The following is a 226,023-nucleotide window of genomic DNA, read 5'->3' as shown; positions in this document are numbered from 1 at the left end:
GTCGACGTGGTGTGGCAGTCGGGCACGGCGGGCAGGAGCGCCGGTGCCGCGGTCATGCAGCAGGACGGCAACTTCGTCGTGTACGACGCCGACGGCAACGCCGCCTGGAACAGCGGCACCGAGGCGTGCAACGGGCAGAACGTCTGGGCCCGCATGCAGCAGGACGGCAACTTCGTCCTCTACAAGGGGCACGCGGACGGCGAGGGCGCGGACCAGTGGAAGGCCGTCTGGTCCACGAAGAACGGGCGCACCGGCGAGCCCTGCTGACGGTACGCCCGCATCTTCCTGATGGAGCGTCATCTTCCGTCGGAGCGGCGGGAGATGGCGCACACGCCGGTCATCCGATGGGGGCCGGCCGGGGCGGGGCGGCGGGTGGCGTGATGCCGAGCCGTTCGCAGATGCCGTGCGCCTCGTGGCGGCAGGCGTCGGCGCGGCCGGTGTCTCCCAGGGCGGCGAGGGCCGCGCCGAGGCCGGTGAGGGCGCTCACCTGGAGCCGTTGGTCACCGAGGGCCCTGGCGCGGTCCAGGCAGCGCTCCAAGTGGAGCCGGGCGTCGGCGGGGCGGCCGAGGGTGTACGAGGTCACGCCCAGGCCGCGCTCGACCATCGCCTCCAGGAAGTCCGAGCCGATCTCCCGGCTGCCCGTCAGCGCCACGCCGTAGCTCTCGAACGCCTCGGCGGCGCGCCCCAGTCCCGCCAGGGCTTCCGCGTGCGTGCACCGAAGGTAGACGTGCACCAGCGTCCAGCCCATGGGCGCGGCCCGGGGCAGCGCGTCACGCAGGGCCGCCAGCGCCTCCGCGCCCCGGCCGAGCGCCCTGAGAGGGGTGCAGGTGTTGACGAGGGCCTCCAGCTCACCCCACAGATTGCCCCGCCTGATGTGCACGGCGGAGCTCTCGCGGAACAGGGAAAGCGCCTCCTCCGCCCCGAGATCCAACGTCAACAACGCCGATACGTTGAGGAGTTGGCCGAGGAGCGACTCGTCTCCCGTGGCGCGGCACAGCCTGAGGGCGCGCTCCACGTGCGAGGTGCCCCGTGTCTCGTCGCCGACCTGCCAGAGCCCGCCCGCCAGCATGTAGCGGGCGCGGATCTCCGCGGTGGACTCCCCGTGGGCGGCGGCCGCGTCGGCCAGCGCGGCGGCGGGTCCGTTGAGGCGCGGCCAGAGGAAGTCGTGCTCGCTGAAGGGGTCGAGGGCGAGCAGCAGGTCGGCGGCCGCCCGCAGGTGAGCGCCGGTGCGGGCGGTGTGCCGCATCCCGGCTGCGTGCCGCAGCGCCCCGAGGATGGCGTCGATCTCCTCGCGCACCCATTCCTGGGCGGCGAGGGAGTCGGAGAACGGTGTGGCGGTGCGGTGGGTGGCGGCCAGCGCGTCGGGAAGGGTGCAGCCGGGGCGGGCCAGGCGGTAGGCGTCGCGTGCGGTGGCCAGGTAGTGGTCGACGAGCCGGGCGTGGGCGGCGTCCCGCTCGACCGCCGCCTCGCTCTCCTCGGCGCGGGCGCGGGCGAACAGCTGCAGCAGGTCGTGGAAGCGGTACCGGCACGCGTACGGAGACTCCAACAGGCCGATGTCGAGGAGGCGTTCGAGGAGGTTCTCGGTCTTCGCCTCGTCGAGATCCAGGAGGGCAGCGGCCGCGGGCACCGCGAAGGTGGGCCCGTCGGCGAGCGCGGTGAGGCGGAAGGCGCGGGCGAGTTCAGGGGGCAGCTGGTCGTAGCTGAGCTGGAAGGTCGCTTCCACCGCGAGGTCCCCGACGCGCAGCTGGCCGAGCCTGCGGCGCTCATCGGCCAGGCGGCGCACCATGCCGTCGAGCGTCCAGGAGGGGCGCTGGACGAGACGGGCACCCACGATGCGTACCGCGAGCGGAAGACGGCCGCAGGCCGCCACGAGAGCTGCGGCGGATCGCGGTTCGGCGGCGATCCGCTCCGGTCCGATGACGCGGGTGAGCAGGTCGAGCGCGTCATCGGCGGTGAGGACGTCCAGGTCCAGAGTGTGCGCGGCGGGCAGGGCACCGAGCCGGGCCCTGCTGGTGATCAGGGCCGCGCAGCCGGGAGTCGACGGCAGCAGCGGCATCAGCTGGGCCTCGTCGGCGGCGTCGTCCAGGACGACCAGGACACGGCGCCCGGCGAGCACGGAGCGGTAGAGCGCTGCACGCTCCTCGACGCCGTCCGGTACGGGGCCGGCGCCCAGGGCGCGCAGGAAGCGGGCCAGGATCTCGGCCGGTTCGGCGGGCGCGGCGGACGCACCCAGCAGATCGGCGTGGAGCTGGCCGTCCGGATAGCGCGTGCGCACCCGGCGTCCGGCGTGCAGGGCGAGCGTGGTCTTGCCGACGCCGCCGATCCCGGCCACCGCCGACACCACGACGTGCGGCGCCTCGGCGTCCAGGGCGGCGAGGAGCCGGCCCTCCTCCTCGGTGCGGCCGGTGAAGTCGGCCGGTGGGGCGGGGAGTTGAGCGGGGACGGGGGCGTGCGGGGCGGGCGGGCGAGGCGAAGTGGCGGAGGCCATGGGGGCGGCCGCCGCGGCGGCGACGGTGGCGGTCCGGACCGAGGCGGGAGCCAGTGCGGGATCGGCCCGCAGGATCCGCTGGTGCAGCGTGGTCAGCTCGGCGCCGGGTGCGACGCCGAGCTCGTCGTCGAGCAGCCGCCGCGCCTCGCCGTACGCGGTCAGCGCCTCCGCCTGCCGTCCGTCCTGGTACAGGGCCAGCATCAGCAGGGCCTGGAGCCCTTCGCGCAGCGGGTGTTCGGCGACCAGGGCCCTGAGCCGGGGCAGGACGTCGGCATGCGCGCCCTTGTCGAGGCCGAGCCGCAGCCGCGTTTCCAGGGCGGCGAGCCGCGCCTCGGCCAGGGGCGCCCGCAGGCTCTCGGCGTACGGTCCTGGCACCCCGGCCAGCGGCTGCTGCCCCCGCCACAACTGCAGGGCCGTGTCGAGCAGTTCGTACGCTCTGCCGGTGTCGCCCGCGCGCTCCGCGTGGCCGGCGTCGGCCGCGTACCGCTCGAAGAGCTCGACGTCGCAGGAGCCGTCGGCGGTCTCCAGGAGGTACCCGCCGTGGACGGAACGCAGGACCCGCGCCGCCGTACGAGGCGGCCGCCCCGGCTCCAGCTTCCCGCGCACCTGCCCCACCTGGGTCTGCAGCGTCGAACGGGCGCCGTTCGGGGCGTCGGGTCCCCAGAGCCCGTCGATGAGTTCTCCGACAGTGACGGACCGCCCCCGACGGCCGAGCAGGATGGCCAGGACGGCCTGCTGCTGCGGCGTGAACGGCACCGCCACGTCACCGAGCCGCACGCGCACCGGCCCGAGTAACGCGTACTGAAGGTCGTCTCCGTGCATGGTGCAGAGCCCCCCGTGAGTCCGTGATCCCCGTGATCCCCGTAATTCCTGCAAGTTCCCCGCGGCCGCAGCCGCGACCGCGCACCGCCCCCGGGACACGTCCCGGGGGCGGTGCGGATCCGAGGACTATGCCCCGGACTCCTCCGAGTCGCCCGGCTCATCGAGCTGACTCGGCTCATCCACAAAGCCGACGCCGACCTCACTCTCGCCGACCTCACCCTCGCCGACCGGCGCGATGCGTTCCCCCGGGCGGGCTCCATCCATGCTGTCCTCCTGTTGTGATCGCGCCAGAGTGCGCTCGGTGATCGCCGTTGGAACCCGGTTGGTTCCCGGCAGGTTCATGAGGGGCGGTGCAGCCGCTCGCCCGGCATCCTGAACAGCAGGACGTCCGCGTGGATGCCGCGCTGCTCCACGTACCGCTTCTCCCGACCCTGTTGTTCGAAGCCGACACGTCGCAGGAGCTGCGCGGACGCCGTGTTGCGGGCGTCGCAGGTGGCCGTGATCCGCTGCACGCCCATGTCGAGGAGCCGGTGCGCCACGGCGGTCATCGCTTCCGTCGCGTAGCCCCGATGCTGCATGTCCGGCGCCAGCGTGATGCCCAGCATCGCCTGACCGCGGCCGGTCGTCCTCGCGATGGCGAGATCACCGATCAAGCCGGGCCGTTGGTGCAGTTCGATCGCGTACTGAAAGAAGCCGGGCCCGTCGCCGTCGGGATGCTCCGCGAGATACCCGGCGACGATCGCCTCCGCTTCCGTCTGATCGATCGGCGAGCGCCAGGACTGATAGCGGGCGACATCGGGATCAGAGCGATACCGGGCCAGCGCCGACGCGTCATCACGGCTGAAACGCCGCAGCCGAAGCCGACGCGTCACGATGTCGCTCACCCGCGCCTCCCCCCCCCCGTATGGCAGGTTCTCGAAGCCGGAACCACGACGAGTCACGTACAGCCCATCGGGCTTCCACTGCAGCCCTCGGGGGCCACCGGGCCTGCGGTCACCACCGCGGCGCGCGGGGCTGAATCCTCGTGGGCCGACGCGCCCACGGCGCTGAGCACCAAGGCCGCCGCCACACCGGCCACTACTCGAACTACCTGCCTGAGCACGAAGGTCCTCCAAGACCGCGAACGGAACACTGGCCTTCAGTGGGCCAGCGACCAGTACACAAGCGATCAACAACCGATCAACAGACCAGGAGGGCCGTGCCGTGGGGCCGCGCCCCCGACAACGTTGTCAAGAGCGCGGCCTGCACAGGCTGTTACGGCCCTACGGAACGCGGCAACCCCTGAGGGAGCTACGGCTCATAGACGGCGTCACTGCCGTACAGCTCCCTCGTGAACGCGGAGACATCGGCGCTGCGGTCGGCGCCGTTGAGGTTGTACGTGAGATAGACGCCGTAGCCCTCGCTGACCGTGCGGCGGGCGAGGTCGGCGGCGGTGCTCTGCGAGGTACGGCCGATCTCGACGGCCGCGGGCGACAGCTTCGACTTGGGCAGGTCGATGTCGGGCACCTGCCAGCTGCCGTAGTACGGGTTCCAGGCGTAGTCGAACTTGGAGGAGACGTCGACGCCGCCGTAGGAGAGGCTCGATGCGGCCGGGCCGATGTTGTAGAGGCTGATGATCTTGTCCGGCATGTTGGCGCGCAGCGCCGTGACCAGGTGCACGAACGAGCTGTCGTTGGGCTGGCCGGTGCCGTTGTTGCCGTACTCGGCGTACTCGTCGTCAAAGTCGATGCCGTCGAGCCCGTACTTGGTCACGGTGTCCGACAGCTGCTTCGCGAACGCCGAAGCCGCCTGCTGGGACGGGAAGTTGGCGAAGCCCGCGCCCTGGTGGTTGCCGAGCACCGAGAGGACGACCTTGATGCCCTTCTGCTGCAACGGCCGTATCTGCGTGGCGGCGTTGTCGAGGACGCGCTGCACGTTCTCGTTGAAGTACAGGTAGGCCGACTTCTTGCTCGTGTCGTAGTTGATGTTCGCCGCGAAGATCACGGCGACGTCGAAGACGTTGCCGCCGCCGTTGGCCAGGGTGTACTTGCCGACGTTGAGCATGCTGTTGTCGTTCACCTCGACGTACGCCACCGAGGTCGGTCCCTGCTTCGCGAGAGCGGGGGCGGGGGTGCGGGTGGGGTGGGGGGTGGGAGCAGGGGACGCCGCCGCGCCGCTCGTGGCGGTCGCCCCGAGGGCGAGGGCCACGACGGCCGAGAGGGCGAGCGCGGCCGTCCGCACTCTGCTCCGTACCAGACTGAACATCGTTGATCGGTCTCCCATCACATGGGTCGGCGCCCGACCTGTTCGAAGCGCCGAGTGAGCGCTCCGAGTTTTCCGCTTCTGTGACCGAATCCCGGGAACCGCGTGCGAACTCTTCACGAGTCCCACGCATGAAGCGCGTCAACTCGGCCTCACCACAGGCGCGTTGGCGCGAAACCAGCACAGTGAGAGACACGGATCGACGCCACGCACACCGTGCGCGCCGCACGGCGGCGTCGGGCCAGGTCGCGTCACCGCCCCACGGCGGAGGGCGCTTCGGGATCGGCCGCGGCCTGCCCGTCGTGGGGCGCCGGCGGGCGCTGCGTGGGCGCGGGGGCCGCCTTGAGGAGGATCAGGGCGATGTCGTCGGCCGCGACGGCGCGGCCGGTGTGCCGGTCCACCGCGTCCAGGACCGTGTCGAGGGCGTCCTCCAGGTCCGCTCCGGCGCAGAGGCGGGCGACCTTCTGGAGGTCGGGCATGGCGCCGGTCCGGTCGCGGGCCTCGGCGAGTCCGTCGGTGTAGAAGAGCAGCCGGTCCCCGGTCGCAAGAGGTGCCTCGTGTATGGCGGGGGCGGGGTGCAGACCGATGGGGGTGGCCGAGAAGGGTGGCACCAGCAGGGTGGCGGTGCCGGTGCCCGGCACGAGGAGGGGCGGGTGGTGACCGCAGTTGACGAGGCGGACGTGGTCCGGGGCGACCTCGGCGATCAGCGCCGTGATGAAGTCCTCCGGCCCCAGGTCGTCGGCGAGACGGGTGTCCAACTCCCCTACGACGTCGAGCAGATCGGGCTGCGTGTAGGCGGCGTCGCGGAAGTGGCCGATGGCCGCGGCGGACAGATGGACGGTGGACAGGCCATTGCCCCGTACGTCGCCGATCAGCAGCCGCAGCCCCATCGGGGTGTTGGCGAAGGCGTACAGGTCACCGCCGATGTGCGCGTGCGGGGCCGCCGAGCGGTAGCGGGCACTCACTTCGAGGCCCGCGATACGGAAGTCGGTGGGCCGGATGATGGCACGCTCGGCCACGGCCGCGATCTTCTTCAACTGCCGCTGGTGGCGGGTCGATCGGCGGGCGACCCAGGTCGCGTACGCGGAGGCGACGGCCAGGATCAGCAGCCGCACCCGGGTGTCGCCCTGGCCCAGATCGTGCTCGGCGGCGCTGACGGCCACGGCGAGCGCGAGGGTGGCGGCGGAGACGGCGGCGGTCACCCGGCCGTCGTGCTGCGCGGAGGCCACCATCGGGCAGACGAGCAGCAGCCCGATCAGGCTGGTGGCCGGGCCCATGGCCACGTCGAGGACGGCCAGGCCCGCACCGATGAGTGCGATGAGCCAGAGCCAGAGCCGGACGGTGGACGAACCCTCGGGCATCCGCTTTCCCCTCGTTCCGCTTGTTCCGCTTGCTTCGCTTGCTTCGCTTGTTCACCTCGTTCACCGTCGTGGCGGACTACCCACATAAAGCCAGGGCTCGCACCCGCGTCGGCACCTTTGCGCATCGGATCGCTTGTGATCGCCACGGTGCCGCCATGTGATCGTTCGGTGGTCAAGTGGCGGACGGCGGTTACACGTTGGGCATATACCCGCGACATGCAGGCGGAACGCGGGTCCAGACCCTTGTCAGGACCACCGATGTCGGCTCAAGCTCATGAACAAGGGACATTCAACTTCTTTCGCCTGGAGGGCCGTTCGGCCTTCGACCGCACGTCCTTCCCGCCGCAGGGGGGGCTCGCGTGCGCGAACTGGCCAAGGGTGAGAACACCGCACTTCCCGCGCTCGCCGACGAGGGCGGCTCCCTCATCGCGCGGCTCGGGTGGAGCAGCGCGAGCGGCGAGGAGGACGCCGACGTGTCCGTCCTCCTGCTCCGGGAGAACGGGAAAGTGGGCGGGAACGAGGACTTCTACTTCTACAACCACCCGGTCGCGCCCGACGGATCCGTCCAGCTGCTCGGCCAGACGCCCACCGACAACGGCAGCGAGGACAGGATCAAGCTCGACCTGTCGGCCCTCCCCCAGGCGGTGCGGTGCGTGGTCATCGCCGCCAGCCGCTACCAGCGGGCCGGCTTCGGTGAACTGGAGGACCTCCGCCTCACGCTCACCGGCCGGACGGGCGAGGACGTCCTGGGCTTCACCATCACGGGGGCGACGGTGGAGAGCGCCTTCGTCTTCGGCGAGGTCTACCGGCGGGCGGGCGAGTGGAAGTTCCGCGCGGTCGGGCAGGGTTACGAGACGGGGCTGGCGGGACTGGCCACGGACTACGGCATCGAGATCGACGAGGACGACGGTCAGGAGGGGGCCGCCTCAACCGGGACGGACGTTCCCGGAGCGGACCTGTCGGCTCCGGGCGCCGTGGACCAGGCACCGGTCGCCGACCGGACACCAGTCGCAGCACTCCCATGCCAAGTCCCGCTCGCGACGCAGGAAGCGCAGCCCGTAGGCACACCAGGCCCCGACCTCGGCCCCGCACCCGTCGGCTCCCGTCGTCCACGCACCACCACGAAGAGGGCGGTACGGGCGCCCCGGGCCGCCGCCAAGCCCTCCCTCGCGGAGAACGACGAGTGGAAGGCGGCCCGTCTCTTCCCCCTCTCCTCGCTCAAGAGCGACCGGGACCGCGAGGCGCGGGTGACGTCCATTCTCTTGTCGGTGATGGCGCAGGTACCGGAGTTCGGCCGCAGGCTCACGGCCGCCTTCGGCGCACCGGCGGGCCGCATGGAGGCGTTCACGGAGGTGCCCCTGCCGAACGCGGACCGTCCGCGCCGTCCCGACGGCGTGATCCGCGTCGAACGCGCGGGCAAGCTGTGGACCGCTCTGATCGAGACCAAGACCAACGGCAACCCCCTCAAGGCCGAGCAGGTGCAGGACTATCTCGACATCGCCGCCCGGCGCGGATACGAGGCGGTCATCACGCTCACCAACGACGTGGCCCTGGACGGGATCCCGCTCGTGGGGGTGCAAGCCGACGCCCGGCGCAAGCACAAGGTCGCCCTCTGGCACCTCTCCTGGGCCGAGGTGACGCACCGGGCGCAGGTACTGCTCCACCACGAAGGCGTACGCCAGGAGCCGCACGCCTGGCTGCTGGAGGAACTCCTCCACTACCTCCAGCACGAGAACTCCGGCTGCCACGGCTTCCAGAACATGGGCCCCGACTGGGTCCGCGTACGCAACGGGATCGACGACGAGACGCTCGTGCCGGGCGATCCGCGCGCGGTGCGCGTGGTGGAGAGCTGGGAGCGCCTGATCCGGCAGGTGTGCCTGCGGCTCGGCGGCGAACTCGGCAGGAAGGTCACGCCGGTCCAGCGCGCCAGACGCGGCACGGATCCGCGGTCGCGCCGCACGGCGCACGCCAGGGAACTGTGCGAGGACGGCCGGCTGCACGCCGAGATCAGGATCGACGGCGCGCCCGGCACCCTGCACCTCACGGCCGATCTGCGTCTGAGCCGCCTCCGTACGTCGATGGAGGTGCCCGCGCCCGACCAGGGCTACCCCCTGACCTGGGTGAAGCGCCTGATGCGGCAGCTGGCCGACGCACCGGCCGATCTGCACGTCCAGACCTTGCTGCGCGGTGAAGTCCCGGGCCCGCGCGCCACGTTGGACAAGCTCCGCCCCGAACCGGCCGACCTGCTGCCGGGCCCGGGAAACGGCCTGCCCCGCGACATCACGGGCTTCCGCCTGTCGCTCTCGCGGACGCTGGGCAGCACGCGCGGCAACGCGTCCTCCGGCTTCATCCGCAGCGTCGATTCGGCGATCGACGCGTTCCATGGGGGTGTGGTCACGCGGGTGAGCTGAGGCGGGAAGCCGTCAGTGTGCGCGTGCACGTGTGCGTGCGTCGCGGAGCTGGAGAAGATACGCGGCCGTGAGCGCCACGGCACGGTCCTCGTCGCCCGACAGTTCTACGAGGGCACGTGTCGCCGTCGCCCCCGGAATGCCCGCCAGCGCTTGGGTCAGCCGTCCGCGCGCGGGCGCTTCGGTGGTGTCGTGGGTGACGTGGCTGTCGTGGGCGAGGCGGTCGACGAGTACGGTCGCGATCCGGTCGGCCGTCGCCGTGTCGGCGGCCAGCTCGCTCAGGGCGTCGGCCGCGTCGGTGTCGTTCCGCCCCTCCACGATCATGTCGATGAGCGTCGGGATCGCTTCGGCCGCTCCCCGTGTCCCGAGCGCCAGCGCCGCGCACCCGCGGACCGCGACGTCGGGGTCCGCGAGGGCGTCCCGCAGGTACGCGGTCGCCTGGTGACCGGGCAGCACGGCGAGGGACTGGACGGCGCGGTTCCGCACTGCGGCCACCGGTGAGCGGAGGCCCGCCGCCAGAAGCGCCGGCCCGCCGCCGTCCCCATCACCGCCGCCGTCGCCATCACCGCTGCCGTCGCCCGAGCGCGCCAGCGCCCACCGCAGCGCACCGGCGACGTTCGTGTCCGTCTCGCTCAACACCGCCTCGACCAGGGCCTCCACCGGCACCGGAACCCCCTCGGCGGAAGAGGCCGAAGAAAGGGCCGCGCGCTGGCGGGCGTCGGCGTTCGGCGACCTCAGCGCCTGGAGGAGCGCGACGACCTGGAGGACGTCCTCCCAGTCGGCGGGATCCGCGGCGTCGATCCTGCGCAGCCGCGTGAGCAGCTCGGTCTCGGCCGCGATGCGGTCGCGCGTCTGACGGATGATGTCGCCGACGAGTTCCGAGGGCGTGAAGTCGGGGTCGTCCAGCGCGCGCCCGATCTCGCGCAGCGACAGGCCCAGCGACCGCAGGCTCTCGATGTGGAAGATCCGCCGGATGTCCCCCGACGCGTACTCCCGATAGCCGGAGCCCGTACGGCCCGAAGGCCGCACCAGGCCGATCGACTCGTAGTGCCGGAGCATGCGGGCACTGACCCCGGACCGTCTCGCCACCTCACCGATCAGCACGAGTCCAGTGTCCGTCCTGGGCCTCGGGCTGTCCGTCCCGGGGTTCCGGCTGTCCGTCCTCCCGGGGTTTCGGTTGTCCTTCCCGGGGTTCCGGCGAGGGCCACGACGCGCTTGGCCTCCTCGATCGCCGATTCGAAGCCGGCGTCCGGGTCGCGCAGCAGTCGTTGGGTGGCGAGCGCGTGCGCACGCATGCCCGGGTCAGCGGCCGTCGACGCAGCATGAGGGGCCAGAACCGGGACGATCGCCTCGCCCAGGGCGACCAGGGCCCGGCTGAGGCTCAGCTGCGTCTCCCGCCCGCCGCGCCCGAGCTGCGACGTGAGCGCCTCGGCCAGGGCGGACTCCTCGCCTTCCGGTACGAGCACGACCGCGGCACGCCAGGCGCTCCGCGCCACCTCGTCGTCGGCGTCGGACAGCAGCGTCCGCGTGATCGCGGGCCACGCCTGCCGGTCCCCGATCTTGGACAGCGTGTGCAGTGCCTGGCTGCGCGCCTGCGGGCGCTCCGAACGGACTTCACGGAGCAGCCAGGGCAGCGTCATGGACACCGGGTGGCGGGTGAGCGCCCAGGTCAGCATGTCGCGGACGAAGAACTCGGGCTCGATCGCGCAGCGCTCGATGAGCTTGTCGACGAAGCGCGGGTCAGGCGCCGTGCCGACTGCCAGAGCGGCCCGCAGGCGTACGGACGGACGGTCGTCCTCCAGCCCCCGGAGCGCTCGCGCCACATCCGAGTCCTGCTGCCCCGTTCCCGTCCCCGTCCCCGTCCCCGTTCCCGTCCCCGTCTCCGTGCCCTGCCGTCTCATCGTGGCCATCGGGACCACCTCCTTCTCCTTGAGACGCAGTGAAGGGGTTGTCACGGTGTCAAGGTCAAGCGAGGTCGCTCGCCCGGTCAGGAGTCGCGGTGTGCGAAAGGCGCGGCTCGTCGGCGTCGGCGAGCCAGAAGTACAGCGGCGGCAGGACGAGTTCGATGACCGTCAGCGGGATCTGGAACCAGTGCGGCCAGCCGTGGACGGCGGCGGACAGCAGGCGGCCCAGGCCGCCGATCAGCATGATCGCGGCGAGCCCGCGCACCAGCTGGGCGCGGATCGGGGTCTGCCTGACCACCCAGATCCAGGCGAGGCCGTATCCGAGGAAGATCGCGTTGTAGAAGCGCTCCCGGCTGTCCACCGTGGCACCGGCCGAGGTCTCGCCCGGTACCGAGGCGATCCCGAGGACGAGGTGGTAGATCCCGATGGCGGCGCAGATGACGCCCATGGCCCAGGAGAGCACGGTGAGGAGTCTGAGTCTGGTCACGTCCGGCACCCTCCGTCACGTCACGTTAGTAGACCCGCGTCTACTAACGTGACGGTAGGGCGGTAAGTAGACACGCGTCAAGTACCTTGGGGTGCGTGACCCCAGCTCGCCGCCGCCTCTCCCCCGACGCACGGGCGAATCAACTCCTCGACGTGGGTGCGGAGTTGTTCGCCGAGAAGCCGTACGACGACGTCCTCATGGAGGAGGTCGCCGAACGGGCCGGTGTCTCGCGCGCCCTGCTCTACCGGCACTTCCCCGGCAAGCGCGAGCTGTTCGCCGCGGTCTACCGGCAGGCCGCGGGCCGGCTGCTCGCCGCGACCGAGCTCGACCCCGACACGCCCCCGTCCCAATGGCTCAAGGCCGGGCTCGACGCCCACATCGACTACTTCGCCGCCAACCGCCACACCGTCCTCGCCGCGAACCGGGGCCTGGCGGGCGACCAGGTCATCCAGGGCATCATCAACGACGAGCTCGACGAACTGCGCCGCCGCGTCCTCGTCGCCATAGACCTCGACGCCGGTCAACTGGACGCCGCCCGGCGGGAGATGGCGTCGGCAGCGGTGATGAGCTGGCTGGTCTTCGTACGCGCCCTGTGCGTGGACTGGCTCACCCACCACCCGCGCGGCTACACCCGCACCCGGCTGCGCGACATCGCGATCGGCGCGCTGACCGGGGCACTGGGGCCCATCACAGGCGATGGGCCCCCGCTCACCGGCGGCGGGCCTCCGACTCTTCGGCACCCGCGATGAACTCAGCCGCGACGTCGTACAGGCCCGGGTTTGAGATGACGGGTGTGCGCGGGTCGGTGCTCGCGGCGTGGGTGCGCGCCCGGAATTCACCGTCCGCCGTGGCGGCCTCCCACGCCTGTTGGCTCTCCCAGTGCGAGACATTGACGAGCTGAAACCGGGTCTGCGAGGAACGGGCCCGGTGCAGCCGGGAGTCGAGGAAGCCGGGCTTGGTACTCATGAGGGCGGCGCGCCGCTCCCATTGAGCGATGAACGCGTCGAGCTGCTCGGCGGCGATGTCGAAGACGTTGACGAACGTGACGGGTGCGCCGGACACGCCGGATACGTACTCGCTCATGAGGTACGCAGCCAGGCGAGCTGCAGGACGGCGAACACGGCGACGGGGATCGTCTGCACGACGGTCCAGGCGACGCCGAGGCCATTGGGATCCCACCAGTCAAAGACGAGAGAAGCAGCGCTGACGGCCGCCCACGCGATGCCGACCGCGACGAACAACTTCACTGCTGCGCGCGGGGGTTGAGGACGGCGGGCCAGCGCCGCGGCGCCCGCACCGATGGCGAGCATCAGGGCACCGGAGGTGAGCAGCAGTGCGTCGCTCACCCCCAGGAGACCGGCGAGAGGACCTGCCGCGACGACGTAGGCCAGTCCGAAGACGAGCGTTCCACTCGCGTCCAGGGCCAGGATCCGGCGCAGCGAGGCATACGCCGATGCGTCGGGTCTGACGGAGGCGGCAGCTGGAGTGGCTGCGGTAGCCGTAGCGGTATCGGTAGTAGCTGCGGGGTCATGACGATGCATGGGCATGCTCCTTGGCCTGGCCGGTGCGGTCGGTCGGTCGGTCGGTCGGTCGGTCGGGAGCCATGCTGACGGGGTTACTTGACACCTTCCGTCAAGTTTTCTGCCCACTCCGTGAGCTGCGCGCCTCCGCGGAAAACCGTTTGGCGGTCCGCACCAGCCGCTGCTACTTTCCCGGAGGCCGTGCGAGAGAAAGAGGAGGTGGTACCCGTGAACGTATCGACGTGGGTGCTCTCCTCCGGGGTCACGGTCGGACGACGATAGGCAGGTCGTCCGGGAGCGCCGTTTCAGAGCTCTCCCGAAAGGCACGACCATGCACCTCACTTCTGGGCACTTCGCCTCTGAGCACTTCACCTCTGAACAGCGTCTCGACGACGGCGTCCTCGAGCGCACATTCACCCTCGGCGCCCCCGACACCCCCGATACCCCCGGCACCCCGGGCTCCCTCGGCGAGATCCCCGGCATCCTGTGGACCCCCGCATCCGCGTCCGCGGCCGCACCGGCGCCGCTGATCCTGCTCGGCCACCCTCCGCTCGGGCTGGACAAGATGTACCCCCGGCTGGTGGCGCGGGCCCGGCACGCCGCGGCGGACGGCTTCGCCGCGGCCACCATCGAGCTCCCCGGAAGCGGTGACCGGCCCCGTTGGCCCGAAGCCGAGCAGGCCCGCGCCGACCTGCGGCGGGCCATGGAGGCCGGTGAACCCGTCAGCGACGAGATCATCGACCGGCTCGTCCTGCCGATGGTCGACAAGGTGGTCCCGGAATGGCAGGCCGCCCTGGATGCCCTCCTCGCGCTGCCCGAGCTCGGTGGCCCGGTCGGGTACTCGGGGGGAGTGGTCTCCATCGGCGTCCGGCTCGCCGTGGTCGAACCGCGCATCGCGGCCGCCGTCCTGTTCGCCGGGAGTTTCGTGCCGCGCGCCATCTACGAGGAGGCCCGCCGGGTCACCATTCCGCTGCACGTCCTGCTGCAGTGGGACGACGAAGGGGGCCACCGCCAGGCCGCCCTGGACCTGTTCGACGCCTTCGGCAGCAAGGAGAAGACACTGAACGCGAACATGGGCGGGCATGCTGGTGTCCCCCGGTTCGCGGGGGACGCCGCGGCCCAGTTCTTCGCCCGGCATCTCAGCAAGTGAGTAACTGAGCCCCTGAGCGCTTGAGTCGGCGAGCCGTGCCGACCCAAGCGCTCTCTCGGTTGCGCGGTGGGCACCGCTCGCCCCGACCGCGTGAGCGCCGCGCCCGCGATGGGTAGGGGCGCGATCATGCAGGCAGTTGTGATCGACGACAGCGGTACGTTCCGGCTCGCGCAGCGCCCCGACCCGGTCGCCGGGCCCGGACTCGTGGTGGTGCGGGTGCGCGCCGCAGGGCTCAACGCGGCCGACCTCCAGCAGGCCCGGGGCGACTACCCGGCACCGCCGGGCTGGCCCGCCGACGTCCCCGGACTCGAAGTCGCCGGTGAGGTCGAGCAGGTCGGCGCGGGCGTCACGGGAGCGGGCTCCACGGGAGTGGGCGTCGGCGACCGGGTCATGGCCCTCGTGGGCGGCGGTGGGCACGCCGAACGGATCGTGGTGCCGGGCGAGTTGCTGCTGCCGGTGCCCGCGGGGCTGTCCTGGCCGGAGGCGGCGGGTTTCCCGGAGGCGTTCAGCACCGCCTGGGATGCCCTCGTCGTTCAGGCGGGGGTCGGTGCGGGCGACCGGGTGCTCGTCACCGGGGCCGCTGGCGGCGTCGGTACGGCCATGGTGCAGGTGGCCGCCGCTTCGGGTGCCCACGTCGTGGCGAGTGTGCGCCGGGCCGAACTGCACGATCGGGTAAGGGGACTTGTGCCCGGTGGTGGCAGCCTGGACGTCGTCGCGCCCGGTCAGGAGAGCACCCGGGCTCCGTACGACGTCGTCGTCGAACTGGTCGGCGGGGAGGACTGCTTACGGCGGGTCGAGCTGTTGCGTACGCGGGGGAAGATTCTCGTCGTGGGCGTCCAGGGCGGGACGGTGGCCCCCTTGCGCATGTTCGATCTGATGGTGGCGCGCGCCCAGTTGATCGGCACCACCATCCGTGGCCGCTCCCCCGCCGAGAAGGCCCTCCTCGCGGCCACGGTCCGCACGCACGTCCTCCCGCTCCTGGCCGAGGGGCGGATACGGGTCCCTGTCGACGCCGCCTTCCCACTGGAGCGGCACCATGAGGCGTACGCCCGGCTGGCCGGGCCGGGGAAGTTCGGCAAGGTGGTCATGGTGCCGGCAGCACCATGAGCGCCAGCTTGGCCGGGTCGACCACGGCGGTGATGCCGGTGATCCGGGCGTCGACGACGGTGAACGCGACGACCGCGAGCGGGGTGCCGTCCTCGTGCAGGGAGAGAACGCCGGGCAGGCCGTCGACGAGCACCGCCCGCCCGCGCGTCGCCGCGCCGGCCGACAGCCGCGCCCCCGCGGCGACCTCGGTGGCGCCGAGGGTGACGACCACGCCGTTCGGGGTGTGGACGGTCCGCCGCACCTCGGGGTCGAGCAGGCGCAGCAACGCCTCGAAGTCGCCGTCGCGCGCGGCTGCCAGGAACGCCTGGACCACCTCGCGCTGCTCGCGCCCGGCCGCTGCGGGCCGTTCGGTCGCGCGCACCTTCCGGCGGGCGCGGCTGGCGAGCATCTTGGTGGCGGCGGTCGACTTGCCGAGGATCTGGCCGATCTCTTCGAAGGGCACCGCGAACAGGTCGTGCAGCACGAACGCCAGCCGCTCGCCGGGCCGGAGCGATTCGAGGACGACGAGGAGTGCGAGCCCTACCGAGTCGGCGAGTATCGCGTCGTCCTCGGGGGCGGAGCCGTCGTCGGCCGTCACCACGTACGCGAGCGGCGGGTCGTCGTAAGGCGACTCGGGGTAGGGAGACTCGGGGCGGGCCTGGCGTGAGCGCAGGGCGTCGAGGCTGAGACGGCCGACGACCGTGGTCAGCCAGCCGGAGAGGTTCTGGATGGTGTCCGCGTCCTGGCGGGAGAGCCGCAGCCACGCCTCCTGGACCACGTCTTCGGCGTCGGCGTGCGAACCGAGCATGCGGTGCGCGACCGCGCGCAGCCGGTCGCGCTGGGACTCGAACGCTTCGGCCAGCGAGCCCGTCAGCTCCGTGGGACTGGTGTCGGACATGTGGTTACCTTCCTCGGCTTCGCTCCGTCATGGGGATGACGGGCCCGGAAGGGCACAGGTAACCGATGAAGGAGCAGGACTGATGGAAGCACGTCTCAAGGGAGCCCCCGGCCCCGACCTGGTGACCGCGATCCAGCACCTCCACAAGGCGATTCACGCCGGGGGCGTCGACAAGGGCCTGCTGTCGCTGATCCACCTGCGGGCCAGCCAGATCAACGGCTGCAGCCCGTGCGTCTTCGCCTCGGTCGAGTCGGCGAAGAAGGCCGGTGAGAGCGACGAACGGGTGCACAACGTGGTCGCGTGGCGCGAGACGCCCTTCTTCACCGAGGAGGAGCGGGCGGCCCTGGAGCTGGCCGAGGCAGCCACCCGGATCCAGGACGGCGCGCCGGGCGTGACCGACGAGATCTGGGACGCCGCCGCCGGCCACTTCACGCAGGAGCAACTGGGCGCGATCGTCCTGGAGGTCGCGATGACCAACTTCTTCAACCGCATCAACCGCTCGACCCGGGAGCAGGCCGGCAAGAGCTGGTGAGCCCGGGGGCGGGTGCCCTCCGTACGGAGGGCACCCGCCCCAACTCCTCGGTGTACGCCGCCTCTTGACGCACCGCCGTATGGCACCGCCTCAGTGCACCGTCTCCTCAGTGGGCCGCAGCCCCCGCGGCACCCACGCCCACGCCGCCACCGCCGCGGCCACGCTGAGCGCCGCGCCGACCAGGAGCGTCGGCCCCAGCGCCTGCGTGTACGCGCCCGACGCCGCGTCGAGCAGCGCGCGCCCGGTCGCGCCGCCGACGGACTCGGCGACGTGCGCCGCCTCGCCCACCGACGCGTGCACCTTGTCGGCGACGGAGGCGTCAACTCCCAGCTGGGGCAGCTCACTTCGGTACAGCGCCGTCGCGAGGCTGCCCAGGATCGCCACGCCCATCGCCGCGCCCAGCTCGTAGCAGGTCTCCTCGATGGCGGCCGCGCCGCCGACGTCCGACGCCGGGGTGGCCGCCATCAGGGTCACGGACGCCACCGTGGTCGCGACGCCGACTCCCAGGCCCAGGACGCCCAGGGAGACGGCGAGTTCCGGATAGCCGACGGCGCCGGAGCCGACGTTCTGGAACACCCAGGGAAGCGCGAGGCCCGCGGCCATCGTCACCAGGCCCGCACCCATCACGTGCCGGATCGGGAAGCGCTGCATCAGCGACGGCGTCAGCATCGACGTGACGATCAGGCCGAGCGGCGCGGGCAGCAGCCGGACACCCGCCTCCAGCGGCGAGTAGCCCTGCCCGTACTGGAACCACTGCGTGACGAGGAAGAGCACCGCGCCCATCCCGACCATGCCGAGGAAGATCGCCGCCGCGGCGATGCTGAAGGGCCGCCGGGTGAAGAGGCGGACCTGCAACAGCGGCTGGTCGAGCCGGAGTTGACGGCGCACGAAGACGGTCAGGGCCACCGCCGCGAGGGCGAGCAGCGCCCACGGCAGGGGGTCCGTGAGGCCGCTCTTGCCGAGCTGCTTGATGCCGCCCGCGAGGGCGAGCATGCCGACGACGGACTGGCCCACGCCCCACCAGTCCCAGCGGCCGGTGCGCGGCGCGCGCGACTCGGGCAGGATGCGGGCGCCGAGCGCGATGATCAGCGCGGCCACGGGGATGTTGAGCAGGAACGCCGCGTGCCAGCCGTAGTCCTGCACGAGCAGTCCGCCGACCACCGGGCCGAGCGCCATGCCGCCGCCGAAGACGGCCGCCCACACCGCGTACGCGAAGGCCCGCTCCCTGGCGTCGGTGAACACGTCGCGCAGGATCGACAGCGTCGACGGCATGATCGTCGCACCGCCCACGCCGAGGAGCGCCCGCGCCGCGATGACCTGCCAGGCCGCGGTGGCGAACACCGCGAGCAGCGAGGCGAACGCGAAGATCGCGAACCCGGTGAGCAGCAGCCGCTTGCGCCCCCAGCGGTCCCCGAGCGCTCCGGCGGTCACGAGGAGCCCGGAGAGCGCGAGCGCGTAGATGTCGATGATCCACAGCTGCTCGACGGCGCCCGGCTGCAGATCGCCCACGAGGGAGGGGAACGCCACGTTCAGGATCGTGGTGTCCATGGCGATGAGCAGCAGGCTGCCGGAGAGCACCGCGAGCACGAGCCAGCGGTTGGCGGTGGGGCGGCGCGTGGGCGCGGGGTCGAGGACGGGTGACGTGAGACGCATGCGTTAAGAATGACACAATGATGTCTCACATGCGCGTCGAGCGCTGCACAGAGTGAGCTGGATCACTCATGGCGTGGGGCGCGATGGGGCTCAGGCGGCGCCCGGGGCGCTGAAGGCCCCGGTCACGCCTCTCGTAGTGCGTACGCACCAGGACCCCCGCACGGCTGGTCCAGGCGCACCAAGGGAAGACGGCGACGGCGGACGATGCCCGGCGGGGACGCCGGAGGGAAGTGTGGGAGCCGCGTAAGAACCGCGCATCCGCGCAACCGCGCAGCGCGTACACGGACATCGCGCACAACGCGCAGCGCGCCTTCCCCTTGCCTAGCGGCGTCTGGAGTGATCGACAGGTGGCGACATTTCTTTACCGGATCGGACGGTGGGCCTTCCGGCGGCGCCGGCTCGTGCTCGGCCTGTGGCTCGGCGGCCTGGTGCTGGCCGTCGCTGCCGCCGCCGTGGCGCCGGAGGGCGAGGACGAGGACCTCTCCATGCCCGGCACCGAGTCGCAGCAGGCGTTCGACCTGCTGGACGAGCGCTTCCCGCAGAGCAACTCCCAAGGCGCCGAGGCCCGTTTGGTGTTCCAGGCCCCGGACGGGCAGCGGGTGACGGCCAAGGAGCACAGGGCGGCCGTCGAGGGCGCGCTCGACTCCCTGGACAAGGGCGAGCAGGTCGCCTCGGTCACCGACCCCTATGAGACCGGCGCCGTCAGCAAGGACGGCACCATCGCCTACTCCACGATCACCTACGGCGCGGACACCGCCGACCTGACCGCGTCGACGAAGGGCGCCCTCGAAGACGCCGCGGGCCAGGCCAGGGACGCGGGGCTGACCGTGGAGACCGGCGGCTCGGCCCTGGACTCGGAGGAGGAGCCGGGCGGCACCACGGAGATCATCGGCGTGGGGGTCGCGGCGGTGGTCCTCGTCCTCGCCCTCGGCTCGCTGGTCGCGGCCGGGCTGTCGCTGCTGACCGCCTTCGTGGGCGTGGCCATCGCCTTCGGCCTGGTCTCCGCGCTCACCGTGCCGCTGGGCCTGACGTCCACCGTCTCCATCCTGTCCCTGATGCTGGGCCTCGCGGTCGGCATCGACTACGCCCTCTTCATCACCTCCCGCTTCCGCGACGAGCGCGCCCGGGGCCGCGAGCCGGAGGAGGCCGCGGGCCGGGCGGTGGGCACGGCCGGATCCGCCGTCGTCTTCGCCGGTGCGACCGTCTTCATCGCCCTCGTCGGCCTCGGGGTCGTCGGCATCCCCGAACTCACCAAGATGGGCATGGGCGGCGCGGGCGCCGTGGCCCTCGCCGTACTCGTCGCCCTGACCCTGGTCCCCGCGCTGTTCGGCTTCTTCGGCCGCCGGGTCCTGTCCCGCGCCGCCCGCAAGACCGCCCGGCACCCGCACCCGGTGCCCGCCGCAGCGGGCCGGGCCGGGCTCGGCACCCGCTGGGCGCGGTTCGTGCTGCGCCGCCCCGTACCCGTCCTGCTGGTCGCCGGACTCGGTCTCGGCGCCGTCGCCCTGCCCGCGCTGAGCCTCGAACTCGGGCTGCCCGGCGACGAGTCCAAGTCGGTGGAGACCACCGAGCGCCGCGCCTACGACCTGCTGTCGGACGGCTTCGGCCCCGGCTTCAACGGCCCGCTGACCGTCGTCGTGGACACCTCGAAGTCCGGCGACACCCGCGCCACCACGGACCAGGTCGTCAAGACCGTACGGGGAGTGGACGGGGTCGCGTCGGTCGGTGACCCGGTCCTCAGCAAGGACAAGGACACAGCCGTCCTCACCGCCGTCCCGTGGACCGCGCCGAACAGCGGCGAGACCAAGGACCTGGTGCACGCGATCCGCGGCGCGGTCTCCGGCGTCGAGGCCGACACGGGCGCCGGCATCCTCGTGACCGGCACCACCGCCATGAACATCGACATCTCCGAAGCGATGTCCGACGCCCTCCTGCCCTATCTGGCCGTCGTCATCGGCCTGGCCGTGCTCCTGCTGATGGTGGTCTTCCGCTCGATCCTGGTACCGGTCAAGGCGGCGCTCGGCTTCCTGCTGTCGGTGGGTGCCGCCTTCGGCGTCCTCGTCGCCGTCTTCCAGTGGGGCTGGGGGGCGGACCTGATCGGCATCGAGCAGACCGGGCCGGTCATGTCGCTGATGCCGATCCTCATCATCGGCATCGTGTTCGGCCTCGCCATGGACTACGAGGTCTTCCTCCTCTCCCGCATGCGGGAGGCGTACGTCCACGGCGCGGCCCCCGGCGAGGCGATCGTGGGCGGCTTCCGGCACAGCGGACGCGTGGTGGCCGCGGCGGCGATCATCATGGTCAGCGTGTTCGCCGGATTCATCGGCATGAGCAGCCCGACCATCCAGACGATGGGCGTCGGCCTGGCGGCCGCCGTCGCCTTCGACGCCTTCGTGGTCCGGATGGCGATCGTGCCCGCCGTCCTCGCCCTGCTCGGCCGCCGGGCCTGGTGGCTGCCTCGTATCCTGAGCCGTGTGCTGCCGAACGTGGACATCGAGGGCGAGAAGCTGACCAGGCACGTCCCGGCCCCCGCGGCCGCGCCGGACGCCGCCGTGCCGCCTCCCCCGCCCCCGCCCCCGCCGCTGCCCGTCGGCCGGCACCGGCACTGAGGCGGCCATGACGGTGACGGACACAGGGGCCGGCGGCCCGCGACCACGCGGCAGGTGGTGGCGGGAGGCAGCGGTCACGGCGACGGCGTTCGCGCTCTGCCTGCTCGGCGGCGTGCTCCGCGACGACGACGGCCCGCTCTCACCGCCGTCCCTCGCCGCCTACGTCATCGCCGTGGTGTCCAGTGCCGTGCTGCCGCTGCGGCACCGGGCGCCCCTGGCCGCCATGGCGGTCACCACCGCGAGCGGCATGCTGGTGCCGCCCCTGGGCCTCCTGCTGAGCCCGCTCATCGTGGCCCCCGCCGTGATCACCGCCTTCTCCTACGCGCGCACCGTGCGCAACGAACGGCGCGCGGCGATCGCGGTGTTGCTCATCTCCGCGGCGCTGCTCCTCGCCGCCACCCCCCTGTTCGGGGCCCTCTCGTGGAAGGACGCGAGCAGGGTCGGGGCGGTGGCGGCGTTCCCGCTGGTGGCCGGCGTGCTCGGCCGCTCGGTGCAGAACCGGCGGGCCTACCTGGCCGCCGTGGAGGAGCGGGCGCTGCGGGCCGAGGAGAGCCGGGACAGCGAGGCCCGCAGGAGAGTGGCCGAGGAACGGGTGCGCATCGCCCGCGAACTGCACGACCTCGTGGCCCACCAGATCACCCTCGCCAACGCGCAGGCCACCGTCGCCGCCCACCTCTTCGACACCCGCCCGGAACAGACCCGCAAGAGCCTCAAGGAACTCGTCGAGACCACCGGCGACGCCCTCGACGACCTGCGGGCCACGGTCGGCCTGCTGCGCCAGACCGACGACGGCGACGCGGCCGGGCCCGCCGAACCGGCCCCCGGTCTCGCCCAACTGCCCACGCTCCTCGCGTCCTTCCGCCGCGCGGGCCTGGAGGTCTCGGTGCACCAGGAGGGCACGGCCAGGCCGCTGCCGCCGGGCGTGGACCTCACCGCGTACCGCATCGTCCAGGAGGCCCTGACCAACGTGACCAAGCACGCGGGCAGCGGCACCGCCCAGGTCCGCATCGACTGGGACCGCGACCGCGTCACCCTCACCGTCGCGGACGAGGGCGGGGGCAGGGGCGGGAGCGGGAGCAGGGACGCCCGCACGGCGCCGGGTACGTCCACGGAGGCGGGCCACGCAGACCGTGCGCCCGGCTACGGCCTGATCGGGATGCGGGAACGTGCCACCGCGATCGGAGGACACCTCTCCGCGGGCAGGCGCCCGGAGGGCGGCTTCCTCGTCTCCACCCAACTGCCGCTGCCGCCCGTCAAGGACCCGGCACGCAGGACTGACGACCGGTCAACAACCGTTGAGAGACAGATGACTGACGACGCATCAGGCAACGGCGGGACGAGCAACGCCCGTACAGGCAACAGCCGTACGGGCGACGGAGCGGCCGGGGAGGCCCCGTGACGCTCCGTGTGCTGCTCGCCGACGACCAGGCCCTGTTGCGCAGCGCCTTCCGCATGCTCCTCGACTCCGCCGACGACATCACCGTGGTCGGCGAGGCCGGCGACGGCAGGGAGGCCGTGCGACTCACCCGGGAGCTGCGCCCGGACGTGGTGATCATGGACATCCGCATGCCCGAGGTGGACGGTCTCACCGCCACGACGGAGATCTGCGCGGACCCGGAGCTGCGGTCCAGCCGCATCCTGATCCTCACCACGTACGAGACGGACGAGTACGTCGCCCAGGCGCTGCGCGCGGGAGCCGGGGGCTTCATCGGCAAGGGCATCGGGGCCGAGGACCTGCTGCACGCCGTGCGGACGATCGCCGACGGCGACACCCTCCTCTCCCCCGCCGCGACCCGCTCCCTGGTCACCCGTTTCCTGGCCACACCGGACACGGCCGCGCAACAGGACCCCGAGCAGCTCGCCCTACTCACCCCGCGCGAACGCGAGATGGTGGCCCTGGTGGCGACCGGCCTCTCCAACCAGGAGATCGCCGAGCGGATGTACCTCAGCCCCTTCACCGTCCGCGCCCACGTGCAGCGCGCCATGACGAAGCTGGAGGCCCGCGACCGGGCCCAACTCGTCGTCATCGCCTACCGGACGGGCCTGGCGCACGCTTCTCCCGGCGGCTCTCCCGGCGGCTCTCCCAGCGGCACGGATCGACTGTCGTAGGCAGTTCGCCTGTGACAGAACGAAGACGTCGCGGGCGATCTCCTGTGACTCGGTGCGGGATACAAATGCTTTCGCCACCGACAAGGGCTCTTCCTCGTCCTCGTCGTCCGGTGGCGGCGCGCAGTCGGACGGCGGGTAGAAGCAGCAGGACGGCGCGAAGCCCGAGGGCGGCTCGAACGCCGGAGGCTCGAACGCCGGTGACGGCACGGCGGGTTCGGGCAAGGAGGCCGAGGCGGGTGCGGCTGCCAGCGGCGCGGGCAAGGGCGGCGGCAAGCTCCCCCTATGCAAGACCGCCGACCTGGCCATCGACGCGGCCGACGCCGCGCCCGACAAGACCTCCGGCCGCATCAACATCACCATGATCAACCGGGGTTCGGCCACCTGCTCCGCCACCGGCTTCGCGGGCGTCGACATCAAGGACGAGGACAACACCTCCAGCCCCATCGAGCGCGGCCAGGCCCAGCCCCGCGTCACCACCCTCAAGCCCGGCGACGCGGCCGTCTTCAACCTCGCCTACACCATCGACAGCAGCGGCAACAGCCTCGCCTCCCCCACCAGCATCGAAGTGACGCCCCCCAACGAGACCCACTCCGTCACCCTCAACTGGCCCGAGAACGCAGGCGCCATCAAGGGCGCCTACACCGACGTCCAGGTCTTCCCCACCCACACCACCGAGTAACAGCCGCAGCGGTGCGCACTACGGGCGAGCGGGGCCCACGCCCGCGCCGGTGCGTGTGATCGCCTCGGCGATCTCCGCCAGGTCGGCCTCGGTGAGGGCGAGCGAACCGGCGTCGATCCAGCCGTCGACCTGCTGCGGGCTGCGGGCGCCGACGATGGCGCCGGTCAGACCGGGCCAGGCCAGGGCCCAGGCGATGGCCACCTCGGCGACGGACACCCGGTGCCGGGCGGCGACGGGACGCAGGGCGTCGGCCAGGGCGAGGTTGGCGTCGAGACCGGTGGTGAAGTCGGCGTGGCCGGAGCGCCAGTCGTCGGCGGTGAGCGCGGCGGCACGCTCCTTGGTGAAGGCACCGGTCAGCAGGCCCGACTGCATCGGCGAATAGACGATGACGCCGGTGTCGTGGGCCTTGGCCCAGGCGATCTCGGCGGCCGCGGAGCGGTTGATCGCCGAGAAGGGCGGCTGGACGACGTCCACGTGGGCGACGGCCTCGGCGCGCTCCAGCTCCTCCGCCGAGTGGTTGGACAGGCCGATCGCGCGGACCTTTCCCTCCGCCTTCAGATCGGCCATCACCTGCCAATACTCCTCCAGCGGCGTGGCGTTGGGCGACACGGCGCCGAAGCCGCCACCGGCGTACTCCAGCGATTCACCGGTGTCGGGATAGTGCACCTGGTACAGGTCGATGTGATCGACGCCGAGCCGCCGCAGCGAGTCCTCGACCTCACGGCGTACGCTGGCGGGCTTCATGATCCGCCGGGGCGCGGCGGCCGGATTCTCCGGGTCCCAGACCAGACCGGCCTTGGTGAAGAGATACGGGCGGTCCGCCTCGGGGAGGTCGGCGACGGCCTTGCCCACGAGTTCCTCGGAGTGCCCGAGCCCGTAGACGGCGGCGGTGTCGATCCAGTTGACGCCGGAGGCGACGGCGTGGCGGATCGCGGCGACGGACTCGGCGTCGTCGGTGGCGCCCCAGCTGAAGCGCCAGCCGGAACCGGCGACCGCCCAGGAGCCGAAGCCGACGCGGGTGATGTCCATTCCGGTGGTGCCGAGCGCGGTGGTGGGAAGGCTGCTCATGTTGCTTGCTTCTCCTGCGAGTTGAGGTCCTTGCGCCGTTGTCCCCGGCGCTGACCTCCATGTTTCGCCAGGCCGCGGAGGCTACCCAGCCCTCGGCCGAACGTAGTTCCAGCAGAAGCACCCTCGCGCCCCGGCACCCCCGTCCCGCCTCGCCCCGCGCCCTCCGGCCGGACCGTGTGTGACCGGAACGGCCCCGGGCACCCGGGACGGGCACGCATCATCACGCTCGTCAGTAGGGAGACACCCCATGACCACCGCCCGCGACATCATGACGCCCGGTGCCCAGTGTGTCGGCGCCGACGAGACCGTTCTGGAGGCCGCCTCACACCTCACCGCACTCGACGTGGGCGCCCTGCCCATCTGCGGCACGGACAACCTGCTCAAGGGGGTGCTGACCGACCGCGACATCGTCACCAAGGTGCTCGGCGCGGGCCGCGACCCGGCCACCACCACCGCGGGGGAGCTCGCGCAGGGCGAGGCGGTCACCATCGGCGCGGACGACCAGGCGGACGAGGTGTTCGCGACCATGGCGATGCACCAGGTCCGCCGACTGCCCGTCATCGACGGCCACGCCCTGGTCGGGATGGTCACGGTGGCCGACGTGGCGCGGGCCCTGCCCTCCCCCGAGGTCGGCGCCCTCATCGAAGCTCTCTCGACCGACTGAACCGGCATGTCGGCATGATGAAGGCGCGGCCATTGAGTTCTCCGGAACGCCGGACGCTGAGCCAGATCGCACGGGGTCTGCGCCAAGACCCGCATTTCGCCTCGGAGTTCGAGGCATCCTCCCGCGCACCTGCCCGCAGGCATCCGCTGCGCGCGCTCGCCTCGATCGGCAGTGTGCTGTGGCCATGGCGAGGACGCGGGACACGGTGATCTGGCCCTGACCCTGGTCCTGGTCCTGGTCCTGGTCCTGGCCCTGGTCCTGACTCTGCCCTGGCGTCAGCTCTCCGGGCCCTGGCATCAGCTCTCCGGCCAGCCTCGGCGCAGGACCCGCCCGATCAGCGGGGCGATGTCGCCGAGGGGAAGGACGAAGTCGCAGTTGCCGGTCTCGACGGCGGCCTTGGGCATGCCGTGGAAGGCCGCCGACAGCGGGTCCTGCGCGATGACGATGCCGCCCTGCGCCTTGACCGAGCGCACGCCCCGGGCTCCGTCGCTGTCAGCGCCGGTGAGCACGCAGGCGATGATCCGCGGGCCGTGCGCCCGCGCGGCCGACTCGAAGAGCGGGTCGGCCGCCGGGCGCGCGAAGTTGACCGGGCCCGCCGCGCTCAAACCCAGCACCCCGCCCGCGTTCACACACAGGTGCCGGTCCGGCGGCGCGATGTACACGGTACCCGCCTGAGGGTCTTCTCCCTCCTGGGCCAGCTTGACGGGGAGCGGGGTGGAACGCGACAGGACGGTGACGATCCGGGTCTCGCGTGCGCGCCTCAGGTGCTGGGCCACCAGTACGGGGACCGGCAGCGTCGCCTGAAGACCGCCCAGCAGGACCCCCAGGCCCTGCACGCCTCCGGCGGAGGCCGCCACCAGCACCGCGCCGTGGCCGCGGCGCGAACCGGCCCGTGAGCCTGTGCTCATGTCTGTGCTCATGCCTGTGCACATGAGGAGCCCGCCCCTCGGTCAGACCGGCGACGGGGCGCCGGCCGGCGACGGCCGGGGCGCGCCCGTCCCGGTGGTGCGGAGCACGACGGTCAGGCCGTCGCTCTCGACGTACCCCCACAGGCTGCGGGCCACATTGCTCGCCGCGAGCCGCAGGGAGGCGCGGTCCCAGGAGTCCTCGCCGGGCAGGGCCTGCTGGTCCGGCAAGTCCCGCGGTATCGGTGCGGTGTTCGGCTCGTCGCCATGGGCCGGTGTCTCCGGCCTGCCGTCAGTCACGGTGTCCTCCGCCTCAGAAGCCGCGTGCCGTGCCCCGGAGTTGGGGAATCCGCACGTCAGCCGCCGGACGAGTGCCCTTGAGAGCGAGCCCGAAACCGTACGGGGATCACCTGCCCTGCGTCGCCTTCTTGAAGATCTCGAAGACGGACAGGTAGTTGTGGTCGCCGTGACCGGCGGCGCGCGCCTGCTCGGCGAGCTCCTTCATCTGCCGGGGCTGGTCGGGGTGGACGCCTTGTTCCTGGCTGGTGCGGGCGATGTGTTCCAGCGCGTTCAGGTTCATGTCCAGGGTGCCGAGGTCGCCGGGGTAGTGGGCCCGGTCCAGGTCGGGCGCCTGGGTGAGGAGCGCCGTGGGGTTCACCACGGTGGGCATGAACCAGCCGAGGGCGATCTCGGCGAAGTCCACCGCCGAGACGTTCGCCGAGCCGACCAGGGCCGTCGCGTGGAGCCAGCCGTTCATGGTCGCGTACATCATTTCGAGCAGTGCCGTGTTGTAGAGGACCGCGAGGCCGGGGTCGGCTCCGAGGAAGCGGGGGTCGCCCAGACTCGCCAGCGCCTCCCGGTGCTTGTCGAAGACTTCCCGCGAACCGCTGTACAGGAAGACGGATTCGGGATGTCCGACGAGGGGCGGCGGCACCATGATCGCCCCGTCGAGGTACGCGAGGCCGCGGGCCTCCGCCCAACTGACCGCCGCGTGGGCTTCCTTCGGCGTACCGGAGTTGAGATTGACCAGGGTGCGGTGCGCCAGGGCGTCACCGGCCGCGCCGAAGGCCCGGTACATGGCGTCGTAGTCCTTGAGGCACATCAACGTGACGGGGCTCGCGGACACCGCTTCGGCGAGGGTCGCCGCGCGGTGGGCCCCCTTGGCGACCAGGCCGTCGGCCTTCCCCGGAGTGCGGTTCCAGACCGTCAGGGGGTGTCCTTTGTCGAGGAGCGTCTCGGAGAGGGCCATGCCCATGGGACCGAGGCCGACGACGGTAACGGGCGTGCTGAGGTGGGAATTTGAGGTCTGCGTTGTCATGAGCGGCACGTTAGGGTTTCACATCGGTGTGAGAGTCAATGAGCCACTGTGTGAGGGCGGTCACGTGCGCATAGGAGCCTTTTCCCGCAGGACCGGCGTCAGCCAGCGGCTGTTGCGCTACTACGAGGAACAGGGCCTGCTGGCACCGCGACGGCGGCCCAGCGGATACCGCGAGTACGAGGAAGAGGACGTGCGTACGGTGCAGAGCATCCGCACCCTCCTGGCCGCCGGACTCAGCACCCGCACCATCGCCGAGCTGCTGCCCTGCACGGTCAACGACGGCCAGGTGCTGATGCCTGCGTGTTCCGGGATGCTCCCCGATCTGCACCGGGAGCGGGAGCGCATCGACCGCGCGATAGCGGATCTCGTGACCGCGCGCACCACGCTGGACACCGTCATCGCGGCCGCACCGCCGTCCGGCGACGAAGCCGATGCGGATGCGGATGGGCATGCCGATGTCTGTCTTGCTCCCGCCCTCGGGGAAACCGTCGCCCACTGAACCGGTGTGCGGTGTGCGGTGTGCGATGTCTCACCGCGAGTGGTGCGCGGCGGACGCGTGCGCGCACAGGGGCGGGGTACGCGAGCTGACGCACCTACCCGCACTCGCACCCTCCGGTGGGAGAGCTCGAAGGAGGCACACGATGCTGTTGGCGCACCCGGCCGTTCTGCCCCATCTCGTCGAGCAGTACGAAACACTGCGCGTCCTGCACGCGGAGGACGGAAGCGAAGACGCCCGGCGCCGCATGGACGATCTCGCCTACACCCTGTGCGTGACCACCGGAACCGGCGACGTCGACGCCGCGCTCATCGCGGCCCGGCTCCGGCTTCCGGGAGCGAAGGTCGAGGACGATTCGCTCCTCGAGGACGATTCGCCCCTCGCCTCCTGACGGACATCCTGACGGACATCAAGAGATCCGCCGAACGCCCGGCTGCCTACCTCGACCCGATCCCGGCCTCGATGTGGGCGAGTTGAGCGGCGAGGATCTCCTCGAACGCGGCCTGGCGGTCCACTCCCAGGGGGCGGACGTCGCGGGCGAAGTGGGCCAGGGCGGGGAAGCGTTCGGGGTCGGCGCCGAGTGCGGCGACGCGGAACAGCTCCATTCCCTGCTCGTACTCCTCGGAGGTCATGATGCTGACCCCGGCCTCGGAGGCGATCAGCGAGACGATGAGCACCACGAGCCGGTGGTAGCGCGCCGGGATCTCCTCGTCGGGCAGCCCCGACTCCCGTAGCGCCTGCAGGACTTCCTCCATGACCAGGCGGGAACCGGCGCCGCCCGACGCGTAGCGCCCCCAGGCCGCGGCGAGTTGCGGCTGCTGCCCGAACGCCTCGCGCACCCGCTGGGCGAGGGCGGTGATGCGCTGCTTCCAGTCGCCCTCGGGGCGGTAGCCGTCCATGGCGGCCACGAGGACCCGGTCCGCGACCGCCCGCAGCAGCTCCGTCTTGCTGCGGAAGTGCCGGTAGAGGCTGGAGGAGTCCGTCCCGAGCGTCGCGGCGAGCTTGCGCACGCTGAACGACTCGGCGTCGCTCGTGCGCAGCAGCTCCGCCGCCGCATCCAGGATCTCTTCGGTGGACCAGCGCCTGCGACCTGCCATTTCGCTCCTCTCTCCGGTCCTCACCCTAACCTATGCACTTGCTGTTGCACGCACTGCGTGCATAATCGGGGCATCAGTGCGTGCCGGGGGCCCGCCCCGGGGACTACGAGAGGACGCCTGCCATGAGCTCTGCCGTGAACCCCGCCATGAACCCCGCCGTGAGCAGCAAGTCGGATCAGCTGGATCGGCTGGACCAGTTGGATCCCGCGCAGCTCAACGCCGCCCTGGAGAACGTCCACCACGCCGGAATGCCGGGCCTGTTCGCCGAGGTGCGCGCGGGCGGCCAGGTCTGGCGCGGCGCCGCGGGCGTCGCCGACGTCACCACCGGCCGCCCCGTCACCGCCGACATGCGCCACCGCGTCGGCAGCGTCACCAAGCCCTTCACCGTCGCCGCGGTGCTGCAGCAGGCCGAGAGCGGACGGATCGATCTGGAAGCGCCGATCGGCACGTACCTTCCGAAGCTGGTCCCCGGAGCCCGCGGCGACGCGATCACGGTCCGGATGCTGATCAACCACACCAGCGGCCTCGCCGAGTACCTCCCGTACGCCTACCCCTCCCTCAAGGGGTTCCCGGTGCCCGCGAAGACCGGGCCGCAGAGCCTGGACGACAGCCGGTTCACGCGGTTCGACCGCACCGAACTGATCGCGATGGGCGTCGGCGCACCTGCCGCCGGAGCCCCGGGCAGCACTCCCGGGCTGTACTCCAACACCAACTACCTGCTCCTGGCCGAACTCCTGGCAGAGGTGACCGGCACGACGGCCGAGCAGTGCATCACCGAGAACGTCATCGAGCGCGCCGGGCTCCGCGACACCGAACTCCCCACCGGCCCGCACATCGAGGGCCCGCACTCACAGATGTACGAGTCGTGGTTCGGCATGATCGACCCGCCGCGCGACTTCAGCGTCTACGACATGTCCTTCGTCGGACCGGCGGCCTCGCTGATATCGACCGTCACGGACCTCAACCGCTTCTTCGGCAAGCTGCTGGCCGGCGAGATCGTCGGCCCGTCGTCGCTTGCCCAGATGCAGCACACCGTCCCGGTCGTCTCCCAGGAGGGAAAGCTCATCGAGTACGGCCTCGGCCTGTACCCGATGAAGTCGCCCGGCCGGCCCGCCTTCTGGGGCCACGGCGGCACGACCTGGGGCGCCGGCACCCTGGCCATGACCCGCGCCGACGGGAAGCGCCAACTGGCCGTCGCGGTGAACCTCCAGCGCTGGAACACCCTCGACTCCACGGGCAGGCCCCAGCCCCACCCCGTCGACGCCGCGCTGGAGGCGCTGTACCAGGTGGCGATGTACGGCTGAACACGGCGCGGGCGCGCCCGTCGACACGCAGACGGGGCGGGATGGAGCGGCCGACACGGCAGCACGTGGAAGAGTGCGTCCCCGTCGGCCGCCCGTCCAGGCCCGGAAGCGCCTCTCCCCATCGCCCCGCCTCCGGTTCCGCGACGGGATCGCCGTGCGCCCGTGTGCGAGCGCTGCCTCAGGGCACCCGCTGCCACCGAGAGCACGTGTCTCGGACAACGTGTCGCAGACGTGGACAAGGAGAACAGCCGCCATGCCCGTAGCCACATACTGTCTCGTCGCCGTGGACTGCCCCGACCCCGCCGCCCTCGCGGGCTTCTACGCCGCGCTCCTCGGGGGTGAGATCAAGCAGGACGGCGACGACTGGTACGACCTCTACGCCCCCGGCGGACACCGCATCGCCTTCCAGCGGGCCGAGAACCACCGGCCGCCCCGGTGGCCCCGCGGGGACGACTCCCAACAGCTGCACCTCGACTTCCACGTCACGGACATGGCGGCGGCCGAGGCGCAGGCGCTGTCGCTCGGTGCCATGCCGCTGGACCTCGACGACCGGGACGGGCAGCGCGGCTTCCGTGTCTACGCCGACCCGGCGGGCCATCCGTTCTGCCTGTGCCGCGCCTGACCCGCCACGCGACGGACGCCGTGCGGACGAGGGGGAGGGCCAGGGGACCGCGCGGCGGGATCCTGCGCGCCGGTGCGGAACTCCTGTGCTGGTGGCTCGCACTCGTCGCCCTGTGGATGGTCCTGATCAGCGGCGTCGACGTGCCCGAACTGACCGCCGGTGCCGGCTGCGCCCTCGCCGGGGCCCTGGCCGCCACGGCGGCCCGCCGCGCGGCGGCCTCCGAGTGAACGCCTGGCTCTGGTGCGGGACCGCACTCCTGGCACTCGGGGTCCCGCCGGTGATCTGGGGCGTGGCGTCCGGCCCGCTGTCCCGCAGGGTGCTCGCGCAGAACACGGGCAGCACCGTGATCGCCCTCGCCTTCCTCCTGATCGCTCAGGGCTACGGGCGTCCCTCGTACGTCGATCTCTCCCTCGTCCTGTCGCTGCTCGGCCCCGCGGGCACGCTCGTGTGCGTGCGTCTGCTGGCCGACGATCTGCCCGCCGGCAGGTCGGGCGGCTCACGCGGGGCCACGGTGCTGACGGCCCTGTGCGTGGCGGCCTCCCTCTCCGTGACCGTCGCCGTCTGCGCGGACACGGCGTTCGGCAGGCCGATGGCGAAGCTCGCCCTCATCGGGACCCTGGTGGCCCTCGGCAACGTGATCGCCCTGCGGGCCCTGTCCGCGGGCGTGACGGAAGAAGCGACGCGATGAGCGAACACGGAGGTAACGCCCTGTGGACCACGACTTGATCATCGCCGTATGCCTCCTGCTGGTCGCCGCGACGGCGACGGTGGCGGTCGTGACGCGTGAACCGGCCCGGCAGGCACTGGTGTTGGCGGTGCTGGGGCTGGCCCTCGCCGCGCTCTTCACGGTCCTGCAGGCACCGGACGTGGCGCTGTCCCAACTGGCCGTCGGGTCCGTGCTGACGCCGCTGCTGATCCTGTTGTCCGTACGCAAGGTCAGGCGCCGTGAGCGCCCGGCCGACGCCGACGACGGGGCGCGGCGGTGAGGACCCGGGCGCGGTGGTGGGTGCTCGGCGTCGGCGCTGCCGGGGTGGCCGCGCTGTTCGTCGCCGCGTTCCTGCGCCTGCCGCGCTTCGGCGGCGACCGGCACCCGTACGGCGATCGCGCGACCGACGAGGCCCTCGCCCGGCACACCGCGAACGTGGTCGCGTCGATCAACTTCGACCTGCGCGCGTTCGACACGCTGGGCGAGGAGTCCATCCTGTTCGCCGCCGTCCTCGGGACCGTCGTCCTGCTCCGTCAGACGCGCGACGAGGACCGCGTGCCGCCCGGCTCCGCCGCCGTCGACCGCTGGGTGCGGCGCTACGCGCTCGTCGCGCTCCCGATCGTGCTGGTCGTCGGCCTGTACGTGGTCGCACACGGCCAGTTGAGTCCGGGCGGCGGTTTCCAGGGCGGCGTGATCGTGGCCACCGCCGTGCACCTCCTCTATGCCGGGGTGGACTACCGGGCCCTGGAGCGGATCCGTCCGGTGGCGCTGTACGAGGTGGGTGACGCGGTCGGCGAGGCCGCGTATCTGCTCGTCGGCGTGGCCGGGCTCATCGGCGGCTCCGCCTTCCTGGCCAACACCCTTGTGCCGTACGGGACGTTCAACACCCTGACGTCGGGCGGTGTCGTGCCGCTGCTGAACCTGGCGGTCGGCATCGAGGTGGCCGGCGCGGTGGTCGTGCTGCTGTCCCGCTTCCTCGACCAGGCCGTCGAGATCACCGATTCGCCGGCCCGCGCGGAAGGGGCGAGTACGACGTGATGCAGACGTTCCCCTATCTGATCGCCGGGTGGATCTTCCTCGTCGGCTGCTACGGACTGGCCACGAGCCGCCATCTGGTGCACGCCGTCGGCTGCCTGGCCGTCTGCCAGTCCGCGACGTACGTGCTGCTCCTGGCCGTCGGCTACCGCGCGGGCGGCACCGCGCCGGTCCACTCCGATCTGGCCCCGCACTCCCACCCCCTGGTCGACCCCGTGGTGCAGGCCCTCACCCTCACCGACGTCGTCGTGGGGGCGACGGTCACCGCCCTGCTCCTGGCCCTCGTGGTCCAGGTGGCCAAGCGCCACGGCACCGCCGACCCCGACGAACTCTCCGAGCTGCGCGGATGAGCCAACTGCTGCCCCTGGTCGTGGCCCTGCCCCTGCTGGGCGCCGCTCTCCTCGTCGCGGTCGGCCGCGTGCTGCCGCGCACGGCCGCCGACGGCATCGCCGCCGCGGTGGCCGCCGCCACCGCGGCGCTCTGCTCCCTCCTCCTCGCGCACTCCTCGCCGGACGCCACGGAGTGGGTCGGGGGCTGGGACCCCGTCGACGGCAAGAGCGTCGGAATCGTGCTCCTCGGCGACGCCCCGGGCACGGGTCTCGCCACCCTCGTCTCCCTCCTCACCGTGTCCGTACTCGCCTACTCGTGGCGCTACTTCGACGAAGTGCCCCACGGACGTGCGGGCGCCTTCCCCGCCCTCGTCCTGCTCTTCCAGGCGGGCATGTGCGGCTTCGCGCTGACCGGCGACCTGTTCAACGCCTTCGTCTTCTTCGAGCTGATGGGCGTCGTCGCGTACGCCCTGACGGGCTACCGGGTGGAGGAGCCCAAGGCCGTGCAGGGCGCCCTCACCTTCGGCGTCGTCAACTCCCTCGGCGCGTACGCGACGTTGATGGGCATCACGCTGCTGTACGCCCGTACCGGCGAGCTGGGCATGCACCGGATCGGGGACGCGCTGCGCGCCGGAGGCCCGCCGGACGGGCTCGTCCTGGGCGCCTTCGTCCTGGTGACGGCGGGCCTGCTGGTGAAGGCGGCCGCCGTCCCCTTCCACTTCTGGCTGCCGGACGCCCACGCCGTGGCCCCGACCCCGGTGTGCATGCTGCTGTCGGGGGTCATGGTCGAACTCGGCGTCTACGGCGTCTGGCGGGTGTACACCACCGTGTTCGCCGGGCCCGGCGGGCTGCCCGCCGCCGACTTCACCCACTGCCTCGTGGCCCTGGGCGCCGCCACCGCACTGCTCGGCGCGGTGATGTGCTGGCAGCAGCAGCACCTCAAGCGCATGCTCGCCTTCTCGACGGTCGCCCACACGGGGCTCTTCCTCGTCGGCATCGGGCTGCTGCGCCCCGAGGCGACCGCCGGGGTGGCCCTCTACATCCTGGGGCACGCGGGCGCCAAGGCCGCGCTGTTCGCCTGCACCGGCATCCTGCTGGACCGCTACGGAAGCGTGGACGAACGCGAACTCCACGGGCGGGCAAGGGAGTTGCCTGCCGTCGCCGTGCTCTACGGCATCGGCGCACTCGCCCTGGCGGGCCTGCCGCCCTTCGGCACCGCGCTGGGCAAGGGGGTGACCGAGGAGACCTCGGGCAGCGCCACCGCCGTGCTGTTCCTCGTCGTCTCCGCGGTGACGGGAGCGGCGGCGCTGCGGGCCGGGGCGCGGGTGTTCCTGGGCGCGGGCCCGCGGCCCGAGCGTCCGGAGACGACCGCCTCGACGTCCGGGGACGAGGAGCCCGAGACACAGGAACCCCTGGGGCGGCGGGTCCCGCTGCCGATGGTGGCCGTGCCCGCGGCGCTGCTCGCAGGCGCGCTCTGTGCGGGGCTCGTGCCCGCCCTGGCGGCGGGCGTCGGCCGGGCGTTCGGCGGCCCGGAAGCCGCGGTGCCGCACTGGACGGCGGCCGCCGTACTCACCGGCGTACTGGCCACGGCCTGCGCGGCCGGGGGCGCGGCCCTCGCCGTGCGGCGGACGGCGCCGACGGAGCCGTCCGCCTGGGCGGCGCCCCTGCGCCGGCTGCACTCGGGGCACATCGGGGACTACATCGCCTGGTTCGTGCTGGGCACCGCCGTGCTCGGCGCGCTGGCGCTGCCCGGCATCGTCGGCTGACGGGGACCGGCTGACGGGGACACCCGCCAGGACCAGGAGGCGGCGGCCGTGGGTCAGGCCGCACGCAGCCGCGGCAGCACCTCGCTGCGGTAGAAGTCGAAGAAGCCCTGCTGCTCCGGGCCGATCTGGCCCACGTACACCTCGTCGAACCCGGCGTCGGAGTAGGCGGTGACGGCACGGGCGTGCTCGTCCGCGTCGTCGCCGCAGACCGCGCCGTCCGCCACCGGCTGCTCGGTCACGAGGGTCGACGCCTGCTCGAAGTGCGAAGGGGTGGGCAGCACCTGGCCGAGTTCGCCGGGCAGGAACTGGGTCGGCCACAACCGGTGGACCGTCTTGACGGCCTGCTCCCTGTCGGTGCCCCAGCAGACCTTGAGGCCGCCGAGGACGGGCTTGTGACCGCCTCCGGCGCGGCGGAACTGCCCGACCAGCTCCTCGTCCGGGGTCATCGTGACGAACCCGTCCCCGATGCGCCCCGCCAGCGCGGCGGCCTTGGGGCCGAACCCGGAGACGTGGACCGGCACCGGCTCGTCCGGGACCGTGTACAGGCGGGCGTTCTCCACGGTGTAGTGACGCCCCCTGTGGGTGACCTCGTCCCCGGTCAAGAGGCTCCGGATGATCTGGACGGCTTCTTCGAGCATCTCCATGCGGACGTCCGCGGCCGGCCACGTATCGCCGAGGATGTGCTCGTTGAGCGCCTCTCCGGTGCCCACGCCGAAGCGGAACCGATTTCCTGTGACCACGCCCGCGGTGGCGGCGGCCTGGGCGTTCACCGCCGGATGCATCCGGACGGTGGGGCAGGTGACGAACGTGGTCACGGGCAGTGACGTGACCTGGGCGAGTGCGCCGATCATCGTCCAGACGAAGGGGCTCTGGCCCTGCTCACCGGTCCACGGGTGGTAGTGGTCGGAGATCGCCAGGCAGTCGAAGCCCGCCTGCTCGGCGGCCCTGGCCTGGTCCAGCAGCTCCGCGGGGGCGAACTCCTCGCTCGCCAGGAAGTATCCGTAGCGTGTCATCACGCGCTCCTCACGTGGTCTGCTCAGCGCCCCACCGCCTTGGCCAGTTCCGCCTTGTTCATCGACGAGCGGCCCTTGATGTTCTTGCGCTGAGCCTCGGCGTAGAGCTGGTCCTTGGTGCGGCCCTGCGCACCCTGGTGCGAGCGTGAACCTCCGCGCTCCGAGGCAGACTTGGGGTCCTTGACAGAGGTACGGCTGGCGGTACGGGACTCTCCGGCGCGAGCCCGCTCCTTGTTCACGGTGCGCGCCGCGATCTCCTCGGCCCGCGCCGTGGACTCGCCGCGCTTCTTCGCGCTCGCCTTCACGTGCTCGTACTGGCGTTCCCTCTTGCGGCTTGATCCTGCGGGCATGTCATGTCCTTCCGTAGAGCGGAGCCCCCTTCCAGGGGCTCACACCGCGCGGCGTCTCGCCACATCACCGTGGGTGCGCGGGACGTCCCGCGTACCCACGACGGGAGAGCGTCATGCGCGGCCCGGGGCCGCGACCTGGATGCGTGGGCGGGCCGAGTGGGTCACGCTGGGAGGGGCCCGGCACCGGGCGCATGCGTTCGGTGTCCGTGGGAACTCGCGAGCGACCGTCCTCGCGGCCACCGCGCAGCCGCCCGGCCGCGGGAGGCCCCGCCGCCCACCGCGGGAGGCCCCGCCTCCGCCCGACCACGACCAGGCCCGCCCATCTCGTTCCGTCCCGGGAGCATCCGATGACCACGGCCGATCCAGCCGCCCCCGCACTGACAGAAGACGAGCTGAGCGCGCTGGACGCCCACTGGCGCGCCGCCAACTTCCTGGCGGCGGGGCAGATCTATCTGATGTCCAACCCGCTGCTGCGCGAGCCGTTGCGCCCGGAGCACATCAAGCCGCGGCTGCTCGGCCACTGGGGGACCTCCCCCGGCCTGAACCTCGTCCACACCCACCTGAACCGCGTCATCAAGCGGCGGGACCTGGACGCCCTGTGCGTCTGGGGACCCGGGCACGGCGGCCCCTCCGTCCTCGCCAACACCTGGCTGGAGGGCAGCTACAGCGAGGTGTATCCGGACGTGAGCCGCGACGAGGCGGGGATGGAGCGCCTGTTCCGGCAGTTCTCGTTCCCCGGCGGGGTGCCCAGCCACGTGGCACCGGAGGTTCCCGGCTCCCTCCACGAGGGCGGCGAGCTCGGCTACTCCCTGACCCACGCATACGGAGCCGCCTTCGACCACCCGGGGCTCGTCGTCGCGTGCGTGGTGGGCGACGGGGAGGCGGAGACAGGTCCGCTGGCCGCGTCCTGGCACTCCGGCAGGTTCCTCGACCCCGTGCACGACGGCGCCGTCCTGCCGATCCTGCACCTGAACGGCTACAAGATCGCCAACCCGGCGCTGCTCGCCCGGATGCCGCACGACGAACTCGACGCCCTGCTGCGCGGCTACGGCCACCTCCCCCTCCACGTCGAGGGCGACGACCCGGCGCGGGTGCACCAGGAACTGGCCGCCGCCCTCGACCGGGCACTCGACCTCATCGCGGACCACCAGCGCGCCGCCCGCACCGGCGAGGCCGCCGCCCCCGTGCGCCGGCCCATGGTCGTGCTGCGCACCCCCAAGGGATGGACCGGCCCCGAAGAGGTCGACGGCGTACCGGTCGAGAACACCTGGCGCGCCCACCAGGTCCCCCTCCCCGAGGTGCGCGAGAACCCCGCGCACCTGGCCCAGTTGGAGAGCTGGCTGCGCTCGTACCGGCCCGGGGAGCTCTTCGACGACGACGGCCGGCCCAGCGCCCAGGTCCTGGCCTGCGTCCCCGAGGGCACCAGGCGCCTCGGCTCCACGCCGTACGCGAACGGCGGGCTGCGGCTGCGCGACCTGCCCCTGCCGCCGCTGGAGGACTTCGCGGTGGCGGTCGACAAGCCCGGCGCCACCCTGCACTCCCCCACCGAGGTCCTCGGCGGCCTGCTGGCACGCCTCATGGCGGACACGGCGCGGGACCGCACCTTCCGCCTCGTCGGGCCGGACGAGACCGCCTCCAACCGGCTGCAGGCCGTCTACGCCGCCAGCGGCAAGGCATGGCAGGAGCGCATGCTCCCCGTCGACGAGAACCTCGATCCGCAGGGCCGGGTCATGGAGGTGCTGTCGGAACACATGTGCCAGGGCTGGCTGGAGGGCTACCTGCTCACCGGGCGCCACGGGCTGTTCTCCTGCTACGAGGCGTTCGTGCACATCGTCGACTCGATGGTCAACCAGCACATCAAGTGGCTGAAGACCTCCCGCGCACTGCCCTGGCGCGCCCCCATCGCCTCCCTCAACTACCTGCTCACCTCGCACGTCTGGCGCCAGGACCACAACGGCTTCTCCCACCAGGACCCCGGCTTCATCGACCACGTCCTCAACAAGAGCCCCGAGGTCGTCCGCGTCTTCCTCCCGCCGGACGCCAACACCCTGCTCGTCGTGGCCGACCGGGCCCTGCGCAGCCGCGACCACGTCAACGTCGTCGTCGCGGGCAAGAACCCGAGCCCCGACTGGCTCCCCCTGGACCAGGCACGCACCCACTGCGCCCGCGGGGCAGGCGTGTGGGAGTGGGCCGGAACGGAGCACGGGGGCGAGCCCGACGTGGTGCTCGCCTGCGCGGGCGACGTCCCCACCCAGGAGGTCCTCGCCGCGGCCCAACTCCTGCGCCAGCACCTGCCGGACCTCGCCGTGCGGGTCGTCAACGTCGTCGACATGACCACGCTGCTCCCGGCCGAGGAGCACCCGTGCGGCATGAGCGAGGCCACGTACGACGGCCTCTTCACCCGCGACAAGCCGGTCATCTTCGGCTACCACGGCTATCCGTGGCTCATCCACCGCCTCACGTACCGGCGGGCCGGACACGCCGACCTGCACGTGCGCGGCTACAAGGAATCGGGCACCACGACGACGCCCTTCGACATGGTCGTCCGCAACGACCTCGACCGCTACCGCCTGGTCATGGACGTCATCGACCGCGTGCCGGGACTCGCGGTGCCCGCCGCCGCGACCCGGCAGCGCATGGCCGACGCCCGCACCCGGCACCACCGGTGGATCCGCGAGCACGGCACCGACCTGCCCGAGATCGTCGAGTGGCGGTGGACCGGCTGAACCCAGGGCCCGCCCCCCCCAACCCCCAAGACCACACCGACGCCCCAGGAGAGCCTCATGAACACCACGCTCAACCAGCACCCGGTCACCGTGACCGTGAGCAACTGCACGGAACACGACGCCCGTTGTGTGCTCACGCATCTCACCGAGGAGTTCCCCGACCGCTCCCCCGCACAGGGCGCCCCCGACGCCGGTGCCGGTGCCGGACAAGCCACGGTCTGGACCGCCGAGTTGGACGCCGGGACGACAGACCCGAACACGGCGGGCGGGTCGCGGACGGGCGGTCTCGACGGCCCGGTGTCCCTGACCGCACAGGGCGCGCCGCACGACGTGACGACCGTTCGCGCGGCCCTGGCGCATGCCTTCACCGTCGAGGACGCGGGGTCGGTCTCCGGGGACCAGGAACGCGAGAGCCAGTTCCGGCTCACCGCACGCTGACGGACTCCGCACCGCACCCACGAAAAGCATTCCGACGAAAGGAAGTCATGGGCATCCGCCGCCGTTCGACGCTCACCCGCTGGCAGCGCTGGCGCTCCCACCCCGACCTGCGGATCCCGCCGGGAGCGGACGACGTGGAGAACGCCAGCCGGAGGTTCCTGCTGTACGGCGTCCTGCCCCTGTGGTTCGTCCCGGCCGTCGCCGACTGGGTGATGCACCGCCGCTCGGACATCGAACACACCAGTGGGGTACGGGAGTCGGCGGTGCACGCCCTGATGATGACCGAGGCCGGCGTGCCCGTCGTCGCGGGGCTCACCGCCAGGATCAACCCGCTGGTGCTGTCCCTGATGGGCGGCGCGGCGCTCACCCACGGGGCGACCGCGCTGTGGGACGTGTCGCTGGCCACCGACAAGCGTGAGGTGCGGCCCGTCGAACAGCACATCCACAGCTTCCTCGAAGTGCTGCCGCTGACGGCCGCCGCGTTCACCACGTGCCTGCACTGGGACCAGGTCCGGGCGGCCATGAAGGGCGACGGCCGGGCCGACGCCTGGAAGCTCCTGCCGAAGCGGCGCCCCCTGCCTGCGGGCTACCTCGGTGCGATCACCGCCGGGGTCGGGCTGTGCGTCGCCCTCCCCTACGCTGAGGAGATGATCCGCTGCGTACGGGCCCGCCGCGACCGTGACGCCGACGACCCGCAGGAGTGACGATGCCCCGCAGGAACGACGGATCCGCCGCCTTACGGCTGCTGCCGCTCGGCGGGGAGGGACCCGAGCACGTCACCGGTGACGGCAGGGGCGGGCTCCTGACCGGAGTGGCGGACGGGCGCATCCTGAGCGTCGACCCCGCCACCGGCCGGGTGCGCGAGGTGGCGCACACCGGAGGACGCCCGCTGGGCCTGACGCTGCGGTCCGACGGCACGCTGCTCGTGTGCGACGCCGAGCGCGGCCTGCTGGCGGTCGACCTCGCCACGCGGACGGTGCGCGTCCTGCTCACCGCCGCGCAGGGCGTCCCGCTGGGCCTGTGCAGCAATGTGGTGGAGGCCAGGGACGGGACCGTGTACGTGACCGACGCCAGTGCCCGCCACGGTCTGCCGGACTGGAAGCGCGACCTGCTGGAGCACGTCGGCACCGGCCGGCTGATCCGCCTCGGCACCGACGGTTCCGCCGAAGTCCTCCTCGACGGCGTGCAGTTCGCCAACGGTGTGGTCCTCACCGCGGACGAGTCGTACGCGGTGGTCGCCGAGACCGGCGCGTACCGCCTCGTCCGCGTCCGCCTCGACGGCGAGCGGGCCGGGGAGCACGACGTCCTGGCCGACGCGCTGCCCGGCTTCCCCGACAACCTCACGGTCGCGGACGACGGCCTGATCTGGGTCGCGCTCGCCGGACCGCGCGACCCGCTGGTCGCACTGCTGCACCGGGGCCCGGCCGCCCTGCGCCGGACGCTCGCGGCGCTGCCGCCCCGCCTGCTGCCGGGCCCGCGGCCGTCGGTCCGCGCACTCGCCGTCGATCCGGACGGGGGCCGCACGGTCCACGACGTCCGGCGGCCGCCCCGGGGCTTCCGCATCGCGACCAGCGCGTACTACGCGGAGGGACGGCTGTGGCTCGGCAGTCTGCGGGGCGGGGCGCTGGCGGTGACGGAGGTGACGGAGACGTGATGAAGTCGCCGGTCTGACCTCTCTGCGCGCCTCGCACGTAACGATCAAGGAGAGCAGGGATCAGGCTTTGTCCTGCATGCTGCTGCGCGCCGGGTTCCCCTGCTCCGCGGCCTTGGGGTCCTTCTCGTCCGCCTTGGCCCGCACTCCCCGCTCGATGCGCTCACCGATGGCCTTGTCGATGTTCGACCAGTACGCGAAGGCCCGCACGAGCACCGGTTCGCTCACCCCGTTGAGCAGGTGACCGACGACGTTGTCCACGAGACGGTCGCGGGCGGCGTCGTCGAGGACCTCGCGCACCAGGGTGCCCGGCTGGCCCCAGTCGTCGTCCTCGGCGTGGTCGACGTAGGCGGCGCGGGTGATGTCGCCGTCCGCGTACCAGCTGGGCGGGGTGCCGTAGCGGTCCGTGTCGGCCGCCGGGCCGCCCTTGGAGTTCGGCGCGTACACCGGGTCCTCGGTCTTGCGGTAGGCCATGGCGCCGTCTTTGGAGTACGTGCGCACGGGCGCTACGGGGGCGTTGACCGGCAGCTGCTGGTAGTTGCCGCCGATGCGGTGGCGGTGCGCGTCGGCGTAGGAGAACAGCCTCGCCAGCAGCATCCGGTCGGGGCTCGGACCGATGCCCGGGACCAGGTTGTTCGGCTGGAACGCCGCCTGCTCGATCTCGGCGTGGTTGTCCGTCGGGTTGCGGTCCAGGGTCATCCTGCCGACCTCGACGAGCGGGTAGTCGGCGTGCGGCCACACCTTGGTCAGGTCGAACGGGTTGAAGCGGTAGGTGGCGGCATCGTCGTACGGCATGATCTGCGCGAACAGCGTCCAGCTGGGGAAGTCGCCGTCGCGGATGTGCTCGAAGAGATCCCGGGTGTGGTAGTCGGTGTCCGCCGCGCACATCTGGTCACCCTCGTGCTGAGTGAAGTACTCGATGCCCTGGTCGGTCTTGAAGTGGTACTTCACCCAGAACCGCTCGCCCTCGGCGTTGATCCACATGTAGGTGTGCGAGGTGTAGCCGTTCATGTGGCGCCAGGTACGCGGAATGCCGCGGTCTCCCATCAACCACGTGACCTGGTGCGCGGATTCGGGCGAGAGGGTCCAGAAGTCCCACTGCATGTCGTGGTCGCGGAGGTTGTTGTCCGCCCGGCGCTTCTGGGACCGGATGAAGTGCTGGAACTTCATCGGGTCCTTCACGAAGAAGACCGGGGTGTTGTTCCCGACCATGTCGTAGTTGCCCTCGGTCGTGTAGAACTTCACCGCGAAACCGCGCGGGTCCCGCCAGGTGTCCGGGCTGCCGCGCTCACCGGCGACGGTGGAGAACCGGGTCACCAGCTCAGTCCGGGTGCCCGGCTGGAAGAGCGCGGCCTTCGTGTAGGCACTGACGTCGCCCGTGACCTCGAAGTGGCCGAAGGCGCCGCTGCCTTTGGCGTGCGGCTGCCGCTCGGGAATCCGTTCCCGGTTGAACTGCGCCATCTGCTCGATCAGATACGAGTCCTGCAGCAGGATCGGCCCGCCGGCGCCGACCGTGAGCGAGTGCTCATCGCTTTCGACCGGAACTCCGGCGTCCGTGGTGGTCGCTTCGCCTGTGAGGTCATTCATGGACTGCGCGCACCTTTCGATGGATGTTTTCTCGCATGGACGCATGGACGCATAGACGCATGGACGGGCGATTTCCCGTATACGACCACTTCTCGCATACGGCAATTTCTCGCATACGGGGCAAAGTGGCGCCCCATCCATCCTGCGGCCTCTTTCCTGACACGGCCATGTGGCAGCGCCCGGGCGGTTGAAGCCCGGACCCCGGGAGCGGGAGCACGAGGGCCGGGCCGCGACGAACGGCGGCCCGGCCCTCTCCCCCTGCCACCCACATGACAGCCCGTCAGATCATGGGGCGGCCGGGTGTCGTCGGCCCCGCACCCGGAGCACCAGGCGTGCCCGGAGCACCAGGTGTACCCGGCGTACCGGGTGCGCCCGGCGTGCCGTAGTACGAGCCGAGCTGGTCGTGATAGTCGGGGTCACCGAGGTGCTTTTCCTTGTCGAACTCCGGCGCGCTCTTGATCTCGGCCTTCGTGCGCGCCACGTGCACCGTCTCCGCCTCGGCATCGATGCTCACGATGGTGCCCGCAGGCAGCAGGACCTCCTTGCCGAAGATCCACATACCGGTGTCCACGACGATGTACTGCGAACCGACGGCGTTGGAGTACTTGTCGACCTTCCCGATGTGCCCGTCGGTCGCCTCCACCCTGTACCCCGTGAGATCACAGGTCGGGGCGTGGCCGGCAGTGGCCGGGTAATTCCACATGTTCTCGGTCATGGCGGTACCTCCGCCCATCAGCCGCTCCCGGTCAGGCGATGCAGGGCTGCACCGTCCGTCCTGTCCGGCGGCACCACCCGACTATCCGGGTATCCGGCCTCTAAACAGAGCGCGTCGGCCAGAACCCGCGCCGAGTCGAGGCCGGACAGGCCCTAGTTCGGGTCCGCCTCAACCCCGTACGCCTTCAGGAACGTGTCGACGGCCGCCCGAGCGACCTCCCGCGTCTCGGCGGCGCTCACCCGCCGGGTGCCGAGCCGGGAGCGTGCCTCCATCGGCCCGGTGAGCAGGGCCATGAACTGCTCCGCCGCCCCGTCCGGATCCGTGATCCGCAGCCGCCCCGCGAGCGCGAGCCGCGCGAACCGGTCGGACAGCGCCGCCCCGAGCCGCTCCGCCGTGCGCCCCTGCACCACCTCGGCCAGATCGGGGAACGTGGCGAGCTGCGCGTACGTCAACGCCCTGAGCGCCCGGGCCCGTTCACCGCAGCACACCTTGAGGAGTCCCCGGCCGAGCTCGTCGAGCGTGCCCCTGATCTCCGCCCCGGCCGCTGCTCCGGCCGCCGCCCCGGGTACGCGCAGCCGCTCGACGACGGCGAGGCTCTCGGCCATCACGACGTCGGCGGCCGCGGCCATCGCGTGGCGGAAGAGGTTCTCTTTGTCGCTGAGGTGGTTGTAGACGGTCGGCTTGGCGACCGCGGCCTCCTCGGCGATCTCCTTCACGCACGCCCGCGCGTAGCCGCGCCGCGCGAAGACGGTGAACGCGGCGTCGAGTATCGCCGCACGCTTGTCGATGCGCCCTCGGGGTGCGGGCTACCTCGGCGACCCGTCCGACGGCTTCACGCACGTCTCGGAGGGCGAGCCCGCGCGTCCGGTCCGGCTAGTGTTCCCGGCACACCAGTCGACAGCAGCAGCACCGGCCGCAAAAGGGATGAATCGTGACAGCGGTGACCGTGACCTCCTTGTTCCTCTCCTGCTTCGAGGCCATGCGGCGCGGGGAGTTGATCCACCGCAGAAGCAGGCGGGACAAGGAGTTCCACTTTCAGGACTGGGTGGGCGATCGCCTCGACGAGACGGGCTTCGGCTGGGAAGAGACGAAGCGGAACAAGTACCCGGACTACGTCATCACCGATCACCTCGAGGGTTACGAGGTGAAGGGGCTCGAAGATCCGGGCAGGCAGGCCGATTTCGACTGCAACAGCCAGCTCGCGACGGGTGTGCACGACGGACGGTCCATCTACTACGTATTCGGCAGATATCCCAAGAGGCCCGAGAGAGATGAATTCGCCGTTCTCGATCTCGTCGTCTGCCATGGCGATTTCCTGAATGCCCACCACGACTACGAGCACAAGAACGACAGCTTCCGCGACTTCGGCTCCTACGGGGACATATTGGTGCGCGACCGCAAGATGTACGTCGCGCCAACTCCCTATGCGCTGGCGGACGGTCTGGTCGGAAACTGCACGCTGATCGCGCCCGAGAATGCGGAGCTCGACGAGCTCGATGCCCTGCGGTCGGCCGGAAATCTGGTGCGGACCGATGCTGATAGAATCGCGGCGAAATACACCTTCGACTTCGACGACAACTCGCTGCGCACGGAACTCGCAGAGAATCCGACAGCCGGTACCGCGCGCAAATTCATGGCGTACCGGGCGGCAGGAGATCCGGCCGGCGCAGTTGCCATGAAGCCCACGAGGCGAGTCCCCCGCAAGTACTCAACTGGATGAGATCGATGAAGAACCCGAGCGCCGACGACCTGGCCCTCTTCGCTACGGAGTTCCACTTCGCTACGGAGTCCCAGGCATACTCGCGCGTTCCGGCCTCGTCCGCACTTGAGTACTCCTTCCCTGCCGTGGAACTCAGCAAGATCGCCGAGAACGAGTCGTGGCGCAAGGAAGTCCATCGCCCCGCGACCAGCACGCACAAATGGTGGGCCAAGCGCCTGGGCAGTGTCTTTCGCGGCATTCTTGCCGCCGCCGTCACCGAGGCGGAGGGTGATGCCCTGCGCACCTACGGCAGTGCCGTCACCCTGCCCGGTGTGGTCGTCTTCGATCCCTTCGCGGGGTCCGGCACGACCGTTGTCGAAGCGGTGAAAATGGGCGCCTCGGTAATCGGTTCGGACATCAATCCGGTCGCGACGCTCGTTCAGCGTCAGGCCGTGCAGCGGTGGGATCTCGCGGAATTGCAGGGCGCTTTCAAGGACGTCGAGACCAGGTGCAGGGAAGAGATCGACCGCGTCCACCGCGCCGAAAGCGGAGAGACGGTCCTCTACTACTTCTGGGTCACGGCGGCGCACTGCCCGCAATGCGATGCCAGGACCCGCCTTTTCTCCAGCCATGTGTACTCGCAGCACGCCTACCCGAAGCGAGTTCCCGAAGCCCAACTGGTCTGCCCCGAGTGTCTGGACGTGCAGACCGGGCGCTACGACTTCGATGCGGCGACGTGTCGCAAGGGGCATCGCTTCGGCAAGGAAGGCGCCGTCAATCGGAGTCAGGTCACCTGCCCCAGCGGTCATACCTCCAAGGTGCTCGATGCCCTGAAGGGAAGAATTCCCGAGCGCGAGATGTTCGCGAAGCTCGTTCTGGGCAACGACGGCAAGAAGCGGTACGAGCCCGTCGACGCGTTCGACAGGGCCCTGTACGCGGAGTGCGCGGACCTTCTCGCCGCCGCCGAGCAGGAGCTGGTGCTGCCGACCGGCCGGCTCGACCTCGGGGAGAACACGCGCCAGGCCATGCGGTGGGGGTTCACCGAGTGGCGCCAGTTCTTCAACGACCGGCAGCTCTACTCGCTGGGACTCCTCGGCGCCGCGATCCGCGACCTGGACGTGGGCGAGGCCGAACGGGAGGCGCTGGTCGCCCTGTTCTCCGGGACGCTCGAATTCAACAACATGTTCTGTTCCTTCAAGGGCGAAGGAACAGGAGCCGTCCGGCACATGTTCAGCCACCACATCCTGAAGCCGGAACGCACTCCGCTGGAAGCCCACCCGTGGGGAACGCCCGCCTCGTCCGGTTCCTTCTCCACGTTGTTCCGCAGCCGCGTGCTCCGTGCCCACGACTACAAGAGCGCCCCCTTCGACCAAGTGCTGGCGGACGGGCGCGTGCAGAGAGCGACGGGATTGTCGGTTCCCTTCGATGGGCAACTCGTGGACGGGTGGCCCGAGCACGGGCTCACGGACGGGCACGACGTGTACATCCGAAACGGCGATTCGTCCCGTACGGACATCCCTTCGGAATCCGTCGACCTCGTCATCACCGACCCGCCCTATATGGACAACGTCCACTATTCAGAACTCGCCGACTTCTTCCACGCCTGGCTCACCGGCATGAAGCCCTTCCCCGGCTACCCCGCCGAAGGGACGACCAGAAACACGGAGGAAGTGCAGAGCGCCGACCCGCAGCAGTTCAGGGACGCGATCTCGCGGGTCTGGAAGGAATGCGAACGGGTCCTGAAACCAGGCGGGTTGCTGGCCTTCACGTATCACCAGGCGCGGCTCTCAGGATGGGTGAGCATCGTGGAGGCCCTCGCCGACGCCGGTCTCGCCGTCACGGCCATCCAGCCGATCAAGGGCGAGATGAGCACCAGCGTCACGAAGGGCGGCAAGGAACCGTCGAACCTGGACTCCGTCATCGTATGCAGGAAGCGGGCCGCGGCCCCCTCCGGCGACAGCTCACCGGAAGCCGCGGCCGTACGGGGCGAGCGGCTCCTCGGCGAACTGCGGGCCGCCGGCGTTCAGGTGGGCGTCGGCGACGTCAAGTCCGTGATCCGGGGGCATGTTCTGGCGCTGCACACCCTGGGCCGGAGCGGAAACGGGGGCGGGGACGGGGACGGAGGGATCGCCGGTCTCGCGGAGCTCGCGGATTCCCTGGCGGAAGCGAGCGTCACCAGGCTGTGCCGCGCGCCATGAGGGCTTCCGTGGTGCGCCTCAGGTCGTTGATGAAGAGGCGGGCGAGGTCCGCGGTGAAGCCCGTGCGCAGGACCAGGCGCAGCACGGCGATGTGCTCGCAGTTCGCGGGGAAGGTGTAGGCGGGCAGCTGCCAGCCCCGGGAGCGCATGGCGTCCGAGACGTCGAAGACCGTGAAGTCGCCGGTCCCGGGGGCGAGTCGGAACGCCAGGGCGGGGAGTTCGGAGCCGTCGGTGATCAGCTCGTACGGGCCGAGGCGTTCGATCTCCAGGGCGAGGGAGCGGGCGGTGCGGCGGCTCTCGGCCGCGAGGCGCCGCAGGCCCGCGAAGCCGTACCGCAGAAAGCTGTAGTACTGCGCGACGACGTGCGCCCCGGGCCGGGAGAAGTTCAGCGAGAAGGTGGGCGAACTGCCGCCCAGATAGTCGACGTTGAAGACGAGGTCGTCCGGGAGCGCGTCGCCGTCGCGCCACAGCGCCCAGCCGATGCCGGGGAAGACATGGCCGTACTTGTGCCCTGAGGTGTTGATGGACGCGACGCGCGGGAGCCGGAAGTCCCACCGCAGGTCCGGGTCGAGGAACGGCGCGACCAGGGCGCCCGAGGCCCCGTCCACATGGACGGGGATGTCGGTGCCGGTGGCGGACTGGTACGCGTCGAGGACCGCGCAGATCTCGGCGACCGGCTCGTAGGAGCCGTCGAACGTCGACCCGAGCACGGCGACGACGCCGATGGTGTTGTCGTCGCAGTAGGCGGTGAGGTCGTCGGCGGTCAGGTGGTGGCGGCCGGGTTCCATCGGGACGCAACGGGGCTCGACCTCGAAGTAGTTGGCGAACTTCTTCCAGCAGACCTGGACGTTCGCGCCCATCACGATGTTCGGCCGGGCGGTGTCCTGGCCCGCCGCGCGGCGGCGCGCCTGCCAGCGGCGCTTGAGGGCGAGCCCGCCGAGCATGGCCGCCTCGCTGGACCCGGTGGTGGAGCAGCCCCGCACGAGCTCGGGGCGCGGTGCGTGCCAGAGCCGCCCCAGCATCCGTACGCACCGCTCTTCCATGGCCGTGATGCGCGGGTACTCGGCCCGGTCCGCGAGGTTCTTCTCGGCCGTCTCCTGCATGAGCTGCCGGGCCTGCGGCTCCATCCACGTGGTGACGAACGTGGCGAGGTTCAGGCGTGCGTTGCCGTCCAGCATCAGCTCGTCGCGCACCCTGCGGCAGGCGTCGTCGGGCGACATCTCGGTGGCCGGGAGTTCGGTGGGGGTCCGCTCGATGACCAGGAGTTCGGCCTCGGACTGCGGCTCGGGCAGGGGCGGCCGGGCGGGAGAGGCAGAAGAGGCGGAGGAGGTGGAAGAGGCGGAAGAGATGGGGGAGGCGGGAGGCAGAGGGCCGGCGATCAGGGAGTCGAACTCGGCGTCCGGGCGGACGTCGGTATCCGGGAGGGACATGGGGGCCTTTCTGGTTCGGTCACGCACTCGCGTACAACCAGACGCTAGAGAGGCCAGGGGCCGGACATCGCTGAGCATTGCCCCGATCTAGTGACCGATTTGCTCAACGATGAGATGAATTTTCCGCTAGCGAATCCTGATCATGAAGTCCACATGACCTCAGCCCCCCCGAGGCTCTTCACGGATTCGCGAGCAGCCGGTCGAGGGCCCGGCGCGTACGCACCGCGGCGACGTCGGGGGCACCCAGAAGCTGGATCTCCTGGTTCAGCGCCAGATAGACGCCGACGATCTCGTACGCGACCTGCTCCGGCTCGGTCCCGGCAGGCAGCTCCCCGGCCGCGACGGCGGTGCGCACCTCGCCCGTCAGGCGCCGCCGCCAGAGCCTGACGAGGCGCGCCACCGCGTCCCGCAGCACCCCGTGCCGGGCGTCGAACTCGACGGCCGCCGTCGTGAACAGGCAGCCGCCGGGGAAGACTTCGCGCTCCGCCTCCAGATACGAGAGCCACGCCTCGCAGACCGCGCGCAGCCGCCGCAGGCCGGGCTGTTCGTCCTGCGCGCCCTCCCACACCACCCTGGAGAAGATCGCCGACGCCCCTTCGAGGGCGGCGAGTTGGAGGGCTTCCTTGGTGCCGAAGTGCCCGAGGACCCCGGCCTTGCTCATGCCGAGGTCGGTGGCGAGCCGCCCGATGGTCAGGCCCTCGAGCCCGTCGACCGAGGCGAGCGAGATGGCACGGTCCACGATGCGCTCCCGCGTCCTGCGGGCCTCGGCGACGGACTTGCGGGGGCTCATGGCGCCCATCGTAGCCAACCGCCCCCCATTTAACTTCCGACCGATCGGTTGCTATATTCCGGGCGTCGCAAGCCAGACCCTTCGCCTCGCCTCTCTTAGGAGCGCCTCGTGTCCGGATCCCGCATCGCCGCCCTGGGCCACTACCAGCCCACCCGCGTCCTCACCAATGACGACCTGGCCGGCATGGTCGACACCAGCGACGAGTGGATCCGCCGCAGGACCGGGATCGCCACCCGCCGCATCGCCGCCCCCGACGAGTCGGTGACCGACATGGCGGCCGCCGCCGCGGGCAAGGCACTCTCCGCCTCCGGCCTCCAGCCGTCCGACATCGGCATGGTCACGGTCGCGACCTGCTCCGCCATCGACCGCTGCCCCTCCACCGCCGCCCAGGTCGCGGGCCGTCTCGGCATCCCGGCGGCCGTCGCCTACGACCTCAACAACGGCTGCGCCGGGTTCACCACCGCGCTCGCGGGCGCCGACCACGCCGTACGGGCCGGGGCCGCACGGCACGCCCTCGTCATCGGCGCCGAGAAGATGTCCGACGTCACCGACTACACCGACCGCAGCACCTGCGTCCTACTCGGCGACGGTGCGGGCGCGGCCGTCGTCAGCGCCCACGAGACGGCGGGCATCGGCCCGGTGGCCTGGGGCTCGGACCCCTCCCGGGGCAGCGCCGTCCGCCTGCTCGACGACTGGCACCCGCGCTTCGCGCAGGACGGCCAGACCGTCTTCCGCTGGGCCACCACCGAGCTGCCCGCCATAGCGCGCGACGCCTGCGACCGCGCCGGAATCGCCCTCACCGACCTCGCGGGCGTCGACACGCACCAGGCCAACCTGCGGATCATCGAAGCCATCACCCGCGCGCTGCACCTCTCCGCCGACACAGTCGTCGCCACCGACGTCGTCGACTCCGGCAACACGTCCGCCGCGTCGGTGCCACTGGCCCTGTCCAAGCTGACCGAACGCCGGGCGGTCCCCGCAGGCGCCCCGGTACTGCTCCTCGCCTTCGGCGGCGGCCTGTCCTGGGCGGGCCAGGTCGTCACCTGCCCCTGACCCTGCTGGCGCCCACGTGCGGCAAGTCCGGGCAGAGGGCGAAGAGTTCGGCGCCCTGCTTACTCCCCATGTCGTTCAGGGACTGGTTCGGCCGGGACTGCGTCGATCGGCCTGCCTGGTAAATGCGGTGGCCCTGAAGAAACGCAACACCCGTGCCGGATAAGGCTGTTCTGCCGGGGCGATGGTATGAATTCCCACTCCGTGGTTAGATGGTCTTCCCCTCAGCCGCAGCAAACACAGGGAAGCACCGTGGCGCAAAAAATCGTTACCCTCTACATCGACGACCTCACCGGTGAGGAGTCCGAAGAGGCCGCAACGCACACGTTTTCTCTCGACGGCGTGGCCTACGAGATCGACCTCGGACCGGACAGCTACGAGCAGATGCTCGGCGCGTTCGGCCCCTTTATCAAGGCCGCCCGTAAGACCGGGCGTACGAAGGGCCAGGGGGCGAAGCGCCAGTCCGCGACGGGCAGTAACAGCTCCGACACTGCGGCGATCCGCGCCTGGGCGAAGGACAACGGCTTCGAGGTCAATGACCGCGGCCGAGTCCCCGCGTCGATCCGCGAGGCTTACGACAAGGCCAAGTCCTAGTAGACGAGCGCCGTTTCGATGCCCCCTCGCCATCTAGTGAGGGGGCATCGTGCTGCCGTGACTCAGACCGCCTGCGTGGGCCGGTGCGTCCGCTTTTCTTTCTGAGAGATTACTTTCTTCACGTTCCGGCCATGCTGCCGTATGTTCGAAAAGCGAAGAAGAGGACGCTGTTCTCGGCGTCGCGGCCTCACTACCTCGCCCCCCCCTCGCGAGAGGGGACGCCTCAGGGTGGGGCAGTCATCGCCGGTCTGCTTCCTGTTGATCGTTCTCGATGTTTGCGATTGCCGCTGTGCTCGCATTCGCACCGGAGGAACGTCTCCGTCCCCGTCGAAGGAAAACCATGAGGGGTCGGCCCGGCCCGGGTGTTACGTTCGAGGGGCCGGCCGCGGGACTTCGGTGCGACTTCCGACTCTTGCCTGTACAGCAATGCATTCGCAGTTCGTGCCCCCATTCCCCGGCCGGCACCCACTCACCGACGGGGACACCATGGAGACGCACGCCGACCTGATCGCCGCCGAGGACGTGCTGCAGTTCGTGAACGCGGCGATCACCTCCAGCGGCCAGCGCGAGTTCCGCTCGGACGCGGCCGAGCAGCACATGTCCCTGGACTTCCTGCATGAGTACGTACGCGTCAACTACCGCGAGCTGTACGCCGCGACTCTCGCCCTCGACATCAACGACCACAACGCCGCCCGCATCGTCGAACGGCTCCTGGTCACCGCGGGCGAGGTCGGCGCCGAACAGCGTCGCGCCGAGGGGCGGCTCATCGCCGCCCGGCTCGCGGTCCTGCCGCCGCAGCGCGTGTACCGGCTCTTCGGCGCGGTGCGCCGGGCGGGCGTCAACAACCGCCGCACCCGCGCGATCATGCGCGACTGGATCGCGGCACGGCCCGACGCGGGCTTCGACGCCGTGAAGTACCGGAGCGGGTTCAAGGCCGTGGCCCGGCATGTGCATCTGCCCTTCGACCGCGACCGCGACCGCGACGGGGACGGGGGCGGGAGCGGGGGCGGCCACAGCCACGGCAGCGGCGATACGGGCTCCGCGAGCAACCGGCACCCCGCCGAACTCGGCGACTTCCTCTTCGCACCGCGCACCCGCATCCGCTACGAGCACCCGCTCCTCGACACCTTCCGCCGCGCCCACTACGAGCAGGGCGCCCTCTACCGCCTGCCGTTCACGGTCGCCGAGGGGTTCGCCGCCAAGCACGGCATCCCGCGCAAGGTGTTCCTGGAGCGGATCGCGCCGCGGATGACCCGCCGGGAGCGGCTGCGGCTGCAGGGTTCGGCGCAGGCCCACAAGGCCGACGTGGCCGTGGACCTGGCCGCCATGCCGCTGACCCGACTTGCCTCGTACGTCCTGTCCCTGGACCTGGACACTCGGGCCGCGCGACGCGCGGAGCTCACGGATGCGCTGCGGGCCGCGGCACGCCGCGTCGCCGGGCCGCACGCCGGGACGTGGGGGCGGGTCGCGGCGGTCCTCGACGACAGCTTCTCGGCGTCGGGCTCCGGGCAGAAGCGCCGCCGTCCGCTGGCAGTGGCCCTCGCCTGCCACTTCCTGCTCGCCGAACTGGCCGACCGGGACGAACAGTCCCAACCGGCCGAACGGGCAACGGGCTACGTGCCGTTGTGGACCTCCGGCCGCACCGACCCGCTGCTCACCTACCCCTACGGGGCGACCCCGCTCGGCACCCGCATCCTGGACGCCCTCGACCACTCCCCCGCCCGCCTGGTGATCGTCTCGGACGGCTGGGACAACGCGCCGCCCGGCCTGGCCGGCGAGGTGCTGAGGGTGTGGCGCACGCGGCTCGATCCGGACCGCCGTACGAGCGTCGTCCACCTCAACCCCGTATACGACGCGGCCGACTTCGACGTGCGCCGGCTCGCCCCGAGCGTGCCCACGGCCGGGGTCCGGGACGCGGAGGACCTGCCCGCGCTCGTGGAGCTCGCGCAGTTCGCAGAGGGGCGGACGGGGCTCGCGGAGCTGCGGGCCTACATGGACAACCGCGTCAGCATCTTCACCGGCGCCGACCGCGCTCAGACCGCCGACGCAGAGACCATCGGCGCACAGACCTCCACCACACGGACCGCCGACACCTCCTCCGCAGAGAAGACCACGCCATGAACCGGCTCGACCTCACCGGACTCACCACCCGCCCCGCCCAGGTGTGGGGCGGCATCCGCCTGGTCCCGCTGGTCCGCGAGGAACCGATCACAGATCTGCGGCTGCGCCGCGAGCTGTTGGAGGACGCGCTCCTCGCCGTGGAGGCGGGCCGCGGCACCGTCTACACCTCGTACGTCCCGCACGGCTTCGTGGCCGACTGGGCGCGCGACGGCCAGTGGCAGGCGGCGTACGGCACCCAGCTGTGCTCGGACTACGACGCCCCCGACGACGAGCCCGTGCACGCCGTCCCCCTGCGCCGCCTGGTCCAGCGCGCCGGCGCCCAGCGCCTCCGCTTCCTCCCGCTCCACCTGGCCATGGACGGCTACCTCGCCCTCCACTTCGGCGGCCCCTCCGTCCTGTGGGACGAGTGGTCGCAGCGGGCGCTGCGCCGGGGTCTGTCGCCGCGCGCCGAGATGGCGTACGCGGGCGCGGCCGTCGAGGGCCTCGACGACGCCCTGCGGATCTTCGAGATCCACCCGGGGCAGTGCGGCGTCATGGTGTACGCCGCGGACGCGCTCGCCGCCGCGTTCGTGGTGCCGCACCCCGACGACTACCGCGCCCTGCACGCCTCGCTGCTGCAGGACATGTACGGGGAGCTGGTGTACCAGCACGCGTACTACGGGCAGCCGGTGTCCGAGTTCGCAGCGAGGATCGCCGACGATGCGCGGATCCGGTCGCTCGCGGACCTGCGCGCGGCCGCCCGCGAGCAGGAGCGCGCCTGGGCCGAGGCCCATGACACGCAGATGGCGAACGGGCTGCTCGACGAGGCGTACGAGTTCCGTCAGCTGCGGCGCATGGGCGGGTACCGGCTCGTGCGGTTCCTGCCTCCCTTCGAGCGGCAGCGCGAGCAGCACATCGGCGAGGCGATCACCGATCTCAAGGGCCGGGTCGCGTACCTGAAGACGATCCGCCTCGGCGAGAACCAGATCCGCCGCGGCCATCTGCTGTCGCAACTGGCCCGGCACGACTGGAACTTGGAGAACACCGCGGCCACGCTCGGGGCGTCGCCGGTGGAGCTGGTGCGCCGGATCCGGGCGGCCGGTTTCGACGGGCTGCTGAAGCGGCATGTGGTGGAGTCCGCTCAGCGGGGGCGTTGGGGCGACTGAGGAGAACGAGGAGGCCGAGGAGGTCGAGGAGACTGAAGCGGCCGCAATTCCCCAGTCGGGTGACCCAGACCCACAGGAGTGGTTCGAACGCAACGTCACGCCGGTGGAGGGCGGCACCTCTAGGGCACCGACCGCGTTCCGAACTCGCGTTCTAGATTTCGCCCCCTCAGAGCCGTGACGGGCCGTGCTCGGCCCCCGTTCTCCGAGCACTTGTCCGCCTCACGCACCCTCAGGAGCAGCCATGCATCCCTCGCCCCTTCCTGCGCCCGTTCCGCCCGTTCATCCTGCGTTCGAAACTGCCGCCCCCGGTACGGGGTTTGACGCGCCGTCACGACCGGATGATCCGAGGTCCCGCTCATGAGCCGAAGCAGAAGGGCCGGGACGGCCGTGACAGCCGAGGTGATGCCCGGTGCGGTCGCCCGGTGGGTGGAGTCCGTGCTCGGGCCGATCGATCGCGTACGGGGCGCCTCGCGGCGGCGGCCGGGCTCCCGCGTGTGGGAGGTCGTCGCCACCCGCTCGGGGCGCCGGTACTTCGTGAAGGTGTCGCCGAAGCCGGAGTTCTATACGCGGGAGACGTACGCGTACCGGCATGCCGTCCCCGCACTGGGAGCGGGCAACGGGCCCTGCCTCGTGGACAGTTCGGCCGAGCACCTGGCTCTCGTACTGACAGCGGTGGAGGGCGTGCCCGTCGCGCAGCTGGTCGCGGACAGGCGGCTGTCGCCCGTACGGCGTCGTGCCGTTCACCGGCAGGCCGGGGCCCTGCTGCGCCGCTTCCACGAGGCCGGGGCGCCGGACGCCGGGGCAGGGCGGGAAGCCGAGCAGGTCGTCGGCGAGGCGACGGTCGCGGGTGTCGACCGGCACATCTTCGAGGCCGGGCCTCACCTCACCACGGCTGAGGCGGACGTACTGCGCCGCGCCGCAGGCGAGTTGAGGAATGTGGGGCCCTTGCCGGTCGGACTGCGGCATGGGGACTTCTGGGAGCGCAACTTCTTGTGGGACGGGCGGCGATGCGCGCTCGTCGACTTCGAGCGGGGCACGGCGGGGCCGGTGGCCGGTGACTTCGTGCGGCTCGCGGGGGACGTCTGGGACGCGCAGCCGGAGCTGCGGAGTGCCCTCTTCGAGGGATACGGGCGCCAGCTCACCGACGCGGAGGAAAGGGCTCTGACATGCCTCGCCGCGGCCGATGCCGCCAGTGCCCTGGCCTACGGGCCCCGCCACGACGACGCACAGGTGACCGCCCGGGGGCGGCGCACGGTGGAGCGGCTCATGAGAGGGGTCTTCGCGTGAGCGACGAGTCCCAGCCCCCATCCCACGGCCGCCACAGGTACCGGCTGATCGCGGACGTGGTCCAGGTCCTGCTCCGCCCGAACGGCTTCGCCCTGTGCGTCCGCAGAACCGCCACGTCCCCTGTCGCCCCGCTGCAACTCACCCTCGTGGGCGGCCACTTGGAACCTGGAGAGTCCCTGGACCAGGCGGCCCGAAGGGAGGCCCGCGAGGAGACCGGCGTCCACGTCGACGCGTCCCACCAGGAGTTCTGCGGCCTCGTGCACTACAACGACCCCCTCGGCGAGGACCGGATCACCGCCGTGTTCGTGGCGCAGTCCTGGGCCGGAGAGCCGTACAACGCCGAACCGGACAAGCACGACGGGCTGTTCTGGGTGGACATGGAGCAGCCGTCGCCGGACTGCCACCCGTACACGGTGGCGATCTTCCGGATGCTCACCGAGGGACCCTCATATGTGGCGCTGAACTGGCCCTCCTGCGAAGAGGAGGGCGTCTCGTGAAAGGAACCGTCCCGTTGGGATACACACAGCAGCACGAGTGGCACGAGCACTACAGCAGCGGCAAGGGCTTCCGCCCGCTCATCGCCTCTGAGCGGGCCCTGCTGGCCCGGACCGTCGGCCGCCGCCCGGACGACAGCGGCACTGCGGCGACCGCTCTCGACGTGGGCTGCGGGCTGGGCGAACTGGCCGTCTTCCTCAGGGACTTGGGGTACGTGGTCGATGCGGTGGACTACGCGGAGTCGGCGATCGAGACCGCTGCGACGAAGGCCGTCGTCACGGGGGCCGGTGCAGCGAAGACCAGTGCGGGCGACGCCGACGCCGACCGCGGCACCCTTCGCTTCCTGCACCACGACATCGAGCGCGACGACCTCGCGGCCCTCCCCCACCCCCCGTACGACCTGATCACCTTCCGGCTCTCGTACGCCTTCATCCACGACCGCGTCCGCCTCATGCACCGCCTGCGCGAGCTGCTGAAGCCGGGCGGCACCGTCTGCGTCCTCACCCCGGTCGCGGACTCCGTGCCCGAACACCAGCGGGACATCGCGCTCGACGAGGCGGAGATCACCGCGCTGGCCACCGGCTGGGAGACGGTGGAGCGCCACGACGCCGACGGCCTCGCGCTCCTGCTGCTGCGCGGCCCCTCGCCCGCGGCGGTCACCTACGCCAGCAAGGGGCGGCCCGCCCCGCACGCCCTCACCGGGGCGGGCGTCGTCGTCACGGACGCGGCGGGGCGGGTGCTGCTGGGCTGGTCGGTCGCCCGTGACGTGTGGGAGCTGCCCGGCGGGAAGAACGACGCGGACGAGGCGTTCGAGGTGACGGCGGTCAGGGAGCTGGAGGAAGAGACCGGCCTGCGGGCCAGGGCCGGGGACGCGCGGGTGCTCGGCATCCTCATGGACTCCGTCCACGGCATTCCCCGGGTGACCGCCGCCGTGCGCGTCACCGCCTTCTCCGGCGAACCCCGGGTCATGGAGCCGGACTTGATCCGGCGCTGGGAGTGGCACGAGGTGCGCGACCTTCCCCTCCTCGGCCAGTCCCTGTTCACGCCGAGCGCGCATGTGCTCGACACAGTGTGGCCCGGGGTGCTGCCGGACGTGCCGGGCGTACACCGGTACCCCATCTCGCAGAAGGAGAGGGAGAGTTGAGCGACTCGTCCGCCAACGAGGACAGCTGGGCCCGCTACGGCCGGGTCCAGCTCGACCGCGGCTACCTGCCGCCCGTCCCGGAGCGCATCACGTGGGGTCCGTGGCCCGGCGTCGGCCCCGGCGCCGAGGTCCTCGGCGAGATCCGGGGAAAGCGGCTGCTGGACATCGGCTGCGGCCCCGGTCACCATGCGGTCCACCTCGCCCGCGCACATGGCGCCCAGGTGGACGCGGTCGACCTCTCACCCACCCAGCACGAACGGGCCCTCCGCCGGTCCACGCCGGGCGTGCGCTTCCTCCACGCCGATGTGGTCGACCACCTCAGGAACAGGAACAGGAACGGGAACGCGAAAGGGAAAGGGAACCAGACTCCGTACGACGCCGCGTACGCCATCGGCACCCTCGGCTGCGTCGACCCGCACCACGTACTGCCCGCACTGCGCGACCATCTCGCCGACGGCGCCGCCTTCGTCTTCTCCGCCCTGCACACCAATCTCGACGGCGCCGGACCGCGCAGCACCGTGGCCCCGCGCCCGGAGATGATCCGCCTGCGCGACACCCCACCGATCCCGCTCCAGATGTGGGTACTCACACCCCAACTCTGGGAGGACCTCCTCACCGACACCGGCTTCCTCGTGGAGGCCGTCGACCTCCTGCACGCCCCCACGGCCACCGGCAGCCCGGTGATCCACCAACTCATCCGCGCCCGGCGCCACTTCAGCCTCAGCAGCCACCGCAGTTGTAGAACGTGACGTCCCAGTGGCTGTACGTGCCGCTGGCGTGCCCCGTTTCCGTGCCGCCGGTGATGGTGAGCGCGCAGCCGGTGGCCTTTTGAGCGTCACGGCGCCGAGTACGGTGTTGAGGTTGAGCTGCTCGAACGAGGTGCAGTTGGGTCGGCTTCATCAGAGTTGCCTTCTGACACCAGCAACACACCGAGCGGCGATGGCGTCTCAGCGATCATGTGGTCAGCAGGATCAGGGTTCCGACCACGATCGACCATGACCATGACCATGAAGAGGCCGCCCGCATGCACCTGAACCAGCAGCCGCCCGCCACACCTGCCCCCGTCCCCGCCCCCGCCCCCTACATCGACGCCGAGACGCTGACCCGCTTCGCCCCCATGCCCTCGGCGATCGAAGCGGTGGAAGCCGTCCTCAGGGGCGGGCTCGATCCGGAGGCGGAGCCCGCGCGTGGTGTCGTCGACGTGCCCGGTGGGCAGCTCCTGCTGATGCCGTCGTCCACCGCCTCGTACACGGGCGTGAAGGTCGCCAGCGTCACCCCGGGGAACCCCGCGCGCCAACTCCCCCGCATCCAGGGCCTGTACGTCCTCCTCGACGGCGTGACCCACGCACCCCTCGCCCTGCTCGACGCCATCGCCCTGACCTCGCTGCGCACCCCGGCCGTGTCCGGCGCGGCGATCGGGCACCTCGCCGTCCCGGACGCCCGCCGTCTCCTCGTCTTCGGGACGGGGCCGCAGGCGTGGGGGCATGTCGAGGCCGTACGGGCCGTGCGGCCGGGCGTGGAGCACGTGGACGTCGTCGGGCGGAGCGCCGCCCGCGTGGACGCCTTCGCCGAGCGGTGCCGGGCAGCGGGCCTGGCGGCCTCCCCCGCGTCCCCCGCGGACGTCGCCCGCGCCGACGTGGTCTGCTGCTGCACCACGGCCCGCGAACCCCTCTTCGACAGTTCCCTGCTGCCCGGCCACGCCACCGTCGCCGCGGTCGGCTCCCACGAACCGGATGCCCGTGAAGTGGATGAGCACCTGGTGGGGCGGGCGTTGGTGGTCGCGGAGTCGCGTGCCGTCGCGATGCGGGAGTGCGGTGACATCGTGCTCGCCGTGGGCGCGGGGGCCTTCGACGCCGCGCACGTGACGACGTTGGACGCTCTGGTGCGTGGTGAGGTCGAAGTCCCGGACGGGCGGCCGCGGTTGTTCAAGTCCGCGGGCATGGCCTGGGAAGACCTCGCCGTGGCGGCGGCGGCTTATGAAAGGTGGGCTGCTGAGCGACTGACCGGCTGAAGTGCCGAGCCGGTCAGCGGCCGCCTCCCCTCACACCACCCGCACCGCATGCCGCACCACCGCGTCGAACAGATACCCCTGCGTGTTGTGCACCGTCGTGAACGGCTGCCTGCGGCCACCGGCATCCGTGGCGCGGGCCAGGAGGTGTGTGGGGCCCTGAGCCGTCGGGCGCCAATTCACCGACCACCGGCTCCAGTTGGCGGGGCGCGGGGCATCGTGGAGGCGGGCCCGGCGCCACGTCCTGCCTGCGTCCGTGCTGATGTCGACCCGGGCGACGGGTGCCGTGCCCGACCAGGAGCGGCCGGTCAGACGGTGCGTGGCGCCCGCTCGCAGCTCCGCGTCCCAGGGGAGTTCGAAGGCCGACTTGAGGGTCTGGCGGGTGAGCGGGGCGCTCCCCTCCGCCGGGTAGGCGTCGCCGAAGAGGCGGTAGAAGTCCGTGTTCCAGGGGGAGGACAGAGGTGCCGTGGAGACCTCTATGTCGCCCAGCCACTTGATCGACGCTATGCCGACCCAGGACGGGACGATCAGGCGGACCGGGTGGCCGTGGTCCGGCGGCAGCGGGGCGCCGTTCATCTCGTACGCCACGATCACGTCGTCCATGGCCTTGGCCAGTGGGAGCGGGCGGCGGACCCGGCCGAGGTTGGTGCCGTCCGCGGTGACGTAGTCGGCGTCCAGGCCGCGCGGGAGGATGTCCACCGCCCGCCTGGACACGCCTGCCTGGCGCAGGACGTCGGCCAGACGGGCGCCGCGCCAGCGGGCCGCGCCGATCGCGCCGAGGGTCCACGCCGTTCCCGCCACCTCCTGGCCCTGCTGCGTCGCGAAGAAGCTGCGCGCGTTGCCCGCGCACTCCACGACGGCCGTACGCGTCACCGACGGGAGCCGCTTGAGGTCAGCGAGGGTGAACTCCCTCGGGCCGGACTTCAGGCCGTCTCCCCACACCGTGAGCCGCCACGTCCCGGCGTCCAGGACGGGCGTCGCCGTGTGGTTGCGGACGAAGAAGTGCGAGACCGGGGTCAGCCGGCCCGTGCCCGCCAGGGACGCGAACTTCGTCTCGGCGTTGGTGCCCCGGATCGTGAAGCGGTCCGAGGGGAGCGGCTTGATGATGCCCGGTCCTGCCGCTCCTGCTGCAGCAGCTGGGGCTGCGGCCGGCGCCGAGGGCAGCGTCGCCGCCACCCCCGCCGCCGCGGCCAGGCGCAGCACGTCCCTTCGGGAGGACCCGTCGGGCGCGTCGGACCGCTGCTGCTCTTCATGTACGTCAGTTCTCGGCACTCCGCGAGTCTAGGAACGCCGCAGCGCCCCGGCCCAGGTCAACTCCCGTACTGCAATACGGCGTTCACACCGGACATGGCGCGTTCACCGAGTCGTGGTTCACGGAGTCGTGGTTCACGGAGTCGTCGTCGACACGATGTACACCATCGGGTGCTGCGGGTTGGAGCGGTTCACCACGATGTCCAGGGTGGGGACGGGGTCCTTCTGTTCGTGCGTGGTGCCGTACCAGGGGCCGGGGCCCGAGAAGTCCCAGCCGACGACCTTCTGGTCGCGCTTGCTGATGGTGAAGTCGTCCTTCTTCAGCTTGTCCTCGCTGGTGCCGGTCTCCTTGAAGAACCTGTCCAGGCCCTCGTTGCTCGTGAGGAACTGCACGTAGAGGCGGCTGGTGCGCCAGTTGTTCGTCTCGTAGTAGGCGACCTCCGCCGAGTACGGCGGGATCCACACGTCGTACAGACGGCGCTGGACCCTGGAGGGCCAGCCCGCCGTGAGGCCCGTGGCGGAGTACTTGGCTTCCTTGTCGCGGCCGCTGTCGCGGGACTGGTTCGCGGAGATCACCAGGTAGCCGGCGGGGACGCCGATCAGCAGGACGATGATCGTCGCCGTGATCCACCGGCGGCGGATCATGTGGCGGCGGTCCTCAGGGGGGCGCTGGCCTTCGCCCGGGGAGTCCGGCGACGAGGGCTGGCGGGGCACGGTCATGGTTACTGGGTTCCCTGAGTGGTGCGGTTGGCGCGGAGTGCTTCGGCGTACCGCTCGTAGCGTTCGTAGCGCTCCACGCGCCGGCGGTTGGCGCGGCGGAAGCGACGGGCGACGAGTCGGGCCAGGTCGGCGGCGCCGACCATACCCGCTTCCGGGCCGAGCTGGGCGCGGGCGATGCGTGCCTCGGGGCGGTAGCCGCGGCCGGTGAGGTGGCGGCGGAAGGCGTCCCGCGCCGGGCCGATGAGGAGGTCGTCGGCCGCCGAGACGCCCCCGCCGATCACGAAGCAGGAGGGGTCGAGGGCCGCCGCGAGGTTCGCGATGCCCACGCCAAGCCACTGGCCGATGTCCTGGAGCAGCTCCACGCACATCGCGTCGCCCTCGCGGGCCAGCTCGGTGATGAGCGGGCCCGTGATGTCGGGGACGTTGCCCTTCACGCGCTCGATGATGTTGTACGCGACCGGGGAGTCCGCCGCGGCGAGCTCGCGCGCCTCGCGGACCAGGGCGTTGCCCGAGCTGTACTGCTCCCAGCAGCCGCGGTTGCCGCACGGGCAGCGGTGCCCGCCCGGGACCACCTGCATATGGCCGAATTCCCCGGCCACCCCGAATTTCCCGCGCTTGACCTGCCCGTCCTCGAGGATCGCGCCGCCGATGCCGGTGCCGAGCGTGATCATGACGAGGTGGTCCTCGCCGCGGCCCGCGCCGAAGCGCCACTCGGCCCAGGCGGCCGTGTTCGCGTCGTTGTCCACCATGACGGGGACGGCGAGGCGGCCGGAGATGCGGTCGCGGAGCGGCTCGTTGCGCCACGACAGGTGCGGGGCGAAGAGCACGCGGTTGCGGTCCGCGTCCACCCAGCCGGCCGCGCCGATGCCGACCGCGTGCACGTCGTGCCGGTCGGAGAGGTCGAGGACCAGCTCGACGATGGTGTCCTCGACGACCTTGGGGCTCTTCGACTTGTCCGGGGTCTCCGTGCGGAGGGTCTCCAGGATGTGCCCGTCGGCGTCGACGACGCCCGCCATCACCTTCGTACCGCCGATGTCGATGCCGACGGTGGGCACGCGGGGCGCCGTCAGATGGGAGCGGCGTTCGCGCGTGCCCACGGTCCGCAGGACGGTGGCACGTGCGGAGCCGCGGTGGGCCAGATCGCGGTAGGTGCTCATTGCGGCGATTCTGCCTCACCCGCGCGGGGGCGCGCACAACGGGGACCGGCGAGCGCCGCGCGCGGGGCCGGGCTCCCCATACCCACCTTTTTGTGCGTACTGGGCAACGGGGCTCCGCAGGTAGAGGCTGTTCCACGAGGCCGCAGGCGGCCACGGCAGGTCACACGAGGTGAGGAGGTGAGAGCTCGCTTTCGCGTTCGCGGAGGCGGTCCAGGCGGCGGTGTCCCCAGTCGGACACGGGGCCCAGGGCCAGCGACAGGTCCCGGCCGAATGCGGTGAGCGTGTACTCGGTCTTCGGCGGCAGCACGTCGTACACCTCCCGGTGCACAAGGCCGTCCTCCTCCATCTCGCGCAGCGCCTGAGTCAGCACCTTCTCGCTCAGGCCGGGCAGCCGGCGCCGCAGCTCGGCGGGCCGTTGCGGGCCCGACTCCAGCAGCCACAGCAGGGACGTCTTCCACTTGCCGTCGATCACGGCGATCGCGGCGGTCACTCCGCAGACGTTCGGGTCCAGCGCCCGGCTGCGCGTCATCGGCGTCCCCTTCTCTTCCTTCTTTTTCTTCTTTTTCTTTTCTTCGCTCTGCCTTTTTATCTACAGGAGTTGCAACATGTCCGCGTCCACGAAGCTTCCTTCTGCTCATCCTTCTGCTCTTCCTTCGGTCACCGTCGTCGGCCTCGGCCCCATGGGGCGTGCGCTCGCCGGTGCCTTCCTGAAAGCGGGAGTGCGGACCACGGTCTGGAACCGGACCCCCGGCAAGGACCAGGAGCTGATCGCGCAGGGAGCGCTCGGCGCCGCCTCCCCCGAGGAGGCCGTCGCCGCCAGTGACCTGACCGTCGTCTGCGTCGTGCACTACGACGCGTCCGACGCCGTCCTGCGCGGCGAGCCGGTCACCCGGGCCCTGAAGGGCCGTACCGTCGTGAACCTCACCGCCGACACCCCCGCACGGGCCCGCGACACCGCGGAGTGGGCCGCCGCCCACGGCATCCGGTACCTCGACGGCGCGATCATGACCCCGGCCCCGAGCATCGGGACGCCGGAGGCCGTGTTCCTGCACAGCGGGCCGCAGGACCTGTACGAGGAGCACCGTCCCGTCCTCGATGCGCTCGGCGGCACGCACACCCACCTCGGCGAGGAGATCGGGCGCGCGGCCACCTTCGACCTCGCGCTGCTCGACCTCTTCTGGACGTCGATGGCGGGCTTCGCGCACGCCGTGGCGATCGCCCGCGCCGAGGGCGTCACCGCCGGGGAGCTGGCCCCCTTCGCCCAGGGGATCGCGGCGATCCTGCCGCCGCTGTTCACCGAGTTCGCGAAGGACGCCGACGAGGGCACCTACTCCGGGGCGATCAACCCCATCACCTCGGCCGCGTCGACCATGGCCCACGTCATCGACGTGTCCGAGAGCAACGGCATCGACGCGGCCGTGATGCGCGCCGTGGAGGGCCAGGCCCGGCGCACGATCGGGCTGGGCCATGGGACGGACGGGTTCCTGCGGGTGGCGGAGGTGCTGGCCCGCACGTCCCGCGGCTGACGACGGGGGTCGCTGATCCCCCTGGGCCGGGCGGAACGCACCCGGCCCAGGGGGTCTCCGCTACTTCTCGGTCCCGTCCGCCGCGTGCCCGCCCACATGCGAGGGCTCCGGCGCCCGCTCCAGCTCGTGACGGAGGTCGTCCAGTTCGCTGCCGCCCGCCATCTGGCGGGTGAGCTCGTCCAGGGTGATCTCGTCGCGCGTGTGGCTGCCGAACATCGTGCCGCGCTTGAGCAGCACGAAGCGGTCGCCGACCAGGTAGGCGTGGTGCGGGTTGTGGGTGATCAGCACGACGCCGAGGCCCGCGTCCCGCGCCGCCGCCACGTACTTGAGGACGACGCCGGACTGCTTGACGCCGAGCGCCGCGGTCGGCTCGTCGAGCACGAGGACCTTCGCGCCGAAGTAGACGGCGCGCGCGATCGCCACGCACTGGCGCTCGCCGCCGGAGAGCGTGCCGATCGGCTGGTCCACGTCGCGCAGGTCGATGCCCATGCGCAGCAGCTCGGCGTGGGTCGTGCGGCGCATGAAGTCGATGTCCATGCGCTTGAAGGGGCCCGCGCCCTTCGTCGGCTCGGAGCCGAGGAAAAAGTTGCGCCAGACCGGCATCAGCGGGACGACGGCCAGGTCCTGGTAGACCGTGGCGATGCCGCGGTCCAGGGCGTCGCGCGGGTTGGCGAGGCGGGTCTCCTCGCCCTCGATCCGGAAGGTGCCGGAGTCGTGCTGGTGCAGACCCGCGATGATCTTGATGAGGGTCGACTTGCCCGCTCCGTTGTCGCCCAGGACGCAGGAGATCTCGCCCGCGTGGACCTGGAGGGAGACGCCTTCCAGGGCGCGGATGTTGCCGTAGTACTTACTGACGTCGTCGAGCTCGACGAGGGGGGTGCGGTCCGCATCTGCCTGCGAGGGGGCGGCGGACTCGGCGTCGGCGGCCTTCTTGTCGTCGGCGGCCTTCTTGTCGTCGGTCGTCATTTCGTCGCCTCCGCGCGCTTGCGGACCCAGTGGTTGAGCAGGGTGGCCAGGAGCAGCATCACGCCGAGGAAGAACTTGAACCAGTCCGAGTCCCACTCGGCGAACACGATGCCCTTGCTGACCATGCCGAAGATCAGGGCGCCGACGGCCGCGCCGACCGCCGAGCCGTAGCCGCCGGTGATCAGACAGCCGCCGATGACGGCCGCGACGATGTAGATCAGCTCGTTGCCGACGCCCTCGCCGGACTGCACGGTGTCGTACGAGAAGAGGAGGTGCTGGCCCGAGATCCAGGCGCCGAAGCCGACGCCCATGTAGAGGCCGATCTTGGTCTTGTTGACCGGGACGCCGATGGCACGGGCCGCGTCCTCGTTGCCGCCGACCGCGAAGATCCAGTTGCCGACGCGGGTGCGCAGCAGGATCCAGGTGGCGACCGCGACGAGGGCGAGCCACCACACGATGGTGATCTTGTAGTCGACGCCGCCGATGGTGAGCGTCGAGGCGAAGAAGGACTTCGCGGAGGAGAAGCCCTCCATGTCGGAGATCGACTTCGTGCCGACACCGTCCTGGATCAGCTTCGTGAAGCCCAGGTTCATGCCCGTCAGCATCAGGAACGTGCCGAGCGTGACGATGAAGCTCGGCATGTCGGTGCGGGTCAGCATGACGCCGTTGAAGACGCCGATCCCCAGGGTGACCAGGAGCGAGACGCCGACGCCCACCCAGATGTTGGCGGTCATCTGGTAGCTGAACATCGACGAGATCAGCGCGGACGACGTGACCAGGACGCCCGCCGACAGGTCGAACTCGCCGCCGATCATCAGCAGCGCGACCGGCACCGCCATGATGCCGAGCGTCGACGCCGCGTACAGGACCGTGGCGAGGCTCGGCGCCTCCAGGAAGCTGTCGGCGACGACGGAGAAGAACAGGAACACCGCGACCGCGCCGACGACCGAGCCGAGCTCGGGACGGCCCATCAGCTTCTTCAGCGGCGAACGCCTGATCAGACGCTCGTCACCGGCCTCGGGCTGCTTCGGCTCCGATACGGGAGCTGGTGCCGGTGCCGTCATCGCGTCCCTCGCTTCGCGTAGTCCTCCAGCTCGGCCGCCTGGTCCTTGGTGATGATCTGCGGGCCGGTGAGGACCGGCTTGCCGCCACCGAGGACGTCGGCGTTGTACTTGTACAGCCACATCAGGTCCACGGCCTCGTATCCCTGGAGGTAGGGCTGCTGGTCGACGGCGAAGCCCAGAGCGTCGGACTTCAGGCCCGCCGCGACCTTCTCGTTCAGGTCGAAGGTGTCGATCTCGGCGTCGCTGCCCGCGCCTTCCTTGGCCTTGACCGCGGTGTCGGCGAAGGGCGCGCCGAGCGTGACGACCGCGTCGACGGACGAGTCGGCCTGCAGCTTGGACTCGATGGACGCCTGTACGTCCGGCATGTTCGTGCCGGTCACGTAGAGGTTCTCCATCTTCCCTTCGAAGGTCTTCTTGGCGCCCGCGCAGCGCTGCTCGTGCCCGACGTTGCCCTGCTCGTGCAGGACGCAGATGGCCTTCTTCTTGCCGCGCTTGTTGAGCTCCTCGCCGACGGCCTCGCCCGCGATCGTCTCGTCCTGGCCGATGTGGGTGAGGGCGCCGAAGTCCTTGGACTCCTCGGAGCCGGAGTTCACCGTGATGACCGGGATGCCCTTCTTCTTGGCGCGGGCCAGGGCGTCCTTCATCGCGGCTGGCTTGGCCAGGCTGACGATGATCCCGTCGACGTCCTTGTCGATGTACGAGTCCACCAGCTGGGCCTGCTGCTGGGCCTGGTCGTCGTTGGCGTACAGGAACTGGATGTTGTCCTTGTCGGCGGCCTGCTGGGCGCCGTTGCGGACGATGTCCCAGAAGCTGTCGCCCTTGCCCGCGTGGGTGACCATCGCGACCTTCCAGCGGGGCGTGTCGACGGCGGCCCGGCCGTTGGCGAGCCCCGCCTTGCGCGCGTCCTCCGCGCGCTTGCCTCCGGTGCTGCTGCACCCCGCGAGGGAGGTCACCCCGAGCACCGCTGCCAGCACGGCGCCCAGCGCGCGTACCCCTGTCTGAACCCTTGCCACGACGCCGTGCCCTTCTTGCTCTTGCTCTGCTCCTCGGTGCGGCCGACGCGGATCTACGGCACCGGCCGCCCAAGTATCGACCACGACGATCGTCGATGTGGTCACCGGGTACCGCGCGCGGTGTACTTCTCGAGCCGCTGGAGCCGGTCGGTGTCGTCGGCGGAGATGATCTCGGGCCCGGTGAAGACCTGCTTGCCGCCACCGAGCACATTGCTGTTCCACTTGTAGAGCCACAGCAGGTCGACGGCCTCGTACCCCTGAAGGTAGGGCTGCTGATCGACGGCGAAGGCGAACTTCTTGCTCTTGAGGTTGTCCAGGACCTCACGGTTCAGGTCGAAGGTGGCGAGCTGCGCCTTGCTGCCGGTCTCCTGCTTGGCCTTGAGGGCGTACTCGGCGATGGGGGCACCAAGCGTCACCACGGCATCGATGTCCTTGGTGGCCTGGAGCTTGGCACTGATGGAGGACTGGGAGGCGGGCGCGTTCGTCCCCTCTACGTTCAGATTCTCGATGGTCCCGTCGAAGGTCTTCTTCACGCCCGCGCAGCGCGCCTCGAGCGAGACGTTGCCCTGCTCATGGATGACGCAGATCGCCTTCTTGCGCTTCTCCTCGTTGAGCTGGCGCCCCACGGCCTCACCGGCGACGGACTCGTCCTGCCCGATGTGGCTGAGCGCCCCGTTCCGCGCCGAGAACTCCCCACCGGAGTTGATGGTGATGACCGGGATGCCCGCCTTCTTGGCGTTGGCGAGGGGCTCCTTCATCGCCTCGGGCTTGGCGAGCGTGACGATGATCCCGTCGACCTTCTTGTCCACGTACGACTGAAGGGCCTGGGCCTGCCCCTTGGCTTCCTTGTCATTGGCGTACAGGAACTGCACGTTGTCTTTCCCGGCCGCCTGCTGGGCGCCCTTGCGCACGATGTCCCAGAAGCTGTCGCCTTCTCCGGCATGGGTGACCATCGCGATCTTGAGCCGCGGTGTGGAGACGCCTTTGCCACCGCCCGCGCTGCCATCCCCGTCGTCCTCGCTGCCCTTGCCGCCGGAACTGCTGCAACCGGCGGCGGCGAGCGCGACGGCCGCGAGGAGCACGGCCGTGGTGCGGGCGTGCCGACGTATGCGCATGGTGGGGCCCCCTTCTCGCGCCGCAGGGTTGCGGCTGCCGGATTACGGCTGGCGGATTACGGCTGTCGGAGTTCTAGCGGGGGATGCGCGGCACCGTCAATGACTTTGTCATAACATTCTGACGACTCGCTGCGTCAGCGACCGAGGTACGCGTCGACCTGGGCGCGGTCGTAGCCGCGCCGCACGAGGGTGAAGGCCGGGACCGGGCCCCGCTCCTCGACGGGCAGCGCGAGGTAGGCACCGACCTCCTTCCGGTCGTAGCCATATCGAACCAACTCGAAATCGACGTCGATCGGGGATGCCGCGGAGGCCACGCTCGGCTCCCGCCGGGGGCCGCTTCTGGGTCCACTCTCAGGGCCGCTTCCCCATCGGCGGAGCGCTTCGGCGACATCGGCGGCACGTGCGTATCGCTGGTCTGGTTCCTTGCGCAGCAAGGTCAGTACGAGCTCGTCCCAGTGGAGCGGGATGTGTGCGGCCACCGAGCTGGGCGCCGGCGGGTCCTGGACGAGATGTGCGGTGAGGTGGCCGACCGCGTCGGGGGCCAGGAACGGCGGCCGACCGGTGATCAGCTCGAAGAGGAGGCAGCCGAGCGCATACAGGTCGCTGCGTGCTTCGGGGCGGCCGCGTGCTTGTTCAGGCGCCATGTACGGGGGCGAACCCACGATGAAGCCGGTCCGAGTGAGGCGACCGGCCGTCGCGTGAGGGTCGGCGGCGTGGGAGTTGGCCGCGTGAGGGTCGGCGGCCCTCGCGATACCGAAGTCGAGAACCTTCACGGTGCCCGCCGTCGTGACGAGCACGTTCGAGGGCTTGATGTCCCGGTGCAGGACTCCGGCCTCGTGCGCGGCGGCCAGGGCGTCACAGATCTGCGCGCCCCAGCGGGCGGCGTCCGGCAGGGCGACGGGACCGCGGCGTGCCACCGCGTCGAGCGCCTCGCCCCGCAGGAGTTCCATCACCAGGAACGGCGCCCTGCCGCCCTCGGTGTCCGTCTCGCCCAGATCATGGACGGTCACCACGTTCGGGTGCTGCAGCGCCGCGGTGAGCCGTGCCTCGCGCAAGAACCTCGCACGCGCCTCGTCACCCCCGCTCCCACCCCCGGCAAGCAGCGCGATCAGCTTGACCGCGACCGGGCGCCCCAGCGTCTCGTCACGCGCCTCCCAGACCTGGCCCATGCCGCCCGCACCGACCTGACGCAGCAACCGGTACCTGCTCCCCAGGATCTGATCGCCCACCGTCGCGCCTCCCCCGACTCGAAGGTGACGTGCGACGACGCCACACCAGACACCCCTACCCCAAGAGTGCTACCAACCCATGCCCTTGGCGAGACAGGGGTTGCCCGGCGACGCAACCGATGGATGGAATGGCCGCCATGATCACCCATCAGATCGGCGCCCTCGTTCCGCTGACCCGTCCCGGCTGGACCGAGGCGGGCCAACACCTGCTCGCCGGGCTCGAGTTGGGCGTGCGCGACGTCAATGACAGCGGCGGTATCGACGGACGGCCGCTGGAGTTGCTGGTCAGGGACACCGCAGCCGATCCACAACGGGCCGCGGCGGCCGTCGACGAACTGGCCGGTCTGGGCGTGGTCGCCCTCGCCGGGGAGTATCACAGCGTCGTCGCGCGCGCCGCCGCCGTCCGGGCCGACGCGCTCGGCCTGCCGTTCCTGTGCTCGTCAGCGGTGCTCGACGCGCTCACCGACCAGCCGACGGACCGGGTCGCGCGCCTCGCCCCACCGCAGTCCCGCGGCTGGCGGATCTACGCGGACTTCCTCCTCGGGGCGGGCCACCGCCGCATAGCCGTGGCGGCGCAGCCGAGCATCTACTGGGCTTCGGGGACCCGTATCCTCCGCGACCACGTCACCCGACACGGCGGCACCGTCATCGAGATCGAACTCGAAGCGGGCACGCCCTCGCCCACGGCGGTCACGTCGGTCACGTCGGTCACGTCGGTGTGCGACGCCCTCGCCGACAGCGGCGCAACCGCCCTTCTCCTCCTGGCCGGCCACCCGGACCCGGCCGTGCCGATCGTCCGGTCCGTGCGCGGCGACCGGCGCCTGGGCGAGATCTTGATCGGCGCCCCGGCCGGGCAGCCGGAGTTCGCCGAGTGGGCGACGTCGCTGGGCGCCGACGGCGCGGGGATCCCGTTCCTGCGCTACCTGCCCGAAGCCCTCAGCCCACTGGGCGCACGCGTCGAGGCGACGCTGCGCGGGCGACTGGCCCAGGCGCCCTCCTTCGTCGCCTTCGAGGGCTACGACACGGCGCTCGTCCTCGCGGACGCGCTGCGTTCGGGCGGGGCGGACCGGGCGCGCACGGCCGTCTCCTGGCCCGGCGTCGTGGTCGAGGGCACGCGCGGGAAGATCCAGTTCTCCCGTACGCCGGGCATCGGCCTGTGGCAGTGGGACCGGACGCCGATTCAGGTCGTCGACCGGGACCCGGCGGAACCGGACCGCTTCCGGATCCTGCACGCCGAGGAGGACCCCGGGCCGCTGTAGGGCTCCAGATCTCTGCCGTAGGGCTCCAGATCCCTACGGCCGTACGAGGAGCTGGAACTCGAAGGAGTAGCGCGAGGCCCGGTACGTGTGGGAGCCGAACTCGACGGCGCGGCCGGTGTCGTCGAAGGTCGTGCGGGTCATGGTGAGCAGCGGGGCGCCCTCCGGTTCACCGAGGCGCTCGCCCTCCTCGGCGGTGGCGGCACGGGCACCGACGGACTGGCGGGCGCTGTGCAGGGTGATGCCCGCGGCGCGCATGAGCCGGTACAGGCCCGTGGCCTCGAGGCGCTCGGTCTCCAGGGCCATGAGGCCCGCCGGAATCTGATTGCGCAGATACGCCATGGGCTCGCCGTGCGCGAGCCGCAGCCGCTCCACCACGTGCACGTCGCTGCCCTCCGCGACGCCGAGGGCGGCGGCGGCCTCGGGCCCCGCGGGCTCGACCGCGTTGTGCAGGACCCGGGTCTGGGGGCGCTGGCCCGCCGCCTCCAGGTCGTCGTACAGGCTGCTGAGCTCCAGCGGGCGTTTGACCTGGCTGTGCACGACCTGGGTGCCGACGCCCCGGCGGCGCACGAGGAGGCCCTTGTCGACGAGGGACTGGATGGCCTGCCGGACGGTGGGCCGGGACAGACCGAGCCGCCCGGCCAGCTCGATCTCGTTCCCGAGCAGGCTGCCCGGGGTCAGCGCACCGCGCTCGATCGCCGCTTCCAGCTGCTGCGCGAGCTGGAAGTAGAGCGGGACCGGGCTGGTGCGGTCGACGCCGAGCTGGAGGGCGGCGGTGGGGTCCACGACGGGTCGCGCGGCTGATTTGGGCACGGAGCGAGCGTAGCCCCAGGAGATGATGACGGGAAGTTCGGAAGTTCTGTTGTCCGGACAAAGGATTGACAGGACGCGAGGGCCCTGGCGAGGGTGGACTCATGCGCATCGGACTGATCGGAACGGGACGGATCGGCACATTCCATGCGAGGGTCCTCGCCGGGCATCCGGAGGTGGAGAGCCTGGTCGTGGCGGACGCGGATGCTGCGCGGGCGGTGGAGCTGGCGGAAGGGCTCGGCGGACCGGCGACGGGTGCCGCTGCCTCGGAGGCCGCCGAGGGCCCCGTCAGCTCCGCGGGCTCGGAGTCCGCCGGGGCCTCTGTCACCTCCGCAGCCTCCGTCGACGACCTCTTCACCGCCTCCACGGGCATGGACGCCGTCGTCGTCACGGCGGCCACGTCCGCGCATGCCGAGCTCATCGGCCGGGCCGCGCGCGCCGGGCTGCCCGTGTTCTGCGAGAAGCCCATCGCGCTCGACCTGCCGGGCACGCTGGCGGCGCTCCACGAGGTGGAAGCCGCGGGCACGGTCCTCCAGCTCGGCTTCCAGCGGCGCTTCGACGCGGGGTACGCGGCGGCACGGGACGCCGTACGGGCCGGGCGGCTCGGCCGGCTCCACACGGTCCGGGCCGTGACGTCCGACCCGGCCCCGCCGCCCGCCGCCTACCTCCCCCTCTCCGGCGGTCTCTACCGCGACTGCCTGGTCCACGACTTCGACATCCTGCGATGGGTGACGGGGCGCGAGGTGACGGAGGTGTACGCGACGGGCTCGGACGCGGGACCTGCGATGTTCCGCGCGGCGGGCGACGTCGACACGGCGGCGGCCGTCCTCACCCTGGACGACGGCACCCTCGCCACCGCGACGGCGACCCGGTGCAACGGCGCGGGCTACGACGTACGCATGGAACTCGCGGGCGAGAGCGACCAGTTGGCGGTCGGCCTCGACACCCGCACGCCCCTCACCTCCACCGAGCCGGAGGGCGCACCCGCCCCCGACAAGCCCTGGCCGGGCTTCCTCGAACGCTTCGCCCCCGCGTACGAGGCGGAGTTGGCCGCCTTCGTGGACGTCGTGCGCGGCGTGCGCGCCAACCCCTGCGACGGCCGCGAGGCACTGCACGCGCTACGGATCGCGGAGGCGTGCGAGCTGTCGCGGGCGGAGCGGAGGGTGGTGCGGATGGCGGAGATCTCCGGAGGCTAGGGCGCGGGCGTGGGCGCGGTCAGCGCGCAAGCGGTGTCGCGGCGTGGTCCGTCGGCGTTACCGTCTGCCTCCATGTCCGGATCCAAGCATGTCCTTGACCGGCTGCAGGGCCACCGGCCGCGAAAGTCCGGGACCACTACTCCGCTACTCCACTACTCCACTCACTGCTCCACTACTCCACGCCCGGGTCAGGCTCGTCGCGTAGACCCGTTCCGGACGTAACCGAGGTCGACAGGCACAGTCGCCGCTGCACCGCCCTCCCGGCCCTCCTCGCCCTCCCGCACGCCGGCGAGCAGTTCCGGCAGCTGCGGCGGCCACAACGGCTCGTGCCCACCGGCCAGTTCGTCCGGCGTCCACCAGCGCCACCGAAGGATTCCGTCCGCGGCATGTGCGGCGGCGAGGTCGCCGACCGGATCGCGGCGTGGGCCCTGCGCGAGGAAGATGTGCTCGCGCTGGCGGACCGGCACCCCAGCCCTGGTGAAGTCGTGTTCCCACAGGCACAGGACGGTGCCGTCGACCTCGATGTCGGTCCACCCGGTCTCCTCACGCAACTCGCGCTCGGCCGCGCGCAGTTGCGGCTCCCCCGGGTCCGCCCCTCCGCCGGGCATCGCCCAGTGGACGCCCACTTCCTCGTTGTCGTACCGGAACATGAAGACCGCCCCGGCCGGGTCCAGGACCGCGACGCGGGCTGCTCGTCTGGGTATCCGCACCACGCCAGCCTGTCAGCACGGGGCGTCACTGTCGATCACGTCCGGCGCCCGTACGACCCGTCCCCTGTCCGCCGTACGCTGCCCCCACCACCCCTCAACTGCCCCATCGCAGCAGCCGGACAGCCGGGAGACCCCGCGTGAGTGATCAACCCGACCCCCAGACCGCCAAGCCCTTCCTGTACGTCATCGTGTGCGCGTCCGGTGTCGCCGGCGACGTCGGGAAGCTGATCACCGCGGCCCAGGAGGCGAACTGGGACGTGGGCGTGGTCGCCACCCCGCAGGGGCTCGGCTTCATCGACGTCCAGGCGATCGAGTCGCAGACCGGCTTCCCGATCCGCTCGGCCTGGCGCGCACCCGGCGACCCCCGGCCGCTGCCGCCCGCCGACGCCATCGCGGTCGCCCCGGCCACGTTCAACACCATCAACAAGTGGGCCGCCGGGATCTCCGACACCCTCGCCCTGGGCATCCTGTGCGAGGCGTACGGCGTCGGGACCTCCATCGCCGCCCTCCCCTGCCTCAACTCCGCACAGGCCGCCCACCCCGCGTACCGGCAGAGCCTGGAGCGGCTGCGCGAGATGGGCGTCCTGTTCGGCTCCTACGAGCCGCCCGAGCCGCAGGCGGTGGGCGCGGCGGGGCCCTTCCGCTGGGAGGAGGCGCTGGAACTGCTCACGCCCCGGCTGTGACTGAGAGGATGCCGAGATGTCTACCTTCGTCGTGTTCGACCTGGAATTCACGTCGTGGCCCGGAGCACTTGAGCAGGACTGGGGCGAGCAGGGGCAACTGCGCGAGATCGTGCAGATCGGGGCCTTGCGGCTGACCGAGGACTTCACTGTCGTGGAGGAGTTCGAAGCGCTGATCCGCCCCGTGGTGAATCCTCGACTGTCCGCCTACTTCACCGAACTCACCGGCATCGACCAGGAGTCGGTCGACCGGGAAGGGGTCGCTCCGGCCCAGGCCCTGGGGGACTTCCTGGAGTTCTGCGAGGGCCAGACCGTGCTCTCGTACGGCAATGACATGGTGGTTCTCGGCGAGAACGTGGGCTGGGTCCGAGCACGCGGCGAAGACCTCAAGAGCAGCTACCTGGACGCCGCCTTCGTGAACATCCGGCCCTGGCTGAATGCCCTGGCACCGACGACGGCGACGGTCAACGTGGGCCGCCTGTGGGAGGTACTCGGCCTGCCCAAACCCGCCTCCGGGCAGGAGCATTCGGCCCTCTTCGACTGCCATTCCTTCGCCGCGGCCCTCAAGCACTTGTGTGCCGCCGGAGCCCGCTTGCCCGAAGGGTGCCTCTAGCCCTCTAGCGGCCGCTTCCTTCCGCCAGGGCTCACCAGCGCACCGGCAGCCGCCGCACCCCCCTGATCAGCATGCCCGGCAGCCAGTCGTCCGACGGACCGTCCGCGGCGAGGCCGGGGCAGCGGTCCAGCAGTGAGGCGAGAGCTGCCTGGGCCTCGATGCGGGCCAGGGGGGCGCCCAGGCAGTAGTGCATGCCGTGGCCGAAGGCGACGTGGCCCTGGGGGGTGCGGTGGATGTCGAAGCGATCGGGTTCGGGGAAGCGGCCGGGGTCGCGGTCGGCGGCGGCGAGGCCGATCACCACCGCCTCGTACGCCGGGATGAGCGTGCCGCCGAGCTCGGTGGGGCTGGTGGTGAAGCGGAACGTGGCGTTCTCCACCGGGCCCTCGTAGCGCAGGGTCTCCTCGATGGCGCCGTCCAGGAGAGTCGGGTCTGTGCGCAGTTCGGCCAGTTGGGACGGGTGGGCGAGCAGGGCGCGGACCGCGTTGGAGATGAGGTTGACCGTCGTCTCGTGTCCGGCGATCAGGAGCAGGTACGCCATCGCGCGCAGCTCCTCGGCGGACAGGCGGTCGCCGTCCTCCGTGCGGGTGCGGATCAGCGCTCCGAGCAGGTCGTCGCGGGGCTGTGCCGACCGCTTGTCCGCGATCAGTTTGTCCGCGATCAATTTGTCCGCGATCAAGTCGTCCAGATATCCGGCGAGTTCGACGATTGCCTCGCGCTCCGCCGCGTCGCTCGTGGGTGCCACGGCCTCGTTCGACAGCTTCCGGAAGGCCGTCCGGTCGATGTCGGGGACGCCGAGGAGTTCGCAGATGACCGTCATCGGCAGCGGGAAGGCGAGGGACTCGACGAGGTCGGCGCGGCCGAGCGGGAGCATCGCGTCGAGGAGGTCGTCGGTGATCTGCTGCACGCGGGGCCGCAGCGCCTCGGCGCGACGCCCCGTGAACTCGCGGGCCACGAGCTTGCGCAGCCGCGTGTGCCGGGGCGCGTCCGTACTCAGGAGGTAGGGGCCGATGACCTCTTCGTCCAGGAACGTCGCTCCGACACTGGTCGGCGACTTGGTCAGTCTCGGGTCGGCGAGCGCGGCCCGCCCCTCCTCGTATCCGACGACCAGCCAGACCTCCTGCCCCGGCAGCACTCCCCCGGTCCCGTCGGCCCTCCCCGGCAGACGTACGTGGTGAACGGGGCCGCGCTCGCGCAGCTCCGCGTAGACGGGGTGAGGGTCGGCGGTGAAGCGGGGGCCGTACGTGGCGAGGTCGACGGTCTGCGTCATGACGGATCAACGAGCTTGTCGGGGGTGGTAGTTCCCGTTCTCCGTGCGTCCACCCGGGGAGGGATGACGGCGAGCGGCGTCGGCACGCCGGCGTTCAGCCCGCACGGCCCGCGAGGCGCTCCGACCCGCTAACCGGCCCCGCCCGCCCCACCCGCACTGTCCGCCTCGTCCAGCAACCCCGCGTCATGCGCCAACAACGCGATCTGCACCCGGTTGTTGAGGTCCAGCTTCGTCAGGATGCGGGACACGTGGGCCTTCACCGTGGCCACGCTCAGGTACAGCTCCGACGCGATGTCCGCGTTGGAGCCGCCGCGGGCGACGGCCACGGCCACCGCGCGTTCGCGGTCGGCGAGGGTTGCCAGCCGGTCCAACGCCCGCTGTTTGCGGTCCTGTTGGGGGTCGGTGCCGGTGACGCGGGTGATGAGCTGCTGGGTCACCGTCGGGGACAGGACCGGCTCGCCCGCCGCGACCGCGCGCACCGCCGCGACGATCTCGGCGGGGGCGGTGTCCTTGAGGACGAACCCGGCCGCGCCCGCGCGGAGTGCGCGCAGCACCTGTTCGTCCGCGTGGAACGTGGTCAGGACGATGACCTCGGGGGCGTCCGGGCGGCGGCGCAGCGCCTCCGTCGCGGCCAGGCCGTCCATCCGGGGCATGCGGATGTCCATCAGGACGACGTCGGGTCGCACCTCGCCGACGAGGGCCGCGACTTCGGATCCGTCGCCCGCCTCACCGACGATCTCGATGTCGTCCGCGCCGCCCAGCATGAGCGCGAGGCCCTTGCGGACCAGCGGGTCGTCGTCGACGAGGAGCAGCCTGATGGGTCGGTTCATGGGGTCCACCGTAGCGAGGGGGCGGGAGAGGAACGTGTCAGCTCATGGCTCAGCGAATGCATCAGAGGAAGCACTAGAGGAAGCACTAGAGGAAGCACTAGAGGAAGCACCAGAGGAACGCTCATGCGGGGAGCTTGATCCGTAGGGGACCGCAGCCTATGCGGTCCGCCTCCGCCGCCACGTAGCGGGGAAGCAGCGCGCGGACGTCCGCCTGCTTGTCGCCGTCGTCCGTACGGACGAGGAAGGTGACCTCGCCCGTCGGGCACGTCGCCTGGAAGAGGCCGAGGTCGGGGCGGACGAAACCGGAGCCCTCGCCGTCGTGGGCGCCGCGCACGCGGGTGCCGCCGGTGTAGGAGAGGCGCTTGTAGAGGGCGGAGAGGCGGGGGTCCTCGACCGTCATGAGGCGCAGCTGCGGGTGGTCGAAGAGCACGTCCCGGTCGCAGGTGCGCACCGGGCCGCGGCCGCGGCCGCGCGTCACCAGCGGGCGGTCGTAGCGGTCCGCCTCACGGCCGTCGCTCATGCGCAGGCCCTTGATGCCGCAGATCGCGTCCGCCTTCTCGTCCTCGAAGCGCGGTGGGGCGGGGAGGCCCGCGGACGGGTCCTTGGCCGTGGCCGAGCAACCGCGGTCCGCCATATAGCCGTTGACGAGTTTCACGAGGGTCCGGGCCAGGCGGGCGCGGGCGCCGGTGTCGACTTCCTCGTCGTAGACCGTCCAGCCCGTCTCCATGTCCACGACCAGGGGGCCGTCGCCCCGGCCCGGCTTGCCCACGCAGCCCTCGGGGACCGCGAGCCACGCGCGCGTGTCCGAGACCATGCCGAGCAGCCCGTCGCCGAGCGGCGTCATGCGCGCGGACAGATACGCGTCGGCCCACTGGTCGCTCGCACCGCCGAACCGGGCGTCGAGCTCGTGCACCCGGGCGGTGACGCGGCGGCCGCGCGGGGACTTGAGGACGCATTCCCCGGAGGGGCCGGACGCCCCGATCGAGTCCGAACTCACCGGGATCTCGGAGGTCTTGATGTCTCGCTTGCCCTCGAAGAGGTCCGCCACGTCGTCCTCGCTGAGCGCGCCCCAGCAGGAGCGGTCCGACGCGAAGGGGCCCGCGTCCGCCTGCCAGGCCACCCCGAGCCCGCCGAGCAGCGCCCCGGCGACGGCGGCGCCGATCGCGGGGCGGAGCCGGCCGCGCGTCAGGCTGCGCCAGTGCCACCAGGGGCGGCGCGGCGGCTCAAGGGCCTCAGAGCTCGTCTCCTCGGTAGCGGTCATCGGTCAGCCCCCTCGGGTGCCACAGGCGCGCAACCCAGGCGCTGCGTGACGGAGTTGGTGAAGGCGGCGAGGTAGCGCGTGGAGTCGGCTCCGCCGCCGAGGAGCAGGAACGTCGTCGGGCGCCCCGCGCAGTCGGCCCGTGCGATCTCGTAGTCGTGGTCGCTGACGCCCGTGCCGCGCCAGCCGCGCGCGAGCGCCTTGTGGCCCGTCGTCCCGTCGAGGAGCGTGGCGAGCCGTGGGTCGCGGACCATCAGGGCGTCGAAGATCCGCTCCTCGGGCGTTCGTCGCGTCACGGAGCGGCCGATCCGCGCCGAGCAGGACTGCACGTCGCGGGTGACGGCGCCGACCTGGTACTCCAGGCGCATCGATGTCGCCTTGTCGAAGTCGCCGGTGAGGTTCATGCCCTTGATGCGGCAGGCGGCGTCGCCCGCCGAGAAGAAGTCTTCCTCGTCCTCCGCGAGCGAGGGCAGGGCGGAGGGGGTGCGCAGGGGCTTCCCCGCGGCGCAACCGGCCTTCTCCATCCCCTTGTTGGCGACGGACACCAGCAGCGCGGCCGCCGCGTCGGCGCCGCCCAGGTGCACGGAGCCGCCCGTGTAGCTGTCGCCGCTGTCGTTCGTGGCGTCCAGGGTGACCGCCGTGGGCCGGCCGCCCTCGCCGTCGCACCGCTTCGGCAGCACGAGCATCCCGTGGGTGCCGTCGACGGCGCCCGGCAGCCCGTCGGGCAGGGGCATCGCGCGGTCGCCGAGGTAACCGGTGATCCACTCCAGGCGCTGCGCGGCGCCCCGGGGCGCCGTCCCGTAGGTGACCTTGACCGTGGTGCGCTGTCGGCTGGTATCGCCGTCGTAGGCCGTCCTGCTCGACTGCAGCGTGAGGGTGCACCGGCCTTCCGGCCGCTTCGGGGTCGGCGCGGACTCCTCCGTCGTACGGCTGCGCCCGTCATCCCCCTCGAAGCCCTCCTCGCCCAGGAGGTCCGGCCCGCTGTCCTGCTCCCAGGCGCCCCAGCAGTAGCGGTCCTTGGCGCCGAAGGGCCAGGTGTCGGTGGCCCAGGTGCCGAGTGCGGCACCCGCGAGGAGCACCACCGCCGCGGTGACGGCGGCCCCGCTCCGGGTGCGTGTCCGGCCGCGTATCCACGGTCGTACGCCTGTCAGCCGATGCGGCATGTCCTCATCACTCTCCCCCGTGTGGCGGCCGATCGTATCCGCCGCCCGCGGTGCGCGATCAGGGCCCCCACGGCAGCCACGCATCGACCTGGAATCCACCGTTCCGTCCCGGCCCGTGCTCCAGTCGGCCGCCCGCGAGCATGGCCCGCTCGGTGAGCCCGATGAGGCCCTGGCCCGAGCCGGGCACCTCCGGCACGTCGCCGGGGGGCGCGGGATTGCGGACGCAGACGGTCAGTCCCTCGCCCGGGGCACCCGTGACGCGGACGGTGACCTCGGCGCCGGGCGCGTGCTTGCGCGCGTTGGTCAGGGCCTCCTGCGCGATGCGGTAGGCGGTGCGGCCGAGGGCGGCGGGGACGTCCTTGGGGTCGGCCACGCGGTTGTCGAGGACGACCGTCATGCCCGCGTCCCGGGACTCGGCGACCAGCGCGTCCAGGGCGGCGAGCGTCGGCTGCGGCCGCCCCGAGGACTCCGGCCCGCCCTGCCCGTCCGCCCCGTCCTCCGCCTCCAGGCCCCCGCCGCCGCGCAGGACGCCGATGACCTGACGCAGATCCTGGAGGGCCTCGTGCGCGCTCTCCCGGATCACGCCCGCCGCCCGGACGATCTCGGCCTGTGGCGCGTCCGGCCGGAACTCCAGGGCACCCGCGTGCACGCTGAGCAGGGTGAGGCGGTGGGCGAGCACGTCGTGCATCTCGCGCGCGATGGCCTCGCGGGCCAGGCGCTGGGCCTGCTCGGCGCGGAGCGCGGCCTCGTTCTCGGCGCGCTGGGCGCGGTCGCGCAGCGCGATCAGGAGCTGGCGCCGGGAGCGGACGAAGAGGCCCCAGCCGATCACCCCGACCGTGAGCATGGCGGTGAGGATCAGCGAGGCGGCATAGGGCAGTTCCGGGTCGGGCCGCAGCCAGAAGAACAGCGGCATGAGCGCGATGGAGATGCCGCCGAGCCACGCCGAGTAGCGGAACGGGCGGTGCACGGCGAGCGTGAAGAAGGCGACGAGGGCGGCGCCGCCCGCGGTGTTGGAGACGAGGCTGACGAGGATCATCGCCACGGTCAGGCCGACCGGCCAGCGGCGGCGCAGCCAGACGGCGGCACAGGCGAGGGCTCCGGTGACCTGGTCCCAGTCGGCGAGCGTCTGGGAGATGGTCGGGTCCCGGCCGACCTCGTCCGCGTTGAGCATGCCGATGACGACGGCCCCGAGGAACAGGGTGAAGTCGACGATCCAGTCCCGCAGGGTCCGCTTGGCGCGGCCGGTGCGCCCGGCCGCGCGGTCCGGGTCGAGCTCGTCGGCGACGGCCGACGGCAGCAGCCACCGGTTGCCGGCCGCGAGCCACTGTTTCCTGGCCGCCGGGACGCGCTCCGGCGTGTTTCCACCCATGGTCGACAAATCTACGCAGCGTCACGCCGGTGAGGGGGCTCCCGGCCTTGATCATCGACCAAAGTCGCGCACCCCGAGACTTTCGGCGCACGGTCCGGCCCCGATCCTCGCCCGGCGGCCGATGCGTGGGGAAGGGCGCCGGGCGAGGCTCGGGGCATGAAGAAACTGCTTGAGGGAATCGGTGCGCTCCTGCTCATCCAGGGCGTGGCCGCCCTGGTGCACAGGTTCGTCGACTGGGCCTGGCTGGACGACTGGGGCGTCGTGCAACGCCTCGGCTTCCTCGACGGCTACGAGCTGTACGCGGGCATCGCCCTGGTCGTGCTCGCTTTCGCCTTGTTCGCGGCCGCCGAGAACGTCAACTCATGAGCCCTGGCGCCTTGTCGGGACTCACCCTGGCGCCTTGTGGGGGCTCAGCAGCCGCGGTCGACGAGGTCGAACGACTCGTAGTGGTCGGCGGTGTAGTAGTCCTCTTGGCTCTTCTCACCCGTGACGATGCGGCGCGCGCCGCGGTCGGGCGAGCCGGGGGTCTTGACCGTGTACTCGTGGTAGTAGCCCGAGCTCTGCTGCGGCAGGACGCCCTCGCGGTTCGAGAAGACGGTGCCGTCCTGCGGATACGGGTACGGGCCGCCCTTCTCGATCAGGTCGAGCGTGTCGTGCGCCTGGGACGGCAGCTTGGAGTAGCAGATGTCGCCGACCGCCTTGACGGTGATCGACTGCGCGGCCGTGGTGGGGGCCTGGGCCGGGCTCGCGGTGGCGGTCAGGGTCGGGCCGCCGATCAGCAGGGCGGCGGCGAGTGCGGTGACAGCGGCTATTCGTGGGGGGATTCGCATGGGTCCAGTGTGACGCGCGTAGAGGTTGCCATGTCAACGTCAAGGACGCCCAAGTCGGAGGAATTTTCCGGGAGTTAACCAGCGCTACCGGAGATGGGCGGGTGAGCCGTGTTGCGGGGAGGGACGGGGAGTCACCTCACGTTGCCGGTGATCGCGACATGGTCCGACACGGCGACCACGAGGACCCTGGTGCCGGGCGCCGTGGCCCGCCAGCGGTGGCGCACCCCGCCCACGAGATAGAGCGTGTCGCCCCGGTCGAGCCGGTAGGCGCGCCCCTCCGCCTCGACCTCGGCCGCGCCGTCCGCCACGTACATCAACTCGTCGTTGGGGTGCAGGAATTCGCGGTCCGCGTCCCGTTCGCCGGTGAACTCCAGGGCGTGCATCTGGTGGCGGCCGCGCACCAGCGGGCGCACTCCGGCGCCGGGCGTCAGGCCCGCGTGGTCCGCGGCGCGGACGACGTCGACCGTGCGGTCGGTGGCGTCGGCGGCGGCGAGTATCTCGACCGCCGTGGTGTTCAGGGCGTCGGCCAGGCGCTGCAGGGAGCGCATGCTGGGCCGGGCCCGCTCGTTCTCGATCTGGCTGAGGAACGGGGCCGACAGACCACTGCGTTCGGCGACCGCCGCGAGGGTGAGGTCGAGGGCGCGGCGGCGTCTGCGCACGGCGGCGCCGAGGCGCGGCTGCGGCGGTTCGTCCTTGCCGGGCGCGTCTTCGCCGACGGGCCTGGCGTCACTGTCGGGCATCGGCACATCTCCCTCCCCGGCCCCACCCTATGCACCCGCCGGACACGGCTTCGTACGCCCGTCACACCGCTGACATACAAGCCCCCTAGCTTCTAAGGAGTTTGAGGAAATCAAAGAAACTTTGACGCACACACTCGATGAAGGGGACCTCTGTGTCCACAGTCGACCAGAACCAGCGCCGCCGCCGGGGCACCGGCCTCATCGCCCTCGACCCCGCCACCGCCTCCCCCGGCTACACCCTCTTCGCCCCGCTCACCGGCGACGGCACCGTGTACCTGGTGGACCTGCACGGCACCACCGTGCACACCTGGCACTTCCCGTACCGGCCCGGTCGCCACGCCCGCCTCCTCTCCGACGGGACCCTCGCCTACAACGGGGTCCTGCCGGACGAACCCGCGCTCTTCCCGATGTGGCACAAGTACCGGGGCGGCGTGATGCTGCGGGCCGCCCCGGACGGCACCGTGCTCGCCGAGTACCGCGACCCCCTCCAGCACCACGACGCACACCACTTGGAGAACGGCGGCATCCTCTACACGGGGATCGAGCCGCTGCGGGGGCAGGACGCCGCCGCCGTACGGGGCGGGGTGGCCGGGTCGGAGGCCGGGGGCGGGACCGTGTGGGCGGACACCATTCAGGAGGTCGACGCGGACGGGGCCGTGCGGTGGTCGTGGCGGGCCGCCGAGCACCTGGACCGGGCGGACTTCCCACTCCACCCGGACTACGCCCGCGAGCACTGGCCGCTCATCAACAGCGTGACCCCGCTCGCCGACGGCAACATCCTCGCCAGCCTGCGCAGCGTCTCCGCCGTCGTCGTCATCAGCCGCGCCACGGGTGAGGTGCTGTGGCGCACCGAGCCGGGCGTCGTCTCCCAGCAGCACCACCCCACCGAGCTCGACGGCGGGCGCTTCCTCGTCTTCGACAACGGGGTGTTCCGGCCGGGGCACGACGTCCCGTACTCCCGCGTCATCGAGATCGAACGGGCCACCGGTGCGGTCGTGTGGGAGTACCACGACCCGGCCCGCGAGTCGTTCTTCGCGCCCTTCATGGGCTCGGCGCAGCGCCTGCCGGGCGGCAACACCCTCGTCACCGACTCCCCCGCGGGCCGCATCTTCGAGGTCACCGCCGAGGGCTATCTGTGCTGGGAGTACGTGGTGCCGCACTTCGGCGGCTACGAGGAGGCGGAGGTCAAGAGGCTCTTCCCGGCCGAGCCCAACGCCGTCTTCCGCGCCTACCGTTACGAGGCGTCCCAACTGCCATGGCTGGAGGCGCAGTCATGACCTCCACGGCCAAGAAGGCCACGGCCACGGCCGACGAGCGCGTGCCGCTGCGCAGTCTGGCTCCGCTCGCCCTCCAGCACGTCCTCGCCATGGTCGCGGCACCCGTCTCCACGGTCTTCCTGACGGCGGGCGCCCTGCGGCTGCCGCCGTCCCGGACGGCCGCGCTGCTCAGCACGGTCCTCGTCCTGAGCGGCGCCGGGTCGCTCCTCCAGTCCCTCGGGGTGTGGAAGTTCGGGGCCCGGCTCCCCTTCGTGATGCTGCCCGGCGGGGCGGCCGCCGCGCTGTTCCTGCAGGTCGCCCACGACCACGGCCCGGCCGTCGCCACCGGCTCCGTGCTCCTGGCCGCCGCCCTGCTGCTGGCCGTGGTGCCGCTGTACGCCCGGGTCGTACGGCTCTTCCCGCCGCTGGTGATGGGCGTGACCGTGCTGCTGATCGGCGTCTCGATGATCCGGGTGGCGGCGCAGCTCATCACGGGCCCCGACGGATCGGCCGCCCCGAGCGCGGTGGCCCTCGCCGGCCTGACGGTCGCCGTGACCGTCCTCGCGTACCAGTTGCTGCGCGGGGTGTGGCGGCAGTCCTCGGTGCTCGTCGGGCTCGCCGCGGGCACAGCGATCGCCGCGGTGACGGGCCTCGGCGAGTTCTCCCCGGCGGCGGGCTCCGGCTACGCACTCCCTCACCTACTCCCTTACGGGGCACCGCAGTTCGACCTGCTGGCCGCCCTTCCCCTGCTCCTCTTCTCCCTCACCACGCTGGCCGAGATCACCGGCCAGACCGTCCTCAACAGCGAGACCGTGGGCCGTGCGCCGGAGCCCGGCCGCGATGTGCCGCGCGTGGCCCGCGCGGACGCCCTCACCTCCGTCGTCGGCGGCTTCTTCGGCACGTCCCTGATGGTGACCAGCGCGGAGAACATCGGCATCATCCGCCTCACCGGCGTACGCAGCCGCTACGTCACGGCGGCCGCGGGCGCCCTGCTGGTGGCCCTCGGACTGCTCTCACCGCTCTCCCGCCTGGTGGCGGGGCTGCCCCCGGCCGTGGTCGGCGGCTCGGCCCTCGTGGTCTACGCGGTGATCGCCGTCATGGGCGTGGAGATGCTGGCGCGAGCCGGGCTCACGGACGGCCCGAACTCGCTGGTCGCCGCGCTCGCCCTGGCGGCGGGCCTGCTCCCGGTGGTCTCGCCCGGCCTGTACGCGGAGCTTCCCGGGTGGGTGCGGACGGTGCTCGGGAGCGGGGTGGTGGCGGGGACGTTGGCGGCCGTGGTGCTGCATACCGCGCTCAGGGCGGCGGACCGTGGCGCCGACGGGGCGAACACCCGTTAGATCAGTGGCAGTTACGGATCTTCCAGACCGGGTTCCAGTTGTACGGGTACTTGTGGCCGCCGACAGGAATGCTCTTCAGCGTGTTCCCGGACTTGCCGTAGAACTTGGCGGTGGCCCGGCTGCCGGTCTGCTTGTTGTAGTAGGCGCCCCTGCCCTTCCAGTGCGACAGCGAGTACGTGTGGCACTTGTAGAGCTTGTACACCTTCCACTTGCCCTTGCCGCTGTCCCACGCGGCGGCACAGAAGTTCCCCTTCTTGCACGTGGTGGCCTGCCCCTGGGGCACGTACACGTACGGAGCGGACGGGGAGACCTTCGGCGCGGAAGCCGCCGCGGTCGCGGACTCGGCCTCGGCCGGGACGGTGTCGGGCAGGACGAACGTGGTGCCGGTGCTGGTCCCGGTGCGGGCGCCGACGCTGGTTCCGCTGCCAGTGCCGCGGTCGCCCAGCGTCTGGGCATCCGCCGCACCGACCGTGAGGCCCGCGGTCAGCAATCCCGCAGCGGCGGCCGCACCGACGAACTTGTGCTTGGTACGCATGTGGAACTCCCCCTGCTCTCAGTTGTGTTGCTGTGCCCCGACGCGCTCGGTCGGCGAGCCGGTGCCGGGCCGACCTCTGGGTACGAGGGGCCGCACTCCGGACGCTAGGGCGCCCCGCACTCCATGGACCAGGTGTTTCGGCCGTGCCCGAAAGGCGCCTCTCCGCCGCCGGGTGCGGCAGGCGTCAAAGGTGCACGTGCCTGCCGTCAATTCGGGGGGCACGGGCAGGAAAGCACCGCAGGCGCGTACCCGTCCCGGCAGAGTGGCTCCCCCCGACACGCCACGCACCACCACGCCATGGGGAGCCCACCGTTGACCACGACGCCCTCGCCTTCGTCCGACGACGGGGCCCCGTCCGACGGCGCGGCCCCGTCCGGCGGCCGGACCGCCCCCGCCGACGATCGGGAGACCTCCGGTGCGGCGGCGCCCCGGCGCCGGTCCGATCCGACTGTGGTGGTCGCCTTGATCACGGCCGCAGCCAGCGTCTTGGTCGCCGTGATCACGATCGCCTCCCAGGGCGGCGGCGGCACCGGCGGGAGTGGTGGCGACGCGAAGGCGGTGGCCACCGAGCAGAGGGACCCGGTCAGGCCGGTCAGCGCCGACCCCTACGCACAGGGCTGCGGCAAGGACTCCAAGCCCGTAGGCGGACCCGCCCAGTTGGACGGGGTCGGCACGGCCCGGGTGTATCGCTCCCGGGCGTGCGCCACGGAGTGGGCCGTGCTCACCTCCGGGGAGGCGACGGTGACGTTCTTCCTGGAGAAGAGGGGGCAGTCCAGAGCGAGTCAGCGGGTGTGGGGCACGATCGACGGGGCCCAGCACACGGATCCGCCCCACGACCCCGTACCCGCCCACGCCGTCGACGCGCTGCACACCCCGATGGTCCCCGCCACGGAAGACGTCACGGCCTGCGTGTCCACCAAGGGGAACACTCCGACCTCCAAGGGGAAGAAGGCATGCACGGGCTACCAGTGAGCCCGGCCCGCCCTGCCCCCGGCCGAGCCGGGCCCGGCCCCACTTGCGCGCCTGCCCCGGCCCCGGCCCTCAGTCACCGGCCGGGCTGAACCGCCGCCCCCACGCCGTCCCCGCCAACACCAGCACTCCGCCCAACACCCCGACCACACCCAGCCGTTCACCGCCGAGCGCGATGCCCACCACCGCCGCCCACAGCGGTTCCGTGCCCAGCAGCAGACTCACCCGGGACGGGGACGTCCTGCGCACCGCCCACATCTGCACGAAGAACGCGAAGAGGGTGCAGAAGACCGCGAGGAAGGCCAGGCCCGCCCACTCCCCCGGCCCGAAGTCCGCCGCCGCCGACCACGGCGACGCACCGGTCCCGCCGACCGAGAGCAGCCCGAACACCACGACGGCGGCGCCGAGTTGGACCGTGGTGAGGGACAGCGCGTCGGCGCCCCGCACACTGCGCAGCCGCGCCATCGCCAGCACGTGCACCGTGCGCGCGAGCGCGGCCAGGAGGATCAGCAGGTCGCCCGAGGACGGCCTGGTGAAGCCCGCGCCCTGGGTCAGGAGCACCACCCCGGCGACCGAGAGCCCGGCCGCCGCCAGGAACGCCCGCGACGGGCGCTCCCTGCGCACCGCCGCCTCCGCGAGGGGCGTGAAGATCATGGTGAGGCTGATGATGAGGCCCGCGTTGGTCGCGGACGTGTGCACCACCCCGTACGTCTCCAGGAGGAAGATCCCGCTCAGGATCAGCCCGAGCAGCCCCGCCCCGCGCCACTGCGCAGCACTCAGGCCCCGCAGCCCCCGCCACCCCGCCGCGAGCAGCACGGGCAGGATCAGCCCGAAGCGCAGGATCAGGACGGCGATGACGGTGTGCGCGGTGGTGACCCCCTTGGCGGCGAGATAGCTGCCGCCCCAGGCCACGGCGACCAGGAGCACCGGCAGATCGGCGAGCCAGGCACGGCGGGGCGCGAAGGCACCGGAGGCACCGGGTGCGGCGAGCGTCGACACGAGGGGGTCTCCAACCGGTCGTGCGGTGTGGAGACTTCGGCGGCTCGCACGGGGAGCGATCACCGTAGCGGGACGTGATCACCCCCGGCCAGAGCCGTCTCACAGGGCGGGCCGCCCCCGAGCCGTTCCCTCACGCCCTCACACCCTCACGCCCTCACGCGTCGAGCCCGTAGTTCCCGTACGTGGGACGGCCCGCGCTCTCGTACGACGTGATGACCACGCCCGAGGACGTCAGCCGGGACGCGGTGGTCCGGAACGCGGTGGGCAGGCCGCCCTCCCCGAACAGGCGCAGGCCGCTGCCGAGGACGACCGGGAAGGTCACGACGTGCAGCGTGTCGACCAGGTCGTGGGCGAGGAGGTGGCGGGCGACCTCGCCGCTGCCGTGGATCTGGAGTTCGCGGCCGGGCTGCTCCTTGAGCGCGGCGACGTCCTTGGCGAGGTCCTCGCGGCCGATGACGCTCGTGCCGTCCCACGAGGGGGTGGCGAGGGTGGTCGAAGCGACGTACTTGGGGCGGGAGTTGAAGCGGTCGGAGACCGGGTCGCCGCTGACCTTGGGCCAGTACCCGGCGAAGATCTCGTACGTACGGCGGCCGAGCAGCAGGCCGTCCAGGCGCCCGACGAGCTCGTGCACGAAGGAGAGGAACTCCTCGTCCCCGTACGGCACCGACCAGCCGCCGTGGGCGAAGCCGCCCCTGTTGTCCTCGTCGCGGCCGCCGAGGCCCTGGTAGACGCCGTCGAGGGTGAGCTGCGTGATGAGGGTGAGCTTCATGGTGCGTGCCTCGTTTCTTGTTCTTTTCCCTGTTCACGGGCGGAGTGACCTGACGTAGTGCCGACTCCGCCCGCGCCCGGAACTCATCGCGATCTCGGCGTCCGTTTCCCGCCAGCACCGCTGTCGCTCCGCGGCTGTACTTGAACTCGCAACGACAAGAGAGCAACACAGCAGAGCTACTCAGCTACTCAGCTACTCAGGGAGAAGACATGAACGGCAAGGTCGCACTCGTCACCGGTGGCAGCCGCGGCATGGGCAGGGCGATCGCGCTGCGCCTGGCCCAGGAGGGCGCCGACGTGGCGATCACCTACGTCAACGGCGAGGACGCCGCCCGCGAGGTCGTCGCGAAGGTCGAGTCGATGGGGCGCCGCGCCCTGGCGATCCGGGCCGACGCGGCGGACGCCGGGGACCCGGCAGGCGCCGTGGAACGCGCCGCCGACGACCTCGGCCGCCTGGACATCCTGGTGAACAACGCGGGCATCGGCGTGCTCGGCCCCGTCGACAGCCTGACGCTCGCCGACGTGGACCGGGTGCTCGACGTCAACGTGCGCGCGGTATTCCTGGCCTCGCAGGCCGCGGCCGGGCGCCTCGCGGACGGCGGCCGGATCATCTCCACCGGCAGCGCGCTCGCCAAGTACGCGGGCGGACCCGGCGGTTCGCTGTACTCGCTGAGCAAGTCGGCGCTGACGGGCATGACGAAGGCCCTGGCCCGTGAACTCGGCGGACGCGGCATCACCGTGAACCTGGTCCACCCCGGCGCGGTCGACACCGACATGAACCCGGCCGACGGCCCGTACGCGGAGCCGCAGAAGGCGGCGACAGCGCTCGGCCGCTTCGGCTCGGCGGACGAGGTGGCGTCCCTCGTCGCCTACCTGGCGGGCGAGGAGGCCGGGTACATCACGGGCGCGGAGCTGGTGGTCGACGGCGGCCACTCCGCGTAACTCGCCTGGCGGCAGAGGCGACTCGCCGCCGATCTCGGATCCACGGGCCGGGCCCGGTGCTGATCTCTCAGCACCGGGCCCGGCCCGTTGTCGCGTCGGCGCTATCGAGGCGCGATCTCGGAGATCAGGGCTTCGACCCGCCGCCTGATCTCGTCTCGGATGGGGCGGACGGCGCCGATGCCCTGACCCGCGGGGTCGTCGAGCCGCCAGTCGAGATACGTCGTGCCGGGGAAGACGGGGCAGGCGTCGCCGCAGCCCATCGTGATGACGTAATCGGATGCCTGGACGGCCTCGGCGGTCAGGACCTTGGGCGTGGCGGTGCTGATGTCGACGCCGGCTTCCCGCATGGCCTCGACCGCCGCCGGGTTGACCTCGTCGGCGGGCAGGGACCCGGCGGAGCGGACCTCGACGCGGTCGCCTGCGAGGTGGGTGAGGAATCCGGCGGCCATCTGGGAGCGCCCGGCGTTGTGGACGCAGACGAACAGGACCGAGGGCTTGGTGGTGTTGGCGGTGTCAGACATGGGCGGAGCCTTCCGGTTCCGGGGCAGGGGTGGCGCGTGAGGCCGCTGGGGCAAGGGAGTTGGGGAAGTAGCGGCGGGCGGCGAGTGCCACGTACACGAGGCCGATGAGGGCGGGGACCTCGATGAGCGGGCCGACCACTCCGGCGAGGGCCTGGCCACTGGTGGCTCCGAACGTGGCGATGGCGACCGCGATGGCCAGCTCGAAGTTGTTGCCCGCGGCGGTGAACGCCAGCGTCGTCGCCTTCGGGTGATCGAGGCCGACCGCCTTGCCCAGGGCCATGGATCCGGCCCACATCACGGCGAAGTACACCAGCAGCGGCAGCGCGATCCGGGCGACGTCGAGGGGCTGGGAGGTGATGGCGTCACCCTGGAGGGCGAAGAGCACGACGATGGTGAACAGCAGCCCGTACAGGGCGAACGGACCGATGCGCGGGACGAGTCGGGACTCGTACCAGGTGCGGCCCTTGGCCTTCTCGCCGAGGCGGCGGGTCAGGAATCCGGCGGCCAGCGGGATACCGAGGAAGATCAGGACGCTGCGGGCGATCTCCCACACCGATACGTCCAGGGCGGTCTGTTCGAGGCCGAGCAGGCCCGGGAGCACCGACAGGTAGAACCAGCCGAGCAGGCTGAACGCGAGTACCTGGAACACGGAGTTGAGGGCGACCAGGACGGCGGCGGCCTCGCGGTCGCCGCAGGCGAGGTCGTTCCAGATGATCACCATGGCGATGCAGCGGGCGAGGCCGACGACGATCAGGCCGGTGCGGTACTCGGGCAGGTCCGGCAGGAAGATCCAGGCGAGGGCGAACATCAGCGCCGGGCCGAGGACCCAGTTCAGCACCAGGGACGGGATGAGCAGGCGGCGGTCGCGGGTGACGGTGTCGAGCCGGTCGTAGCGGACCTTGGCAAGGACCGGGTACATCATCACGAGCAGGCCGAGCGCGATCGGCAGCGAGACCCCGGTGACGGTGACCCTGGCCAGTGCGTCGCCGAGGCCGGGGACGAGGCGGCCCAGGCCCAGGCCGGCGGCCATCGCGGCCAGGATCCACACCGCCAGGTAGCGGTCCACGAAGGACAGCCGCCCCGCCACCGGGGCGGCCGTGGTGGCGTCGCTCACGAGGACTCCTCCGCGGCGAGCGCGGCGGCGGCCCGTCCGGGGCGGGTCAGGATTCCGGCGAGCTTGTCGGTCGTCTGTGGCAGCAGCCAGTAGTAGACCCAGGTGCCGCGCCGTTCGCAGTCGATGAGACCGGCCTGGCGCAGCAGCTTGAGGTGGTGGGAGATCGTCGGCTGGGAGAGGTCGAAGGCCGGGGTGAGGTCGCAGACGCAGATCTCGCCGCCCTCGCGCGAGGCGATCATCGACAGCAGCCGGAGCCGCACCGGGTCGCCCAGGGCCTTGAACACCTTGGCCAGCTCGACCGCCTGCTCCTCGCCCAGCGGCTCGGTCAGGAGGCCGGGGCAGCAGCCCTCGGCGGCGTCCTGGCCGAGCACCACAAGCTCTTGTTTCGACATTCCTCTATGTTGACGAACTTCAATCCAAGACGCAAGCTTGCATCGAGAGTCATCGATACAGCCAGTTGCGGCCCGCCCCATCCAGGAGGCACTCCATGAGCGAACAGTCCACTGACCTGCGCAAGACCGCCCTGCGCAAGACCGCCCTGCGCGAGACCGTCCGCGAGCGCTACGCCGCAGCCGCCGTCCAGGTCTCCGAGGGCGGCACCGCCTGTTGCGGCCCCCAGGCCATCGAGGTCGACGACAACTTCGGCTCGACCCTCTACGCGGCCGACGAGCGGGACGCCCTGCCCGTCGAGGCGGTCGCCGCCTCCCTGGGCTGCGGCAACCCGACCGCCGTCGCCGACCTCCACGAAGGCGAGCGCGTCCTGGACCTCGGCTCCGGCGGCGGCATCGACGTCCTGCTCTCGGCCCGCCGGGTCGGCCCGACCGGCAAGGCGTACGGCCTCGACATGACCGAGGAAATGCTCCAGCTCGCCCTCGCCAACCAGAAGAAGGCGGGCGCCACGAACGTCGAGTTCCTCAAGGGCACCATCGAGGCGATCCCGCTGCCCGCGCACACGATCGACGTCGTCATCTCCAACTGCGTGATCAATTTGTCCACCGACAAGTCCGCGGTCTTCGCCGAGATGTTCCGCGTCCTGGCGCCCGGCGGCCGCATCGGCGTCTCGGACGTCGTCGCCGACGACGAACTCGCCCCCGCCCAGCGGGCCGAGCGCGGGGACTACGTCGGCTGCATCGCGGGCGCCCTGTCGTTCGCCGAATACCGCGACGGCCTCGCGGCGGCCGGGTTCACGGACATCGAACTCACCCCGACCCACTCCGTGGCCGACGGCATGCACTCCGCCGTCGTCCGCGCCACCAAGCCCGGCGGACCCTCGCCCCGCTGAACCGGGAAACGGACGCTCAGCCTTCCTGGAAGTCCGCGGACAGGGCGCACAGCTTCCAGCCGTCCTTGGTCTTCGTCATGGTGCCGTTGTAGTCGATGTCCTTGACGTAGTTGCGGTACTTGGCGGGCACGCCCGTGAACGACTCGTGGACCAGCATCGTGGCGCTGGTGGGGCTGGTCTGGGCGATCCCGACGATGGTGTTGCGGAAGCGCACCTTCTTCTTCCAGGGGCCCAGGTTCGGGTCGTAGGCGGGGGTGAACTCGGAGACGAGCTTGTCCACGTCGCCCTTGATGCGGTCGCAGATGAGGGCGTCGACCTCGTCCCACTTCTCGGCGTTGGCACCGTCGATCAGCCGGTGGGTGGCCTGGACCAGGGCGGGGTCGGCGCTGCCGGACGACGGTGTGCCGACGGGGGTGTCCGGGGCGTTGAACACCGGTGGCGGTGCGGGCAGTTCGTACCCGGCGGGCACGTGCCGCTTGAGGGAGCGGCGCCAGCTGCCGTCCTTGATCATCTGCTGGATCGCGGTCGTGATCCTCTGCTGGAGGGCGGCGTCGCCCTTCTTCAGGCCGACGCCGTAGCGCTCGCGGGTGAAGCGGTGACCGACCACGCGCAGCTTGCCCGGGTGCTGGGCGGCGTATCCGGCGAGGATGATGTCGTCTGTGGTGACCGCGTCCGCCTTGTGGCGAAGCAGGGCGTCGACGCACGCCGAGTAGGTCTCGCGGCTGATCAGGCGTGTCTTCGCGGCGAAGTCCCGCTTGATCTTCGCCGCCGAGGTGGAGCCGGTGGCGGTGCACACCGTGCGGCCGTTGAGGGAGTCGGGCCCGGTGATGCCGCGGGTGCCGGAGCGCACCAGCAGGTCCTGGCCGGTGGTGAGGTACGGCCCGGCGAAGGTGACGCGCTGCTTGCGCTCGGCGGTGATCGAGTAGCTGGCGACCGCGAAGTCGACGGCGCCGCTCTCGATCATCTCCTCGCGGCGGTCGGACGGGGCCTGCTGCCACGTGATGTGGTCCGGCGTGACCCCGAGGGACTTGGCGATGTACGTGGCCACGTCCACGTCGAAGCCCTCGGGCGTCCTGCCCGGACGGTGCACCGCGAGTCCGGGCTGGTCGTACTTGATGCCGATGGTCAGGTGCGCGGGAGCGGGGGCGGCGGCCGGGACAGCGGCCGGGGCGGCTCCCGCGTTCAGGGGGAGGCACACGGCGGCGGCGAGGCCGAGCGCGGCAGCGGTCAGGGGCATGCGGGATCTCATGAGGGCTCCGTAAGGTGATGGTCCTGGTCGGCGGGGCGGAGCTACGCCGTCAGGCCCCTGGGCCAGATGGTGGCGTAGGTGTCACGGATGTCGCGGCAGGCGTCGACGAGCCGGGTGACGTCGTCGTCGGTGAGCGCGGCATGCAGCGAGAAGCGCACGAGGGTGCGGTTGTTGGGGACGGCCGGGGCGAAGAACATCGAGCCGAAGACGCCGCGCTCCTCCAGGAGGTCGCGGACCTGGATGCCGCCGCGGTCGGGGCCGGTCTGCAGGGAGACGATCTGGCTGTCGGAACTCTGCAGGTCGTAGCCGAGCCCGCCGATCTCGTCGCGTACGCGCGTGGAGATCTCGCGCAGCCGGGCGCGCCGCCAGTCGTCGGTACGGACGGCCTCCAGGGCGGTGGCGAGCCCGGCCACGTCGTGCGGGAGCAGGGTGGAGCTGAAGATCGCCGGGTACGACTCAAAGCGGAAGTAGTCCACGAACTCCGGGTCGCAGCAGGCCACGAACCCGGCCCGGCCTGCGAAAGCCTTGGACAGACTGGCGACCTGGAAGTGCACCCGGTGGGCGAGACCCAGCCCGGCCGTCAGACCCTCGCCGTGTGCGCCGTGGGTGCCCAGGGAGTGGGACTCGTCGACGACGAGGACGGAGCCGCTCTCCTCGGCGACGTCGCAGATCTCCCCGAGCGGGCAGAGGCTGCCGTTGGAGCTGTAGACCGAGTCGACGCAGATCACTCCGGGCCCGTGCTCGGCGGTCTTCCGCCGCAGGTGTGCGGGGTCGTTGTGCCGGAACCCGTACACGGGCGCCCCCGCATCGCGTGCGCCCTGCCACAGCGACATGTGGGCGAGCAGGTCGATGTAGACGGGGGTGGTGCGGTCGGCGACGGACTGCAGCAGCCCGAGGTTGGCGTCCCAGCCCGACTGGCACAGAATCCCGGCGGGCATGCCCAGATGCGCGGCGAGGCCCTGCTCCAGCAGGAGTTGAGGGTGGTCGCCGTGGAGCAGCACGCCGGAGGCGAGGACGCCGGTGCCGACATCGGCGAGGCAGTCGCCCATCGACTTGGCGATGCGCGGGTCGGCGGCGAGCGCCAGATAGTCGTTGCTGGTGAGCAGGACGGAGTCCGGACCGGGCGCCCTGCCACGCGTGATGATCCCGCCGCCCCACGCGCCGCGCACACGCTCCTCGTGAAAGCGCGAGACGCGCTCGCGCAGGGCGGCGGGGAGTACGGAAGCCGGGGGCGAATCGGAACTGAGCAGTGCGGCGAGGGCACCTGAGTGTGCGGCCGGGACCATGGGCAGGAGGCTAGGCCGGGCCTCGGCAGAAAGGTCCCTGCGCGCCGACACGTCAGGGTGAACCACGAGGCGCCCAGGCGACGCTTCGGTGAGAAAAACGGCAGGTCGGCTGATGCGGTCACCGGCCGATGGCTCCGCGCGGGTGGACCCGTGGCCGCCGTGCCCGGCGGGCCGTGAACCGGGGGGTCCGGTGTGAGAGAACGTCACGGTCCCCCCGCCCCCTCGGAGAGGCACAGCACGTGCACTGGCCCACGCGACGGACGTACGCCACCGTGGCGGCCGGTGCTCTCGTCGTGGCGCTCGCGGCCTGCGCGCTGCTGTGGGCGCACCGGCCACAGCAGGCGCGGGCGGACGACCCGATCAAGGTGGGGGTGCTCCACTCGCTGACCGGCAGCGTGGCCATCGCCGAGCGGCCCATCAACGACGCGACGCTGCTGGCCATCGACGAACTCAACCAACAGGGCGGCCTGTTGGGCCGCAGGGTGCAGCCGGTCATCGTGGACGGCCGCTCCGACTGGCCCGCCTTCGGCGCCGGAGCCGAACGGCTGCTCACCGGAGACCGGGTCAGCGCGGTCTTCGGCTGCTACACCTCGGCCAGCCGCAAACAGGTCGTGCCGGTCTTCGAGAAGCACCGCGGCGTGCTCTTCTATCCCACCTTCTACGAGGGGATCGAGTCCTCCCCGAACGTGGTCTACACCGGGGCCGCCCCGAACCAGTCGAGCATCCCCGGCGTGAAGTGGTTCCTGGAGAACCGCGGCCGCAAGGTCTTCCTCGTCGGCTCCGACTACATCTACCCCCGCGCCACGAACGCCGTCCTCAAGGCCCAGATCGCCTACCTCGGCGGGAAGGTGCTCGGCGAGCGCTACGTTCCGCTCGGCTCGTCCGACACCGCCGGCACGGTCCGCGCCATCACCGTGGCCAAGCCGGACGTCGTCGTCAGCACCATGGTCGGGGACAGCAACATCCCCTTCTTCAAGGAGCTCCGCGCCGCCGGGATCACACCGCGCACCGTCCCCGTCCTCAACCTGGTGTTCGGCGAGGTGGAGCTCCAGTCGCTCAACGCCCGCACCATGGCGGGCGACTACATCGCCCTCAACTACTTCCAGAGCCTCGACAACCCCGCCAACCGCCGCTTCGTGGCCGCCTTCAAGAAGCGCTACGGGGCGCACCGGGCGATCGCCGACCCGATGGAGGCCGCCTACACGAGCGTCCACCTGTGGGCGCAGGCCGTCCGCGAAGCCGGGTCGGCCGACGCGGAGGCCGTCCTCAAGGCGGTGCCCGGCCAGTCGTACGACGCCCCCGAAGGACAGGTCTACGTCGACGAGCACAACCTCCACACCTGGAAGACCGCCCGTATCGGCCAGATCCGCCCCGACGGCCAGGTCACCGTCGTGTGGGCCTCCGAGGCTCTGATCCACCCCATGCCGTACAGCATCTTCCAGACCAGGCGGCACTGGGAGGACCTGGTGTCCTCGCTCCACACCCGCTGGGGCCACAGCTGGCAGGCACCACCGCCGAACGGACCCGACTCCCCGACCCCCAAGGGTGGTTGACGTGCCCCTCTGGTTCCAGGGACTGTTCGCGGTGGGCCTCGCGGTCGCCCTCGCGCACCTCACCCTGTTCGCGACGGGGCGCCTCTTCCCCGCCGACGACAAGCGCTCCGTGGACAACACCATCATCAGCGCCGCGCTCGGCACGATCGGCGGCGCCTACGCCCTGCTCCTCTCCTTCACGATCTCCGTGGTCTGGCACAACTACGCCGACACCCAGGCGATCGTGGCCCGCGAGGCCAACGCGGTGGCCGACTTGGAACGGATGTCCCGCGGCTTCTCGCTGCCCGTCCAGCGGGAGGTGCAGGACGCCTCCCGTACGTACATGAGACTCACCGTCGACGAGGAGTGGGCGCTGCTCGCCGAGGGCCGCTCCAGCGTGCGCGCGGACGCCAGCCTGGTCGAACTCTGGCACGTCTACACGGAGATGCCGCCCGCCGACCGGTCCTCGTCCCTGTACTCGCAGTCACTCACGCGCCTCAACGAGGTCGGCGACAACCGCCGTATGCGGCTGCTCACCGCCACCGAGTCGATCCCTACGGTGATCGTGTTCCTGCTGTACGCGGGCGCGGCCGTGACGATGACGCTGACCTGTCTTTACTCGATGAAGAGCAGACGCCTGCACCGCGTCCTGCTCACCTTCCTGGCCGCGATCCTCTCCTTCGGCCTGTTCCTGATCAGCTCCCTGGACCAGCCCTTCGGCACCAAGCTCCCGATCTCGCCGGAACCGCTCAGGTACGTGCTCGCGCACATGCAGCAACTGGAGTACTGACAAAGGAAAATGGGGCACACCGGGGCTGTCCTCCCGGTGTGCCCCAAGGGCGGGTGTCGTCAGCCGCCCAGCTCCTGGTGGCGGGCCGCCAGCCTGGCCGTGCCGGTCTCCGTCAGGGAGCCGAAGAGGCGCAGGCGGGAGAAGCCGCCGTCCGGGAAGATGTCGATGCGGACGTGGGTGCCGACCGCGGGGGTGTCCAGGACGAAACGGTGGTTCGTGTCGGGCTGCAGGCGGGTGCGGGGCAGGAACTCCTGCCACTCCGCGTCCTCGCTCGACTTGATGGAGAGCGAGGCCCAGCCGGCCGAGTTGCCCTTCAGGTACGCCGTGTCGATCTCGATCGCGCGGATCGAGGACTCGGCGACGAGCTGGTAGTTGATCCAGTCGTTGCCGTTGTCGCGGCGGCGCGCGGTCTCCCAGCCGTCGTCCATCTTGCGGGAGCGGCCCGGGTTGATGGTGTTGACCGGGGAGGAGTAGAAGCGGTTGGAGGCGTCCAGGACCTGGCCGCCGTTCTCCAGGGCGACCACGTCGAACGAGCCGAGCGCGGCGAGCCACTTGGGGTCGGGCACGACCTCGCCGTAGACGCGCAGGCGGGCGATGCCGCCGTCGGGGTGCTGGTTGACGCGCAGGTGCGTGAAGCGCTGCTCGGCCGTCACCTCGAAGCCGTTGGCGGCGTGGCCGCCGACGGGCGTACGGGGAACGATCGTCGTCCACTTGACGTCGTCGGAGAGGAGTTCCTCCGGGGTCGGGGCGCCCTCGACGCTGGCCGCCTCGACCGAGACCGCCTGCGGCATGTTGCCGCGGAAGTGGGCGGTGTCGACGACGACGCCGCGGATGACGCCGGGGGCGCCGAGGCGGACGAGCGCCCAGTCGTGGTCCTCGGCGGTCGGCCAGGGCTGCTCGGCGGAGACGCCGCGGCGGCGGCGGGTCTCCCAGCCGTCCATGACCTTGCCCTTGTGGCCGAAGTGCTCGGGGTCGAACTCGGCGGGCTCGGGGACGAGGAGGTTCTCGCGCTGGGCGAAGAACTCGTCGTTGGCGGCGATGACGCCCGCGCCGAGCTGGCGGTCGGCGAGGTTGGCGTACTGGGTGAAGGGGAAGTCGGCGGTGCGGTAGTCCGCGTACGGCTCGGTGCCCGGGGTGTACGGGTTCGCGTTGCCGGTGAACGAAGGTATGGACCCGGTCACGGTGTCAGTTCTTCCTTTCGAGAAGGCGGCCGGTGGGCTCGGTGAGCTCGCCGTTGTGCTGAATGCGCCGACCGCGCAGCCACGTGGACTTCACGACGCCGTGCAGGGTCTTGCCCGCGTACGCCGTGACCTTGTTGCGGTGCTGCAGCTCGGCCGCGTCGACGGTGAAGGTCTCTTCGGGCGCGAGGACCGCGATGTCGGCGTCGCGGCCGGCCTCGATGGCGCCCTTCTGGTCGAGGCCGACGAGGGCGGAGGTGCGCTCGGACATCCAGCGCACCACGTCCTCCAGGGAGTGACCGCGCTTGCGCGCCTCCGTCCAGACGGCGGACAGGCTGAGCTGGAGGCCGGAGATGCCGCCCCACGCGGTCGCGAAGTCGTCGGTCTTGAGGTCGGCGGTCGACGGGGAGTGGTCGGTGACGATGCAGTCGATCGTGCCGTCGGCGAGCGCCTCCCACAGCAGGTCCTGGTTGGCGGCCTCGCGGATGGGCGGGCAGCACTTGAACTCGCTGGCACCGTCCGGGACTTCCTCGGCGGTCAGGGTGAGGTAGTGCGGGCATGTCTCGACGGTCAGCTTGACGCCCTCGGCCTTCGCCGCGGCGATCAGCGGCAGCGCGTCCGAGGAGGAGAGGTGCAGGACGTGGACGCGGGCGCCGATCCGCTTGGCGGTGTCGATGAGGCCCTTGATCGCTACGTCCTCGGAGATACGGGGACGGGTCGCGAGGTAGTCGTCGTACTTGGGGCCGCTGTGGTGCGGGGCGACGTCCAGCTCGTGCGGGTCCTCGGCGTGCACGATGAGCAGGCCGCCGAAGCCCGCGATCTCGGCCATGGAGGCGGTGAGCTGGTCCCCGTTCAGGTGCGGGAACTCATCCACGCCCGAGGGCGACAGGAAGCACTTGAAGCCGTAGACCCCGGCGTCGTGCAGGGGCTTGAGGTCGCGGACGTTGTCCGGCAGGGCGCCGCCCCAGAAGCCGACGTCGATGTGCGCCTTGCTGCGCGCGACGTCCTGCTTCGTACGGAGGTTGTCGACCGTCGTGGTCGGCGGCAGGGAGTTGAGGGGCATGTCGACGAGGGTCGTGATGCCGCCGACGGCCGCGGCGCGGGTGGCGGTCCAGAAGCCCTCCCACTCGGTGCGGCCCGGGTCGTTCACGTGGACGTGGGTGTCGACGATTCCGGGCAGCAGGACGTCGTCGCCGAAGTCCTCCAGGCGGGCGCCGTCCGGCACCGGGGCGTCGTACGCCTCAACTGCCGTGATCTTCCCGGCGGATACGGTGACCGAGGCGGCGCGCGTCCCCTCGGGGGTGATGACGCGCGTCGAGCGCAGCACCAGCTCTACGGTTCCCACGGCTCCCTCGTCGGCCACGCCCGACCCCTCTCCTGTGTGTTTCTCTCTGCGTTCTGCGTTTCTTCTGTTCCGCTACACAGACCTTTTGGTTCCGCTTAACGGAATTCAACGTTCTGTTGAAGGAGTTTTCACGCTCGGACCTGAACCGTCAAGGGCCTGGACGTTTCCACAAAGTGGAATTAGAATTCCGACAGCCAGAACGTAGCTCCGTACAACGGGACCGGGCAGCGGCGTGGGGACGCGTGCGTGGAGACACGGACAAAGGCCCCCTGACCGGCCAAGACCCCGCGACGCTCCAGCGCCCCCTTGGAAAACGGGCGGGTAGGCTGCTGCCTTGCCTGCCAGCACCTCGGCTTGCCTGCCAGCTCCAAGGGTGTGCCTGCCAGTCCCGAAAGGAACGCGCCGTGCCGACGTCTCACGCCAGCGACGCTTCGACTGCGAACGACGCCTCGACTGCGAACGCCGCCAAGTCCGCCCCCGCGAGCGGCGGCGTCCAGTCCCTTGAGCGCGCCTTCGACCTGCTCGAGCGGATGGCCGACGCCGGGGGCGAGGTCGGCCTCAGCGAGCTCTCCGCGAGCAGCGGCCTGCCCCTTCCGACGATCCACCGCCTGATGCGCACCCTGGTCGCCTGCGGCTATGTGCGCCAGCAGCCCAACCGCCGCTACTCGCTCGGCCCCCGCCTGATCCGCCTCGGCGAGTCCGCGTCCCGCCTGCTCGGCACCTGGGCCCGCCCCTACCTGGCCCGCCTGGTCGAGGAGACCGGCGAGACGGCGAACATGGCGCTCCTCGACGGCGACGAGATCGTGTACGTGGCGCAGGTGCCCTCCAAGCACTCGATGCGGATGTTCACCGAGGTGGGCCGCCGTGTCCTGCCCCACTCCACGGGCGTGGGCAAGGCGCTGCTCGCGCACACCCCGCCGGAGGAGGTGCGCGCGCTCCTGGCCCGCACCGGGATGCCCGCGGCCACCGAGAAGACGATCACGACGCCCGAGGGCTTCCTCGACGCCCTTGAGGACGTCCGCAGGACCGGGTACGCGGTCGACGACAACGAACAGGAGATCGGCGTGCGCTGCCTCGCGGTATCGGTCCCCAACTCGCCGACCTCCGCGGCCATTTCGATCTCGGGTCCGGCAGGGCGTGTGACCGAGGCGGCCACGGACAAGATCGTGCCCATCCTTCAGCAGGTGGCGGCGGAACTGTCGGTGGCCCTCGCCAGCTCGGGGACCGGGGCCTGAGTCGGGCGCCCTCTTCTTCTGGGGGCTCCGCCCCCAGACCCCCCGTACCGGCCTGAATGGCCTCTTCCTCGGCCGCGTCCTCAGACGGCGGACGGCCTGTGGGGCGCCCGCACCCGGCCGTCCACCAGCTCCACCACCTCGTCCGCCACCGCCAGCCGCGCCCGGTCATGGGTGACGAGGACCGTCGCCGTCTCCCGCTCCCGCGTCAGGCGGGCCAGCAGCTCCATGACCGCCGCGCCCCGCTCGTGGTCGAGCGCGCTCGTGGGCTCGTCGACCAGGAGCACCGCGGGCTCGTTCATCAGCGCCCGCGCGATGCCGATCCGCTGGCGCTGGCCGCCGGAGAGCTGGTGCGGCCTGCGGTGCGCCTGGTCCGCGAGTCCCACCGCGGCGAGCAGCTCCCGCGCCCGGGAACGGACTTCGCGGGGGCGGCGCCCGTCCAGGTGCGCCATCAGCTGGAGCTGCTCGACCGCCGTGAGCGAGGCCAGCAGGTTCGGCTGCTGGAACACGATGCCCATCCGGCGCCGCCGCAGCTCGGCCCGCTCGGAACGGGACAGCGCCCCCGTCTCCGTACCGTCGACGCGGACCCGCCCCCGGTCCGGCGTGACCAGCGTCGCGGCGACCGCGAGGAGGCTGGACTTGCCGGAGCCGGAGGGGCCGACGACGGCGGTGAGGGTCCCGGCCGGGACGTCCAGGCTCACGGCGTCGAGAGCGGTGAGCCGGCCGTCGCCGTCGGGGTAGGTCAGCGTGATGTCTTCGAGGGCGAGGCTCATCGGGCACTTCCCGGGGCGGTGAGAGCGGTGGTGGCTGTACGGGTCATCGGGCGCTTCCCAGCGCGGTCAGGGGGTCGACGGCGGTGATCCGGCGCACGGAGAGCCCGGCGCCCAGCGCGCCGAGGGCGATCATCACGGCGGCGGGCCACAGGACGGTCGGGGGATCCAGGACGAAGGGCACGTCGCCGCCGCTGATCAGGCCGCCGACCGCGACCGCGATCCCGGTGCCCGCGGCCGTACCGGCGGCGAGCATGACCAGCGCCTGCCCGAGAGCGTCCCGCAGCAGATACGGGGTGGAGGCCCCCAGCGCCTTGAGGACGGCGATGTCCCCCGCGCGCTGGATCGTCCACACCGTGAAGAACGCCCCTATCACCAGCGCGGAGATGACGAAGAGGAAGCCACGCATCAGCTGGAGCGAGCCGTTCTCGGCCTGGTAGGAGCCGATGGCGGTGAGCGCGCCGTCCAGGGACTTCGTCTCGGTCCCGGCGGCCTTGTCGCCCGCCGCGAGGTCGATGCCCCCGTCGCTGTCGTCCGTGCGCAGGGCGATGACGGTCGCCTGGTCGCCCCGGTCCGTGCCGCGGTGGCCGAGCCGCTGCCAGTCGTCGAGCGCGGTCCAGACGACGGGCGTGTGGCTGTACGAGGCGGTGCCCGCGATGCGTGCGACGCGCCCTTCGACCGCGCCGCCGCCGAGCCGCACCATGTCGCCGACCCGGACCCCGAGCTCGTCCGCCGCCTTCTCGGAGAGCACGAGCCGCCCCGGTCCGATCCCCCGGGGCGCGATCCCCGAGTCCGGCTCGACGCCGAAGGCGGACACGGCGGCGGAACGGCTCCCGTCTCCGGCAGTGGTCCGGTCCCCCTCAGTGGCCCGATCCCCCGCCGTGGCGTTCAGGGTGCTGATCCCGATGGGCTCCGCCGAGCGCACGCCGGGCTGCCCTGCCCACTGCGCCCAGGCGCGCCGCTCGACCTGGGAGTTGGTGAAGGAGACGGACTGGCCGCCCGGCGGCGCGGCGAACGCGAGGTGGTCCGCGGGCAGGCCCGTGATCGCCGAGGTGTTCTCGCGGGCGAGCCCCGCGGTGAGCCCCGACAGCAGGCCGACGAGCAGGGTGATCAGCACGACGACGGTTCCCATCAGGACGAACCGCCCCTTGGCGAACCGCAGGTCTCTCCATGCGACGAACATGGCCCCCACCCTGCGTGCCGGGGCCCCGCACGGGCATCGCGCCACGGCACGCTTCACCCGAATCGAAGGAGGGAGGCGGGCTTCAAACTTTTGGTTGACGGGGGTGGGGAGGGACCGGCTTACGGTGGAGGGGGCTCTGCGTATGGGGCGGGGCCTTCGGGTCTTTGGGCTCACGGGTGTCCGGGCCTTCGGCGGCGGGGCCCGCTTACGCTGGAGGTGACCATGAAGCCCGCACAGCACACCCCCGTGGCCCGCGCCCTGCGCCTCTCGTTGCACGCCCTGCTCGTCGGGCTGCTGTGCCTCGTGGTGGTGCGGGCGCTGACCGGCGACGCAGCGCGGCCGGCGGCCGTCGTCACCGCGGCCGCGGTCATGGGCGCCGTCTACGCCGCGGGCGCCGCCCGGCCCTCCGTCGGACAGACACAACGCACCGCGGCCCTCTGGCTCGCGGCACTCGGCGCGACGTGGCTGGCGCTGCTCGCCCTCTCGCCCGACGGGCTCTGGCTCGCCTTCCCCCTCTACTTCCTCCAGCTGCACCTGCTGCCGCTGCGCTGGGGGCTGCCCGCCGTGGCGGCGACAGCTGCCGCCGCGATCGCGAGCTTCCTGCTGCACGGCGCGGAGGTCACACCGGGCTCCTTCATAGGCCCCGTGCTCGGAGGGGCCGTCGCCGTCGCCGTCGTCCTCGGCTACGAGGCGCTGTACCGCGAGAGCGAACGCCGCCGCGAGCTCATCGACGAGCTCATCGCCACCCGCGCCGAGCTCGCCGCCGCCGAGCGCACCGCGGGCACCCTCGCCGAGCGCGAGCGCCTGGCCCGCGAGATCCACGACACCCTGGCGCAGGGCCTCTCCTCGATCCAGCTCCTCCTGCGGGCGGCCCAGCGCGCGCTGCCCTCCGGCTCCCCCGCGGCCCCGCACATCGAGCAGGCCCGCACCGCCGCGCAGGACAACCTCGCCGAGGCCCGCCGCTTCGTCCGCGCCCTCACCCCGCCCGACCTCGCGCACGACTCGCTCGCCGGGGCGCTGCGGCGGCTGTGCGAGTCCAGCACCACGCCCCGGGTCCGGTGCACGGTGAGCGGCACCCCGACCGAGCTCCCGACCCCGTACGAGGTGGCCCTGCTCCGCGTCGCCCAGTCCGCGCTCGCCAACACGGTGCGGCACGCGGAGGCCGAGCGCGCGGAGATCACGCTCACGTTCATGGACGCCTCGGTGACGCTGGACGTGGTGGACGACGGACGGGGCTTCGATCCGTCCGACCCGGGGGCGGAGCGCGTACCCGGGGTGCCGGAGGGCGGGTTCGGGCTGCCCGCGATGCGCTCGCGCGCCGAGTCCCTCGGCGGCACGTTCACCGTCGAGTCCGCCGCCGGACAGGGCACCGCCGTGGCGATGTCCCTGCCGCTGCCCGCCCGCCCGGTCCACCCGGCCCCGGCTCGCCCCCTGGAGCGCTCCGCATGACCGGCCGCCCGGCCGGAACGATCCGTCTGCTCCTCGCCGACGACCACCCCGTGGTCCGCGCGGGCCTGCGCGCCGTCCTCGACGCCGAGCCGGACTTCACGATCGTCGCGGAGGCCGCCACCGCCGAGGCCGCGGCGGAACGGGCCGCCGACGGCGACGTGGACGTCGTGCTCATGGACCTCCAGTTCGGCGCCGGGATGCACGGCTCCGAGGCCACGGCGGCGATCACCGCGCGCGAGGGCGCGCCGCGGGTGCTCGTCCTCACCACGTACGACACCGACGCGGACATCCTGGCGGCGGTCGAGGCGGGCGCGGCGGGCTACCTCCTCAAGGACGCCCCGCCCGAGGAACTGGCCGCGGCGGTACGCACGGCGGCCTCGGGCCGCTCCGCCCTCGCCCCCGCGATCGCCCACCGCCTGATGGACCGCATGCGGGCCCCCGCCGAGGCCCTGAGCCGCCGCGAACTCGAAGTCCTCCACCTCGTCCGCGCCGGCCTCTCCAACCAGCAGATCAGCAAGGAACTGTTCCTGAGCCAGGCGACGGTGAAGTCCCATCTGGTGCACATCTACGCGAAGTTGGGCGTGGACTCGCGGACGGGTGCGGTGGCCGCGGCGGTGGAACGCGGGCTGATCCGCTGGGGCTAGTCAGTCCGTACCCGTATCCGTCGCAGCAAGCACCGCGACCCGCCTGCCCCCCGGATCCAGCACCGCGAACCCCACGTCCGCCGTATCGTGCTGGAACCAGTCGCTGTACACCACGAAGCGCAGCCAGCGGTGCTCGGCCGCCCGCAGGACCGCCTCCATGGGTGGCGTCCCCGCGGGCCCCGCGGCCTCGCCGAGCAGGGCGTACAGGCCGCGCCACGCGTACAGACGGGAGTAGGCGCCGTACTGGGGAAGGCCGTTGACGCCCCCGTTGGCGGCGGCCGCGTACAGCGTGTTGGCCACGTCGTCGACGGCCGTCCGGCACGCGGCGTCCCGGCCCGCGCGCCGCCCCTCCCCCGCCAGGCAGTCCAGGGGCAGCGCAGTGAGGAGGGACAGCCCGAAGTCGTCGGCCGTCACCGGCTCCGCCAGCTCGAAGAACCGTGCCTCGGGCACCCGGGCCCAGCCTCCGGCGACGAACGCCTCGCCCGCCGCCCTGGTCCGCTCCGCGTCCTGGATCTCCCGCGCCGCCGCCCCCGCCACGGCCCCGCGGCCCGTCCCTGGCACCTCGGGAAACCGCGCCCGCAACTGGTCCGCCGTCTTGACGGGCAGCGCCCCGCGCACCCGCACCCCGAACCGGTGCTCGACGTCGAGCCGCGCCCCCGGCAGCCAGGCCAGCGGATGCCCCAGCTCGCCGAGCCGCACGGCATAGGCATCCAGAACAGCGGACCGCCCGACCGACGACCCGCCGCCCATCAGCGCCAACTCCCCCAGCACACACGCCCGGAGCTCCACCCCGGGGTCGGCGAGGCTCTGCGGCGGCTCGGCGAAGAGCGGCTCCAACGCCGCGGGCCGCCGCCCCTTGGCCAGTTCGGCGGCGAGCCCGCGCAGCTGCTCGGGTCGGGTCGCGGCCATCCGCCGCAGCTCCGCGGGGTCGGGCAGGGTCACCTGGTCATCGTTCACGCCGGGAGTCTACGAGCCCCCTTCGGCTTAGAGGTTTCGCCTGGTGGGGAGAAGCCAGTAACTTCCCTGGAGTGTGCGCGTATTGAACGCGTATGGACAAAGCGCGTGCAACGGGGGCGAACGTGAATCACAGGCCGGCGGACTGGCATGTCCTGGATCTGGACAAAGACCCGACTCCGGGTGATCCGCAGCGGGTTCGTCAACTCGCCAAGAACCTGCACGACTTCGCCGACGATGTGTCCGATGTGCTCCGTGACATCAAGGGGATGGCGGGCGAGGACGCGATCCTGTCCTGGGCGGGCAAGACCGCCGAGTCCTTCACGGCCGAGTTCGAGGACGCCCCGGGCAAGCTGAAGAAGCTCAAGAAGAGCTACGAGATGGCCGGTGACGCGCTCGCGGACTACTGGCCCAAGCTGGAGCGCGCGCAGGCCCTCGCCGACAAGGCCCTGGCGAAGGGCCGTGAGGCTCAAGGGGACTTGACCGACGCCAAGTCCAAGCTGTCCTCCGCCGACTCCTGGGTCGACCGCGCCGGGAAAGAAGCCGACAAGTACAAGGACAAGGACGGCGGGGGCAAGGGAGACGTCCCCAAGCCGGACGAGGACAAGGTCAAGGCCGCCACCCGCAACGCCCACGCCGCCGAGAAGGCCCAGTCCGACGCCAAGACCGACGTCTCCAACGCGCAGAGCGCCCTGGATGCCGCCAAGAAGATGGCCGAGGACGCGCGCAAGATGCGCGAGGACGCCGCGGGCGTCGCGAAGAAGAAGGTCGACGACGCCTCCGACGCGGGCATCCACAACCGCAAGTGGTGGGAGGAGGTCGGCGACTGGGTCTCCGACAACTGGGACACCATCGTCGCCGTCTGCAAGGTCGTCGTCGCCGTGGTCGGCGTCATCGCGATGATCATCGGCGGGCCCATCCTCGCCGCCATCGTCGTCGTCGCCGCACTCGTCGTCCTCGCCGACACCCTCAACAAATACGCCAAGGGACAAGCAAGCCTCCTCGACGTGGCGTTCGCCGCGCTCGACTGCATACCCGGCGGCAAGGGCATCACCTCCGTCGGCAAACTCGCCAAGGGCCTCAAGGGCCTCCGCAATGGCGGTCTCAAAGGTCTGACCAAGGGGCTCAAGAGCGGCCTGCGGCGCGAGGCCGACGACGTGGCGACCAGCAAGCCGGCCAAGAGCCGCTGCAAGAACGGCGACCCGATCGACATGGTCTCCGGCGAGATGATCATGGAGGAGACCGACGTCGACCTCCCGGGCCTGCTCCCGCTGGTCCTGCGCCGCACCCACCTGTCGAGCTACACACAGGGCCGCTGGTTCGGCCCGTCCTGGGCCTCCACGCTCGACGAACGCCTCGAACTCGACCACGAGGGCGCCCTGTTCGCGACCGAGGACGGCATGATCCTCAGTTACCCGGTCCCCGCGCCCGGTACCTCCGTGCTGCCCCACGAAGGTCCCGCCTGGCCGCTCGACTGGGACGGCGCCCCTGGCGCCCCCATCCGGATCACCGACCCCGAGACCCGACACGTGCGCCACTTCGCCCCGCTCGGCAGACCCACCCGCGCCGACGAGGCGTTCACCCTGCCGCTCGCCGCGATCAGCGACCGCAACGGCCGTCGCGTCGAATTCGACCGGGACCGGCACGGCACGCCGACCGCCGTCCGCGACTCGGCGGGCCGCCATCTGCACGTCGACACCGCGGACGGCCGTGTGACGGGGCTGCGGCTGCGCGACCCCGCCGCCGGCCCAGGCGGCACCACCCTCATCCGCTACGGATACGCCGACGGCAATCTCACAGAGATCGTCAACTCCTCCGGGCTGCCGCTGAAGTTGACGTACGACGACCGGGCGCGCATCACGTCCTGGACCGACCGCAACGACTACTGGTACCGCTTCACCTACGACGACCAGGACCGCTGTGTCCGGGGTGAGGGCGCCGAGGGGCACCTGTCGTGCACCGTCGCGTACGACACGGACGCCCGTACGACGCACTACACCGACTCGCTGGGCCACACCACGGCCTACCGGCACAACGAACGCCTGCAGCTCATCGCCCAGACCGACCCACTCGGCCACACCACGCACGCCGAGTGGGACGCGCGCAACCGGCTGCTCTCCCGCACCGACCCGCTCGGCCACACCGCCCGCTTCGATTACGACGAGCGCGGCAATCTCCTCCGCATCACCCGCCCCGACGGCTCGGTCACGACCGCCGAGTACGACGCCTGGGACCGCCCCGTCGTGACCACGTTGCCGACCGGCGGCACCCGTCGCCACGCCTACGACGAGCAGGGCCGTCCCACCGGGACCATCGACCCGGCAGGCGCCCTCACCGCCTTCACCTACGACGCGTCCGGCGGGCTCACCAGCGTCACGAACGCCCTCGGCGCGACCCACCGCGTCGAGCCCGACGCCACCGGTCTGCCCCTGGTCAACACCGCCCCCTTGGGCGATAGGACCAGCGTGAGGCGGGACGCCTTCGGCCGCGTCGTCGAACTCACCGACACCACGGGAGCCGTCACCCGCACCACCTGGACCGTCGAGGGCCGGACGGCGGAACGGCACCTGCCGGACGGCACCGGCGAGCGGTGGACGTACGACGCCGAGGGCAATGTCGTGCGGTACACCGGCCCCGACGGCCGCGACGTCAGCTACGGGATCACGCACTTCGACCGCCCCGCCTGGCGCACCGAGGCGGACGGCTCCACGGTCCGCTTCACCTACGACACCGAGCTGCGCCTCACGGCGGTGACGAACGCGGCGGACGCCGTGTGGACATACCTCTACGACGCGGCCGGCCGACTGGTCCGGGAGACCGACTTCAACGGCCGCACCCTGGCGTACACCTATGACGCGGCGGGCCACCTCACGGAGCGCGTCAACGGCGCGGGAGACGTGACGACCTACCTGCGTGACGCCTGTGGCCGCGTGGTCGAGCGGCGCTCGGGCGAAACGGTCACCACCTTCGCGTACGACGCCGCGGGCCATCTGGTCCGCGCCGACGCGCCCGGTACGACGCTCACCCTCACCCGCGATCTGTCCGGGCGCGTCGTCACCGAGGAGTGCAACGGCCGGACGCTGCACAGCACTTATGACGCCCTCGGCAGGCGCGTGGTCCGCCGCACCCCCGCGGGCACGGTCACCGAGTGGGAGTGGGACGCCAACAACCGGCCTGTCGGCATGCGGGTCGCGGAGCATGAACTCGCCTTCGCCTACGGCGTGTCGGGGCACGAGACGGAGCGCCACATCGGCGGCTCGACGGTCCTGACGCAGGAGTGGGACGCGGGCCACCGGCTGACCGGGCAGACGCTCACATCGGCGCCCTCGGGCGCGGATCCCGTGCTCCGGCGCACCTACACCTACGGGCAGGACGGCGGCCTGACCGCCATCGACGACCAGACGTTCGGCAGGCGCGGCTTCACCCACGACCGCGCCGGCCGCGTCGAGACGGTCACCGCGGCGGGCTGGTCGGAGCGGTACGCCTATGACGCGTCGGGCAACGTGAGCAGCGCCACGACGCCGGGTGGCGACGGGCACGAGGGACCCGAGGGACGCCACGCGTCCCGCGATCTCCAGGACACCCCGTCCCCGCAGGGCGAGCGTGTCTACGACGGCACGCTGGTCCGCAGGTCGGGCCACATCACCTACCTCCACGACACGCAGGGCCGCGTCGTCCGCCAGACCCGCAAACTCCTGTCGGGCGGCGCCCGCGTGTGGACGTACGCCTGGGACTCGGAGGACCGCCTGACGGCCGTCACGACGCCGGACGGCGCCCACTGGACGTACGCGTACGACGGTTTGGGGCGCCGCGTCGCCAAACGCCTCCTCGCCGACGACGGCACCGTGGCCGAGGAGACCACGTTCACCTGGGACGGCACGCGCCTCGCGGAGCAGCGGAGCACGGGCGACGGGGCGACGACGAGCTGGGAGTGGGCACCGAACACCAACCGCGCCCTGGTCCAACTCGAAGGCAGGGCGGGCGAGACGGACCGGCTCGACCAGTCCGAGGTCGACCGCCGGTTCTACGCCATCGTCACCGACCTGGTCGGCACGCCCACCGAACTGGTCGACGAGGACGGCCGGGTGGCGTGGCGCGCCCGCACCACCCTGTGGGGCACACCCGCGGCCGTCCCCCACGACGGCACCGGCGCCGACTGCCCGCTCCGCTTCCCCGGCCAGTACCGCGATCCCGAGACCGGCCTGCACTACAACTTCCGCCGCTACTACGACCCGGCCAACGCCCGCTACCTCTCCCCCGACCCGCTCGGCCTCGCCCCCGCCCCCAACCACCACGCCTACGTCCTCAACCCCCTGCGCTGGACCGACCCCTGGGGCCTCGCCCCGAGCTGCGACGGCAACCATGGCCTCACCCAGGACCGTGAGACCCACATCGAGGGCCAGCACGGACCCGGCGCCCAGGAACGCGCCCGCGACACCGCTCCCTACGGCGAAGAACCCAACATCCCGGGCGAGTTCAGCGACGACTTCCTCTGGGACGGCGACAACTTCGCCCTCAGCAACCGGCTCCGCGAAGGCATCCAGGGCACTCCGGCCATGCCCAACCCCCGGGCGCGCATGGGCGACGACTCCCACATCCACCAGTTCGAGTGGGAAGGCGGCACCGTGGGCCTCAACGGCAGCGGCAACCCGACGAACAGGGTCGAGGTCGTCATCCGCAACGGCAACATCCATACGGCCTACCCGATCTGACGGAACCGTCCGCCGGAACGGATCGCCGACGGGGGGCTCCGCGGTCTGCAGTCCGGCGAGATGGAGTGGTGGTCCAAGGCCCAGCCGCCGCCCCTCCGCGGCGCGAAGAGGCCCCAGCCCTCACCGGTGGCCCGGACACCTCACCCCACCGCCGCGAAGTCCTCCACCGAAACCCTCCGCAAGGCCCGCCCCAGCCCCCTCGGCAGCGCGGGCGCCCGCACCACCAGCACCCCGCACCCCGCCCGCCGCAGCACCCTCCGCAGCACCCGCCCCCGCGCCGGGCCCCTCACCCGGCCGCCCCAACTCCGCGCGCTCGCACGGGAGCCAAGCACCAGCAGGTCGTCCGGCCGCGACGCCGTCCCGCACAACGCCGCCGCCGGACGCCCCCGCACCACCCAGCGCGCCACCTCGACGCCCCTCGGCGTGCCCCCGAAGACCTCCTCGAAGGCGCGGTCGAGGCGGGTCCGCGCCTCGCGCCTCCAGTACTCGGCCCACTCCTTGTCGGGGTTGCGCAGGTACAGGGCCTCACCCTCCGGGGGTTCCCAGGCCAGGACCGCGAGCAGGGGACGGCCGCTGTTCCTGGCCTCCGCCGCGGCCGCCCGCAGCGCCGCGAGGCTCGCGAGCGAGCCGGTCACTCCGACGACGACGCGGCCCGTTCCCTCGGTCTCCCTCTCCGTTCTCCCCGTCTCCGTGCTCTCCGTACGCACTACTGCCTCCCCTTTCCGTGCCAACGCACCCGACTCTGTACTCTCATTGGCCTGGATGGCAGGGCCAATACGCGGGAGTTGGCATGGCAGAGGCACGAGTGGTCCACTCCGTGGACAGGCGGCTCGGCAGCAGGCAGCTGGCGGGGCTCGTCACCGCCGCGGGCGGGGAGCACCCGGGCTATCGCGCGCTCGCGCAGGGCGTGCGGACGCTGCTGCTCGACGGGCGCATTCCGCTGCACACGCGGCTGCCCGCCGAGCGGGAGTTCGCGGTCGCGCTCGGGGTGAGCCGGGCCACCGTCACCGCCGCCTATGACGTGTTGCGCGAGGGCGGGTTCGCGCGCAGCCGGCGCGGGGCGGGGACCTGGACCGAGCTGCCCGAGGGGAGCAGGCCCGCCAATCTGGCCGCCTTCCCGGTCGGTGACGGGATGATCGAGCTGGCCTCGGCGGCCCCCGGAGCGCCCCGCGCCGAGCTCGCCGACGCGTTCGCCGCGGCCGGGGAGCAGCTGGCCCAGCACGCCCCGACCCCGGGCTACCACCCTTACGGGCTGCCGGAGTTGCGGGCCGCGATCGCCGAGCGGTTCACGAGGAGGGGGTTGCCGACCCTTCCGGATCAGGTGCTGGTGACCACGGGCGCGCAGCACGCCCTGTCCCTCACGCTCTCCCTTCTCGGGCGTGCCGGCGACCGGGTTCTCGTCGAGAACCCGTCGTATCCGAATGCCCTGGACGCCATGCGCCGTCAGGGGCTGCGGGCCACGCCGGTGCCGGTGACCACCGAGGGGTGGGACACCGACCTGGTGGAGTCCACGCTGCGGCAGGCGGCGCCGCGCATGGCGTATCTCGTGCCGGACTTCCAGAATCCGACGGGCGCCCTGATGCCGGAGGACCAGCGCCGGAAGGTGATCGGGACCGCGCGGGCCACCGGCACCTGGCTGGTCGTCGACGAGACCATCTCGGACATCGCGCTCGACGTGCCGCCGCCCGCGCCCTTCGCCGCGCACGCGCCGCACGGGGCGGCCGAACAGATCGTCACCGTGGGCGGGTTGAGCAAGACGCACTGGGGCGGGCTGCGGGTGGGGTGGGTGCGGGCCGGGTCGCGGCTGATCACCGAGCTGGCGACCGCGCGCGTGCCCTCCGACATGGCGACGCCCGTCATCGAGCAGTTGATCGCGCTGCATCTGCTGGAGCGCACGGACGAGGTGCTGCGTCAGCGCCTGCCGCTGCTGCGGGACCAGCGCGACTCCCTGGCCGCCGCGCTCACGCACCATCTGCCGGAGTGGCGCTGGCGGCTGCCGGCCGGCGGGCTCTCACTCTGGGTGGACCTGGGGCAGCCGGTCGCGTCGGCGCTCGCGCAGGCCGCGCTCGCCCATGGCGTACGGATCGAGAGCGGGGCCCGGTTCGGGGCCGACCCCGGCACGCACGAGCACCGGCTCCGGATCCCCTTCACGGCGCGCGCCGAGGTCGGCGAGGAGGGGGTGCGACGGCTCGCGGCCGCGCTCGCGGGCGGGCTGCCCGCGACGGTACGGGAGGACGGCCACCCGCACTGGGTGGCGTGAATCGTTCGTTCAGGCGGACTATTTGGGCAACTGCAGGGGCGGGCGGGACTGCCGGGAGGGCAAGCGGCGGCGCTAGCGAGGGGGCTCGCCGAAGAGGTCGACGGCGGCCCGCACCCCGCCCAGCGCGGCCGTCAGGGCGCTCACCGAGCCGATCGCCGCGGCGACCAGAAGGAGGGAGCGGCGCAGGCGCGGGACCTCGGGGAGGCCGCCCGCGGCCATCGCGGCGAGCGCGGCCAGCTCGTCCTCGGCGATCGCCCGGTCGGGGAACTCGGCGGGATGCGCGGCCAGTTCACGGCGCAGCCGGGCCACGGCGGTGCGCAGCTCCGCCACTCTGGGGTCCGTACCGGTGTCCGCCACTGTCCGCCGTCCCACACCGCGCAACACAGCTCTCCCCCTCGCACTCCGTTGTGCGATGCCGTCGTGATTCCCGTGATTCCTGTGAATCCCGTGTCGGACCTCTGGTGAGGTCCCGTGCCAGATCTCTTGCCAGTTCAGGTTGGCCGCCGGAAGGCGCTGGTCAAACGCCGGGGGGCCGCGGGCCAGTAAACGCCACGGGAGACGGGCGGCGCCACTTCGGTGGCCGGAATCCGACGCCTCACTTTCCTGTGGGATTCGGGGGGCATTGCGGTATCCAGGAGCCATGACGAGTACACCGGATTCGCCCCGTCCCGTCACGGCAGGTCTGCTGCTCGCCGCCGGTGGCGGGCGGCGGCTCGGCGGGCGACCCAAGGCCCTCCTCGAACACCGCGGCCGCCTCCTCGTGGAGCACGCCGTGGACGTGCTGCGGGCGGGCGGCTGTGAGCGGGTGCACGTGGTGCTCGGAGCGGCCGGTGATGTCGTACGGGAGCGGGCCGCGCTGCCCGGATGCGTCGTGGTCGACAACCCGGACTGGGGCGAGGGCATGGGGTCCTCGCTGCGCGCGGGGCTCGCCTCGCTGCACAGGACCGGGGCGGACCGGACCCGGGCGGACGGGATCGGGGCGGACGGGACCGGGGCGGACGGGACCGGCGTGGCCGCCGCCCTCGTCGTCCTCGTCGACCAGCCGGGCATCGGCGCGGACGCGGTGGCACGCGTCCGCGCCGCCTACCGCTCGCCCGAGACGCTCGCCGCCGCCGCGTACGAGGGGCGGCGCGGGCACCCCGTGCTCTTCGGGTCCGCGCACTGGGCGGGCATCGCGGCGAGCGCGGTGGGCGATCAGGGCGCACGCTCGTATCTGAAGGAGAAGGCGGACGCGGTGACGCTCGTCGAGTGCGGGGACGTCGCGCAGCCGTACGACATCGACACGGAGGCCGACTTGCGCCGCCTCGTCTGAGCGACGGGAAGCCGGGAACCCGCCCCGGGGCCGCGGACGGATCTGGTCCACATGGAGTGACCGGCATGGCACTCAGCGCCATGTTCTGTCGACGAAGAGAATCTCGACGTCAACAAACCATTGAACTTCCACTATGAGGAAACTAGTATCCACTGTTCAGAAGCGCCTTTCCGCTTCGAGAGCGCCTGCGACGGTGCTCGGAGCCCTGGGCACCCAGTGCCACGGCGCACGCTTGTAGACGTAGAGAAGTAGTGAAGTAGCTCGCTGAAGGAAGTGACAGCTCATGTCCGCACCAGCGCCCTCCCCGCTGGCCATCGTCGACGCAGAGCCCCTGCCCCGGCAGGAAGAGGTCCTCACCGACGCGGCGCTCGCCTTCGTGGCCGAGCTGCACCGGCTGTTCACGCCCCGGCGTGACGAGCTCCTCACCCGCCGCGCCGAGCGCCGCGCCGAGATCGCCCGCACCTCGTCCCTGGACTTCCTGCCGGAGACCGCCGCGATCCGCGCCGACGACTCCTGGAAGGTCGCCCCGGCCCCGGCCGCGCTGAACGACCGCCGCGTCGAGATCACCGGCCCGACCGACCGCAAGATGACCATCAACGCCCTCAACTCGGGCGCCAAGGTCTGGCTCGCCGACTTCGAGGACGCCTCCGCACCCACCTGGGAGAACGTGGTCCTCGGCCAGGTCAACCTCGCCGACGCCTACGAGCGCCGCATCGACTTCACCGACCCGAAGTCCGGCAAGTCGTACGCCCTCAAGGACGCCGACCAGCTGGCCACCGTCGTGATGCGCCCGCGCGGCTGGCACCTCGACGAGCGCCACCTGCAGATCGACGGCCGTCCGGTCCCCGGCGCCCTGGTCGACTTCGGCCTCTACTTCTTCCACAACGCCAAGCGCCTCATCGAGCTCGGCAAGGGCCCGTACTTCTACCTCCCGAAGACGGAGTCGTACCTGGAGGCCCGCCTCTGGAACGACATCTTCGTCTTCGCGCAGGACTACGTGGGCATCCCGCAGGGCACGGTCCGCGCCACCGTCCTCATCGAGACGATCACGGCCGCGCACCAGATGGAGGAGATCCTCTACGAGCTCCGCGACCACGCGTCCGGCCTCAACGCGGGCCGCTGGGACTACCTCTTCTCCATCGTCAAGAACTTCCGTGACGGCGGCTCGAAGTTCGTCCTGCCGGACCGCAACCTGGTGACGATGACCGCCCCGTTCATGCGGGCGTACACCGAACTCCTCGTCCGCACCTGCCACAAGCGCGGCGCCCACGCCATCGGCGGCATGGCGGCCTTCATCCCGTCCCGCAAGGACGCCGAGGTCAACAAGGTCGCCTTCGAGAAGGTCAAGAACGACAAGGACCGCGAGGCCGGCGACGGCTTCGACGGCTCCTGGGTCGCCCACCCCGACCTGGTCCCGATCGCGATGGCCTCCTTCGACGCGGTCCTCGGCGAGAAGCCGAACCAGAAGGACCGCCTGCGCGAGGACGTCTCCGTGGCCCCCGGCGACCTGATCGCCATCGACTCGCTGGACGCGAAGCCCACGTACGGCGGTCTCGTCAACGCCGTCCAGGTCGGCATCCGTTACATCGAGGCGTGGCTGCGCGGCCTCGGCGCCGTCGCGATCTTCAACCTCATGGAGGACGCGGCGACGGCGGAGATCTCCCGCTCCCAGATCTGGCAGTGGATCAACGCGGGCGTCGTCTTCGAGAACGGCGAGACCGCCACGGCGGACCTCGCGCGCAAGGTCGCGGCCGAGGAACTGGGCAAGATCCGCGAGGAGATCGGCGCCGACGCCTTCGCGGCGGGCAAGTGGCAGGAGGCCCACGACCTCCTCCTCCAGGTCTCCCTGGACGCCGACTACGCGGACTTCCTGACGCTTCCGGCGTACGAGCGGCTCGTCTGACCCCCGCTCTCCCGCAAGACCTCCGGGCCCCGGCGCCGCACTGCGCCGGGGCCCGGTGTCGTTGCCGCCCGAGGGTCCTTACGATGTCGGTCGTCGATGTGGCACGACCGGACGGGGGCGGATTGTGAACAGCGGGCCGTACACGCAGTGGCCGCAGGCCGGGGGGCCAACTCCCTGGACCCCGTTGGACGATCACCTCCTCTATACGTGCCATGTCGTCGAGGACCTTGTGGCGGGCAAGCTCGCCGACCGGACGCCGATACCGTCCATGGCCCGCCTGGCTCCCGGGGAGCTGTCGCTCGCGGTGGGGCCCGCCGCCCGTTCCACCTGGCGGGGGCTCGGGGACGGCTCCTACACGCACACCTCGACGCTGGCCGTGGGGCGGCCCGGGTTCGTGATCGGGAGCCTGGTCGGCACGGCGCTCGGCAACGCGGCGCGGCGGCGGCAGGCCGCGGCCAACGCCCAGGAGCGCTGGGTGCCCGACGGCCAGGGCGAGGTCACCGTCACCGACCGGCGCGCCTACTTCGGGCATCCGCAGAACTGGCTCGACCTCGGCTGGAGCGGACTCGACACGGCGGACCTCGTCGCCCCCGACGTCTTCCAGTGCTCCTTCCGGGACATGTACAACGGCTCGGCCCAGACGGTTCAACTCCACAGCTTCTGGGCGTCGTTGGTCTTCGTCCTGGCCGCGCATTCCGCCTTCCCCGCCCATCCCCGCCTCCTGGGCGGCACCTGGCTTCCGCCGGAGTTCGAGGCCAAGTGCCAGGCGTACGGGCGGACCTGCCCTCCAGTGCGCTGAGGCCGCCCCCCGTCATGAGTCAACGTCTCTCCCAGCCCTCCGAGCTCTCCCAGCGCGCGAACGAAGAACGGCGCGGCCTGCGGCTCTGGCCCGTCGGCACGGTCCTCACCCTGGCCTTCGTCGTCGCGCTGCTCGTCGCCGCCGGGGTCTTCTACACCGCCTGGGATCTGCTGGGAGCACGGGAGTTGAAGCCCGAGCACCGGATCGACTCCAAGACGCTCTTCGATCTCGTCAAGCTCTCCTTCGGCGTGGTGGCCGGGGCCGGTGCGCTCGTGGCCCTGATCGTCGCCTACCGCCGCCAGCGCGTGGACGAGGACGGCGCGCTGCGGGACGCCACGCGCCTGCACACCGAACGCTTCACCGCGGCGGTGTCGCAGCTCGGCGACGACTCCGCCGCGGTGCGCCTCGGCGGCGTGCACGCGCTTGCCGGGCTCGCCGACGACGCCCCGACGCGCGAGCTGCGCCAGACCGCCATCGACGTCCTGTGCGCGTACCTGCGCCTCCCCTACGTCGCGGAGGCAGACCTCCCCAACGGCGACGCGCAGGCCCGGCACGCCTACCAGGCCCTGCGGGAGGTGCGGCACACCGTCATCCGGCTCGTACGGGATCACCTGCGGCTGGCGGCCGGGCATCCGCACTCGTGGCAGGGGCACGACTTCGACTTCACCGGGGTGGTCTTCGACGGTGGGGACTTCAGTGAGGCGGTGTTCTCGGGCGGGAAGGTCAGCTTCGGTGGGGCGGCCTTCTGCGGAGGAGAGGTGAACTTCGGCTCGGCGGTGTTCTCCGGGGGCGAGGTCAGCTTCCGGGAGGCCGCCTTCTCCGATGGTGAAGTCAGCTTTCTCGGGGCGAAGTTCAGCGGTGCCACGGTCCACCTCCTGAAAGCGCGGTTCTCCGGCTGCGGAGTCAGCTTCCTCGGGGCCAAGTTCTCCGGCGGCACCGTCTTCTTCACCGGGTCGGTGTTCTCCGACGGCTGGATCAACCTCTTCGGGGCACAGTTCTCCGGAAGTGAAGTCGTCCTCACCAACGCGGTGTTCTCCGGCGGCCGAGTCGACTTCAGCGCGGCGGAATTCTCCGCCGGGGACGTCGACTTCCAGAGCGCGGTGTTCCAGGACGGCACGGTCGACTTCGACAACGCGGCGTTCCTCGGCGGCAGGGTCGACTTCAAGAACGCGACCGGCAGGGCGCCGGACCATCTGCTCCCGCAGGACGGGGAGAACGTACCGGCCGGGGTGGTCCTGCCCCCGGCCTGGCAGACAAGCTCGTAACGATCTTCCCCGCCTTACCGCGCCCCGCCGCGCGTGCACGCCCACAGCACCAGCCCCAGGCAGCTGAACCCGGCACCCAGCACGCACACCGCGCCCCAACCGGCCACCGCGTAAAGGGACGTTGAAGCAAGGGCGCCGATCGCGCTGCCGAGTGAGTAGAAGATCATGTAGCCGCCGATCAGCCGGCTGCCCGCCTCCGGGTGCAGCGCGTAGATCAGGGTCTGATTGGTGACGTGGACCGCCTGTACGGCCAGATCGAGCAGGATCACCCCGAGGAACAGGGCCCACAGCGAGCTCCGGGCGAAGGCCAGCGGCAGCCAGGAGACGGCCAGCAGGGCCAGGGCGATGCCGGTGGTGTGCCGGGAGAGTCCGCGGTCGTTGAGGCGCCCCGCCACGTTCGCGGCCAGCGCGCCCGCGACACCGATCAGGCCCAGGGCCCCGATCTCGCTGTGGGACATGGAGTACGGGGCCTCGCTGAGCGGCAGCGCGACGCTGCTCCACAGGGTGCTGAACGAGGCGAAGACCAGCAGGCCGAACAGGGCGCGCAGCCGGAGCAGCCGCTCCCCCGCGAACAACGCGGCCGTGGAGCGCAGGAGTTGACCGTAGCGGAGGCGGGTGGCCGTCGGCCCGGCCCCTCCGTGGCGCGGCAGCACCCGGTGCAGGACCAGGGCGAGCAGCGCCGTGAGCGCCGCCGAGGCGACGTAGACGGAGCGCCAGCCCGCGAGGTCGGCCAGGAGGCCGGACACGGTGCGGGCCAGCAGGATGCCGATGACCACTCCGCTGGTGACCAGGCCGACGACCCGGCCCCGTCCGGTGGGCGGGGCCAGTGACGCCGCGAAGGCGACCAGCGTCTGGGTGACGACGGCGAGCAGCCCCGTGGCGGCCATGCCCGCGAGGAGGACCACCGCGGCGCGGGCGGTGGCCACCCCCGCCAACGCCACCACGAGAAGCAGGAGTTGGGCGACGACGAGCCGCCTGCGGTCGGTCACGTCGCCCAGCGGCACGAGGAAGAAGAGCCCCAGGCCGTAGCCGACCTGCGTGAGGGTGACGACGCTGCCGACGAGCGCCGGGCTCATGGAGAGGTCGTGGCCGATGGTCACGAGGAGCGGCTGGGAGAAGTAGACGTTGGCGACGGCTGCGCCGCAGGCGACGGCGAAGAGGATGACGACGGCCCGGGAGAGGACGAACTTCTCGGAGCCGCCCCCTCGCGCTCCCTGCACTCCCCGCGCACCGGTCTCACAATTGCCCGTCGCCGTCGCGCAGTTGCCCGACATCAGCACCCCTCCCCATACTGGTTGCAACTTGCTACCAGTGAGGACGGTAGCCCCACTGGTAGCATGTTGCAACCAGTGGGGATGCGAGCCGCAGAGCTGAGCCGCAGAGCTGAGCTTCAGAGCTGAGCTTCAGAGCTGAGGAAGGAAGAGAGGGAGGTCGCCATGGTCACCAGAACCCGCTTCGATGACAGCGAATGTCCCGTCGCCCGGTCCGTGGACGCGATCGGCGACTGGTGGTCCCTGCTGATCGTGCGGGACGCCTTCGACGGCAGCCGGCGCTTCGGGGAGTTCCAGCGCAGCCTCGGCGTCGCGAAGAACATCCTCACCACGCGCCTGCGCAACCTCGTCGCCGGGGGCGTCCTCGAATCCGTCCCCGCCTCGGACGGCAGCGCCTACCGCGAGTACGTGCTGACGCCGAAGGGCAAGGCGCTCTTCCCCGTCATCGTGGCCCTGCGGCAGTGGGGCGAACAGAACTTCTTCGCCCCCGGCGAACCGCACTCGGAGCTGGTCGACCGCCGCCGGGGAGAGCGCCTGCGTGCCCTGGAGGTCCGGTCTGCGGACGGGCGCCGCCTGGATCCCGACGACACCACGGTCCACAAAGTCGCGGCGCGGTGACCGGGCAGGGCAGCCTCCAAGATCAGCCAGGCCCTCGACGCCGCCTGACGGGACGCCTCAGTTCCACGGATCCGTGAACGACCGGCCGGGGACCGGCTTGGCGATGAGGGCCACGGGGGTGAAGAAGTTGACCTGGCCGATCGCGAACATCAGCGTGGCGAGCGCCTTCGGCTCGTAGTGCTCGGCCGCCTGCGCGTACAGGTCGTCGGAGACCCGTTCGCCCTCCGCGGACGGCTGGAGCACGGCCTCCACCAGCGCCAGCGCGGCACGCTCGGCGCCGGTGAAGTACGGCGAGTCCTTCCAGGACGCCACCGACGCGATCCGCTCCTGCGACTCCCGGGCCTTGTTCAGGAATCCCGTGTGCAGAACGGTCAGGTAGGTGCTGCCGGCGATCTGTCCGGCGCGCAGCTGCACCAGGCTGATCGTCGAGCGCGGCACCGAACCGTTGCCGGTCACCTTGAACAGGGCCGCCGACACCTCCGCCATCCCGGGCACGAGCCCCGCCGGGTCCTCCGGCATCCTCGGGGTCATCGGGACCTCTGCCGTGATCGATCGCGTTGCCATCGCTGTCTCCTTAGGGCTTTCGAGAAGGGCCTCTTGAGAAGAACCTCTTGAGAAGGGCCCCTCGAGTTGCTTTCACTGCCCTGACGGATCGCGCGGGAGAAGTGTGACCGCCCGACGGCGCCGAGAACGCCCCGCTCGCCGTCGAGGTGGCCGCGCGCGAACTCGACCGGTCCTCCGCGGGCGGATGAGAGGCTGGTCCCGTGATCGGGCTGTGAAAGGTGAAGGGGAGCGGCTTGAGAGAGTGCGATCTGGAGCTGAGTGACGGGCGGCGGCTGCACGTCTACGACACCGGCGCGGACGGGTCCGAGGACTGCGGCCCCGTCGTCTTCTGGCACCACGGCACGCCCAACATCGGCGCACCGCCCGAGCCGCTGTTCCCGGCCGCCGCACGGCTGGGGGTCCGCTGGGTGTCGTACGACCGTCCCGGGTACGGGGGTTCGCCCGCCCGGCCGGGGCGGACCGTGGCCTCGGCCGCCGCCGACACGGCCGCCGTCGCCGACGCGCTCGGCATCGGCCGGTTCGCGGTCATGGGCCACTCCGGCGGCGGCCCGCACGCGCTGGCCTGCGCCGCGCTGCTGCCGGAGCGCGTGCTCGCCGTGGTGGACGTGGCGGGGCTCGCGCCGTTCGGGGCCGACGGACCTGACGGATCCGACGGACCTGATGGACTCGACGGACCCGACGGACTCGACTGGTTCGCGGGGATGGCGGACTGCGGTGTGGCGTCCCTACGGGCAGCGGTCGAGGGGCGCGCGGCGAAGGAGCGGTACGAGGCGGCCGCCGCGTACGACCCGGAGATGTTCACGCCGGACGATCACGCCGCGCTCGCGGGTGAGTGGTCCTGGTTCGGCGGGATCGTCGGCCGCGCCCTCGCACACGGTCCGGGCGGGCTGATCGACGACGACCTGTCCTACGTCGCTCCGTGGGGGTTCGACCCCACCGGCATCACCGCGCCCGTCCTCTTCCTGCACGGCGGCCGGGACCGGGTCGCGCCCTGTGCGCACAGCCGGTGGCTCGCGGGCCGCTGCCCCTCGGCGGAGCTGCGGGTGAGCCCGCCCGACGGGCACATCTCGGTGCTCGGCACCGGTGGTGCGGAGGCCCTGGCGTGGCTCGTGGACCGCTCCCGCCGCTGAGACGGATCCCGCGGCCGATTCACTTCGACTCGGCGCACAGGTATCCGCCGCTGATCAGGATCCGTTCACGCGCGGCCAACCCCGACCCGCAGGCTTCCTCGCCCAGCACCTTCAGATGCTGGTCGGTGCCCCTGACCCGCACCTCGTAGTCGGCGGCCTCCGCCCAGCAGGGCACCTTGCCCCACTCGGACGAGCCCCTGCCGTCGCCCATGGAAACGTCCCTGTACAAGCAGTCGCCCACGTCGGCCGACTCGACGTCGCCGTGCCATTCGCGGCTGACGAACCCGGAGAAGCCCTGATTGGTGGCGTACAGGAGCAGGGCGAGGCCGAGGGCGACGACGACGGCCAGGAAACAGCCCCCGGAGGAGGACGAGGAAGACGAGGGGGACGAGGAGGACGAGGGGTTCGAACTGCCCGGGGACTTGGCGCTGTTCGGGGAGTTCGGACCGCTCTTGGGCTGCTGCCGCGCGGGCCCCGCGGGCTTCGGCCGGGACGTCTCCGTGACCCTGCTCGCCGTACTCGCCGTACCCGCCGTACTCGCCGCGCTCAGGCTGCTCCCCGGCGTCAGCACCAGGCCCGTCCCCTGCACGCGAGCCGTCAGCCGCAGGGTCGTCCCCGCCTTCACGTACGTCTCGTTGGGTGCGCTGCGCGGCCCGCCGGTGATCCACGCGCGCACGTCGCGGTCGCCCGCCTCGATCTCGAAGGTGCCGGTGCGGCCCACCGGGATGCGCCCGACGAGCACGTCGTCGACAAGGAGCCGCAGGAGCGTGCCGACGTCGTTGGTGACCTTCAGCGTCGCGCGCTCAACCCGCCCGGCCCGCCGCGTGTTCCTGGCCCGCTCGGGCCGCTCCGCACGCTCCACCTCTTCCAGATCTTCCCACTCTTCCCTCTCTTCCAGCTCGTCCAGCTCGTCCAGCGGCTTGGTGAACCCGTCCGAACCCCCGCCCCCCGGCGCCGACTTGAGCATCTCCTCGGCCTGCCCGATCGACGGCCTCTCGTCCGGCTCCTTCGCGAGCAGACGCGTGAGCAGCGGTCCGAGGCGCCCGGCGCGACGCATGGGCGGCGGGTCGTCGTACGCGACGGCGTGCAGCGAGGCGGCCGCCGTGTCCCGCTGGAACGGGCTTCTCCCCTCCACCGCCTCGTACAGCGTCGTGCCCAGCGAGAAGAGGTCGCTCGCCGTGCCGCCCCGGTCCCCCAGGGCGCGTTCCGGCGCGAGGTAGGGCGCGGAGCCGATGACCGCGCCGGTCACGGTCAGGGACGTGCCCTCCTCGGAGGCGGCGATGCCGAAGTCGGTGAGGAGGATCTGCCGGTCCTCGGTGAGCAGCACGTTGGCGGGCTTCACGTCGCGGTGCACGATGCCCGCACGGTGCGCGGCGCCGAGCGCGGCGAGCAGCGCGGCGGCGATGCCCTCGACGGCGGGCGGCTCCAACGGCCCGCTCTTGAGCCGGTCTTGGAGCGTGCCGCCGCTGACGAGCTGCATCACGATCCAGGGGCGGTCGTCGTGCATGACGACGTCGTGGACGGTGACGACGTTCGGATGGTCGCGCAGCCGCGCGGCGCTGAGCGCCTCCCGTTCGGCGCGCTTGAGCCGCGCGGACTGTTCCGCGGCCGACAGCTCCGGGCGCAGCCACAGCTCCTTGAGCGCCACCCGGGTCTCCAGGCGGCCGTCGTGCGCCTCCCACACGCGGCCCATGCCGCCGGACCCGAGGACCCGGACCAGCCGATAGCGGTCCGCGATCACGTCGCCCTCGCGCGCCCCCTGCGTCACTGCTCCCCCTGCCTGCCACCTGAGCGGAGTCCCGCATCGTAGAGCACCTGGAGATGCGTTCTGGTTCCCGTCGGGGCCGGTTCCGGCCCAGGAGCCGTCAGTCTCCCTGGGACCAAGCGGCGCTCGGCAGGGACAGGTAGACGCCGAAGTCGGCGATCCCGGTGGCGGCGCGGATGCCCGCGTGCAGCGCGTCCACGCGCTCTTGGCGGTTGGCTTCCCTGCTTGCGGTCCACTTCGACTTGATCTCGATCACCACCGTCAGACCGCTACGGTCCAGCGGGCTCAGCGGCCGGAAGCGGATCTCGACGTCCCCGGGCCGCAACTCGCCGTCGTACGGCTCCTCGGGGCACTCCACGGCCAGGGACACCAAATGCGGCAGCACCGAACCGAGTTCGCGCAGCTGAGGCTCGGGCACCGTGGGCACGTAGGTCACTTCGACAAGCGGCATCCTCAACACCCTAGACGGTGGCCGGAGAGGCGCAGAACTCACCGCGTCTGCGGTCTCCCCTGCAAGTCCGGCACCCGCTTCAGCCACGCGGGCCGCCCCGCCTCCACCGCCCGCGCCCGCCGCACGTCCTCCGAGGCGAGCTCGTCGCGCGAGGGGAAGCCCTCGGGCAGCCACGCCGCGGAGGATCGGGCGCGCTCCGCGAGGTAGGTGACGTACGCCTCCCGGACCTCCTCGGGGCCGGCGAATCCGGGCTCTCCCGCCAGCCACGCCTCCGGCACCTCCGCCACGATCTCCCGCAGCAGCTCCTCGGTCACCTGCGGCGCCAGCTCCGCGTCCGCCGCCCGGACGTCCGGCCCGTAGCCGCCGAGCGCGTGGTGGCGGAAGTCGTACGCCTTGTCCGGCGCCGACGTGCCCCAGCGGTGGTGGAAGACCAGCGCCGCCCCGTGGTCGATCAGCCAGAGCCGGGGCGGCTGCACCCCGAACGTCGGCCAGATCATCAGGTTCGAGCTGTGCACCGTGCGGTCCACGTTCGCGGTGAGGGCGTCGAGCCAGACGATGCGGCCCGCCTCCAGCGGGTCCACGTCGATCGCCTCGGGCGTGAAGTCGGCGGCGCCCGGCAGATAGTCCATGCCCAGGTTGAGCCCGGCGCTGGCGTGCAGCAGGTCCTGGACCTCCTGGTGCGGCTCGTCGGCGGCGACCGCCGGGTCGAAGTGGACCAGGACCAGGTCCGGGAAGCGCAGCCCGAGGCGGCGGGCGAGCTCGCCCACGATGATCTCGGCGACGAGCGCCTTGGTGCCCTGCGCGGAGCCGGTGAACTTCACGACGTACGTGCCGAGGTCGTCGGTCTCGACGACGCCGGGCACGGAGCCACCGGTCCGCAGCGGGGTCACATACCGGACAGCAGTCACTTCTCGCAGCACACCGGCCACCTTAAGCGGCCGTGCGGCCGCCCCGCGATCAGGTTTCCCGCAGGGCCGCCAGGGCCTTGGCGAGGCGGCCCTCGCCCGTGACCTCGATGCGGCCGTCCCGCACCGCCTCCGCGAGCGTCGCCGCTCCCCGGCTCACCTCGGCGCAGGTCTCGGCGGACAGGGCGAGGCGGACGTCGGGGTCGGTGGGCGCCGGGCCGTCGCCGTAACCGGTGTCGCCGACGGTCTCTCCGACCGTTGTCTCCCCCACCGACGTCTCCCCCACCGGCGCCTCTCCCACTCGTACGTGGAACTGCCCCTCGTCCAGCCGCACTTCCGCGGTCCCCGGCACCCCGAGCCCCGCCAAGTGCCGCAGCAGCGGCAGCGCGAACCAGTGGGCGCGCACCGCGTCCGTGTCCCTGCGCTCGGCGAGGGCAGGGGCGCCCCACGTGCCGAGCGCCTGCAGGACCGGGAGCAACTCGCGCCCCCGGCCGGTGAGTTCGTAGACGGAGGCCGCCGCGGGCGGCGGGAGCTTGCGGCGGGTCACCAGGCCCTCCCGCTCCATGTCCTTGAGGCGCGAGGCGAGGACGTCCGTACTCACACCCGGGAGGTCGGCGTGCAGGTCCGTGTAGCGGCGCGGCCCGACGAGCAGCTCGCGGACGACCAGCAGGGTCCAGCGGTCGCCCACCGCGTCGAGGGCGCGGGCGGCCGCGCAGTACTGGTCGTAGCTGCGCCTGGAGGGCGTACGGCGAGGTGGCATGCGACGCAGTCTAAGCAATTTGTTGGACTTTCCAAGGTGCTACTTGGTAAAACCAAGTCACTAACGTCACAGGAGGCGCGTCGCATGGAGTTCCGGCAGTCGAGCAAGCTCAGCGAGGTCTGTTACGAGATCCGGGGCCCGGTCATCGAGCACGCCAACGCCCTGGAGGAGGCGGGCCACAGCGTGCTCCGCCTCAACACGGGCAACCCCGCGCTGTTCGGCTTCGAGGCGCCCGAGGAGATCGTCCAGGACATGATCCGGATGCTCCCCACGGCCCACGGCTACACGGACTCGCGCGGCATCCTCTCGGCCCGCCGCGCCGTCGCCCAGCGCTACCAGGCCCTCGGCCTGACGGAAGTCGACGTCGACGACATCTTCCTCGGCAACGGCGTCTCCGAGCTCGTGTCCATGGCCGTCCAGGCCCTCCTGGAAGACGGCGACGAGGTCCTCATCCCGGCCCCCGACTTCCCGCTCTGGACCGCCGTCACCACCCTGTCCGGCGGCAAGGCCGTGCACTACCTGTGCGACGAGCAGGCGGACTGGTACCCCGACCTCGACGACATGGCCGCGAAGATCACCGACCGCACCAAGGCCGTCGTGATCATCAACCCGAACAACCCCACCGGCGCGGTCTACCCCCGCGAGGTCCTCGAAGGCATCCTCGACCTGGCCCGCCGCCACGGCCTGATGGTCTTCGCCGACGAGATCTACGACCAGATCCTCTACGACGGCGCCGTGCACCACAGCGTCGCCGCGCTCGCCCCCGACCTGGTGGTCCTGACCTTCTGCGGCCTCTCCAAGACGTACCGCGTCGCGGGCTTCCGCTCGGGCTGGATGGTGGTGACCGGACCCAAGCAGCACGCGAAGAGCTACCTGGAGGGGCTCACCATGCTCGCCTCCATGCGGCTGTGCCCCAACGCCCCCGCCCAGTACGCCATCCAGGCCGCACTCGGCGGCCGCCAGTCCATCCACGAGCTCACCGCCCCGGGCGGCCGCCTCCACGAGCAGCGCGACAAGGCGTGGGAGAAGCTCAACGAGATCCCGGGCGTCAGCTGTGTGAAGCCGAAGGGCGCGCTGTACGCCTTCCCGCGCATCGACCCGAAGGTGCACCCCATCGTCGACGACGAGAAGTTCGTCCTCGACCTCCTCCTCCGCGAGAAGATCCAGGTCGTCCAGGGCACCGGCTTCAACTGGCCGCGCCCCGACCACTTCCGCATCCTCACGCTGCCGTACGCCGACGACCTGGACGCCGCGATCAGCCGCATCGGCCGCTTCCTCAGCGGCTATCGGCAGTGACGTACCGGGCCTGTCAGCAGTGACTGACGTACCGTCGTTCGCCATGAACCACGACTGCACCGCCTGCCCGCTCCCCTCGTACACCCAGTTCGCCTCGCCCGAGCTGGTCGGGCCGATCGTGTACGAGGGCCACGACCGCGGCGACGACCCCGCCTGGCGGGAGTCCGGCGCGGCGACGCTCGACGACTACGCGCGCTGGTGCGGGCACCTGTGCGGCCTCACGTGCTTCCGCATGGCCCTGGGGCCGGCCGCCCCCTCCCTCTTCGAACTCCGCGACGGGGCGCTGAAGTTCGGCGCCTACACGGAGGACGCGGAGGGCGAGATCCGGGGGCTCGTCTACGCGCCGTTCGCGGAGTACGCACGCGAGGTGCACGGCATCGGCACCACCGTGCACCGGCACCTTTCGGTCGAGGAGATCATCGGCCTGCTCGACGAGGGGCGCACCGTCATGGCCTCCGTGCACTTCGAGATCCGGCGCCCGCACCGCCCCGCCCCTGGCCGCGGCGGGCACCTGGTGCTCCTGACCGCCCGCACCCCGGACGGCAGGCTCCACTTCCACAACCCCTCCGGCATCGACGCCGCCACCCGCACCGCCACCCTCGCGCCCGAACACTTCGAGCCGTTCTTCGCGGAACGCGGCGTGTCCATGTACTGACGGCGGGTGCTGACAGAGGGTCATCACTGCTGCCAGGATGGCCGGATGATGCGTGGAGGCAAGGTCGCCGTCGTGGGCGGCAGCATCGCCGGGTGCGCCGCGGCCGTCGCCGCACACCGGGGCGGCGTGGACGAGATCACGGTGTACGAGCGGGCGGCGGGCGACCTCGCGGAGCGCGGGGTCGGGCTCGCGGCGCACAACTCCCGTTACGCGGAGCTGGAGTCGGCCGGGTACATGGACGCGGGCATGCCATGGGTGCAGCTGGTGCGCCGCCGGTGGTACGTGCGCGACGACGACGCGGCATCGGGGTCGCTCGGGCGCGAGTTCGCCGTGACGCCCTTCCCCTTCCGTACGTACAACTGGGGCCCGCTGTGGCGGGAGTTGCGCGAGCGCGTGCCCGCGTCGGTGCGCTTCCTCGGGGGCTCGCGGGTGACGGGGGTGCGACCGGGCCCCGACGGCGCCGAGGTGGAGACGGAGACCGGCCACAGCGAGCGCTTCGACCTGGTGATCGGCGCCGACGGCTACCGCTCGGTGGTCCGTGAGTCCTTCGCCGAGGTCCGGCCCGCGTACGCCGGGTATCTCGCCTGGCGCGGCGCCTACCCCGAACACCGGCTCCCGCACCCGGAGTTGTGGGCGCGCGAGGACGCCGTGTACGCGGTCTTCCCGGGCGGCCACGTCATCATCTACCGCATCCCGGACGACCACGGCGGCGACCGCGTCAACTGGGTCCTCTACACCGCCCCGCCCCCGGACGGCGCCCTCGGCGGCCTCGGCCTGGACCGCGACCTGACGCTGGCCGCCCCCACCAGCCTCCCGCCGGGCGGCCTCACCGAGGCCCTCGACCGCCACCTCAGGTACGTGGCGGAGCAGCTGCTGCCGCCCTACTGGGGCGAGTTGGTGCTCCTGACGAAGCCCGCCGAGTGCTTCCTCCAGCCCATGTATGACTTCACGGCGCCCCGCTACACCGCGGACCGCGTCCTGCTCATGGGGGACGCGGCCACGGTCGCGCGCCCGCACACCGGCGCGGGCGCGGTCAAGGCGCTGCAGGACGCCACGGTCCTGGAGTCCGCCTTCGCCACCGCCACGACCTGGCCGGACGCCCTCGACACCTACGAAACCGACCGCACGCCGGCCGGCCGCACGATGGTCGACCTGGGCCGGGCCCTCGGCCGCGCCCTCGTACAGGAGACACCGGACTGGCGCGGGCTCGACCAGGCGGGCCTGGAGGCGTGGTGGAAACAGGCGGACGGCTCGGGCTCGTTCGGGGGGAGTGAGCTGCGGCGCTGAGCGGCGCGAAGCCGCCTCGGCGAGGGGAGCGAACTCGCTCGGACAAGGGGCGCCACTTACGGCGGTGGCGCCACCGGCGCCCGGATCCATGTCCCCTTTTTGGGGTTGTCGGCGAAGATCAATAGGATCCGGCGATGATCACAAGACAACGGACGGCGGTCCGGGGCCGAGGCCGCGTCCGCAGGGTCCCGCCTGCCCTGCGACGCCTGGCACGCACTCTCGCCGCACCGGCCGAAAGCCCAAGTACGTCCAGTACGAGGGCTTCCGGCCAGCACGCCGAGAGCACGCACCAGACGCCGCAGGGCCCGCCCTCCGGGCGGACGACGGGACCCTGCGGACGCGGCCTCGCCCTGCTCGCCGCCCTGACCGCCGTGCTGCTCGGGGCGGGTCCGGCCGCCGCCGACGGCGAACCGGCCGACGAGCCGCAGCAGGCCGCGCCCAAGGTCGAGTTGATGCTCGACGTCAGCGGGTCCATGCGGGCCCGCGACATCGACGGACGCTCCCGGATGGCCGCCGCGAAGCAGGCGTTCAACGAGGTGCTCGACGCGACGCCCGACGACGTCGAGCTCGGCATACGGACCCTCGGCGCCAACTACCGCGGCGACGACCGCAAGACGGGCTGCAAGGACACCGAGCTCCTCTACCCGGTCGGCAAGCTCGACTCGGCGGGCCGCACCGAGGCGAAGGCCGCCGTGGCGACGCTCGCGCCCACCGGCTGGACCCCGATCGGCCCGACGCTGCTCAAGGCCGCCGACGACCTGGACAAGGGCGACAAGGAGGCGAGCCGCCGCATCGTCCTCATCTCCGACGGCGAGGACACCTGCCAGCCGCTCGACCCGTGCGTGGTCGCCCGCGACATCGCCGCCAAGGGCATCCACCTCACCATCGACACGCTCGGCCTGGTGCCGGACGCCAAGACCCGCGACCAGCTCAGCTGCATCGCCGAGGCCACCGGCGGCACCTACACCTCGGTCCGGCACACCGACGAACTCTCCGGCCGCGTCAAGCAGTTGGTCGACCGGGCGGCCGACCCCGTGGTCACCCCCGTGGCCACCGAGGGTGCCGCGCAGTGCACCGACGCGCCCGAGCTGAAGTCCGGTCTCTACACCGACCGCGAGACCTTCGGCGAGCACCGCTACTACCGCGTTCCCGTGAAGCCGGGCCAGGAGCTCCGCGCCTCCGTGAGCGTGGGCGCCGACCGTGCGGTCAACCCCGACTACGGGGTGCTGCTCACCGCGTCCACCGAGAGCGGCCGCGAGTTGGTGCGCGGCTCCGAGGCGGGCGACGGCCGCACCGACGTCATCTCCACCGGCCTGCGCTACCCGAAGGCGGAAGCAGAGGACGACGAGGACGAGGACCGGGCCGAGTCCGTCTGCCTGCGCGTGAGCAACTCCTTCTCCGCGCCCGCCTCCGTCAAGCGCGCGCCCGGCCTGCCCGTCGAGCTCGCCGTGGACGTCGTGGACGGCCCGGACCAGGCGTCCGACGTGGCCTTCTTCGGCCTCGGCCACGGCTGGTGGCTGCTCGGCCTGCTGGTCCTGACCGGCTTCGTCGGCGGCGTCATCTGGGGCTGGCTGTCGCGCTGGCGCTTCGCGGTGTGGAGGACCAACTGATGCGTACGGTGAGTGTGTTGCGTAATTCCGCGCTCCTCGCGGGGGCGGCACTGCTGGCTCTCGCGGGCCCGGCGACGGCCGACGACGGCGACAGTGGCGGCACGGACAAGAAGTCCGCGCCCCCCTCCCAGGCGGGCACCTCCTTCCGCACCGCCACCGCACTGACCCCCGACGCGGACGAGGCGGCCACGGCCGACGCCTCCACGGGCGACTACCTGTACTGGTCGTTCCCCGCGGACGCCGGGCAGCGCGCCACCGTGCACACCACGGTGAAGCTGCCCGAGGCCGCCGCCCGGCACGCCGCGTCGACCTGGCAGCTCGACGTGTACGACGGGCTCCGCCGCCACCAGGCGTGCCGCCTGGGCACGCCGACGAGGACGGCGGCCCAGGACGCGGGCTCGGTCTCGCTCTCCTGCACGCTGCGTACGGTCAGGTCCTGGTCGGAGCAGTGGGCCAACGACCCGCTCCCCGGCACCTATTACGCCCGCCTGACCGTCACCGGCCTGAAGGCGGACGACCTGGGTGCGCCCGTGCGGGCCGAGGCGAAGGTCACCACGACCGACGCGGGCGGGGCGCAGGCCGTCGACGGCAAGCTCGCCGAGCCGCTGGTGCCCGGCGCGGGCAGCGCGGGCAAGACGGTCGCCGCCGCCGAGCCCGAGGACGGCTGGGCCTCCGGCTGGTGGTCCTCGCGCTGGATCTGGACCGGCCTCGGCGGCGTCCTCGCGGCGCTCGCCGGTATCGGCGGCTACGCCCTGACGCGCGGCTCGGGCCGCCCTTCGAGGGTGCCGCCCGCCGTCTGACCTGCCCGTCGTGGCAATCTCGGTGGTGGCCGTGCCGCACGGCAGGGCCACCACCGAGCGAACGGACGGTACGCGAACCATGGGTGATCTGCTCCTCGTGCGGCACGGCGAGACCGAGTGGTCCCTGAGCGGCCAGCACACGAGCTGGACGGAGATCCCCCTCACCGAGAACGGCCGCAGGCAGGCCCGTTCCCTGGCCCCGCTGGTCGGCACGTACCGCATCGGCGCGGCCTTCACGAGCCCGCGCGAGCGCGCCCGCGAGACCGCGGCGCTCGCCGGGTTCCCGGACGCGACGGTGGACCCGGACCTCGCCGAGTGGGACTACGGCGCGTACGAGGGCGTCACGACCGTCGAGATCCACCGCACCCGCCCCGACTGGTACCTGTTCACGGACGGCGCCGCCCCCGGCCCGCCGGAGCACCCCGGTGAGAGCCCCGAGCAGGTGGCGGACCGCGCGGACCGCATGCTGGCGAAGGTCGATGCCGCCCTCGCCAACAACGAGGGCAGCGTCCTCCTCTTCGCCCACGCCCACTTCCTGCGCGCCCTGACGGCCCGCCGCCTCGGCCTGCCCGCATCGGGCGGCTCGATCTTCCTGCTCGCGACGGGGACGGTGAGCCGCCTCAGCACGGAGCACGGGCGGCCGGTGGTGGCGAGCTGGAACGTACGTCCGTAACACCCGTAAAATTCCCGAGCAGCGGGAATGCGGGGGAAATTGGACTCAAGGGGGAATGGGCAGAAATGTCCACCACGGCCACCAAGTGGTCAGAACGCCACGCACTGAAGCTGCCCTGGATCATCGTCCTCGGCGGCGCCGCATCGGTCGTCACGGGAGATCACCTGTGGCGCTGGGTCGCGGGCCTCGGTCCCGGCGCGGCCCCCGCCTTCGGCGCGTTCTGCGGCAGCGCCATCGTGTGTACGTGGACCTTGGCCGACTCCGCGCTGAGGAGCCGCCAGTGGGTGCGCTTCACCGGCACGGCAGCCGTCGGCCTCGTCGCGTTCCTGGCCCTGGCCTGCCTGGTCCCGGGCCGCCACCGCCTGACCGGTTCCCTCGCCCTGCCGGACGACCAGCGCATGTGGGTGGAGGAGAACCCCTCGGTGTGGTGGGCGATCGGGGGTGGCGTCGCGCTCGGAGGACTGGCGCTCTGGCAGGCGAAGCGATCGGCGGGGCGTTCCAAGGGGTAGCCCCCACTCCACCGATCACGCCACCCCGCTGATCACCCCAACTCGGCCGGTGACATGTTGAGTTGGGCGGCTCACCGCCGCCCGTTCATCTGAGGCCGCATCTGAGGTCTCCGCGCGGCGCCCTCGCCGGCAGGCGCTCAGCCCCTCGCAGGCGGCGCCACCAGCGCATCGTCCTGGCCCGCCCGCCGCAGCGACTCCGCCACGAAGCCGCCGGCCTTCAGCTCCTCGACCAGCTGGGCGAGGAACCGCACCGTCTCGGGCCGGCGCCCCTTCGTCGTGCCCACCGCCTGGCGGATCTGCATGAACCGGTCCTCGATCAGCCGGACTTCGGGGTGTGCGGCGACGTACGCGGTCATCGGCTGCCGGATGCCCGCGCCCGCCTCCAGGCCCTCCTCGCGGAACGTGTCGACGCCCTCCGCGCCCCGTACGACGATCGCGTGCTCCAGGGTCCGGGTGAGGAACAGGTCGTAGGCCGACCCCTTCTTGACGCCGATGCGCACTCCGTCCCGGTCGACGTCGGCGGCCGTCGTGAAGTCCGCGTCCCGGGGCACCACATAGACGCCCTCGATGACGACGTACGGCGCCGTGAAGGCGACCTCGGCCTCGCGTGCGGGCTCGACGGCGAGGAAGCAGAGGTCGGCGCGGCCCGTGGCCATCGCCTCGTACGAGGCGCGCGCCGCGTCGAAGCAGAGGAACTCCACCGGAAGCCCGAGCCGGGCGCCGACCTCGCGCGCGATGTCGACCGTGATGCCTCCGGGCGCCTCCGGGGTGCCCTGGGCGAGGACCGGGTTGCCGAGGTTGATGGAGGCGCGCAGCACGCCGGTGGGCGCGAGGTCCTCGGCGACGGCAGGGCTCGGGGCGGAGGAAGCGGCGGCGGAGGAGGCGGTCGGGTTGGTCATGTGCCGGAGTGTAGGTCCGTAGGGGATCAAGCGCCCGAATCCGGACCCGTACGTGATCAAGCGCACTCCGCCCCAAGAGAGTTCCGGTTTCACGTGGCGCCGCGACTGCGAAAGACTCGTGATCATGCGATACGGCGTGAACCTTCTCAACTTCGGCCCCGGCACCACCCCCGACTCCCTCGTCCGGCAGGCGGCCGACGCCCGCGCGCTCGGCTTCCGCTTCGCGATGATCTCCGACCACATCGCGGTCACCCCCGATGTGCACGAGGTCTACCCCGCCCCGTTCTACGACCAGTTCGTGCTCGCCGCCCACCTGGCGGGCCGCGTCCCCGGCCTCCAACTCGGCACCACGATCACCGTCATCCCCTACCGCCACCCCCTCCAGACGGCCCGCCTCGCCGCCAACATCGACCGCCTCAACGACGCCGGGTTCATCCTCGGCGCGGGAGTGGGCTGGTCGCGCGCCGAGTACGAGGTCCTCGGGGTGCCCTTCGAGGAGCGCGGCGCGATCACGGACGAGTATCTGACCGCGATCCGGGCGGCGTTCAGCGAGGAGCAGGTCTCCTTCCAGGGCCGCTACGTCTCGTACGAGGGCGTGCACACCACCCCCACCCCCGCGACCCGCCCCCAGCTCCCCGTCTGGGTCGGCGGCAACTCGCCCGCCGCCCAGCGCAGGGCGGCCCGGCTCGGCGAGGGCTGGCACCCCTTCATGCCCACGCTCGACGCGCTGCGCACCGCGCTCCCCCGGCTCGCGGCCGAGGCGGAGGCGGCGGGCCGCCCGGCGCCGGAGTTGGTGCCCCGCCTCCAGATCCGCCTCACCGGGGGCTCCGAGACCCCCGACACCGCCGACCGCCCGCTGGGCCACGGCAGCGTCGACCAGCTCCGCCGCGACCTGACCGCCCTCGCCGAACTGGGCACGACCCACGTCCTGTTCGACACCTACCCGGGCTCCCCCGGCGAGCGGGGCAGCGCGCAGGACGACCTGCGAGTGCTGGAGCTGCTGGCCGAGAAGGTGGTGGACGTGGAGAGCGGGGAGGTGCGCTGAGCGCGCCCCTCCGTCGCCCGCCTCCGTCGGCCCCCTCCGTCGGCCGCCCCGGGCGGCGATTGTCAGTGGGGCGGGGCACCATCGGTGTCATGGGGAAACCGACGACGGCGGCACAGCGCCGCATCATCGAGGCCGCGGACCCGGCGACGGGCCGTCTGACGGGCAGCGAGGCCCAACTCGCGGGCCTGGTGCGGCTGCGCCTCGCGTTCCGGCATCCCCGGCCGCCGCACGCGTACTTCCTGACGCCCGCGGGCCATCGCATACGGGAGGGAGAACCGGACCCGGACCTGGACCCGACCCCGACCCCGGCCCCGGTCACTCCCGCCCCCGCGGAGGCACGAGGGACGTTCGCCGCCCGGACAGGGATCGAGACGACTGCACCGCCGCCCGCAGGACCCGCCCGGACCCGGGAAGTCCGCAGCGCCTGGGAGGGCCTGATCGAGCTGCGCCGCATGACGAACCAGGACGGGTCGCGGGAGCGCCCCTGCGACTGGGAGCGCACGCATCTCGTACAGGCGGCGGCCCTCGCCCTGGAGTCGGCGGGCTGCCACCCGGCCGGTCCCGCCGATGAGGGCTATCGGGTGGAGAGTTCGGCCCAGCCGGAGGCGGTCACGGTGCGGGCACCGGGACCGGAGGCGCTGCGGGACTGCGCGGCAGCGCTGGAGAGGGCGGGCTGGCAGGTGAGCGAGCATGCGGAGCCGCGTGCGCGGGGTGCCCGCTATCTGCTGGCGTCTCCACGCCGTACATGACCACGAACCGACCACGAAGAACTGCCACCCTTGAAAGGTAGGACCCCTGTGACCGACCGCACCGAGCCGACGGAACTGACCGAGCCGGCCGAACCGTTCACCACCCGCATCACCGTCCGCGGCTACGAGACGGACTCACAGGGCCACCTCAACCAGGCCGTCTACCTCCAGTACGCCGAGCACGCCCGCTGGGAGGCGATGCGTGCGGCCGGGATCCAGCAGTCCGACCTGCTCGACAAGGGCGTCGGCCCGGTCGTGATGGAGACGACGGTCCGCTATCTGCGGGAGCTGCGCGCGGGCGACGAGGTGGCGGTGACCTGCCGGTTCATCTGGGGCGAGGGCAAGTCGTTCCGGATCGAGCAGACCATCCGCAAGACGGACGGCACGACGGCGGCCACGGTGAGCGGGGTCGGCGCCCTCCTGGACCTCAAGGAGAGGCGCACGGTGGCCGACCCCAAGTCGTACTTCCGCGCCCTCGCGTCGGACCTCGGCATCTTCGATCTCTGAGTTCTCTGAGTTCTCCGACTCTTCTTGAATCGAAGGTGCTCAGAGGCTGTGGGCGGCGATGTCGCCGTGGGCGGTCGTGGCGTGGATGTCGAGTGCGGGGGCACCGTCGTTCTTGAGGGCGTTGCTGACGCGGCCGTAGCCGGTGGTGGCGGTCAGGGCGGCGGAGACCCCGGCGGCGGCGCCGATCGATATGTCGCCGGACCCGGTGGTGAGGCTGACGGTGCCGCGTGCGGCTTCGGTGACGTGGATGTCGCCGCGTGCAGTGCTGATCTGGGCGGGGCCGTGCAGGCGGCCGACCTTGACGTCGCCGTCGGTGACGACGAGGCGGAGGCTCTCGGCCTCCTCGACCGTGAACTGGCGCTGTGCGCCGTCGACGACGACGTCACCGAGGCGTCCGGTGCCGTGGAAGCCGGCGCCGCCCGACTTCACCTCGACGCGGGAGCCGGTGGGCAGGTGGACGGCCACCTCGACGGAGCCGGAGGGGCCGAGGATCTGCTTCTTCGTACGGGACTCGATGCGCAGGACCCCGTCGGCGCAGGCGACCTCGGTGCGCTCCGCCGCCTGCACGTCGCGGCTGTTCGCGGAGTCGGCGGGGCTGACCTCGACCGTGGTGTCGGCGCGGTCGGCGGCGATGAACCGGATGTGTCCCGCGGGGATCTCGACGACGGCCGAGACGGGGGCGGGGGTGTCGAACGTCAGCATCATGCGCTCCTACCTGTACCTGCTGCCTGCTGCCTGCTGCCTGCTGCCTGCTGCCTGATCCTGTGGTCCGCGAACTCCTGCGGTCTGCGAACAAGAAGGACGGTAGAGCCGTTGCCACGGCTTGGCATGCTGCTTGAGCAGGATTCGGGGCGGGACGGATATCCCGCGAACCGCATGCCGCGCCGCCCACCGCAGCCGCCCACTAAGGTCACCCCATGCGCGTACTCGTACTGGGCGGCACCGCCTTCATCGGCCGGGCCATCGTGGAAGAGCTGCTGCGGAGCGGCGCCGACGTGACCCTCTTCGGGCGGGGGAAGACGGGCACCGAGCTCTTCCCCCGGCTCACCCGGCTCATCGGGGACCGGGACAGCGGGGACTACGAGGCCCTTCAGCAGCCGCACGACACGTGGGACGCCGTCGTCGACGTGAGCGGCTATCTGCCCCGGCACGTCGCGCAGTCCATGCGCGCGCTGAGCGGGGCCGGACGCGTCGGCCGGTATCTGTTCATCTCCAGTCACGCCGTGTACCGCCAGGACGGACTCGCCCCCGGATCCGACGAGGACACCCCGCGCCTCGCCCCCGTCCGCGACACCGAGGTCCTGGACGGGTCCACCTACGGCGCCTTCAAGGTGGCCTGCGAGGACGACGTGCTCGGGCGGTACGGGGACCGGGCCGCCCTCGTGCGGGCGGGCAAGGTCGCCGGGCCGCACGACCCGTCCGACACCTTCACCTACTGGGTGCGGCGGGCCGCGCGGGGCGGGCGGATCGCGCTGCCCGCCGACCCGGCCCAGCCGGTCCAGGTCGTCGACGTACGGGATCTCGCCCGGCTCGTCGTGCGCCTGCTCGCCGACGACCGGGGCGGCGCGTTCCAGGCCGTCGGGCCCGCCGAGCCCGTCACTCTCGGCGGGCTCATCGAGACCTGTGCGCGGGTGGCGGGATCGGACATCGAGATCGTGCCCGTCGATGTCGACCCCGCCGACCTGCCGCCCCTCTTCCCCCTCGTACGGCCCAACTGGGCGACCCAGCAGCGGAGTTCGGAGAGGGCGCGGGCGGCAGGACTGCCCGCGACCCCGCTCCACGTGACCGCCGCCGACGTCCTGTCCTGGGACCGCGAGCGGGGCGAGCCGCCGCTCAGCAAGGGGTTCACGCCCGAGCAGGAGCAGGCCCTGCTCGACGGGCACAGGTGACACAGGCGCAGCGGAGAGTCAGTCCGCGTACAACTGCGCCCGCGGCACGACCTGTTGCTCCTGTCCGGGGCTCGACCACAGCAGCTTCATGTGGGCCTCGCCCGTCTGTTCCGCGTACTCCACCTTGATCGCGTGGCGCTTGCCCGCCGTGAGGGCGAGCTGGGCCTTGTCGGTCTTCGGCTCGTGCGGGGACCAGGAGTCGATGACGAGTTTGCCGTCGATCCAGACGCGGGCCATGTCGTCGGAGACCGTCGTGAGCGTGTACGTCTCCGTGCGGCGCGGCACGATCGAGCCCGTCCAGCGGATGCTGAACTTGTCCGACGGGATGGACGCGTCGGGTGAACCGGCGAACTTCCAGGCGTGGTTGACCGTCGGGTCGGTGCGGGTGAGCTTCGGGGTGCCGCTCAGGTCGGCGTTGTCGAAGACCTCCTCCTTCAGGCCCTTGCCGCGGCCCGCCGGGGCCGTCGCGCCCGGGTCCACCGTCAGCTCGACGACCGTCGCCGTGTCGTTGGTGGCCGCGCCGGACGGCGTCACGTCGTAGCCGTCGCCGGACTTCGCCACGGTGACCTTCTGGTCGCTGCCCAGCACGCGCGCCGACTTCACGGCGAACGACGGCGTACGGGACTTCAGGTGCAGCGAGCCGCCCGCCGCGGGCCACTTCGTGACCGCCGCGTACAGCTTGTTGCCCTTCCTGCTCACCGAGCCCCACTCCGGCTCCTCGACCAGACCGCCGTAGCGCGCGCCGAAGACCGCGTCGCCCTGGCCGGCCGTGCGCAGCCAGTCGCCCATCTGCCGCAGCCGGTCCACGGACGGGGCGGGGATGCGGCCGCGGGAGTCCGGCCCGACGTTCAGCAGGTAGTTGCCGCTGCGCGACGTCGTCGCGAGGAGGTTGCGGGTCAGCGTCGCCGCCGACTTCCAGTTCTGGTCGTAGCGCGCGAAGCCCCAGTGGTCGTTCAGCGTCATGCAGGACTCCCAGAGCTGGCCGTCCACCGGCGCTCCGGGGATCTCCTGCTCGGGGGTGCCGTAGTCGCCGTCGGTGACCCGGCGCTTGCCGACGCGGTTGTTGATGACCAGGTCCGGGTCGAGGCCGCGCAGATACGACTCCAGCCGCTCCCCGTCCCGCGCGGTCCACGGATTGTGCGGGTTCTCGGTGTCCCACTCGCCGTCGAACCAGAGCAGCGCCGGGTCGTAGTTGTCGATCAGCTCCTTCAGCTGCGCGTACATGCGCTTCTCGTACTTCGGGAAGGTCGCCGGGTCGGCGAAGTCCGGGTCGTGCCAGTCCCAGATCGAGTAGTAGAAGCCGAGCTTGATGCCCGCCTCGTCGGCGGCCTTCTTCAGCTCGGCGAGGATGTCGCGGTTCTTGTCGAAGCCGGAGTGGTCGCGGATGTTCCAGCCGTTCACCTTCGTCGGCCACATCGCGTAGCCCTCGTGGTGCTTGGAGGTGATCACGATGTACTTCATCCCGGCGTCCTTGGCCGCCTTGACGACGGCCTTCGCGTCGAAGTCGGCCGGGTTGAAGGTGGCGGCCTGCTTCTCGTACTCGGCCATGGGGATGTTGCACTCGCGCCTGATCCACTCGGCGTTGCGGCACACCGAGCCGTCGGGCCGCCGGTACTCGCCCTCCAGGTTCGAGTACGCGCCGAAGTGGATGAACATCCCGAAGCGGTCCTGGCGGAACCAGTTGGTGCGGTCGGCCGTGAAGGGGTCGTCCTTGGCGTAGTCGGTACCGGGGCCCGCGGCCTGGGGGCGGGGCTGCTGTGGCGGGGTCCCTGTCCTCCCCGCCGCGGCCGTGCTCACCGGGACAGCGGTGCTCAGCAGCGCCGCCGCGAGCAGGAAGGTGAACCCGGTGACTCTTCGGCGGACGACTCGACGGCTTGCACGTACGGGTGTTGCGCGCATGGGGCGGCTCCCGAGGTTGTGGGGTCGCTCGGGAACGTAGGGACGAATACATCGGATGTCAACGGGGTCAACTCGTCGACTTCGGTCGGGAGTTGACCCCATTCCCCGCTATCCGTCCGATGACTAGCGGAAAGCCTCTACGTGGTCGGTCACCCAGTCCCCATACGTACGGGGCCCCCGGCCGAGGATCTCCGCGACGTCCTCCGTGAGCCGGACGTTGCCGCCGTCGCGGATGAACGCCATGCCCTGGAGGACGTCCCGGGCGTACTCGGGCTCCATGCCCGCCGCGCCGGTCAGCCGCTCGAAGGCCGCATCCGCCGGCACGTCCACGGTCTCGACCGGGCGCCCGAGCGCCGCCGCGAGCGTGGCCGCCTGGTCGGGTGCGCTGATCGCCTCGGGGCCCGTCAGGGTGAGCACCCGGCCCGCGTGCCGCGCGGAGAGGAGGGTCTCGCCGGCGACCTCCGCGACGTCGCGCGGGTCGACGACGCCCTGGCGGCCCGCGCCCGTGAAGTTCGGGACCGGGGCCCCGGAGCGGATCGGCTCGGCCCACTGGAGGGTGTTCGAGGCGAAGGCGGAGGGACGCAGGACGGCCCACTCCAGGCCACTGGCCCGGACGGCCTCCTCCCCCGGCAGGTGCCGGGTCCCCACCGCACCGAGCCGTGCGTCGCCGGTGCCGATCGCCGAGAGCTTCACCACGCGCCGCACCCCGGCCGCCCGCGCGGCGGCGACGAGGGGCAGGTCGCGGTCCCGGTACCGGGGCCCCAACACCCCCACCAGAAAGGCGGATTCGGCGCCGCCGAAGGCACTCTTGAGGGAGTCGGCATCGTCGTAGTCCCCTGCCACGATCTCGACGCCGGACGGGAGGAGGGCCTCGGCCCGCTCCGAATCCCGGACGAAGGCGCGGACCTGTTCGCCGCGCTCGGCGAGGTGGCGGACGAGTGCGCTGCCGATGGTGCCGGTGGCACCGGTGATCAGAATCATGCCCTCAACGGTGGTGCGGGCGGCGGCGGTTCTCTAGGAAGAACCGGCACGGATCGGTGCGGTCGCCGGGCCCCGCCCGCCCGGCCGGGAGCGTTAGCGTGGAGCGGTGACCAGCGACGCCCACGGCCGCATCGACACCCGGGACCGCGTCGACACCCAGGGCCGCATCGGCATCCTCGGCATCCTCGGCACCCCCTGGCAGGCCGTGCCGCCGCTGGAGGCACTCGCCCCCTGGGTCACCGACATCGGGGCCACTTCATCCCTGGACGTGGAGCGGGGCACGGGCCGGAGCTCGTTCATGGGTCATGTGCCGGACTCCGCGACGAAGTTGGTGTTCCGCCTCCCGGCGGAGGGGCCCGGGTACGGCGGCGACTGGCTCGTGCTCGGGCCCCGCACCCGCGCCTCGTACTTCGTCGGAGGCAAGCGGCTGCACGGCTGCTTGCAACTGCGGATCCGGCCGGGCGCGGCGCGGCCGCTGCTCGGGGTGCCCGCGCGGGACCTGGTGGGGCGGGTCGTGCCGCTGGCTCAGCTGCCGGGTCCTGCGGGGCGCGCGCTGGCACGGGGGCTGGCGGACACGGAGCCCGAACCCGCCTCCGTACTGCGCTACTTGGCCGAGGAGCTGCCGCACCGCCTGACGCCCGCCACACCGGCCGAACGGGCCCGGGACGCACTGCTGCGCGCGGCCGTGGCGGGACTCTCGGCGAGAGCGGAAGCGGGAGCGGGAGCAGCACCGGGGGCGGGAGCAGCATCGGGACCGTCACAGGCGCGCGTGGCCGAGGTCGCCCACCGACTCGCCATCAGCGAACGGCAGTTGCGCAACCTCTTCACGGACGCCGTCGGCATCTCACCGAAGCACCACGCCCGCATCGACCGCATCCGCCAGGTCCTGCTCCGCGCCCCGCAGGGCAGCACCCCCGACTGGGCCCGCCTCGCCGGAGCCACCGGGTACTACGACCAGTCACACATGGGGGCGGAGTTCCGCGCGCTGATGGGTGTGGCACCCACGGCGTACGTGGCGGGGCGACTGCCTGCGGGGACCCCCTGCCAGGCGTCCCGCCGCAACAAGAAGTGAACTCCTTCCCGGACAGGGCCCCTTTTCGGACCACTCGCCCCGCACCGGCTACCTCCCGCCCCCTCCCCCGTTTCGGCACCCCACGGGCGTGGGGAAGCCATTCCCGGCGCCCGGCCAGGAACCATGTACGCGACCGCACGCGCCCAACCCGCACACGCAGAACCGTTCACGCAGCACCGCAGACGAAGCACCGCAGACGAAGCACCGCAAGCCAAGCACCACACACGCACACGCACACGCACACGCACCCGAACACCGAACGGACCCGCACCCCGAGCCGACCGAATACGGAGCCTCGAAGATGTCCCCCCTGCCCCGCCGCACCTTCCTCAGCGCCCTCGCCGCCACCGCAGCCATCACCACCACGTCCGCCTGCTCCCCGACCCCCGCCGACAGCGTCCGGTCGAGACAGAAGGCCGGAGCAGCCGGGGCCGGGGGCGGGGCGGCCGGGCCCGCCGAGGCCGCCGCGGCCGCCGCCCGGCGACTGCTCCCCCGCCACCACTCCCAGCTCACCTTCGTCACCGCGCCCCGCAAGCCCGGTCACGAGGACGCCTTCCGCGTGAGCGGCAAGGAGGGCGCCCTCACCATCAGCGGCACCACCGCCGCCGCTCAACTCACCGGTCTGCACACCTACTTGAAGCACTCCACCGACAGCCACATCTCCTGGGCGGGTGAGCAGCTCGACCTGCCCGAGCGGCTGCCGGCCCCCGCGGGCGGTCAGCCCCTGGTCCGTGAGGCGAACACCCCGCACCGCTTCGTCCTCAACGACACGAACGACGGCTACACGGGCGCGTACAACGACTGGACGTACTGGGAGCGCGAGCTCGATGTCCTCGCGCTGCACGGCTACAACGAAGTGCTTATCTACGTCGGTGCCGATGCCCTCTATCACCGCGTGTTCCAGGAGTTCGGGTACGGGGACGAGGAGCTGCGCAAGTGGATCCCGAGCCCGGCCCACCAGCCGTGGTGGCTGCTGCAGAACATGTCCGCCTTCCCCTATCCCGTCTCCCGTCAACTGCTGGACAAGCGGGCGGAGTTGGGGCGGCGCATCGCCGACCGGGTGCGCCAGCTCGGCATGAAGCCGGTCTTCCCCGGCTACTTCGGGACCGTTCCGCCCGGGTTCGCCGGGAAGAATCCGGGGGCGAAGACCGTTCCGCAGGGCGACTGGATGGGGCTCGCCCGCCCCGACTGGCTGGATCCGCGCACCGAGCACTTCGCGCGCGTGGCCGCCGCCTTCTACCGCGCGCAGGACGACATGTTCGGCGCGTCGACCCTCTACAAGATGGACTTGCTGCACGAGGGCGGCAGCGCGGGCGACGTGCCCGTCGGGGCCGCCGCGAAGGGCGTCGAAAAGGCGCTGCAGACCGCGCACCCCGGTGCCGTCTGGGTCATCCTGGGCTGGCAGAAGAACCCGCCGAAGGCCATCGTCGACGCCGTCGACAAGTCCCGCATGCTCGTCGTGGACGGGATCTCCGACCGCTTCCCCACCATCACGGACCGCGAGAAGGACTGGAACAACACCCCGTACACCTTCGGCTCCATCTGGAACTTCGGCGGCCACACCGCGCTCGGCGCCAACACCCCGGACTGGGCCGCGCTCTACGAGAAGTGGCGCACCAAGTCCGGCAGCAAGCTGCGCGGCGTCTGTCTGATGCCGGAGGCCGCCGACAACAACCCCGCCGCCTTCGAGCTCTTCTCCGAACTGGCCTGGCGGGAGGGGAGCCTGGACCTCGCCGCCTGGTTCAAGGAGTGGTCCGTCGTGCGGTACGGGGGCGCGGACCGGCACGCGGCGGCCGCCTGGGACGTGCTGCGCCGCACCGCCTACGGCACCACCCGCGCCGACTCCTGGGCGGAGGGCGCCGAGGGACTGTACGGGGCGCGGCCCTCGCTCACCGCGAAGAAGGCCGCGTCCTGGTCGCCGGAGGCCATGCGCTACAAGCCCGCGGACTTCGAGCCCGCGCTCGGCCATCTCCTCGAAGTTGCGGAGAAGTTGAGGGGCTCGTCGGCGTACCGGCGCGACCTCCTCGACGTCGCGCGGCAGGCGCTCTCCAACCGCAGCCGCGTCCTCCTCCCGCAGATCAAGAAGGCGTACGACGCCAAGGACAAGGCCGCCTTCGACCGCCTCACCCGCGTCTGGCTCGGCCACATCGACCTGCTCGACCGGCTCGTGGCCACCGACTCCGGCCATCTGCTGGGCAGTTGGGTCGCGCGGGCCCGCGCGTGGGGCGCCGACGCGAAGGAACAGGACGAGCTCGCGTACGACCAGCTCTCGCTCGTCACCGTGTGGGGCAACCGCGCGGGCGCCGAGGGCGGACTGCACGACTACGCCAACCGGGAGTGGGCGGGCCTGGTCGGCGGGCTCTACCGGCTGCGCTGGGCCACGTACTTCAAGGAGTTGAAGGCGGCGCTCGACGAGGGGCGCGCGCCCAAGAAGATCGACTGGTTCGCGCTGGAGGACCGCTGGATCCGCAAGCCGGGTCAGCTGGCGACGAGCCCCACCGGGGACACGTACCGGCTCGCCATCGAGGTGCGGGACCGCCTGAACGCGACGCACTAGCGCCTCACTTGGCCACCTTGGCCCACTTGGCCACCTTGGCCACCTTGGCTCACTCGGCAACCGATGGGCGGGCCTCTCCCGGAGCAGCGGGAGAGGCCCGCCACCCCGTCGCCTGCGGACGCCCACCCTCCGCAAGAAAACTGAACAGTTCAGTTGACCTCGAAAAACTGAACCGTATAGTTTTCTCTGCGTCGGGGGGCGGTGATCATGCCACTCCCCAACGGCCCCGATCCGCCCACCACTCCCTGGAGTTCACGATGAGCGCCCTCAAGTTCCTTGCCATCTCCGGCAGCCTGCGCGAGTCCTCGCACAACACGGCCCTGCTGCGCGCCGCGGCCAAGCACGCCCCGGGCGATGTCGAGATCGAGCTCTACGACGGCCTGCGCGACATCCCGCCCTACGACCAGGACCAGGACGCCCCCGGCCGCCGCCCCGCCCCCGTCGAGGAGCTGCGCCGCCGGATCACCGAGGCCGACGGAGTCCTCATCGCCACCCCGGAGTTCAACTACTCCATACCGGGCGTCCTGAAGAACGCCATCGACTGGGTCAGCACCGACTGGACCCGCGAGGAGGGGCTGCCGCTGCTCCGCAAGCCCGTCGCCATCCTGGGCGCCGCCCCCACCAACTTCGGCTCCGTGCGCGCCCAGTTGGCGCTGCGCCAGGTCTTCGTCTGGACGGACTCGGACCTCGTCGTCAAGCCCGAGGTGATCGTCTTCCGTTCGCACGAGCGCTTCGACGACGCGGGCAACCTGACCGACGAGACCACCATCGGCCTGGTCCAGGAGCTCGTCGCGGCCCTCGTCGAGAAGGCCCGGGGCAACTGAATGTCCACCCCGATCGCGCGTGCCTTCGCGGCGCATGAGGTCGTCCGGATCCGGCCCCTCACCCCGAGCGGGCCGGACAGCGTCGAGAGCCGGCGGCGCACCCTGGAGGAGACGGCGGCCCTGGTCGCGCCGCCCGCCGACGCCGTCTTCGCGAGCGTCCCCGAGCTTCCGGGACTGCTCACGACCGTCCCGGAGTCCGCCGAGGACCGGGTCGTGCTCCAGCTGCACGGCGGCGGCCACCACGTCGGATCCACCGCCGTGCAGCGCGACTTGACCGCGCGCATCGCCCGTGCGGCCGGGGCCAGGGTGTACGGCGTCGACTACCCCCTGGCCCCCGAACACCCCTTCCCCGCCGCGGTCCTCGCGGCCAGGAAGGCGTACGAGTGGCTGCTCGCGCAGGGGTACGCACCCGAGCGGATCGTCCTCAGCGGCGACTCGGCCGGGGGCGGGCTCGCCCTGGCCACCCTCGTCGGGCTGCGCGACCTCGGGCGGCCGCTGCCGGCCGCGGCCGTCGTGATGTCGCCGTGGGTGGACCTGACCACCAGCGGGGAGCCGGTCGAGGGCAGGGCGGAGCGCGACCCCATGATCTCCGTGCCGGGCATCCGGCAGTGGGCCCGCTCCTACCTGGCCGGAACCGACCCCCGCGACCCGCTCGCCTCCCCGCTCCACGCCGATCTGACCGGGCTGCCGCCGCTGCTCATCCAGGTCGGCACGGAGGAGGTCCTCTTCGACGACGCCACCCGGCTGTACGTGAAGGCGGCGCGGGACGGGGTGGACGCCACCCTCAAAGTCGCCGAGGGCATGCCGCACATCCAGCAGATCTTCGCGGGCTACCTGCCCGAGGCGGCCGCGGCCGTCGAGAGCCTGGGCCGCCACGTGCGCGCCCACGTCCCGGCGGTTCCGGGCGCCTCGGTCGTCCCGAAGGCTCCCGTCAGCGCCGCTTGAGCCAGGCGCAGCAGACGAGGACCGCCGCCCAGCCTCCCGTGCAGAGCACCTGCGTACGGGAGTCCGGCTCAAGCACCATCATCAGAAGCACGCCGCCGATCGTCAGCAGCGCCAGCCAGGTCAGGTAGGGGAAGAGCCACATCTTCACCACCAGGCGTTCCGGCGACCGCTGTTCGAGCCGGCGGCGCAGCCGCAGCTGGGACGCGGCGATCAGCAGCCAGACGAGCAGGATCGTCGCGCCCACCGTGTTGAGCAGGAACGGGAAGACCGTGTCCGGCCACGCCGCGCTCAGCAGCACCGAGACGAAGCCGAAGGCCGCCGAGGACAGGACGGCGGCCCGCGGCACCCCGCCCGTCACCCTGCCGAGCACCCGGGGCGCGTCGCCGCGCCGCACCAGCGCGTACAGCATCCGCGAGGAGCCGTAGATGTTGGCGTTCATCGCCGACAGCAGGGCGATCAGGACGACCGCGTTCATGATGTGCCCGGCGCCGGGAATGCCGAGCGTCGCCAGCGCTCCGGCGTACGGGGCGTTCGTGGCCGGGGAGTTCCAGGGCAGCAGCGTCACCACAACCACCATCGAGCCGACGTAGAAGACGAAGATCCGCCAGACCACGGAGCGGGCCGCGCGGCCCACCGCCCGCGCCGGGTCGTCGGACTCGGCGGCCGCGATGGTGACGGTCTCCAGGCCCCCGTACGCGAAGACCGCCGCGACGAGCCCGAGCGCCGCACCGTGCCAGCCGTGCGGCAGGAAGCCGCCGTGGCCGGTGAGGTGCGTGGTGCCGGGTGAGCTCGGCGCGCCGGGCAGCATGCCCAACACGGCGAGGCCGCCGAGGAGCAGGAAGGCGCAGATCGCCGCGATCTTCAGCCCGGCGAACCAGAATTCGAGGTCTCCGAAGCGTCGCACCGCGGCCAGATTGCTGCCCGTGAACAGCGCCATGAAGACGGTCATCCAGACCGGCCCGGGTATCTGGGGCAGCCAGCCCGTGACGATGTCGGCGGCCCCGATCGCCTCGGCGGCCACGCTGACGACCAGCAGCGACCAGTAGAGCCAGCCCGCCGTGAGCCCCGCCCAGGGGCCGAGCGCCCGCGCCGCGTACACGGAGAACGACCCCGTGGCGGGCTGTGCGGCGGACATCTCGGCGAGCATCCGCATCACCAGGAGCACGAGCAGTCCCGCAACGACGTACGAGACGATGACCGCGGGACCGGCCGCCCTGATCCCCACGCCCGACCCGACGAACAGCCCGGCGCCGATCGCCCCGCCGAGCGCGATCATCGACAGGTGGCGCAGCCGCAGTCCGGGCGGCAGTTCGGTGTCGGCGGCGGGCGCCGCGGACCGCGCATCAGCGGCGGGCGGCGCGGACCCCGGCTCGGCAGCAGATGACGGTGGCGGCGGTGACGGCGGTGACGGCGGTGACGGCGGTGAGGTGAGCATCGCTCGGCAGTCCAGGAGTTCGGCGGACGCGGACGCGTATCTCTATCCGCTGCCGCTCATGGCCGCCAAGCCCCGGCCGCGCACGTCTCAGGATGCGGGAGCCCGTCCCGGCGCATACCGGGCCAGAAAGGTGTCGACCCCGGACGTGATCACCCGGTTCAGCTCCTCGGCGTCGAACTCCGCGTCCGGCCGGAACGTCCGCACCAGCTGCGGAACGCCGAGGCTGACGGCCACCAACTGCTGCACCGCGAGGACCGGATCGGGCACGTCCAGCTCCCCGCGCTCGCCGAGCTCGGTGAACGCGTCGATCAGCGGGCCGTTGTTCATGTCGTAGCTGACCCGGTACCAGAGGTCGCCGAGCTGCGGGAAGCGGCCGACCTCGCCGATGCACAGCCGGCGCAGCCGCATGATGTCGTCGCTCAGCAGGATCCGGGCCCACTCGCTGCTCAGCTCGATGAGGGCGGCGCGCAGGTCGGGGGCCTCGGCGATATGGGAGTTGAGCGGCTTGAGGTCCGCGTACGCCTTCGGCAGACAGCCCGCGACGACGGCGAGGAAGAGGCGCTCCTTGTTGCCGAAGTGCTTGTAGACGGTCGCCTTGGAGACGCCCGCGCCGGAGGCGATGGTGTCCACCGAGGCCGCCGCGTACCCCTGGGCGAGGAACTCGTCCGTCGCGGCCGCGACGATGGACTCCCGCTTGCGCTGGGACACGTTCGAGACGGCGGGGACGATCGGGATGCCGAACTCGTCCCTCTCGTCGGCGATGGGGTCGGGGCTCATGTCATCAGACTATACCGTTCAGTTCAGTTATGGTGACCGCCCCTGCGCCTGCCCCCGGCGGCCGGGCCATGAGCCGCCGGAGGCAGGCGCCGTCTCGCGGTGCCGCTACTTCTTCGGGCACTCCTTCCACGCCATGTGGTAGATCGTGCTGATGTTGCCGTCCGTCGAGTCCATGGTCATGAAGCTCGTCTTGGCCGGGTCCGACGTGCCCGCGTCAACGCGGAGTTCGGTGTTGATGTTGAAGTTGCGCTCCTCGCCGCAGGGCTTCCACACCAGGTGGGCGTAGTCGGTGGTGTCGGTGGCCTGCCAGTTGTCGTTGAGGGCGCCGGGGAAGTCATGGCTGATGGAGGCCGTGTTCGAGGAGCCCTGGAAGTAGTACGAGGCTTTCTCGGTGCCCTTGGCGCCCGGCTGCAGCGAGGCGAAGCCGCGGTAGTCGGCGCTGGCGATCGCGTACGTGAAGCCCTGCGGGACGTGCACGATCAGGTTGAGCTGGCAGTTCCTGCGGAACGCGACCGGGTCGGAGTTCCCGCCCACCTTCGCGATGTAGCTGCTGTACGTGACCGTGAAGGCCGTGTTGTCCTCGGAGACCGCGACGGCGGCGGTGTCCTTGGGACAGCCGGAGCCGTTCACCGTGGCGACGTCGATGACGATCTTGTCCGGGGGCGGGTTGTCGAAGTGGGACCCGTTCGTCGAGAGCGGGGTCGTGAGCAGCGCGGCGACCGCACCACTCACCAACAGGGCACCTGCCATGGGAATCTCCCATCCATTCCATTGCATCAGGACCCGACGCGACAGCCGGGCCTGCCGGGACGCGAGAGAGCAGGGGACGGCGTCCGGGCAGCACGGGGCGCGGCGGGGCGGGGGGTTGGAGCTGTGCAAGGAAGAGCTCGGCGCCACGGCAGAGGGCACGGCGGCGCCGGTTGGAGCTGAACCGGATGGAGCTGAAGTGGAGCGGAATCACTTGAGCGAGGGGATCGTACGGACCAATGGCGGCCGCCGGTAGAGCGATGTCCGGCCACATCCGGATCCCCAACCTCCTTTGGCCTGGACCGCCTTGGCCGCCTCAACCGCCTTGACTGTCTTGACGGGTATACGTCACTCCAGATCTCTGGTAGGAAACCTTCCTAACAGAACGCGGAACACCCACCGCACTCCCCTGGAGGCCCCGTGCAGTCCCCCCACATACGCACGCACCGCCGCACCACCACCTCCCGCCGCACCCTCCTCGCCGCGATCGGCGCCGCCGTCGTCGCGGGCCCGATCGTCGCCACGCAGGCGGCGAACGCGGGGCAGACCCGCGACACCGGCAGCAGGGCCGCCGGCGGCCTGGACGATCCGGCGAAGAAGGAGATCGCCATGAAGATCGTCTGCAGCGCCGAGAACTCCGACCTGAACTGGAAGAAGTGGTACAGGTACTGCGAGGACATCGACGACGGGCGCGGCTACACCGCCGGGATCATCGGCTTCTGTTCCGGCACCGGCGACATGCTCGACCTCGTCGAGCTCTACACGGACCGCAAGCCCGACAACATCCTCGCGAAGTACCTCCCCGCGCTCCGCGAGGTCGACGGCTCCGACTCGCACGAGGGCCTCGACCCGACCTTCAAGCCCGACTGGGAGAAGGCGGCGGAGGACCCCGAGTTCCAGAAGGCCCAGAACGACGAGCGCGACCGCGTCTACTTCAACCCCGCCGTCAAGCAGGGCAAGTCCGACGGCGTCGGCACACTTGGCCAGTTCTGCTACTACGACGCGATCGTGATGCACGGCGACGGCGGCGACAGCACCAGCTTCCGCAACATCCGCAAGCGCGCGCTCGGCGACGCGAAGCCCCCGTCGCAGGGCGGCGACGAGACGGAATGGCTGAACGCCTTCCTGGACGCGCGGGTCTGGGCCATGAAGCAGGAAGAGGCCCACTCGGACACGAGCCGCGTCGACACGGCGCAGCGCGTGTTCCTGAAGAAGGGCAACTTCAACCTGGACACACCGCTGGAGTGGAAGGTGTACGGGGACTCGTACCGCATCGACTGAGCGGGGCTCTCTGACTGGGTGGGGCGTACGGCCCGGGCGGGTGCCGTACGCCCCGCCCTTATCTCTCGCCTCTCTCGTCACACCCCTTGCTTCTCGGCTACACGTGCAACTAGCGTCCCGCCAGCCACATCTACGCGCGTTTACCAGCCACGAAGTGAGAGCCCATGATCAAGCGCATGACGTTCCTTGCCGCAGCGGTGAGCCTGGCGGCCGCCAGCACGGGAGCCGCGACCGGGGCCACGGGGGCCACCGGCGGCTGGGTGCCGGTGGGCTCGGGCATGACGGAGGGCGTCAGCGGCCTCGCCGTCTCCGCCGGCTCCGACTCCGGCTCCGGCTCCGGCTCCGGCTCCGGCGACGCCCTGCGGGCCCTCGTCGTGCGCGACAACAAGAAGCCCGGCGAGAACCGGGTGGCTCAACTCACTTACGGGAGTGGGGCGTCGTCGGCCCACCTCACCCCCCTCAAGTGGGAGGGCGTCGGCGAACCGATCGACCTGGAGGCCGTGGAGGCGGTCCCCGGCGGCGCGGACGGCGAGTACGTGGCCCTCGCCAGCCGTGGCCTGATCTACCACCTCACGGTGAAGGGAGACACGGTGCAGGTCTCCGACATCTCCCCGCTCCCCGCGATCCGCGAGGGCGACGACTACGAGAGCTTCACGCTGACGTCGCGGCACGGGAAGCTGGCCGCGGTCTGGGCGGACCGCGGCGACGGCAAGAAGCGCCCCTCGACGCTGCGCGCGGCCCCCTTCTCCTTCAACAAGTACGGGGAGCCGGAGTTCGGCGCCGTACAGAAGGCCACGTTCCGCGCCCCGTACCCGAAGGGCTCCGTCCGGCACGCCTCGGACATGACGGTCACCAACTCCGGGCACCTTCTGGTGAGTTCGGCATCCGACGCGGGCGACGACGGCCCCTTCGACTCGGCGGTGAGCGACGCGGGCCGGGTCACGGTCGGCGACTCGGGGAAGGTGCGCCTGAAGCTGTCGAAGTCCCCGGACGTCCTGCGCAAGTTCAAGGGGCACAAGGTCGAGGCGGTGGAGTGTGTGGCCACTTCCCGTACGGCGCTCCTGGGCACGGATGACGAGAACGGGGGCGGGGCGGTGCGGTCGGCGAAGCTGTGCGGGCAGTAGGCCGACTGCGGGGCTCGGGGAATAGCCGCTCCCCCTCGCCTCCTTGACCCAAGTCATGACGACTCCCGCATTCGCCCCCCGCACTCTGCTCGCCGAGAGCCGGCTCGGCGTCCTCGCCACCATCAAGGCGGACGGCCGCCCGCAGCTCTCCCCCGTGCAGCCCTTCTACGACCGGGAGAGCGACCTCCTCTACGTATCGATGACGGAGGGCCGGGCCAAGACGGCGAACCTCCGCCGGGACCCGCGCGCGACGCTGGAGGTCACCAGGGCCGACGGCCTGGCCTGGGCGACGGCGGAGGGCACGGCGACGCTGACCGGCCCCGGCACCGACCCGCACGGCGCCGAGGTCGAGGCCCTCGTCCGCTACTACCGCCACGCGGCGGGCGAGCATCCCGACTGGGACGAGTACCGGTCGGTGATGGTGTCCGACCGCCGGGTGCTCATGACGATGAAGGTGGAGCACGTGTACGGGGAGCGGATCGGCTAGCTCCGCTCCGAGTCGTAGCCCCACCGCGCGCGGCCGTCCTTGCCCAGGAAGCACTTGGCGGGACGGCCGTCGAGCGTGGTGCCGATGGCTCCCACCGGGGCGCAGAAGCGGCCGAAGTTGATGACGGGCCGGTTGCCGCCCGGAGCCGATGTCGCCTTCGGCTTGGGTTCCCGCTTCGGTTTCGGCTTCGGCTCGGGCCTGGGGTCTCCACCGGGCGTCGCCGTGACCGTCGCCGTCGCGGTCCGGGTGACCGTGACGGTGGCCTTCGGCTCCTGCTCGGTGAGGGCCCCGCCCGACACGGCGTCGCCTATCGCGAAGACCGCGAGGAAGGCGAACCCGGCGAGGACGCACGCGAGGACCAGCTTGTGCTTGACCTGCATCCCGCTGAGGAACGCGACGAGGGAAGGGCGCATCGCCCGGACGATACAAGGGTGGTGCCCCCGCACACCGGCCAGGCGGCCGCCGATCGCCAGTCGCCTACCGCACGGCCCCACGGACCGGGGATCCCACGTCCGGCCATTCGTGAATTGTCCTGATGTACAGCTGGATCCGCACGTCCAACCGAATGATCCGCGCCTTCCTCTCTTTGGCCTCATTCGCACCTTTGCCGCCACGCGGGGCGCCCCGATGGTGGGACCTGCGCCGCCGACACCCCGTCGGCGGCGCGCGGACCGTCAGAGAGGAGCTCCCTCCATGCCTCCGATCCCGGTGAAGCCCGGCATCTACAAGATCCACGCGCACATCATCGGCGCGACGTCCCTGCTGACAGCCACGGAGTACGCCGTCAAGCACGGCGCCCCCGTGATCGTCGACCGCTTCAACCCCCTCCCGATCGAGCAGGAGTGGGCCATCGAGCCCTTCGAGCAGGTGCCGGGATCGCCGTACGTGATCCGCCTCGCCATGCACGAGAGTGCCGGTCTTGTGATCGGCGAGGAAAAGCTGTTCGTGAACGGTGTGCCGCGCGCCGAGTGGGAGAAGTTCACGTTCGAGGGGGTCCTCGGCGGCGTCAAGATCCTCTCCGAGAAGGGTCTCGCCCTGCGGGCCGGCCACCGGGGCGCACAGATCGAACTCAGCCCGCCCAAGCCGGAGTTCCAGGAGACCTGGACCCTGGAGTACTCGCGCCCGCTCACCGAGGACTGAGGTCGAGCCGGGCCCACACCGTCTTCCCGACCTCGCGCCCGGCCACGCCCCACTCGGCGGCGAGCGCCTCGATAAGGCGCAGCCCCTGCCCCAGCCCGCCGTCACCTCCGGCGGGTTGGGGCTCTCCCCACTCCCGCTCCCGCACCCTCGGTCCGAACTCGGCCCGGGGGTCGCTGACTTCAATGCGGATCTCCTCCTCCGTGTACGTCAGGCACAGCTCGAAGTCACGCCCTGGCACCCGCCCGTGCGTGATCGCGTTCGCGGCGAGCTCGGCGACGATCTGGGTCGCGGTCTCCGAGGGCTCCGTGAGGTAGGGCACGCCCCACTCGGCGAGGTGGTACTTCGTGAGACGGCGGGCGAGCCGGGCGCCTCGGGGCGTGGAACTGAAACGCTGCGTGAACGTACGTACGGGTGTGGGGAGTTGGATGTGCGGTGGCATGCGGCCCACTGTGGCCCGGCCCCACCCCTGTCACCAGGGACCAAACTCGTACAGTCCGCATCTGTACGAGCACGGAGTGTGGACAGTACGGGTAACCGTCCGTGACCATGGGCGAGTTGGCGGGGACGGTACGAGAGCGTCGGGGGTACACCCGTGATGTCTGCAAGCACCAGCAGGGAGCCGGAGCCGTCGGACGGCCTGAAGACGTTCGGGGCGGTCCTGAAGAGCTTCCGCAAGAGGGCGGGGTATACGCAAGAGGGGCTGGCTCCTCAACTCGGTTGCTCTGCCCACTTCCTCGCCTCCGTCGAGCAGGGCAGGCGGTACCCGCCGCCGGGGTTCGTGGACCAGTGCGAGGTGGAGCTGGACGCGTTCGGGACGCTGCGGGGAGCTGCGAGTCAGATCAGGCGGCAGAAGGGGCTGGCCTCTTGGTTCCGTGAGTGGGCACTGCTGGAGCAGGAGGCAATCAACCTCTACACGTATGAATGCCGCTTGATTCCAGGGCTGTTGCAGACGAAGGCATACGCGCAACGGTTGTTCGCCGACCAGTTGCCTCCGTTCTCCCCGGAACAGATCGCAGCCCGGTTGGAAGCCCGGATGGAGCGGCAGAAACTGCTGACGGAGCGGCCCAACACTGCGTACAGCTTCATCATCGAAGAACACCTGCTGCTGCGACAGTTGGGCGGGCAGGAAGTCACCCAGGAACTCGTCGAGCATCTGCTTGACATGGCTGGCCGCAACAACATCGAGATTCAGGTCATGCCATTGGTCCGGGAGAGCCATGCAGGGCTGGACGGTCCGATGCGACTCCTAGAGACCCCGGACAACAGGTGGTTCGCCTACTGCGAAGGCCAGGAAAGTGGACAGCTCATCGCTGACCCGAAAGTGGTCAGCATGCTCCAGATGCGGTATGCCAGGATGCGCTCACAGGCTCGCCCCCTCCAAGACTCGGTGAGCCTGCTGGAGCGGATGCGAGGAGCGGGATGAGCATGTCCGAACTGGCCTGGTTCAAGAGCACCTACAGCGGCGGCTCCGGCGACGATTGCGTAGAAGTGGCCCTCGACTGGCACAAGTCCAGCTACAGCAGCGGCGGCTCCGGCGACTGCGTAGAAGTAGCAACCTGCCCCACCACCATCCACATCCGCGACTCCAAGAACCCCGAGGGCCCCCGGCTCGCCCTCGCCCCCACGGCGTGGACCGGCTTCCTCACGTACGCCGTGGGGGCAGCAGCAGACTCCGCCGCTCCTCGGCCGTAAGGTCGCGGAAGGCACGTGAACGGGCGCGCTCCAGCAGCCCGTTGACGTCTTCCGTGGCCCGCCACACCCGCACCGTGCGGTCACGGGAGACCGTGGCGATCCGCGTGCCGTCCGGGGACCACGCGAGGTCGTTGACCTGGTCGTCGTGGACGCCCACGACGGCCAGTTCGCGGCCGGTGTTCGGGTCCCAGAGGCGGACCGTGTGGTCCCAGGACGCGGTCGCGAGACGGCGCCCGTCCGGTGACCAGGCGACGCCCGCCACGCGCTCCTCATGCCCGCGCAGATTCGTGAGCTTGGCTCCTGTGTACGGGTCCCAGATCCGCACCGTACGATCGCGCGACCCGGTCGCGATGCGGCGGCCGTCCGGGGACCAGGCGAGGCTCCAGGTGTAGTCACCGTGGCCTTCGAGGAGGGTGAGGCGTTCGCCGGTGCGGGCGTCCCAGACGCAGGCCGAGCCGCGCGTCAGGGAGGTGGCGAGCCGGGTGCCGTCGGGGGACCAGGCGGGGCGGGCGAGCCACTGGCGGTCGCCTGCCAGAGTCAGGAGCGGGGCCCTTTCGCCGGCGTCCCAGATGCGGGTGCCGCGCTCGTTCTTCGTGGTGGCGATGCGGGTGCCGTCGGGTGACCAGGAGACCGAGGCCAACTCGGCGCGCTCCATAATGAGTTCGAACTCATGGGGCTCGGCGGCATCGAGCCAGCCCACGGGCAGGACGTTGTCGACCAGCAGCAGGAGGCGGGTCCCGTCCGGGGACCAGGCCGCGTCCACCGTGCCCTCGTAGACATCGCTCCGGCCCGACAGCTGTCCGGCGGACACGTCCCATGTCAGGGGCGTGCGGCCCTCCGCCACGACGAAGAGCCGCTCTCCGCCCGGCAACCAGTCGACGCGACGCATCCCTTCGAAGCCGCGCAGCGAGACTTCCTGGCCCCCGGCCGGGCCCACCGCGTCCCACACGGCGAGCGTGCCGTCGCGGGACGAGGTGGCGATGCGGTCGCTGTGCCAGGCGATGTCGTTGACACAGTCGGTGTGGCCGCGCAATTCCATGGTGGTGTCGGCGGCCACGTCCCAGATGTGGACGGCCCGTTCATTGTCGCCGTAGGCCACGCGGAAGGAGTCGGGCGACCACGTCACGCACGGCAGCGGCGCCAGGGCATCCCTCACGTGCTCCGTGTCCCAGCTTTCCGCTGACCGCGTCACACGCCACACCATGATCCTGCGGTCCGCCGAGACCGAGGCGACCCACTTCCCGTCTCCCGACCAGGCGACATGGGCGACGCTCGCCCGGTGCGCGTGCACCTCGGTGCTGCGCCGCCGGTCGGCCACGCCCCAGATCCGCACCTTGCCGTCGTCCGAAGCGCCCACCAGCCACTCCCCCGACGGCGACCAGGCCATCCGCCACACCGGAGGACGGCGGTCCCAGCCCTCGGCCAGCTCGGCCACCACGTCTCCGGTACCGGCGTCCCACACACGCACGCCTTCTCGTGACGCCACCGCCACGCGCGCGCTGTCCGGCGACCAGACGACGCTGCCGCCCCAACTCCCGGGCAGCACAAGGCGTTCGGACCATTCCTCGGTGTCCCAGAGGACGGCGAGACAGTCCCTGAACCCGGCCGCGAGCCGCTTGCCGTCGGGCGACCAGGCGACCGTGTACGCGTGGTCGCCCTCGCCGCCGGTGCGCAGGAGCACCACGGGCTCACGCCCCGCGCCGCCCGGCTCCGTGCACCAGACCCGCACCCTCCCGTCCTCATAGGCCGCCGCGAGCCGGTCCCCGTCCGGCGACCAGGCGACCGCCCGCGCGTTGCCGCCGTCGCAGCGGAAGACCGCACGCCGCCACGTGGCGTTGAGCGCCGCGTGCAGCGCCCGCTGCACGGCGGGGATCGGGGCGCACTCCTCCGCGGCCGCCAGCGCCGCGAGCAACGCCAGCTCCGGCTCGTTGCGCGCGCTCTCGATGGCCCGGCGCGCCACGGCACCCGCCACCTGGACCAGGGCGGCGCCGTCATGCCGTATGGACTCCTCCAGGAACTCCGCGACCAGCGGCATGCCACCGAGCGCATCGGGCTCCGCCTCCGCCCACCCCCGCGTCACGGCGAGCCGTTCCCCTCCCAGCAAGTACCCTTCCCGCCGCCCCGAGTGCTCCCAGTCCTGCGCGGACCGCTCCAACTCCGTGCGCCTGCGCAGCATTTCAGCGGCCCCGGCGACAGCCCCACGCAGCGGCGCCCACTGCCGGAAGAGCGCCTCGTGGCTGACGTCGATGACGTCACCGTCGCTCGTGAGCAGCCGCCCGGCCACGAAGGCGTCGACGACGGCCCGCTCCCCTGGCGTGAGATCGCCCCGCCGCACGCGCCGCCGGGTCGGCTCCCCGTGCTCCAGCGTGACGAACTTCAGCAGTGCTCCGAGCACGGGCGCGTCCGGGTCGCCACGCCTCAGCTCGTCGGCGATCCGGTCGGCCTGCTCGGCCAAGGCCCCGGCGACACCGCCGAGTCGCAGGTAGTCACTCTCCCGTACGACACCGTCGTCAGCGGCGCGAGCCCGCAGGTACAGCGCCTGCAAGGTGTACGCGAGCAGCGGCAGGGCGTCCCCGCCGCCCGTGTCGTCGACCATGCGGGCGACGAGACCGGGAGCGAAGGTCAGCCCCGCCTGCTCGCCGGGCTTCTCGATGACGTCGACGAGTTCGGCGCGCCCCAACACACCGACGAGCAGGGGCTGTTCACCGAGGGCGCCCGCATGCCCCGTCTCCAGCAAATCGGTCAGGAAGTCGGACCGCAGGGTGGCCACGACCCGCAGTCGGGGTTCCGCGGCGACAGCCTCACCGATCCGGTCCAGGAAGGCATCACGCTCCCGCGGCCCGGCGAGCGTGAACAGCTCCTCCAGCTGGTCGACCACGATCAGTACCGGCACCCCCCGCACGGACCGGGCCTCGGCCAGGGCTGCCTCAAGCCGCCCGATCGGGTCCCCGCCCGGCGTGAACGCGGGGACGACACCCCACCGTTCACGCCGCCGCCGGGCGAGCGCGGGCAACAACCCGGCCAGCACCAGCGACGACTTGCCGCTACCGGACGGCCCGATGACGGAGACGATGCGCCCCGCGTGTCGGCCGCCCGACACCGGGTGCAGTCGCGCGACCAGCTCCCGCACTTCCCGGTCCCGCCCGAAGAAGACGCCGCTGTCGGCCTCCGTGAAGGCTTCAAGTCCCGGGTAGGGAGGCTGAGTCGAGTCCCAGACGCGCCGCACGGCGACCGGCCGCTCCAGGACGTGCAGCCACACGGCACAGCCGATGAGCAGCAGGACGGTCCCGCCGAGGAGGGGCAGCGACCAGTCCCGCAGCACGCGCAGGGCCCACGGCAGCTGCCCGGTCCGGCTGGTCGCGTAGTTGGCGACCATGCCGAGCAGCGTGGTGGCGACCAACGCCAGTACATTGACTGCGAGTTGGGCGCGCCGTCGATCCACGGCACCAGTGTGCCACCGCCCTCCCTACGGGAAGGGCGCCGCGTCACTCACGGCGTACGCGACGCCCTCCTCGTACGGAAGGGCGAGCCCCTCCGCGTACGCGCGCTCGTACTCCTCCTCACCGATCTGCTCCCGCACCTGCTCCACGCAGCGGCGGCGGGCGGCGGTGAAGTCCCTGAAGCCGCGTTGCGCGGGGCCCGCGAAGTCCCAGGCGCGCTGGCCGACGGCGAGGATCCGGGCGGCCCGGTGGCCGTCGCCGCTCGCGCGGACGGCGGCGGCGAGGGCGTCCAGGCTCAGCGCTGCCGGGACCGTGCTGCGCAGCGCCGCGTGGCCGGCCACGGCGTGCCGGGCGAGCCCCACCGCCGCGTCCGGTTCGCCGCGCAGCAGGGCGATCTGCACGAGGAAGCTCTCCGCGAGGGGCCTGCTCCAGCGCTCGCCGCAGCGGCGGCTTGCCTCGCACAGTCCGGCGAAGACCTGTTCGGCCCGGTCCAGGTCGCCCCGCCGCATCCACGCGTACCCGGCCCCGATGCGGTACTGGAGGTCGGCGGCGTCCAGCCACTCCGGGCCGAGGTCCGGCCGTGGCACCAGGGACAGCGACAGCTCGGCCTCGTCGTGCCGCCCGGTCAGGACCTTGTGCACCACGTCGGGGTAGGCGGCGGCGAAGGCGGTCCGCGGGTCGTCCTGCTCCTCGGCCAGGCGCTCGCACAGCGTGCCCCAGCGCAGGACGGCGTCCAGGTCGCCCTGGAGGGAGGCCACCGCCACCCGGGTCCACACGGCCTGGAAGCAGGCGGGGCCCGGCTCGGGGTCCGCGGTGAGCACCTGGTCCAGGCAGTGCCGGGCCTCGCGCAGATAGCTGGTGTGCCGCCACAGGAAGCCGATGCCGCCCGCCATTTCGAGGGCGACGGCGTGGTCGGGGCCGGCGAGGGCGTGGTCCATGGCGGCCTGGAGGTTGGTGTGCTCGGCGATGGTGCGCTCGCTCCAGCGGATCTGCTCGCCGGTGTTCCAGGTGGCGCACGCCTCGCGGGCGAAGCCGCGGTAGAAGTCGCGGTGGCGAAGGCGCAGGGCGTGCTCCTCGCCGAGCTCGCGCAGCCAGTCGAGGCCGAACTCCCGGACGGTGTCGAGCATGCGCAGCCGGGCCGGGTCCGTGCGGTGGCGCACCACCACGGACTTGTCGACGAGCCCGTCGAGGAGCTCCGCGAACCGCTCGGGCGCGAGCGGCCCGCCCGCGCAGACGCGCGCGGCGCCCTCGGCGGTGAAGCTGCCCGCGAAGACGGAGAGCCGCGCCCACAGGAGTCGCTCCAGCGGGGCGCAGAGTTCGTGGCTCCAGCCGATGGCCGTACGGAGGGTCTGGTGCCGGTGCGGATTCGGGCGGCCCTCGCGGGCGGCCAGCAGGTCGAGGGGCGAGGGCACGCGGTCGCCGAGCGCGGTGTGCAGCTCGGCGACGGACATCTCGGAGAGCCGGGCGGCGGCCAGCTCGATGGCGAGCGGGATCCCGTCGAGCCGGGAGCAGATGGCGGCCACGGTGGGATGGCTGGCGTCGTCGAGGGTGAAGCCGGGGTCGACGTGGGTGGCGCGGGCGGTGAAGAGGGCGGTGGCGTCGGAGGGGGCGAGGTCGGAGGGGGTGGCGTCGGAGGGGGCGGCGTCGGAAGGGGCGGCGTCGGAAGGGGTGGGGTGGGTCTCCGGGACAGGGGCCGCACCCGGCCGATCGCTGCGGACGCGATGATCCTGGCCGTCGTCCGCCGCTGGACGCGCGCCGGGGTGCGGCCGCGCCGGGCGCCCGGAGAGCGGGAGCGGCGTCACCTCCACGCACTGCTCCGCGGGGATCCCCAGCGGCTGTCGGCTCGTGGCGAGGAGGCGTACTCCCGGGGCCGCGGCAAGCAGGATCGTGGCGAGCTCGGCGCAGCCCGACCGCACGTGCTCGCAGGAGTCGAGGACGAGCAACGCCCGCTTGTCCGCCAGCCATTCGGCCAGCACCTCGGCCACGGGCCGGGTCGTCCGGTCGGCAAGGCCCAGCGCTTCCACTAGGGCGAGGCCGACGGTCGCCGGGTCGCGCAGGGGGGACAGCTCCACGAGCCACACGCCGTCGGGGTGGGCGGGGTGCGAGCGGGAGGCGGCCCGCAGGGCGAGCCGTGTCTTGCCGACGCCGCCGACACCGACGAGGGTCACGAGCCGGCTCGCGCCCTGCCGGCACGCGTCGGCTGTGGATCTGCCCCCCAACAGGACGCGCAGGGCGTCCAGTTCATCTCGCCGCCCGACGAAACTGGTCGCCTCCTCGGGCAGGTTGCCCGGGGCTCCTGTGGTGGTGACATGGTGCTGCGACACGCGGCTCTCCTCGCCCGCTGCTGCGGAAGACCCTGGTCAGGGGGCGTCCCCGGCCCCTGACCGCAACTGAGGGAGGACAGTCTGGCCGAGTCCCACCCGGCCCTTCACCCCATCCCGGCAACTGATCAGAACCGGACGTTCCCCATCACAACCTGCCGCCTTGCACCCGACACCTTTCAAGTGCCGCCGGCCCCACCGGGTTGGGTGGAGCATGGCCCCTCACCACGGCCGTGCCCGACCTCCGAGGGGGAGCAGCAGCTCATGACCGCCGACAAAAGGGTGGGCGGGGCGGGTCGGCCGCGCAGGCAACGCCCTCTGCTCCCACCACTCCCACCACTCCGGCAACTCCCCCTGCGCCCCCTCCTCCCGCTGCTCCCTCCCCTGGGAATCTGCGCACTGCTCACGGTCCTGGGCCTTCTCACGCACGTCCTCTCCCCTCTCTCGGGCCTGCTGCTGCTCGCCCCCGTGCTCGCCGGACTCCGCCTCGACGCCCGGCGCACGGCGGCGGTCGGCGCGGTCGCGCTGCTCCTCGGCCTCCTGGTGGACGGCCGCGCCTGGAGCCCGGGGTTCGCGGCGCACTGGGGCGGGCTGCTCACGGGCAGTGTCCTGAGCGTGCACGCGGCGGCCCACCGCACCTCCCTGGAACGGGACCTGGCGCGGGTCAGCGAGGTGTCACGGATCGCACAGGCGGCCATCCTGCCGCCGGTGGCCGCGGAGTTCGCCGGGACGCTCGTCCGCACCCGCCACTACTGCGCGGCACCGGAGACCACGGTGGGCGGGGACCTGTACGACTGCGCGCTCACCCCCTTCGGCCTGCGCGTCATCGTCGGGGACGTGCGCGGACACGGAGCGGAGGCGATGCCCCTCACGGCGGCGACGATCTCCGGCTTCCGCGACCTGGCGTACCAGACAAGGGAGTTGAGGTCGGTGGCCATCGGCCTGGACGCGCGCCTCACGCCGCGCCTGGCCGACGAGGAGTTCGTCACGGCGGTCCTGGTGGAGTTCGGCAGCGGCGAGGTCCGCACGGTCAACTGCGGCCACCCGCCACCCCTGCGCGTGGGCTCGGGCGTGAAACTCCTCGAACCCCCCAAGCCCGCCCTCCCGTTGGGCCTGCGCCCGGACCCGGAGCAGTACCGCTTCCGCCTCTCCCCCGGCGACCGCCTGCTCCTCTACACGGACGGCCTGATCGAGGCGCGCGACACGGAGGGCACGCACTTCCCCCTCCTGGAGGCGGCCGCGGAGGCTCTCTCGGACCCGCTCCCGGACGCGGCCCTGGACCGCCTGTACGACCAGGTGACAGCGCACTCGGGCGGCACGCTCACGGACGACGTGGCGCTGGTCCTCTGCCAGCCGTCGGACGTCCCCACACCGGGCCCGGCCCCGAGCACCACCTTCGAGCCCCCGGACCACCGGGACCATCTGGACCACCACCGCCCGCGCTAGACCCCACCCCCATGGTGGACCCTGCCCCCCTCTCCCCCCGGGCCCTGGCCGCATTGTCCGCCCCCGCTCCCCGTCCATAGCGTGAAGCCCATGACCAAGGACAGGCACACGGACAGGCACACGGACGGGCACACGGACGGGCACACGGACCGGAGGACGGCGATGCGCAGACTGGGCGCGCTGGCGGGCGGGGCGGCGCTGACTCTGGGGGCGACCACTTCGTCGGCCACGGCCCGCACCGGCAAAGGCGAAGGCGAAGGCAAAGGCAAAGGCAAAGGCAAAGGCAACAAGGCTCCCCACACATACGTCCTCGTACACGGCACGAACAGCGCGGGTGCGTTCTGGCAGCCGTACGCAACGGAGTTGGCCCTGCGCGGCCACCGCGTGGTGGCCCTGGACCAGCCCCTGCACGGCGCGGAGGCGTACTACCCGCCCGCGTACCAGACGCAGGACCTGACGGCCCTGGCGACACAGCCCACCCCCCTGGCGAAGATCGGCCTGGACGACTTCGAGCGCAGGGTCACGGAGACGGTGCGCAGGGCGGCACGGCACGCGGCGAACGGCAAGGCGATCCTGGTGGGCCACAGCCTCGGCGGCCTCTCCCTCTCCCGAGTCGGAAACGCGGTCCCCGAACTCCTCCAGCACCTCTGCTACATGGCGGCGTACTGCCCGAGCGAGAGCATGCCGACGAACGAGGCGTGCATGACGTCACCGGAGTCGGCGGACGCGATCACGCCCGCGGACCAAGTGATCGGTGACCCAGCCGAGTTGGGGGTGATCAGACTCAACCTCCGCACGCAGAACAGCAAGCACTTGGCCACGCTCAAGGAAATGACCTGCGCGAACTACCCGGAGGCAGCGTTCCACCGCGTCCTGGCGGGCCTCCAGCCGGACGAGTCGACGCGCCCACCGGCGGAGCGAGCGGTAGGCGAAGCAGCAACCTGGGGCACGATCCCCCGCACGTACCTCCGCTTCGCGAAGGACCGCCTGGTAAGGCCCGCACTCCAGGACCGCATGATCGCGGAGGCGGACGCCCTGACCCCCGACAACCGTTTCCACGTACGGAACTTCCCCGGGGCGCCCCACGTGGGCCCCCTCGACCCGGGGCCGGTGACGGAGGCACTGCTGGATCTGGGGACCCGTCACGCACTCTGACTTTGCGGCTTCACCCATCCGTACGGCATCTTCGTACAAGCTTGACGAGGTATTGACAGTGCGTGGCCGCGGGGGAAAGGAGCGGGACATGGGGGGCAACCGCCCAGCGGATCGGCATGTTCTGGACTGGGACAAGGATCCTATTCCTGCCGAGGTGCTTGATTAATCATTCTCAATGGGAGATTCATGTGGATCCGGCCGTCGTGGTGTCCACCTTTCCGGGTGCCGAGCAGCTCTCCGGCGTTCCCGATGCCTGGCATTGGTCGCCCGCCCCGGGCCTCGACTTCGCCGCGGCGCTCAGTGCGGACGGTAGGCACATCTTCCAGGTAAACGCTCGTGACTCGTATGACGAAGCATTGGTCCGCTCCCTCCTCATGACGGCCCGAGAGAACAGCGATCGGCTGGTGGCGAACTCGGCGCCACCACTCCAGTCGTTGCCTGGCCTCCCCTCTGGCGCCGGCCGAGCATTCGATGTGCTTGCGGCAGCGCGGCCCGGCGTACACCGCTATCACGAGGTGAAGGAGCCGGAGCTGCAGCAAGTGACCATCGCGGTATTCCCGGGCTACCACTGCGAGTTCGCGAGCCCGGAGTCCTATTCGATGGACGATGCGCGAGAGAGTTTCGTGCGCTACCTGAACACCGCGAAACTCGATCGTGAGCCCACTCCCTATCTACGGATGCGCTTCGACAACACTGTGACCAAGGGTGGTACGGACAATCCCGAGGGCATCCTCGCGAAGGAGGACACCCTCCAGCGCGAGCTGAAGCTGCTCGCCAACGCCCCCGGCAGCTTCGTTGAGTTCCAGAACTTCCGGGGCGAGTTGTTCCGTGTGGAGTGGGACGGCGACTGGCTGCTGACCGGTGCGCGAGTACCGGAGCAAGAGTCTCCCCGCCGCCTCGGCGCCGACGAGGTGACCAGCTTCGCGGATGCGGCTCTGCGTGACTGACAGGACGGGCAGCGAGAACCCGGACGGCCTGCGCCCACGGCTGCGCGTCCACGACGCCTTCGGCGACACCTGGGACGACCCGTCCGAAAAGGAGCTCCAACGCCTGTTCGCCGGGCTGAACTTGAACCGGCCCTTCCTCGTCCTGGAACACCCGGACCGCCCGAACGCCGATCAGCACTACCTCCAAATCGCACTGAACGAAGACCTCACGATGGTCCTCGAATTCCGGGACGGAGGCCCCGACGCCCACTACCGGGCCGAGGTGCCCCTCCCCGCCGAGCAGGGCGGGGACGGACTCGTCACCCCGGTCCTGCTCGGGTACGCGGCGTGCCGCCCCGGTTGGCGGGGCGACGCGCTCGCTTGGCAGCGGTGGGACGTCGAGCAAGAGCGTCCCCGGGACACGTGACGGCCCCCGGGAACACCCGGTCCGGCTTGCGCTGTTGCACGGAGTGATTGAGTGAGGGACCGGCGTCGCACGCCGCGCGCACTCGGACCACGACGTACTTTCGCAGGAGGACCCCTTCATGACTGACCGCCCCTTGACGCTCATGGCCGTGCACGCCCACCCCGACGACGAGGCCACCAGCACCGGAGGGGTCCTCGCGCGGTATGCGGCGGAAGGGATCCGCACGGTGCTCGTGACCTGTACCGACGGTGGTTGCGGGGACGGGCCCGAAGGGGTCAAGCCGGGGGACGACGGGCATGACGCAGCCGCCGTCGCCGCGATGCGGCGGCAGGAGCTGGAGGCCAGCTGTGAGGTCCTGAAGGTCAGCGATCTGGAGATGTTGGACTACGCCGACTCCGGGATGATGGGGTGGGCGAGCAATGATGCCCCGGGGGCCTTCTGGCGGACGCCCGTCGAGGAAGGTGCCACGAGACTCGCGGAGCTCATGCGGCACTACCGGCCCGATGTCGTCGTCACCTACGACGAGAACGGCTTCTACGGCCACCCCGATCACATCCAGGCCCACCGCATCACCATGGCAGCCGTGGAGCTGACCGCACGGGACGCGAACCCGCTGACCCCCAAGGTGTACTGGACGACCATGCCCCACTCGGGCATGCGGCGGTTCGGGGAGATCATGCGCGAGTTCCACCCGGACATGCCGGAGCCCGATCCGGAGGAGGCCGCCGCGATGGCCAAGATGGGGCTGCCCGACGACGAGATCAGCACGTGGGTCGACACCACCGCGTTCAGCGGCCAGAAGTTCGACTCGCTGGCCGCGCACGCCAGCCAGGGCGAGAACATCTTCTTCCTCAAGATGGGCAAGGAGAGGTTCGGCGAGCTGATGGGCATGGAGACCTTCGTACGGGTCCAGGACCCCACCGGCGCCCCCGTACCGGAGAACGATCTCTTCGCCGGACTGCGCTGAGTACGCCACATCGCTCGACCAACTAGCGCGCCGCCCCAACTGGCAGGGCGGCGCGCTCACTTGGGAGTACGGGGACGCCGAGCGGCGGCGTCCCTGAGACACGTAACGGAATCAGTGCGCCGCCACCTGCCCCGGCACCTCGGCGCCCGGCACGCGCGACTCCGAGATCTCCCGGCCCGGCTCCATCGGCGCCGTCACGTCGTCCTCGTCCTTGCCCTTGCCGATGTGGTTGAAGACGAGGTTGAGCACCACCGCCGCGACGCAGCCCGTGGAGATGCCCGAGTCGAGGATGATCTTTGCGCGCTCGGGGAACGCGTGGTAGAACTCCGGCGCCGAGATCGGGATCAGGCCGACGGCCAGCGAGACGGCGACGATCAGGACGTTGTTGTCCTTCTCCAGGCCCGCCTTGACCAGCGTCTGGATGCCGCTCGCCGCGACCGAGCCGAACAGGACGACGCCCGCGCCGCCCAGGACCGGGCGGGGCACGACCGCGATGAGCGAGGCCGCGACCGGCATCAGGCCCATGAGGACGAGGAAGGCGCCGCCCACCGCGACCACGAAGCGGCTGCGGATCTTCGTCATCGCGACCAGGCCGATGTTCTGGGCGAAGGCGCTGCACATGAAGCCGTTGAAGAGCGGGCTGATCGCCGAGCCGAGGGTGTCGGCGCGCAGGCCCGCCGCGATGACCTTCTCGTCGGCGGGACGGTCCACGATCTCGCCCAGCGCCAGCATGTCCGCCGTCGACTCCGTCATCGAGACCACCATGACGACGATCATCGAGACGATGGCCGCGCCCGCGAACTGCGGGGCGCCGAAGTGGAACGGGGTGGGGAAGCCCACGATGTCGGAGTCACCGATGGGGCTGAAGTCCGTGACGTCGAAGGGGATCGCGACGACCGTGCCGATGACCAGGCCCAACAGGACCGCGATCTGCTTGACGAAGCCCGTGGTGAAGCGGCGCAGCAGCAGGACGATCACCAGCGTGATGCCCGCAAGGGCCAGGTACTTCTCCGAGCCGTAGTCCTTCGCCGCCGGGTTCGGGCCCTGTGCCCAGCCGAAGGCCACCGGCATCAGCGAGATGCCGATGAGCGTGATGACCGTGCCCGTCACCACGGGAGGGAAGAAGCGGATCGCCTTGGAGAAGAAGGGTGCCGCTATGAAGCCGAGGACGCCCGCGACGATCACCGCGCCGAAGATGATCGGCAGCGCGTCGTCCTTGTCCTTCGTCGAGTCGACGACCGCGAGCATCGGGGCGACGCCCGCGAAGGTGACGCCGTTGACGAAGGGGAGGCGGGCGCCGATCTTCCAGATGCCGAGCGTCTGGAGGAAGGTCGCGAGGCCCGCCGTGAAGAGGCAGGCGCCGGTGAGGAAGGTGAGTTCCTTGGGGGACAGGCCGACTGCCGCGCCCACGATGAGCGGGGGTGCGACCACTCCCGCGTACATGGCCGCCACGTGCTGAAGGCCCGTCGTGGCCATCTTGAGCGGGGGGAGCTTCTGGTCGACGGGATGGACCCCCTCGGGGGTGGCCGTTCCGTCGGGTGACGCCTCCTCCGCGGAGGCGTCCGGGGTGGTGCCTTGCTTGGTGAACCTGGGCTGTGTGGCCACTGTGGCTCCTCCGGTTGTTTTCCAGTACCGGCTGCGGACCGGCACTTTGCTTCTGGGAGGTGGTGCGTGGTGCAAGGACGTGCAAGGACGTGCTCGGTATGCGGTTGTTCTGCGCCCAGGTCGTACTGATGGAGTACTGACCGCCCCGGTGACGTGAGGCTTTGGGCCACGTCCCGGGGCGGCACTTGAGCAGCCCGCTCGGCTGCTCAAGTCCGGTCAGGGGCCGTCCCCCCTGACCGGAGATCCAGGGGTCAGCTCCCGGCGGCGATGCGCGCGAGTCGCTGCGCCTCCTCCCGCGTGGAGCGGGCGATGGCGTCCTCGTCGGCGGTGAGCAGGCGTCCGTTCTCGACGACCGGCTTGCCATTGACGAGGGAGAGGGTGACCGGGGCCGCCGCGCCGAGGACGATGGCGGTCACCGGGTCGGCGATCGAGGAGTGTCCGATGCCGTCGGTCTTCCACAGGACCAGGTCGGCGAGTTTGCCGACTTCGAGGGAGCCGATGTTGTCGGCCCGCCCCAGGACTTGGGCTCCCCCGTACGTGCCGAGGCGCAGGGCCTGGCGCGCGGTGAGCGCCGCCTCGCGGTGGGCGCCGAGGCGGTTGATGAGGAGCGCGTTGCGCAGCTCGGTGTGGAGTTCGCCGGACTCGTTGGAGGCGGTGCCGTCCACGCCGAGGCCGACGGGGACGCCGGCGGCGAGCATGTCGGGGACGCGGGCGATGCCGGCCGCGAGGCGCGCGTTCGAGGACGGGCAGTGCGCGACTCCCGTACCGGTACGGGCGAATGCCGCGATGTCGGAGTCGTTCATGTGGACGCAGTGCGCCATCCACACGTCGTCACCGAGCCAGCCCGTCGACTCGAAGTAGTCGGTGGGGCCCATGCCGAACAGCTCGTGGCAGAACTTCTCCTCCTCGACCGTCTCGCTGCCGTGGGTGTGCAGCCGCACCCCGAGGCGGCGCGCCAACTCGGCGCCCTGGCGCATGAGTTCGGTGGAGACGGAGAAGGGCGAGCAGGGGGCCACGGCCACCTGCGTCATCGCGTCGAAGGAGGCGTCGTGGTGCTTGCGCACCGTCTCCTCCGTTGCCGCGAGCGCGCCGTCGAGGGTCTCGACGGCGAAGTCGGGGGGCAGGCCGCCGTCCTTCTCGCTGCGGTCCATGGAGCCACGGGCCAGGGTGAAGCGGACACCCATCTCGGAGGCGGCCCGGATGATCGAACCCGACAGGTCGCCGGAGCCCTGCGGGAAGACGTAGTGGTGGTCCATCGCGGTGGTGACACCGCCCCGGGCCATCATCGCCAGGGAGCCCTGCGCCGCCGCGTAGGTCATCTGCTCGTCGATGCGCGCCCACGTCGGGTACAGCGCCACCAGCCAGTTGAAGAGGTTGTGGTCCGTGGCCAGGCCCCGGGTGATCCACTGGTAGAAGTGGTGGTGCGTGTTGACCAGGCCCGGGGTGACCAGGTGGCCGGTGGCGTCGACACGGCGTACGACGTTCTCCAGGCCCTCGGGGGCCCGGCCCGCACCGATCGACTCGATCGTGTTGTCGGCGATGACGAGATGACCCGAGGCGTACTCGGTGTCGTCGGCGTCGACCGTCGCGATCGCGGCGTTCTCGATGACGATGCGCTGCGGGGGTGCCGTAGCAGCCATGGTGCTACCTCCTTGAGTGGCGGAAGGGGGTCCCCCCTGCTCCTTAAGAGCTTGGGGGCGGGGCACGGCAGGACCCTAGGAGGATTTGAGTGCCGCGGCGGTGGTGCTGCCGCGGGTGCCGAGGTGGTGGAAGAAGAGGTTCAGCGAGACGGCGACGAGCGCGCCGGCGCTGATGCCGGAGCCGAGCACGGTCTGCGCCCAGGCGGGGAAGTCGGCGTAGAAGGTGGGCGCGGCGAGCGGGATGATGCCGCAGCCGAGCGAGACGGCCACCAGGACGATGTTGGAGCTGTCGTCGAGTCCGGCCTCGGAGAGCGTACGGATGCCGCTGACCGCGATCGAGCCGAAGAGGACGATGCCCGCACCGCCGAGCACCGGCATCGGCACCGTGTTGACGACCGCGCCGAGCACCGGGAAGGCGCCGAGCACGATGAGCGCGCCACCGGCGACGGCCACGACGTAGCGGCTGCGGACCCGGGTGAGCGAGACGACGCCGACGTTCTGCGCGAAGGCCGAGGTGGGGAAGCCGCCGAAGACGGGGCCGACGAGCGTCGCGATGCCGTCCGTGCGCAGGCCGCGGGTGATGGTCTTTCCGTCGGTCTTGCGCTCGCAGATCTCTCCGAGGGCGAGCATCCCGGCCGAGGACTCGGTCATCAGGACCAGCATCACGATGCACAGCGAGAGGATCGCGGCGGGCTGGAACTCGGGGGCGCCGGAGGCGAAGGGCGTGGGGAGCGCGGCGACGGGCGCCGACCGAAGCGAGCTGAAGTCGGCGAGGCCGAACGGGATCGCGGCGAGCGTCCCGATGAACAGGCCCATGAGCAGGGCGACTTGCTTGAGGAAGCCGCGGCCGAAGCGCTGGAAGAGCAGGATCACGACGAGGGTGAACCCGGCGAGCGCGAGGAAGCGCATGTCGCCGAAGTCGGGGGACTCCTTGTCGCCGCCCTGCGCCCAGCCGACGGGCACGGGCATCAGGGTCACGCCGATGAGAGTGATGACGACACCGGTGACGAGCGGCGGGAAGAAGCGCAGCAGCCGTCCGAAGAAGGGCCCGACGGCGAGGCAGAAGACGCCCGCGACCATCACCGCGCCGTAGATGGCGGGGAGTTGATGGCCCTTCGCGCTGTTCTCGGCGATGGCGAGGATGGGCGCGATGCCCGCGGAGGAGGCGGCGTTGACGAAGGGCAGCCGGTTGCCGACGAAGCCCTTGACGCCGAGCGTCTGCAGGATGGTGGCGAGCCCGGCGATGAGCAGGCCGGCCGCGATGAGCCGCGTCTGGGCGGCGGTGTCCAGGCCGACGGCCTGGCCGATGATGAGCGGAGGGGTGACGACGCCGGCGTACATGGCGGCGATGTGCTGGAGAGCGGCGGGGACGAGCCGCGAGAAGTGGAGCTTTTCATCCACCGGATGACAGGGGGCGGTTGAGTCGCCGTCAGCTGTGTCAGCCGCTGTGTCGTCGGCCTTCTCCGGTGGGGTGGAACACGGGCCCTCGGCTGCTGCCGGCCCCTTTGCAGGCTGTGCCATTGCTGTCGTTCCCTCCGGTGTGGCGCGCCCCCGCCCGACTGGGCGGAGCGGGGGCGCGCGTCCCGCGTCAGAGGTTGGTCATGTCGACCGGGATGCGCTGGTCGGCGCCGTCCCGCAGGATCGTGGCCTCGATCAGGCCGTACGGGCGGTCGGCGGCGTAGTACACGGCACCGTCCTTCGCCTCGTTGTCCACGCCGCAGAAGGAGAGGTCCTGGCGGAAGTGGTGCTTGTTGGGCGCCGAGATGCGGATCTCGTCGATCTCGCTGCGGTTGTTGATGACCCGCGAACCCATCTGGAAGAGGGTCTGCTGCAGCGAGAGGGAGTAGGTCTCCACGAATGCCTGGATGATGTGCTTCTTGGCCTGCTCGTAGGACTTCTCCCACTGCGGCATGCGCTCGTCGTCGGAGGTCCAGTTGTGGCGCCACCAGGTGGACAGCGACGTCGCGAGGATGCGGTCGTAGTCCTCCTTCAGCGTCGTGTAGCGGTCCTTGATGTAGCCCCAGAACTCGGAGTTCGTGGTGTTCATCACCGTCAGGTCCTTCAGACCCGACAGGACCTCGAACTTCTCACCGTCGTAGGTGATCTGGACGAGCCGCGTCTCCTGGCCCTTGCGGACGAAGGAGTGCTTGACCTCGTCGGAGCCGATGAACTTGGAGTTCGAGTCGGACCCGGCGATGCGCTCCCAGGAGTACTCCTCGATGCGGATGCGCGCCCGGTGGATCGACGGCTGGCTGTCGACGAAGTGACGGGCCAGGTGGATGCCGTACTGCTCGGCGGACTCGATGCCGTATTCCTTGGCGAACGCGAAGCAGGTGTTCTTCGTGGTGTCCGTCGGCAGGCAGTTGGCGTTCGAGCCGGTCAGGTGGACGTCGTCGAGGTCACCGGAGAGGGCGACCGAGACGTTGAGGTCCTTGATGTGGTGGGTGTCGCCGTCCCGCGTGATCTTTACGACCCGGTTCTCAGCCTTGCCGTACTGGTTCTGTCCCAGAATGGTGGGCATGTCTGCTAGCTCCCTCGGTAAACGGAGTAGCCGAACGGGTTGAGCAGCAACGGCACGTGGTAGTGCTCGCCCGGCTTGACGGCGAAAGTGATCGCCACCTCCGGGAAGAACGCTCCGTTCGTGCCGCTGTCCCGATTCGCGGGGGCGTCCTGCTGCGCCTCGGCTTGCTGGTTGTTCTTGCTCAGGAAGTACGCCTCGGTCTCGAAGTCGAGCCGTACGTGGGTGGTGCCCTCCGGCAGCGCCGGCAGGTCCTTGCAGCGCCCGTCCGCGTCGGTGGCGCTCTTGCCGAGGTGCTGCCACGCGGCGTCGCTGCCCGAGCGGGCGGCGAGCGAGATGGCGACGCCCTCGGCGGGGCGGCCGATGCTGGTGTCCAGGATGTGCGTGGACACCGAAGCGGTGGTCTCGGTGCTCATCGGTCGGGTCACTCCCCTTCTTCTACGAGGCGGTTGAGACGGATGCGGTTGATCTTGCCCAGTTCGGTGCGGACGATCTCCCGCTCCTGCTCCGCGTCGTTGTCGATCCGGACCTTGATCTGGCCGAGCATGAACTCGGCGGTGGCGCCGGTCGCGCAGATGAGGAAGACGTGTCCGAACTTCTCCTGGTAGGCCAGGTTCAGTTCGAGCAGTTCGGCCTTGAGCTCCTCGGAGGCCCCGGCCATCCCGCGCTGCTCGCGGGCGGAGGTCGGGTCTCCCGGCTTCGGGCGGCCGATCGGCGGGTGCCCCGCCATCGCCTCGGCCAGGTCCTCGGCGGTGAGCTCGGCCATGGCGGCGTCGCTCGCGACGAGAAGGGCGTCGACGGTGGCGAAGGGGCGCTGGGCAAGCAACTTGCTTCCCCACGCCGAAGAGGCGCATGCCTCGTGGAGCGCGGCGGTGGCCGCGGCCTCCTCCAAGGCGTTGAACCGGGAAAGTCCCGGGGTGTTGCTCGAAGTCACGGGAAGCCTCCGTGGCCTTGTGCTGGACGGGCTGCGCATTAGCTAAGACCTTCAACAACACCGCGTCAACACTTTGTTGAAATCTCTTGAACAAAGAAGCCGCCACCCGGCATTTCGGGTGACGGCTTGCTTGCTCATAGTGACGCGGGGCGCTCTGTGTGACCGGGCGACTCCTCCGCGACGACCGCGCTATTTCTCCTTGGCGGCGGAGTTTTCCCTGTTCAGGTAGTTGTACACAGTGAAGCGGCTGACGCCTAGGGCGCTCGCCACAGTCTCCACGCCATGGCGCACGGAGAAGGCGCCGCGCGCCTCCAGTATCCGTACGACCTCCTGTTTCGCCTTCCGGTCGAGCTCGGACAGGGGGCGACCCTGCTTGCGCTCCAGGGCGAGCAGAATATGGTCGAGCGAGTCGGCGAGCTGCGGCAGACGTACGGCGATTACGTCGCGGCCCTCCCAGCTGAGTACGACGTCGTCCGTACCCGCCTCGTCCGGGTCCAGCATCTCGCCGCCCATCGCGTCGACGAGCGGCTTGACCGCCGCGACGAAGGGGTCCTCCCCGATCCCGGTCATCTGTCAGCCCCCTCCACCGGCTCGTCGGGTTCGCCCGGCTCACCGACCACGTTCACCTGGAGCGAGACGCGCGTCGCACCTGCGGCCAGGGACTTGCGCAGCAGTGCGTCGACCGCGGTGAGCACCGCGTCGGCACCGCCCTCCGCGGTGTTGCCGAACGGGCCGACGTCCACCGCGTCCAGCTGGGCCCCCTGAATGACCTCACGGGCGACGACCGCGTGGGGCGGGGCCTCGTCGAGGTCGAAGGGTTCGGTCGTGAACTCCACTCTCAATCGCACGGCGACAACCTACTGCGCGGTTCTTGATTTCTGGCAGCCCCCTCTTGACAGCTTCGGCGGATCGCAGGCAGTCTTCCATCAAGCAGAAATGAACTTCCGCAATACGGAAGGAGCGCGGAACTCCTCATGGCGTACACCGACCAGCGCTTCAATGTGAACCTGTCGATCCTCTTCACCGAGCTCCCGCTCCTGGAGCGCCCCGCGGCCGCCGCGGCGGCCGGCTTCACGGCCATCGAGCTGTGGTGGCCCTGGGTCGACGCCCCCACCCCCGAGCAGGCCGAGCTCGACGCCCTGAAGAAGGCGATCGAGGACGCGGGCGTCCAGCTGGTGGGCCTGAACTTCTACGCGGGCCAGCTCCCCGGCCCCGACCGCGGCGCCCTCTCCATCCCCGGCGAGGAGAGCGACAAGTTCCGCGCGAACCTCAAGGTCGCGGCAGACTTCGCCAAGGCCCTCGGCTGCAAGGCGCTCAACGCCCTCTACGGCAACCGCGTCGAGGGCGTGGACCCGGCCGAGCAGGACAAGCTCGCCCTGGAGAACCTGGTGCTCGCGGCCCGTGAGGCCGACCGCGTCGGCGCGACCCTGCTCATCGAGGCCCTGAACAAGCCCGAGTCGCCGCTCTGCCCGATCGTCAGCGCCCCCAAGGCCATCGAGATCGTGGACAAGGTCAACGAGGCGACCGGCCTGGGCAACGCGACGTTCCTCATGGACCTGTACCACCTCTCGATGAACGGCGAGGACCTCCCCTCGGTCATCGAGCAGTACGCCGCCAAGACCGGCCACGTACAGATCGCCGACAACCCGGGCCGTGGCGCTCCGGGCACCGGCTCGCTCCCCCTCGAGGAGCTCCTCGACCAGCTGAAGAAGGTCGGTTACGAGGGCTGGGTCGGCCTGGAGTACAAGGCCGCCGACGCCGCCGCCTCCTTCGAGTGGCTGCCCCGCGAGGCCCGCGCCGCGCGCTGAGCGCCGCCCGCACAGCCTCAACTCACCCTCGTAGACCAGCAGTTCCAGAAAGGCAGTACCCTCATGAGCAACCTCCCCAAGATCGCGTGGGTCGGCCTCGGCATCATGGGCTCGCCCATGTCCGAGAACCTGATCAAGGCGGGCTACTCCGTCACCGGCTTCACCCTGGAGCAGGACAAGCTGGACCGCCTCGCGGCCGCCGGCGGCACCGCCGCCACGTCGATCGCCGAGGCCGTCAAGGACGCCGACGTCGTCATCACGATGGTGCCCGCCTCCCCGCAGGTCGAGGCCATCGCGTACGGTGCCGACGGCATCCTGGAGAACGCCAAGTCGGGCGCGCTGCTCATCGACATGTCGTCGATCACCCCGCAGACCTCGGTCGACCTGGCGAAGGCCGCCAAGGACAAGGGCATCCGCGTCCTGGACGCCCCCGTCTCCGGTGGTGAGGCCGGCGCCATCGAGGCCGTCCTGTCCATCATGGTCGGCGGCGAGAAGGCCGACTTCGACGAGGCCAAGGCCGTCTTCGACGCTCTCGGCAAGACCATCGTGCTGTGCGGTCCGCACGGCTCGGGCCAGACCGTCAAGGCCGCCAACCAGCTCATCGTCGCCGTCAACATCCAGGCGTGCGCCGAGGCCGTGGTCTTCCTGGAGAAGTCCGGCGTGGACCTGAAGGCCGCGCTCGACGTCCTGAACGGGGGGCTTGCGGGCTCGACCGTCCTGACCCGCAAGAAGGACAACTTCCTCAACCGCGACTTCAAGCCCGGCTTCCGGATCGACCTGCACCACAAGGACATGGGCATCGTCACCGACGCCGCCCGCAACGTCGGTGCGGCCCTCCCGGTCGGCGCCACGGTCGCCCAGCTGGTGGCCTCGCTGCGCGCCCAGGGCGACGGCGGCCTGGACCACTCCGCGCTGCTCCGCGCGGTCGAGCGCCTCTCCGGCGCCCAGCTGTAACGCCCTGCTGTGGCGGCGGGTGAGCCGCCGCCACAGCAGCTCACAGACTTCCGGGTCGCGGCGGCGCTGACACCTGTCCTGTCGCGCCCAAGCGTCGCCGCGGCCCGGAACCATGCCCGTTCACTCAACTTCAACAAACTGTTGACTTAGCTGGTCAGGCGCTCTTAGTCTCGCGTCACCGTCAGCAGTTCCAGCAGTTCCGTACGGAAGGTCACCTCGCCACCATGTCGAAGCGTGTGCTCACGACCGAGTCCGGCGCTCCCGTCGCCGACAATCAGAACTCCGCCACCGCCGGCGTCGGTGGCCCGCTCCTCCTCCAGGACCAGCACCTGCTGGAGAAGCTCGCCCGCTTCAACCGTGAGCGCATCCCGGAGCGCGTCGTGCACGCCCGCGGCTCCGGCGCGTACGGCTACTTCGAGGTGACCGACGACGTCACCGGCTTCACGCACGCGGACTTCCTCAAGGAGGTCGGCAAGCGCACCGAGGTCTTCCTGCGCTTCTCGACCGTGGCCGACAACCTCGGTGGCGCGGACGCCGTCCGTGACCCCCGCGGCTTCGCGCTGAAGTTCTACACCGAAGAGGGCAACTACGACCTCGTCGGCAACAACACCCCGGTCTTCTTCATCAAGGACCCGCTGAAGTTCCCCGACTTCATCCACTCCCAGAAGCGCGACCCCTTCACGGGCAAGCAGGAGCCGGAGAACGTCTGGGACTTCTGGGCGCACGCCCCCGAGGCCACGCACCAGATCACCTGGCTCATGGGCGACCGCGGCATCCCCGCCTCGTACCGCCACATGAACGGCTACGGCTCCCACACCTACCAGTGGACCAACGCCAAGGGTGAGGCGTTCTTCGTCAAGTACCACTTCAAGACGAACCAGGGCATCCGCTCCCTCTCCTCCGAGCAGGCCGCCGAGATCGCGGGCAAGGACCCGAACTCGCACCAGACCGACCTGCTGCAGGCCATCGAGCGCGGCGTGAACCCGTCCTGGACCCTGCACGTGCAGATCATGCCGGCGGCGGACGCGGCCGAGTACCGCTTCAACCCGTTCGACCTCACCAAGGTGTGGCCGCACAAGGACTACCCGCTGCAGCGCGTCGGCCGCCTGGTCCTGGACCGCAACCCCGACAACGTCTTCGCCGAGGTCGAGCAGGCCGCCTTCTCCCCGAACAACTTCGTTCCGGGCATCGGCCCCTCCCCCGACAAGATGCTCCAGGGCCGCCTCTTCGCCTACGCGGACGCCCACCGCTACCGCCTCGGTGTGAACCACACCCAGCTCGCGGTGAACGCCCCCAAGGCGACCCAGGCCGACAACTACGGCCGCGACGGCTTCATGGCGGCCAACGCCTACGCCCGCTCGCGCAAGAACTACGAGCCCAACTCGTACGACGGCCCCACCGAGACCGGCCAGCCGCTGTCCGCCCCGCTCGCCATCAACGGCTACACGGGCACGCACGAGGCCCCGGCCCACACCAAGGACGACGACTTCTTCCAGGCCGGTGAGCTCTACCGCCTGATGTCGGAGGAGGAGAAGTCCCGCCTCGTGGCGAACATCGCCGGCGGCCTCTCGCAGGTCTCCCGCGACGACGTCATCGAGAAGAACCTGGCCCACTTCCACGCCGCCGACGCCGACTACGGCAAGCGCGTCGAGGAGGCCGTCCGCGCCCTGCGCGAGGACTGAGCCGGGAGTAACTCCCCAGCTTCGCCGGTGAGTTGACGGGAGGTCGACTCACCGGCGATGAGCCCGCACCACGGACCCGGATGAGGGGTGGTCCCGTGGCACGGGCAAGGCGAGGACCGCGGCGGCTCGCGAGCCAGTGCGGTGGTAAAGGTCCTGGGCTCCCCTTCTCGACCTGAGGGAAGAGGAACCCACGGTCCGTCGCTGCCGCCGCGGTCCCACCCATCGCCTCCACAGAATCCGCCCGGCGACAGGTATGCATGTCCTGCCAGTCGCCCGTCGTCGGGCGGCAGCAACTGGCGGCGAGCACGGGACGGTCCCCGTGCTCGCCGCTCTTTCGTGTGCGCGCGGGCCTGGACGTGGGTAGTGGTCGGCCATGCCGCAACGAGGCGATCTGTACCGGCGCTGGCCGTCCGGTGACATCCCCAACATCGTCGTGCTCCGGCTCACGGGGATGAGCATGTCCCCCTCCGGGGGCCGCCGTTGGGCCCGCGGTCAGACCCTCGCCTTCGCCCTCGTCACTCTTGCCCCGGCCCTCCTCGCCGCGGTGGCGATCGGCACGGGACTCGCCCACAAGCAGGACGTGCTCTCGCACTTCGGATGGACCGCGTTCTTCGTCGGTCTGGACGTCATCGCCATCGCCCTGCACTGGTGGGTGTGCTGGCTCTTCCTCGGGGTGACCGAGGATCTGGACGCGATGCTGACTCCCGTCGGGCGTACGGCGGTTCACGACTGGCTCGACCGCAAGACGTCCCGGGGGCGGCAGCTGCGGGCCATGCTCATCGGCAGCGTGCTGCTCGCGGGCGGCCTGCTGACCGCCAACACGCTCGCATCCGGAGGTGCCCGCGGCGGGGACGGCGACTCCGTCTTCGTGGCGGTCATGTCGTACGCCACCGTCGCCTTGACGGGCGCTCTGTACGGTTCCAGTGGCTACTGGCTGCTCAACGCGGGCCGGCTGGCCACCACCGTGTCCCGCCGGGGCCACGCGAAGCTGCTGTGGTCCGCGCCCGCCAGGACGCCCGGCATGGAGAAGATGTCGGCGGCGTACCGCCTGGCATCGCTGATGATCTCCCTGGGCACGGCGGCCGGACTCGTCCCGGTGCTGAGCTGGGCATACTCGGGCGGACGGCACGACACGAGCGTCTCGGTGGTCAAGTGGGCCATCATCGCCTCGACCGTCATCATGGCCGCCGTCTTCTCCCTGCTCCCCCAGTGGCGCCTGTCCATGGCCATCAGCGAGGCCAAGGCCGAGAGCCTGCGCAGGATCTCGGAGCTGCTGCCCGACGAGGTGCCCACGGCCCAGCGCCCGGTCGACGAACAGACCGCCCGCAACATCGAGTTGCTCGCCATGGTCGCGAGCAGCCCGAGCTCCACGATCACGGGACAGACCGTGGCGGCGGTGATCCTGGCCCTGCTGGGCGTGGCGGTTCCGGCGCTGGCGCAGGTCGTCTTCTGAGCGGTCCGGTCCGGCTCGACCTCGCCTTCACCGCGAACATCAACAGCCACTATTCTCAAGCGCGTTGCGCCAGTGACCGGGCGAGAGCAGAGCAGTCGGGGGATTCACAGCATCATGAGTGGTACGAACGCGGACGACCAGGACGACCAGGACGACTTCATCGACGGGGGCATCAAGCCGCTGCTGGTGAGCGACCCCGCGCGCATCGGGCCGTATCTGCTGCTCGGACGCCTCGGCGCCGGCGGCATGGGCCGCGTGTTCCTCGCGCGCTCGGACAGCGGGCGGACCGTCGCCGTGAAGGTCGTGCACGAAGAGCACGTGTCCGACGCCCAGTTCAGAGCGCGGTTCCGGCGCGAGATCGAGGCGGCGCGGCGGGTCGGGGAGCAGTACACGGCGCCGGTGCTCGACGCGGGCCCGGCCGACGCACCGCCGTGGGTCGCCACCGGCTACGTCCCCGGGCTCTCCCTGGAGCAGGTCGTACGCCGCCACGGCCCCCTCCCGGCCGAGTCCCTGCACGCGCTCTCCGACGGGCTCCTGAAGGCGCTCAAGGACATCCACGGCGCCGGGATCGTGCACCGCGACCTGAAGCCGTCCAACGTGATGCTGACCGTGGACGGCATGAAGGTCATCGACTTCGGGATCGCGCGGGCGATGGAGACGTCCGTCGAGTCCCTGCTGACCAGTACGGGGATGGCCGTCGGCTCGCCCGGGTTCATGTCGCCGGAGCAGGTGCGCGGGGAGCGCGCGGGCGTGAAGAGCGATGTGTTCACGCTCGGCTGCGTGCTGACGTACGCGGCGACCGGGCAGCTTCCGTTCGGGCAGGGAGCCAGCAACCAGCACGCGGTGATGTTCCAGATCGTGGAGGGCGAGCCCGATCTGACTCGGATCAAGGACGCCCCGCTGCGCGCGTTCATCGCCCGGTGCCTGACGAAGGACATCGACGAACGGCCCGGCGTCGACGAGCTGTTGGCGGACGACGAGCGCCCGCGCCCCGCGTCCACGCGCGCCGCCTGGCTGCCCGCGAAGGTCGTCGCGCGCCTCGCGCAGCAGTCCGCGCAGCTGCTGGACGCGGAGGCGACGCCGCTGCGGGAGGAGCCCCCCGTACGGGAGGCTCCCGTGGACCGGGCGACGGTGGGCCTGCGCCCCAAGGACGACGAGAGCGGCCCGGAGGCGGCCGCCGCCGCAGTCGTGGCGGCGCGCGGTGCCACCACGGCCGGAGACTCCGAACGACGCCCCCGCCGACGCCGCACCCTCATCGCCCTGCCCATCGTCGCCGTGCTCGCCATCGGCGGCGGAACGGCGGCCCTGCTCCAGCTCCAGCCCTTCGGGAAGGACGACGGGGACGGGGCGCAGGCCAAGCCCGCGGGCCACAGCCAGAGCGCCACGCCCGGCGCCGACAACTCGCCGGCCACGCCCAGCAGTTCCCCCTCCAAGAAGAAAAAGAAGGACGGGGACGCCGACAAGGGCAAGGACGACAAGAAGAAGGACGACAAGAAGGGCAAGGACGACGACCCGGACTCCGAGGAGAGCGAGGGCGGTTCGGGGAAGCAGGGCGGCGACAGCGGCGGCAGCGCATCCGGCGGGGGCGGCGACACCGGCTCGGTCGGCGACGGCTCCGGCAGCGGCGGTTCCGACTCCGGCTCCGGCGGCTCCTCCGGTTCGGACAGCGGCGGCAGCTCGGGCGGCTCGTCCGGCTCCGGCGGCTCCTCCAGCGGCTCCAAGCCGCCCGCCCTGACGGCCTACAAGCTTGAGTGGGTCCACGGCTGCGTGGGCGCCTGCGACATGCCCCTCCGGGTGACCTGGGACGCGATCCCCCGGGCGACGAAGTACAACATCCACTACACCAACAAGGGCAGCCAGTACACGAAGAAGAACGTCGACACGATCCTCACCACCAGCAACACCAGCTACACGATCAACGGCCCGTACTCGGGCGACAAGATCTGCGTCGCGGTCCGCGCGGCCAACAGCCACGGGGCCTCGGCCTGGGCGGAGACGTGGTGCGCCGAGGTGCCGTACTGACCGACGCCTGACAAGCAGAAGGGGCGGTCCACCCCGCTCGGGTGGACCGCCCCTTCTGTGCTGCGGGTCCGACTCGGACCGGTGCGGGTCCGACTCAGACCGTCACCGAGACCTCGCTCAGACCTTCAGCGGACGGATCGCCGTCGGGGCGTGACCCGGCTCCGTGGCGAGCTCCTCGAACTCCTTGACCGCGCTGATGTCGGCCGTGGGGCTCATGGCGATGTTGGTGATGCGCTCCAGGATCGCCTCGACGACGACCGGGACGCGGTACTCCTGCGCCAGCTTCTTGGCCTGCTCCAGGGCGGTGCCGAGCTCGGCCGGGTCGGTGACGCGGATCGCCTTGCAGCCCAGGCCCTCGGCGACCTTGACGTGGTCGACGCCGTAGACGCCCAGCTCGGGGCTGTTCTGGTTCTCGAACTCCAGGTTGACCTGGAAGTTGATGTCCAGACCGATCTGCGCCTGGCGGATCAGGCCCAGGTAGGCGTTGTTCACCAGGACGTGGACGTACGGGATGCGGTGCTGCGCACCGACCGCCAGCTCCTCGATCATGAACTGGAAGTCGTAGTCGCCGGAGAGCGCGACGACCTGGGTGTCCGGGTCGGCCTTGGCGACACCGAGGGCGGCCGGGATGGTCCAGCCCAGCGGGCCCGCCTGGCCGCAGTTGATCCAGTGGCGCGGCTTGTAGACGTGCAGCATCTGCGCGCCCGCGATCTGGGAGAGGCCGATCGTCGTGACGTAACGCGTGTCCTTGCCGAACGCCTTGTTCATCTCCTCGTAGACGCGCTGCGGCTTCATGGGGATGTTGTCGAAGTGCGTACGGCGCTGCAGCGTCGACTTGCGCTCCAGGTGCGAGGCGACCCACTCGGAGCGGTCGGGCAGCTGACCAGCGGCCTTCAGCTCCTTGGCGACCTCGACGAACAGCTCCAGGGCGGCCTTGGCGTCCGAGGTGATGCCGTAGTCCGGCGCGAAGATCTTGCCGATCTGGGTCGGCTCGATGTCGACGTGCACGAACTTGCGGTCCTTGGTGTACACGTCCAGCTTGTAGCCGGTGTGACGGTTGGCCCAGCGGTTGCCGATGCCGAGGACGAAATCCGACTCCAGGAACGTGGCGTTGCCGTAGCGGTGACCGGTCTGCTGACCGACCATGCCCGCGTTCAGGTCGTGGTCGTCGGGGATGGTGCCCCAGCCCATCAGGGTCGGGACGACCGGGGTGTTGGTGATCTCGGCGAACTCGACCAGCAGGTCGGAGGCGTCCGCGTTGATGATGCCGCCACCGGCGATGATCAGCGGGCGCTCGGCCTCGACCAGGAACTTGATCGCCTTCTCGATCTGGGCGCGGGTCGCGGTCGGCTTGTAGACCGGCAGCGGCTCGTACGTCTCCGGGTCGAACTCGATCTCGGTCTGCTGGACGTCGATGGGCAGGTCGATCAGGACCGGGCCCGGACGGCCGGAGCGCATCAGGTGGAACGCCTGCTGGAAGACGCCCGGGACCTGCGCGGCCTCCAGGACCGTGACGGCCATCTTGGAGACCGGCTTGGCGATCGAGGCGATGTCGACGGCCTGGAAGTCCTCCTTGTGCAGCAGGTGGCTCGGGGCCTGGCCCGTGATGCACAGGATCGGGATCGAGTCGCCGATCGCGGAGTACAGACCGGTGATCATGTCGGTGCCGGCGGGACCCGACGTACCGATGCAGACACCGATGTTCCCCGGGTTGGCCCGGGTGTAGCCCTCGGCCATGTGGGAGGCGCCCTCGACGTGGCGGGCCAGCGTGTGGTCGATCCCCCCGACGTTCTTGAGCTCCTTGTAGAAGGGGTTGATGGCGGCGCCCGGCACGCCGAACGCGTTGGTGACGCCCTCGCGCTTGAGGATCTCAACTGCCGCGGCGGCAGCGGTCATACGAGCCATTGAGTACTCCTGCTTCGGCTTGCGGATTCCGGCTCCCGGCGCGCCCCGCGGTGAGCTTGTGAATTCCGTTCCTGCTCCACGTGGTCCGGGCCTCACCTTCGCGGCGACTTCCGTATCGTGGAAATTATGTTCTGCTATATGGAAGCAATGTAGGGGGCGCGAGGGAGACCGTCAAGAGCCGTCTGTTGTGCCAAACCCACTGCCGCGCCCCACCCCGTTGGTGGACGATGACCCCATGTCCAGGTCCATGGATGGAACCGGCCCGGCCGCCGGCGAGGGCGTCCCGGTGCGCTGCCCGGTCTGCGGCCGCGAGCACACCTACGCACCACCGGCCTTCCCCTGCGCGTGCGGCGCCCCCGTCACCCCGCCCATGGCCCGCGGCACGGTCATCGCCCCGGTCACCGACCGGTCCTGGTCGGACGAGTGGGTCACGGTGCGGTGCGGGGCGTGCGGCCGCAAGGACCAGTGGCCGCAGCCGGAGCTGGGGTGCGGGTGCGGAGCGGTGCTGCGGATACCCGTACGACTCGAATCCCCGAAACCGCCGAAGCCCGCGGAGGCCCCCGGTCCCCCCGGTTCCCCCGGCTCCCCCGGTTCCACCGGCTCCCCCGGGTCGCCGGAGCCCCGGAAGCGGTTCCTCTCCCCCAAGCCCCGCGCCGCCTTCGAGCCCATGACGATCCGCTCGGTCCGCGACGCCGTGACGGCGGTCGCCCTCTATCTGCGCTGGCTCGGCTTCCAGGACATCAGCGGCGGCAGCCATCGGCCCCCGTCCGGCGTGCGGGTCTGCGCGCGCGGCATCGTCGCCCAGGTCGAGCCCTCGGTACGCCCCGCCTCACTGCGCGACGTCGAATGCGTCTGGCTGACCGGCCTCACCCAGGACGCGGAGTGCGCCTGCTTCTCCCTCTCCGGCTACGCGGACGACGCCCGCGACCGCGCGGACGAACTGGGGGTACCCCTCTTCGTCCTGGACCTGACGGGCACGCCGCAGCCGGTGAACGGGGCGGCGGACGACCTGATCGGGACGAGCGGGTAGCGACGCCGCATGCGGGGGAGGTCAGGCCCCGTACCGCTCCCTGAGCTCGATCTTGCGCACCTTGCCCGAGACCGTCATCGGGAACTCGGTCAGGATCCGCAGCCCGGACGGGATCTTGTAGTGGGCCAACTGCCCGGCGCAGTACTCCCGCAGCTCGGCGAGGGTCAGCGGGTTCTCCGGGTCGCGCAGGATGACGCAGGCCAGCGGGGCCTCCCCGTACCGCTCGTCGGGGACGCCCACGACCTGCACGTCGGCGATCTTCGGGTGGCCGTGGAGGAACTCCTCCACCTCGCGCGGGTAGATGTTCTCGCCGCCCCTGATGATCATGTCCTTGATGCGCCCGACGATCTGGACGTACCCGTCCTCGCGCATCACCGCGAGGTCCCCCGTGTGCATCCACCGCCCCGCGTCAAGGACCTCCGCGGTCCGCTCCGGCTCGTCCCAGTAGCCGAGCATCACGCTGTAGCCGCGCGTGCACAGCTCACCGGACTCGCCGCGCGGCAGCGTGCGCCCGCTCGCCGGGTCGACGACCTTCACCTCGATGTGCGGCAGCACCCGCCCGACCGTCGTGGTGCGCCGCTCCAGGTCGTCGTCCCTGCGCGTCTGCAGCGACACCGGCGAGGTCTCGGTCATGCCGTAGCAGATGGAGACCTGCTCCATGTGCATCTCGGCCACCACCCGCTTCATGACCTCCACCGGGCACGGCGAGCCCGCCATGATCCCGGTGCGCAGGGAGGAGAGGTCGTACGTCGCGAAGTCGGCGAGGTTCAGCTCGGCGATGAACATCGTCGGCACCCCGTACAGGGACGTGCAGCGCTCCCGCTCGACGGCGTGCAGGGTGGCGACGGGGTCGAAGGACGGCGCGGGGATGACGATGCAGGCCCCGTGCGAGGTGGCGCCGAGGTTGCCCATGACCATGCCGAAGCAGTGGTAGAAGGGCACGGGGAGGCAGACCCGGTCCTGCTCGGTGTAGCCGACGGTGCGGCCCACCCAGTAGCCGTTGTTGAGGATGTTGTGGTGGGAGAGCGTGGCGCCCTTGGGGAAGCCGGTGGTCCCGGAGGTGTACTGGATGTTGACGGCGTCGTCGCAGCTCAACTCGCCCTCACGGAGGCGCAGTTCGGCCACGTCGACGTCGGCCCCCGCCCGCACGAGCTCGCCCCACGACGCCTCGTCCCCGATGTAGTGCACGGCCCGCAGCGCGGGACAGTCCCCCCGCACCTCCTCCACCAGCGCCCGGTAGTCGCTGCCCTTGTGCGCCAGCGAGGCGACGAGCAGTGAGATCCCGGACTGCTTCAGCACATACGCCAACTCATGGGCGCGGTAGGCGGGGTTGATGTTCACCATGATCGCGCCGATGCGCGCGGTGGCGTACTGCACGAGCACCCACTCCGGGCAGTTGACCGCCCAGATCCCGACCCGGTCCCCCTTGGCGACCCCGGCCCCGATCAGCCCGCGCGCCAACTCGTCGACGGCGGGGCCGAACTCGGCATAGGTCCAGCGCGCACCGGAGGCCACGTCGACCAGGGCGTCGCGGTCCGGCCACGCCTCGATCGCCCGGTCGAGATTGCGTCCGATCGTGTCGGAGAGGAGGGGTGTGGTGCTGGTGCCGTGGACGTACGAGAGTCCGCTCACTTGACGCTCCGTCATACGGGCTTCACTGGCCTGGCGTTCACTCACCGGAACTCCCCCTCGCGGTACGCGGCGGCGCGGCGTCACCCCAGCAACTTAGCGCGGTGACGCTGAACAGTCCCCGGAAACGATCAAGTGCATCGTCCCGGAATGCACGAGGCATACCCCTACCCCCTACCCGAGACAGGATTCGCGGTGGCTTCAACCGACGGAGCCGCGCCGAAATTCCCGGGCGGTCATCGCGGAACAGCACATAAAGAATCCACATGCGGAATTACCCGCTCTCCTCATGCCTCTCCATGAGGCTGCGCCTCAGCAGAGCCAATTACCCTGGCAAGAGCGCCAGATGAGCGACACGCGGGGAATTCGGCGCCTACAGGGCACACCTTTGAGTAATTCGCTCACTGCCGCCTCATGGCACCCCACCCACAAATTCTCCACAATCTGCTTCGCCGGTCGGCGGGCCCGTCGACCCTCGTTGACATGGGGTACCCCCGTGGGGTTTCCTCGACGGCATTCCTGAACCGGCCCCTTGAGCCGACCCCTTCTCCGTAGTGCGGTTCACCGCGTCCGCAATCCCTTTTGGCGACCCGCGGAATTCTCCACACCTGCAAGGAACGAGAGAATCATGGACATATCCGGGAACCCGTTCGCACACCAACGCTTTGCGGCCGTGGCCGCGGCACAGCCCACGGCGACAGCGGTGGAGCACGACGGCCACCGCGTCGACTACGCGGAACTCGACGAGCGCGCGAACCTGCTCGCGCACCGGCTCCGGAGCCTGGGAGTCACCCGTGGCTCCGTGGTCATGACGCACCTCGGGCGCTCCGTCGACCTGATCGTGTCGTTCCTCGCGACCCTCAAGGCGGGGGCGGTCTATCTGCCGGTGGAGCCGGACGCCCCGGACGACCGGATCGCCACGTACCTCAAGGAGACCCGCTGCGCGGCCGTCGTCACCCGCCCCGACCTCGCACACCGCTTCACCGGCTTCCCGGTGCCGACCCTCGCGGCGGACGGCGGCACCACGGACGACGGCACGACGGGCGGCGAAGCAGCGGACGGCGGCACCGCAGCAGCGCGCACCGCCCCGCCCGAGGTCACGGTCGAGGGCTCCGACACCGCCTACATCGTCTACACGTCGGGGTCTTCGGGCACGCCCAAGGGCGTCCCCATCCCGCACGCCTCCCTCAACTACCTCTGCGAGCACATCAACGAGGGGTACGGCATCGGCCCCGGCGACCGCGTCCTGCAGTTCGCCGCGCTCTCCTTCGACACCTCCATCGAGCAGATCCTGGTCGCGCTCCTCAACGGAGCGACGCTCGTCCTGCCCGAGGACGTCTGGGCCCCGAGCGAGCTGCCCGCCAGGCTCACCGCGCTCGGCGTCACCGTCATGGACCTCACCCCGTCGTACTGGCGGGCCTTCCTCGCCGAACTGGAGCGCTCCCCCGCCGAGTTGCCGGTCCGGCTCACGATCGTCGGCGGCAGCGCGGTGCACGCCGCCGACTGCCGTACGGCGCTGCGGCTCATGCCGAACTCCCGGCTCGTCAACGCCTACGGACTGACCGAGACGACGATCACCTCGTGCACCATGGAGCTCACCCCGGAGCTGCTCCCCGCCGAGGGGCCCGCCCCCGTCGGCCGCCCCCTGCCCGGCACCACCGTCCGCGTGCTCGACCAGGACCTGCGGCCGGTGCCGCCCGGGGCGCCCGGGGCGCCCGGCGAGATCTACCTCGGCGGCCCCGGCGTCGCCCCGGGCTATCTCGCCGAAGAGACCCCGGCCAAGGACCGCTTCGTCTCGCTTGCGGGGGAAGCGGGTGAGGCGCGGCGCTTCTACCGCACAGGGGACCTGGGCCGCTGGACGGCGGAGGGCGACCTCCAGATCACCGGGCGGGCCGACCGGCAGATCAAGATCCGCGGCTACCGGGTCGAGCCCGCCGAGATCGAGGCGACGCTCTCGGCCCACCCCCTCATCGACGACGTCGCGGTGAAGGCGTACAGCGTCAAGGGTGAGTCGCAGGTCGCCGCCTACTACACGGCGAACCGGACCCAGGACCGGCTCGAAACAAGCGAGTTGCGCGACTTCATCACCGGCCGGCTCCCCGTCTTCATGGTCCCCGCGGCCTTCGTCCGCCTCGACGCCATGCCGATGACGGCGAACGGCAAGGCCGACCTCGCCGCACTCCCCGACCCGGTGCGGGCCACCGCCCCCGCCCCTGCGGCCGACCGCACCGCCGCGCCCGCCACCCTGGTCGAGCGCGCCGTCGCCGGGCTGTGGTGCCAGGTCCTCGACGTCGAGGCGGTCGCGCCCGACGACAACTTCTTCGACCTCGGCGGCAATTCGATCGCGGCGGCCGAACTGCTCGCCAAGGTGCGGGCCTCGCTCGGCATCCTGATCACCCAGGTCCGCCCGCTCATCCGGCTCCTCCTCGACGACGCGACCCTGCGCAGCTTCGCCTCGGCGGTGGAGTCGGCCCGGTCCGGCACCCTCGACACCGGCGGCACTCCGCCCACCGACTTCGAGGCCGACGCCGTCCTCGGGGTGCCCGTCCAGCGGCGGCCGACGACCACCGACTGGGCCGACCCCGCCCATGTGTTCCTCACCGGCGCGACCGGGTTCCTCGGGATCCATCTGCTCCGCGAACTCCTCGCGACCACCGGCGCCACGGTGCACTGCCTGGTGCGCGCCGCGGACGCGGAGGAGGCGGAGGAGCGCATCAGGGCCAACGCCGCCCGCTACCTGTCCGGTCCACGGGCGGAGCACGCGGACCCACTGGCGGAGCACGCCGACCCGCTGGCGGAGTACTGGGCCGACGGCCGGATCGCGGCGGTCCCCGGAGACCTGGACAAGCCCCGACTCGGCTTGTCCGAGGCGGAGTTCGACCACTACTCCCGGATCGTCGACGTCATCCACCACCCGGGCGGTCTGGTCAACTTCATCTACCCGTACTCCCACATGCGCCCGACGAACGTCGAGGGCACCCGCGAGATCATCCGCCTCGCGGCCCGGCACCGGAACATCCCCGTCCACTACGTCTCCACCATGGCGGTCGTCTCCGGCTTCGGCACCGCCGGGGTCCGGCACGTCACCGAGGAGACACCCCTGGCCCACGCCGACCACCTCTCCGTCGGGTACGTGGAGAGCAAGTGGGTCGCCGAGGCACTCCTGCAGAACGCGGCCGCCGAGGGGCTTCCCGTCGCCGTCTACCGCGCCGCCGACATCTCCGGCGACCGGACGAGCGGCGCCTGGAACACCGCGACCGAGATGTGCGCGATGAAGCGGTTCATCGTCGACACCGGCACCGCGCCGATCGCCGAACTCCCCCTGGACTACACGCCGGTGGACCGCTACGCGGCCGCCCTGCTGCACATCGCCGCGAGCCGGGTGCCCGCCGGCGAGGTGTACCACCTGACCAACCCCGGCAAGGTGAACGTCTCGCTCCTCACCGAACGCCTTCGGGCGCGCGGCCACACGATCCGCGAAGTCCCCTGGGAACAGTGGCTGGAGCGCATCGTCGCCACGGCCGTGGCGGAGCCGGACCACCCCATGACGCCCTTCGCGCCGCTCTTCATCGACCGCTGCGCCACCGGCGACATGAGCGTCGCCGAGATGTATCTGGAGACGACCTTCCCCACCTTCTCGCAGGACAACGTGACGGCCGCGCTGCGGGGCAGCGGCATCGAGATCCCGCCCGTCGACGGCGCCCTGCTCGACCGCTACCTCGACTACCTGACCTCCGTCGACTTCCTGTGAACCGGCCGTGGAGCCGCCTTCCTGTGAACCGACCCCGGAACCGACTTCCTGTGAGGTGAACATGATCCGGACGCAGGACCGGGCCGAGTCGCCGTGGGCATCTCTGGATGTCGGCGCGGGCCCTGCCGCACGGCCCGTCGCCCTCGGCGGCGACCTCGAACCCCACACGCTCCTGACCGCCTACCGGCACGGCCTGTACCCGTTCCCGACCGACACCGTCGAAGCCACGATCGTCAATGAACTGACCTACGAGGCAGACGTCGAGGCCGGCCGCGTGCACGTCGTCCCCGGCGACGACCCCTTCACCGTCACCTGGTGGTCCCCCGACCCCCGGCCGGTGATCCGCGTGACCGAGGCCCGGATCCAGCGCAGCCTGCGCCGCCAGCTGCGCCACCGGACGGACTGGACGACGACGGCCGACACCTGCTTCGACGAGGTGGTCCGGCGCTGCCGGGCCGGCCGGGCCCAGCGCTGGCTGACCGACGGCCTGCTGCACGGCCTGTCCCGGCTGCACGCACAGGGGCACGCCCACAGCGTCGAGGTCTGGGACCGCGACGAACTGATCGGCGGGGTCTTCGGCGTCCGGGTGGGCGCGGTGTTCAGCGCCGACTCCCAGTTCACGCTCCGCAGCGGGGCGGGGAAGACCGCGGTGGCCGACCTGACCCGCCGCTTCGCCGAGGCGGGCGGAGCCGCGGTCGACGTGCAGCGCGAGAGCGAGCACGCGCGGCTCCTCGGCGCCCGCCCCGTCCCCCGGTCCCACTACCTCGCTCTGCTGTCCGTGCCCACCGACGAACGGCCCCTCGACACGCGGCGGCTGCCCGCGGACCGGCTCGCCCAGTGACCCGCCCCGACCCGACCGGGAGGCACCCCTTGCCCAGCACCCGTACGGATCTCCATGTGGTCAGCCTCGCCGAGCGGCCCGACCTGGAAGAAGCCATGATCTCGATGGAGTCGTCGTGGCCCGCCTACATCCGCCCCGACCCGCTCCTCGTGGACTGGGCCTTCGACCGGCACCCCGAGCACCAACTCGTCGTGCTCGACGAGGGGGCAGACGACAAGCAACAGGTCATCGCCCGGGCCGCGGGGGTGGGGATCGCCTGGGACGGTGACCCGGACCACCTGCCCGACACGGGCTGGGACGCGGCACTGCGGCAGTGCCTCACCGACACGTACGCGCGCCGTCGGCACACCGCGCTGTGCGCGCTGGAGATCGCCGTCGCCCCCGGCCACCAGGCACGGCACCTGTCCGCCCGCACCCTGCGGGCCCTCTCCGACCACGCCCGCCGACAGGGCTTCCGCGATCTCGTCAGCCCGATCCGCCCCAGCCTCAAGCACGAGCACCCCGAGCTGCCGATGGACGAGTACGTGGCACGCAGGCGGCCCGACGGACTGCCCGCGGACCCCTGGCTGCGCACCCATGTCAGGGCCGGGGCCGAGGTCCTGAAGGTGTGTCCGGCCTCCATGACCATCTCCGGGAGCCTCGCCGAGTGGCGCGCCTGGACCGGCCTCCCCCTGGACACCGACGGCCAGGTGACCGTGCCGGGAGCGCTCACCCCCGTGACCGTCAGCCTCGCACACGACTACGCGGTGTACGTCGAACCCAACGTGTGGGTCAGACACCGCCTCACCGACCCCCTCACCAGCAGCCTCAGCGACAAGGAGACCTCCGCATGAGCAGCACAGCAACTCCCCGCAACAGCACGCCCGTTGACGAGACGCTGGACCTGCGCGCGGCGCTCATCGAGCGGATCGGCGGCTACATGAGCGCGCAGGCCATCGGTGTCGCCGCGGAGCTCGGTCTCGCCGACCTCATCGGGTCCGGCTCCCGCACCAGCGCCGAGCTCGCCGACGGGACGCGGACGCACGAGCCGTCGCTGCGCCGCCTGCTCCGGCTCCTCGTCTCCGGCGGGATCATGACGGAGCCGCGGCCCGGCACGTTCGCGCTCACCGCGGTCGGCTCCCGACTGCGGTCCGACTCCCCGGACTCGCTGACCAACTTCGCCCGCATGTTCAGCGACCCGCTCTTCCTCACCTCGTGGCAGGGCCTGCTCCACACCGTCACCACCGGCGAACGCGCCTTCGACCACGCGTACGGGACCGAGGTCTACGCGCATCTGGCCGAACACCCGCGGACCAGCGCGCTGTTCAACGAGGCGATGAGCGAGGAGTCCCGGCACTCCGCCGCACAGCTCGCCGCGGGCTACGACTTCCCCGGGTCCGGCACCGTCGTGGACCTCGGGGGCGGCGACGGCACCCTGCTCACCGCGATCCTGCGGAGCCGCCCCGGGCTGCGCGGCATCGTCTTCGACAGTGCGAGCGGCGTCGCGGAGGCCCCCGCCACGCTGCGCAAGGCCGGGCTCACCGACCGGTGCGAGGTCCGGGCGGGCGACTTCTTCAAGGCCGTGCCGGGCGACGGCGACCTCTACCTCATCAAGAGCGTCTTCCAGGACTGGGGCGACGAGGAGTCCCGCGCGATCCTGCGCACCTGCCGCGCCCACATGCCGGATTCGGCCACGCTGCTGATCGTCGGCACCGTCCTGCCCGAGACCGCCGACACCTCCGCACCGGTCATGTTCCTCACCGACGCCAACATGATGGTGACGACCGGCGGCCGCGAGCGGACCGAGAGCGAGTTCCGGGCGATGCTGGCGGAGACGGGCTTCACGGTGCGCTCGGTCGGCGACCGCGACGCCGGTCCGAGCTCCGTCATCCAGGCCGTCCCCACGGTGGCCTCATGACGGCCGGGAAGGGGGACCAGTTCCCCGTACAACAGAAGGGGGACCAACTCCCCGTACAGCGGCCGGGGTTCGCCGACGAGCTGTTCCTCGGCAGGGCGCGGCACGACCTCCTGACCCTCCCCGCGGGCGACCCGCGGCGCCTCCCCGACGAGGAGGAACGCTTCCTGTCCCGGCTGAGGGACTTCTGCGAGAAGGAAGTCGACAGCGCCGGGATCGAGCGGGCGGACCGGATCCCCGACCACGTCGTCGAAGGGCTCAAGGACCTCGGCGCCCTGAGCATCAAGCTCCCCCGGCGGTACGGCGGACTCGGGCTCTCCTCGCGCTGCTACCACCGGGCCCTGATGCTCACCAGCACGACGCACCCGGCCCTGAGCGAACTGCTCGCGGCACACCAGGCCATAGGTCTCGCCCAGCCCGTCGCCCTGTTCGGGACCGAGGAACAGAAACGCGCGTTCCTCCCCCGGTGCGTCCGGGAGATCACGGCCTTCGCCCTCACCGAGGCCGACATCGGCAACGACCCGTACCGCATGCGCACCACGGCCGTCCACGACCCGGCCACGGACAGCTACGTCCTCGACGGCGTGAAGACGTGGATCACGAACGGCGTCATCGCCGACCTCCTGGTCGTGCTGGCCCTCGTCGCCCCCTCGGCGGACGGCGCCGGAGGGATGACCGCGTTCGTCGTCGACGCCGGCTCGCCGGGCGTGACCGTCGAGCACCGCAGCTCCTTCCTCGGGCTGCGGGGCCTGGAGAACGGCTGCATCCGGCTGCACCGCGTGCGGGTGCCCGCGCACCATCGGGTCGGCGCGGTGGGAGCGGGCCTCGACGTCGCTCTCGCCGCCCAGGACACCGGGCGGCTCTCGCTCCCGGCCGTGTCCGCGGCCGCGGCGAAGTGGAGCCTGTCGGTGGCCCGGCAGTGGAGCGCCGTGCGCGTCCAGTGGGACCGGCCCATCGGCGAACACGAGGCGGTCGCGGGCAAGTTGGCGTTCATCGCGGCGACGGCGTTCGCCCTGGAGGCGCTGGTCGAGGTCACCGGACGACGGGCGGAGCGGGCCGACACCGACACCCGTCTGGACGCGGAGCTCGCCAAGCTCTTCGCCACCGAGAAGGCGTGCGCCGTCGCGGACGAGCTCGTGCAGATACGGGGCGGGCGCGGATACGAGACGGCGGACTCCGCGGCCGCCCGGGGCGAACGGGGCGTACCGGTCGAGCAGTTGCTGCGCGACGTCCGGGTGGGCCGCATCTTCGACGGCTCCAGCGAGGCGCTGCGCGGCTTCATCGCCCACGGCCTCATCGAGGCGCACCGCTCGTCGGCGGAGGCTTCGGAGGATGCCCGCCGAGCCGGGCCGCCGCCCGGCCCGGCACCCGAAAGCAGTGTGCTTGCGGCCCACTTGGCGTATGTCGAGCAGACCGCCCGGCGGCTGGCCCGCCTGCTGGGCCTCGCCGCCGCCGGGCCGCCCGCCGAACTCGAACGCCAGCGGCACCTGGGCCGCATCGTCGACATCGGCGCCGAGCTGTACGCGATGAGCGTGACGTGCGCCTACGCGCGAGCGCATGACGGCGCCGAGGGCGCCGCGAGAGCGCGGGGCGACGCCGAGGACAGCGCGAGAGCGCGGGGCGACGCCGAGGACAGCGCGAGAGCGCGGGGCGACGCCGAGGGCACCGCGACCGCACTCGCCGACGCCTTCTGCCACCAGTCCAGGCTCCGGGTCGAGGAGCTCCTCGACCGGATCGACGACAACAACAGCGACGAGCGGGACCGGGCCCTGGCGCGGCGCGTCCTCGCGGGCGGCTGCACCTGGCTGGAGGACGGGGTGGTCGACCCCTCCACCGACGGCCCGTGGATCGCCGAGTACGTGCCGGGACCCGCCACCGGGCCCGATCTCCACCGGGTGGTCCGCCCGGCGCCGCGCACCAGTGAGGAGTTCTCATGAATGCCGTCACCGACGTCCTCGACTCGGCGCAGCGGCAGCTGTCGGGGCAGGCCGGGCCCAACCGCTACGTCGACTCGCTCGAAGAGGGCCGGGTCCCGAAGGAAGGGCTCGGCCGGCTCGCCGGGGAGCTGTACCACCTCGTGCGCAGCGACCGCCGCAGCTTCGCGCTGCTCGCCGCCCGCTTCCCCGCCGCTCCCGCCGGGGATCTGTATCTGGCCATGGCGGACGGCGAGGGCGAGGCGCTGCGGCTCCTCGTGGACTTCGCGGGCGCACTCGGCCTGAGCGAGCAGGACCTCCAGGACCACGAACCCCTGCCGCTGGCACAGGCATACCCGGCGTATCTGGCGCGGTCCGCGCTCTTCGGCGCACAGAGCGACGTCGCCCTGGCGCTGCTCGCGAACGTGCGGGAATCCGGCGGGACTTACGCGCGGGTGGCCGACGCGCTGGTGTCCCGGTACGGGTTCCAGGAGCCCGACGTGGCCCACTTCCGCTTCTTCGCCGAGACGCCGCAGTCACTGCTCGACCGGGCGACGGCGACGCTCACGAGCGGCCTCGCCGCCGGGGACGACCCGGCGGCCGCCGTGCGGTGCGCCCGGACGGTGCACGCCCTGGAGGGCGAGTTCTGGGACTGCCTCGCCCGCAACCTCGCCATCGACCGAGGCCAACACCTCTGAAAGTAGGGGCAGTTCGCTTGACCGGTATACCCCCCACCCCTATGTTCAATACACCTACCCCGTAGGGGTATACGCGGTGACACGGTGTGTGCGGTATACCCCCGAGAAGAGGAGTGCCGATGTCCTTGGCAGCAAGCCCACCGCCGGCCCGCGCCGGCCGCAAGGAGTGGACAGCACTGGGCCTGTTGGTCCTGCCGGCCCTGCTCCTGTTCATGATGCTCACCATCCTGTTCCTGGCCAGCCCCTACCTCGCCGCCGACCTGGAGCCCAGCGGCACCGAGATCCTGTGGATCCTGGACATCTACGGGTTCCTCATGGCGAGCCTGCTCGTCCTGATGGGGACCGTGGCCGACCGCTACGGACACCGGAATCTGCTGGTGACAGGGGCGGCCCTGTTCGGCGTCTTCTCCGTGGTGGCCGCCATGACGGACTCGCCGGTCATGATGATCGTCTGGCGCGCCGTCCTCGGCATCGCGGCCGCCATGCAGATGCCCGCGACGCTCGGCCTGATCTTCTCGATGTTCCAGGACGCGAAGCAGCGCGGCGTCGCCATCGGCGTCTGGGCCGCCGCGATCTCCGGCGGGGTCGCGCTCGGACCGCTGCTCGCCGGCCTGCTCCTCGAAGCCTTCTCGTGGCGGGCCACGTTCCTCGTCGCGGTCCCGGTGATGGCGGTCGTGGTGATCGGCGGACCGCTGCTCCTCCCCCGCCACCAGGCGTCCCAGAACAACAAGCTGGACCTGTTCAGCGCCCTGCTCCTGGTCCTGACCCTGCTGCCGTTCGTCTACGGGATCAAGTCGTTCGCCACCGAGGACGAGACGGCGCGCTCGATCGCCGCGGTGGTGGTCGGCCTGGCCTTCGGGGTCTGGTTCGTCATCCGTCAACTGCGGTCCCCGGCACCCCTGTTGGACGTGCGCCTCTTCGTCAACCGGACCGTCGGCGGCGCGCTCGGCGTCTTCGTCCTGGCCGCGACCGGGCTCGGCGGGGTCTACCTGATGTTCACCCAGTTCCTGCAGCAGGTGAAGGACCTGTCGCCGCTCAGGACCGGGTTCGCCATCCTGCCCGCGGCCCTCGTCCTGATCGTCGTCGCCACCCTGTCGCCCGTCATCGCGCGCCGCGTCCGACCGGGCTACGTCATCGCCACCGGCCTCGCCGTACAGGTCGTCGGCTACCTGCTGTTCACACAGATCGAGAGCACGACCGGACTGCCGCTCGTCATCGCGGGGTTCGTCGTCCTCTACCCGGCGGTGTCCCCGTCCATGGCGCTCACCACCGACCTGGTGGTGGGTTCGGTCCCGCCGGAGAAGGCGGGTGCCGCGGGCGGCCTGGCCTCGACCGTCAACGACCTGGGCATCTCCCTGGGCGTCGCGGTCGTCGGCACGATCGGCACGGCCGTGTACAGCGACGGCCTGGAGAGCAAGCTGCCCGAGGGCCTGCCCCCGGAGGCCAGGGCGGCGGCGGACGAGAACCTCTCCGGCGCGGTCGCCGCGGCGCAGAACCTCCCCGACCGCCTCGCCGACCCCCTGCTGACCGTGACGAAGGACGCCTTCGCGCACGGGCTCAACGTCGGCGCGGGCATCGCCGCCGCGATCGCCGCGGCCGGCGCGCTCATCGCCGCGATCACGCTCCGCCACGTCCCCCCGACCGGCTCGGCCGCCCCGGCGGAGCCGGGCCCCGAGCCGGCCACGGCCGAGGTCACAGAGGCCGCCTCGAAGTAGCCACGGGTCCCCACCGGACCGAACGCGGCGGCCGGCCGGCCGGCTCTCGGACCGCACCGGCCGCCGCGTTCGGCGCCCACCTCGCATGCGGCACCCCTCTCGCACGCGGCACACATCAGGAGGCACAGAATGATCGACTTCAGCACGGACACCACCGAGGCGATCAAGAGCGTCGGCGGCACCTGCATGTACGAACAGGTCACACGGCTACGGGAGTCGGGACCGGCCGTCCCGGTGGAGCTGCCCGAGGGCGTCGGCGCCTGGTCCGTGTCCCGGGGCGACGTGGTGAGGATGCTCCTGACGCACCCGGGCGTCTCCCGCAACCTCAAGGAGACGGTGCCGAGCTACGTCCCCGGCTCCGTGCCCTGGCTGGCCCCGTGGGTCGACGTGGACTCCATGGCCACCACGGACGGCAGCGCCCACGCACGGCTCCGGAAGCTGATCACTCCGGCGTTCACGCCCCGCCGCGTGGAGAAGCTCCGGGTCCAGGTAGAGGAGATCGTCGCCGACCTCCTCGCCGGACTCAGGGCCCACGGCGGCGGCCAACCGCTAGATCTGCACCGGGAGTTCTCCTACCAGGTCCCCACGCGGGTGATCTGCGATCTCTTCGGCGTACCGGACGACCAGCGGCCCGAGGTGCTGCGCGCCTTCCGCGTCGTCGCCACGACCGACGTACCCGAAGAGGAGTCCGTCGCCGTCTACCAGGACCTCGAAGCGGCGATGCGCCGACTGATCGTCACCAAGCAGACGACACCGGGAGACGACCTCACCAGCTTCCTGATAGCGGCACGCGCCACCGGCGAAACCCCCCTGACCAGCCATGAGTTGATCTCGACCCTGCTGCTGATGATCGGCGGGGGAAGCCAGACCACCATCAACCTCATCGACCACACGGTCCGCGAACTCCTCGCCCACCCCGACCAGCTCGCCCTCCTGCGCGCCGCCCCCGACCGGTGGAACGACGCGATCGAGGAGTCCCTGCGCGTCCGCTGTCCGGTCATGCACCTGCCGATGCGCTGGGCGACGGAGGACATCGACCTCGGCGAAGGCGTGGTGATCCGCACCGGCGACGCGATCCTGATCTGCTACGGCGCCCACGGCCGGGACCCGGGCGTGCACGAGAACCCCGAGACCTTCGACATCGACCGCGCCGACAAGGACCACCTGGCCTTCGGACTCGGCCCCCACTTCTGCCCCGGCTCACACCTCGCCCGGCTGGAGGCCAGGGTGGCCCTGCCCGCCCTCTTCGACGCCTTCCCCCAACTCGCCCTGGCCGTCGCACCGGAGGACGTCGAGCCCGGCCAGACCTTCATCGGCAACGACATCGCCGCCCTGCCCGTCCACCTGGGCCACGACGGCGACGTAGACGGTGAAGGCGAAGGCGAAGGGTCCGCACGATGACGGCCGACGACGATCTGCTCAAGAGGTCCCGCCACCTCCTGGACACCGCCCGCTACGTGCACCTGGCCACGGCGTCCGAACAGGGAGAGCCCTGGGCCGCCACCCTGGAGTACGCCTGGTTCGCCGACCCGCTGCGCCTCGTCTTCGGCTCGGCGACCGATTCCCGGCACAGCCACGACGTATGGGCCCGTCCCCAGGTGAGCGGCTCACTCTTCCGCACCGACGGCACCAACACCACAGACACGACGGTGGACTTCACCTCGATCGACGGCGCCCAGTTCACCGGCCGCTGCACGGAGATCCCACCCGACCGACTGGCCACGTACTACGAGGACTTCTACGCGACCGTGTTCCCGGACCCGCGCCGGCGAGCCGAGTGGCAACTGCCGTCGTCGCTCCTGCAGCACCCCGCACCGCACCGCCTGTACCTGGTGGAGATCGACCGCTGGTGGCTGATCGACACCCGGACCTGGGCGGAGGACCGCATCGACCGCCGCATCGAGGTCCCGGTGGGTCACCTGGAGAGGTAGCGGTTCACGACATCAAGACACCCCTACCGCGTGTGGGTATCTTTCGGAAGGAGGTCGACGCTGCCGCGCGCCTGGTGCGTTCGTAGGCCCGGCGACGCGCTTCGGCGCGGGCGGCCGCTTCCCCCGGCCCGAGCCGACCTGATTCCATGGGCGGACACATGGCACACGGCACACAGCACTCGGCACCCAGCCGAACGGGGGGAAGAACGACATGGTGTCCACCGACCGATTCCTGGCCTTCGCCGCGATGTCACTGCTGGTCATCGTGATTCCAGGACCGAGCGTGCTCTTCGTGATCGGCCGGGCCCTGGCACACGGCCGCCGCACGGCGGTGGCGACGGCGCTCGGCAATGTCTTCGGCTCGTATCTGCTGGTCGTGGCCGTCGCGTTCGGCGTCGGCGCGGCCGTGGAGCGTTCCGTGGCGGTGTTCATGGCGGTGAAGCTGGCGGGCGCGGCCTACCTCGTCCTGCTGGGCGTCCAGGCGTTCCGGCACCGCAAGGACATGAAGGCGTCCGCGATCGGGGCGGCGCCGACGGGCCCGGCCCGCGGCGACCTCCGCACCGTCCTCGACGGCGTCCTGGTGGGCCTGACCAACCCGAAGGGCATCGTGTTCTTCGCCGCGGTCCTGCCCCAGTTCGTGGACCACGGCGCGGGCCAACTCCCGCTCCAGATGCTGCTGTTGGGCCTGGTTCCGATCAGCATCGGCCTGGTCACGGACACCCTGTGGGGCCTGACGGCATCGGCGGCCCGCACCTGGTTCGCCCGCTCCGACCGCCGACTGTCGATGATCGGCGGTGCGGGCGGGTTCACGATGATCGGGCTCGGGGTGACGGTGGCGGCGACGGGCCGCGCGGACTAGGGCCGACTAAGGCCGACCGGCCAGGTCCCGGGTCAGCTCCATGAGCCGGGCCCGCGCCTCCCCGTCGTACGCCTGCTCATGGGCCCGTACGTCGGTGAACTGATCGAAGTAGCGACCGGTGACCCCCTCCAGCTCGGGATCGACGAGCAGCCGCACCGTGGGCCGCACCCCTTCATCGACACCGACGGCCGGCGTCAGCCCGTACTCACGGACACCGTTGGTGTCCATCAAGTGCGCGGGGTGGAGCGTGTTGACGGCGACACCACTGCCCTCGAGCTCGGCGGCCATCTCGAACGTAGCCATGATCAAGGCGAGCTTGCTCCGGCAATAGGCGCGCAACCCTTCATACCCCTGCTCCAGCATCACATCATCGAAGTCGATGGCCTCCTGCCCGATCGAGGCGACGTTGACGACGCGCGCGGGCGCCGAGGCGGTGAGCAGCGGCAGCAGCCCCCGGGTCAGGGCATAGGGCGCCAAGTGATTGACGGCGAACCGCAGTTCATGCCCCTGCGCGCTCACCTCGCGGCGTAGCGGCTCGGCGCCGCCGCCCGCGACGGCGTTGTGGATGACTCCGTCGAGCCGCGGTTCGGCGGCCCGGATCCGGTCGGCGAGGGCGTGCACCTGGTCGAGGTCGGCGAGATCCGCGAGGTAGGTGCGGACCTCGGCGCCCGGGAAGGCGTCCCCGATCTCGGCCACGGCGGCGTCCAGGCGCCCTTGGTCCCGGCCGTGCAGGAGGAGGGTGTGCCCGCGCCCGGCGAGATCGAGGGCGAGGGCACGGCCGAGGCCCTGGGTGGCACCGGTGATCAGGGTGCTGCGTCGTTCCAGTCGTTCCAGTCGTTCAGGTCGTTCCAGTCGATTCATGCGCTCATCGTGAGGGGGCCTCTGGCCGGCCGGGGAGTGCGTGGCTGACCTGGTGTTGGGACCACCAGGCTGGCCTGCCCCCTACTCCGGCACGACCGTGCCGAAGCGAATGTCGTACGAGGAGGAGGCCCCGAGCACATCGAGAGTGCGGGCGGCCTCGGCCTGGACTTCGCCGCGCTGGGCCCGGGTCAGCGTTCCGAAGGGCTGAACGGTGAGCACATCACCCCCTTCCCTCCCCTCCTCAAGGGCCCACACCCCGGCGAGGAACCCGTCCACCAGAAGGGTCCGGTAGGCGATGTTCCCCTTCCAGCTGCGCCCCCAATACGCGGCCGGGATGACACGGGTCCGGTCGGCGTGCGAGAGCAGCAGGTTGTCGAACTCGGGCAGGAGGCGGACCGGCGCAGGGGTGTCCTGATCGGGCAGCACCGCATCAGCCAGATCGAACAGCTCAACTCCCGCCTCGCTCCGGAAGGTTCGCAGCCGGGGCCGCAGCCCTTCGAAGGCGTCCCGGGTGCGGGTGAGACCGGCCCAGGTCTGGAAGTCCTTGACGGAGGCGGGCCCGAAGGCACGCAGATAGCGCAGAACGAGCTCGTGGAGGCCATCGAGGCCGCCGAGGCCAGTCATGCCCGCGCTCTCCTCGACCGCTCCTCGCCCCACCCACTTCTCGACGGTGGTGAGCGCGACCTGCCCGCTGCGCCGCCACAGCCCGCGCGGCGTGACCTGCACGAGGGGCAGCAGGCAGCGGGCGGCCACGGCGAGGGACTGCGGATCGCCGTCCGGCCACTTCTGGGACAACTCCTCACGCAACTGCTTCATGGTGCGCGGCTCTTCCTCCACAAGCCCCCTGGCCAGCACGGCGAGTTCATCAAGGTCGACTCCGACGAGCCCCTTCCGAAACGCGTTCAGCTCCCGCCGACGGGCCACCTGCACGAGCGGCCGCACACCGAGGGCGTCGACGGCGGTGTGGAGGTGGATGGTGGAGCGCAGGGTGACGATGCGCACGAGCTCGCGCCGTTCGAGGAGCCCGGCGAGACCCTCGGGATCAAACCCCTCAAGCCGAGCGGCCAGCGCGAAGTAGGGCGGCTTCACCTCCTGCGCCTGAAGCCCGACGAGACGTTCGACGGCGCCGCTGACGGACACCTCTCCGACAGGCGCCCGCCGCAGCAGGAGCTGCCGGTCGAGGGTGGCGCGGTTGAGGGCGCGGGTGCTGAGGACGGGGGCACCGGTCGTCTTGGTCATGCCGGAACGGTAGCGAGAGTCGAGGACAGCCACGGTCCGCAATTCGGCCCACGGCCCACGGGACAAGGAAGCACCCCCAACCCCGAGGGGTCATCTCCCAACTTTTGGGACGTATGTCCTGCACGGCTATCCTTCACGGCATCCGCCGAACCACCGCGAACTGACGCGAACGCGCCGAGGAAATCCCCGACCGGGAGGTCAGCCCTCATGCCAGAACGCCGCGCACGCCGCCCCGCACCGGGGTCGAAGAAGCACGCGTGGCGACGCGCCGCGTCCCTGGCGAAGCCGTCCACGACGGGCCGCGCCCCCGACCGCACACCGCACACCCCGCCCCCGCCCACTCCCCCGCCCACTCCCCAGCCGGGCAGCATCGTGCACGCGGCGCTCTACCGCGACGGCGTACGGGTCTCCTCGCCGGACTCGCTCGCGGACACGTACCGCGAGCTGCGCGAGGAGCCGCACGGCATGGCGTGGATCGGCCTGGCCCGCCCCACGGAGACCGAACTCCTCTCCCTGGCAGCGGAGTTCGACCTGCACGAGCTGGCGGTCGAGGACGCGATGGAGGCCCACCAGCGCCCGAAGCTGGAACGCTACGGCGAGACGCTCTTCGTGGTCCTGCGGGCGGCCCGCTACCTGGACGCCCCGGAGGAGGTGGACTTCGGCGAGCTGCACGTCTTCGTGGGCCCGGACTTCGTGATCACGGTCCGCCACGGCGCGGCCCCTGACCTCTCGGCGGTCCGCCGCCGCATGGAGGAGACGCCCGACCTCCTCAAACTGGGCCCGGAGGCAGTCCTCTACGCGATCCTCGACGCGGTGGTCGACGGCTACGCCCCCGTCGTCTCCGGCGTCCAGAACGACATCGACGAGATCGAGACCGAGGTCTTCAGCGGCGACCCGGAAGTCTCACGCCGCATCTACGAACTCTCCCGCGAAATGGTCGAGTTCCAACGCGCGACCCGCCCCCTGGTCGGCATGCTGCACGCCCTGATGGCAGGCTTCGCGAAGTACCGCACGGACGAGGAACTCCAGCGCTACCTCCGCGACGTGGCCGACCACGTCACCCACACCAGCGAACGCGTCGACGGCTTCCGCCAGGCCCTCGCCGACATCCTGACGGTCAACGCGACGCTGGTGACGCAGGAGCAGAACGCGGAGATGAGGGCGCTGGCGGAGGCGGGCTTCCAGCAGAACGAGGAGATCAAGAAGATCTCGTCGTGGGCGGCGATCTTGTTTGCTCCCACGTTGGTGGGAACGATTTACGGGATGAATTTCGACCGGATGCCGGAGCTTGGGTGGGCCTTTGGGTACCCGTTCGCGATCCTGCTGATGGGCGTGGTGTGTGTCAGCCTGTACTTCGTTTTCAAGCGGCGGGATTGGCTGTAGCGGGCGAGTTGCAGACCTTGATCGACTTTACATGCGCGAATGGCTCTATAGGCCCTGTCGAGCCCTCTGGGGAGAATCTGGGGAGAACGGGCGGCACGTGGGAGCAAGGCGCCGCCCCCGTCTCCAGCCATCCCGCACGCCTCGCCAAGCCAGCTTCCGCCGATTTCCCTACGTAGGACGTCACGGGGAGTGTTGACTGAACGGCCACATGGAACCGCGTACACCCGGAGGACCGGTTGGAACCGAGGAGTGCCGCGGAGGCAGGGAAGGACTTCCCCTACACCGCACGTACCACGTGCTACATCGAGGTCCACGAGGACGGAACGGTGACGCACGGAGACGACCGCGCCGCGTATGAGCGGGCCGTTGTCGGCAAGTCCCGCTTGTTCGCAGTCTGGCCCGGCGAGTGGTCGAGCCACTTGTTCGTGATCGACGACCTTGACGAGTACGCGAAGGCCCACGGAATCGAGCACGACGAGGAGCGCACCGGTCTCAAGGAGCACGTCCACGATGTGCGATGGGAGCCGAACCCCTATGGGAAGAGCAGCCCTCGAAGCCCCTACCTCAGTGTCAGCGTCACGCTGAACTGCGGACGCGAGATTCACGATCTGCGCGCCTTCGCCGCCCAGATGAAGGAGCAGCGGGGGTGGGACGTGGCCACGAGCGGTGGCTGGGGCAGCAGCGGTGCACCTGGGGGAAGAAAGACGTACTCCCTGCGTGTTCGCCGCAAAAGCCTCACGGACTGACCTCAGCGGACCACCACAGAGTCCGCACAGGACAACGGGTGGCACAGCGTGTGCTGTGCCACCCGTTCATGCCTCGTGGGGTGCTCGGAGAGGCCCTCCGCTCCCGGGCATGCTGCACGGCAGCGGTTTCCTCTCCATCATCGAGAGGGGCGGGCCGCTCCCCGAGCTTGGCGGGAGCCGTTCAGGACAGTCCGTGAGCTCGCGCCCGCCCAGTGATGTTTCGGTCTACTGGCGCACCCCAGCCAGCGTTCACTCAGGAACTAACTGCGGCTCCCACCCGTCCGTTTAGTCGAGGCGGCGGCCCCGTACGCCAAATCGTTTACCCCAAGCCGCTGTTGAGATGACGGAGTAGATGGACTGGCTTCGCAAGTACTGGATCAAAGTCTTTCTCCTTACCTGTTCCAGCGTCCTGGCTGCGGTCGTCTTCGCAGCTTCCGTCCTGGCGGGCGAGGACGACTACAAGGACAGGGAGACGATGCTGTGGGCGGGGGCGATCGCTGCCCTGGCCGTCGTTCTCGTCACAGCCGCTGACACAGCCCTCAACGAGAGGGAGAAGGAACGCGCTCGGCAAGAGGTAGGGCGCGCGGCCCGAGCACTGGGCGTCACGTACAACCAGACCTTGGCTCCGATCTCGGAAGCTCTTGGAAAGCTCGCGCAGGAATACGCCTCTACCTTCGCCGGCTCGGGTGTGCCGGTTCCCCCAGCACTGCAGACAGCTCAGGTCGCGCACTCCACGCTCATCCGCAAGACGGTACTCATCGGTGCCTCCGTGCTGACTGCGGAGCTGCGGCAGGGGTCAGGTCTCCCTACCGCCCGATGCTCGTTCTACCGCCTGACCAACCGAGCACAACACGAGTTCACACTCGAAGACTGGGCCGGCGACCCTCCGGGGCCGCGGGGGAAGGTCGATGGAGCAGCCGGGAGTCACTTTCTGCACGACATCCTGGAGCCAAGGAAGGCGTACCACGTCGGCACTGGAACCGGCCTCGTCAGCAAGGTCGACCAGTTCAGCACCAAGTACCGATCCGTCATCGCAGTGCCGGTCACGGCAGGCACCATGGAGTTCGGGGTGCTCACAGTTGATGCTCCTCGGGAGACCGACCTGAAGATTGAGCACGTAGTCCTCATGACGTCGCTGGCCGGCGGGGGTCTTTCGTCTCTCAGCGTCCGTCCAGGGCCTCGATCCCGGCTGCCAGGGCTTTCCGAGCCCCGGCAGCCAGACTGTCGGGAGCGCCAATACGCGCACAGGCATCCCATTGCGCGGGCGTGACCCGCACACCCAGGTCCGTATCCTCGACCGGCCCAACGGTTCCGTCGCTGCGCTTGCCGTACTCCGTGATCCGCCCCTCCCAGAGGGTGGTGAGCTGCTGGAGGATGCGCTCACCCAGTTCATCGGGCAGGGAGCACAGCTTGGCGGCGTCCACCGAAGCCACGATCTTCGCGGCGTCCCGGGAGGGGAGCGCCCCAAGGTCACGGACTACCTCCGCGAGTTGCCGGGCCAGCCCGCCGAGGCCAGCAGCGTATTCGGCGGCGTTCGCGTACATCCCGTCGTACAACTTGTGGCCGAGTTCGTCGCGGACGCACTCGGTCACGATCTGTTCGGGCGGCAGTTCCTTCATGGTGGCGACACGGCGGACCGTCGCTGCGGTCTTGCCGTCGAGGCGGATCGTGAGATCCAACGGAGCTTTCTCATCTGGTGCGTTGGGAGGTTGGTTCTCCATTTTCCGACGCTAGCGACTCCGGCCTTGAGTGGGCGGCCGAACCGCGAAAGAGACCCAGTCCCGCTCTGCCTCAAGAGCTGCCGCGGGGAAGCTGTCCGGCGGCATGGGACTGCCCGCCGATGATCGAGCCAGAGTCGTCGGTATCGTGACGGCCTATTCCGGCAGCTGCCGGGTAAGGGCGCGCAAAATACTCCTGCCCAGGTTGAGGTCACCTGCAATCCAGCCATCAGAAAGCAGTCGCAACCGCCCCTTATCACTTCAGGAGTGAACTCATTGAACGGATCGGTCTACGGTTGGGTCCGAGAAGTCACCACGGCGTTTCTATCGTCGGCCGCCGAGTACCTTCGTGGAATCGTTCATCGGCAATGGTGACCTGGCCAAGCCGCTGGGCGGGGCGTAGGGCACATCCCTGGCGCTCACGGCACCTTGGCGATGATCAGGGCTTCTCAGCGATTGTCCGATAGCCGCTATGCACTGATCGGTGCGGTCGCTCCCGGGATGGGGGGAGTGCTGTAGTGGGCGCGAGAAGCGCGACCTGTGCCGACCTGCCTTCGGCACTCGGCTGGCCGCGCTCCCTCATGTCGGCATCGCGGATTACTCGCGGTTGCACGAGGGGAGCAGGCACATGACGGGCTCTGGCGACGCGGAAGCCCCTTCAGGCGAAGGCGTGCCCCTACTTGATCCTGGTGCCCCGTTGGGCAACATTGCTCGCCGCCGTCGTGCTCTTGCCCACTTGGAGCCGATCTTCCACTTGCACTTGCATCGGGGCCACGATCCGAGTGTGGAGTGGTCGGCATACGACTTCATTTCCCTGGTCTTGCACACCGTCGACTTCGTCGCCGTCTCGGCCGGCTTCCAAGGAACTCCCGGGCCGCCTCGGTCTGTCGTGATCGCGCAACTGGCCTATCTCGCACACCAGATGGCTCCGAGCCGGTCAGGCGGTGAGCACGAGCACGTCGCGCAGTACGTTCTGGACCACCTTCTGCGGCATGAACACCCCAGCCACGAGTTCATGATCGAGTACGCCAACGCCGACAATGGGTGGAAGGCGGAACCCATCCCGGTGCGGGTGCTGTACGAAACGTTCGCCGCTGACGGGCGAACGATCTTGGTGAATGTGGACGACAAGGCGGTCGCTCTGCTTCTGGTTGCTGTCGACCGGCCGTTGGAGGACCAGTCCGAGGCGATCATCGCGATCCTGCGCGCCCAGACCGAGAAGGGGAATCTTGCCGCGGCCGTCGCGTCGACCGAGGAGGCTTTGCTGCTGTCCCGGGCCTACGCCATGAAGGTGCGCCGGTTGATCAGCGATGCCGAACGTGATGTTTCCCAGGTCGGCTATCTACACCGCCTGCGTCCCGAACTGATCGCTGCGGCTGAGCACTTGCAGCGTCGCATCACGGTCGACGGCACACTGCTGCGCCATCTGGAAGACCTGGTGGCCAACGCGTCGCGGGAGCATGACCCCATGGCGGTCGGGCAGTTGGCGAAGGCCGCAGCGCGTCTTGACGAGGCGGTCGAGACGATCGCGTCCCTGCATACTGACGTGATCGCGGCGAGCCCACGCTGGCGTGCGGCGCAGTCGGCCCAGGCGTTCGGACAGAGCCCCATGGGCGAGATCAACCCGACGGCGGACGTACTGGTGCCCCTGCTGCGCAAGGCAACGTTCTCGGTCGGGCGAGACCTGACGCCACTGGCCCCCTCCGTCCTCTTGGACGTGGTCGCGCTCGTGAGGCGCCTGGTGGCTCCGCCCCGGTCTCTCTCCGATGCCGGTGTCGAGCAGACTGCCGAAGGGCCGCTCGGTGAAGTGGCGGGGATCTACGAGCAGTTCCCCGAGCAGTTCCATGAGGTGACTGACACCTTGCGGACCTGCCTGATACCTCCCGGGGGTCGGGCTCGGCTCAGCAGGCTCTTGGACGGAGCGAACGCCCTGTTCGCCCTCCCCCAGTCCGCCCTGGCCGACCATCTGTCCGGGCTCATCGGTGCCGAGGCGGAGACCGCGCGGCTGCGGCTGCGCCTTCTGCTGGTCTACGAGGCGCTGAAGCTGTGGCGCCCGGACGGACACCCCGAGCCGGACGACGAGTGGTGGGCCATCGACGACGGGAGCCGCAGGGACGTACCAGATCTGTGCGTGCCCGACCTCATCATCTTCCGAAGGGCGGCCAGTCATGATCTCCCGTGACGATGCCCGTGACCTTGGACTCTTCCTGCGCTATGCGTTCGACGCGAGCGCCTCCCCCGGCCGTCTCGATGCCTATGGGCGGGTCGTAGGGCTCTTCCATGCCTCACCGGAGCTGCGTACAGCGGCGAACGAGGTACTGCGAGCCATGGGGGCGACGGTGCTGGCGGCCGACCATACGGCGGGGTTCGTCCTGGCCGCAGAACCGGGCTCACCACTCGCGGTGGTCTATACCCGCAAGTTGTTGCCGCTCGACGGCACGCAACACCGGCTCGTCTACGGCCTCGCGCTCGCGGGGCTCACCGCCTGGTGTTTCCCCAATGCCCGCGCGGTCCAGGAACCGGGAACGCGCCGGGTCACGGCCCTCGATGTGGACCGTCTCATCCGAGACCAGGCGGCCGCTATCGAAACAGGTGACACGGAGAGCGATGGCGGGCTGGGGCCGGCGTGGGAGGCGTACGACCGGCAGCACAAGCAGGCTTTGGAGACGAAGAAGACCGGGCGACTCGGTCGCAAGACCACCGTGAAGATGTGCGAGGACGTGCTGCGGCTCCTGGCCTCCTTCAACCTTCTCGTCGCCGACACGACCGTGCCGCCACCCCGACACGACCTCGGCGTCTGGCGCTCGACTGACCGGTTCCGCGCCTACGTTGCGGCAACGGGCGCCCCCTTGGTGAGGCAGGTCATTCCCGACTGGCCCTCGGATGAGGAGCGCTTCCTCGAGTCGCTGGGTGATGGCCAAACCGGCAGCGAGGAGGGCTGAGACATGGGGACCGCCTGGCGGTTGGAACGTACCTACTTGACCGGGGCGGGTTTTCCCGAGTCACGGCTCGAAGGGCTCGACCTGACGTGGTCCGACCCCTTCGAGCGCACGCAGCACTCCGCCTTGTGGGCCGAGAACGGCACGGGCAAGACAACGATCACCGCGCTGCGGTTCGCGCTGTACCTGCCGCATGCGTGGGACTTCATCCGTGGTGACTCGGACCGGTCGCTGGCCAAGCTGGTCCGTTCCGGCGACGTGTGCCACATCGTCGAGCAAGCCACGCGTCTTGTGGGCGACGAACCTCAGCGCATCGTGATGGGGATGGTCGCCCACTGGACCGACGACGGCGTCCAGGATCTGGACCATCCGCGCAAACTCCAGCGCGAGTACTACGGCTGGGTTACCCACAGCCCCGGACCGACCATCTCCAACCTGCCGTTCCGTACCCGACAAGGCCGGCGCACCACCCATACCCAGTTCGTGACCGCCCTGCGGGCGATGCTCCCCGAAGGGGGCGTGCTGCCGCCGCACCGTCCATCCGAGTATCACGAAGCCTGGTTGAAGTGGCTGTCTGCAGCGGACATCGACCTTGCCCAGTCACGGTTCCAGGCCAAGATGAACGAATCGGAGGGCGGCGTCGACCAAAAGATGCGGTTCGCCGACTCCGACGCCTTCGTGCAGTGGCTGCTCGGAGCAACCACACCGACCACGACGGTCGAGCGGATCGCGGAGAGCATCGATGTGCTCCGGGTCCATGCCGCTGAGCGGCCGAGCTGGCTGAACGAGCTCAAGCTGTGGGAGCAGATCGGTGAGCAACTGGCCGGCCTGGCGGATGTGCACGACCAAGTACTGGAGAACCAGCAGGCTCTGGCGGCGGCGAAGACGAGGGGGGCGGCCGTGGTCGCCGACGCCCAGGCCACCCTCGCCGTACTGACCCGGAACAAGACGAGGGCCGAGGCGGAGTGTGCTGCGCACCGGCGCAACGTGAAAGCTGCGATCTCCGACGCCCGGCGGGCCGGTGCCCACCAGATGCGGATGCGGGTGCGTGGGGCCGAACTCCGTTCGGAGGCCACCGCAGCCATCGCCACGAAGAAGCGCGCCGAGCGTGACAAGGCCGCGAGTTCCCTTGCTGCGTGGGAACTGGTCGACACGGTACGCAAGGCACGTGCCGCGAAGGCACACCTCACCGGGCTGAACGAGCGGCTGGCAGCCGCGCAGAAGGAAACCAGCGACCTGCAGGCGGATGAGCGGCGACACCGCCACGACCTGGCGCGCATCCTTACTGATCTCCGTGACCAAGCCACAGCCGAACTCAGCAAGGCCAAGAGGCAGCACAAACGAGCCGTCGGTGAGGCGGAGGCAGCTACCGCCTCGCTCCACGACGCCCTTGCCCAGCGAGCCAAGGCGTCGGAGCAGGTGCGTCAGGTCGAAGACCAGGAGCGGACCTGTCGGCTGGTCATCGCGGCCGCTACGACCAGCGGTCTGCTGCCCGAGGGCGCCAGTCCTGCAGCACTCGACGAGAGCTGGGCCGAGCGGATCATGGCAGCCCGTGCCGAACGGCGGGCCGCGGATGAGGCGCTACGGGCGATTGACGAGCGCGTTACGCAGGAGCAGGAACGCGCGGCGCGGGCGAACCGGCGGGCCATTGCCGTGCGCGCTGACGCCGACGCCGCGCGCCGGCGCGTCGTACAGATTGATGACCGCGTGCGCCGCTTGATGGATGACGAGCGACTCCGTGATGCGGTGGGAGACACCGTCATCGAGTTGTGGGCGGCACGGCCCGCGCTGACCGAGTCCCTGCGGCAGCGTGCCGAATCCGCCGACCACGAAGCTGGATGCGCCCGTGCCGATGTCGTGGCTGCCCGGCGAACCCTCGACTCTATCGGTGCCGACGGGCTCCTCCCTTCCTCGGCACTCACTGAGGAACTGGCCCGCCTGTGCGTCGACGACGACGTGCCGGCCTGGACCGGATGGCGCTGGCTGGCGTCCACTCTGTCGCCGCAGGCTGCCGCCGCGTTCGCGAAGGCCAGGCCCGAGATCGTCTCGGGAGTCGTCCTTGCCCGCGCCGACCATCTTGAGAAGGCGCTGGAGACGTTGAGCACTCGCTCACTGGACACGGCCGTCTGGATCGGTGCCGTCTCCGATCCGGAGGCCGCAGCCAGCCGGGACGCCACAGCAGCAGGCGCCGGGACCCACGGTCGTGTGCTGCTCCCGCACCCCGGTACATACGACCGGGACGTGGTAGGCGAGATGGTGTCCAGCGTCACCCTCGACATGGAGAAGGCCGAGCAGCGGCGCCGTACGGCAACCCAGCGGGCCGCCGAAGCCCGTGACATGCTCGCCGCGCTCACCCAGCTGTGGAAGGAGATGCCGACCGACCCGCGCCCTGGCCTCACCGTTCGGGTCCGCACGGGTGCCGAGCAGCTGGCCACAGCCGAGGCCGACGAGAGGGCCGCGCAGGGGACGCTGCGCGAGATCGTGCAGGACAAAGAACGGCGGCAACGGCAGCGCGATGCCGCACAGACCGCGGTCGAGGAAGCCTCGGAACAACGCAGGCTCCTCGCCCCCGTCATCGACGCCGCCACAGTCCTGGCCACTGTGTGTGAACGTCTGCCCTCACTCCATGACGCCGTCGCCGCGGCAAACGACCATGTCGATGCGCTGAACCTCCAGATCCCCCAACTCAAACAGGCCGCCGATGCAGCAGGGGACCTCGTCCAGGAGATGAAACGCCGCCGGGACGATGCCTCGGAAGTCCTGCGTGCGGCACACCTGTCATCGACGGTGGACGGCCCTGTCCCCACCGAAGGTCCGGAGACCATCCGGGCACGCCTGACCGCCACGGTGGCAGCCCTCCAACGGGCCGTTATCGACCAGGACTTGCTGCGAGAGATCGAAACGACCCGAACCCAAGTCGCCGATCTCGACGCCACCCTGGACGACGCGGCCGAGCACCGTCAGCAGGCTGAAACCTACGCAGACACGGAAGCGGCACGCCATGCCGTAGCCCTTGCAAGGGCGGTACGTCAGGCCAAGGCCACGGAGGCCCACGCACGCGAGACATACGCACAGGCCCAGCACGACGCACAGGCCGCCCGAGAGGTCCAGCAGCAACTGCTGGAAGAACGCACCGCGCGCACGGCCCCGGACCTGAAAGGCTTCCCTCCCGCTGCCGAGGTCACCACTCCCGCGGACGCCGACCGCCTCGCCACGCAGCTCGGCAATCGCGTCACGCAGGCCCAGGAAGCCCAGCGAACCGAAGAAGCACACCTGCACACCGCCCAGGCCACAGCCCTGGAAACCGCTCAGTCGATCCAACTGGTCGATACCACCGTGAACAGCCTGCGATACCTGGCCGACGCCACCCTGCCCGGCCACTACGCAGACGACGTGACGGTTCTCGTGGGTGACATCAACCAAGCCGTCAACCTACTGCACTTCACACACGAATCTCTCGCCGAGAGCGAGCGAAGCGAAATCCAAGGCACCACCACCGTCCACGCTCTCGCCAACGCTCCGCAAGCACACGCCGTCGCGCACGCCCAGGACCCACATGTGGTCGACCTCATCACCCGCCTGCGCTCCGACGCACAACTGGCCGCTGACGCACGGCATATCGCCGGGCAGCTTGAACATCGGGCGGCCTCACTGCACGACGATCTCGACAGCCACGACCAGAACGTCAACGACTGCGCGCGCATCCTCCACATCCAGGTGGCGAAGGCGCTCACGCGGCTGCGCTCCTACCAGAATCAGTCCAGACTGCCCGAAGGACTAGGTGACTGGTCGAGCCGCCACTTCGTCCTCATCAGCCACGACAAAACCCCGGACAACGAGCAGGTGGTCATCGACCGCATCGCACGCGTCATCCACACCCTGCTCGCCCCCGACTCCGCCTCCTCATCGGACCCCGAGTCCCTACTGTTCGCCGCGACTCGCGCACTGTTCGACAAGCCATTCCAGGTACGGATCCTCAAGCCCCACACCGACCTGCGTCTCGACCGCGTCAACGTCGCAGACCTCAAGAACTTCTCCGCCGGCCAACGCGTCACCGCAGGCGTCCTGTTGTACGCGGCCATGACCAAAGTCCGCTCCATGAACGAGACGTCCGCCATCGGCTGGCTGTGGCTGGACAACCCATTCGGTCAGGCGTCCGCGGACCAGTTCGTCCGCACCATGCGGCGGGCAGCCGACGAGATGGATCTGCAACTCCTCTTCACGGCAGCCCCTATGGACAAGGGAGCTCTGTCGATGTTCGACCGCACCATCGCGCTCAACCGCCGTTCCCGCCCCGCGACCGGCGAGAAGATCGTGGTCACTGACGATGGCGAGCGTGAAGTCGTCGATCTCACCGTGATGCAGCGAGACGTCATGAAGGTCCTCGGGACATGACATCGGGCGAGATTCACCTTGACCAACTGGTCGCCATTCTCGACCCTGACCGGCGTGGTGGCCGTCGTGACATCGAGGACATCGCGGATGCCATCAACTCGCTGGTCAGACACGCTGATCCGGCCGATGTACCGGACATCATCCTGGCCACGATCAGGCTCGGCGAGCAGGAGGGTCGCTGGAAGGCCATGCGGACCGTGACCGTCCAGCGGGGACGAATCACTCTCCCTAGCGCCATCACGCTTACGGCACCTGATCGCGAGGTGGACACCCTGTTGGAGATCACCGAGCCGCTACGTCCGGAGATTGCCTGCTGGGCACAGGGCTTACGGCTGAATGCCTATCAACGGCATCTCGTGGTGGCGGTCAGCGAGTGGAGACGACGCACGAACGGAGGGCGTGTTCCCCTCGCCACCACCAGGGAGAGGGCCTACGAGATCGTCGGCGACGAGAAGGCATTCGACGGCCCGTCTCCCCGTGGCGGAGGCACGGTCTGGCGGCCCGACCGGCTGAACTTCGACCTGCTGCGCTGCGAGCGCGTCCCTACGGCTCCAGTGTGGGAACCCGTCACGGAAATCCCCCAGGTGCCCTCGCCGATGGTCTGTGTGGAGAACCACAGCACCCAACGCACCCTGCTCAAGGTGCTGCGCGCCCCCAGGACCGCGGCGCCCTGGGCGGCCGTCGCATGGGTACAGGGCCGCAATACCACCCCCCTCGCCTCCATCTCCACCCTCCCGTTCCCTATCGCGCGCTTCGACTACATGGGAGATCTGGACGCCACGGGCCTGAAGATCGCGGCGACCGCATGCGCGATCGTCCGTGACGCGGGTATCCAAGCCGGTCCGGCACACGGGCTGTGGACACTGCTGTTGGCCCAACCCTCCTGCACAGGCAGGCGAGTTGGCGCCCGAGAAGCCCGCGCAGTATCCGCATGGCTCCCGGAGGATCTCCGAGAGTCGGCCCGGCGGCTGCTCGTCGCAGGACGCAGAATTCCCCAGGAAGCCCTGCGCGCCGAACTCCTCCTCGACGCCGCCCTAATCTGAGCAGACGTGAACGATCCATTTGCCGTGATAACCGATGCTGGTCACGTCGCTCCAGACTCAGCCGCACCATGCCCCGCCCCGGCCTCAAATGCGACCAGCTCTATCATGGATCGCCAAGTCCGCACCCGTAACGGACGGGGACTGAGGGGGAGGGGCCTGGGCATGCCGGAGTACCGCATTTCCGTGGATGGGGACTCACCTGGACGGGACTTGCGTCAACTCACGCAGTGGCTCCGTCAGGACACGACGACCAGGACTGGGGCAACCATCGTCCTCCAGTCTGCGCAGCCTGCCGAGGACGAGATGGGAGGGGCTCTCGAAGTCATCGCGTTGGTCACTCAGTCCGGCTTTTCGACGGCCAGCCTGGCGCTGGCGATTTCTTCCTGGCGCCGGACCCGGCCATCGACGCCGGTCGTTACCATCGAGCGCGACGACGTACGGGTGACGGTGGGTTCCGGTGACCCAGCCGACGTTGCTCGGATCGTCCGGGCACTGGAGAGCGAGTAGCCGCCGGATGCCGCTCCCCCGCCCGGAATCCTCGCGGGTGGTCCTTGTCGGTGTCGCGGACTACGACCACCTGCCGCCTCTCCCGGCCGTCCGGAACAACCTTGCAGCACTCGCCGACTTCTTCACCTCAGCACCAGGCTGGGGCCTGCCGTCGGAGCACTGCACGGTCGTCACCAACCCCAGTCAGTCATCCGAATTCATCGCCCCCGTGCGACGGGCGGCCGCCGAAGCCACCGACACCCTGCTCGTCTACTACAGCGGACACGGCCATCTCGACGACGAGCTGCGGTATTCGGTCTCGGTCACCGGCTCGCGGCAAGACGAGCCGTGGACCTGTCTGCCATACGCATGGCTGAAGTCCGTGTTGATCCAAACCCGGGCGGAACGCCGGGTGGTGATCCTCGACAGCTGCTTCAGCGGGCAAGCCCACGGGCTGATGGCCGACGCGGCCGACGCACTACGGGGGCAAGTGGCGACCACGGGAGCAGTGGTCATCAGCTCCGCCCGCCACGACCTACCCGCACTCGCGCCGATCGGCGAGACCCACACCGCCTTCACCGGTGAACTGCTCCAGGTCCTGATCCATGGCATCGCTGGCGGGCCAGCAGAAATCAGCGTCGACGCCGCCTACGCCCACGTCAAAACAGCCCTGGCTGCACAAGGACGCCCCACACCTGACCGCACAGGTACCGACACCTCCGGCACCCTGGTCATCGCTCGCAACCCCAATTTCCGGCCGCGCACCCTCGCGGCTGCTCCGCGACCCGTTCCTGGGGCACATCTGCAGGCGCTGGCTAACCGACTGCTCCCGTTGTCGGCGAACGCTCGAAGCACAAGAAGAGCTACGCGAGGCGCTGCGGAGCCGGCCCCCGTCGGCGAGCGATACGCGGTCCTCCACCCCCTCGGGAGCGGGGGCATGGGGACCGTGCATGTGGCCTATGACCGTCTCCTGGACCGACGGGTCGCGTTGAAGACGATCCAGCTACACGGGCAAGACGAACCTGTCGTACGGCAGATCTTCTGGACCGAAGTGCGGGTCGCGGCCGGGCTGAGCCACCCGAACGTGGCGGCGATCCACGACGTGGTCGAGGGCAAGGCCGGACGATTCTTCGTGATGGAGCTTGTCCCGGGAATCGATCTGTCAACCGCGCTCAATGAGGATAGGCCCCTGACACCCGACGAGGCGGCAGAAGCCGTCCACGACGTACTGTCCGGATTGGAGGCCGCCCACCAGGCTGGGGTGGTTCACTGCGACGTCAAGCCAGCCAACATCATGCTGACACCGAACGGCCAGGTTAAGATCCTCGATTTCGGGATCTCCCACGTCATCGCAGAGGAGGGAGGAGGGCCCGTGCACCAGGGCGACGGGACCGTTGTGGGCACAGCCGCCTACATGGCACCGGAAGGCGTACTCGGTCAGCTCCCTACCACTTCTGCTGACATCTACGGCGCAGGGGTCGTGTTCTACGAACTGTGCACCGGACAGGTGCCGTTCCCCGCCAGCAGTGCCTTCGAGATGATGTCGCGCAAGGTGCACGAGCAGGCAACACCCCCAGGCCGTATCCGCGCGGGGCTGCCGTCCGCGTATCAGGCGATCATCATGCGAGCCCTTGAACGAGATCCGCAGGATCGGTATAGCAGTGCCGCAGAGATGCGTGCCGCGATCGCAGCTGCCCTGTACGGCACGAACTGACTCGCTGTGCAGCGAACCTTTTACAAGGGGAGGCTATCGTCGTCGCTTCTGATGGCAGATCACACTGGGGAGAGCGGGCCCCGATGCCTCCGTGCAACGGCCATCAGGGTCCAGCAACCACCGGCCTACCGTCAGCCACGGACTGAATCAGCCGACAGTAGCGGCTAGATCCGGCGCCACATCGCATCAGTGATCACTAACCAGACAGCCCGATCTCGCTCAAAGAGCCCCGCTCGCGCGCCGTGACGACCGCGGCCTGTCAGTCTTCGGTGTCGTCGGCATTATCAACCCACATCACGATTTCGCCCGGGTTGTACGCCGCTGCAACGTTCAACGCCTCAACCGGGACAGCATGCAACGCCAACAAGAACTCACTCGGCAACAAACGCCCCACCGGGTTCGTCACCACCGCATACGGAGGGAAACTGCCGGGACGGCCGTAGTCAAGCAGATGCACCCAGTCATCGGCCAACGGCTGGCCAGCCCCCACCACCACCTCGTGCTGATGCCTGACCAGCAGGACCGCGTCCACATCCGGCAACTCAACCACCCGACCATCAGCACGATGAAACGAGTTCGGAGTGAACAACCCTGAAGCCGGAGAGGCCAAAGCTGACGAAGGCTCGTTGACGCAGCCATCCCACACATTAACTAGAACTGACTTGAAGTCCGGGTCAGTTGCGCGAAATCCAGCAAACTTCTTGTCCGCACTGATCAGGAAGCCCTTCACCGGATTGTCGCGAGGAAGCGCCACGCTCTCGCCGAGAGACTTCGGAGACACCACGTTGCGTGCATTTAGCTGCCAACTACTTGACGACCGATTCTCCCCTGTGTACTTACTGACCTTGCCTGCGTGTTGTCGTGAGTTCGAGTCCGGTTGCGACGAGACAGCTGTCGATGAGATCACTTCGGTATTGGAGCTGGCGAAATCCGCGGCGGAGGGTTGCCAGGAGGTGCTCGTGGTCCTGGCAACCCCCCACGACAACACGCAGACAAGGCCAGTAGCTCGTGCTCTACGGACCTTCCCGCGCCGGAGCTGTGACTGACGCTCACAGAGGTGGTGTCTCTGCATCAGGCGGTACCGAGTTCTCGTAGTCCCCGCGATGAAGCTGCAGTTGACGACCACAGAGAAGGCGACGCACCCGTGAGTGGTCAGAGTGGTTCGACGAGTAGTTCCAGGGTTTCCTCTGATGCGGTGAAGCCGACTCAGTGATAGAGGGATGCACCCCGTTCCGAGGGCCAGACGATCAAGGCGTCCAACCGGTTCTGCGCCGATCACGCTCCTGAGGTGGTGCGATCAAGGTGGTTGCACGCCTGCTCGATGCGACTCCGTTCGGTCAAACCACAGACTCCACAAAGGGATCCCATACCCGAACAACATCGTCATACCCAATGGTAGCGAGAAGGCTGTGCCGCCCAACCCTATCAATAGCCGCCATAGCCAAGACTTTTTGCGGACGAATGGTGAGCAGTTCACGGTGAGTGGGAAATTTGGATTGCAGGTCCCATAGCCGCACAACACCGCTGTAGTCGGCCGTTGCTAGGCGGCGCCGCCCAGTGGAATCAATGAGGGCAGTGACAGCCCGCCCAGGATATGCACCGGTCCAAACGGGATTGCTCACTGGAGTCCCGTTCGCAGCATCCCAGATCTGAACTATTCCGCTGTATTCCGTGATGGCAAGACGTGGGGGCTCACCCACTTCTAGAAATTCCGTCATCGACAGCACCCCTTTACGAGGAACGGAGTACAGAACGCCGCTATACCTTCCGTCGGTCGATTCCCACAGACGCACCTCTCCCTCATGGGAGATCGTCGCGAGCAGCGGAGATCTCGCAGGCAGCGGTACGGCGGCGATTGCCACGATTCCAGGCGCTTGCACCGTGAATGGGTCGCCGACCATGGAGCCCGTCTCCGGGGACCATGCTCGCACTCTTCCATCCGGTCGACTGTAAGTTGCAAGGTGCGCCCGACCATCGAGGGAAGGCACAGATGCCATTGCAACGACACCGCCGGGGACCAGAAATGAGAAGCGTTCCGATTCTTTCTGCCGCCGTGCGGTCAGAGGGGACCGGGAACCGGTGATGCCCGTTTGCCGTGCAAGCTCGCTAGCGCTGAAGGTGTCGGGTACGTGGACGGTCGTCGCACGTCTCTTGACCTCGTCCGGGAAAAGACCTTCCCAGGAAGTGGACTGTACGGTGGCCATCACGAGCACTGGCGGCTGCATGCGGTCGAACTGAGCGGCGTCGATGAACCCGATAAACCGCTCCATGTCGTCCAGCCACACCACCGTCCGTGGCCCAATTAGCGAGATTCCCTCTCGAAGGTCCTCGGCCGTAGGGGGTGCCCATAGAACCCACCCGTCCGGCAGAGTGCGCGCAGCCTCCAATGCCGAGCGTGTCTTCCCAGCACGCACATCTCCCACGAGAACGACGAACATGGGCTCCCCCTCCTCGGCTCGACGGACGAGGTATCGCAGCTGGGCGTCGAACTCGCGGGGGACATAGAGAGGGGTCTGAACCGGCAAGTCACCCACGGGCGTTGCCGTGTGTGCGCTGATCTGCAGTGTTCGCGTCTCCGCCACCGGCGTCACCCGTGACGGGGCTGACTCTGCGAAGGGCATCGCCCCCGGACCGATGTTCCGCTCTCCCGATCCCCCGGCTGTCGTGCGCATCGCCGGGAAGTCACCGCCCGATCCTCCTGCCAGCCGTTCGACGTAGTCCGCAACCTCGCGCCGGACCAGCTCTTGAACAGCTGTGATCTCATCACGGAGTTGGCCACCCAACAGTGCCTCGCGCACACCGGGCAGAAAGTGGAACTCGAAGCGCGCCATGTCAACCGTGCCGTGTCCGCCCTGCCAACCTTCGAAGAGTCCACCCAGCGCTACCTCCGCAAGGTGTCCGTGTTCCGAGTACGGCAGCATGGCTCGGCGTACGAGTGTCATGACGGGAAGGGTCAGCGGTACTGCCGACAAATAGCCCGCCAACTCCTGGGCGACGGGTGAGGCGCCCTCCTGGAAAACGCGTAGAGCCCGCGTTGCATCAGGCTCCGGGGCAGCAACAGATGCCGGAGCAGCCGCCGATCCAACGCCCGCCCCCGTCCTGTCGATTGTCAGGCATGAAAGCCTGCTCCACCGGCCCTGGCCCGCGACCAACGACGCCAGGGCACCCAGCCCCGACGCGGACGTTTCTACCATCGGGATCGCGATGCTCTCCTCGAGCCCCTGCTGGCCCCGGCTCCTGAAGCTCAGCCTCGAGCGCCCACCGTGCCGAGTTGCGGGAGTCAGGCGCCACGATACGTTGGGGGCCGCCGGCCGCTCGGCCCGTACAACCACACCCTCTGGGGCCACTGCACTCCGGGGCCACAGACGGCGCGGAAGCACATTCAGGAGAGCCAGCGGGTTGTGTGCCGCCCACTGGCGTAGGACAGCTTGGAGACTGGTGTCGCTCCAGCCCCCCGCTACCGTGTCCGTGATGACCAGCACCAGCCGGTGTCCGGACGGATCGGCGACTTCTTGAGGGCGGCGGGAATCCTCGCCGTTCGCCCGTGCGACAGTCGGTACGCCTCCTGCCTCGGTACCGCTCAGGAACCACACTCTTACGTCACGGAAGATTCCAGTCTGCCCGATGGTGCGGCACAGCTCGCTGACAAGGTCGTGCCAGAGCAGCATCGAGTGGTGTGTATCGATGACCAGGGCCAAGTCGAGCCAGCGGCCGCGTTGCGGCTTCAGCACCGGCACCACCACGCCTTGTTCGACACTGCTGTTGACGCTGAGCTCCTCGTCCAACTCAGTGGCGGTGACACCGGGTACGATCCGGCGGCCAAGTGGACGCAGCGCCCTCATCACGCCGAGGGAGTTCTCCAGGGCCATCGCCCGCCGCACCAGGACGGCTTCGCCTCGCCGAGCATCTGAATCGGCAGCGCTCGCGTCCTCCTTGGGCGTGGCGCTGTAGTACCGGTCGCCAGCCTGAGACTCACGGTCGCCTTGGTCCGGATTGCTCGGCGACACGGTCCGCTGTTCGACATTGTCCGGCTGTTGTCCGTCGCCAGCGTTGGCCAGCCCTCCTTCAGCGCGGACGCGCGCCGCCAGCCAGAGAATGTCCGCCAGTTCCTCGTGTCCGGCGTCGGCACCCGATGCGACCAGCGCTGCGAGCAGTTCCTCGATCACCGAAAGGTCCTCACACGGACGAGGGGCCGGTGAGCCGGTGCAGCACCGTCTCCAGGAACTGTGTGCGATCGCCCGAGTCGGACCATGCCCCCTTCAGGCGCAGGTGAACGGCATTGAGCAGTTGGTCAGTGGCGAGGTCGCCGTCCATCCGTCGGTCGATGAAGGCTTCTACGAGTTCCCTATAGCGTTCGTCTGAGGTGGAGTCCAGTCCCAACCGCTGTCGCACGATCTGCGTCAGCTTCTCCTTCCCTGGCGGCTCCATGTGCAGTCTGATGCAGCGTCGCAGGAAAGGGGGCGGAAAGTCCCGTTCTCCGTTGCTGGTAAGGACCACTATGGGGAAGGACCGGCACTGCACCCGGCCACGCTCCACCCGCACCCGCGCCTGCGGATCGTCCCGCGTACCGATCCTCACCTCCGGCTGATGCGCCGCAACCCGCGCCAGCTCGGGGATTTCGAAGGCCCCCTCCTCGAAGACCGTGAGTAGATCCCCAGGCAGGTCGATGTCGCTCTTGTCGATCTCGTCGACGAGCAGCACACGGGGCCGGTCCTGCGCCAGCAGCGCAGTCCCCAGCGGCCCGAGGCGCAGGTACGGTGCGATGGACGGATCCAAGGAGGTGGCGGGTACCTGCTGGAGATTGCGCAGATTGGCATCGTGGAGCCTGCCGATCGCGTCGTACTGGTACAGGCCGTCACGCAAGGCTGTGCGACTGGTGATCGGCCAATGCAGTACGGGACCCAGTTCCAAGTCGGTCGCGATGCTGTACGCAAGCGTGGACTTGCCGAGGCCAGGCTTTCCTGTGACCAACAGCGGCCGTCGCAAGTACAGGGCTGTGTTGACCGCATCCTTCTCCGCTACGTCCGGCACATATCCGGCGCCCCGGTGGTGCGTTTCCCGCCAGGCAGGGTCATCAGTCCCAGGCGGCGCGTACTCCGGATCTCGCATCCCCGTGAAGTCACGCCAGGGAGGCCGCTGTTCAGCCAGCCGCGCATTCCTCTGCTCGACGGTTCCCGGGCCCTGGTAGATCCACCATTCCTTCGTCGTCATGACAGCGGCCGCCTTTCGGGTACGCGTTCGGGGTCGTCCCACATCAGTGCCAAGGGAAGGGAGGGCCGTCGCACCCCGTCGGCTGCGGGCATCGGAATTCGCAGTGTCCTCAGCAAGGCAGGAAGGCGGCCGACATCCATGTGGTCTCTACCCCCAAGCGCCGACGCCATCTCGCCTACAGCCTGTGGCGCGTATCCGCGGCGTGGCCAGACAGCAATGGGGACGCCAGCATCGAGCACGGCCTCCAGCGTGTCCATCAGGCGCTGCTCGGAGACTCCGGCCAGCACGCAGACCGGCGGTTCAGTGGCCTGGAGGAACACGCCGAGGGTGTCGCTGACATCGCCGTCACCCAGCTCGTGCACGGCTTTCGGGTCATGCCCGCCATGAGCCTTGAACCACTGCCACTTGCGCCGCCAGGACTCCCTCGCTACACCATCGCGCTCGTCTGGGCAGCGCACCAGGACCTCGTAATGGCAGCCGAGTTCGATCATCTTGCCTCGCCTCCCGATAGGCAGCCGCCAACACTCGAACTCCTCCTCCAGCAGCCCGTACGGCACATGGAACTCGATGCGCGCCGGCCCGCCCGCATGATCTCCAAGCAGCTGCTCGGCCAGGCGGTCCTGCACCTCCGTCATGGCCAGCGGCTGGTCCGCTTCCCAAACGGCTTCGAATGTGCCTTCTCGGTAGAGCCACATCCGTACCCAGTGGGCGCCATCGCTTTCCGTGTCCTCCGTGAGCCGTACATGCAGACCCGCGGGTTCCGGATCTGGCTCGGGAGGGGCGGGGACGGGAGCCGACCCCAGGCGTTCGCGGGTGTGATCGACCCAGGTATCAGCCGCTTCAGCCCATGCCGACTCAAGGGAGAATGCAGCGAGATGGCGAACAAAAGGCAGCGTCAGCGGCATGTGCCGCTGTCTGCCCTGTCGGGCGTCAAGGTCGTGGGCGATAGCCATCAGCCCGCCGGGTGGCAGGCCACGGTGGGTGGGAAATGCACAGCCGGTGATGTCGAAGGCCCAGCGATAGGCATCGTACGTATGGGCGGGGGTTCCTCGTCCGTGCAATAGCGGTCCGAGATCCTTCCAAGCCAGCTGATCGAGACGCGGAGCTCCGTGTCCCACCGGATCCGGATCGGTCCAGCGATCGCCGAAGATGGCAGAGCCGCTCCAATCGCGGTCAATGACAAACTGTGGGTGCTGCCAGGCGAGCCCTTTGGTCCGCAGCAGCTGAAAGTCGGCCTGTAACGAGCGGGCGATGCCGACGAGTCCGTGCACAGTCTGGTCCAGGGTGTTCTCGTCGAGCCGACGCATCAGGGTGGCGGTGAACTGGCCGGCGCCCCGGTCAGCGAGGTTTTGTGCAACTTCTCCAGCGTGTGAGGCGTATAGCGTGAACTGGCGGCGTCCTGGGTCAGGCGGGCGTGCTCCATACTCCTTCTCGCCGAAGGCCAGCTTGCTTGCTGCACGGACATCGACCCGGCAAGCGTCACCAATGGCTATCTGCCGACGGAAGCGTCCCTTGGCCGCTCCTGCGCCCTTCCACCAACGCAGCGCCGCCTCCAGGTTGAGATGCGCGGTCCACTCACGTGTGGCGTCCACGTACGGAAGAAGCATCTGGTGGGTCTGGTCGAGGTAGCCATGTCCGGCCCAGTAGATCCACAACAGATCACCGTCGCGCGCAGGAAGCTCCTTAAAGAGGATTCGCTCGACATTTCCCTGGGTCGGCGAGAGGTAGGTATGCCGCGATATCTCCTGTTGCGTCCGGTCGAGAGGCGAAATCAGTAGATTCACATGGTTGTACGGGACACCGGCAGGGCCGGTAAGCCACTCGGCGAACCGTGCGGCGTCGCGGGCCGCGCCGGGCAGGTCCCACTGGCGGCTAATGCCGTACGACTCGATGCCTACGACGAGCGCGAAGACACGGCACGGGTCAATCTGTTCATGCCCGTCGATGGTCACCGTGACGCCTCGATCTCCTCTGTGATCCGGTCGTACACCGCATCGAGCTTCCAATACGCGCTGTGGCTAAGCGGAAACGGTTGTCTGCTGCTCACCTCATGGTCGATGACGCGGGGGTCTCCGGGGAAGACAGGTTCGGCCCTGTACGCGAGGAGGTCCTTGCGGTCGAAGATATTGAGCCAGCGCGGGAAGCCGGGCGGCAGTCCGGCGGTCGGTGGCAGCCCGGTGAGGGCACCCAGTTCATGCAGGAAGGGCGCCTGCGAGCCGACGGTCACCAGCAGTCGCGCCTCCGGCAGCGGCTTACGATCGATTGCTGCGAGGGCGTAGAGGTCCACGAGTGCGATGCCACCCAGGCTGTGCCCGATGACGACAGTCGGCTTGAGGCTCGCCGTGATCAGGCTCTCTAGGTGGTCGCGCAGGGGCCAGCCACGCACCTGATATCGCAGAATGTCGCCAAGCGCAGGCACAGATCCTGTAGTCAGCGGCGCCCGCCAGTGATCGAGTGCAGGCTGGGTGGTCAACCGCAGGGCGAGCGTGCCAAGTACAGCCGCGACCCGGCCTCCCGGGAAACGCCCAGTGCCGCCCAGACTTGCGCCGACGAGGTCCACTAGCCGGTCGCGTTCATCGCCGGTACACAGGGCCTCATCCCCGGCTGCACTCAGAGTCTGGGCTATGACCGAGCGGGCCACGGTCGCTGCGAGCTCCCGGACAGCTGGGGCCTCGAAGGCAGTCCCGCATGCGCCAGCGAACTCCTCGGAACCAGCAACGGTTTCCAGGGCTGGTGGGTAGCTGGCCGCGATACCCGTTGAGTGGAGCAGCATAGTCAGTTCACTGGACTGCAGGTCGTCTGGCAGCTTGGCGAGCCGGTCGGCGATCTCCTCGCCTGCGACTCGGACGCCTGGCATACGCAGTCCGTCGTCGTCCTCCGCAGCCGACTCGGCCAGCACTCGCAACTCACAGAGCGGGTCCGCCAGCAGCAGCAGCCACTCTGCGGTCTCTTGGTCAAGCGGGCTCGCAGCAGCCGCGCCACGAGTACCGCCGAATCCCGGGATCGAGGCGCCCCCCGCGCTGAGCTTCGCGCCATGAGCGTCGCCCCAGTAGCAGGGCACCAGTTCTGCACCGGGGAAGCGCGCGGTCAGACCCGAGGCAACAAGAGTGGCCAATTGGTCGTAGCGCTTACGGCGCACGCCAGTCCCGTGAACAAAGATGAATCGCATGCAACCAGCCCTCCCCCATTGTGCTGTCTGCTGGCAGGAGAATATCTACTGAGACGCAGGGGCATGAGCAACTCGTGGCTACGCAGGTGATGCAGAGCGTCTCGGAGGACGTACAGCGCTACATACGACACTCGCTCGAGATCCGGACGCCCGCACCCAGAACGAAAGTTGAAGGTCTCTTCATCCTTCGCGTCTTGCATCCGTGTATGGCGTTGGCGAATCCGGGCACCTGGACTTGCCGTCCACACCTCAGGAGACCAACGGAACCAAGTCAGCCCTCGGTCAACTCACTGCTGCGCAGCTGGCCTGCACTACCGAGCGACTGGTCCTCCACCGGAACAGGCCCTACAAGGGAGAGCAGTGCCCCGGCCCGACCGTGCTTCCCTCCCCTCTGCCTCTCGCATTCGGCGGCCTCATCAATACGGTGGGTGACAACTCCTACATGTACCTGACGCCCCTCGAACCAGCCTTCCGCCACGGCTCCGACACCCTTCGCCTGGGGGGAATCTGGGGAGAGCGAAGCCCCGCTGGGGAGCGCCTGGGGAGAATCGACCGAGCGAACGGGCAGCACAGCGAAAGAGCCGGAAATGCTCATCGCCCCAGGCCAAAGCAGGGTTTCGGTCAATCGTTGCAGGTCAGCCCGACACGGACGACAACTTCAAGAAGATCTCGTCGTAGGCGGAGGCGAGAGGCAGCGTAGCCGCTGCGTACCTTCACGGCAGACGTGGCACGGACGGGCGTACTCAACAGGTCACAGGTGCTTCGGCGGCGCACCGGCTTCGACCCGACTCTCGGGCTGACTGCGCCGGGCGCGCCACCATCGCCAAACCGTGTGCCATGCAAGAGTCATGGCGACGACACCCGCAGCAACGCGAATGACGTTCCAGGCTATTTCGCCAGTCACGCCTTGCGAGTCCGCCTCTGTGCCTAGCCGTTCAGACGCTTCGAAGAAGGCGATCAGCGGAACAACCAGGCGAAACGGGAGGCCACCAACACCAAGGGTCCGAGCTAGGTTCCCCGCAAACCCTACGGGCGCCCCCAAGACGAAGGCCGCTGTGCCCCAGAAGAGGATTCTGGGAAGGAGTTCCTCTTCGACTGATCCGCGCGAGATGACCTGTCCACCGTCTGGAACGGTCGGCTCCAGAAATTTCAGAACGTAGTACACGATCACGCCGACAGCCAACGCCGAAGAGGCCAGTAGTGCCGCCTCGATCCTGGAACGCTTAAAATAGCCGACCAGAAAGGCGAAGCACGCCCATGACCATCCAACGGAAAAGACAAGGGCCACGGTCTGACAAACCGGATTAGCGAATTTGCCTGCGAACGGGCCAATTGCGCCAAGCGCCGCTCCTGCCAGGAGAGTCGCGGCCGCGGATAGCACGCGAACCCACGAAAAGTACACGTTTCCTCTAGCCTTATCTGTGGTCAATCATGGCAGAATCTCAACATCCCGGGGCTCCTGTGCACACTCGCGCACAGGAGCCCCGGGGGGCAGCGCGAACTGCCCCTTGCACACCGCCATCGTGCTGACGGGTGCGGGGTCTAGTACTTAGACCAGTACGCCTGGCACGTGTGCCGCCCGGCCCCCGTCAGGTGGGCGTTGGAGGTGTGATTGGGCTCCTCGATATCCTTGGCCGTGCGGGAACCGAGTTTTGCGGTCGAGCCGTGCTTCACCTTGTAGTGGTAGTAGTTGGAGTAGCAGTACTTACCGTCTGCGACAACATTCCAGCCGTAGCTCCATTCCCCTCCACCGACCTTGACGATCTTCTTCGTCGAAATGCCGCCCGCGTCGTCGAACGGAATCTCCACCACACCCCATTCCTCGGGGTCGCCAAGTTCCGCGGGCGGCGTGGTGCCGTCCCCTCGCGTATGGGTAATGATGGTGCCGACGGTATCAGTCTGGGGACTGTCTGCGGTGGCCGGTGCGGCGAGCGCGCCGCCAACCAGGGCCGCGCTCGCGACGGCAAGAGCTGCAAATCTAGTGGAAACCTTCATGGAATACCCCTCCCGTGATTCCCCTTGCTGGGGGTCGTGAGGGATCTTGTATTGGTCTACGCCTTTCCGTAAAGAGAACCTGAAGCGGTTGACTAGAAAGCACCCATGACCGAAGTGTCCAATTTGCACAGACATTTCGAGACTTGATTGAGCCCAATACGGGCGTATTGTCACGAAATCCCACTGCGACTCTACGCTATTGGAGTTCCGCTACTCGTCCGCGACCAGCTACAGTCGGCGGCTGATTCCCGGCGCTTCAGACAAGTGAAGCGCCATCCCGCAAACCTCGTCGTGGTGATCGGTAGCCCGCAGCCGAGTCTGGTCGGGTTCGCACGTATTCGGCTCCGAGGCCAGCTAGGGCCTGTCGTGAAAGTGCCGGTCACAGCCATTCATTGAGGACTGCGACCAGCACGGTCGCCTCGTAGCGGACCGCCTCACAGTCGTACCTCGTGGCTACAGCCCGGTGGCGCTTACGGCGGTTGAGCCCGCTCGACTGCGTGCCGCTGCTTGTAGTCGTCCTTGTGGAACTTGGGCGGCCGTCCGCCTCGCGATCCGGGCTTGAGGCGGTTGCGGACGCGGTCCGCAGGGACCGAAATCATGGCCTTGATCCCGCGCCTGCGCAGGTAGGCGTGATTGCTGCGGAAGTCGTACGCCTTGTCGGCCCGGACACGGTCCGGCCGTTTGCCCGGCCCGCCGAGTCCGAGCCGGGGCACCCGGATCGCTTCCAGGACCGGCTCGAACTGAGGCGAGCCACGCCAGGGAGCACCCGTCCAGGTCCGTCACCGTAAGCCGTCCACCAGTTGTCGTGGCGCCCATACCGGCGGACGGCCCGCCTTGATGCCTCGCGGCAACAGCGGCTGAAGCCGGGCCCACTGGCCGTTCGTCAGATCCCCACGTCCCACAGGACTTGATCACCCACGGTCAACCCTATGCCTGCTGCAAGCGCAAGCAGATCTCGCAGCGGCCCGAATCAGACGTTCCTCGGTCAAGAGCTGAACGTTCCATTCAGCACCGCGCGCCACACCACTCACATGCCTTGCGCATGGAGTCCAGAGACGGCGCTATCGCCTGAATGACATTCCGGTTGCAAACCCGATCAGGTAAGGAGCCGAAGGAATTTCAGCCAACTGCGGTCCGACACGCGAAAACCCTTTGCTCGATACCATCCCGATCTATTTCACTGTGTTCGCTACGGCAACTCCCTGCACATTTGGAGGCATAGGTTGAACCGAAGACGTCCGTTACGCACCCTGATCGCTCTCTTTATCGCGGC

At 70.7% G+C, this 226,023-nt stretch carries 203 protein-coding genes and 4 pseudogenes (1 of these 207 only partly in view); 112 read left to right on the top strand and 95 right to left on the bottom strand.

Annotation, left to right across the window (positions count from 1 at the left end; translation table 11 throughout):
- Positions 1-267, top strand: the end of a protein-coding gene (locus tag ACQB60_RS29590) for a hypothetical protein (protein WP_496929152.1). It extends 411 nt beyond the left edge of the window; only the last 267 of its 678 coding nucleotides appear in the window; its start codon lies beyond the left edge, outside the window; the stop codon is at positions 265-267.
- Between the two features lie 70 nt (positions 268-337).
- On the opposite strand, the gene ACQB60_RS29585 is transcribed toward ACQB60_RS29590, so the two are convergent.
- The 5 genes from ACQB60_RS29585 to ACQB60_RS29565 all read right to left on the bottom strand — a co-directional run bounded on the left by ACQB60_RS29585 (position 338) and on the right by ACQB60_RS29565 (position 6,912).
- A complete protein-coding gene (locus tag ACQB60_RS29585) occupies positions 338-3,310 on the bottom strand; it encodes an AfsR/SARP family transcriptional regulator (protein WP_496929151.1) in 2,973 nt (990 codons plus the stop codon).
- Positions 3,311-3,436: 126 nt separating this feature from the next.
- Positions 3,437-3,574, bottom strand: coding sequence for a hypothetical protein (locus ACQB60_RS29580; RefSeq protein ID WP_496929150.1), 138 nt, complete (start codon positions 3,572-3,574; stop codon positions 3,437-3,439).
- 74 nt (positions 3,575-3,648) lie between these two features.
- Complete coding sequence (locus ACQB60_RS29575; protein WP_496929149.1) at positions 3,649-4,194, bottom strand: GNAT family N-acetyltransferase; 546 nt, start codon at positions 4,192-4,194, stop codon at positions 3,649-3,651.
- Between the two features lie 406 nt (positions 4,195-4,600).
- On the bottom strand, positions 4,601-5,554 hold the full coding sequence (locus tag ACQB60_RS29570) for an endo-beta-N-acetylglucosaminidase H (RefSeq protein WP_496929148.1): 954 nt from the start codon (positions 5,552-5,554) through the stop codon (positions 4,601-4,603).
- 248 nt (positions 5,555-5,802) lie between these two features.
- Positions 5,803-6,912 carry a PP2C family protein-serine/threonine phosphatase gene (locus ACQB60_RS29565; RefSeq protein WP_496929147.1) on the bottom strand — a complete coding sequence of 370 codons (1,110 nt, stop codon included), beginning with the start codon at positions 6,910-6,912 and terminating at the stop codon, positions 5,803-5,805.
- 359 nt (positions 6,913-7,271) lie between these two features.
- On the opposite strand from ACQB60_RS29565, the gene ACQB60_RS29560 reads away from it, so the two are divergent.
- Positions 7,272-9,323 carry a TerD family protein gene (locus ACQB60_RS29560; RefSeq protein ID WP_496929146.1) on the top strand — a complete coding sequence of 684 codons (2,052 nt, stop codon included), beginning with the start codon at positions 7,272-7,274 and terminating at the stop codon, positions 9,321-9,323.
- A gap of 12 nt (positions 9,324-9,335) precedes the next feature.
- Here the strand turns inward: ACQB60_RS29560 and ACQB60_RS29555 are convergent, their stop codons facing one another.
- From ACQB60_RS29555 to ACQB60_RS29545, 3 genes are read right to left on the bottom strand one after another with little or no spacing between them, the layout of a single operon-like run.
- Complete coding sequence (locus ACQB60_RS29555) at positions 9,336-10,424, bottom strand: MerR family DNA-binding transcriptional regulator (RefSeq protein WP_496929145.1); 1,089 nt, start codon at positions 10,422-10,424, stop codon at positions 9,336-9,338.
- Positions 10,418-11,230, bottom strand: coding sequence for a HEAT repeat domain-containing protein (locus ACQB60_RS29550; RefSeq protein ID WP_496929144.1), 813 nt, complete (start codon positions 11,228-11,230; stop codon positions 10,418-10,420). Before ACQB60_RS29550 ends, ACQB60_RS29555 begins: the two co-directional genes overlap by 7 nt.
- Before the next feature lie 55 nt (positions 11,231-11,285).
- Positions 11,286-11,711: a DUF4345 domain-containing protein gene (locus tag ACQB60_RS29545; RefSeq protein WP_496929143.1), complete on the bottom strand. Its 426-nt coding sequence runs from the start codon at positions 11,709-11,711 to the stop codon at positions 11,286-11,288.
- Between the two features lie 86 nt (positions 11,712-11,797).
- Between ACQB60_RS29545 and ACQB60_RS29540 the strand changes: the two genes are divergently transcribed.
- Positions 11,798-12,460 (top strand): TetR/AcrR family transcriptional regulator, encoded by a 663-nt coding sequence (locus ACQB60_RS29540; protein WP_496929142.1) that lies wholly within the window; start codon positions 11,798-11,800, stop codon positions 12,458-12,460.
- Here ACQB60_RS29540 and ACQB60_RS29535 read toward each other — a convergent pair.
- Positions 12,420-12,794: an antibiotic biosynthesis monooxygenase family protein gene (locus ACQB60_RS29535; protein WP_496929141.1), complete on the bottom strand. Its 375-nt coding sequence runs from the start codon at positions 12,792-12,794 to the stop codon at positions 12,420-12,422. The genes ACQB60_RS29540 and ACQB60_RS29535 overlap by 41 nt on opposite strands.
- Positions 12,791-13,252, bottom strand: coding sequence for a hypothetical protein (locus ACQB60_RS29530; protein ID WP_496929140.1), 462 nt, complete (start codon positions 13,250-13,252; stop codon positions 12,791-12,793). The genes ACQB60_RS29535 and ACQB60_RS29530 overlap by 4 nt, the downstream gene beginning before the upstream one ends.
- A gap of 310 nt (positions 13,253-13,562) precedes the next feature.
- Between ACQB60_RS29530 and ACQB60_RS29525 the strand changes: the two genes are divergently transcribed.
- Both ACQB60_RS29525 and ACQB60_RS29520 read left to right on the top strand, forming a co-directional pair.
- Positions 13,563-14,381, top strand: a complete 819-nt coding sequence (locus ACQB60_RS29525; RefSeq protein WP_496929139.1) for a dienelactone hydrolase family protein — start codon at positions 13,563-13,565, stop codon at positions 14,379-14,381.
- A gap of 126 nt (positions 14,382-14,507) precedes the next feature.
- The gene (locus ACQB60_RS29520) at positions 14,508-15,488 is read left to right on the top strand and encodes a zinc-binding dehydrogenase (protein ID WP_496929138.1); all 981 of its coding nucleotides are present in this window, start codon (positions 14,508-14,510) and stop codon (positions 15,486-15,488) included.
- Here the strand turns inward: ACQB60_RS29520 and ACQB60_RS29515 are convergent.
- Positions 15,466-16,365, bottom strand: coding sequence for a sigma-70 family RNA polymerase sigma factor (locus ACQB60_RS29515; RefSeq protein ID WP_496929137.1), 900 nt, complete (start codon positions 16,363-16,365; stop codon positions 15,466-15,468). The genes ACQB60_RS29520 and ACQB60_RS29515 overlap by 23 nt on opposite strands.
- 82 nt (positions 16,366-16,447) lie before the next feature.
- Between ACQB60_RS29515 and ACQB60_RS29510 the strand changes: the two genes are divergently transcribed.
- Positions 16,448-16,897, top strand: coding sequence for a carboxymuconolactone decarboxylase family protein (locus tag ACQB60_RS29510; RefSeq protein ID WP_496929136.1), 450 nt, complete (start codon positions 16,448-16,450; stop codon positions 16,895-16,897).
- A gap of 90 nt (positions 16,898-16,987) precedes the next feature.
- On the opposite strand, the gene ACQB60_RS29505 is transcribed toward ACQB60_RS29510, so the two are convergent.
- Positions 16,988-18,550 carry an MFS transporter gene (locus tag ACQB60_RS29505; protein WP_496929135.1) on the bottom strand — a complete coding sequence of 521 codons (1,563 nt, stop codon included), beginning with the start codon at positions 18,548-18,550 and terminating at the stop codon, positions 16,988-16,990.
- A 347-nt stretch (positions 18,551-18,897) separates the two neighbouring features.
- Between ACQB60_RS29505 and ACQB60_RS29500 the strand changes: the two genes are divergently transcribed.
- From ACQB60_RS29500 to ACQB60_RS29485, 4 genes and pseudogenes are all read left to right on the top strand, one after another.
- Positions 18,898-21,156: an MMPL family transporter gene (locus tag ACQB60_RS29500; RefSeq protein ID WP_496929134.1), complete on the top strand. Its 2,259-nt coding sequence runs from the start codon at positions 18,898-18,900 to the stop codon at positions 21,154-21,156.
- A gap of 13 nt (positions 21,157-21,169) precedes the next feature.
- The gene (locus ACQB60_RS29495) at positions 21,170-22,555 is read left to right on the top strand and encodes a sensor histidine kinase (protein WP_496929192.1); all 1,386 of its coding nucleotides are present in this window, start codon (positions 21,170-21,172) and stop codon (positions 22,553-22,555) included.
- On the top strand, positions 22,552-23,265 hold the full coding sequence (locus ACQB60_RS29490; protein ID WP_496929133.1) for a response regulator transcription factor: 714 nt from the start codon (positions 22,552-22,554) through the stop codon (positions 23,263-23,265). Before ACQB60_RS29495 ends, ACQB60_RS29490 begins: the two co-directional genes overlap by 4 nt.
- Before the next feature lie 295 nt (positions 23,266-23,560).
- Positions 23,561-23,944, top strand: a pseudogene (locus ACQB60_RS29485) (DUF4232 domain-containing protein); the annotation flags it as partial.
- 18 nt (positions 23,945-23,962) lie between these two features.
- Here ACQB60_RS29485 and ACQB60_RS29480 read toward each other — a convergent pair.
- On the bottom strand, positions 23,963-25,012 hold the full coding sequence (locus ACQB60_RS29480) for an aldo/keto reductase (protein WP_496929132.1): 1,050 nt from the start codon (positions 25,010-25,012) through the stop codon (positions 23,963-23,965).
- 247 nt (positions 25,013-25,259) lie between these two features.
- On the opposite strand from ACQB60_RS29480, the gene ACQB60_RS29475 reads away from it, so the two are divergent.
- Both ACQB60_RS29475 and ACQB60_RS29470 read left to right on the top strand, forming a co-directional pair.
- Positions 25,260-25,676, top strand: coding sequence for a CBS domain-containing protein (locus ACQB60_RS29475; RefSeq protein WP_496929131.1), 417 nt, complete (start codon positions 25,260-25,262; stop codon positions 25,674-25,676).
- A gap of 14 nt (positions 25,677-25,690) precedes the next feature.
- Complete coding sequence (locus ACQB60_RS29470) at positions 25,691-25,885, top strand: DUF3040 domain-containing protein (RefSeq protein ID WP_496929130.1); 195 nt, start codon at positions 25,691-25,693, stop codon at positions 25,883-25,885.
- Positions 25,886-25,972: 87 nt separating this feature from the next.
- On the opposite strand, the gene ACQB60_RS29465 is transcribed toward ACQB60_RS29470, so the two are convergent.
- From ACQB60_RS29465 to ACQB60_RS29455, 3 genes are all read right to left on the bottom strand, one after another.
- Positions 25,973-26,584, bottom strand: a complete 612-nt coding sequence (locus ACQB60_RS29465; RefSeq protein WP_496929129.1) for a chemotaxis protein CheB — start codon at positions 26,582-26,584, stop codon at positions 25,973-25,975.
- 42 nt (positions 26,585-26,626) lie between these two features.
- Positions 26,627-26,881 carry a hypothetical protein gene (locus tag ACQB60_RS29460; protein ID WP_496929128.1) on the bottom strand — a complete coding sequence of 85 codons (255 nt, stop codon included), beginning with the start codon at positions 26,879-26,881 and terminating at the stop codon, positions 26,627-26,629.
- 106 nt (positions 26,882-26,987) lie between these two features.
- Positions 26,988-27,899: an NAD(P)-dependent oxidoreductase gene (locus tag ACQB60_RS29455; protein ID WP_496929127.1), complete on the bottom strand. Its 912-nt coding sequence runs from the start codon at positions 27,897-27,899 to the stop codon at positions 26,988-26,990.
- A 64-nt stretch (positions 27,900-27,963) separates the two neighbouring features.
- Here ACQB60_RS29455 and ACQB60_RS29450 point away from each other — a divergent pair, with 64 nt between their 5' ends.
- Together ACQB60_RS29450 and ACQB60_RS29445 are read left to right on the top strand one after the other, a co-directional pair.
- Positions 27,964-28,398, top strand: a complete 435-nt coding sequence (locus ACQB60_RS29450) for a MerR family transcriptional regulator (RefSeq protein ID WP_496929126.1) — start codon at positions 27,964-27,966, stop codon at positions 28,396-28,398.
- A 142-nt stretch (positions 28,399-28,540) separates the two neighbouring features.
- Complete coding sequence (locus tag ACQB60_RS29445; protein ID WP_496929125.1) at positions 28,541-28,786, top strand: DUF5133 domain-containing protein; 246 nt, start codon at positions 28,541-28,543, stop codon at positions 28,784-28,786.
- Between the two features lie 46 nt (positions 28,787-28,832).
- On the opposite strand, the gene ACQB60_RS29440 is transcribed toward ACQB60_RS29445, so the two are convergent.
- Complete coding sequence (locus ACQB60_RS29440; RefSeq protein WP_496929124.1) at positions 28,833-29,492, bottom strand: TetR/AcrR family transcriptional regulator; 660 nt, start codon at positions 29,490-29,492, stop codon at positions 28,833-28,835.
- Between the two features lie 146 nt (positions 29,493-29,638).
- Here ACQB60_RS29440 and ACQB60_RS29435 point away from each other — a divergent pair, with 146 nt between their 5' ends.
- The 8 genes from ACQB60_RS29435 (at position 29,639) to ACQB60_RS29400 (ending at position 35,254) form a co-directional block, all read left to right on the top strand.
- Positions 29,639-30,796 carry a serine hydrolase domain-containing protein gene (locus ACQB60_RS29435; RefSeq protein WP_496929191.1) on the top strand — a complete coding sequence of 386 codons (1,158 nt, stop codon included), beginning with the start codon at positions 29,639-29,641 and terminating at the stop codon, positions 30,794-30,796.
- Positions 30,797-31,049: 253 nt separating this feature from the next.
- The gene (locus ACQB60_RS29430) at positions 31,050-31,418 is read left to right on the top strand and encodes a VOC family protein (protein ID WP_496929123.1); all 369 of its coding nucleotides are present in this window, start codon (positions 31,050-31,052) and stop codon (positions 31,416-31,418) included.
- Positions 31,406-31,645 carry a hypothetical protein gene (locus ACQB60_RS29425; RefSeq protein ID WP_496929122.1) on the top strand — a complete coding sequence of 80 codons (240 nt, stop codon included), beginning with the start codon at positions 31,406-31,408 and terminating at the stop codon, positions 31,643-31,645. The genes ACQB60_RS29430 and ACQB60_RS29425 overlap by 13 nt, the downstream gene beginning before the upstream one ends.
- Positions 31,642-32,106 carry a monovalent cation/H+ antiporter complex subunit F gene (locus tag ACQB60_RS29420; RefSeq protein ID WP_496929121.1) on the top strand — a complete coding sequence of 155 codons (465 nt, stop codon included), beginning with the start codon at positions 31,642-31,644 and terminating at the stop codon, positions 32,104-32,106. The genes ACQB60_RS29425 and ACQB60_RS29420 overlap by 4 nt, the downstream gene beginning before the upstream one ends.
- 22 nt (positions 32,107-32,128) lie before the next feature.
- Positions 32,129-32,404, top strand: a complete 276-nt coding sequence (locus ACQB60_RS29415) for a Na(+)/H(+) antiporter subunit B (RefSeq protein WP_496929120.1) — start codon at positions 32,129-32,131, stop codon at positions 32,402-32,404.
- Positions 32,401-33,162 (top strand): MnhB domain-containing protein, encoded by a 762-nt coding sequence (locus tag ACQB60_RS29410; RefSeq protein ID WP_496929119.1) that lies wholly within the window; start codon positions 32,401-32,403, stop codon positions 33,160-33,162. The genes ACQB60_RS29415 and ACQB60_RS29410 overlap by 4 nt, the downstream gene beginning before the upstream one ends.
- Positions 33,159-33,509 (top strand): sodium:proton antiporter, encoded by a 351-nt coding sequence (locus ACQB60_RS29405; RefSeq protein WP_496929118.1) that lies wholly within the window; start codon positions 33,159-33,161, stop codon positions 33,507-33,509. The genes ACQB60_RS29410 and ACQB60_RS29405 overlap by 4 nt, the downstream gene beginning before the upstream one ends.
- Positions 33,506-35,254 (top strand): complex I subunit 5 family protein, encoded by a 1,749-nt coding sequence (locus ACQB60_RS29400; RefSeq protein WP_496929117.1) that lies wholly within the window; start codon positions 33,506-33,508, stop codon positions 35,252-35,254. The genes ACQB60_RS29405 and ACQB60_RS29400 overlap by 4 nt, the downstream gene beginning before the upstream one ends.
- 53 nt (positions 35,255-35,307) lie before the next feature.
- Here the strand turns inward: ACQB60_RS29400 and ACQB60_RS29395 are convergent, their stop codons facing one another.
- A complete protein-coding gene (locus ACQB60_RS29395) occupies positions 35,308-36,267 on the bottom strand; it encodes a TIGR03557 family F420-dependent LLM class oxidoreductase (RefSeq protein ID WP_496929116.1) in 960 nt (319 codons plus the stop codon).
- Positions 36,268-36,290: 23 nt separating this feature from the next.
- A complete protein-coding gene (locus tag ACQB60_RS29390; protein WP_496929115.1) occupies positions 36,291-36,617 on the bottom strand; it encodes a plasmid stabilization protein in 327 nt (108 codons plus the stop codon).
- Positions 36,618-36,964: 347 nt separating this feature from the next.
- Between ACQB60_RS29390 and ACQB60_RS29385 the strand changes: the two genes are divergently transcribed.
- From ACQB60_RS29385 to ACQB60_RS29370, 4 genes are read left to right on the top strand one after another with little or no spacing between them, the layout of a single operon-like run.
- Positions 36,965-39,343, top strand: a complete 2,379-nt coding sequence (locus tag ACQB60_RS29385) for a phosphoketolase family protein (protein WP_496929114.1) — start codon at positions 36,965-36,967, stop codon at positions 39,341-39,343.
- A 57-nt stretch (positions 39,344-39,400) separates the two neighbouring features.
- Positions 39,401-39,781 (top strand): hypothetical protein, encoded by a 381-nt coding sequence (locus ACQB60_RS29380; RefSeq protein WP_496929113.1) that lies wholly within the window; start codon positions 39,401-39,403, stop codon positions 39,779-39,781.
- Between the two features lie 47 nt (positions 39,782-39,828).
- Positions 39,829-40,485 (top strand): diguanylate cyclase, encoded by a 657-nt coding sequence (locus ACQB60_RS29375; protein WP_496929112.1) that lies wholly within the window; start codon positions 39,829-39,831, stop codon positions 40,483-40,485.
- Between the two features lie 2 nt (positions 40,486-40,487).
- Positions 40,488-41,435 carry an SMP-30/gluconolactonase/LRE family protein gene (locus tag ACQB60_RS29370; protein WP_496929111.1) on the top strand — a complete coding sequence of 316 codons (948 nt, stop codon included), beginning with the start codon at positions 40,488-40,490 and terminating at the stop codon, positions 41,433-41,435.
- Positions 41,436-41,495: 60 nt separating this feature from the next.
- On the opposite strand, the gene ACQB60_RS29365 is transcribed toward ACQB60_RS29370, so the two are convergent.
- The 3 genes and pseudogenes from ACQB60_RS29365 to ACQB60_RS29355 all read right to left on the bottom strand — a co-directional run bounded on the left by ACQB60_RS29365 (position 41,496) and on the right by ACQB60_RS29355 (position 44,522).
- Positions 41,496-43,019, bottom strand: coding sequence for a catalase (locus ACQB60_RS29365; protein ID WP_496929110.1), 1,524 nt, complete (start codon positions 43,017-43,019; stop codon positions 41,496-41,498).
- Positions 43,020-43,395: 376 nt separating this feature from the next.
- Positions 43,396-43,734 (bottom strand): annotated as a pseudogene (locus ACQB60_RS29360) (PRC-barrel domain-containing protein); the annotation flags it as partial.
- A 152-nt stretch (positions 43,735-43,886) separates the two neighbouring features.
- The gene (locus ACQB60_RS29355) at positions 43,887-44,522 is read right to left on the bottom strand and encodes a TetR/AcrR family transcriptional regulator (protein WP_496929190.1); all 636 of its coding nucleotides are present in this window, start codon (positions 44,520-44,522) and stop codon (positions 43,887-43,889) included.
- 143 nt (positions 44,523-44,665) lie between these two features.
- On the opposite strand from ACQB60_RS29355, the gene ACQB60_RS29350 reads away from it, so the two are divergent.
- Both ACQB60_RS29350 and ACQB60_RS29345 read left to right on the top strand, forming a co-directional pair.
- Positions 44,666-45,454: a hypothetical protein gene (locus tag ACQB60_RS29350; RefSeq protein WP_496929109.1), complete on the top strand. Its 789-nt coding sequence runs from the start codon at positions 44,666-44,668 to the stop codon at positions 45,452-45,454.
- A 5-nt stretch (positions 45,455-45,459) separates the two neighbouring features.
- A complete protein-coding gene (locus ACQB60_RS29345) occupies positions 45,460-47,631 on the top strand; it encodes a DNA methyltransferase (protein ID WP_496929108.1) in 2,172 nt (723 codons plus the stop codon).
- On the opposite strand, the gene gad is transcribed toward ACQB60_RS29345, so the two are convergent.
- Positions 47,606-49,060, bottom strand: coding sequence for a glutamate decarboxylase (gene gad, locus ACQB60_RS29340; protein ID WP_496929107.1), 1,455 nt, complete (start codon positions 49,058-49,060; stop codon positions 47,606-47,608). The two genes, ACQB60_RS29345 and gad, sit on opposite strands and share 26 nt — an antisense overlap.
- A 178-nt stretch (positions 49,061-49,238) precedes the next feature.
- On the bottom strand, positions 49,239-49,850 hold the full coding sequence (locus ACQB60_RS29335) for a TetR/AcrR family transcriptional regulator (RefSeq protein ID WP_496929106.1): 612 nt from the start codon (positions 49,848-49,850) through the stop codon (positions 49,239-49,241).
- Between the two features lie 108 nt (positions 49,851-49,958).
- Here ACQB60_RS29335 and ACQB60_RS29330 point away from each other — a divergent pair, with 108 nt between their 5' ends.
- The 9 genes from ACQB60_RS29330 to ACQB60_RS29290 all read left to right on the top strand — a co-directional run bounded on the left by ACQB60_RS29330 (position 49,959) and on the right by ACQB60_RS29290 (position 59,697).
- The gene (locus ACQB60_RS29330) at positions 49,959-50,903 is read left to right on the top strand and encodes a beta-ketoacyl-ACP synthase III (RefSeq protein ID WP_496929105.1); all 945 of its coding nucleotides are present in this window, start codon (positions 49,959-49,961) and stop codon (positions 50,901-50,903) included.
- 249 nt (positions 50,904-51,152) lie between these two features.
- Positions 51,153-51,494, top strand: coding sequence for a histone-like nucleoid-structuring protein Lsr2 (locus ACQB60_RS29325; protein WP_496929104.1), 342 nt, complete (start codon positions 51,153-51,155; stop codon positions 51,492-51,494).
- Positions 51,495-51,980: 486 nt separating this feature from the next.
- Positions 51,981-53,615, top strand: coding sequence for a hypothetical protein (locus ACQB60_RS29320; protein WP_496929103.1), 1,635 nt, complete (start codon positions 51,981-51,983; stop codon positions 53,613-53,615).
- Positions 53,612-54,760: an ARPP-2 domain-containing protein gene (locus ACQB60_RS29315; RefSeq protein WP_496929102.1), complete on the top strand. Its 1,149-nt coding sequence runs from the start codon at positions 53,612-53,614 to the stop codon at positions 54,758-54,760. Before ACQB60_RS29320 ends, ACQB60_RS29315 begins: the two co-directional genes overlap by 4 nt.
- A gap of 357 nt (positions 54,761-55,117) precedes the next feature.
- Positions 55,118-56,047 carry a phosphotransferase enzyme family protein gene (locus tag ACQB60_RS29310; protein WP_496929101.1) on the top strand — a complete coding sequence of 310 codons (930 nt, stop codon included), beginning with the start codon at positions 55,118-55,120 and terminating at the stop codon, positions 56,045-56,047.
- Positions 56,044-56,544: an NUDIX domain-containing protein gene (locus ACQB60_RS29305; RefSeq protein ID WP_496929100.1), complete on the top strand. Its 501-nt coding sequence runs from the start codon at positions 56,044-56,046 to the stop codon at positions 56,542-56,544. Before ACQB60_RS29310 ends, ACQB60_RS29305 begins: the two co-directional genes overlap by 4 nt.
- 14 nt (positions 56,545-56,558) lie before the next feature.
- Positions 56,559-57,686, top strand: coding sequence for a bifunctional class I SAM-dependent methyltransferase/NUDIX hydrolase (locus tag ACQB60_RS29300; RefSeq protein ID WP_496929099.1), 1,128 nt, complete (start codon positions 56,559-56,561; stop codon positions 57,684-57,686).
- Positions 57,683-58,435, top strand: coding sequence for an SAM-dependent methyltransferase (locus tag ACQB60_RS29295; protein ID WP_496929098.1), 753 nt, complete (start codon positions 57,683-57,685; stop codon positions 58,433-58,435). The genes ACQB60_RS29300 and ACQB60_RS29295 overlap by 4 nt, the downstream gene beginning before the upstream one ends.
- Before the next feature lie 275 nt (positions 58,436-58,710).
- On the top strand, positions 58,711-59,697 hold the full coding sequence (locus tag ACQB60_RS29290) for an ornithine cyclodeaminase family protein (protein ID WP_496929097.1): 987 nt from the start codon (positions 58,711-58,713) through the stop codon (positions 59,695-59,697).
- A gap of 30 nt (positions 59,698-59,727) precedes the next feature.
- Here the strand turns inward: ACQB60_RS29290 and ACQB60_RS29285 are convergent, their stop codons facing one another.
- The 4 genes from ACQB60_RS29285 to ACQB60_RS29270 form a co-directional block, all read right to left on the bottom strand.
- Entirely contained in the window at positions 59,728-60,966 is a 1,239-nt protein-coding gene (locus ACQB60_RS29285) for a sulfite oxidase (RefSeq protein WP_496929096.1), read from the bottom strand.
- Between the two features lie 114 nt (positions 60,967-61,080).
- On the bottom strand, positions 61,081-61,665 hold the full coding sequence (locus ACQB60_RS29280; protein ID WP_496929095.1) for a sugar kinase: 585 nt from the start codon (positions 61,663-61,665) through the stop codon (positions 61,081-61,083).
- Positions 61,666-61,667: 2 nt separating this feature from the next.
- Positions 61,668-62,822 (bottom strand): ROK family glucokinase, encoded by a 1,155-nt coding sequence (locus tag ACQB60_RS29275; protein ID WP_496929094.1) that lies wholly within the window; start codon positions 62,820-62,822, stop codon positions 61,668-61,670.
- A gap of 160 nt (positions 62,823-62,982) precedes the next feature.
- A complete protein-coding gene (locus tag ACQB60_RS29270; protein WP_496929093.1) occupies positions 62,983-63,351 on the bottom strand; it encodes a winged helix-turn-helix transcriptional regulator in 369 nt (122 codons plus the stop codon).
- Positions 63,352-63,427: 76 nt separating this feature from the next.
- Between ACQB60_RS29270 and ACQB60_RS29265 the strand changes: the two genes are divergently transcribed.
- Positions 63,428-64,348 (top strand): NAD(P)-dependent oxidoreductase, encoded by a 921-nt coding sequence (locus ACQB60_RS29265; protein ID WP_496929092.1) that lies wholly within the window; start codon positions 63,428-63,430, stop codon positions 64,346-64,348.
- Positions 64,349-64,408: 60 nt separating this feature from the next.
- Here the strand turns inward: ACQB60_RS29265 and ACQB60_RS29260 are convergent, their stop codons facing one another.
- The 5 genes from ACQB60_RS29260 to ACQB60_RS29240 form a co-directional block, all read right to left on the bottom strand.
- Positions 64,409-65,314 (bottom strand): ATP-binding cassette domain-containing protein, encoded by a 906-nt coding sequence (locus tag ACQB60_RS29260; protein ID WP_496929091.1) that lies wholly within the window; start codon positions 65,312-65,314, stop codon positions 64,409-64,411.
- The gene (locus tag ACQB60_RS29255; RefSeq protein WP_496929090.1) at positions 65,311-66,378 is read right to left on the bottom strand and encodes an ABC transporter permease; all 1,068 of its coding nucleotides are present in this window, start codon (positions 66,376-66,378) and stop codon (positions 65,311-65,313) included. Before ACQB60_RS29255 ends, ACQB60_RS29260 begins: the two co-directional genes overlap by 4 nt.
- The gene (locus ACQB60_RS29250; RefSeq protein WP_496929089.1) at positions 66,375-67,391 is read right to left on the bottom strand and encodes a sugar ABC transporter substrate-binding protein; all 1,017 of its coding nucleotides are present in this window, start codon (positions 67,389-67,391) and stop codon (positions 66,375-66,377) included. Before ACQB60_RS29250 ends, ACQB60_RS29255 begins: the two co-directional genes overlap by 4 nt.
- 101 nt (positions 67,392-67,492) lie before the next feature.
- On the bottom strand, positions 67,493-68,506 hold the full coding sequence (locus ACQB60_RS29245; RefSeq protein ID WP_496929088.1) for a sugar ABC transporter substrate-binding protein: 1,014 nt from the start codon (positions 68,504-68,506) through the stop codon (positions 67,493-67,495).
- A 134-nt stretch (positions 68,507-68,640) separates the two neighbouring features.
- Positions 68,641-69,735 carry a protein kinase domain-containing protein gene (locus ACQB60_RS29240; RefSeq protein ID WP_496929087.1) on the bottom strand — a complete coding sequence of 365 codons (1,095 nt, stop codon included), beginning with the start codon at positions 69,733-69,735 and terminating at the stop codon, positions 68,641-68,643.
- A gap of 137 nt (positions 69,736-69,872) precedes the next feature.
- Here ACQB60_RS29240 and ACQB60_RS29235 point away from each other — a divergent pair, with 137 nt between their 5' ends.
- Entirely contained in the window at positions 69,873-70,994 is a 1,122-nt protein-coding gene (locus tag ACQB60_RS29235; protein ID WP_496929086.1) for an ABC transporter substrate-binding protein, read from the top strand.
- 33 nt (positions 70,995-71,027) lie between these two features.
- Here the strand turns inward: ACQB60_RS29235 and ACQB60_RS29230 are convergent, their stop codons facing one another.
- On the bottom strand, positions 71,028-71,777 hold the full coding sequence (locus tag ACQB60_RS29230; RefSeq protein WP_496929189.1) for a GntR family transcriptional regulator: 750 nt from the start codon (positions 71,775-71,777) through the stop codon (positions 71,028-71,030).
- Between the two features lie 128 nt (positions 71,778-71,905).
- On the opposite strand from ACQB60_RS29230, the gene ACQB60_RS29225 reads away from it, so the two are divergent.
- Positions 71,906-72,997 carry a Gfo/Idh/MocA family protein gene (locus ACQB60_RS29225; protein WP_496929085.1) on the top strand — a complete coding sequence of 364 codons (1,092 nt, stop codon included), beginning with the start codon at positions 71,906-71,908 and terminating at the stop codon, positions 72,995-72,997.
- A 188-nt stretch (positions 72,998-73,185) separates the two neighbouring features.
- On the opposite strand, the gene ACQB60_RS29220 is transcribed toward ACQB60_RS29225, so the two are convergent.
- Positions 73,186-73,707, bottom strand: coding sequence for an NUDIX hydrolase (locus tag ACQB60_RS29220; protein WP_496929084.1), 522 nt, complete (start codon positions 73,705-73,707; stop codon positions 73,186-73,188).
- A gap of 137 nt (positions 73,708-73,844) precedes the next feature.
- On the opposite strand from ACQB60_RS29220, the gene ACQB60_RS29215 reads away from it, so the two are divergent.
- The gene (locus ACQB60_RS29215) at positions 73,845-74,390 is read left to right on the top strand and encodes a flavoprotein (RefSeq protein ID WP_496929083.1); all 546 of its coding nucleotides are present in this window, start codon (positions 73,845-73,847) and stop codon (positions 74,388-74,390) included.
- Between the two features lie 16 nt (positions 74,391-74,406).
- Complete coding sequence (locus tag ACQB60_RS29210) at positions 74,407-75,000, top strand: exonuclease domain-containing protein (RefSeq protein ID WP_496929082.1); 594 nt, start codon at positions 74,407-74,409, stop codon at positions 74,998-75,000.
- Between the two features lie 31 nt (positions 75,001-75,031).
- Here ACQB60_RS29210 and ACQB60_RS29205 read toward each other — a convergent pair whose 3' ends face one another.
- From ACQB60_RS29205 to ACQB60_RS29185, 5 genes are all read right to left on the bottom strand, one after another.
- Complete coding sequence (locus tag ACQB60_RS29205; RefSeq protein WP_496929081.1) at positions 75,032-76,267, bottom strand: cytochrome P450 family protein; 1,236 nt, start codon at positions 76,265-76,267, stop codon at positions 75,032-75,034.
- A 128-nt stretch (positions 76,268-76,395) separates the two neighbouring features.
- Positions 76,396-77,097, bottom strand: a complete 702-nt coding sequence (locus tag ACQB60_RS29200) for a response regulator (RefSeq protein WP_496929080.1) — start codon at positions 77,095-77,097, stop codon at positions 76,396-76,398.
- A gap of 121 nt (positions 77,098-77,218) precedes the next feature.
- Positions 77,219-78,358, bottom strand: coding sequence for a hypothetical protein (locus tag ACQB60_RS29195; protein ID WP_496929079.1), 1,140 nt, complete (start codon positions 78,356-78,358; stop codon positions 77,219-77,221).
- Positions 78,355-79,518, bottom strand: a complete 1,164-nt coding sequence (locus tag ACQB60_RS29190; protein ID WP_496929078.1) for a hypothetical protein — start codon at positions 79,516-79,518, stop codon at positions 78,355-78,357. The genes ACQB60_RS29195 and ACQB60_RS29190 overlap by 4 nt, the downstream gene beginning before the upstream one ends.
- Positions 79,519-79,576: 58 nt before the next feature.
- Positions 79,577-80,887 (bottom strand): sensor histidine kinase, encoded by a 1,311-nt coding sequence (locus ACQB60_RS29185; RefSeq protein WP_496929077.1) that lies wholly within the window; start codon positions 80,885-80,887, stop codon positions 79,577-79,579.
- Positions 80,888-81,043: 156 nt separating this feature from the next.
- Between ACQB60_RS29185 and ACQB60_RS29180 the strand changes: the two genes are divergently transcribed.
- Positions 81,044-81,253 carry a hypothetical protein gene (locus ACQB60_RS29180; RefSeq protein ID WP_496929076.1) on the top strand — a complete coding sequence of 70 codons (210 nt, stop codon included), beginning with the start codon at positions 81,044-81,046 and terminating at the stop codon, positions 81,251-81,253.
- Between the two features lie 44 nt (positions 81,254-81,297).
- Here the strand turns inward: ACQB60_RS29180 and ACQB60_RS29175 are convergent, their stop codons facing one another.
- The gene (locus ACQB60_RS29175; protein ID WP_496929075.1) at positions 81,298-81,717 is read right to left on the bottom strand and encodes a guanyl-specific ribonuclease; all 420 of its coding nucleotides are present in this window, start codon (positions 81,715-81,717) and stop codon (positions 81,298-81,300) included.
- 131 nt (positions 81,718-81,848) lie between these two features.
- Positions 81,849-82,457 (bottom strand): helix-turn-helix domain-containing protein, encoded by a 609-nt coding sequence (locus tag ACQB60_RS29170; RefSeq protein WP_496929074.1) that lies wholly within the window; start codon positions 82,455-82,457, stop codon positions 81,849-81,851.
- Positions 82,458-82,609: 152 nt separating this feature from the next.
- Between ACQB60_RS29170 and ACQB60_RS29165 the strand changes: the two genes are divergently transcribed.
- Positions 82,610-83,734, top strand: a complete 1,125-nt coding sequence (locus ACQB60_RS29165) for an aryl-sulfate sulfotransferase (protein ID WP_496929073.1) — start codon at positions 82,610-82,612, stop codon at positions 83,732-83,734.
- Positions 83,731-85,050 (top strand): uracil-xanthine permease family protein, encoded by a 1,320-nt coding sequence (locus ACQB60_RS29160; protein WP_496929072.1) that lies wholly within the window; start codon positions 83,731-83,733, stop codon positions 85,048-85,050. Before ACQB60_RS29165 ends, ACQB60_RS29160 begins: the two co-directional genes overlap by 4 nt.
- A gap of 1 nt (position 85,051) precedes the next feature.
- Here the strand turns inward: ACQB60_RS29160 and ACQB60_RS29155 are convergent, their stop codons facing one another.
- Positions 85,052-85,585, bottom strand: coding sequence for a hypothetical protein (locus ACQB60_RS29155; protein WP_496929071.1), 534 nt, complete (start codon positions 85,583-85,585; stop codon positions 85,052-85,054).
- A 312-nt stretch (positions 85,586-85,897) separates the two neighbouring features.
- On the opposite strand from ACQB60_RS29155, the gene ACQB60_RS29150 reads away from it, so the two are divergent.
- Entirely contained in the window at positions 85,898-86,557 is a 660-nt protein-coding gene (locus ACQB60_RS29150; protein WP_496929070.1) for a hypothetical protein, read from the top strand.
- A 69-nt stretch (positions 86,558-86,626) separates the two neighbouring features.
- Here the strand turns inward: ACQB60_RS29150 and ACQB60_RS29145 are convergent, their stop codons facing one another.
- Both ACQB60_RS29145 and ACQB60_RS29140 read right to left on the bottom strand, forming a co-directional pair.
- On the bottom strand, positions 86,627-87,553 hold the full coding sequence (locus ACQB60_RS29145) for a DMT family transporter (RefSeq protein ID WP_496929069.1): 927 nt from the start codon (positions 87,551-87,553) through the stop codon (positions 86,627-86,629).
- Between the two features lie 154 nt (positions 87,554-87,707).
- Positions 87,708-88,322 (bottom strand): dihydrofolate reductase family protein, encoded by a 615-nt coding sequence (locus ACQB60_RS29140; protein WP_496929068.1) that lies wholly within the window; start codon positions 88,320-88,322, stop codon positions 87,708-87,710.
- A 209-nt stretch (positions 88,323-88,531) separates the two neighbouring features.
- Here ACQB60_RS29140 and ACQB60_RS29135 point away from each other — a divergent pair, with 209 nt between their 5' ends.
- Positions 88,532-89,263 (top strand): SDR family NAD(P)-dependent oxidoreductase, encoded by a 732-nt coding sequence (locus tag ACQB60_RS29135; protein ID WP_496929067.1) that lies wholly within the window; start codon positions 88,532-88,534, stop codon positions 89,261-89,263.
- A gap of 101 nt (positions 89,264-89,364) precedes the next feature.
- Here ACQB60_RS29135 and ACQB60_RS29130 read toward each other — a convergent pair whose 3' ends face one another.
- The 3 genes from ACQB60_RS29130 to ACQB60_RS29120 are packed head-to-tail and all read right to left on the bottom strand — an operon-like array spanning position 89,365 to position 91,290.
- The gene (locus tag ACQB60_RS29130; protein WP_496929066.1) at positions 89,365-89,784 is read right to left on the bottom strand and encodes an arsenate reductase ArsC; all 420 of its coding nucleotides are present in this window, start codon (positions 89,782-89,784) and stop codon (positions 89,365-89,367) included.
- Positions 89,777-90,898: an ACR3 family arsenite efflux transporter gene (gene arsB / locus ACQB60_RS29125; protein WP_496929065.1), complete on the bottom strand. Its 1,122-nt coding sequence runs from the start codon at positions 90,896-90,898 to the stop codon at positions 89,777-89,779. The genes ACQB60_RS29130 and arsB overlap by 8 nt, the downstream gene beginning before the upstream one ends.
- A complete protein-coding gene (locus ACQB60_RS29120) occupies positions 90,895-91,290 on the bottom strand; it encodes an ArsR/SmtB family transcription factor (RefSeq protein WP_496929064.1) in 396 nt (131 codons plus the stop codon). The genes arsB and ACQB60_RS29120 overlap by 4 nt, the downstream gene beginning before the upstream one ends.
- Positions 91,291-91,385: 95 nt before the next feature.
- On the opposite strand from ACQB60_RS29120, the gene arsM reads away from it, so the two are divergent.
- The gene (arsM, locus tag ACQB60_RS29115; RefSeq protein WP_496929063.1) at positions 91,386-92,180 is read left to right on the top strand and encodes an arsenite methyltransferase; all 795 of its coding nucleotides are present in this window, start codon (positions 91,386-91,388) and stop codon (positions 92,178-92,180) included.
- A gap of 430 nt (positions 92,181-92,610) precedes the next feature.
- On the opposite strand, the pseudogene ACQB60_RS29110 reads toward arsM, so the two are convergent.
- Both ACQB60_RS29110 and cqsA read right to left on the bottom strand, forming a co-directional pair.
- Positions 92,611-93,429, bottom strand: a pseudogene (locus ACQB60_RS29110) (glutamate ABC transporter substrate-binding protein); the annotation flags it as partial.
- A gap of 41 nt (positions 93,430-93,470) precedes the next feature.
- Positions 93,471-94,715, bottom strand: coding sequence for an alpha-hydroxyketone-type quorum-sensing autoinducer synthase (gene cqsA, locus ACQB60_RS29105; RefSeq protein ID WP_496929062.1), 1,245 nt, complete (start codon positions 94,713-94,715; stop codon positions 93,471-93,473).
- A gap of 239 nt (positions 94,716-94,954) precedes the next feature.
- Between cqsA and ACQB60_RS29100 the strand changes: the two genes are divergently transcribed.
- Positions 94,955-96,268 carry an urea ABC transporter substrate-binding protein gene (locus ACQB60_RS29100; RefSeq protein ID WP_496929061.1) on the top strand — a complete coding sequence of 438 codons (1,314 nt, stop codon included), beginning with the start codon at positions 94,955-94,957 and terminating at the stop codon, positions 96,266-96,268.
- A 1-nt stretch (position 96,269) separates the two neighbouring features.
- Positions 96,270-97,037, top strand: coding sequence for a bestrophin-like domain (locus tag ACQB60_RS29095; protein ID WP_496929060.1), 768 nt, complete (start codon positions 96,270-96,272; stop codon positions 97,035-97,037).
- 59 nt (positions 97,038-97,096) lie between these two features.
- On the opposite strand, the gene alc is transcribed toward ACQB60_RS29095, so the two are convergent.
- A complete protein-coding gene (gene alc / locus ACQB60_RS29090; protein WP_496929059.1) occupies positions 97,097-98,218 on the bottom strand; it encodes an allantoicase in 1,122 nt (373 codons plus the stop codon).
- A 4-nt stretch (positions 98,219-98,222) separates the two neighbouring features.
- On the bottom strand, positions 98,223-99,560 hold the full coding sequence (allB, locus tag ACQB60_RS29085) for an allantoinase AllB (protein WP_496929058.1): 1,338 nt from the start codon (positions 99,558-99,560) through the stop codon (positions 98,223-98,225).
- Between the two features lie 404 nt (positions 99,561-99,964).
- Here allB and ACQB60_RS29080 point away from each other — a divergent pair, with 404 nt between their 5' ends.
- Positions 99,965-100,795, top strand: a complete 831-nt coding sequence (locus ACQB60_RS29080; protein WP_496929057.1) for an IclR family transcriptional regulator — start codon at positions 99,965-99,967, stop codon at positions 100,793-100,795.
- Positions 100,796-100,875: 80 nt separating this feature from the next.
- On the opposite strand, the gene ACQB60_RS29075 is transcribed toward ACQB60_RS29080, so the two are convergent.
- Complete coding sequence (locus ACQB60_RS29075) at positions 100,876-101,565, bottom strand: ABC transporter ATP-binding protein (RefSeq protein WP_496929056.1); 690 nt, start codon at positions 101,563-101,565, stop codon at positions 100,876-100,878.
- A gap of 43 nt (positions 101,566-101,608) precedes the next feature.
- Entirely contained in the window at positions 101,609-102,745 is a 1,137-nt protein-coding gene (locus ACQB60_RS29070) for an ABC transporter permease (protein ID WP_496929055.1), read from the bottom strand.
- 222 nt (positions 102,746-102,967) lie between these two features.
- Between ACQB60_RS29070 and ACQB60_RS29065 the strand changes: the two genes are divergently transcribed.
- Both ACQB60_RS29065 and ACQB60_RS29060 read left to right on the top strand, forming a co-directional pair.
- Positions 102,968-104,194 (top strand): sensor histidine kinase, encoded by a 1,227-nt coding sequence (locus ACQB60_RS29065; RefSeq protein ID WP_496929054.1) that lies wholly within the window; start codon positions 102,968-102,970, stop codon positions 104,192-104,194.
- Positions 104,191-104,838: a response regulator gene (locus ACQB60_RS29060; RefSeq protein ID WP_496929053.1), complete on the top strand. Its 648-nt coding sequence runs from the start codon at positions 104,191-104,193 to the stop codon at positions 104,836-104,838. The genes ACQB60_RS29065 and ACQB60_RS29060 overlap by 4 nt, the downstream gene beginning before the upstream one ends.
- Here ACQB60_RS29060 and ACQB60_RS29055 read toward each other — a convergent pair whose 3' ends face one another.
- On the bottom strand, positions 104,839-105,795 hold the full coding sequence (locus ACQB60_RS29055; RefSeq protein WP_496929052.1) for a DUF6183 family protein: 957 nt from the start codon (positions 105,793-105,795) through the stop codon (positions 104,839-104,841). It abuts the gene before it with no gap.
- A 122-nt stretch (positions 105,796-105,917) separates the two neighbouring features.
- Here ACQB60_RS29055 and ACQB60_RS29050 point away from each other — a divergent pair, with 122 nt between their 5' ends.
- Complete coding sequence (locus ACQB60_RS29050; RefSeq protein WP_496929051.1) at positions 105,918-110,504, top strand: DUF6531 domain-containing protein; 4,587 nt, start codon at positions 105,918-105,920, stop codon at positions 110,502-110,504.
- Positions 110,505-110,644: 140 nt separating this feature from the next.
- Here the strand turns inward: ACQB60_RS29050 and ACQB60_RS29045 are convergent, their stop codons facing one another.
- A complete protein-coding gene (locus tag ACQB60_RS29045; protein WP_496929050.1) occupies positions 110,645-111,211 on the bottom strand; it encodes a universal stress protein in 567 nt (188 codons plus the stop codon).
- Between the two features lie 83 nt (positions 111,212-111,294).
- Here ACQB60_RS29045 and yczR point away from each other — a divergent pair, with 83 nt between their 5' ends.
- The gene (gene yczR / locus ACQB60_RS29040) at positions 111,295-112,764 is read left to right on the top strand and encodes a MocR-like transcription factor YczR (protein WP_496929049.1); all 1,470 of its coding nucleotides are present in this window, start codon (positions 111,295-111,297) and stop codon (positions 112,762-112,764) included.
- Between the two features lie 72 nt (positions 112,765-112,836).
- Here the strand turns inward: yczR and ACQB60_RS29035 are convergent, their stop codons facing one another.
- Positions 112,837-113,148: a DUF5955 family protein gene (locus ACQB60_RS29035; protein ID WP_496929048.1), complete on the bottom strand. Its 312-nt coding sequence runs from the start codon at positions 113,146-113,148 to the stop codon at positions 112,837-112,839.
- 256 nt (positions 113,149-113,404) lie between these two features.
- Between ACQB60_RS29035 and ACQB60_RS29030 the strand changes: the two genes are divergently transcribed.
- The 4 genes from ACQB60_RS29030 (at position 113,405) to ACQB60_RS29015 (ending at position 118,043) form a co-directional block, all read left to right on the top strand.
- Complete coding sequence (locus tag ACQB60_RS29030; RefSeq protein WP_496929047.1) at positions 113,405-114,076, top strand: nucleotidyltransferase family protein; 672 nt, start codon at positions 113,405-113,407, stop codon at positions 114,074-114,076.
- 283 nt (positions 114,077-114,359) lie between these two features.
- Positions 114,360-115,979 (top strand): malate synthase A, encoded by a 1,620-nt coding sequence (gene aceB / locus ACQB60_RS29025; protein ID WP_496929046.1) that lies wholly within the window; start codon positions 114,360-114,362, stop codon positions 115,977-115,979.
- Positions 115,980-116,163: 184 nt separating this feature from the next.
- Positions 116,164-116,778, top strand: a complete 615-nt coding sequence (locus ACQB60_RS29020) for a hypothetical protein (protein WP_496929045.1) — start codon at positions 116,164-116,166, stop codon at positions 116,776-116,778.
- 14 nt (positions 116,779-116,792) lie between these two features.
- A complete protein-coding gene (locus ACQB60_RS29015) occupies positions 116,793-118,043 on the top strand; it encodes a pentapeptide repeat-containing protein (RefSeq protein WP_496929044.1) in 1,251 nt (416 codons plus the stop codon).
- 14 nt (positions 118,044-118,057) lie between these two features.
- On the opposite strand, the gene ACQB60_RS29010 is transcribed toward ACQB60_RS29015, so the two are convergent.
- Positions 118,058-119,317: an MFS transporter gene (locus tag ACQB60_RS29010; RefSeq protein ID WP_496929043.1), complete on the bottom strand. Its 1,260-nt coding sequence runs from the start codon at positions 119,315-119,317 to the stop codon at positions 118,058-118,060.
- Between the two features lie 162 nt (positions 119,318-119,479).
- Here ACQB60_RS29010 and ACQB60_RS29005 point away from each other — a divergent pair, with 162 nt between their 5' ends.
- Positions 119,480-119,932 carry a winged helix-turn-helix transcriptional regulator gene (locus ACQB60_RS29005; RefSeq protein ID WP_496929042.1) on the top strand — a complete coding sequence of 151 codons (453 nt, stop codon included), beginning with the start codon at positions 119,480-119,482 and terminating at the stop codon, positions 119,930-119,932.
- A 57-nt stretch (positions 119,933-119,989) separates the two neighbouring features.
- Here the strand turns inward: ACQB60_RS29005 and ACQB60_RS29000 are convergent, their stop codons facing one another.
- Positions 119,990-120,496 (bottom strand): carboxymuconolactone decarboxylase family protein, encoded by a 507-nt coding sequence (locus ACQB60_RS29000; protein ID WP_496929041.1) that lies wholly within the window; start codon positions 120,494-120,496, stop codon positions 119,990-119,992.
- A gap of 233 nt (positions 120,497-120,729) precedes the next feature.
- On the opposite strand from ACQB60_RS29000, the gene ACQB60_RS28995 reads away from it, so the two are divergent.
- Positions 120,730-121,626, top strand: a complete 897-nt coding sequence (locus tag ACQB60_RS28995; protein ID WP_496929040.1) for an alpha/beta fold hydrolase — start codon at positions 120,730-120,732, stop codon at positions 121,624-121,626.
- 19 nt (positions 121,627-121,645) lie between these two features.
- On the opposite strand, the gene ACQB60_RS28990 is transcribed toward ACQB60_RS28995, so the two are convergent.
- From ACQB60_RS28990 to ACQB60_RS28975, 4 genes are all read right to left on the bottom strand, one after another.
- Positions 121,646-123,394 carry a serine/threonine-protein kinase gene (locus tag ACQB60_RS28990; protein ID WP_496929039.1) on the bottom strand — a complete coding sequence of 583 codons (1,749 nt, stop codon included), beginning with the start codon at positions 123,392-123,394 and terminating at the stop codon, positions 121,646-121,648.
- Between the two features lie 97 nt (positions 123,395-123,491).
- Positions 123,492-123,842 carry a hypothetical protein gene (locus tag ACQB60_RS28985; RefSeq protein ID WP_496929038.1) on the bottom strand — a complete coding sequence of 117 codons (351 nt, stop codon included), beginning with the start codon at positions 123,840-123,842 and terminating at the stop codon, positions 123,492-123,494.
- A gap of 38 nt (positions 123,843-123,880) precedes the next feature.
- Positions 123,881-124,762, bottom strand: a complete 882-nt coding sequence (locus ACQB60_RS28980; RefSeq protein WP_496929037.1) for a HipA family kinase — start codon at positions 124,760-124,762, stop codon at positions 123,881-123,883.
- 37 nt (positions 124,763-124,799) lie between these two features.
- The gene (locus ACQB60_RS28975; RefSeq protein WP_496929036.1) at positions 124,800-125,507 is read right to left on the bottom strand and encodes a winged helix-turn-helix transcriptional regulator; all 708 of its coding nucleotides are present in this window, start codon (positions 125,505-125,507) and stop codon (positions 124,800-124,802) included.
- Between the two features lie 84 nt (positions 125,508-125,591).
- On the opposite strand from ACQB60_RS28975, the gene ACQB60_RS28970 reads away from it, so the two are divergent.
- The 7 genes from ACQB60_RS28970 to ACQB60_RS28940 all read left to right on the top strand — a co-directional run bounded on the left by ACQB60_RS28970 (position 125,592) and on the right by ACQB60_RS28940 (position 132,337).
- A complete protein-coding gene (locus ACQB60_RS28970) occupies positions 125,592-126,803 on the top strand; it encodes a pyridoxal phosphate-dependent aminotransferase (RefSeq protein WP_496929035.1) in 1,212 nt (403 codons plus the stop codon).
- 43 nt (positions 126,804-126,846) lie between these two features.
- Entirely contained in the window at positions 126,847-127,458 is a 612-nt protein-coding gene (locus tag ACQB60_RS28965) for a peptidase (RefSeq protein WP_496929034.1), read from the top strand.
- Positions 127,459-127,506: 48 nt separating this feature from the next.
- Positions 127,507-128,745, top strand: a complete 1,239-nt coding sequence (locus ACQB60_RS28960; protein ID WP_496929188.1) for an FAD-dependent monooxygenase — start codon at positions 127,507-127,509, stop codon at positions 128,743-128,745.
- Positions 128,746-128,879: 134 nt separating this feature from the next.
- Positions 128,880-130,355, top strand: coding sequence for a VWA domain-containing protein (locus ACQB60_RS28955; RefSeq protein ID WP_496929033.1), 1,476 nt, complete (start codon positions 128,880-128,882; stop codon positions 130,353-130,355).
- Positions 130,355-131,155 carry a hypothetical protein gene (locus tag ACQB60_RS28950; RefSeq protein WP_496929032.1) on the top strand — a complete coding sequence of 267 codons (801 nt, stop codon included), beginning with the start codon at positions 130,355-130,357 and terminating at the stop codon, positions 131,153-131,155. The genes ACQB60_RS28955 and ACQB60_RS28950 overlap by 1 nt, the downstream gene beginning before the upstream one ends.
- A 79-nt stretch (positions 131,156-131,234) precedes the next feature.
- Positions 131,235-131,828: a histidine phosphatase family protein gene (locus tag ACQB60_RS28945; RefSeq protein WP_496929187.1), complete on the top strand. Its 594-nt coding sequence runs from the start codon at positions 131,235-131,237 to the stop codon at positions 131,826-131,828.
- Between the two features lie 65 nt (positions 131,829-131,893).
- Positions 131,894-132,337 carry a hypothetical protein gene (locus tag ACQB60_RS28940; protein WP_496929031.1) on the top strand — a complete coding sequence of 148 codons (444 nt, stop codon included), beginning with the start codon at positions 131,894-131,896 and terminating at the stop codon, positions 132,335-132,337.
- A gap of 137 nt (positions 132,338-132,474) precedes the next feature.
- On the opposite strand, the gene ACQB60_RS28935 is transcribed toward ACQB60_RS28940, so the two are convergent.
- Complete coding sequence (locus tag ACQB60_RS28935) at positions 132,475-133,236, bottom strand: transporter substrate-binding domain-containing protein (RefSeq protein WP_496929030.1); 762 nt, start codon at positions 133,234-133,236, stop codon at positions 132,475-132,477.
- 124 nt (positions 133,237-133,360) lie between these two features.
- Between ACQB60_RS28935 and ACQB60_RS28930 the strand changes: the two genes are divergently transcribed.
- From ACQB60_RS28930 to ACQB60_RS28920, 3 genes are all read left to right on the top strand, one after another.
- The gene (locus tag ACQB60_RS28930; RefSeq protein ID WP_496929029.1) at positions 133,361-134,281 is read left to right on the top strand and encodes a TIGR03619 family F420-dependent LLM class oxidoreductase; all 921 of its coding nucleotides are present in this window, start codon (positions 133,361-133,363) and stop codon (positions 134,279-134,281) included.
- Positions 134,282-134,370: 89 nt separating this feature from the next.
- Complete coding sequence (locus ACQB60_RS28925) at positions 134,371-135,030, top strand: hypothetical protein (RefSeq protein WP_496929028.1); 660 nt, start codon at positions 134,371-134,373, stop codon at positions 135,028-135,030.
- Between the two features lie 48 nt (positions 135,031-135,078).
- The gene (locus ACQB60_RS28920) at positions 135,079-135,537 is read left to right on the top strand and encodes an acyl-CoA thioesterase (RefSeq protein WP_496929027.1); all 459 of its coding nucleotides are present in this window, start codon (positions 135,079-135,081) and stop codon (positions 135,535-135,537) included.
- Positions 135,538-135,576: 39 nt separating this feature from the next.
- Here ACQB60_RS28920 and ACQB60_RS28915 read toward each other — a convergent pair whose 3' ends face one another.
- Positions 135,577-136,239, bottom strand: coding sequence for a DUF4097 family beta strand repeat-containing protein (locus ACQB60_RS28915; RefSeq protein WP_496929026.1), 663 nt, complete (start codon positions 136,237-136,239; stop codon positions 135,577-135,579).
- A 215-nt stretch (positions 136,240-136,454) separates the two neighbouring features.
- Here ACQB60_RS28915 and ACQB60_RS28910 point away from each other — a divergent pair, with 215 nt between their 5' ends.
- Complete coding sequence (locus ACQB60_RS28910; RefSeq protein WP_496929025.1) at positions 136,455-137,426, top strand: NAD-dependent epimerase/dehydratase family protein; 972 nt, start codon at positions 136,455-136,457, stop codon at positions 137,424-137,426.
- Positions 137,427-137,444: 18 nt separating this feature from the next.
- Here the strand turns inward: ACQB60_RS28910 and ACQB60_RS28905 are convergent, their stop codons facing one another.
- Together ACQB60_RS28905 and ACQB60_RS28900 are read right to left on the bottom strand one after the other, a co-directional pair.
- Positions 137,445-139,325 (bottom strand): alpha-L-fucosidase, encoded by a 1,881-nt coding sequence (locus tag ACQB60_RS28905; protein ID WP_496929024.1) that lies wholly within the window; start codon positions 139,323-139,325, stop codon positions 137,445-137,447.
- Positions 139,326-139,448: 123 nt separating this feature from the next.
- On the bottom strand, positions 139,449-140,306 hold the full coding sequence (locus tag ACQB60_RS28900; protein ID WP_496929023.1) for an NAD(P)H-binding protein: 858 nt from the start codon (positions 140,304-140,306) through the stop codon (positions 139,449-139,451).
- A 106-nt stretch (positions 140,307-140,412) separates the two neighbouring features.
- On the opposite strand from ACQB60_RS28900, the gene ACQB60_RS28895 reads away from it, so the two are divergent.
- From ACQB60_RS28895 to ACQB60_RS28880, 4 genes are all read left to right on the top strand, one after another.
- A complete protein-coding gene (locus ACQB60_RS28895) occupies positions 140,413-141,378 on the top strand; it encodes a helix-turn-helix domain-containing protein (protein ID WP_496929022.1) in 966 nt (321 codons plus the stop codon).
- 301 nt (positions 141,379-141,679) lie between these two features.
- Positions 141,680-143,935 carry an alpha-N-acetylglucosaminidase gene (locus ACQB60_RS28890; protein WP_496929021.1) on the top strand — a complete coding sequence of 752 codons (2,256 nt, stop codon included), beginning with the start codon at positions 141,680-141,682 and terminating at the stop codon, positions 143,933-143,935.
- Positions 143,936-144,192: 257 nt separating this feature from the next.
- Entirely contained in the window at positions 144,193-144,759 is a 567-nt protein-coding gene (locus ACQB60_RS28885) for an NADPH-dependent FMN reductase (protein ID WP_496929020.1), read from the top strand.
- Positions 144,760-145,704 carry an alpha/beta hydrolase gene (locus ACQB60_RS28880; protein WP_496929019.1) on the top strand — a complete coding sequence of 315 codons (945 nt, stop codon included), beginning with the start codon at positions 144,760-144,762 and terminating at the stop codon, positions 145,702-145,704.
- On the opposite strand, the gene ACQB60_RS28875 is transcribed toward ACQB60_RS28880, so the two are convergent.
- The 3 genes from ACQB60_RS28875 to ACQB60_RS28865 all read right to left on the bottom strand — a co-directional run bounded on the left by ACQB60_RS28875 (position 145,691) and on the right by ACQB60_RS28865 (position 148,666).
- Positions 145,691-147,139, bottom strand: coding sequence for an amino acid permease (locus ACQB60_RS28875; RefSeq protein WP_496929018.1), 1,449 nt, complete (start codon positions 147,137-147,139; stop codon positions 145,691-145,693). The genes ACQB60_RS28880 and ACQB60_RS28875 overlap by 14 nt on opposite strands.
- Before the next feature lie 87 nt (positions 147,140-147,226).
- Positions 147,227-147,916, bottom strand: coding sequence for a TetR/AcrR family transcriptional regulator (locus tag ACQB60_RS28870; RefSeq protein ID WP_496929017.1), 690 nt, complete (start codon positions 147,914-147,916; stop codon positions 147,227-147,229).
- A 105-nt stretch (positions 147,917-148,021) separates the two neighbouring features.
- Positions 148,022-148,666 (bottom strand): DUF4360 domain-containing protein, encoded by a 645-nt coding sequence (locus ACQB60_RS28865; RefSeq protein WP_496929016.1) that lies wholly within the window; start codon positions 148,664-148,666, stop codon positions 148,022-148,024.
- A 417-nt stretch (positions 148,667-149,083) separates the two neighbouring features.
- On the opposite strand from ACQB60_RS28865, the gene ACQB60_RS28860 reads away from it, so the two are divergent.
- The 3 genes from ACQB60_RS28860 to ACQB60_RS28850 all read left to right on the top strand — a co-directional run bounded on the left by ACQB60_RS28860 (position 149,084) and on the right by ACQB60_RS28850 (position 151,555).
- The gene (locus ACQB60_RS28860; RefSeq protein WP_496929015.1) at positions 149,084-149,944 is read left to right on the top strand and encodes a chitosanase; all 861 of its coding nucleotides are present in this window, start codon (positions 149,084-149,086) and stop codon (positions 149,942-149,944) included.
- 176 nt (positions 149,945-150,120) lie between these two features.
- Positions 150,121-151,068, top strand: coding sequence for a hypothetical protein (locus ACQB60_RS28855; RefSeq protein WP_496929014.1), 948 nt, complete (start codon positions 150,121-150,123; stop codon positions 151,066-151,068).
- 55 nt (positions 151,069-151,123) lie between these two features.
- Positions 151,124-151,555 (top strand): PPOX class F420-dependent oxidoreductase, encoded by a 432-nt coding sequence (locus ACQB60_RS28850; RefSeq protein ID WP_496929013.1) that lies wholly within the window; start codon positions 151,124-151,126, stop codon positions 151,553-151,555.
- Here ACQB60_RS28850 and ACQB60_RS28845 read toward each other — a convergent pair.
- Positions 151,552-151,968, bottom strand: a complete 417-nt coding sequence (locus ACQB60_RS28845; RefSeq protein ID WP_496929012.1) for a hypothetical protein — start codon at positions 151,966-151,968, stop codon at positions 151,552-151,554. The two genes, ACQB60_RS28850 and ACQB60_RS28845, sit on opposite strands and share 4 nt — an antisense overlap.
- Before the next feature lie 280 nt (positions 151,969-152,248).
- On the opposite strand from ACQB60_RS28845, the gene ACQB60_RS28840 reads away from it, so the two are divergent.
- Entirely contained in the window at positions 152,249-152,695 is a 447-nt protein-coding gene (locus ACQB60_RS28840; RefSeq protein ID WP_496929011.1) for a hypothetical protein, read from the top strand.
- Here the strand turns inward: ACQB60_RS28840 and ACQB60_RS28835 are convergent.
- The gene (locus ACQB60_RS28835; protein ID WP_496929010.1) at positions 152,682-153,134 is read right to left on the bottom strand and encodes an ATP-binding protein; all 453 of its coding nucleotides are present in this window, start codon (positions 153,132-153,134) and stop codon (positions 152,682-152,684) included. The two genes, ACQB60_RS28840 and ACQB60_RS28835, sit on opposite strands and share 14 nt — an antisense overlap.
- Positions 153,135-153,290: 156 nt before the next feature.
- On the opposite strand from ACQB60_RS28835, the gene ACQB60_RS28830 reads away from it, so the two are divergent.
- Both ACQB60_RS28830 and ACQB60_RS28825 read left to right on the top strand, forming a co-directional pair.
- Complete coding sequence (locus ACQB60_RS28830; protein WP_496929009.1) at positions 153,291-154,118, top strand: helix-turn-helix domain-containing protein; 828 nt, start codon at positions 153,291-153,293, stop codon at positions 154,116-154,118.
- Complete coding sequence (locus tag ACQB60_RS28825; RefSeq protein ID WP_496929008.1) at positions 154,115-154,387, top strand: DUF397 domain-containing protein; 273 nt, start codon at positions 154,115-154,117, stop codon at positions 154,385-154,387. The genes ACQB60_RS28830 and ACQB60_RS28825 overlap by 4 nt, the downstream gene beginning before the upstream one ends.
- Here the strand turns inward: ACQB60_RS28825 and ACQB60_RS28820 are convergent.
- Both ACQB60_RS28820 and ACQB60_RS28815 read right to left on the bottom strand, forming a co-directional pair.
- Positions 154,338-157,829: an NACHT and WD repeat domain-containing protein gene (locus tag ACQB60_RS28820; RefSeq protein WP_496929007.1), complete on the bottom strand. Its 3,492-nt coding sequence runs from the start codon at positions 157,827-157,829 to the stop codon at positions 154,338-154,340. The genes ACQB60_RS28825 and ACQB60_RS28820 overlap by 50 nt on opposite strands.
- Before the next feature lie 24 nt (positions 157,830-157,853).
- Positions 157,854-160,151, bottom strand: coding sequence for an ATP-binding protein (locus ACQB60_RS28815; RefSeq protein ID WP_496929006.1), 2,298 nt, complete (start codon positions 160,149-160,151; stop codon positions 157,854-157,856).
- A gap of 261 nt (positions 160,152-160,412) precedes the next feature.
- Between ACQB60_RS28815 and ACQB60_RS28810 the strand changes: the two genes are divergently transcribed.
- The 5 genes from ACQB60_RS28810 to ACQB60_RS28790 all read left to right on the top strand — a co-directional run bounded on the left by ACQB60_RS28810 (position 160,413) and on the right by ACQB60_RS28790 (position 165,069).
- Positions 160,413-161,594: a PP2C family protein-serine/threonine phosphatase gene (locus ACQB60_RS28810; protein ID WP_496929005.1), complete on the top strand. Its 1,182-nt coding sequence runs from the start codon at positions 160,413-160,415 to the stop codon at positions 161,592-161,594.
- A 90-nt stretch (positions 161,595-161,684) separates the two neighbouring features.
- Entirely contained in the window at positions 161,685-162,749 is a 1,065-nt protein-coding gene (locus ACQB60_RS28805; protein WP_496929004.1) for an alpha/beta fold hydrolase, read from the top strand.
- Positions 162,750-162,937: 188 nt separating this feature from the next.
- Entirely contained in the window at positions 162,938-163,696 is a 759-nt protein-coding gene (locus ACQB60_RS28800) for a hypothetical protein (RefSeq protein WP_496929003.1), read from the top strand.
- Entirely contained in the window at positions 163,689-164,102 is a 414-nt protein-coding gene (locus tag ACQB60_RS28795; protein WP_496929002.1) for a hypothetical protein, read from the top strand. The genes ACQB60_RS28800 and ACQB60_RS28795 overlap by 8 nt, the downstream gene beginning before the upstream one ends.
- A gap of 118 nt (positions 164,103-164,220) precedes the next feature.
- Positions 164,221-165,069: a PIG-L family deacetylase gene (locus tag ACQB60_RS28790; RefSeq protein ID WP_496929001.1), complete on the top strand. Its 849-nt coding sequence runs from the start codon at positions 164,221-164,223 to the stop codon at positions 165,067-165,069.
- Between the two features lie 111 nt (positions 165,070-165,180).
- Here the strand turns inward: ACQB60_RS28790 and ACQB60_RS28785 are convergent, their stop codons facing one another.
- From ACQB60_RS28785 to ACQB60_RS28750, 8 genes are all read right to left on the bottom strand, one after another.
- Positions 165,181-166,545, bottom strand: coding sequence for a nucleobase:cation symporter-2 family protein (locus ACQB60_RS28785; RefSeq protein ID WP_496929186.1), 1,365 nt, complete (start codon positions 166,543-166,545; stop codon positions 165,181-165,183).
- Positions 166,546-166,925: 380 nt separating this feature from the next.
- Entirely contained in the window at positions 166,926-168,314 is a 1,389-nt protein-coding gene (locus ACQB60_RS28780) for an 8-oxoguanine deaminase (protein ID WP_496929000.1), read from the bottom strand.
- 75 nt (positions 168,315-168,389) lie between these two features.
- A complete protein-coding gene (locus ACQB60_RS28775) occupies positions 168,390-169,835 on the bottom strand; it encodes a nucleobase:cation symporter-2 family protein (RefSeq protein ID WP_496928999.1) in 1,446 nt (481 codons plus the stop codon).
- Positions 169,836-169,902: 67 nt separating this feature from the next.
- Positions 169,903-170,835 (bottom strand): factor-independent urate hydroxylase, encoded by a 933-nt coding sequence (gene pucL / locus ACQB60_RS28770; protein WP_496928998.1) that lies wholly within the window; start codon positions 170,833-170,835, stop codon positions 169,903-169,905.
- 5 nt (positions 170,836-170,840) lie between these two features.
- On the bottom strand, positions 170,841-171,248 hold the full coding sequence (gene uraH, locus ACQB60_RS28765; RefSeq protein WP_496928997.1) for a hydroxyisourate hydrolase: 408 nt from the start codon (positions 171,246-171,248) through the stop codon (positions 170,841-170,843).
- Between the two features lie 8 nt (positions 171,249-171,256).
- Positions 171,257-171,766, bottom strand: a complete 510-nt coding sequence (uraD, locus tag ACQB60_RS28760) for a 2-oxo-4-hydroxy-4-carboxy-5-ureidoimidazoline decarboxylase (protein ID WP_496928996.1) — start codon at positions 171,764-171,766, stop codon at positions 171,257-171,259.
- A 189-nt stretch (positions 171,767-171,955) separates the two neighbouring features.
- Positions 171,956-172,336: a helix-turn-helix domain-containing protein gene (locus tag ACQB60_RS28755; protein ID WP_496928995.1), complete on the bottom strand. Its 381-nt coding sequence runs from the start codon at positions 172,334-172,336 to the stop codon at positions 171,956-171,958.
- Positions 172,333-172,614 carry a YkoF family thiamine-binding protein gene (locus ACQB60_RS28750; RefSeq protein ID WP_496928994.1) on the bottom strand — a complete coding sequence of 94 codons (282 nt, stop codon included), beginning with the start codon at positions 172,612-172,614 and terminating at the stop codon, positions 172,333-172,335. Before ACQB60_RS28750 ends, ACQB60_RS28755 begins: the two co-directional genes overlap by 4 nt.
- Positions 172,615-172,740: 126 nt before the next feature.
- Here ACQB60_RS28750 and ACQB60_RS28745 point away from each other — a divergent pair, with 126 nt between their 5' ends.
- From ACQB60_RS28745 to ACQB60_RS28725, 5 genes are all read left to right on the top strand, one after another.
- The gene (locus ACQB60_RS28745; protein ID WP_496928993.1) at positions 172,741-173,574 is read left to right on the top strand and encodes a TIM barrel protein; all 834 of its coding nucleotides are present in this window, start codon (positions 172,741-172,743) and stop codon (positions 173,572-173,574) included.
- A 63-nt stretch (positions 173,575-173,637) separates the two neighbouring features.
- Positions 173,638-174,528 (top strand): 2-hydroxy-3-oxopropionate reductase, encoded by an 891-nt coding sequence (locus ACQB60_RS28740; protein WP_496928992.1) that lies wholly within the window; start codon positions 173,638-173,640, stop codon positions 174,526-174,528.
- A 224-nt stretch (positions 174,529-174,752) separates the two neighbouring features.
- On the top strand, positions 174,753-176,210 hold the full coding sequence (locus ACQB60_RS28735) for a catalase (RefSeq protein ID WP_496928991.1): 1,458 nt from the start codon (positions 174,753-174,755) through the stop codon (positions 176,208-176,210).
- 373 nt (positions 176,211-176,583) lie between these two features.
- The gene (locus tag ACQB60_RS28730; RefSeq protein WP_496928990.1) at positions 176,584-177,663 is read left to right on the top strand and encodes a hypothetical protein; all 1,080 of its coding nucleotides are present in this window, start codon (positions 176,584-176,586) and stop codon (positions 177,661-177,663) included.
- Between the two features lie 114 nt (positions 177,664-177,777).
- Positions 177,778-179,685: a protein kinase domain-containing protein gene (locus tag ACQB60_RS28725; RefSeq protein WP_496928989.1), complete on the top strand. Its 1,908-nt coding sequence runs from the start codon at positions 177,778-177,780 to the stop codon at positions 179,683-179,685.
- Between the two features lie 117 nt (positions 179,686-179,802).
- On the opposite strand, the gene gcl is transcribed toward ACQB60_RS28725, so the two are convergent.
- Entirely contained in the window at positions 179,803-181,590 is a 1,788-nt protein-coding gene (gene gcl / locus ACQB60_RS28720; protein WP_496928988.1) for a glyoxylate carboligase, read from the bottom strand.
- Between the two features lie 235 nt (positions 181,591-181,825).
- On the opposite strand from gcl, the gene ACQB60_RS28715 reads away from it, so the two are divergent.
- Positions 181,826-182,620, top strand: a complete 795-nt coding sequence (locus ACQB60_RS28715) for a hypothetical protein (RefSeq protein ID WP_496928987.1) — start codon at positions 181,826-181,828, stop codon at positions 182,618-182,620.
- A 21-nt stretch (positions 182,621-182,641) separates the two neighbouring features.
- Here the strand turns inward: ACQB60_RS28715 and ACQB60_RS28710 are convergent, their stop codons facing one another.
- Positions 182,642-184,252, bottom strand: coding sequence for an AMP-binding protein (locus ACQB60_RS28710; protein ID WP_496928986.1), 1,611 nt, complete (start codon positions 184,250-184,252; stop codon positions 182,642-182,644).
- A 625-nt stretch (positions 184,253-184,877) separates the two neighbouring features.
- Between ACQB60_RS28710 and ACQB60_RS28705 the strand changes: the two genes are divergently transcribed.
- The 10 genes from ACQB60_RS28705 (at position 184,878) to ACQB60_RS28660 (ending at position 197,851) form a co-directional block, all read left to right on the top strand.
- Positions 184,878-188,000 carry an amino acid adenylation domain-containing protein gene (locus ACQB60_RS28705; RefSeq protein WP_496928985.1) on the top strand — a complete coding sequence of 1,041 codons (3,123 nt, stop codon included), beginning with the start codon at positions 184,878-184,880 and terminating at the stop codon, positions 187,998-188,000.
- Between the two features lie 61 nt (positions 188,001-188,061).
- On the top strand, positions 188,062-188,841 hold the full coding sequence (locus tag ACQB60_RS28700; RefSeq protein WP_496928984.1) for a leucyl/phenylalanyl-tRNA--protein transferase: 780 nt from the start codon (positions 188,062-188,064) through the stop codon (positions 188,839-188,841).
- A gap of 29 nt (positions 188,842-188,870) precedes the next feature.
- Positions 188,871-189,674 (top strand): N-acetyltransferase, encoded by an 804-nt coding sequence (locus ACQB60_RS28695; RefSeq protein ID WP_496928983.1) that lies wholly within the window; start codon positions 188,871-188,873, stop codon positions 189,672-189,674.
- Positions 189,671-190,738 (top strand): methyltransferase, encoded by a 1,068-nt coding sequence (locus tag ACQB60_RS28690; RefSeq protein ID WP_496928982.1) that lies wholly within the window; start codon positions 189,671-189,673, stop codon positions 190,736-190,738. The genes ACQB60_RS28695 and ACQB60_RS28690 overlap by 4 nt, the downstream gene beginning before the upstream one ends.
- On the top strand, positions 190,735-192,672 hold the full coding sequence (locus ACQB60_RS28685) for an acyl-CoA dehydrogenase family protein (RefSeq protein ID WP_496928981.1): 1,938 nt from the start codon (positions 190,735-190,737) through the stop codon (positions 192,670-192,672). The genes ACQB60_RS28690 and ACQB60_RS28685 overlap by 4 nt, the downstream gene beginning before the upstream one ends.
- Complete coding sequence (locus ACQB60_RS28680; RefSeq protein ID WP_496928980.1) at positions 192,669-193,346, top strand: thiaminase II/PqqC family protein; 678 nt, start codon at positions 192,669-192,671, stop codon at positions 193,344-193,346. The genes ACQB60_RS28685 and ACQB60_RS28680 overlap by 4 nt, the downstream gene beginning before the upstream one ends.
- A gap of 119 nt (positions 193,347-193,465) precedes the next feature.
- The gene (locus ACQB60_RS28675; protein WP_496928979.1) at positions 193,466-195,061 is read left to right on the top strand and encodes an MFS transporter; all 1,596 of its coding nucleotides are present in this window, start codon (positions 193,466-193,468) and stop codon (positions 195,059-195,061) included.
- A gap of 129 nt (positions 195,062-195,190) precedes the next feature.
- Positions 195,191-196,462, top strand: coding sequence for a cytochrome P450 family protein (locus tag ACQB60_RS28670; protein WP_496928978.1), 1,272 nt, complete (start codon positions 195,191-195,193; stop codon positions 196,460-196,462).
- Entirely contained in the window at positions 196,459-196,992 is a 534-nt protein-coding gene (locus tag ACQB60_RS28665; RefSeq protein ID WP_496928977.1) for a pyridoxamine 5'-phosphate oxidase family protein, read from the top strand. Before ACQB60_RS28670 ends, ACQB60_RS28665 begins: the two co-directional genes overlap by 4 nt.
- Before the next feature lie 211 nt (positions 196,993-197,203).
- Entirely contained in the window at positions 197,204-197,851 is a 648-nt protein-coding gene (locus ACQB60_RS28660; RefSeq protein ID WP_496928976.1) for a LysE family translocator, read from the top strand.
- Positions 197,852-197,857: 6 nt separating this feature from the next.
- Here ACQB60_RS28660 and ACQB60_RS28655 read toward each other — a convergent pair whose 3' ends face one another.
- Complete coding sequence (locus ACQB60_RS28655; RefSeq protein WP_496928975.1) at positions 197,858-198,712, bottom strand: SDR family NAD(P)-dependent oxidoreductase; 855 nt, start codon at positions 198,710-198,712, stop codon at positions 197,858-197,860.
- An 81-nt stretch (positions 198,713-198,793) separates the two neighbouring features.
- Positions 198,794-199,951 carry a winged helix DNA-binding domain-containing protein gene (locus tag ACQB60_RS28650; protein WP_496928974.1) on the bottom strand — a complete coding sequence of 386 codons (1,158 nt, stop codon included), beginning with the start codon at positions 199,949-199,951 and terminating at the stop codon, positions 198,794-198,796.
- A 207-nt stretch (positions 199,952-200,158) separates the two neighbouring features.
- Here ACQB60_RS28650 and ACQB60_RS28645 point away from each other — a divergent pair, with 207 nt between their 5' ends.
- The 3 genes from ACQB60_RS28645 to ACQB60_RS28635 all read left to right on the top strand — a co-directional run bounded on the left by ACQB60_RS28645 (position 200,159) and on the right by ACQB60_RS28635 (position 203,350).
- On the top strand, positions 200,159-201,334 hold the full coding sequence (locus tag ACQB60_RS28645) for a magnesium and cobalt transport protein CorA (RefSeq protein WP_496928973.1): 1,176 nt from the start codon (positions 200,159-200,161) through the stop codon (positions 201,332-201,334).
- A 236-nt stretch (positions 201,335-201,570) separates the two neighbouring features.
- Positions 201,571-202,080: a hypothetical protein gene (locus tag ACQB60_RS28640; protein ID WP_496928972.1), complete on the top strand. Its 510-nt coding sequence runs from the start codon at positions 201,571-201,573 to the stop codon at positions 202,078-202,080.
- 352 nt (positions 202,081-202,432) lie between these two features.
- Positions 202,433-203,350, top strand: coding sequence for a hypothetical protein (locus tag ACQB60_RS28635; protein ID WP_496928971.1), 918 nt, complete (start codon positions 202,433-202,435; stop codon positions 203,348-203,350).
- On the opposite strand, the gene ACQB60_RS28630 is transcribed toward ACQB60_RS28635, so the two are convergent.
- Positions 203,241-203,801, bottom strand: coding sequence for a hypothetical protein (locus tag ACQB60_RS28630; protein WP_496928970.1), 561 nt, complete (start codon positions 203,799-203,801; stop codon positions 203,241-203,243). The two genes, ACQB60_RS28635 and ACQB60_RS28630, sit on opposite strands and share 110 nt — an antisense overlap.
- Positions 203,802-204,582: 781 nt before the next feature.
- Here ACQB60_RS28630 and ACQB60_RS28625 point away from each other — a divergent pair.
- From ACQB60_RS28625 to ACQB60_RS28600, 6 genes are all read left to right on the top strand, one after another.
- Entirely contained in the window at positions 204,583-205,980 is a 1,398-nt protein-coding gene (locus ACQB60_RS28625) for a hypothetical protein (protein ID WP_496928969.1), read from the top strand.
- On the top strand, positions 205,967-206,740 hold the full coding sequence (locus ACQB60_RS28620; protein WP_496928968.1) for a hypothetical protein: 774 nt from the start codon (positions 205,967-205,969) through the stop codon (positions 206,738-206,740). Before ACQB60_RS28625 ends, ACQB60_RS28620 begins: the two co-directional genes overlap by 14 nt.
- Before the next feature lie 3 nt (positions 206,741-206,743).
- Positions 206,744-211,132: a hypothetical protein gene (locus ACQB60_RS28615; RefSeq protein ID WP_496928967.1), complete on the top strand. Its 4,389-nt coding sequence runs from the start codon at positions 206,744-206,746 to the stop codon at positions 211,130-211,132.
- Complete coding sequence (locus tag ACQB60_RS28610; protein ID WP_496928966.1) at positions 211,129-212,175, top strand: hypothetical protein; 1,047 nt, start codon at positions 211,129-211,131, stop codon at positions 212,173-212,175. The genes ACQB60_RS28615 and ACQB60_RS28610 overlap by 4 nt, the downstream gene beginning before the upstream one ends.
- A gap of 162 nt (positions 212,176-212,337) precedes the next feature.
- Positions 212,338-212,682 carry an effector-associated constant component EACC1 gene (locus tag ACQB60_RS28605; RefSeq protein WP_496928965.1) on the top strand — a complete coding sequence of 115 codons (345 nt, stop codon included), beginning with the start codon at positions 212,338-212,340 and terminating at the stop codon, positions 212,680-212,682.
- A gap of 7 nt (positions 212,683-212,689) precedes the next feature.
- The gene (locus ACQB60_RS28600) at positions 212,690-214,375 is read left to right on the top strand and encodes a caspase, EACC1-associated type (protein WP_496928964.1); all 1,686 of its coding nucleotides are present in this window, start codon (positions 212,690-212,692) and stop codon (positions 214,373-214,375) included.
- 259 nt (positions 214,376-214,634) lie between these two features.
- Here the strand turns inward: ACQB60_RS28600 and ACQB60_RS28595 are convergent, their stop codons facing one another.
- From ACQB60_RS28595 to ACQB60_RS28560, 8 genes and pseudogenes are all read right to left on the bottom strand, one after another.
- The gene (locus ACQB60_RS28595) at positions 214,635-215,159 is read right to left on the bottom strand and encodes a hypothetical protein (protein WP_496928963.1); all 525 of its coding nucleotides are present in this window, start codon (positions 215,157-215,159) and stop codon (positions 214,635-214,637) included.
- 553 nt (positions 215,160-215,712) lie between these two features.
- Positions 215,713-218,541, bottom strand: a complete 2,829-nt coding sequence (locus ACQB60_RS28590) for an SAV_2336 N-terminal domain-related protein (protein WP_496928962.1) — start codon at positions 218,539-218,541, stop codon at positions 215,713-215,715.
- A 10-nt stretch (positions 218,542-218,551) separates the two neighbouring features.
- The gene (locus ACQB60_RS28585; protein ID WP_496928961.1) at positions 218,552-219,586 is read right to left on the bottom strand and encodes an AAA family ATPase; all 1,035 of its coding nucleotides are present in this window, start codon (positions 219,584-219,586) and stop codon (positions 218,552-218,554) included.
- Positions 219,583-221,538, bottom strand: a complete 1,956-nt coding sequence (locus tag ACQB60_RS28580) for a VMAP-C domain-containing protein (protein ID WP_496928960.1) — start codon at positions 221,536-221,538, stop codon at positions 219,583-219,585. The genes ACQB60_RS28585 and ACQB60_RS28580 overlap by 4 nt, the downstream gene beginning before the upstream one ends.
- The gene (locus tag ACQB60_RS28575) at positions 221,535-222,755 is read right to left on the bottom strand and encodes a hypothetical protein (protein ID WP_496928959.1); all 1,221 of its coding nucleotides are present in this window, start codon (positions 222,753-222,755) and stop codon (positions 221,535-221,537) included. Before ACQB60_RS28575 ends, ACQB60_RS28580 begins: the two co-directional genes overlap by 4 nt.
- 751 nt (positions 222,756-223,506) lie before the next feature.
- On the bottom strand, positions 223,507-224,157 hold the full coding sequence (locus tag ACQB60_RS28570) for a hypothetical protein (RefSeq protein WP_496928958.1): 651 nt from the start codon (positions 224,155-224,157) through the stop codon (positions 223,507-223,509).
- Between the two features lie 140 nt (positions 224,158-224,297).
- A complete protein-coding gene (locus tag ACQB60_RS28565; RefSeq protein ID WP_496928957.1) occupies positions 224,298-224,750 on the bottom strand; it encodes a lactococcin 972 family bacteriocin in 453 nt (150 codons plus the stop codon).
- Positions 224,751-225,129: 379 nt separating this feature from the next.
- A pseudogene (locus ACQB60_RS28560) lies at positions 225,130-225,652 on the bottom strand (transposase).
- Positions 225,653-226,023 lie beyond the last annotated feature (371 nt).

Origin of the sequence: Streptomyces odontotermitis (genome assembly GCF_050510915.1) — a bacterium.
GTDB lineage: Bacteria > Actinomycetota > Actinomycetes > Streptomycetales > Streptomycetaceae > Streptomyces.
Note: the sequence above shows the minus strand (reverse complement) of the source record. Positions and strands in the feature narration are given on the sequence as shown.

What these genes read in the sequence shown, in the direction of transcription:
- ACQB60_RS29335 (WP_496929106.1), bottom strand. Translation starts at nt 49,850, where the DNA reads ATGAGCCCCCGCAAGTCCGTCGCCGAGGCCCGCAGGACGCGGGAGCGC.
- ACQB60_RS28950 (WP_496929032.1), top strand. Translation starts at nt 130,355, where the DNA reads ATGCGTACGGTGAGTGTGTTGCGTAATTCCGCGCTCCTCGCGGGGGCG.
- ACQB60_RS29255 (WP_496929090.1), bottom strand. Translation starts at nt 66,378, where the DNA reads ATGACGGCACCGGCACCAGCTCCCGTATCGGAGCCGAAGCAGCCCGAG.
- arsM (WP_496929063.1), top strand. Translation starts at nt 91,386, where the DNA reads ATGAGCGAACAGTCCACTGACCTGCGCAAGACCGCCCTGCGCAAGACC.
- ACQB60_RS28880 (WP_496929019.1), top strand. Translation starts at nt 144,760, where the DNA reads ATGTCCACCCCGATCGCGCGTGCCTTCGCGGCGCATGAGGTCGTCCGG.
- ACQB60_RS29155 (WP_496929071.1), bottom strand. Translation starts at nt 85,585, where the DNA reads ATGCGTACCAAGCACAAGTTCGTCGGTGCGGCCGCCGCTGCGGGATTG.
- ACQB60_RS29520 (WP_496929138.1), top strand. Translation starts at nt 14,508, where the DNA reads ATGCAGGCAGTTGTGATCGACGACAGCGGTACGTTCCGGCTCGCGCAG.
- ACQB60_RS29120 (WP_496929064.1), bottom strand. Translation starts at nt 91,290, where the DNA reads ATGTCGAAACAAGAGCTTGTGGTGCTCGGCCAGGACGCCGCCGAGGGC.
- ACQB60_RS29060 (WP_496929053.1), top strand. Translation starts at nt 104,191, where the DNA reads ATGACCGGCCGCCCGGCCGGAACGATCCGTCTGCTCCTCGCCGACGAC.
- ACQB60_RS29380 (WP_496929113.1), top strand. Translation starts at nt 39,401, where the DNA reads ATGAACACCACGCTCAACCAGCACCCGGTCACCGTGACCGTGAGCAAC.
- ACQB60_RS29210 (WP_496929082.1), top strand. Translation starts at nt 74,407, where the DNA reads ATGTCTACCTTCGTCGTGTTCGACCTGGAATTCACGTCGTGGCCCGGA.
- ACQB60_RS29470 (WP_496929130.1), top strand. Translation starts at nt 25,691, where the DNA reads ATGATGAAGGCGCGGCCATTGAGTTCTCCGGAACGCCGGACGCTGAGC.
- ACQB60_RS28650 (WP_496928974.1), bottom strand. Translation starts at nt 199,951, where the DNA reads ATGACCAAGACGACCGGTGCCCCCGTCCTCAGCACCCGCGCCCTCAAC.
- ACQB60_RS29395 (WP_496929116.1), bottom strand. Translation starts at nt 36,267, where the DNA reads ATGACACGCTACGGATACTTCCTGGCGAGCGAGGAGTTCGCCCCCGCG.
- ACQB60_RS28985 (WP_496929038.1), bottom strand. Translation starts at nt 123,842, where the DNA reads ATGCCGCTTGTCGAAGTGACCTACGTGCCCACGGTGCCCGAGCCTCAG.
- ACQB60_RS28875 (WP_496929018.1), bottom strand. Translation starts at nt 147,139, where the DNA reads ATGCTCACCTCACCGCCGTCACCGCCGTCACCGCCGTCACCGCCGCCA.
- ACQB60_RS28900 (WP_496929023.1), bottom strand. Translation starts at nt 140,306, where the DNA reads ATGATTCTGATCACCGGTGCCACCGGCACCATCGGCAGCGCACTCGTC.
- ACQB60_RS28790 (WP_496929001.1), top strand. Translation starts at nt 164,221, where the DNA reads ATGACTGACCGCCCCTTGACGCTCATGGCCGTGCACGCCCACCCCGAC.
- ACQB60_RS28850 (WP_496929013.1), top strand. Translation starts at nt 151,124, where the DNA reads ATGACGACTCCCGCATTCGCCCCCCGCACTCTGCTCGCCGAGAGCCGG.
- ACQB60_RS28715 (WP_496928987.1), top strand. Translation starts at nt 181,826, where the DNA reads ATGTCCAGGTCCATGGATGGAACCGGCCCGGCCGCCGGCGAGGGCGTC.
- ACQB60_RS29075 (WP_496929056.1), bottom strand. Translation starts at nt 101,565, where the DNA reads ATGAGCCTCGCCCTCGAAGACATCACGCTGACCTACCCCGACGGCGAC.
- ACQB60_RS29010 (WP_496929043.1), bottom strand. Translation starts at nt 119,317, where the DNA reads ATGTCGGGCAACTGCGCGACGGCGACGGGCAATTGTGAGACCGGTGCG.
- ACQB60_RS28745 (WP_496928993.1), top strand. Translation starts at nt 172,741, where the DNA reads ATGGCGTACACCGACCAGCGCTTCAATGTGAACCTGTCGATCCTCTTC.
- ACQB60_RS29475 (WP_496929131.1), top strand. Translation starts at nt 25,260, where the DNA reads ATGACCACCGCCCGCGACATCATGACGCCCGGTGCCCAGTGTGTCGGC.
- ACQB60_RS29525 (WP_496929139.1), top strand. Translation starts at nt 13,563, where the DNA reads ATGCACCTCACTTCTGGGCACTTCGCCTCTGAGCACTTCACCTCTGAA.
- ACQB60_RS28605 (WP_496928965.1), top strand. Translation starts at nt 212,338, where the DNA reads ATGCCGGAGTACCGCATTTCCGTGGATGGGGACTCACCTGGACGGGAC.
- ACQB60_RS28655 (WP_496928975.1), bottom strand. Translation starts at nt 198,712, where the DNA reads ATGAATCGACTGGAACGACCTGAACGACTGGAACGACTGGAACGACGC.
- ACQB60_RS29180 (WP_496929076.1), top strand. Translation starts at nt 81,044, where the DNA reads ATGAAGAAACTGCTTGAGGGAATCGGTGCGCTCCTGCTCATCCAGGGC.
- ACQB60_RS29515 (WP_496929137.1), bottom strand. Translation starts at nt 16,365, where the DNA reads ATGTCCGACACCAGTCCCACGGAGCTGACGGGCTCGCTGGCCGAAGCG.
- ACQB60_RS29130 (WP_496929066.1), bottom strand. Translation starts at nt 89,784, where the DNA reads ATGTCTGACACCGCCAACACCACCAAGCCCTCGGTCCTGTTCGTCTGC.
- ACQB60_RS28680 (WP_496928980.1), top strand. Translation starts at nt 192,669, where the DNA reads ATGAATGCCGTCACCGACGTCCTCGACTCGGCGCAGCGGCAGCTGTCG.
- ACQB60_RS29015 (WP_496929044.1), top strand. Translation starts at nt 116,793, where the DNA reads ATGAGTCAACGTCTCTCCCAGCCCTCCGAGCTCTCCCAGCGCGCGAAC.
- ACQB60_RS28810 (WP_496929005.1), top strand. Translation starts at nt 160,413, where the DNA reads ATGACCGCCGACAAAAGGGTGGGCGGGGCGGGTCGGCCGCGCAGGCAA.
- ACQB60_RS28780 (WP_496929000.1), bottom strand. Translation starts at nt 168,314, where the DNA reads ATGGCTGCTACGGCACCCCCGCAGCGCATCGTCATCGAGAACGCCGCG.
- ACQB60_RS29290 (WP_496929097.1), top strand. Translation starts at nt 58,711, where the DNA reads ATGCACCTGAACCAGCAGCCGCCCGCCACACCTGCCCCCGTCCCCGCC.
- ACQB60_RS29570 (WP_496929148.1), bottom strand. Translation starts at nt 5,554, where the DNA reads ATGTTCAGTCTGGTACGGAGCAGAGTGCGGACGGCCGCGCTCGCCCTC.
- ACQB60_RS29000 (WP_496929041.1), bottom strand. Translation starts at nt 120,496, where the DNA reads ATGGCAACGCGATCGATCACGGCAGAGGTCCCGATGACCCCGAGGATG.
- ACQB60_RS29190 (WP_496929078.1), bottom strand. Translation starts at nt 79,518, where the DNA reads ATGCCGCATCGGCTGACAGGCGTACGACCGTGGATACGCGGCCGGACA.
- ACQB60_RS29455 (WP_496929127.1), bottom strand. Translation starts at nt 27,899, where the DNA reads ATGACAACGCAGACCTCAAATTCCCACCTCAGCACGCCCGTTACCGTC.
- ACQB60_RS29375 (WP_496929112.1), top strand. Translation starts at nt 39,829, where the DNA reads ATGGGCATCCGCCGCCGTTCGACGCTCACCCGCTGGCAGCGCTGGCGC.
- ACQB60_RS29205 (WP_496929081.1), bottom strand. Translation starts at nt 76,267, where the DNA reads ATGACGCAGACCGTCGACCTCGCCACGTACGGCCCCCGCTTCACCGCC.
- pucL (WP_496928998.1), bottom strand. Translation starts at nt 170,835, where the DNA reads ATGCCCACCATTCTGGGACAGAACCAGTACGGCAAGGCTGAGAACCGG.
- ACQB60_RS28740 (WP_496928992.1), top strand. Translation starts at nt 173,638, where the DNA reads ATGAGCAACCTCCCCAAGATCGCGTGGGTCGGCCTCGGCATCATGGGC.
- ACQB60_RS29510 (WP_496929136.1), top strand. Translation starts at nt 16,448, where the DNA reads ATGGAAGCACGTCTCAAGGGAGCCCCCGGCCCCGACCTGGTGACCGCG.
- ACQB60_RS29235 (WP_496929086.1), top strand. Translation starts at nt 69,873, where the DNA reads ATGATCACCCATCAGATCGGCGCCCTCGTTCCGCTGACCCGTCCCGGC.
- ACQB60_RS29550 (WP_496929144.1), bottom strand. Translation starts at nt 11,230, where the DNA reads ATGGCCACGATGAGACGGCAGGGCACGGAGACGGGGACGGGAACGGGG.
- ACQB60_RS28705 (WP_496928985.1), top strand. Translation starts at nt 184,878, where the DNA reads ATGGACATATCCGGGAACCCGTTCGCACACCAACGCTTTGCGGCCGTG.
- ACQB60_RS28830 (WP_496929009.1), top strand. Translation starts at nt 153,291, where the DNA reads ATGTCTGCAAGCACCAGCAGGGAGCCGGAGCCGTCGGACGGCCTGAAG.
- ACQB60_RS28970 (WP_496929035.1), top strand. Translation starts at nt 125,592, where the DNA reads ATGGAGTTCCGGCAGTCGAGCAAGCTCAGCGAGGTCTGTTACGAGATC.
- ACQB60_RS29175 (WP_496929075.1), bottom strand. Translation starts at nt 81,717, where the DNA reads ATGCGAATCCCCCCACGAATAGCCGCTGTCACCGCACTCGCCGCCGCC.
- ACQB60_RS29480 (WP_496929132.1), bottom strand. Translation starts at nt 25,012, where the DNA reads ATGAGCAGCCTTCCCACCACCGCGCTCGGCACCACCGGAATGGACATC.
- ACQB60_RS28915 (WP_496929026.1), bottom strand. Translation starts at nt 136,239, where the DNA reads ATGCTGACGTTCGACACCCCCGCCCCCGTCTCGGCCGTCGTCGAGATC.
- ACQB60_RS28925 (WP_496929028.1), top strand. Translation starts at nt 134,371, where the DNA reads ATGGGGAAACCGACGACGGCGGCACAGCGCCGCATCATCGAGGCCGCG.
- ACQB60_RS29315 (WP_496929102.1), top strand. Translation starts at nt 53,612, where the DNA reads ATGAACCGGCTCGACCTCACCGGACTCACCACCCGCCCCGCCCAGGTG.
- ACQB60_RS29140 (WP_496929068.1), bottom strand. Translation starts at nt 88,322, where the DNA reads ATGAAGCTCACCCTCATCACGCAGCTCACCCTCGACGGCGTCTACCAG.
- ACQB60_RS28845 (WP_496929012.1), bottom strand. Translation starts at nt 151,968, where the DNA reads ATGCGCCCTTCCCTCGTCGCGTTCCTCAGCGGGATGCAGGTCAAGCAC.
- ACQB60_RS29505 (WP_496929135.1), bottom strand. Translation starts at nt 18,550, where the DNA reads ATGCGTCTCACGTCACCCGTCCTCGACCCCGCGCCCACGCGCCGCCCC.
- ACQB60_RS28690 (WP_496928982.1), top strand. Translation starts at nt 189,671, where the DNA reads ATGAGCAGCACAGCAACTCCCCGCAACAGCACGCCCGTTGACGAGACG.
- ACQB60_RS29370 (WP_496929111.1), top strand. Translation starts at nt 40,488, where the DNA reads ATGCCCCGCAGGAACGACGGATCCGCCGCCTTACGGCTGCTGCCGCTC.
- ACQB60_RS28610 (WP_496928966.1), top strand. Translation starts at nt 211,129, where the DNA reads ATGACATCGGGCGAGATTCACCTTGACCAACTGGTCGCCATTCTCGAC.
- ACQB60_RS29345 (WP_496929108.1), top strand. Translation starts at nt 45,460, where the DNA reads ATGAAGAACCCGAGCGCCGACGACCTGGCCCTCTTCGCTACGGAGTTC.
- ACQB60_RS29390 (WP_496929115.1), bottom strand. Translation starts at nt 36,617, where the DNA reads ATGCCCGCAGGATCAAGCCGCAAGAGGGAACGCCAGTACGAGCACGTG.
- ACQB60_RS29065 (WP_496929054.1), top strand. Translation starts at nt 102,968, where the DNA reads ATGAAGCCCGCACAGCACACCCCCGTGGCCCGCGCCCTGCGCCTCTCG.
- ACQB60_RS29200 (WP_496929080.1), bottom strand. Translation starts at nt 77,097, where the DNA reads ATGAACCGACCCATCAGGCTGCTCCTCGTCGACGACGACCCGCTGGTC.
- ACQB60_RS28615 (WP_496928967.1), top strand. Translation starts at nt 206,744, where the DNA reads ATGGGGACCGCCTGGCGGTTGGAACGTACCTACTTGACCGGGGCGGGT.
- ACQB60_RS28960 (WP_496929188.1), top strand. Translation starts at nt 127,507, where the DNA reads ATGCGTGGAGGCAAGGTCGCCGTCGTGGGCGGCAGCATCGCCGGGTGC.
- ACQB60_RS29275 (WP_496929094.1), bottom strand. Translation starts at nt 62,822, where the DNA reads ATGAGCACCTACCGCGATCTGGCCCACCGCGGCTCCGCACGTGCCACC.
- ACQB60_RS29260 (WP_496929091.1), bottom strand. Translation starts at nt 65,314, where the DNA reads ATGACGACCGACGACAAGAAGGCCGCCGACGACAAGAAGGCCGCCGAC.
- ACQB60_RS28835 (WP_496929010.1), bottom strand. Translation starts at nt 153,134, where the DNA reads ATGCCACCGCACATCCAACTCCCCACACCCGTACGTACGTTCACGCAG.
- ACQB60_RS29195 (WP_496929079.1), bottom strand. Translation starts at nt 78,358, where the DNA reads ATGACCGCTACCGAGGAGACGAGCTCTGAGGCCCTTGAGCCGCCGCGC.
- ACQB60_RS28645 (WP_496928973.1), top strand. Translation starts at nt 200,159, where the DNA reads ATGCCAGAACGCCGCGCACGCCGCCCCGCACCGGGGTCGAAGAAGCAC.
- ACQB60_RS28585 (WP_496928961.1), bottom strand. Translation starts at nt 219,586, where the DNA reads ATGACGACGAAGGAATGGTGGATCTACCAGGGCCCGGGAACCGTCGAG.
- ACQB60_RS28885 (WP_496929020.1), top strand. Translation starts at nt 144,193, where the DNA reads ATGAGCGCCCTCAAGTTCCTTGCCATCTCCGGCAGCCTGCGCGAGTCC.
- ACQB60_RS28855 (WP_496929014.1), top strand. Translation starts at nt 150,121, where the DNA reads ATGACGTTCCTTGCCGCAGCGGTGAGCCTGGCGGCCGCCAGCACGGGA.
- ACQB60_RS28910 (WP_496929025.1), top strand. Translation starts at nt 136,455, where the DNA reads ATGCGCGTACTCGTACTGGGCGGCACCGCCTTCATCGGCCGGGCCATC.
- ACQB60_RS28735 (WP_496928991.1), top strand. Translation starts at nt 174,753, where the DNA reads ATGTCGAAGCGTGTGCTCACGACCGAGTCCGGCGCTCCCGTCGCCGAC.
- ACQB60_RS29245 (WP_496929088.1), bottom strand. Translation starts at nt 68,506, where the DNA reads ATGCGCATACGTCGGCACGCCCGCACCACGGCCGTGCTCCTCGCGGCC.
- aceB (WP_496929046.1), top strand. Translation starts at nt 114,360, where the DNA reads ATGTCCGCACCAGCGCCCTCCCCGCTGGCCATCGTCGACGCAGAGCCC.
- ACQB60_RS28940 (WP_496929031.1), top strand. Translation starts at nt 131,894, where the DNA reads ATGTCCACCACGGCCACCAAGTGGTCAGAACGCCACGCACTGAAGCTG.
- gad (WP_496929107.1), bottom strand. Translation starts at nt 49,060, where the DNA reads ATGTCCCTCCCGGATACCGACGTCCGCCCGGACGCCGAGTTCGACTCC.
- ACQB60_RS28565 (WP_496928957.1), bottom strand. Translation starts at nt 224,750, where the DNA reads ATGAAGGTTTCCACTAGATTTGCAGCTCTTGCCGTCGCGAGCGCGGCC.
- ACQB60_RS29225 (WP_496929085.1), top strand. Translation starts at nt 71,906, where the DNA reads ATGCGCATCGGACTGATCGGAACGGGACGGATCGGCACATTCCATGCG.
- ACQB60_RS28725 (WP_496928989.1), top strand. Translation starts at nt 177,778, where the DNA reads ATGAGTGGTACGAACGCGGACGACCAGGACGACCAGGACGACTTCATC.
- ACQB60_RS28620 (WP_496928968.1), top strand. Translation starts at nt 205,967, where the DNA reads ATGATCTCCCGTGACGATGCCCGTGACCTTGGACTCTTCCTGCGCTAT.
- ACQB60_RS28630 (WP_496928970.1), bottom strand. Translation starts at nt 203,801, where the DNA reads ATGGAGAACCAACCTCCCAACGCACCAGATGAGAAAGCTCCGTTGGAT.
- ACQB60_RS29465 (WP_496929129.1), bottom strand. Translation starts at nt 26,584, where the DNA reads ATGAGCACAGGCTCACGGGCCGGTTCGCGCCGCGGCCACGGCGCGGTG.
- ACQB60_RS28775 (WP_496928999.1), bottom strand. Translation starts at nt 169,835, where the DNA reads ATGGCACAGCCTGCAAAGGGGCCGGCAGCAGCCGAGGGCCCGTGTTCC.
- ACQB60_RS28865 (WP_496929016.1), bottom strand. Translation starts at nt 148,666, where the DNA reads ATGGCAGGTGCCCTGTTGGTGAGTGGTGCGGTCGCCGCGCTGCTCACG.
- ACQB60_RS29585 (WP_496929151.1), bottom strand. Translation starts at nt 3,310, where the DNA reads ATGCACGGAGACGACCTTCAGTACGCGTTACTCGGGCCGGTGCGCGTG.
- ACQB60_RS28975 (WP_496929036.1), bottom strand. Translation starts at nt 125,507, where the DNA reads ATGCCACCTCGCCGTACGCCCTCCAGGCGCAGCTACGACCAGTACTGC.
- ACQB60_RS28955 (WP_496929033.1), top strand. Translation starts at nt 128,880, where the DNA reads ATGATCACAAGACAACGGACGGCGGTCCGGGGCCGAGGCCGCGTCCGC.
- ACQB60_RS29005 (WP_496929042.1), top strand. Translation starts at nt 119,480, where the DNA reads ATGGTCACCAGAACCCGCTTCGATGACAGCGAATGTCCCGTCGCCCGG.
- ACQB60_RS28730 (WP_496928990.1), top strand. Translation starts at nt 176,584, where the DNA reads ATGCCGCAACGAGGCGATCTGTACCGGCGCTGGCCGTCCGGTGACATC.
- ACQB60_RS29580 (WP_496929150.1), bottom strand. Translation starts at nt 3,574, where the DNA reads ATGGATGGAGCCCGCCCGGGGGAACGCATCGCGCCGGTCGGCGAGGGT.
- ACQB60_RS28700 (WP_496928984.1), top strand. Translation starts at nt 188,062, where the DNA reads ATGATCCGGACGCAGGACCGGGCCGAGTCGCCGTGGGCATCTCTGGAT.
- ACQB60_RS28675 (WP_496928979.1), top strand. Translation starts at nt 193,466, where the DNA reads ATGTCCTTGGCAGCAAGCCCACCGCCGGCCCGCGCCGGCCGCAAGGAG.
- ACQB60_RS28905 (WP_496929024.1), bottom strand. Translation starts at nt 139,325, where the DNA reads ATGCGCGCAACACCCGTACGTGCAAGCCGTCGAGTCGTCCGCCGAAGA.
- ACQB60_RS28840 (WP_496929011.1), top strand. Translation starts at nt 152,249, where the DNA reads ATGCCTCCGATCCCGGTGAAGCCCGGCATCTACAAGATCCACGCGCAC.
- ACQB60_RS29265 (WP_496929092.1), top strand. Translation starts at nt 63,428, where the DNA reads ATGTCCGCGTCCACGAAGCTTCCTTCTGCTCATCCTTCTGCTCTTCCT.
- ACQB60_RS28805 (WP_496929004.1), top strand. Translation starts at nt 161,685, where the DNA reads ATGACCAAGGACAGGCACACGGACAGGCACACGGACGGGCACACGGAC.
- gcl (WP_496928988.1), bottom strand. Translation starts at nt 181,590, where the DNA reads ATGGCTCGTATGACCGCTGCCGCCGCGGCAGTTGAGATCCTCAAGCGC.
- uraH (WP_496928997.1), bottom strand. Translation starts at nt 171,248, where the DNA reads ATGAGCACCGAGACCACCGCTTCGGTGTCCACGCACATCCTGGACACC.
- ACQB60_RS28965 (WP_496929034.1), top strand. Translation starts at nt 126,847, where the DNA reads ATGAACCACGACTGCACCGCCTGCCCGCTCCCCTCGTACACCCAGTTC.
- ACQB60_RS28825 (WP_496929008.1), top strand. Translation starts at nt 154,115, where the DNA reads ATGAGCATGTCCGAACTGGCCTGGTTCAAGAGCACCTACAGCGGCGGC.
- ACQB60_RS29320 (WP_496929103.1), top strand. Translation starts at nt 51,981, where the DNA reads ATGGAGACGCACGCCGACCTGATCGCCGCCGAGGACGTGCTGCAGTTC.
- ACQB60_RS29400 (WP_496929117.1), top strand. Translation starts at nt 33,506, where the DNA reads ATGAGCCAACTGCTGCCCCTGGTCGTGGCCCTGCCCCTGCTGGGCGCC.
- ACQB60_RS28870 (WP_496929017.1), bottom strand. Translation starts at nt 147,916, where the DNA reads ATGAGCCCCGACCCCATCGCCGACGAGAGGGACGAGTTCGGCATCCCG.
- ACQB60_RS29030 (WP_496929047.1), top strand. Translation starts at nt 113,405, where the DNA reads ATGACGAGTACACCGGATTCGCCCCGTCCCGTCACGGCAGGTCTGCTG.
- ACQB60_RS28685 (WP_496928981.1), top strand. Translation starts at nt 190,735, where the DNA reads ATGACGGCCGGGAAGGGGGACCAGTTCCCCGTACAACAGAAGGGGGAC.
- ACQB60_RS28930 (WP_496929029.1), top strand. Translation starts at nt 133,361, where the DNA reads ATGCGATACGGCGTGAACCTTCTCAACTTCGGCCCCGGCACCACCCCC.
- ACQB60_RS28755 (WP_496928995.1), bottom strand. Translation starts at nt 172,336, where the DNA reads ATGACCGGGATCGGGGAGGACCCCTTCGTCGCGGCGGTCAAGCCGCTC.
- ACQB60_RS29435 (WP_496929191.1), top strand. Translation starts at nt 29,639, where the DNA reads ATGAACCCCGCCGTGAGCAGCAAGTCGGATCAGCTGGATCGGCTGGAC.
- ACQB60_RS29365 (WP_496929110.1), bottom strand. Translation starts at nt 43,019, where the DNA reads ATGAATGACCTCACAGGCGAAGCGACCACCACGGACGCCGGAGTTCCG.
- ACQB60_RS28945 (WP_496929187.1), top strand. Translation starts at nt 131,235, where the DNA reads ATGGGTGATCTGCTCCTCGTGCGGCACGGCGAGACCGAGTGGTCCCTG.
- ACQB60_RS28665 (WP_496928977.1), top strand. Translation starts at nt 196,459, where the DNA reads ATGACGGCCGACGACGATCTGCTCAAGAGGTCCCGCCACCTCCTGGAC.
- ACQB60_RS29170 (WP_496929074.1), bottom strand. Translation starts at nt 82,457, where the DNA reads ATGCCCGACAGTGACGCCAGGCCCGTCGGCGAAGACGCGCCCGGCAAG.
- ACQB60_RS28935 (WP_496929030.1), bottom strand. Translation starts at nt 133,236, where the DNA reads ATGACCAACCCGACCGCCTCCTCCGCCGCCGCTTCCTCCGCCCCGAGC.
- ACQB60_RS29445 (WP_496929125.1), top strand. Translation starts at nt 28,541, where the DNA reads ATGCTGTTGGCGCACCCGGCCGTTCTGCCCCATCTCGTCGAGCAGTAC.
- ACQB60_RS28785 (WP_496929186.1), bottom strand. Translation starts at nt 166,545, where the DNA reads ATGGCCACGACGGGCCTTCAGCACGTGGCGGCCATGTACGCGGGAGTG.
- ACQB60_RS29160 (WP_496929072.1), top strand. Translation starts at nt 83,731, where the DNA reads ATGACCTCCACGGCCAAGAAGGCCACGGCCACGGCCGACGAGCGCGTG.
- ACQB60_RS29135 (WP_496929067.1), top strand. Translation starts at nt 88,532, where the DNA reads ATGAACGGCAAGGTCGCACTCGTCACCGGTGGCAGCCGCGGCATGGGC.
- ACQB60_RS29185 (WP_496929077.1), bottom strand. Translation starts at nt 80,887, where the DNA reads ATGGGTGGAAACACGCCGGAGCGCGTCCCGGCGGCCAGGAAACAGTGG.
- ACQB60_RS28670 (WP_496928978.1), top strand. Translation starts at nt 195,191, where the DNA reads ATGATCGACTTCAGCACGGACACCACCGAGGCGATCAAGAGCGTCGGC.
- ACQB60_RS28575 (WP_496928959.1), bottom strand. Translation starts at nt 222,755, where the DNA reads ATGCGATTCATCTTTGTTCACGGGACTGGCGTGCGCCGTAAGCGCTAC.
- ACQB60_RS29385 (WP_496929114.1), top strand. Translation starts at nt 36,965, where the DNA reads ATGACCACGGCCGATCCAGCCGCCCCCGCACTGACAGAAGACGAGCTG.
- ACQB60_RS28635 (WP_496928971.1), top strand. Translation starts at nt 202,433, where the DNA reads ATGGACTGGCTTCGCAAGTACTGGATCAAAGTCTTTCTCCTTACCTGT.
- ACQB60_RS29530 (WP_496929140.1), bottom strand. Translation starts at nt 13,252, where the DNA reads ATGCATCGTCATGACCCCGCAGCTACTACCGATACCGCTACGGCTACC.
- ACQB60_RS29440 (WP_496929124.1), bottom strand. Translation starts at nt 29,492, where the DNA reads ATGGCAGGTCGCAGGCGCTGGTCCACCGAAGAGATCCTGGATGCGGCG.
- ACQB60_RS29070 (WP_496929055.1), bottom strand. Translation starts at nt 102,745, where the DNA reads ATGTTCGTCGCATGGAGAGACCTGCGGTTCGCCAAGGGGCGGTTCGTC.
- ACQB60_RS29280 (WP_496929095.1), bottom strand. Translation starts at nt 61,665, where the DNA reads ATGACCGTGCCCCGCCAGCCCTCGTCGCCGGACTCCCCGGGCGAAGGC.
- cqsA (WP_496929062.1), bottom strand. Translation starts at nt 94,715, where the DNA reads ATGGTCCCGGCCGCACACTCAGGTGCCCTCGCCGCACTGCTCAGTTCC.
- ACQB60_RS28890 (WP_496929021.1), top strand. Translation starts at nt 141,680, where the DNA reads ATGTCCCCCCTGCCCCGCCGCACCTTCCTCAGCGCCCTCGCCGCCACC.
- ACQB60_RS29270 (WP_496929093.1), bottom strand. Translation starts at nt 63,351, where the DNA reads ATGACGCGCAGCCGGGCGCTGGACCCGAACGTCTGCGGAGTGACCGCC.
- yczR (WP_496929049.1), top strand. Translation starts at nt 111,295, where the DNA reads ATGGCAGAGGCACGAGTGGTCCACTCCGTGGACAGGCGGCTCGGCAGC.
- ACQB60_RS29565 (WP_496929147.1), bottom strand. Translation starts at nt 6,912, where the DNA reads ATGCCCGAGGGTTCGTCCACCGTCCGGCTCTGGCTCTGGCTCATCGCA.
- ACQB60_RS29310 (WP_496929101.1), top strand. Translation starts at nt 55,118, where the DNA reads ATGAGCCGAAGCAGAAGGGCCGGGACGGCCGTGACAGCCGAGGTGATG.
- ACQB60_RS29535 (WP_496929141.1), bottom strand. Translation starts at nt 12,794, where the DNA reads ATGAGCGAGTACGTATCCGGCGTGTCCGGCGCACCCGTCACGTTCGTC.
- ACQB60_RS28660 (WP_496928976.1), top strand. Translation starts at nt 197,204, where the DNA reads ATGGTGTCCACCGACCGATTCCTGGCCTTCGCCGCGATGTCACTGCTG.
- ACQB60_RS28600 (WP_496928964.1), top strand. Translation starts at nt 212,690, where the DNA reads ATGCCGCTCCCCCGCCCGGAATCCTCGCGGGTGGTCCTTGTCGGTGTC.
- ACQB60_RS29430 (WP_496929123.1), top strand. Translation starts at nt 31,050, where the DNA reads ATGCCCGTAGCCACATACTGTCTCGTCGCCGTGGACTGCCCCGACCCC.